Origin of the sequence: Ezakiella sp., assembly GCF_034180565.1 — a bacterium.
In the GTDB taxonomy this organism is placed as follows: domain Bacteria; phylum Bacillota; class Clostridia; order Tissierellales; family Peptoniphilaceae; genus Ezakiella.
Map to the genome: position 1 here is coordinate 1 of NZ_JAXFOB010000010.1, position 230,686 is coordinate 230,686.

At 37.0% G+C, this 230,686-nt stretch carries 204 protein-coding genes, 19 tRNA genes, 6 pseudogenes and 1 riboswitch (1 of these 230 cut by a window edge); of the genes and pseudogenes, 28 read left to right on the forward strand and 201 right to left on the reverse strand.

Annotation, left to right across the window (positions count from 1 at the left end; all coding sequences use genetic code 11):
* From SPI61_RS01845 to SPI61_RS01855, 3 genes and pseudogenes are all read right to left on the reverse strand, one after another.
* Nucleotides 1-170, reverse strand: a pseudogene (locus SPI61_RS01845) (toprim domain-containing protein); the annotation flags it as partial.
* A gap of 92 nt (nt 171-262) precedes the next feature.
* Nucleotides 263-1,246 carry a nucleotidyl transferase AbiEii/AbiGii toxin family protein gene (locus SPI61_RS01850; RefSeq protein ID WP_321136443.1) on the reverse strand — a complete coding sequence of 328 codons (984 nt, stop codon included), beginning with the start codon at nt 1,244-1,246 and terminating at the stop codon, nt 263-265.
* The gene (locus SPI61_RS01855; protein ID WP_321136444.1) at nt 1,239-1,850 is read right to left on the reverse strand and encodes a DUF6088 family protein; all 612 of its coding nucleotides are present in this window, start codon (nt 1,848-1,850) and stop codon (nt 1,239-1,241) included. The genes SPI61_RS01850 and SPI61_RS01855 overlap by 8 nt, the downstream gene beginning before the upstream one ends.
* A gap of 382 nt (nt 1,851-2,232) precedes the next feature.
* Between SPI61_RS01855 and SPI61_RS01860 the strand changes: the two are divergent.
* Nucleotides 2,233-3,399: pseudogene (locus tag SPI61_RS01860) on the forward strand (relaxase/mobilization nuclease domain-containing protein); the annotation flags it as partial.
* Between the two features lie 43 nt (nt 3,400-3,442).
* Here the strand turns inward: SPI61_RS01860 and SPI61_RS01865 are convergent.
* The 8 genes and pseudogenes from SPI61_RS01865 to hcp all read right to left on the reverse strand — a co-directional run bounded on the left by SPI61_RS01865 (nt 3,443) and on the right by hcp (nt 12,985).
* Nucleotides 3,443-4,093, reverse strand: coding sequence for a hypothetical protein (locus tag SPI61_RS01865; protein ID WP_321136445.1), 651 nt, complete (start codon nt 4,091-4,093; stop codon nt 3,443-3,445).
* A 105-nt stretch (nt 4,094-4,198) separates the two neighbouring features.
* Nucleotides 4,199-6,019: a DEAD/DEAH box helicase gene (locus tag SPI61_RS01870; protein ID WP_321136446.1), complete on the reverse strand. Its 1,821-nt coding sequence runs from the start codon at nt 6,017-6,019 to the stop codon at nt 4,199-4,201.
* Entirely contained in the window at nt 6,016-6,930 is a 915-nt protein-coding gene (locus SPI61_RS01875) for a DUF1837 domain-containing protein (RefSeq protein ID WP_321136447.1), read from the reverse strand. Before SPI61_RS01875 ends, SPI61_RS01870 begins: the two co-directional genes overlap by 4 nt.
* A 51-nt stretch (nt 6,931-6,981) precedes the next feature.
* Nucleotides 6,982-8,751 carry a restriction endonuclease FokI C-terminal domain-containing protein gene (locus SPI61_RS01880; protein WP_321136448.1) on the reverse strand — a complete coding sequence of 590 codons (1,770 nt, stop codon included), beginning with the start codon at nt 8,749-8,751 and terminating at the stop codon, nt 6,982-6,984.
* A gap of 8 nt (nt 8,752-8,759) precedes the next feature.
* Entirely contained in the window at nt 8,760-9,608 is an 849-nt protein-coding gene (locus SPI61_RS01885) for a Dam family site-specific DNA-(adenine-N6)-methyltransferase (RefSeq protein ID WP_321136449.1), read from the reverse strand.
* Nucleotides 9,605-10,633 carry a DNA adenine methylase gene (locus SPI61_RS01890; RefSeq protein WP_321136450.1) on the reverse strand — a complete coding sequence of 343 codons (1,029 nt, stop codon included), beginning with the start codon at nt 10,631-10,633 and terminating at the stop codon, nt 9,605-9,607. Before SPI61_RS01890 ends, SPI61_RS01885 begins: the two co-directional genes overlap by 4 nt.
* A pseudogene (locus SPI61_RS01895) lies at nt 10,630-10,849 on the reverse strand (helix-turn-helix domain-containing protein). The gene SPI61_RS01890 and the pseudogene SPI61_RS01895 overlap by 4 nt, the downstream one beginning before the upstream one ends.
* Before the next feature lie 495 nt (nt 10,850-11,344).
* The gene (hcp, locus tag SPI61_RS01900; RefSeq protein ID WP_321136451.1) at nt 11,345-12,985 is read right to left on the reverse strand and encodes a hydroxylamine reductase; all 1,641 of its coding nucleotides are present in this window, start codon (nt 12,983-12,985) and stop codon (nt 11,345-11,347) included.
* A gap of 387 nt (nt 12,986-13,372) precedes the next feature.
* On the opposite strand from hcp, the gene SPI61_RS01905 reads away from it, so the two are divergent.
* Complete coding sequence (locus tag SPI61_RS01905) at nt 13,373-14,032, forward strand: Crp/Fnr family transcriptional regulator (protein ID WP_321136452.1); 660 nt, start codon at nt 13,373-13,375, stop codon at nt 14,030-14,032.
* Nucleotides 14,033-14,095: 63 nt separating this feature from the next.
* On the opposite strand, the gene SPI61_RS01910 is transcribed toward SPI61_RS01905, so the two are convergent.
* From SPI61_RS01910 to SPI61_RS02020, 23 genes are all read right to left on the reverse strand, one after another.
* Nucleotides 14,096-15,550: a DUF438 domain-containing protein gene (locus SPI61_RS01910; RefSeq protein ID WP_321136453.1), complete on the reverse strand. Its 1,455-nt coding sequence runs from the start codon at nt 15,548-15,550 to the stop codon at nt 14,096-14,098.
* Between the two features lie 659 nt (nt 15,551-16,209).
* Complete coding sequence (locus SPI61_RS01915; RefSeq protein WP_321136454.1) at nt 16,210-16,485, reverse strand: hypothetical protein; 276 nt, start codon at nt 16,483-16,485, stop codon at nt 16,210-16,212.
* Nucleotides 16,486-16,506: 21 nt separating this feature from the next.
* Nucleotides 16,507-16,728: a DUF3784 domain-containing protein gene (locus SPI61_RS01920; RefSeq protein ID WP_321136455.1), complete on the reverse strand. Its 222-nt coding sequence runs from the start codon at nt 16,726-16,728 to the stop codon at nt 16,507-16,509.
* A 131-nt stretch (nt 16,729-16,859) separates the two neighbouring features.
* Nucleotides 16,860-17,924, reverse strand: a complete 1,065-nt coding sequence (gene msrB, locus SPI61_RS01925; RefSeq protein WP_321136456.1) for a peptide-methionine (R)-S-oxide reductase MsrB — start codon at nt 17,922-17,924, stop codon at nt 16,860-16,862.
* Nucleotides 17,925-18,095: 171 nt separating this feature from the next.
* On the reverse strand, nt 18,096-20,162 hold the full coding sequence (gene topA, locus SPI61_RS01930) for a type I DNA topoisomerase (RefSeq protein WP_321136457.1): 2,067 nt from the start codon (nt 20,160-20,162) through the stop codon (nt 18,096-18,098).
* Nucleotides 20,163-20,224: 62 nt separating this feature from the next.
* Nucleotides 20,225-21,319 (reverse strand): DNA-processing protein DprA, encoded by a 1,095-nt coding sequence (dprA, locus tag SPI61_RS01935; protein ID WP_321136458.1) that lies wholly within the window; start codon nt 21,317-21,319, stop codon nt 20,225-20,227.
* A 2-nt stretch (nt 21,320-21,321) separates the two neighbouring features.
* Nucleotides 21,322-22,842, reverse strand: coding sequence for a YifB family Mg chelatase-like AAA ATPase (locus SPI61_RS01940; RefSeq protein WP_321136459.1), 1,521 nt, complete (start codon nt 22,840-22,842; stop codon nt 21,322-21,324).
* Between the two features lie 10 nt (nt 22,843-22,852).
* Nucleotides 22,853-23,215, reverse strand: coding sequence for a YraN family protein (locus tag SPI61_RS01945; protein WP_321136460.1), 363 nt, complete (start codon nt 23,213-23,215; stop codon nt 22,853-22,855).
* The gene (locus SPI61_RS01950; RefSeq protein ID WP_321136461.1) at nt 23,212-23,793 is read right to left on the reverse strand and encodes a ribonuclease HII; all 582 of its coding nucleotides are present in this window, start codon (nt 23,791-23,793) and stop codon (nt 23,212-23,214) included. Before SPI61_RS01950 ends, SPI61_RS01945 begins: the two co-directional genes overlap by 4 nt.
* Nucleotides 23,780-24,622, reverse strand: a complete 843-nt coding sequence (gene ylqF, locus SPI61_RS01955) for a ribosome biogenesis GTPase YlqF (protein WP_321136462.1) — start codon at nt 24,620-24,622, stop codon at nt 23,780-23,782. The genes SPI61_RS01950 and ylqF overlap by 14 nt, the downstream gene beginning before the upstream one ends.
* An 82-nt stretch (nt 24,623-24,704) precedes the next feature.
* Nucleotides 24,705-25,049: a 50S ribosomal protein L19 gene (gene rplS, locus SPI61_RS01960; protein ID WP_034545254.1), complete on the reverse strand. Its 345-nt coding sequence runs from the start codon at nt 25,047-25,049 to the stop codon at nt 24,705-24,707.
* Entirely contained in the window at nt 25,036-25,770 is a 735-nt protein-coding gene (gene trmD / locus SPI61_RS01965; protein WP_321136463.1) for a tRNA (guanosine(37)-N1)-methyltransferase TrmD, read from the reverse strand. The genes rplS and trmD overlap by 14 nt, the downstream gene beginning before the upstream one ends.
* A gap of 5 nt (nt 25,771-25,775) precedes the next feature.
* Nucleotides 25,776-26,282 carry a ribosome maturation factor RimM gene (gene rimM / locus SPI61_RS01970; RefSeq protein WP_321136464.1) on the reverse strand — a complete coding sequence of 169 codons (507 nt, stop codon included), beginning with the start codon at nt 26,280-26,282 and terminating at the stop codon, nt 25,776-25,778.
* Nucleotides 26,282-26,512 (reverse strand): KH domain-containing protein, encoded by a 231-nt coding sequence (locus tag SPI61_RS01975; protein WP_321136465.1) that lies wholly within the window; start codon nt 26,510-26,512, stop codon nt 26,282-26,284. The genes rimM and SPI61_RS01975 overlap by 1 nt, the downstream gene beginning before the upstream one ends.
* 7 nt (nt 26,513-26,519) lie before the next feature.
* A complete protein-coding gene (rpsP, locus tag SPI61_RS01980) occupies nt 26,520-26,828 on the reverse strand; it encodes a 30S ribosomal protein S16 (RefSeq protein ID WP_414601512.1) in 309 nt (102 codons plus the stop codon).
* Nucleotides 26,829-26,846: 18 nt separating this feature from the next.
* Nucleotides 26,847-28,178, reverse strand: a complete 1,332-nt coding sequence (gene ffh / locus SPI61_RS01985) for a signal recognition particle protein (protein ID WP_321136467.1) — start codon at nt 28,176-28,178, stop codon at nt 26,847-26,849.
* A 14-nt stretch (nt 28,179-28,192) separates the two neighbouring features.
* Nucleotides 28,193-28,540 (reverse strand): YlxM family DNA-binding protein, encoded by a 348-nt coding sequence (ylxM, locus tag SPI61_RS01990; protein WP_321136468.1) that lies wholly within the window; start codon nt 28,538-28,540, stop codon nt 28,193-28,195.
* A gap of 102 nt (nt 28,541-28,642) precedes the next feature.
* Entirely contained in the window at nt 28,643-30,043 is a 1,401-nt protein-coding gene (gene ftsY / locus SPI61_RS01995) for a signal recognition particle-docking protein FtsY (protein ID WP_321136469.1), read from the reverse strand.
* 120 nt (nt 30,044-30,163) lie between these two features.
* A complete protein-coding gene (gene smc, locus SPI61_RS02000; protein ID WP_321136470.1) occupies nt 30,164-33,664 on the reverse strand; it encodes a chromosome segregation protein SMC in 3,501 nt (1,166 codons plus the stop codon).
* Nucleotides 33,665-33,726: 62 nt separating this feature from the next.
* Nucleotides 33,727-33,957, reverse strand: coding sequence for an acyl carrier protein (acpP, locus tag SPI61_RS02005; RefSeq protein ID WP_321136471.1), 231 nt, complete (start codon nt 33,955-33,957; stop codon nt 33,727-33,729).
* 1 nt (nt 33,958) lies between these two features.
* Nucleotides 33,959-34,936, reverse strand: coding sequence for a phosphate acyltransferase PlsX (gene plsX / locus SPI61_RS02010; RefSeq protein ID WP_321136472.1), 978 nt, complete (start codon nt 34,934-34,936; stop codon nt 33,959-33,961).
* Between the two features lie 100 nt (nt 34,937-35,036).
* Nucleotides 35,037-35,219, reverse strand: a complete 183-nt coding sequence (gene rpmF, locus SPI61_RS02015; RefSeq protein WP_034545278.1) for a 50S ribosomal protein L32 — start codon at nt 35,217-35,219, stop codon at nt 35,037-35,039.
* A 70-nt stretch (nt 35,220-35,289) separates the two neighbouring features.
* Nucleotides 35,290-36,483 (reverse strand): acetate kinase, encoded by a 1,194-nt coding sequence (locus SPI61_RS02020; RefSeq protein ID WP_321136473.1) that lies wholly within the window; start codon nt 36,481-36,483, stop codon nt 35,290-35,292.
* A 154-nt stretch (nt 36,484-36,637) separates the two neighbouring features.
* On the opposite strand from SPI61_RS02020, the gene SPI61_RS02025 reads away from it, so the two are divergent.
* Nucleotides 36,638-37,714, forward strand: coding sequence for a nucleotidyltransferase family protein (locus SPI61_RS02025; RefSeq protein WP_321136474.1), 1,077 nt, complete (start codon nt 36,638-36,640; stop codon nt 37,712-37,714).
* 14 nt (nt 37,715-37,728) lie between these two features.
* Here SPI61_RS02025 and SPI61_RS02030 read toward each other — a convergent pair whose 3' ends face one another.
* From SPI61_RS02030 to SPI61_RS02100, 15 genes are all read right to left on the reverse strand, one after another.
* Entirely contained in the window at nt 37,729-40,164 is a 2,436-nt protein-coding gene (locus tag SPI61_RS02030; protein WP_321136475.1) for an ABC transporter permease, read from the reverse strand.
* On the reverse strand, nt 40,157-40,837 hold the full coding sequence (locus SPI61_RS02035) for an ABC transporter ATP-binding protein (RefSeq protein ID WP_321136476.1): 681 nt from the start codon (nt 40,835-40,837) through the stop codon (nt 40,157-40,159). Before SPI61_RS02035 ends, SPI61_RS02030 begins: the two co-directional genes overlap by 8 nt.
* Nucleotides 40,838-40,901: 64 nt before the next feature.
* Nucleotides 40,902-41,738, reverse strand: a complete 837-nt coding sequence (locus tag SPI61_RS02040) for a HAMP domain-containing sensor histidine kinase (RefSeq protein ID WP_321136477.1) — start codon at nt 41,736-41,738, stop codon at nt 40,902-40,904.
* 1 nt (nt 41,739) lies between these two features.
* Nucleotides 41,740-42,387 (reverse strand): response regulator transcription factor, encoded by a 648-nt coding sequence (locus SPI61_RS02045; protein ID WP_321136478.1) that lies wholly within the window; start codon nt 42,385-42,387, stop codon nt 41,740-41,742.
* A 100-nt stretch (nt 42,388-42,487) separates the two neighbouring features.
* Nucleotides 42,488-44,161, reverse strand: a complete 1,674-nt coding sequence (locus SPI61_RS02050; RefSeq protein ID WP_321136479.1) for an ABC transporter substrate-binding protein — start codon at nt 44,159-44,161, stop codon at nt 42,488-42,490.
* A 22-nt stretch (nt 44,162-44,183) separates the two neighbouring features.
* The gene (locus tag SPI61_RS02055) at nt 44,184-45,152 is read right to left on the reverse strand and encodes an ABC transporter ATP-binding protein (protein WP_321136480.1); all 969 of its coding nucleotides are present in this window, start codon (nt 45,150-45,152) and stop codon (nt 44,184-44,186) included.
* Nucleotides 45,145-46,116 (reverse strand): ABC transporter ATP-binding protein, encoded by a 972-nt coding sequence (locus SPI61_RS02060; protein ID WP_321136481.1) that lies wholly within the window; start codon nt 46,114-46,116, stop codon nt 45,145-45,147. Before SPI61_RS02060 ends, SPI61_RS02055 begins: the two co-directional genes overlap by 8 nt.
* Nucleotides 46,109-46,921, reverse strand: coding sequence for an ABC transporter permease (locus SPI61_RS02065; protein WP_311445477.1), 813 nt, complete (start codon nt 46,919-46,921; stop codon nt 46,109-46,111). Before SPI61_RS02065 ends, SPI61_RS02060 begins: the two co-directional genes overlap by 8 nt.
* Before the next feature lies 1 nt (nt 46,922).
* Nucleotides 46,923-47,888, reverse strand: a complete 966-nt coding sequence (locus SPI61_RS02070; RefSeq protein WP_321136482.1) for an ABC transporter permease — start codon at nt 47,886-47,888, stop codon at nt 46,923-46,925.
* A gap of 171 nt (nt 47,889-48,059) precedes the next feature.
* On the reverse strand, nt 48,060-48,530 hold the full coding sequence (locus SPI61_RS02075) for an ATPase (RefSeq protein ID WP_321136483.1): 471 nt from the start codon (nt 48,528-48,530) through the stop codon (nt 48,060-48,062).
* 4 nt (nt 48,531-48,534) lie between these two features.
* Nucleotides 48,535-49,017 carry a pantetheine-phosphate adenylyltransferase gene (gene coaD / locus SPI61_RS02080; protein ID WP_321136640.1) on the reverse strand — a complete coding sequence of 161 codons (483 nt, stop codon included), beginning with the start codon at nt 49,015-49,017 and terminating at the stop codon, nt 48,535-48,537.
* On the reverse strand, nt 48,986-49,549 hold the full coding sequence (gene rsmD, locus SPI61_RS02085; RefSeq protein WP_321136484.1) for a 16S rRNA (guanine(966)-N(2))-methyltransferase RsmD: 564 nt from the start codon (nt 49,547-49,549) through the stop codon (nt 48,986-48,988). The genes coaD and rsmD overlap by 32 nt, the downstream gene beginning before the upstream one ends.
* A complete protein-coding gene (gene recG / locus SPI61_RS02090) occupies nt 49,549-51,567 on the reverse strand; it encodes an ATP-dependent DNA helicase RecG (protein WP_321136485.1) in 2,019 nt (672 codons plus the stop codon). Before recG ends, rsmD begins: the two co-directional genes overlap by 1 nt.
* A gap of 45 nt (nt 51,568-51,612) precedes the next feature.
* Nucleotides 51,613-53,259, reverse strand: coding sequence for a DAK2 domain-containing protein (locus tag SPI61_RS02095; protein ID WP_321136486.1), 1,647 nt, complete (start codon nt 53,257-53,259; stop codon nt 51,613-51,615).
* An 8-nt stretch (nt 53,260-53,267) separates the two neighbouring features.
* On the reverse strand, nt 53,268-53,624 hold the full coding sequence (locus SPI61_RS02100; RefSeq protein ID WP_321136487.1) for an Asp23/Gls24 family envelope stress response protein: 357 nt from the start codon (nt 53,622-53,624) through the stop codon (nt 53,268-53,270).
* Between the two features lie 146 nt (nt 53,625-53,770).
* On the opposite strand from SPI61_RS02100, the gene rpmB reads away from it, so the two are divergent.
* Nucleotides 53,771-53,956, forward strand: a complete 186-nt coding sequence (gene rpmB / locus SPI61_RS02105; protein ID WP_321136488.1) for a 50S ribosomal protein L28 — start codon at nt 53,771-53,773, stop codon at nt 53,954-53,956.
* A 57-nt stretch (nt 53,957-54,013) separates the two neighbouring features.
* Here the strand turns inward: rpmB and SPI61_RS02110 are convergent, their stop codons facing one another.
* The 13 genes from SPI61_RS02110 to gmk are packed head-to-tail and all read right to left on the reverse strand — an operon-like array spanning nt 54,014 to nt 66,990.
* The gene (locus tag SPI61_RS02110; RefSeq protein ID WP_321136489.1) at nt 54,014-54,658 is read right to left on the reverse strand and encodes a thiamine diphosphokinase; all 645 of its coding nucleotides are present in this window, start codon (nt 54,656-54,658) and stop codon (nt 54,014-54,016) included.
* On the reverse strand, nt 54,648-55,304 hold the full coding sequence (gene rpe / locus SPI61_RS02115) for a ribulose-phosphate 3-epimerase (protein ID WP_321136490.1): 657 nt from the start codon (nt 55,302-55,304) through the stop codon (nt 54,648-54,650). Before rpe ends, SPI61_RS02110 begins: the two co-directional genes overlap by 11 nt.
* A complete protein-coding gene (gene rsgA / locus SPI61_RS02120; RefSeq protein ID WP_321136491.1) occupies nt 55,298-56,164 on the reverse strand; it encodes a ribosome small subunit-dependent GTPase A in 867 nt (288 codons plus the stop codon). Before rsgA ends, rpe begins: the two co-directional genes overlap by 7 nt.
* A complete protein-coding gene (gene pknB / locus SPI61_RS02125; RefSeq protein ID WP_321136492.1) occupies nt 56,164-58,287 on the reverse strand; it encodes a Stk1 family PASTA domain-containing Ser/Thr kinase in 2,124 nt (707 codons plus the stop codon). Before pknB ends, rsgA begins: the two co-directional genes overlap by 1 nt.
* 1 nt (nt 58,288) lies before the next feature.
* Nucleotides 58,289-59,011 carry a protein phosphatase 2C domain-containing protein gene (locus SPI61_RS02130; RefSeq protein ID WP_321136493.1) on the reverse strand — a complete coding sequence of 241 codons (723 nt, stop codon included), beginning with the start codon at nt 59,009-59,011 and terminating at the stop codon, nt 58,289-58,291.
* Complete coding sequence (rlmN, locus tag SPI61_RS02135) at nt 59,012-60,040, reverse strand: 23S rRNA (adenine(2503)-C(2))-methyltransferase RlmN (RefSeq protein ID WP_321136494.1); 1,029 nt, start codon at nt 60,038-60,040, stop codon at nt 59,012-59,014.
* Nucleotide 60,041: 1 nt separating this feature from the next.
* Nucleotides 60,042-61,301 (reverse strand): transcription antitermination factor NusB, encoded by a 1,260-nt coding sequence (locus SPI61_RS02140; protein ID WP_321136495.1) that lies wholly within the window; start codon nt 61,299-61,301, stop codon nt 60,042-60,044.
* The gene (gene fmt, locus SPI61_RS02145; protein WP_321136496.1) at nt 61,285-62,208 is read right to left on the reverse strand and encodes a methionyl-tRNA formyltransferase; all 924 of its coding nucleotides are present in this window, start codon (nt 62,206-62,208) and stop codon (nt 61,285-61,287) included. The genes SPI61_RS02140 and fmt overlap by 17 nt, the downstream gene beginning before the upstream one ends.
* A complete protein-coding gene (def, locus tag SPI61_RS02150; protein WP_321136497.1) occupies nt 62,198-62,665 on the reverse strand; it encodes a peptide deformylase in 468 nt (155 codons plus the stop codon). The genes fmt and def overlap by 11 nt, the downstream gene beginning before the upstream one ends.
* Before the next feature lie 9 nt (nt 62,666-62,674).
* Complete coding sequence (gene priA / locus SPI61_RS02155; protein ID WP_321136498.1) at nt 62,675-65,014, reverse strand: primosomal protein N'; 2,340 nt, start codon at nt 65,012-65,014, stop codon at nt 62,675-62,677.
* Entirely contained in the window at nt 65,014-66,192 is a 1,179-nt protein-coding gene (coaBC, locus tag SPI61_RS02160; protein WP_321136499.1) for a bifunctional phosphopantothenoylcysteine decarboxylase/phosphopantothenate--cysteine ligase CoaBC, read from the reverse strand. The genes priA and coaBC overlap by 1 nt, the downstream gene beginning before the upstream one ends.
* Nucleotides 66,192-66,383, reverse strand: a complete 192-nt coding sequence (gene rpoZ / locus SPI61_RS02165) for a DNA-directed RNA polymerase subunit omega (RefSeq protein ID WP_321136500.1) — start codon at nt 66,381-66,383, stop codon at nt 66,192-66,194. The genes coaBC and rpoZ overlap by 1 nt, the downstream gene beginning before the upstream one ends.
* Nucleotides 66,376-66,990 carry a guanylate kinase gene (gene gmk / locus SPI61_RS02170; protein WP_321136641.1) on the reverse strand — a complete coding sequence of 205 codons (615 nt, stop codon included), beginning with the start codon at nt 66,988-66,990 and terminating at the stop codon, nt 66,376-66,378. Before gmk ends, rpoZ begins: the two co-directional genes overlap by 8 nt.
* Nucleotides 66,991-67,151: 161 nt before the next feature.
* On the opposite strand from gmk, the gene SPI61_RS02175 reads away from it, so the two are divergent.
* The gene (locus SPI61_RS02175) at nt 67,152-68,858 is read left to right on the forward strand and encodes an NFACT family protein (RefSeq protein ID WP_321136501.1); all 1,707 of its coding nucleotides are present in this window, start codon (nt 67,152-67,154) and stop codon (nt 68,856-68,858) included.
* On the opposite strand, the gene SPI61_RS02180 is transcribed toward SPI61_RS02175, so the two are convergent.
* The 15 genes from SPI61_RS02180 to SPI61_RS02250 form a co-directional block, all read right to left on the reverse strand.
* Nucleotides 68,859-69,776 (reverse strand): RluA family pseudouridine synthase, encoded by a 918-nt coding sequence (locus SPI61_RS02180; RefSeq protein ID WP_321136502.1) that lies wholly within the window; start codon nt 69,774-69,776, stop codon nt 68,859-68,861. It lies immediately after the preceding gene.
* Nucleotides 69,763-70,209, reverse strand: coding sequence for a signal peptidase II (gene lspA, locus SPI61_RS02185; protein ID WP_321136503.1), 447 nt, complete (start codon nt 70,207-70,209; stop codon nt 69,763-69,765). Before lspA ends, SPI61_RS02180 begins: the two co-directional genes overlap by 14 nt.
* Nucleotides 70,206-70,982 carry a YlmH/Sll1252 family protein gene (locus SPI61_RS02190; protein ID WP_321136504.1) on the reverse strand — a complete coding sequence of 259 codons (777 nt, stop codon included), beginning with the start codon at nt 70,980-70,982 and terminating at the stop codon, nt 70,206-70,208. The genes lspA and SPI61_RS02190 overlap by 4 nt, the downstream gene beginning before the upstream one ends.
* Nucleotides 70,976-71,437 (reverse strand): cell division protein SepF, encoded by a 462-nt coding sequence (locus tag SPI61_RS02195; protein WP_321136505.1) that lies wholly within the window; start codon nt 71,435-71,437, stop codon nt 70,976-70,978. The genes SPI61_RS02190 and SPI61_RS02195 overlap by 7 nt, the downstream gene beginning before the upstream one ends.
* A 9-nt stretch (nt 71,438-71,446) precedes the next feature.
* Nucleotides 71,447-72,130 carry a YggS family pyridoxal phosphate-dependent enzyme gene (locus SPI61_RS02200; RefSeq protein ID WP_321136506.1) on the reverse strand — a complete coding sequence of 228 codons (684 nt, stop codon included), beginning with the start codon at nt 72,128-72,130 and terminating at the stop codon, nt 71,447-71,449.
* Nucleotides 72,131-72,148: 18 nt separating this feature from the next.
* Nucleotides 72,149-73,342 carry an HlyD family efflux transporter periplasmic adaptor subunit gene (locus tag SPI61_RS02205; RefSeq protein ID WP_321136507.1) on the reverse strand — a complete coding sequence of 398 codons (1,194 nt, stop codon included), beginning with the start codon at nt 73,340-73,342 and terminating at the stop codon, nt 72,149-72,151.
* Nucleotides 73,342-74,346 carry an NAD(P)H-dependent glycerol-3-phosphate dehydrogenase gene (locus SPI61_RS02210; RefSeq protein WP_321136508.1) on the reverse strand — a complete coding sequence of 335 codons (1,005 nt, stop codon included), beginning with the start codon at nt 74,344-74,346 and terminating at the stop codon, nt 73,342-73,344. Before SPI61_RS02210 ends, SPI61_RS02205 begins: the two co-directional genes overlap by 1 nt.
* On the reverse strand, nt 74,346-74,933 hold the full coding sequence (plsY, locus tag SPI61_RS02215; protein WP_321136509.1) for a glycerol-3-phosphate 1-O-acyltransferase PlsY: 588 nt from the start codon (nt 74,931-74,933) through the stop codon (nt 74,346-74,348). The genes SPI61_RS02210 and plsY overlap by 1 nt, the downstream gene beginning before the upstream one ends.
* Nucleotides 74,933-76,249, reverse strand: coding sequence for a ribosome biogenesis GTPase Der (gene der / locus SPI61_RS02220; RefSeq protein WP_321136510.1), 1,317 nt, complete (start codon nt 76,247-76,249; stop codon nt 74,933-74,935). The genes plsY and der overlap by 1 nt, the downstream gene beginning before the upstream one ends.
* A 105-nt stretch (nt 76,250-76,354) precedes the next feature.
* The gene (glyA, locus tag SPI61_RS02225) at nt 76,355-77,536 is read right to left on the reverse strand and encodes a serine hydroxymethyltransferase (protein ID WP_414601515.1); all 1,182 of its coding nucleotides are present in this window, start codon (nt 77,534-77,536) and stop codon (nt 76,355-76,357) included.
* A gap of 152 nt (nt 77,537-77,688) precedes the next feature.
* The gene (locus SPI61_RS02230; RefSeq protein WP_321136512.1) at nt 77,689-78,090 is read right to left on the reverse strand and encodes a SoxR reducing system RseC family protein; all 402 of its coding nucleotides are present in this window, start codon (nt 78,088-78,090) and stop codon (nt 77,689-77,691) included.
* A 4-nt stretch (nt 78,091-78,094) separates the two neighbouring features.
* Nucleotides 78,095-78,784, reverse strand: coding sequence for a ThiF family adenylyltransferase (locus SPI61_RS02235; RefSeq protein ID WP_321136513.1), 690 nt, complete (start codon nt 78,782-78,784; stop codon nt 78,095-78,097).
* The gene (gene aspS / locus SPI61_RS02240; protein WP_321136514.1) at nt 78,771-80,558 is read right to left on the reverse strand and encodes an aspartate--tRNA ligase; all 1,788 of its coding nucleotides are present in this window, start codon (nt 80,556-80,558) and stop codon (nt 78,771-78,773) included. Before aspS ends, SPI61_RS02235 begins: the two co-directional genes overlap by 14 nt.
* 52 nt (nt 80,559-80,610) lie before the next feature.
* On the reverse strand, nt 80,611-82,002 hold the full coding sequence (gene hemZ, locus SPI61_RS02245) for a coproporphyrinogen dehydrogenase HemZ (protein ID WP_321136515.1): 1,392 nt from the start codon (nt 82,000-82,002) through the stop codon (nt 80,611-80,613).
* On the reverse strand, nt 82,002-82,634 hold the full coding sequence (locus tag SPI61_RS02250) for an MBL fold metallo-hydrolase (RefSeq protein ID WP_321136516.1): 633 nt from the start codon (nt 82,632-82,634) through the stop codon (nt 82,002-82,004). Before SPI61_RS02250 ends, hemZ begins: the two co-directional genes overlap by 1 nt.
* A gap of 141 nt (nt 82,635-82,775) precedes the next feature.
* Here SPI61_RS02250 and SPI61_RS02255 point away from each other — a divergent pair, with 141 nt between their 5' ends.
* Nucleotides 82,776-84,593, forward strand: coding sequence for an ATP-dependent helicase (locus SPI61_RS02255; RefSeq protein ID WP_321136517.1), 1,818 nt, complete (start codon nt 82,776-82,778; stop codon nt 84,591-84,593).
* Between the two features lie 157 nt (nt 84,594-84,750).
* Here SPI61_RS02255 and fusA read toward each other — a convergent pair whose 3' ends face one another.
* Complete coding sequence (fusA, locus tag SPI61_RS02260) at nt 84,751-86,808, reverse strand: elongation factor G (RefSeq protein WP_321136518.1); 2,058 nt, start codon at nt 86,806-86,808, stop codon at nt 84,751-84,753.
* A 235-nt stretch (nt 86,809-87,043) separates the two neighbouring features.
* A complete protein-coding gene (locus SPI61_RS02265) occupies nt 87,044-87,994 on the reverse strand; it encodes an epoxyqueuosine reductase (protein WP_321136519.1) in 951 nt (316 codons plus the stop codon).
* Between the two features lie 86 nt (nt 87,995-88,080).
* Here SPI61_RS02265 and SPI61_RS02270 point away from each other — a divergent pair, with 86 nt between their 5' ends.
* Genes SPI61_RS02270 through SPI61_RS02285 form a run of 4 tightly spaced genes read left to right on the forward strand, consistent with a single transcriptional unit; the run spans nt 88,081 to nt 90,492 of the window.
* Nucleotides 88,081-89,220, forward strand: coding sequence for an FtsW/RodA/SpoVE family cell cycle protein (locus SPI61_RS02270; protein WP_321136520.1), 1,140 nt, complete (start codon nt 88,081-88,083; stop codon nt 89,218-89,220).
* Nucleotides 89,221-89,232: 12 nt separating this feature from the next.
* Complete coding sequence (locus SPI61_RS02275; RefSeq protein ID WP_321136521.1) at nt 89,233-89,679, forward strand: hypothetical protein; 447 nt, start codon at nt 89,233-89,235, stop codon at nt 89,677-89,679.
* Entirely contained in the window at nt 89,669-90,247 is a 579-nt protein-coding gene (locus SPI61_RS02280) for an HAAS domain-containing protein (RefSeq protein ID WP_321136522.1), read from the forward strand. Before SPI61_RS02275 ends, SPI61_RS02280 begins: the two co-directional genes overlap by 11 nt.
* Nucleotides 90,247-90,492 (forward strand): hypothetical protein, encoded by a 246-nt coding sequence (locus tag SPI61_RS02285; RefSeq protein ID WP_321136523.1) that lies wholly within the window; start codon nt 90,247-90,249, stop codon nt 90,490-90,492. The genes SPI61_RS02280 and SPI61_RS02285 overlap by 1 nt, the downstream gene beginning before the upstream one ends.
* Nucleotides 90,493-90,538: 46 nt before the next feature.
* Here the strand turns inward: SPI61_RS02285 and SPI61_RS02290 are convergent, their stop codons facing one another.
* Complete coding sequence (locus SPI61_RS02290) at nt 90,539-92,197, reverse strand: nucleoside kinase (RefSeq protein ID WP_321136524.1); 1,659 nt, start codon at nt 92,195-92,197, stop codon at nt 90,539-90,541.
* 145 nt (nt 92,198-92,342) lie between these two features.
* Here SPI61_RS02290 and SPI61_RS02295 point away from each other — a divergent pair, with 145 nt between their 5' ends.
* The 4 genes from SPI61_RS02295 (at nt 92,343) to SPI61_RS02310 (ending at nt 98,096) form a co-directional block, all read left to right on the forward strand.
* Nucleotides 92,343-93,104, forward strand: a complete 762-nt coding sequence (locus tag SPI61_RS02295; RefSeq protein WP_321136525.1) for an ABC transporter ATP-binding protein — start codon at nt 92,343-92,345, stop codon at nt 93,102-93,104.
* A 19-nt stretch (nt 93,105-93,123) separates the two neighbouring features.
* Nucleotides 93,124-95,310, forward strand: coding sequence for a COG1361 S-layer family protein (locus SPI61_RS02300; protein ID WP_321136526.1), 2,187 nt, complete (start codon nt 93,124-93,126; stop codon nt 95,308-95,310).
* Entirely contained in the window at nt 95,303-96,685 is a 1,383-nt protein-coding gene (locus SPI61_RS02305; RefSeq protein ID WP_321136527.1) for an ABC transporter permease, read from the forward strand. The genes SPI61_RS02300 and SPI61_RS02305 overlap by 8 nt, the downstream gene beginning before the upstream one ends.
* 142 nt (nt 96,686-96,827) lie before the next feature.
* Nucleotides 96,828-98,096, forward strand: coding sequence for a hypothetical protein (locus SPI61_RS02310; RefSeq protein WP_321136528.1), 1,269 nt, complete (start codon nt 96,828-96,830; stop codon nt 98,094-98,096).
* A 105-nt stretch (nt 98,097-98,201) separates the two neighbouring features.
* Here the strand turns inward: SPI61_RS02310 and SPI61_RS02315 are convergent, their stop codons facing one another.
* Genes SPI61_RS02315 through mscL form a run of 3 tightly spaced genes read right to left on the reverse strand, consistent with a single transcriptional unit; the run spans nt 98,202 to nt 100,895 of the window.
* The gene (locus SPI61_RS02315) at nt 98,202-99,080 is read right to left on the reverse strand and encodes a DegV family protein (protein WP_321136529.1); all 879 of its coding nucleotides are present in this window, start codon (nt 99,078-99,080) and stop codon (nt 98,202-98,204) included.
* Nucleotides 99,081-99,094: 14 nt separating this feature from the next.
* Entirely contained in the window at nt 99,095-100,468 is a 1,374-nt protein-coding gene (locus SPI61_RS02320) for an MATE family efflux transporter (protein ID WP_321136530.1), read from the reverse strand.
* On the reverse strand, nt 100,458-100,895 hold the full coding sequence (gene mscL / locus SPI61_RS02325; RefSeq protein ID WP_321136531.1) for a large conductance mechanosensitive channel protein MscL: 438 nt from the start codon (nt 100,893-100,895) through the stop codon (nt 100,458-100,460). Before mscL ends, SPI61_RS02320 begins: the two co-directional genes overlap by 11 nt.
* Before the next feature lie 126 nt (nt 100,896-101,021).
* On the opposite strand from mscL, the gene SPI61_RS02330 reads away from it, so the two are divergent.
* Nucleotides 101,022-101,624 (forward strand): ribonuclease H family protein, encoded by a 603-nt coding sequence (locus tag SPI61_RS02330; protein ID WP_321136532.1) that lies wholly within the window; start codon nt 101,022-101,024, stop codon nt 101,622-101,624.
* Nucleotides 101,625-101,663: 39 nt separating this feature from the next.
* Here the strand turns inward: SPI61_RS02330 and SPI61_RS02335 are convergent, their stop codons facing one another.
* The 6 genes from SPI61_RS02335 to SPI61_RS02360 form a co-directional block, all read right to left on the reverse strand.
* The gene (locus SPI61_RS02335) at nt 101,664-102,317 is read right to left on the reverse strand and encodes an ECF transporter S component (protein WP_321136533.1); all 654 of its coding nucleotides are present in this window, start codon (nt 102,315-102,317) and stop codon (nt 101,664-101,666) included.
* A gap of 42 nt (nt 102,318-102,359) precedes the next feature.
* Nucleotides 102,360-102,478: riboswitch (FMN riboswitch) on the reverse strand.
* A gap of 46 nt (nt 102,479-102,524) precedes the next feature.
* On the reverse strand, nt 102,525-103,829 hold the full coding sequence (locus SPI61_RS02340) for a YbbR-like domain-containing protein (protein WP_321136534.1): 1,305 nt from the start codon (nt 103,827-103,829) through the stop codon (nt 102,525-102,527).
* Entirely contained in the window at nt 103,807-104,718 is a 912-nt protein-coding gene (gene cdaA / locus SPI61_RS02345) for a diadenylate cyclase CdaA (RefSeq protein ID WP_321136535.1), read from the reverse strand. Before cdaA ends, SPI61_RS02340 begins: the two co-directional genes overlap by 23 nt.
* Nucleotides 104,719-104,733: 15 nt before the next feature.
* Nucleotides 104,734-106,527 carry an oligoendopeptidase F gene (pepF, locus tag SPI61_RS02350; RefSeq protein ID WP_321136536.1) on the reverse strand — a complete coding sequence of 598 codons (1,794 nt, stop codon included), beginning with the start codon at nt 106,525-106,527 and terminating at the stop codon, nt 104,734-104,736.
* Complete coding sequence (gene nth / locus SPI61_RS02355; protein WP_321136537.1) at nt 106,524-107,177, reverse strand: endonuclease III; 654 nt, start codon at nt 107,175-107,177, stop codon at nt 106,524-106,526. The genes pepF and nth overlap by 4 nt, the downstream gene beginning before the upstream one ends.
* A complete protein-coding gene (locus SPI61_RS02360) occupies nt 107,174-107,455 on the reverse strand; it encodes a DUF503 domain-containing protein (protein ID WP_321136538.1) in 282 nt (93 codons plus the stop codon). Before SPI61_RS02360 ends, nth begins: the two co-directional genes overlap by 4 nt.
* 102 nt (nt 107,456-107,557) lie before the next feature.
* On the opposite strand from SPI61_RS02360, the gene thyX reads away from it, so the two are divergent.
* The gene (gene thyX, locus SPI61_RS02365; protein ID WP_321136539.1) at nt 107,558-108,289 is read left to right on the forward strand and encodes an FAD-dependent thymidylate synthase; all 732 of its coding nucleotides are present in this window, start codon (nt 107,558-107,560) and stop codon (nt 108,287-108,289) included.
* 41 nt (nt 108,290-108,330) lie between these two features.
* Here the strand turns inward: thyX and SPI61_RS02370 are convergent, their stop codons facing one another.
* The 26 genes and pseudogenes from SPI61_RS02370 to SPI61_RS02495 all read right to left on the reverse strand — a co-directional run bounded on the left by SPI61_RS02370 (nt 108,331) and on the right by SPI61_RS02495 (nt 131,663).
* The gene (locus tag SPI61_RS02370; RefSeq protein ID WP_321136540.1) at nt 108,331-109,443 is read right to left on the reverse strand and encodes a beta-aspartyl-peptidase; all 1,113 of its coding nucleotides are present in this window, start codon (nt 109,441-109,443) and stop codon (nt 108,331-108,333) included.
* 2 nt (nt 109,444-109,445) lie between these two features.
* Nucleotides 109,446-110,006: a histidine phosphatase family protein gene (locus SPI61_RS02375; protein WP_321136541.1), complete on the reverse strand. Its 561-nt coding sequence runs from the start codon at nt 110,004-110,006 to the stop codon at nt 109,446-109,448.
* Nucleotides 110,007-110,129: 123 nt separating this feature from the next.
* A tRNA-Leu gene (locus SPI61_RS02380) sits at nt 110,130-110,214 on the reverse strand.
* Nucleotides 110,215-110,219: 5 nt separating this feature from the next.
* Nucleotides 110,220-110,295, reverse strand: a tRNA-Lys gene (locus tag SPI61_RS02385).
* Nucleotides 110,296-110,297: 2 nt separating this feature from the next.
* Nucleotides 110,298-110,374, reverse strand: a tRNA-His gene (locus SPI61_RS02390).
* Nucleotides 110,375-110,385: 11 nt separating this feature from the next.
* Nucleotides 110,386-110,459 (reverse strand) — tRNA-Gly (locus tag SPI61_RS02395).
* A 93-nt stretch (nt 110,460-110,552) separates the two neighbouring features.
* Complete coding sequence (locus SPI61_RS02400) at nt 110,553-111,413, reverse strand: DMT family transporter (RefSeq protein ID WP_321136542.1); 861 nt, start codon at nt 111,411-111,413, stop codon at nt 110,553-110,555.
* Nucleotides 111,413-111,913: a cob(I)yrinic acid a,c-diamide adenosyltransferase gene (locus SPI61_RS02405; protein ID WP_321136543.1), complete on the reverse strand. Its 501-nt coding sequence runs from the start codon at nt 111,911-111,913 to the stop codon at nt 111,413-111,415. Before SPI61_RS02405 ends, SPI61_RS02400 begins: the two co-directional genes overlap by 1 nt.
* 14 nt (nt 111,914-111,927) lie before the next feature.
* Nucleotides 111,928-112,608 (reverse strand): 2,3-diphosphoglycerate-dependent phosphoglycerate mutase, encoded by a 681-nt coding sequence (locus SPI61_RS02410; protein ID WP_321136544.1) that lies wholly within the window; start codon nt 112,606-112,608, stop codon nt 111,928-111,930.
* 121 nt (nt 112,609-112,729) lie between these two features.
* A pseudogene (locus SPI61_RS02415) lies at nt 112,730-113,071 on the reverse strand (HU family DNA-binding protein); the annotation flags it as partial.
* 97 nt (nt 113,072-113,168) lie between these two features.
* Complete coding sequence (locus SPI61_RS02420; protein ID WP_321136545.1) at nt 113,169-114,032, reverse strand: SAM-dependent methyltransferase; 864 nt, start codon at nt 114,030-114,032, stop codon at nt 113,169-113,171.
* Nucleotides 114,029-115,591: a polysaccharide biosynthesis protein gene (locus tag SPI61_RS02425; protein ID WP_321136546.1), complete on the reverse strand. Its 1,563-nt coding sequence runs from the start codon at nt 115,589-115,591 to the stop codon at nt 114,029-114,031. Before SPI61_RS02425 ends, SPI61_RS02420 begins: the two co-directional genes overlap by 4 nt.
* 57 nt (nt 115,592-115,648) lie before the next feature.
* The gene (locus SPI61_RS02430; RefSeq protein ID WP_321136547.1) at nt 115,649-116,290 is read right to left on the reverse strand and encodes a 50S ribosomal protein L25; all 642 of its coding nucleotides are present in this window, start codon (nt 116,288-116,290) and stop codon (nt 115,649-115,651) included.
* 61 nt (nt 116,291-116,351) lie between these two features.
* Nucleotides 116,352-117,224: a peptidylprolyl isomerase gene (locus SPI61_RS02435; RefSeq protein ID WP_321136548.1), complete on the reverse strand. Its 873-nt coding sequence runs from the start codon at nt 117,222-117,224 to the stop codon at nt 116,352-116,354.
* Between the two features lie 8 nt (nt 117,225-117,232).
* A complete protein-coding gene (gene mfd, locus SPI61_RS02440) occupies nt 117,233-120,655 on the reverse strand; it encodes a transcription-repair coupling factor (RefSeq protein ID WP_321136549.1) in 3,423 nt (1,140 codons plus the stop codon).
* Nucleotides 120,648-121,226 carry an aminoacyl-tRNA hydrolase gene (gene pth, locus SPI61_RS02445; RefSeq protein ID WP_321136550.1) on the reverse strand — a complete coding sequence of 193 codons (579 nt, stop codon included), beginning with the start codon at nt 121,224-121,226 and terminating at the stop codon, nt 120,648-120,650. Before pth ends, mfd begins: the two co-directional genes overlap by 8 nt.
* The gene (locus SPI61_RS02450; RefSeq protein WP_414601513.1) at nt 121,226-122,176 is read right to left on the reverse strand and encodes a ribose-phosphate diphosphokinase; all 951 of its coding nucleotides are present in this window, start codon (nt 122,174-122,176) and stop codon (nt 121,226-121,228) included. The genes pth and SPI61_RS02450 overlap by 1 nt, the downstream gene beginning before the upstream one ends.
* Nucleotides 122,176-123,645 carry a bifunctional UDP-N-acetylglucosamine diphosphorylase/glucosamine-1-phosphate N-acetyltransferase GlmU gene (gene glmU / locus SPI61_RS02455; RefSeq protein ID WP_321136551.1) on the reverse strand — a complete coding sequence of 490 codons (1,470 nt, stop codon included), beginning with the start codon at nt 123,643-123,645 and terminating at the stop codon, nt 122,176-122,178. The genes SPI61_RS02450 and glmU overlap by 1 nt, the downstream gene beginning before the upstream one ends.
* Nucleotides 123,566-124,096, reverse strand: coding sequence for a hypothetical protein (locus SPI61_RS02460; RefSeq protein ID WP_321136552.1), 531 nt, complete (start codon nt 124,094-124,096; stop codon nt 123,566-123,568). Before SPI61_RS02460 ends, glmU begins: the two co-directional genes overlap by 80 nt.
* A gap of 7 nt (nt 124,097-124,103) precedes the next feature.
* On the reverse strand, nt 124,104-126,503 hold the full coding sequence (leuS, locus tag SPI61_RS02465; RefSeq protein ID WP_321136553.1) for a leucine--tRNA ligase: 2,400 nt from the start codon (nt 126,501-126,503) through the stop codon (nt 124,104-124,106).
* Nucleotides 126,504-126,511: 8 nt separating this feature from the next.
* Entirely contained in the window at nt 126,512-127,894 is a 1,383-nt protein-coding gene (asnS, locus tag SPI61_RS02470; protein WP_414601514.1) for an asparagine--tRNA ligase, read from the reverse strand.
* A gap of 265 nt (nt 127,895-128,159) precedes the next feature.
* Complete coding sequence (locus SPI61_RS02475; RefSeq protein WP_321136555.1) at nt 128,160-128,468, reverse strand: FtsB family cell division protein; 309 nt, start codon at nt 128,466-128,468, stop codon at nt 128,160-128,162.
* Nucleotides 128,455-128,691: a S4 domain-containing protein gene (locus SPI61_RS02480; RefSeq protein ID WP_321136556.1), complete on the reverse strand. Its 237-nt coding sequence runs from the start codon at nt 128,689-128,691 to the stop codon at nt 128,455-128,457. The genes SPI61_RS02475 and SPI61_RS02480 overlap by 14 nt, the downstream gene beginning before the upstream one ends.
* A complete protein-coding gene (locus SPI61_RS02485) occupies nt 128,692-129,804 on the reverse strand; it encodes a PP2C family protein-serine/threonine phosphatase (RefSeq protein ID WP_321136557.1) in 1,113 nt (370 codons plus the stop codon).
* Nucleotides 129,791-130,933 carry a class I SAM-dependent RNA methyltransferase gene (locus SPI61_RS02490; RefSeq protein ID WP_321136558.1) on the reverse strand — a complete coding sequence of 381 codons (1,143 nt, stop codon included), beginning with the start codon at nt 130,931-130,933 and terminating at the stop codon, nt 129,791-129,793. The genes SPI61_RS02485 and SPI61_RS02490 overlap by 14 nt, the downstream gene beginning before the upstream one ends.
* A gap of 130 nt (nt 130,934-131,063) precedes the next feature.
* Complete coding sequence (locus SPI61_RS02495; protein WP_321136643.1) at nt 131,064-131,663, reverse strand: superoxide dismutase; 600 nt, start codon at nt 131,661-131,663, stop codon at nt 131,064-131,066.
* A gap of 254 nt (nt 131,664-131,917) precedes the next feature.
* On the opposite strand from SPI61_RS02495, the gene tyrS reads away from it, so the two are divergent.
* Entirely contained in the window at nt 131,918-133,132 is a 1,215-nt protein-coding gene (gene tyrS, locus SPI61_RS02500) for a tyrosine--tRNA ligase (RefSeq protein ID WP_321136559.1), read from the forward strand.
* 33 nt (nt 133,133-133,165) lie between these two features.
* On the opposite strand, the gene SPI61_RS02505 is transcribed toward tyrS, so the two are convergent.
* The 4 genes from SPI61_RS02505 to lon all read right to left on the reverse strand — a co-directional run bounded on the left by SPI61_RS02505 (nt 133,166) and on the right by lon (nt 137,137).
* Nucleotides 133,166-133,459 carry a hypothetical protein gene (locus SPI61_RS02505; protein ID WP_321136560.1) on the reverse strand — a complete coding sequence of 98 codons (294 nt, stop codon included), beginning with the start codon at nt 133,457-133,459 and terminating at the stop codon, nt 133,166-133,168.
* Nucleotides 133,460-133,640: 181 nt separating this feature from the next.
* The gene (locus tag SPI61_RS02510; RefSeq protein WP_321136561.1) at nt 133,641-134,216 is read right to left on the reverse strand and encodes a methyltransferase domain-containing protein; all 576 of its coding nucleotides are present in this window, start codon (nt 134,214-134,216) and stop codon (nt 133,641-133,643) included.
* Nucleotides 134,217-134,238: 22 nt separating this feature from the next.
* Nucleotides 134,239-134,823, reverse strand: coding sequence for a ribosome biogenesis GTP-binding protein YihA/YsxC (gene yihA / locus SPI61_RS02515; RefSeq protein WP_321136562.1), 585 nt, complete (start codon nt 134,821-134,823; stop codon nt 134,239-134,241).
* Nucleotides 134,810-137,137 carry an endopeptidase La gene (gene lon / locus SPI61_RS02520; RefSeq protein WP_321136563.1) on the reverse strand — a complete coding sequence of 776 codons (2,328 nt, stop codon included), beginning with the start codon at nt 137,135-137,137 and terminating at the stop codon, nt 134,810-134,812. Before lon ends, yihA begins: the two co-directional genes overlap by 14 nt.
* A 213-nt stretch (nt 137,138-137,350) precedes the next feature.
* On the opposite strand from lon, the gene SPI61_RS02525 reads away from it, so the two are divergent.
* Nucleotides 137,351-138,052, forward strand: a complete 702-nt coding sequence (locus SPI61_RS02525) for a YdjY domain-containing protein (protein ID WP_321136564.1) — start codon at nt 137,351-137,353, stop codon at nt 138,050-138,052.
* Between the two features lie 617 nt (nt 138,053-138,669).
* Here SPI61_RS02525 and SPI61_RS02530 read toward each other — a convergent pair.
* From SPI61_RS02530 to tig, 17 genes are all read right to left on the reverse strand, one after another.
* Entirely contained in the window at nt 138,670-141,132 is a 2,463-nt protein-coding gene (locus SPI61_RS02530; RefSeq protein WP_321136565.1) for a hypothetical protein, read from the reverse strand.
* A 16-nt stretch (nt 141,133-141,148) separates the two neighbouring features.
* Nucleotides 141,149-142,594: a copper amine oxidase N-terminal domain-containing protein gene (locus SPI61_RS02535; RefSeq protein ID WP_321136566.1), complete on the reverse strand. Its 1,446-nt coding sequence runs from the start codon at nt 142,592-142,594 to the stop codon at nt 141,149-141,151.
* A gap of 702 nt (nt 142,595-143,296) precedes the next feature.
* Nucleotides 143,297-144,121 carry a nucleoside hydrolase gene (locus SPI61_RS02540; protein WP_321136567.1) on the reverse strand — a complete coding sequence of 275 codons (825 nt, stop codon included), beginning with the start codon at nt 144,119-144,121 and terminating at the stop codon, nt 143,297-143,299.
* A 1-nt stretch (nt 144,122) separates the two neighbouring features.
* The gene (locus SPI61_RS02545; protein ID WP_321136568.1) at nt 144,123-144,254 is read right to left on the reverse strand and encodes a hypothetical protein; all 132 of its coding nucleotides are present in this window, start codon (nt 144,252-144,254) and stop codon (nt 144,123-144,125) included.
* Between the two features lie 129 nt (nt 144,255-144,383).
* The gene (locus tag SPI61_RS02550; RefSeq protein ID WP_321136569.1) at nt 144,384-144,806 is read right to left on the reverse strand and encodes a C-GCAxxG-C-C family protein; all 423 of its coding nucleotides are present in this window, start codon (nt 144,804-144,806) and stop codon (nt 144,384-144,386) included.
* A gap of 4 nt (nt 144,807-144,810) precedes the next feature.
* Nucleotides 144,811-145,782: a (Fe-S)-binding protein gene (locus SPI61_RS02555; protein WP_321136570.1), complete on the reverse strand. Its 972-nt coding sequence runs from the start codon at nt 145,780-145,782 to the stop codon at nt 144,811-144,813.
* Nucleotides 145,783-145,791: 9 nt separating this feature from the next.
* Nucleotides 145,792-146,478 carry a TIGR04283 family arsenosugar biosynthesis glycosyltransferase gene (locus SPI61_RS02560; RefSeq protein WP_321136571.1) on the reverse strand — a complete coding sequence of 229 codons (687 nt, stop codon included), beginning with the start codon at nt 146,476-146,478 and terminating at the stop codon, nt 145,792-145,794.
* Between the two features lie 15 nt (nt 146,479-146,493).
* Nucleotides 146,494-147,189: a TVP38/TMEM64 family protein gene (locus SPI61_RS02565; protein WP_321136572.1), complete on the reverse strand. Its 696-nt coding sequence runs from the start codon at nt 147,187-147,189 to the stop codon at nt 146,494-146,496.
* Nucleotides 147,155-147,874 (reverse strand): TVP38/TMEM64 family protein, encoded by a 720-nt coding sequence (locus SPI61_RS02570; RefSeq protein ID WP_321136573.1) that lies wholly within the window; start codon nt 147,872-147,874, stop codon nt 147,155-147,157. The genes SPI61_RS02565 and SPI61_RS02570 overlap by 35 nt, the downstream gene beginning before the upstream one ends.
* 1 nt (nt 147,875) lies before the next feature.
* The gene (locus tag SPI61_RS02575; RefSeq protein WP_321136574.1) at nt 147,876-149,327 is read right to left on the reverse strand and encodes a TIGR04282 family arsenosugar biosynthesis glycosyltransferase; all 1,452 of its coding nucleotides are present in this window, start codon (nt 149,325-149,327) and stop codon (nt 147,876-147,878) included.
* 134 nt (nt 149,328-149,461) lie between these two features.
* Complete coding sequence (locus tag SPI61_RS02580) at nt 149,462-150,187, reverse strand: rhodanese-like domain-containing protein (RefSeq protein WP_321136575.1); 726 nt, start codon at nt 150,185-150,187, stop codon at nt 149,462-149,464.
* A 211-nt stretch (nt 150,188-150,398) separates the two neighbouring features.
* Entirely contained in the window at nt 150,399-151,040 is a 642-nt protein-coding gene (pcp, locus tag SPI61_RS02585) for a pyroglutamyl-peptidase I (RefSeq protein ID WP_321136576.1), read from the reverse strand.
* 30 nt (nt 151,041-151,070) lie between these two features.
* Entirely contained in the window at nt 151,071-152,069 is a 999-nt protein-coding gene (locus SPI61_RS02590) for a DUF979 domain-containing protein (RefSeq protein WP_321136577.1), read from the reverse strand.
* Nucleotides 152,062-152,733, reverse strand: coding sequence for a DUF969 domain-containing protein (locus tag SPI61_RS02595; protein WP_321136578.1), 672 nt, complete (start codon nt 152,731-152,733; stop codon nt 152,062-152,064). The genes SPI61_RS02590 and SPI61_RS02595 overlap by 8 nt, the downstream gene beginning before the upstream one ends.
* Before the next feature lie 150 nt (nt 152,734-152,883).
* Nucleotides 152,884-154,113, reverse strand: a complete 1,230-nt coding sequence (gene clpX / locus SPI61_RS02600; protein WP_321136579.1) for an ATP-dependent Clp protease ATP-binding subunit ClpX — start codon at nt 154,111-154,113, stop codon at nt 152,884-152,886.
* Entirely contained in the window at nt 154,113-154,700 is a 588-nt protein-coding gene (gene clpP / locus SPI61_RS02605) for an ATP-dependent Clp endopeptidase proteolytic subunit ClpP (protein WP_321136580.1), read from the reverse strand. Before clpP ends, clpX begins: the two co-directional genes overlap by 1 nt.
* Nucleotides 154,701-154,753: 53 nt before the next feature.
* Complete coding sequence (gene tig / locus SPI61_RS02610) at nt 154,754-156,322, reverse strand: trigger factor (RefSeq protein WP_321136581.1); 1,569 nt, start codon at nt 156,320-156,322, stop codon at nt 154,754-154,756.
* Nucleotides 156,323-156,728: 406 nt separating this feature from the next.
* Here tig and SPI61_RS02615 point away from each other — a divergent pair.
* Nucleotides 156,729-158,069: pseudogene (locus SPI61_RS02615) on the forward strand (MATE family efflux transporter).
* Between the two features lie 40 nt (nt 158,070-158,109).
* Here the strand turns inward: SPI61_RS02615 and SPI61_RS02620 are convergent.
* The 13 genes from SPI61_RS02620 to alr form a co-directional block, all read right to left on the reverse strand.
* Nucleotides 158,110-158,619 (reverse strand): GNAT family N-acetyltransferase, encoded by a 510-nt coding sequence (locus SPI61_RS02620; RefSeq protein ID WP_321136582.1) that lies wholly within the window; start codon nt 158,617-158,619, stop codon nt 158,110-158,112.
* A 1-nt stretch (nt 158,620) separates the two neighbouring features.
* Nucleotides 158,621-159,106: an LURP-one-related/scramblase family protein gene (locus SPI61_RS02625; RefSeq protein WP_321136583.1), complete on the reverse strand. Its 486-nt coding sequence runs from the start codon at nt 159,104-159,106 to the stop codon at nt 158,621-158,623.
* A gap of 18 nt (nt 159,107-159,124) precedes the next feature.
* Nucleotides 159,125-160,162, reverse strand: a complete 1,038-nt coding sequence (locus SPI61_RS02630) for a PTS sugar transporter subunit IIC (RefSeq protein ID WP_321136584.1) — start codon at nt 160,160-160,162, stop codon at nt 159,125-159,127.
* A 53-nt stretch (nt 160,163-160,215) separates the two neighbouring features.
* The gene (locus tag SPI61_RS02635; protein WP_321136585.1) at nt 160,216-160,371 is read right to left on the reverse strand and encodes a hypothetical protein; all 156 of its coding nucleotides are present in this window, start codon (nt 160,369-160,371) and stop codon (nt 160,216-160,218) included.
* Nucleotides 160,372-160,437: 66 nt separating this feature from the next.
* Nucleotides 160,438-164,043 (reverse strand): pyruvate:ferredoxin (flavodoxin) oxidoreductase, encoded by a 3,606-nt coding sequence (gene nifJ / locus SPI61_RS02640; RefSeq protein WP_321136586.1) that lies wholly within the window; start codon nt 164,041-164,043, stop codon nt 160,438-160,440.
* A 208-nt stretch (nt 164,044-164,251) separates the two neighbouring features.
* Nucleotides 164,252-166,072: an excinuclease ABC subunit UvrC gene (uvrC, locus tag SPI61_RS02645; RefSeq protein WP_321136587.1), complete on the reverse strand. Its 1,821-nt coding sequence runs from the start codon at nt 166,070-166,072 to the stop codon at nt 164,252-164,254.
* A gap of 93 nt (nt 166,073-166,165) precedes the next feature.
* Nucleotides 166,166-167,950, reverse strand: a complete 1,785-nt coding sequence (locus tag SPI61_RS02650) for an aminopeptidase P family protein (protein ID WP_321136588.1) — start codon at nt 167,948-167,950, stop codon at nt 166,166-166,168.
* Between the two features lie 27 nt (nt 167,951-167,977).
* A complete protein-coding gene (gene tkt, locus SPI61_RS02655; RefSeq protein ID WP_321136589.1) occupies nt 167,978-169,939 on the reverse strand; it encodes a transketolase in 1,962 nt (653 codons plus the stop codon).
* Entirely contained in the window at nt 169,932-170,678 is a 747-nt protein-coding gene (locus SPI61_RS02660) for a WecB/TagA/CpsF family glycosyltransferase (RefSeq protein WP_321136590.1), read from the reverse strand. The genes tkt and SPI61_RS02660 overlap by 8 nt, the downstream gene beginning before the upstream one ends.
* A complete protein-coding gene (gene csaB, locus SPI61_RS02665) occupies nt 170,671-172,863 on the reverse strand; it encodes a polysaccharide pyruvyl transferase CsaB (protein WP_321136591.1) in 2,193 nt (730 codons plus the stop codon). The genes SPI61_RS02660 and csaB overlap by 8 nt, the downstream gene beginning before the upstream one ends.
* Nucleotides 172,863-173,813 (reverse strand): hypothetical protein, encoded by a 951-nt coding sequence (locus SPI61_RS02670; RefSeq protein WP_321136592.1) that lies wholly within the window; start codon nt 173,811-173,813, stop codon nt 172,863-172,865. The genes csaB and SPI61_RS02670 overlap by 1 nt, the downstream gene beginning before the upstream one ends.
* A complete protein-coding gene (locus SPI61_RS02675) occupies nt 173,810-174,154 on the reverse strand; it encodes a type II toxin-antitoxin system PemK/MazF family toxin (protein ID WP_321136644.1) in 345 nt (114 codons plus the stop codon). The genes SPI61_RS02670 and SPI61_RS02675 overlap by 4 nt, the downstream gene beginning before the upstream one ends.
* 200 nt (nt 174,155-174,354) lie before the next feature.
* Entirely contained in the window at nt 174,355-175,518 is a 1,164-nt protein-coding gene (alr, locus tag SPI61_RS02680; protein ID WP_321136593.1) for an alanine racemase, read from the reverse strand.
* Nucleotides 175,519-175,619: 101 nt separating this feature from the next.
* Between alr and SPI61_RS02685 the strand changes: the two genes are divergently transcribed.
* The 3 genes and pseudogenes from SPI61_RS02685 (at nt 175,620) to SPI61_RS02695 (ending at nt 177,952) form a co-directional block, all read left to right on the forward strand.
* On the forward strand, nt 175,620-176,429 hold the full coding sequence (locus tag SPI61_RS02685) for a GNAT family N-acetyltransferase (protein ID WP_321136594.1): 810 nt from the start codon (nt 175,620-175,622) through the stop codon (nt 176,427-176,429).
* Nucleotides 176,429-177,052: pseudogene (locus tag SPI61_RS02690) on the forward strand (DUF3841 domain-containing protein). The gene SPI61_RS02685 and the pseudogene SPI61_RS02690 overlap by 1 nt, the downstream one beginning before the upstream one ends.
* 219 nt (nt 177,053-177,271) lie before the next feature.
* On the forward strand, nt 177,272-177,952 hold the full coding sequence (locus SPI61_RS02695) for a trimeric intracellular cation channel family protein (protein ID WP_321136595.1): 681 nt from the start codon (nt 177,272-177,274) through the stop codon (nt 177,950-177,952).
* A gap of 211 nt (nt 177,953-178,163) precedes the next feature.
* Here the strand turns inward: SPI61_RS02695 and uvrA are convergent, their stop codons facing one another.
* Nucleotides 178,164-180,986, reverse strand: coding sequence for an excinuclease ABC subunit UvrA (uvrA, locus tag SPI61_RS02700; RefSeq protein ID WP_321136596.1), 2,823 nt, complete (start codon nt 180,984-180,986; stop codon nt 178,164-178,166).
* Between the two features lie 10 nt (nt 180,987-180,996).
* Entirely contained in the window at nt 180,997-182,973 is a 1,977-nt protein-coding gene (gene uvrB, locus SPI61_RS02705; RefSeq protein ID WP_321136597.1) for an excinuclease ABC subunit UvrB, read from the reverse strand.
* A gap of 63 nt (nt 182,974-183,036) precedes the next feature.
* On the opposite strand from uvrB, the gene SPI61_RS02710 reads away from it, so the two are divergent.
* Entirely contained in the window at nt 183,037-184,482 is a 1,446-nt protein-coding gene (locus tag SPI61_RS02710) for a hypothetical protein (RefSeq protein ID WP_321136598.1), read from the forward strand.
* 25 nt (nt 184,483-184,507) lie between these two features.
* Here SPI61_RS02710 and SPI61_RS02715 read toward each other — a convergent pair whose 3' ends face one another.
* The 10 genes from SPI61_RS02715 to SPI61_RS02760 all read right to left on the reverse strand — a co-directional run bounded on the left by SPI61_RS02715 (nt 184,508) and on the right by SPI61_RS02760 (nt 194,430).
* Nucleotides 184,508-186,019 (reverse strand): VanW family protein, encoded by a 1,512-nt coding sequence (locus tag SPI61_RS02715; RefSeq protein WP_321136599.1) that lies wholly within the window; start codon nt 186,017-186,019, stop codon nt 184,508-184,510.
* A gap of 55 nt (nt 186,020-186,074) precedes the next feature.
* Nucleotides 186,075-187,205 (reverse strand): type II secretion system F family protein, encoded by a 1,131-nt coding sequence (locus SPI61_RS02720; protein WP_321136600.1) that lies wholly within the window; start codon nt 187,203-187,205, stop codon nt 186,075-186,077.
* Nucleotides 187,195-188,502: a GspE/PulE family protein gene (locus SPI61_RS02725; protein WP_321136601.1), complete on the reverse strand. Its 1,308-nt coding sequence runs from the start codon at nt 188,500-188,502 to the stop codon at nt 187,195-187,197. Before SPI61_RS02725 ends, SPI61_RS02720 begins: the two co-directional genes overlap by 11 nt.
* Nucleotides 188,499-189,122, reverse strand: a complete 624-nt coding sequence (gene udk, locus SPI61_RS02730) for a uridine kinase (RefSeq protein WP_321136602.1) — start codon at nt 189,120-189,122, stop codon at nt 188,499-188,501. Before udk ends, SPI61_RS02725 begins: the two co-directional genes overlap by 4 nt.
* Nucleotides 189,122-190,330 carry a U32 family peptidase gene (locus tag SPI61_RS02735; RefSeq protein ID WP_321136603.1) on the reverse strand — a complete coding sequence of 403 codons (1,209 nt, stop codon included), beginning with the start codon at nt 190,328-190,330 and terminating at the stop codon, nt 189,122-189,124. Before SPI61_RS02735 ends, udk begins: the two co-directional genes overlap by 1 nt.
* Nucleotides 190,330-191,364 (reverse strand): endolytic transglycosylase MltG, encoded by a 1,035-nt coding sequence (gene mltG / locus SPI61_RS02740; RefSeq protein ID WP_321136604.1) that lies wholly within the window; start codon nt 191,362-191,364, stop codon nt 190,330-190,332. Before mltG ends, SPI61_RS02735 begins: the two co-directional genes overlap by 1 nt.
* An 8-nt stretch (nt 191,365-191,372) precedes the next feature.
* The gene (locus tag SPI61_RS02745; RefSeq protein ID WP_321136605.1) at nt 191,373-191,873 is read right to left on the reverse strand and encodes a QueT transporter family protein; all 501 of its coding nucleotides are present in this window, start codon (nt 191,871-191,873) and stop codon (nt 191,373-191,375) included.
* Nucleotides 191,874-192,009: 136 nt separating this feature from the next.
* Nucleotides 192,010-193,671, reverse strand: a complete 1,662-nt coding sequence (locus SPI61_RS02750) for a ribonuclease J (protein WP_321136606.1) — start codon at nt 193,669-193,671, stop codon at nt 192,010-192,012.
* A gap of 110 nt (nt 193,672-193,781) precedes the next feature.
* A complete protein-coding gene (gene ruvX, locus SPI61_RS02755; protein ID WP_321136607.1) occupies nt 193,782-194,201 on the reverse strand; it encodes a Holliday junction resolvase RuvX in 420 nt (139 codons plus the stop codon).
* Nucleotides 194,194-194,430, reverse strand: a complete 237-nt coding sequence (locus SPI61_RS02760; protein WP_414601516.1) for an IreB family regulatory phosphoprotein — start codon at nt 194,428-194,430, stop codon at nt 194,194-194,196. The genes ruvX and SPI61_RS02760 overlap by 8 nt, the downstream gene beginning before the upstream one ends.
* Before the next feature lie 249 nt (nt 194,431-194,679).
* Between SPI61_RS02760 and SPI61_RS02765 the strand changes: the two genes are divergently transcribed.
* On the forward strand, nt 194,680-197,652 hold the full coding sequence (locus SPI61_RS02765; RefSeq protein ID WP_321136609.1) for a PBP1A family penicillin-binding protein: 2,973 nt from the start codon (nt 194,680-194,682) through the stop codon (nt 197,650-197,652).
* A gap of 68 nt (nt 197,653-197,720) precedes the next feature.
* Entirely contained in the window at nt 197,721-198,968 is a 1,248-nt protein-coding gene (locus tag SPI61_RS02770) for a D-serine ammonia-lyase (RefSeq protein WP_321136610.1), read from the forward strand.
* A 44-nt stretch (nt 198,969-199,012) separates the two neighbouring features.
* Here the strand turns inward: SPI61_RS02770 and SPI61_RS02775 are convergent, their stop codons facing one another.
* The 17 genes from SPI61_RS02775 to typA all read right to left on the reverse strand — a co-directional run bounded on the left by SPI61_RS02775 (nt 199,013) and on the right by typA (nt 215,940).
* Complete coding sequence (locus tag SPI61_RS02775) at nt 199,013-200,056, reverse strand: M42 family metallopeptidase (RefSeq protein WP_321136611.1); 1,044 nt, start codon at nt 200,054-200,056, stop codon at nt 199,013-199,015.
* 50 nt (nt 200,057-200,106) lie between these two features.
* Complete coding sequence (locus SPI61_RS02780; protein WP_321136612.1) at nt 200,107-200,520, reverse strand: type II 3-dehydroquinate dehydratase; 414 nt, start codon at nt 200,518-200,520, stop codon at nt 200,107-200,109.
* Nucleotides 200,517-201,026, reverse strand: a complete 510-nt coding sequence (locus tag SPI61_RS02785; RefSeq protein ID WP_321136613.1) for a shikimate kinase — start codon at nt 201,024-201,026, stop codon at nt 200,517-200,519. Before SPI61_RS02785 ends, SPI61_RS02780 begins: the two co-directional genes overlap by 4 nt.
* Nucleotides 201,023-201,961, reverse strand: coding sequence for a chorismate synthase (locus SPI61_RS02790; protein ID WP_321136614.1), 939 nt, complete (start codon nt 201,959-201,961; stop codon nt 201,023-201,025). The genes SPI61_RS02785 and SPI61_RS02790 overlap by 4 nt, the downstream gene beginning before the upstream one ends.
* Entirely contained in the window at nt 201,958-203,121 is a 1,164-nt protein-coding gene (locus tag SPI61_RS02795) for a hypothetical protein (RefSeq protein ID WP_321136615.1), read from the reverse strand. Before SPI61_RS02795 ends, SPI61_RS02790 begins: the two co-directional genes overlap by 4 nt.
* Nucleotides 203,079-204,059 carry a 3-dehydroquinate synthase family protein gene (locus tag SPI61_RS02800; RefSeq protein ID WP_321136616.1) on the reverse strand — a complete coding sequence of 327 codons (981 nt, stop codon included), beginning with the start codon at nt 204,057-204,059 and terminating at the stop codon, nt 203,079-203,081. The genes SPI61_RS02795 and SPI61_RS02800 overlap by 43 nt, the downstream gene beginning before the upstream one ends.
* Nucleotides 204,047-204,754 (reverse strand): 3-deoxy-7-phosphoheptulonate synthase, encoded by a 708-nt coding sequence (gene aroF, locus SPI61_RS02805; RefSeq protein WP_321136617.1) that lies wholly within the window; start codon nt 204,752-204,754, stop codon nt 204,047-204,049. The genes SPI61_RS02800 and aroF overlap by 13 nt, the downstream gene beginning before the upstream one ends.
* Entirely contained in the window at nt 204,747-205,484 is a 738-nt protein-coding gene (locus SPI61_RS02810; protein ID WP_321136618.1) for a shikimate dehydrogenase, read from the reverse strand. The genes aroF and SPI61_RS02810 overlap by 8 nt, the downstream gene beginning before the upstream one ends.
* Nucleotides 205,477-206,415, reverse strand: coding sequence for a gluconeogenesis factor YvcK family protein (locus SPI61_RS02815; protein ID WP_321136619.1), 939 nt, complete (start codon nt 206,413-206,415; stop codon nt 205,477-205,479). Before SPI61_RS02815 ends, SPI61_RS02810 begins: the two co-directional genes overlap by 8 nt.
* Nucleotides 206,408-207,259, reverse strand: a complete 852-nt coding sequence (gene rapZ / locus SPI61_RS02820) for an RNase adapter RapZ (RefSeq protein ID WP_321136620.1) — start codon at nt 207,257-207,259, stop codon at nt 206,408-206,410. Before rapZ ends, SPI61_RS02815 begins: the two co-directional genes overlap by 8 nt.
* A 4-nt stretch (nt 207,260-207,263) precedes the next feature.
* Nucleotides 207,264-208,109 carry a UDP-N-acetylmuramate dehydrogenase gene (gene murB / locus SPI61_RS02825; RefSeq protein ID WP_321136621.1) on the reverse strand — a complete coding sequence of 282 codons (846 nt, stop codon included), beginning with the start codon at nt 208,107-208,109 and terminating at the stop codon, nt 207,264-207,266.
* A 134-nt stretch (nt 208,110-208,243) separates the two neighbouring features.
* Nucleotides 208,244-210,004, reverse strand: a complete 1,761-nt coding sequence (locus tag SPI61_RS02830; protein ID WP_321136622.1) for an ABC transporter ATP-binding protein — start codon at nt 210,002-210,004, stop codon at nt 208,244-208,246.
* Nucleotides 210,005-210,497: 493 nt separating this feature from the next.
* Nucleotides 210,498-210,573 (reverse strand) — tRNA-Thr (locus tag SPI61_RS02835).
* Nucleotides 210,574-210,711: 138 nt separating this feature from the next.
* Complete coding sequence (locus tag SPI61_RS02840) at nt 210,712-211,881, reverse strand: MalY/PatB family protein (protein WP_321136623.1); 1,170 nt, start codon at nt 211,879-211,881, stop codon at nt 210,712-210,714.
* Nucleotides 211,878-212,657 (reverse strand): aminotransferase class IV, encoded by a 780-nt coding sequence (locus tag SPI61_RS02845; protein ID WP_321136624.1) that lies wholly within the window; start codon nt 212,655-212,657, stop codon nt 211,878-211,880. The genes SPI61_RS02840 and SPI61_RS02845 overlap by 4 nt, the downstream gene beginning before the upstream one ends.
* 8 nt (nt 212,658-212,665) lie before the next feature.
* Nucleotides 212,666-214,111 carry a cardiolipin synthase gene (cls, locus tag SPI61_RS02850; RefSeq protein ID WP_321136625.1) on the reverse strand — a complete coding sequence of 482 codons (1,446 nt, stop codon included), beginning with the start codon at nt 214,109-214,111 and terminating at the stop codon, nt 212,666-212,668.
* A gap of 20 nt (nt 214,112-214,131) precedes the next feature.
* Nucleotides 214,132-215,940 carry a translational GTPase TypA gene (gene typA / locus SPI61_RS02855; protein ID WP_321136626.1) on the reverse strand — a complete coding sequence of 603 codons (1,809 nt, stop codon included), beginning with the start codon at nt 215,938-215,940 and terminating at the stop codon, nt 214,132-214,134.
* A 272-nt stretch (nt 215,941-216,212) separates the two neighbouring features.
* Here typA and SPI61_RS02860 point away from each other — a divergent pair, with 272 nt between their 5' ends.
* A complete protein-coding gene (locus SPI61_RS02860; protein WP_321136627.1) occupies nt 216,213-217,853 on the forward strand; it encodes a tryptophanase in 1,641 nt (546 codons plus the stop codon).
* Nucleotides 217,854-217,928: 75 nt separating this feature from the next.
* Here the strand turns inward: SPI61_RS02860 and SPI61_RS02865 are convergent, their stop codons facing one another.
* From SPI61_RS02865 to SPI61_RS02905, 9 genes are all read right to left on the reverse strand, one after another.
* A complete protein-coding gene (locus SPI61_RS02865) occupies nt 217,929-218,963 on the reverse strand; it encodes a hypothetical protein (protein WP_321136628.1) in 1,035 nt (344 codons plus the stop codon).
* Nucleotides 218,964-219,220: 257 nt separating this feature from the next.
* Nucleotides 219,221-219,607 (reverse strand): ATP-binding protein, encoded by a 387-nt coding sequence (locus SPI61_RS02870; RefSeq protein ID WP_321136629.1) that lies wholly within the window; start codon nt 219,605-219,607, stop codon nt 219,221-219,223.
* Between the two features lie 129 nt (nt 219,608-219,736).
* The gene (locus SPI61_RS02875) at nt 219,737-220,777 is read right to left on the reverse strand and encodes a spermidine/putrescine ABC transporter substrate-binding protein (protein ID WP_321136630.1); all 1,041 of its coding nucleotides are present in this window, start codon (nt 220,775-220,777) and stop codon (nt 219,737-219,739) included.
* The gene (locus tag SPI61_RS02880) at nt 220,774-221,586 is read right to left on the reverse strand and encodes an ABC transporter permease (RefSeq protein WP_321136631.1); all 813 of its coding nucleotides are present in this window, start codon (nt 221,584-221,586) and stop codon (nt 220,774-220,776) included. The genes SPI61_RS02875 and SPI61_RS02880 overlap by 4 nt, the downstream gene beginning before the upstream one ends.
* Complete coding sequence (locus SPI61_RS02885; protein ID WP_321136632.1) at nt 221,586-222,410, reverse strand: ABC transporter permease; 825 nt, start codon at nt 222,408-222,410, stop codon at nt 221,586-221,588. The genes SPI61_RS02880 and SPI61_RS02885 overlap by 1 nt, the downstream gene beginning before the upstream one ends.
* Nucleotides 222,410-223,453 (reverse strand): ABC transporter ATP-binding protein, encoded by a 1,044-nt coding sequence (locus tag SPI61_RS02890; protein WP_321136633.1) that lies wholly within the window; start codon nt 223,451-223,453, stop codon nt 222,410-222,412. The genes SPI61_RS02885 and SPI61_RS02890 overlap by 1 nt, the downstream gene beginning before the upstream one ends.
* Before the next feature lie 18 nt (nt 223,454-223,471).
* Entirely contained in the window at nt 223,472-224,632 is a 1,161-nt protein-coding gene (gene thiI / locus SPI61_RS02895; protein WP_321136634.1) for a tRNA uracil 4-sulfurtransferase ThiI, read from the reverse strand.
* On the reverse strand, nt 224,629-225,753 hold the full coding sequence (locus SPI61_RS02900; protein ID WP_321136635.1) for a cysteine desulfurase family protein: 1,125 nt from the start codon (nt 225,751-225,753) through the stop codon (nt 224,629-224,631). Before SPI61_RS02900 ends, thiI begins: the two co-directional genes overlap by 4 nt.
* A gap of 106 nt (nt 225,754-225,859) precedes the next feature.
* A complete protein-coding gene (locus SPI61_RS02905; protein WP_321136636.1) occupies nt 225,860-226,684 on the reverse strand; it encodes a hypothetical protein in 825 nt (274 codons plus the stop codon).
* A gap of 150 nt (nt 226,685-226,834) precedes the next feature.
* Here SPI61_RS02905 and SPI61_RS02910 point away from each other — a divergent pair, with 150 nt between their 5' ends.
* Nucleotides 226,835-227,809, forward strand: a complete 975-nt coding sequence (locus SPI61_RS02910) for an asparaginase (RefSeq protein ID WP_321136637.1) — start codon at nt 226,835-226,837, stop codon at nt 227,807-227,809.
* Nucleotides 227,809-228,690 carry a ribonuclease H-like domain-containing protein gene (locus SPI61_RS02915; RefSeq protein WP_321136638.1) on the forward strand — a complete coding sequence of 294 codons (882 nt, stop codon included), beginning with the start codon at nt 227,809-227,811 and terminating at the stop codon, nt 228,688-228,690. Before SPI61_RS02910 ends, SPI61_RS02915 begins: the two co-directional genes overlap by 1 nt.
* A gap of 104 nt (nt 228,691-228,794) precedes the next feature.
* Here the strand turns inward: SPI61_RS02915 and SPI61_RS02920 are convergent.
* From SPI61_RS02920 to SPI61_RS02985, 14 genes are all read right to left on the reverse strand, one after another.
* Nucleotides 228,795-228,870 (reverse strand) — tRNA-Ile (locus SPI61_RS02920).
* 8 nt (nt 228,871-228,878) lie between these two features.
* A tRNA-Trp gene (locus SPI61_RS02925) sits at nt 228,879-228,954 on the reverse strand.
* A 5-nt stretch (nt 228,955-228,959) separates the two neighbouring features.
* Nucleotides 228,960-229,035, reverse strand: a tRNA-Phe gene (locus tag SPI61_RS02930).
* 8 nt (nt 229,036-229,043) lie between these two features.
* A tRNA-Ser gene (locus tag SPI61_RS02935) sits at nt 229,044-229,138 on the reverse strand.
* A gap of 514 nt (nt 229,139-229,652) precedes the next feature.
* A tRNA-Ser gene (locus SPI61_RS02940) sits at nt 229,653-229,741 on the reverse strand.
* A gap of 30 nt (nt 229,742-229,771) precedes the next feature.
* Nucleotides 229,772-229,847 (reverse strand) — tRNA-Lys (locus tag SPI61_RS02945).
* A gap of 3 nt (nt 229,848-229,850) precedes the next feature.
* Nucleotides 229,851-229,927 (reverse strand) — tRNA-Gln (locus SPI61_RS02950).
* 3 nt (nt 229,928-229,930) lie between these two features.
* A tRNA-Tyr gene (locus SPI61_RS02955) sits at nt 229,931-230,016 on the reverse strand.
* Between the two features lie 27 nt (nt 230,017-230,043).
* Nucleotides 230,044-230,119, reverse strand: a tRNA-Thr gene (locus SPI61_RS02960).
* A gap of 12 nt (nt 230,120-230,131) precedes the next feature.
* A tRNA-Asp gene (locus SPI61_RS02965) sits at nt 230,132-230,208 on the reverse strand.
* Between the two features lie 137 nt (nt 230,209-230,345).
* A tRNA-Val gene (locus tag SPI61_RS02970) sits at nt 230,346-230,421 on the reverse strand.
* Nucleotides 230,422-230,428: 7 nt separating this feature from the next.
* Nucleotides 230,429-230,503 (reverse strand) — tRNA-Glu (locus SPI61_RS02975).
* A gap of 9 nt (nt 230,504-230,512) precedes the next feature.
* Nucleotides 230,513-230,588, reverse strand: a tRNA-Met gene (locus SPI61_RS02980).
* 10 nt (nt 230,589-230,598) lie between these two features.
* A tRNA-Leu gene (locus tag SPI61_RS02985) sits at nt 230,599-230,686 on the reverse strand (it continues 1 nt past the right edge of the window).

Here is a 230,686-nt window from a genome sequence, read left to right on the forward strand (position 1 = left end):
TTCCATTTTTCGTCTATCTTATCTGGACTTGCCATTTGAATTAAATGACCGACACACCAAGAAACAATGTATTCATTCCCCTCATAATATCCGTTTTTTCTTGTTCTTGCTCCAATTACTTTTGCAATTGTAACTGCTACACTTGGCTTTTCTGCTATTACTAACTTCATTAATACCTCCATAAATAAAAAAAAGAGCGAAAGATTTCTCTCTCGCTCAAAGTTTTTCTCCCGAATATTATATTATTTTCGGGAGACTTCTATTACTCATTAATTTCTTTTTCTAGTTCTTTAAGAACTTTTATAATCTCTTCAAAGTTTGGATATTCTCCATATATCATTTCTGACATAGCCTTATAATCTTTTTCTATTTCAAAAAATCGGTATTTTCTTGGGACTAATTTTAATCTACCATCTAATGCTTCTTCATACCTTGCCCACTTCCTAGGATAAAACTTCATTTTAAATTCAGTCACTTTCTTTAATAACTCCTTATCCTCTAAGGCTCTGTCTTTGAAATCTGAATTTGCTATTTTATATAAGTCATAAAAGTGTCTTGCATACCTATGTGGCATAGGAGAAGATTCAGGTCTATTTGCTTCGTGGTGTAAAATTGTTGCTTTTTCCCAAAAAGTTCTCTCTGCTGATACTGTTCTTATATTAGTTTTTTCTTTAAAAACATTTGGATAGGCTTCTCCAATTATTGGCAGGATTTCCACTTCAATTGCAGGTGTCCATGCTGCAAGACTTCCTATTTCGAGTCTTATATTTTGTGTCAAATAATTAGATTCAAAGATTTTAGGATATTTACATAGAATTGTTTGTGGATCAAGAGTATCAATCATAAATTCAAAGTCCATGTCCTTGAAATCTTGTTCTAAGACTTTTAATAATTCATCTCTTAAAAAGATTTCAGTCTTTTCATTGACTTCTTTGTTGAATTTATCCTGTTTAGTATTTGATCTTTCTAACCACGGTTCTTTTTCTTCGTAACCTAATACTCGCCAATCTAAGATTAGATCTATATCTTCAGAAAATCTTTCTATAAGTCCAAAACACTTTGAAAGTGATGTGCCCCCTTTAAATGTAAAATATTCTTTCCATTTATTTTCATTAAACAAATAATCTAAAATAAAAGTGACCCAATAATCTTTTTCAATAACCGCCTCGGAAATACCTTTCTTTCTTGCTGTATTTACTAATAAAACTCTTAAATCATCTTTGTCTTCTATATAGAACTTATTCATCTTCGTCCTCTGAAACTTCCCTAATCACCTCATATATCCATGATGGGACCGATTTAGCTTCATCCATTAAATCCGATATTTCTTCTTCAGTTAAATACTCTCTAATCTTTTGAACAACTTCGCTATTAATATTTTCTTTGCCCAAAGACTTAATCGCCTGAATAACTGTCGCCGTCTTTAAAGACATATTGGCAATCTCTCCCGGATTTACCTTTTTAAACTCTAAAACCGTATCCCCAATTGTATATTTCTTATATCTTCCACTGGAAATATACTTATAATGAGTCGGTACTTGTGTTGACAAACCAATCAAATTTAAAGCTGTACTACTACACGGAGCAATATTCCAATTATATTTTCTTGCAATGGCAAGTGCTAACTCATGAATAGAAACCGCTTCATACTCTCCAACCAATTCACTGTATCTTGGATTATAATAAAATCCATCGATAACACGCTTAATTTTCCCTTCTTTAACCATTCTATTTAATATCTTTCTGGCAGTTTCATAAGAAGCAATGTCTAAAAAGTCATTAGCAAAAAATACTTTATTTGAGTCGAAATCATTTATTTTATCTGATATTTTTTCTGTATATGAACTCATTACAATCCTCCTTTGTCCCAAATATCATATCATATCCGGGACAAAAATTCAATTGAACCTAAATTGATAGCCATACAAAAATTCGTCATATTCTTTAAATCTTTCAACATCGTGTCCCATTTTCCTTTAACTGCCCCTCAAATTAAAAGCAGAAGAATTTTATATGAACTAATTTTTTATTTTTTTGTGCCGTAAAAACATCCTAACTAAACATCTTTTCAAACTCTGCTTTTATAACTAATTAATCGATACGCCCCGCCTTTATCGCCGTCACCGCAGATTCCAATGAATCTACACAAACCTCAATAATCATAAAACACCTCTCTATTTACTAAGTCAAAATTGTATTTATATAAATTATATCATTCATAGTTTTATAATACAAAATAATGATACTAAAGGTACAGTTTTGGCTAGACATTTAATTCAATCTTTTCTACCAGGAGAGGTTGATCCTATAAAAGCTCACGAAATCGGAATGGAATTATGTAAGAAAATTTTAAAAGAAGATTATGAATTTGTTCTTGCAACTCATATAAATAGAGGGCATATACACAACCATATTATTTTTAACAATGTTAATTACAAGACTGGAAAATGCTACCAATCTAACAAAAAATCTTACCATAAAATCAGGTATCAAAGTGACAAATTATGTAAAGAAAATAAGCTTTCAGTCATTGATAAATACTATGAAGCTTACAAGAGAAAATATAAAACTGCTGGTAAATCTTGGTACGAATATGACCAAAACAAGAAAGGAAATTCTTGGAAGTCTAAACTGCAATTTGATATAGACAGAATGATTAATAAGTCCAAATCTTGGGAAGAGTTTTTAGAAAATATGAAAGCTCTTGATTATGAAGTTAAGTTTGGTAAATACATTGCTTTTCGTCATAAAGATAAACAAAGATTTACAAGGGCAAAGACTATCGGAGAAGATTATACTGAAGATAAAATTAAAGAAAGAATAGATTTAACCATCAAAAATAAAGCTAATTCTATTAAAAAACGAGTAGGAAATATTATTGATATAACTACTAATAAAAAAGTACAATCCTCAAAAGGGTATGAAGTTTGGGCAAGAAAACATAATATCAAAACGATGGCTGATTCAATAATTAAACTTAGAGAACAAGGAATTAATTCAATTACACAACTCGATGATCTAATCAAAAAATCTGCTGATGATAGACAAGACTTGTTAGATAAAATAAAGAAGACTGAAACTGAAATGAAGAGTTTATCTCAAGATATGGAAAATATAAATACTATAAATAAGTATCGTGAAATATATAAATACCACAAGAAAAATCCTGAAGATAAGCAATTTGCAGATGAGTATTAAAGCGAACTTTCCGTCTATAAAATAGCCGCTAAAGAAATTTTAGAAAACTATAAAAAGCTACCGAACACAAAAGAAATACTATCAAATCTCAATAAATTGCAAGAAAAAAAGAACACTCTTATGCAAGAGTATTCTTTGAATAAAGAACAATTTTCTGACCTTGTTCAGTATAGGAAAAACTATGAAAATTATTTTGGATAGGAAGTAGAGAGGTAGGACTGCTTAACTACCTCTTTTATATTTATTACTTTTCCCATTCGAATAGAATATTTAGTTCTTTATATTCTTCCTCATATTTTTTCTTGTCTATAGACGTTCTTAATTTTTCATCATCAATATCTATAATCTCACCTATATCATTTCTAATGAATAAATTATAATATTTATCCATTAAAAATATTGCCATTGTTCTTGAAAACCCTAAATTTTGTATATCGATTATTTGTGGATTAGTAGTTCCATAATCAATATATTCTTCCCAATCACACTCAAGATCTACTCCACATGAGCGTAATATTGATTGATAATTGCTAACATAGGTCTTAATCTTATATTTTATATTATTTTCTAAATTTTTAATTAAATTATTAATAAGCGTATTAATATGAAGAGCATTGTTTTTATCAAACTTCATATAATATATCTTTCCATCTTTACGTAAACTTATCTCTTTACTTTCTCCAGAATTATAATAATAACTAATCGTTTTTTGAATTAAATATTTTAATGGTTTAGAATTTATCCACCCCTCCATTAATGTGGCATAATAAGATAATTGCTCTTTGCTTCGTATCATAGGGTAATTCCCCTTACTCTCAGTCCTAAGCCAATCATATTCTTCACATAATAATCTTAAAACTTTATAGCATCCCTCATAAGTAGTTTCTGTGGGCAACTTCTCTTTATGACCTTTAAAGACCCTATTTTGAATCTCTACATCTATATCAATACTTTCGGCTAAAATATTTCCAGGTACAGAATTCTCATTTCTTATTTTTTTTTAAACATCTAAAGAATTATTTCCTGAATCTATAAATCTATCTTTCAAAACAGAATCGCTATTCACTGTATCATGGTATAGTAAAATATTGCCGTACATTTCTATGATCTTTTTATCATCTTCAGACAATTTTTTGTTGGTATAATCATTCCTCGTATAATAATTGGCAATATTCTTATACAAATTCTTATTATTCTTTTTTAGTATAATAGGTTTTGTTTCCTCTATATTTTTATCTCTAAGAATTTTAATTTTGCTATCATCATTCCAATAACCTTGTTGATTATAGAGATTAACACAAAATATATTTCCAGCTAAATCTTTGCTTAATCTACCTGCTCTGCCAGCTAAATTCCAAAAATCGACTTTATTCATATTTGATAATCCAATTTTTTCACTTAAAATAAAAATGTTTTTTGCGGGCAAATTTACTCCCTCTAATAGAGTTGAAGTACAAAAAATGGTTTTTATAACTCCTAATTTATATAGCTCTTCAACTCTTATTTTTATTTCTTCAGGAATTCCTCCAAAATGATATGCAATTCCTTTTTTCAAGCAATATCTAAGATAGTACTGCTCATGAACTTTTTCATTTATTATATCAATTAGTTTATCTATATTTTCATCTCTTACTTCTTCCAAAGTTCTTGCAAATTCAAATGCTGTTAATATCGTTTTTTCTATAGTATTGCAATAAACTATACTTTGTCTTCCATTAGAAAAAGTATTTAAAATAATGCCTAAATCTGTAATAACATTTCCAGAAAAATTTAATTTCGGAAATAAGATATCTTCTCCATAATCACTAATCATATAACTAGAGTCTGTGTGGCAATTAACAAAAAATCTATTTTGAGATACTGATTCAACTTTAACTGCATAACTTTCATCTGGAGTATTATTTACTAATTCTAAAAAAACTGAAGGATTAGGAATATTTGGAGATGCAAAAAATATGTTTATACTTTTTCTTTTTGCCATAACTAAAGCATGATACATTAATGGTGTTCTAGTATCTTTTACGCTCAATAACTTATGTGCTTCATCTACAAATAAATAATCTATTTTGGGATTAGTTGTATCTAAAAAGTAAGCAATTAACCTTTCTGGAGTAAAAACAAAGATATATTTACCATCTTGCCTTTTTATTACTTTAGGTATTTCTGGTGAATTTATAACCTTATAGCTATATGATTTTACTAGTTTTCTAATTTTATAAGAAACTTGATTTATGAGTGCTTTTGTCGGAACAATAAATGCTATATTATCTGACTGATTATGTTCTTCTATTAGATATTTAGTAAATGCTTCAAAAATAAAGGATTTTCCAAATGATGTACTACCAGAAAAACTAAAATGATTATTAGTCTGTAATTCATTAAATATTTTAAGCTGTTCATCAGTAAAAATTTCTTTAATTGGAGACTCATTATATACTCTTTTAATTATTAAGTCCAAATCAATTTCATCTATCCCTGTATTTTCGTCTTTAATTCCAATTAAATTTATAGAAGGAAAGTTACCTAATTTAGTTAAAACATTTATAATACTTAATTTTATAAATTTATCCTCTAAAAGTTCTTTAAACTCATATACAAGACTTACTATCCTTAATGATAAATTTTTATGTTCATCTTTTGATGACCTGCATAATATATCTGCAAATCTCATTAAATCACACTTTTCTTTATTAGAAAAATCTATTTTATAATCTTGGTCCAGTAGCTTATTACAAAAATTTTTTTCCAAACTATATATTAAATTTATCAAATAATCATCTTTATAAGCTTTTGACGAAAGATAATCAATAAAATTATTCATGTTAAAATATCCTCTAAAATTTTATTTCTTGTATTGTCTATATCAGTAAATGGAATAATATAGACAAAAAAAGTATGACCTAATAAATTATTATCTTTAATTTTTTCATATATCTTGTTCTCATATTTGTCTAAATCCAAAAGTATTTTTTTCCTAACTTCTTCAAAAAAATTATTACTTGTACATTTTTCTGTCTCTTCTGATATATCTATCTCGTAACCAATGAAAATAGAAAAAGCATCATCTATGCGTAAATTTTTTTCATTTTTAGTAGGATATATTATTAATTCAAGTATATCCTTATCTTCATCACTTAGTTCACAATTTTCTATATTTGATGATATTAAATCTTTTTCATAATTAATACCACTTTTATTTTCACCACTCGAATTAACTTCATTAATGAAGCTATTTATAGATTTAAAGGCTTCGTTTAAAGCATTAGATATATTTTTATATAACTTAGATTCTCCAAATATAAGTTTATACGTCCCATCACCATTATTTAAAAGATGTACACCATCTGAACCATTAACATACAAACTGTTAGAAGTTTTCATTTCCATTTTTGTTAAAATTTTAGGGGCGTTTAAATGACCCTCTAAGAAACAATATAAAAGCAGTTCACCTAATTCACCAGTATTTTTCAAATACTCTTTAAATTTTCTACGTGCAATTTGTGATAAGCGGCCAGGTTTATTTTGATATTTTGCTATATTTTTTTTAGATAAAGCATAATCAATTACAGAATCCACTAATACTAAGGAAATTTGATTGTAGTCAAAATTTCTAGCATTTATTGGACACATAAAAATATTTAATTTTCCATCATCTGAATTTGTACTTATAGGAATATCTTTTATATTTTGAAATATCTTAATTACATCTTTTGAATTTTGACTTACTATCAAATTATCATCTCCATGATAAATCTATTTTATTAATTTAAATGAATTTCAATTTTAAAATTTATAATCACTCTGATCTTCAGCAGCAATTTTAACATTAGCATAATTCTTAAAGTTTCCTACGTATATCTCATCATTATCATACATCGTAAATGAGTCAACATAAGATAATCTCCCAGCTTTTAATTCTTCTGCAAAATATAATAAATTCTCCACATTTATAGCTCCACCATTTACTCCAGTTCTATTAGCTATATGTTTCAAATTGTTCTTAAAATTACCTTTGAAGAATGATGATACAAATAAATAGTTAAAATCTTTAACTTTATCATCAAAGCTTTCCCACCATTTATTTGGATTGATCTTTTTATCTCTAGTTTGATTTTCTTCGATATATCTAATCATTTCATCTGCTTGATTAATTGGTAAATTATATCCTGAAGAATAAGCCTTATTATCTATAATTACGCCATTAATATCATAAGATATAATTCCATCTGGTTTTCTGCTTTCTCCAAGACGCACGCCCTTAAATTTAAGCTCATTAATTAAAAGGTCAATTGTCTGAATCTCAAAGTCTCTATTCGCAGTTCCGTCATAAGCTAAATCAATTAGTGCTAGATATCTGTGGTCAACATATTTTAATTTATCTCTTACTTTATCTTTTAATTCTAATATATTTGTCTTAGAAATCTTAGTTCTAGGCATTTCTAATTTTATAATGTTATCATCAATTACATAGCCATTCCTAATATGTTTAAGTGATAGTCCCATTGCTTCAATAACTTTTAGTTCGTCTTCTATAGTTGTAATGCTCTCATCAATATTATTTTCTAATAAATAAGCTCTAATATCTTCTAAATCTCTTTCCCTATTATTTATACCTTTAATTATGTGTCCACGTCTATTTCTAATATAATCCCTATCCTTACCCTTAGTAGCTAGCATTTGCCAATAAACAATTTTATCGGTCTTTGGATATGAAGATAATCCCTTTGCTCTTTTAAGTTCTTTAATACCATTCAAAGTAATTCTAAAGGAATGACCTATATTTACCTTGTATTCTACACCTCCGATTTTTGTTGAAACTTCTTTTTCAACTCTTTGAACTAAACCAACCTTAGACAACCATCCTGAAATCATTCTAGCATATTTATCAGCTGATCCCTCTGTGTTTGATCGAATACTTGCTTTATCTGTTTCAGAAGCAAGTTCTATTGCTTGAATATATAAATCTTGAGGAATTGATGTAAAACCAGCTTCTCCAAGTCCACCTAATTGCTTACCAATTTCAAATTTTGTTAAATGCTCTCCATTTTCCAGTAAAGTTAAAATTCTTACAGCTGGTGGATATGACAAAAAAGCAGTAATTAATATTTCTTTATCTGAATCTTCAGATTTAGATTTTACAAACTTTTCTCCTAGTTTTGTTATAGAGACCGTATCTTTTTCTGTGTCATAATCTAAAAGTCCTATGGATATTCCCCATCTTAAAAATCCATCAGCAGTCCAATCATCTGTATAATCTCTACCACCTTGTGTTGTAATGGCAGCTTGAACAATACCACTACACTCTGCATCGGCTCTTTTCTGACCTGGTTTTATACCATGACCTTTTAATAAAACATAGTCCATTTCAAGTGGATCTTTTTTCATTTCTGAAATAAGTTTATTTTGCAAATCTAAATCTTTTACTAATTTTGGAAGTTTAGTACTTAAGATTTGCTTGTATATATCAGAATTTTTATCAAAAACAGAAACTACATTTTTTAAATTTTCAAAACTTGATGGATTTTGTATCCAGCCTAATGTTCTTTCTGCCATATTTCCTCCTAGTAATTTGTAATCAAAACTTCTTTAGTTTCGCCTATCTTATTACGTTGATAATTACTATTTGAGTAATTTACATTTAACAAGTGAACTTTATATTTTTTGCTCCACTCTTGTAATTCCTTATTTGCTAATCCATTATTAAAAAATACATTTGATAATGCAAATTTAATTTTTCTATCATTTAATTCATCTAATATTTCAAATAAAACTAGATCATCATCAAGAGTCCAGCCTTCAAATCCTCTTTTACCATCATTATATGAACCTACAGAGCTTCTATAAGGCGGATCACAATATACAAAGTCTGAACTTTTAATTTTAGAGAAATCAAATTTTTTGAAATTCTTATTGCTAAATTCTATATTGAAAAGTTTATCTCTAAAAGAAGTAAGTCTATTTTTCATATTTTCATTAAAACTACTCCTATTAGTTCCAGAAGGGTTATTATAGTCATGATTTGAATTAAACCTAAACTGATAATTAAAGGAATAACACATCAAAACATATAGCAAAAGCGGGTCTTTATTTTTATTGTAATATTCTCTAAATTCATAATATGATTCTTTGTTTTCTTTAGATAGATTAAATTCACTTATTACATTATCAATATTTTTTAACAGTTCTTTACTATCAGTCTTTTTAAACATTTCTAAAATTTCAATTACAAAATAATTTATATCATTGGCTATTTTCCTATCCGCTTTAACATTAACAGAGACATCTAATCCACCACAAAACACGTCATAAAAAGTTTCTATATTTTGAGGAAATAGAGGCAATATTTGAGCTAATAATCTATGTTTATTTCCAATGTAATTAAATGGTGATTTTATATAATTTTCACTCATAACTGCTCCTTTTCTACAAAATATAATATTTCTTTTAAGTTTTTATTTTTATTTGTATGTGCGTTCTTATATCTTCTATAGTCAATGAATTTGTAGTCTACAGTATCTCGCTTTCCATATTTTTCTAAAATACTAATAATTTCATTATGGGATAATAACCCTTCTGTATTATAGCTAAGAATAATGTATTTCGAATTAGTCTTTTTGATTAAATCTTCAAAAGCATTGAAAACTGAGTCTTTTCTACAATAGTCACTTTTTTGTTCCGAATAATCTCTTAATCCAGTTACTCCTTTTATTCTAGGAGCATCATATTTAGCAATTGTTTCTAATACATGATAATTGGGCAAGTACTGTCTTTGATTATAAGGTGGATCAAAGTATGCTAAATCTGTTTTTATATTTCCAATTAATTTATTAGAATCTTCATTATATGCTTGACCTACAGAATTATTAATTGATAAGTCTATTTTTTTTATTTCTAAATTATTTAATGCTCTTTTATCCCAGTGCTTTAAATAAGCTCCATATACACCAGTTATATTGCTTACAAAAGGTACTGCTTCTATAAGGCACGTAAGTAAGTAAAAATATTCGTCTTCATTGATTAGAGAAACCTCATACCAGTTTTCAATTTGAGTCCTGACTAAATCAATTTTTAAAGCATTATCTTCTGTGAAATACATTCTTCCACCCTTAGGACTATAATTTTTGTAAGTAAAGCAATTTTTTAGATCAATATTTATATTTTCTAAATTAAGATTATTTAAATACTCTATTGGATTTGATATATTAAGGTTCTTAAATTCTAATTTAGAATTTATCCCAACTGTCCCTCTTAATAATACATATGAAAAATACATCAAATCGTTAGATATAACATCATATCCGAGATTTTTAAATTCACGAGAAACTATTCCTGATCCAGCAAATACATCCGATATACTTTTCACATCTATTGTTTTTTCTTTAATTAATTCTAGTATATATGGTATAATCAGCGTTTTGCCACCAATGAATCTCATTTAATTTCCTCTTCACTCTTTCGTATATATTCAATGATATCTCCAACATCACATTGAAAATACTCACAAATCTTTCCTAATGTTTCTAAACTTACATTTTCGTCTCTTCCCATTTTACCTGTTGTCTTTAGTCTTAATATTATTGACCATGTAAGTTTGTTATTTTTATTTTTTATCTATTAATAATTTACTTAATTTATAATATAAAAATTCTATGTCTCTCTCACATTGAATATATATTTTTGTATATATTTTCTTTATCATTATAGCATATTTTTATTTTTTTCTCAATATATTATCCGTCTCTCCTTGTGAATAATTGAATATTTTATCTTATATCATATCTTAACAAGTACCATCTTTGCCTTAAAACAATTATGATAGATTTAAATACTAGTAAATATAATCTATTTGCGACTTTAAATAGATTAATTATGCAGTAAATATATCATTAATCTAATCATAATAGGTTAACTGTGTCTTGCTAGAAAAAATAAAGAAACGCTTGATTGCCAGTAATATTTGACAAAAAACAAACCCGGATAAAAACCACTAATTTTTAACCCATACAATCAAAATAGCATTTTTTTACACGATCTTTTAAAACATTATTCTATCCCCACCAAAAAAGCGATGCCCTGCCGCACCGCTTTTATATATTTATTCATTTTTAAAATTCTTAAATTGTTTTAACACAAACGATTCATTCTATTATGCAAAGAATTTTTCCAGGTCTTCATCGGCGGTTGTTCTTTGTGCTATGCCGAAGTTTTCTACAAGTACGTTCACGACGTTTTCGCTCAAGAATGCCGGAAGTGTCGGTCCGAGATGGATGTTTTTTATGCCGAGTGAAAGAAGTGCAAGGAGCACTATTACAGCTTTTTGTTCATACCATGCGATGTTGTAGATTATCGGAAGTTCGTTTATGTCGTCAAGTCCGAACGCATCTTTTAAAGCAAGCGCAATCATCGCCAAGCTGTATGAGTCGTTGCATTGTCCCGCATCCAATACTCTTGGAATTCCCCCTATGTCACCGAGGGCGAGTTTATTGTAGCGATATTTTGCACATCCTGCTGTCAATATTACGGTGTCTTTCGGGAGTTTTTCCGCGAATTCCGTGTAGTAGTTTCTTTCTTTGTGTCTTCCGTCGCATCCGCCCATTACTACGAATTTTTTTATAGCACCTGTTTTTACCGCGTCTATGATTTTATCTTTTAGAGCGAGCACTTGGTTGTGGGCAAATCCGCCGACAATTATGCCGGATTCGATTTCTGTCGGAGGCTCACATGTTTTTGCTTGTTCGATCAAAGCCGAGAAGTCTTTTTTGTCTCCGATTCCACCCGGGATGTGCTTTATATCCGCAAAACCCGCAGCACCTGTTGTCCACATTTTGTCTTTATATGAATCTTTTGGCGGAACGATACAGTTTGTCGTCATTAGTATCGGTCCGTTAAAGCTTTCAAATTCTTCTTTTTGTTTCCACCAAGCATTGCCATAGTTGCCGACGAATTTGTCGTATTTTTTAAATTTCGGATAGTAGTGCGCCGGAAGCATTTCCGAATGGGTGTAGACGTCGACTCCCGTTCCTTTTGTTTGTTCCAACAACTCTTCCAAGTCTCTCAGGTCGTGTCCGGAGACGAGTATGCCCGGATTATTTCTAACGCCGATATTTACATCTGTGATTTCCGGATTGCCATAAGCCTCAGTGTTCGCTTTGTCAAGAAGAGCCATCGCTTTCACACCATATTCGCCCGTCTTTAAGGTTAGAGCAATCAAATCATTAATGCTGATTGAATCATCCAAAGTTTTCGAAAGAGTTTCTTGTATAAACACATCCACTTCTTCATCATCTTTAAGAAGCATATTTGCGTGGTTCATATAAGCAGCCATTCCCTTCAGACCATAAGTGATAAGTTCCCTCAAAGATCTCTTGTCATCATCTTCGGTTGATAGAACGCCGACTGCATTGCTTGCAGCTTTTATCTCATATTCATCTTCATTTCCTTGCCATAGAGCTGCATCGGAGAGTCCATCCTTTGATTCGAGCTTCGAAAGAAGTTTAGCCTTTTTCTCCAATGTATAAGTGATAGCTTCAATGATAGCATTGCGGTCGAAGTTTGCATTTGTAATCGTTATAAAAAGATTGTGTGTGACAAGATGATTTATAGATGCGCAAGGGTTTTTCCCCTCAGCTCTTAATCTTGTAGTAATTTCAGAAAGCCCCTTTGTCACATAGACAAGAAGGTCCTGCATAAGAGCAACTTCCGGTGTCTTTCCGCACACTCCTTTGACTGTGCATCCTTTGTTATTTGCCGCTTCTTGGCATTGGTAGCAAAACATATTGTAATCCATAATTTCCTCCTTAAAATTTATAATAAATATTGATTTTGACGTATATCGCCTGAATCTAAATGTTTATAAATGCATTATGCTTAATGCATATTTTGCCTTAAGCATAATGTGGTAACCTGAATCAATTGCGGCTCATATTGCCATAACAATAACTTTGATAATTGCAAATTGATTTCGGCATATCATGCCTTAATCATTATGTTGATAATGTAAACACTTTTATAGTATATTTTTTAATTTACCGAGTTTAGAGTTTTTTAATGTCATAACAGAAAATCTATTCATAAAAATTTCTCATGCAATCATTCCCCTTTATTTCTCAGCCTATATATATTATAATAAAGATAAATTATAAAGTATGTTGTTATAACAACGAAAGGTGGATTTATGGATTATAAATTTTTATCTGAAACAAATTTGTTTAGAGGTCTGAGTGAAGATGACATAAAAAATGTTCTCCCCTGCCTACGACCGGTTGAAAGAAGCTACAATAAGAACGAGATTGTCCTTAAAAGAGGCGACGTTACCGATAAAATCGGGATGGTTGTGAATGGTGGAGTAAATATTTTTGTGGCTTCCTATTGGGGACAAGGACAAATCTTCGGCCATGTAAAGCCCGGAGAAATTTTTGCAGAAAATTATGCAGCCATTCCGGGCAAAGAGCTCCTTTGCGATGTCATCGCTCAACAAGATTCCGAAATTCTATTCTTTGATTTCTCCGCCCTTGTTAAAACTTGCCAAAAGGCATGTCCTTACCACAATGAGCTGATTTTAAATCTTATTAGAATTGCTGCAAGAAAAAATCTGCTCTTTTCGAATCGAATGATCCACACCAGTTCAAAGTCGATTAGGGGTCGCATAAGTTCGTATTTGTCTGAGCAGGCAACCATAAACAACAGCAATCTCTTTTCAATTCCATTTAACCGCCAGGAGCTTGCCGACTATTTGAATGTGGACAGGTCCGCGCTTTCAAACGAGTTAAGCAAGATGCAGTCGGAAGGTCTGTTGGAGTTTTATAAAAATTCTTTTAAGTTAAATAAAAAATAAATTTCTCTTTAAATGAACACCCCCTTAAATCCGAAAACGGAAATAAGGGGGTGTTTTATTGAGCTAAAGACCCAAATGTTTTTTAATTCCTTCCATATTTTGCACAAGTTCCATTGTGCCAAGGTATGTGCCGTTTTTGTCTCTTACGGCAAAATAAGTTACAAGAAAGTCTCCTTCTTTTTTATTCATATAGACCTCGACTTTGTCGCGAGCTCCCGATTTGAAATCGCCGATAATTGCGCGTACCATCGGCTCAATCTTCGGCGGATGGCATGAAAAAACATCCCTTCCAAGTGCCATCGACGGTCGCTTGAAGACCTTTGGAACTTCGTTAAAAAATCTATTTATGTCCGCGGCGTCAACAAAAGTTATTTCAAGAGGCAATGTGTTTAAAACAGCAATCAACTCTTTTAACTTTAAAACTCCGCCCGGCATCTTGATTTCCATTTCCATATCAATGTCGCTTTCTTCCGCTGGCTTCGCATCATCCCAAGTTTCATCTATTCCGAATGCTATATCGTAATCTTTCGAATCGAAATAAATTCCATGCCAATCTTCTTCCGTAAAATTTGCAGCGCAGAGTGGAAATAAAATATTTTCTTCCTTGTAAATCATTTCCTTGGCTCGTGTCAACACCTCGACAGCCTTGTCCTTATCATGAGATTTTCTAAGGTCTCTTAAGCCGTCTCTGATTTCATCGTCAACAGTCCACATAACATTTGACGGTCCAAACATTCCATACTTTTTGTTTAAAAGCGGATAAATCAAATCGCCCTTTTTTGCGTAATGGATTGACAAATCAGATATACCTTTCGGAAGCTCACCGCCTGGATTCGATGAAAATTCTTCAATTAATGCTGAAGCTCTTTCATTTTCCTTGGAAAAAGTTGAGAGAGGGTGCCCTACAATCGACTTGTAATAGGCGGCAAATTGTTTTTTATTTGCCCTCTTCTCTTCCAAGCTGAGCCCATTAGCACCGACTCCATGAATCTCCTCAACGCTCATCCCGTGAAAGAGTGAAGAGTGAACGTCGCAAAGCTTTTTTATTTTTTCTACAGGCATGCCCTCTTTTATAAGCTCTTCTTCAGCAGCCATAATCTCGCTTGCATCAACCGACTCAAAATTTTTCACAAAGTCCGCCCTCACCTCTTCCAATTGAGTCTCATCTTCAAGCCTTTGAAGATATGACTTTAAAAGAGCCTTTCTCTTTTCCCTTTCATCATTCGTGACTCCTTGTTCTTCCTTTGTCAACGCTTTTTTACCAGGAGTTGCACTTGCTGCTTCATCAGCACCCGGTCTCTCAAAGGCAAAGCCGTTCTTTTTAAGCGCGAGAATAATATCAATCATCTCAATCCCCTTCGTCTTTGCTCCTTTTGGAATGGTCATAAACCTTCCAACAGAATTAATCATCGCCGGCTTTTTAATCTCCGAAAAACCAATCTCATCCATAATCTCCACCAGCTCAGGATATTCCTTAACAAGGTCGTAAACACTCTTATTTAAATCAATATATTTCATAAAACCCTCCTTAAAATTTTTATTCATTTAGTTTTTAACAACATTGAATTATATACTTATTTATAATTTAATTACATCTATACTATTAACATATTTATATCTGTTTTAATATCAAAATTTTATTTGTTTTTATATAAAAATTCTATCTGATTTAATATCATAAGTCCATCTGTCTTTATATCAAAATTCTACCTGTTTTTATATCAAAAGTCCTAATATCATTTACAGATTTCGCTACTACCTTTATTTTATATTACAATTAAATTATACACATTATTTTTGATACTGTATGTTGTTTTAACAACATAGAATTTATTTTTTGCGTGATTGACTGAAATAGCAATGGATGAATAGATTAGTTTTGTGGATTTTTCGGTGTTTTTATACTATGAAATTTTTGATTTTTATTAAATTGATTGAGATTACGGCGTTTAAAGTTTTGACTTTTTATATGGATAGCTATTTCATAAAACTATAGTTTTTGATTTATTTAAAAGTTCGGCGGAGTTTTTCGAATTATTGTTCTGATGTTTGGCGATATATAATTAAATTTTTAGTTTCTCTAAAGTATATTTACCCGATATTGCTTCCCCTAAATATTAATTTTCTAAAAATTCAACTTATTTTCCCACAAAAAAAGCACCTACAAATGCAAGTGCCTATTTCTTCCCCATGAAAAGCGAAACGGAGTTTATTAAAATCGATATTAAAACAAGCACCCAAAGCGCAGTGCTTATTGTCGGTACTGTGTCCATGAGAGCGCTCCAGTCTTTTTCGGCGACGTCTCTCGCCGCACTCGAGTAGAATGCGCACACGGTTAGAGCTGTGAACGACAGGCTCAAAAATCTATACAGTTCCGCGCTTTTCTTTTTCAGTGTAAAAACAATGTTTAAAACGGCGAATATTATTGCCGCAATTCCTAAAACAATTACCATGTTTCCCCCTAATTTTAATTCTTAAAAATTTATAATAACTACAATCCCTGCAATGAGTAGCACCGCTCCAATTGCAAGTTCAATTTTTCCAACTTTTTTCGCATATTCCTCTGTTTTTCTTCCCGCTTTTAAATCCGATTCGAAGCCGTTTATCAAATCATATCTTTTTTTCGAGTAGATTAAGTATCCGAATGTGAGAAACGAAACTCCGAGAAGGATCAGCATGATTTTTAAGATTAACATATTTACTCTCCTTTATTTTATTATACCACAGTCAGTGCATTATTTCACGTACAACATATTCATAAATTAATCACAATCGAAAAGCGCAGTTAATTCTTAGATAGTTACGATTTTACTGTGTTTTATTTGTCCTATTCAACAAGATGTTTTAAGTATCCATAGCCTTCCTCGTCCATTTTTTCGAGCGGAATGAATTTGAGTGCGGCGCTGTTTATGCAGTATCTTAGTCCGCCTTTATCTTTCGGTCCGTCGTCGAACACGTGTCCCAAATGCGAGTCGCCGGATCTGCTTTTAACTTCGGTCCTTTCCATATTGTGCGAGTTGTCTTTGTTGTATTTTAACACATCTTTTGAAATCGGCTTTGAAAAAGACGGCCATCCGCAACCAGAGTCGAATTTGTCGGTCGAACTGAAAAGCGGCTCGCCTGTAACGACGTCAACATAGATTCCCTTTTTGTGGTTATCCCAAAATTCATTGTCGAATGCGGGCTCAGTTGCGCTTTCCTGGGTGACTTTGTATTCTTCGTCGGTCAAGTTTTTCCTTATTTCATCCTCCGACGGCTTTTTGTATTCGTCCTCGTCGATTATCACTTCATTTGCCTTTGAAAGGTCGATGTGACAATAGCCCTTCGGATTTTTCACCAAATAGTCTTGGTGATAATCTTCGGCATTATAAAAATTGTCCAACTTTTTTACCTCAACAACAATTTCGTCATCATATTTTTTCTGTTCTTTTTTAAGTTTCTCAACAATTATATCTCTGTCGGAGTCGTTGACATAATAAATTCCCGAACGGTACTGCGTGCCTTCATCATTTCCCTGTTTATTGAGGCTTGTCGGGTCCACAACCATCAAAAAATAACTGAGGAGTTTATCGAGCGAGATTTTTTTCGGCTCATATTGCACCTTCACAGTTTCAGCGTGCCCCGTTTCTCCCGTAGACACTTCTTCATACGTCGGATTTTCGGTTTTACCGTTCGCATATCCACTCGTCGCATCGTAAACACCGTAAATCTTTTCCATATATCCTTCGATTCCCCAAAAGCAACCGCCTGCAAAGTAAATCGTCTTTAAATCACTTGCGTCGATAGTTTCTTTCGTTTTATTTATTTTCGGATTTTTATTCTGTTTTATACAACCCACAAGAATGATTGCCGCCAAAAGAATTGCGACAAGTTTATATTTATTTCTATTCATATTATCAACCTCTTTTTTATATTTATACCCTGAGAAGTGTAAAATCAGTTAAGAGCGACAGATTTATCCGGCTCCGGCAAAAGTTCCAATTTTAACTCTCCCACAATTTATCATATCCAAAATAAACTCCAAAGTTTCATTCCAACAAAAAAGGGCGTTTAGCCGCCCAATTTATTTTTTATTTCTTTCAAATTCTTCCTCATAGTCACAGTCCAAGCATTTTATGAGATTCGTTTTCGCCTTTTTCCTTTCGGTCAATACTCCGCCGCATTTCGGGCATTTCTTTTCGATTGGAAGGTCGAATGATGCAAAGTCGCATTCCGGATATTTGTTGCAACCGTAGAAGACTCTGCCTCTTTTGCTCTTTCTTTTAACGATATCGCCCTTGCCGCACTTCGGACACTTGATTCCGATTTTGTCCTCAATCGGTTTTGTATTTTTGCATTCCGGGAATCCCGGGCACGCAAGGAATTTTCCATAAGGCCCTTGTTTAATGACCATCATTCTGCCGCAAAGTTCGCATTTAACATCCGAGACTTCATCTTTTATCTCGATTTTTTCCATCTCTTCTTCCGCAACTTTCAAGTCTTTCTCGAAAACTCCGTAAAATTCCAGCAATGCTTTGTTCCAATCTTCTTTGCCTTCTGCAATTTTGTCCAAGACTACTTCGAGTTCAGCGGTGAATTTGACGTTTATAATCGATGGAAAATATTCTACAAGTATTTCGTTTACAAGTTCACCGAGCTCCGTCGGTTTTATGCTCTTGTTATCGATGACGACATATGCCCTGTTCACGAGTGTAGAGATTGTCGGCGCATAGGTCGACGGTCTTCCTATTCCGTCGCTTTCCAACGTTTTGATTAAGCTCGCTTCGGTGTATCTTGCCGGCGGTTTTGTGAATTGTTGTTCTTTTGTGAATCTTTCGTGCGAAAGAAGAGTTCCCACTTTAAATCTGTTTAAGTCGATGTCCGTGTAGCCCGGTTCGATGCCCGAGGCTTTCATATATCCGTCAAAAGTGAGTTTGTTTACAACATTTTTAAAGATGTAGTCGCCGTTTTGTAGCGTAACTTTCGTCGAGATGACTTTTGCCTTTGCCATTTGCGACGAGACAAATCTTTCCCAAATGAGTCTGTAGAGTTTGTACTCCGCATCCGAAAGATATTTTTTCATCATCGACGGCGTTCTCATAACGTCGGTCGGACGAATCGCTTCGTGCGCATCTTGAGTATTTTTGCCCTTGTTCACATAGTGCTTCGGTCCTTCGTAATACTCTTTACCGAATCTATCGACGATAAATTCACCCGCAGCTTGGATTGCTTCCGGTGCAATTCTTCTCGAGTCGGTTCTCATATATGTGATAAGCCCGATTTCTTCTCTTCCCACTTTCACACCTTCATAGAGCTTTTGCGCAATTTGCATTGTAAAGCCCGATTTGAAGTTCAATCGTCTGTTCGCATCTTGTTGCAAAAGCGAAGTTGTGTACGGAGATTGCGGACTCTTTTGTCTGTTATTTTTGCTGTTTTCAATAACTTTGTATTTATTTTCACTGCAATACTTTTCTATCTTTTTTGCAGTTTCTTCATTCGGAACTGTGAGCGCTTTGGCTTTTCCGTTTTCCATGATTTGCTTTAAATCAAACCACAAGTCTCCATTTTTCTCAAACGAAGATTTAAGATTCCAATATTCAGTCGGCTCAAACGCTTTGATTTCGTCTTCGCGTTTACAAATGAGCATGAGCGCAACCGATTGCACCCTTCCGGCGGAGAGTTTGTTTTTAACTTTTTTCCACAAAAGCGGACTTATGCTGTAGCCCACAACTCTGTCCACAACACGTCTTGCCTGTTGGCTGTCGACGAGGTCCAAGTCGATTTCTCTCGGAGATTTTATCGACTCCAAAATCGAGCGCTTTGTAATTTCGTTGAAAACAATTCTGTTCTTTTGCCCCTCCACATCGAGCACTTTTGAAACGTGCCACGCGATTGCTTCTCCCTCTCTGTCGTTATCTGTTGCGATGTAGATTTTAGACGACTTTGCAGCCGCTTTTTTTAAATCGCTGATAACGGGTCCTTTTCCGCGAATGGTTATATATTCAGGCTCGAAAGTTTCCATGTCGACTCCCATGCGTGAGCGCGGGAGGTCTTTTATGTGTCCCTTTGTTGCCAATACTTTTTTATCTTTTCCCAAAAATCTTGAGATAACTCGCGCCTTTGTAGGCGACTCAACTATAAATAAATCCAATTGATCACTTCCAATATATTCTTCAAAAACTTATATTAACAGAAAATTAATAAAAATGCAAATCATTTCATTTTTAACATATATGTGCCGCGTCTTGTCGAAACTATGAAGTCCATAAGCTCGAGTTCCGCAAGTGTGACTTGAAGCGTTGTGACGTCAAGTCCGGTTCTCGCTATAAGTTTGTCGACGTTTGCTTCGCCGTTTTGAAGTTCGTTTATGATTAAATTTTGCACATCTGTAAAATTCGTGCTCTTGTTTTCTTTTTTCGGTTCAGCAAAATCTCGAAGTTCGCGAATTTCCGACACAATGTCCTCAACACCCATGACGAGTTTTGCACCGTCTTGTATGAGCTTGTTCGTCCCCTTCGAATAGATACTGTTTATGTTTCCCGGAATCGCAAAAACGTCTCGTCCTTGCTCTGCGGCAAACGACGCCGTGATAAGTGTGCCCGACTTTTCCTTCGCTTCCACAACGACAACGCCCAAAGAAAGTCCGCTTATAATCCGATTTCGTCTCGGGAAATTGTACGGCACTCCCTTCATCTTCGCCGGAAACTCCGTTATAACCGCGCCTTTTTCGGAAATTTCTACATATAGTGCCTTGTTTTTCTGCGGATAAATAACGTCGATGCCCGTTCCCATAACCGCAATCGTTCGATTGTTTTCTTTAAGAGCCGCACGATGAGCGATTGAGTCCGCTCCGTCCGCCATTCCCGAAACAACAGTTATTCCAAGCTTTGAAATCTCGCTTGCAATAAACTTCGTCGCTTCTTTTCCGTAGTCGCTCAAACGCCTCGAGCCGACAATCGCAAGTGCGATGTGGTCTTCCGGTTTCAGCTCGCCTTTGATATATAAAATCTGCGGCGCATCTTCGATATTTTTCAAACTGTACGGATAGTCTTCGTCTTCGATTGTCATAACGCGAACACCGAGATTCCTGTAATATTCTTTTGTCCACTCGAGCTTGTCGTAGTTTTTATTTTCTAAAATATAATCGATATCTTTTTCCTTCAAAATTTCGAGACTTAAAAAATCATTCTTCGTCATTTCGAAAATTTCTGAAATGTTTTCGAGATTGTCTTTTAGCGCAATGATTTTCTTGTTCGACAAATTTATAGAATTTAAAAAGATATATGCATCACAATTTGAATAAGCCATGTCTAAAAATATTTCGAGTCGAAAGACCTGTATCTCAGGGCTTCGAGCACATGCTCTGTCTTGATTTCGTCAGACTCCGCAAGGTCCGCAATAGTTCTTGAGAGTTTCAAAATCTTGTTGTATGCACGCGCACTGAATTTGTATTTTTTGTACGCCATATCCAAAATTTGCGTTTCCGCTTCGCCCAAATGTATAAACTTCTTTATTGCCTTGCCGTTTAGCTCGGCATTGTTTGTGATGCCGATGTCCTTGTATCTTTCGATTTGACGGTTTCTCGCCTTGTTTACACGCTTTCTGATTTCTTTCGACGTTTCCGCCGGCTTGTCGCTCTTGAGTTCATCATATTTTACCGCATTCACTTCGACGTGAATATCAATTCTGTCGAGAAGCGGATTTGAAATCTTTCCTAGATATCTGTCGATTTGACTTTGCGTGCAAGTGCAATTGTGGTTCGGGTCCCCATAATATCCGCACGGACAAGGGTTCATCGAGGCAACGAACATAAAATTCGCCGGATATTTTATCTGTGCGTTTATTCTCGAAATGCTTACAACTTTGTCTTCCATAGGTTGTCTTAAAACTTCGAGAGTGCTTCTTTGAAATTCCGGAAGTTCGTCAAGAAAGAGAACTCCGTTGTGCGCAAGGCTCACTTCGCCCGGCTTCGGAATGCGACCGCCGCCCACGATTGAAACTGAGCTTGCGGTGTGGTGTGGAGATCTGAATGGTCTCGTGCGCATGAGTCCCGTTTCCTTTAAAAGTCCGCTTACGCTATATATTTTTGTGCTTTCGATTGATTCTTCAAGAGTCATATCCGGAAGAATTGTCGGAAGTCTTCTCGCCGCCATGGTTTTTCCGGAACCCGGCGGTCCGATAATAAGTATATTGTGGTTTCCTGCCGCTGCAATTTCAAATGCTCTCTTCAGATTTTCCTGGGATTTTATTTCCGAAAAATCCACGTCGTATTCCGGCTCAAGGTCCATCGGCTCAACAATGTGTGACGGTGCGATTTCAATATTGCCGTTTAAAAAGTCGACCGTGTCCTTTAGGGTTTTCACAGGATATACTTTTACGTCGTCAAGAATCGAGCATTCCATTCGATTTTCATATGGAACTACAAATTTCTTAAATCCCATATCCCTCATCGATAGAACCATCGGGAGCACCCCGTCAATCGGAACAATTTTTCCGTCGAGTCCGAGTTCGCCCAAGAAAACAAAGTCGTCAGTGCGCCTTTCTTCGATTACACCGTCGGCTTCAAGGATTGAAATTGCAATAGGAAGGTCCGTGTGCGAGCCTTCTTTTTTTATGTTTGCAGGCGAAAGATTTATTGTGATTTTCTTTTGCGGAAAACGAAATCCGCTGTTAAAAATCGCCGCTGTACATCTTTCTCTGCTTTCGTTTATCGCCTTGTCCGCAAGGCCCACTATAGTAAAATTGCATTTTGCCTGTGCAAGGTCGCATTCGACTTTTAGCTCCGCGCCGACAATGCCAAGTAAAACTGCACTTCTTATGCTTGAATACATAACTCCTCCATCATCTATAACTATAAAATGCGTTTTCAATATGATTTATATAATTCTCATCGAAAACAATTTCCACAATGTCAAATCTGACCGTTATATCCGACCAATTCATTTCTCTCATAAAGCCGTCCGAAACGTCGACAATGTGACGAATTTTTTCATCGTCGACGGCGTCCTGCGGATTTCCGAACATACGATTTTTTCTCGCTTTCACCTCGACAAAAACGAGAAATTCGTCCTTAATCGCAATTATGTCCACTTCGCCGTAGCGGTTACTATAATTTCTTTTAAAAATCATATAACCTTGCTTTTCTAAGTATTCGGCTGCCATATCCTCCCCGAGATTTCCTACAATTTTGTTGTTTGATTTCATAGCTTCACCTTGAAACTTTCTCTGTGAATAGGTGTTCTTCCATATTTTAAGATCGCTTCACGATGGGCTTTTGTGCCGTATCCCTTGTGCTTTAAAATGCCATACTCCGGATACATCTTGTCCCAACCGTAGCAGAGTCTGTCCCTCGAAACTTTCGCAATGATTGAGGCGGCGGCAATGTTGTACGAGAGATGGTCGCCGTGTATAATCGAAAGCGTTTTGTACGGAATGTCGAGCTTCACCGCATCCACAAGAACTATGTCAGGTTGAACTATCCTCGCTGCTTCATTGAGCGCTCTTTTCATCGCAAGCTTTGTCGCATTTAAAATATTTATTTCGTCAATCTCCTCTTTCGAAGCGCTTCCAAGTCCAACTGCACACGCTCTTTTGTAAATTTCGTTAAAATACATATTGCGCTTTTTTTCGGTCAGCTTTTTCGAGTCGTCGATTCCGACGATGTAGTTATTCTTTTTCATGATGACCGCTGCGCAAACAACATCGCCCAAAAGCGGTCCGCGGCCGACCTCGTCTATGCCGCAAATATATGTTTCATCGAGCGATTCTTCAATATATCTCATCGACCGACTCCAATGTCAAATTGCCGAGAACGCCTTTTCTGAATTCGTCGACCAAAATCGAGCCGGCTCTTGAGTAGTCATACTCGCCGCCTTTTATTAGTGCGCCGCGTCTTTTTGCAATTCCCTCGAGTACTGCGAGCGGTTCTTCCGATTCGTCAACTCCGTATCTGTTGTTTAGAAGTCCCGGATAGCGAGTTTGCAAAATCTTTATCATTAAAAGCGCCGTTTCCGCCGCATCCACTTCTGATGTGTCAATCGAATTTAAAACTTCGAGATTTGTCACTCTGTTCTCTTCGCTCCTGCTCATCATCAAAATGCCAGGCGTGTCCAAAAGAAGAATGTCTTCCCCTGTTCGCACCCACTGCATATTTCTCGTGACCCCCGGAGTGTTTCCGACTTTCGTGCTCTTTGTGCCCTTAAATGCATTCAAAAAACTCGACTTACCGACGTTCGGCATTCCGACAACCATGACCTTCATCTCGAAATTTTCACGCTTTGTCTTTTTGTTTTCGAGAATATCTTGTTTCACATCTTTTAAAAATCGCTTAAACGATGAAATGTCTCTTTTGTCAAAAGTATTTATCGCAAAAGCACTGAAGCCGTCCTCGCGAAAATTCTTCAGCCACTTCGCCGTCTCGTCTTTGTCAGCCAAATCTTTTTTTGTCATAAGTAAAATATGTTCCTTATTTTCCGCAATCTTTTCAACATAAGGATTCTTTGTGCTATAAGGCATTCTCGCATCAATGACTTCAATGACAACATCAACCAGTTTAATCTTTTCTTTAATTTCGTCCAACGCCTTTTTCATATGGCCGGGATACCAACTCATAAATGCCTCCTTCAGCAAAATAAAAATAAGTATATTAAAAGGATGAACCTATGCATAAAGATACTTCGGCTCATCCTTATAATTAAAATTTGATTTCTTTAACCTTAGCAGCTTTACCTTGACGGCCTCTTAAATAGAAGAGTTTAGCTCTACGTACATGACCTTTTCTTACAACTTCCAATTTTGCAATTCTTGGGGAGTGTAAGAGGAATGTACGTTCTACACCTACACCATAAGAAAGTCTTCTTACAGTAAATGTTTCTTGAACTTGTCCGCCTTGGCGTTTGATAACTGTACCTTCATAAACTTGGATTCTTTCTTTTTCACCTTCAACGACTTTGTAGTGAACTTTAACAGTGTCTCCAACTCTAAATTCAGGAATATCATTCTTTAACTGTTCTTGATTAAGTGCATTAATAACGTTCATCATATCCTCCTTCCTTCATTTTTATAATGAAATTTCTAATTTCTTTGTCTTCAAATTTATCCGCATCCAATTCTTCAATCAAATCCGGACGCAATCTCTTTGTAAGTTTTATACTTTCCATCAAATTATATTTATCAACCAGCTTGTGGTTGCCGGAAAGAAGTATATCCGGTACTTTGAATCCGTTGAAATCATATGGTCTCGTATATTGAGGATGCTCCAATAAACCGTGATAAAAAGATTCTTCGGTGTAAGAATCCTCCGATTTAAGAAGTCCCGGTAACAACCTTGATACTCCGTCAATGAGCATCATCGCCGGTAATTCCCCTCCTGTCAGGACATAATCCCCAACACTTAATTCGAGATTCACATAATTGTCAATAATTCTTCTGTCGACGCCTTCATAGTGTCCACAAAGTATTGTCATTGCCGGAAGTTTCGAAAGTTCATTCAAGACTTCCTGGTTGATTGTCTTTCCGTGCGGCGACATATAAATCACCGTTCCCGGATTTTCAATCGACTTAAGAGCGTCGTATATCGGTTGACAGCACATCAACATTCCGTTTCCACCGCCGTATGGATAATCGTCGGTGCGCTGATTCGGGTCATCCGAAAAAGCACGAATATCGACTGAATTAATACTAACAATTCCCGCCTCAACCGCTCGTTTAATCATCGAGTAGTCCTTTATGGAATCCGTAAAAGACGGAAAAGTTGTCAAAATATTTATATCCAAGGTATCAATCCTTCCACCGGTTTAAAATTTACTCTCTTTGACTTTGTGTCGACATCTTCAAAAAAAGCCTTTACAAACGGAACCATTGCCTCATCTTCGCCATTTGTTATGACAAAAATATCTTGCCCCGGTCCATTTATAACATCCTTCACCTCTCCGATTTCCTTTTCTCCTACAAAAACTTTGATACCAATCAAATCGTTTACAAAAAATCTTCCGTCTTGCAAACTGTTTTCGTATTCATCTTCGGAAACATAAATCGAATAACCGATTCTCTTTTCAATTTCGTCAATAGAATCGACGCCTCTTAGTTTAACATAGAGACTTTTCTTTTTGGTCCAAACGTCTTCAATTTCAAAGCTCTCGCTCATTCCGAAAATAAACATCTCCGTAAATTCAAAGAACTGCTCATTTTTGTCGACCGACGGCATGACTTTGAAAGCGCCTTTAAGACCGAAAGGTGAAGCGATTTTTCCAACCTCTCTGAGATTGTTCACTAATCGACTATCTCCACAAAAATATTTTTGCCGGATTCATTTTTGGAAGCACGTGCAATAGTTCTTATGCTGTTTGCAATTCTTCCTCTTTTGCCGATAACTCTTCCCAAATCTTCATTTGCGACCTTGAGAAAATAAGTAATCTCTCTTTCCTTTTCTTCTTCTGTAATTTCAATGGCTTCGGTATTTACAACCAAATTACTTACAATATGATACAATAAATCTTTCATATTTCACCTATTCTTCTGTTTTTTCAGCTTCTTTTTCTGCTGAAGCCTTTTCTGCTTTCTTATCGCCGGTTACATTATAAGTTTTCAAGAGATAATTTACTGTGTCTGTCGGTTTTGCACCAACGCCGATCCAGTATTCAACTCTTTCCTTATCAATCTTGCAAGCCTTAGGTTCGCTTACCGGATTGTAAAAGCCGATTTCTTCAATAAAACGTCCGTTTCTAGGTGCTCTTGCGTCTGCAACAACAACTCTGTAATATGGTCTTTTCTTTGAACCCATTCTCTTTAATCTGATTTTAACTGCCAAATCATTCACCTCCTCAAAATCTATTACCTATTTAAAAAATGGAAATCCCATTTTGCCAGGTTTCTTTTTCTTTGTCATATTGCCGAATTTCTTCATCATCTTCTTTGTGTCTTTAAACTGTTTCAAAAGCTTTTGAACTTCGACAGGTGACGTTCCGGACCCATTTGCGATTCTCTCTTTTCTCGAAGCATCAATGATGTCGGGCTTTGCCCTTTCCATCGGAGTCATACTTCTTATTATCGCCTCAATGCGTGCCATTTGTTTTTCGTCAACTTCAATATTGCCAAGCGCCTTGCTGTTCATTCCCGGAATCATTCCCATGATGTCCTTTATCGGTCCCATCTTCTTTAGAGCCGCCATTTGTTCGAGGAAATCGTCAAATGTAAAACTCATGTCGCGCATTTTTTGCTCGAGTTCTTCGGCTTTCTTTTGGTCATAAACCGCTTCCGCTTTTTCAATCAAGCTCAAAACATCGCCCATGCCGAGAATTCTTCCGGCGAGTCTGTCCGGTTTGAAGGACTCGATTTTGTCGAGCTTTTCACCAGTTGTTATGAACTTTATCGGCTTGTCGACGACCGACCTGATACTAAGTGCGGCTCCGCCTCTTGCGTCACCGTCGAGCTTTGTAAGAACAACGCCCGTAATCGATAAACTTTCATCGAATGTCTTTGCAACATTTACGGCGTCTTGCCCCGTCATCGCGTCGAGCACAAGTAATACTTCACTTACAGGCACAGCTTTTTCAATGTCTTTAAGCTCTTCCATCAAAGTTTCATCGATGTGGAGTCTTCCCGCCGTGTCGACCAAAATTACGTCGTGGTTTTCTCTCTTTGCGTATTCATACGCTTCGAGAACAGTTTTCGACGGAGTTTGAGTTCCTCTTTCAAAAACCGGAACTCCGACTTGTTCACCTACAACTTGAAGTTGTTTAATTGCCGCAGGTCTATAGATGTCAACTCCGACCATAAGCGGTCTCTTGTTGTCCTTCTTTAAAAGCCCTGCAAGCTTTGCTGTTGTTGTGGTTTTACCGGCACCTTGAAGACCGCACATCATGATTACTGTAGGCTTTCTTGAAAAATCAAGCTTCTCTTCCTTGCCGCCCATGATATTTGTGAGCTCTTCATTTACAATTTTTATAACTTGTTGAGCCGGTGTGAGGCTTTCCATAACCTCTTTTCCGATTGCCCTTTCCTTGACGGTTTTGGTAAAGTTCTTAACAACTTTAAAGTTTACGTCCGCCTCCAAAAGAGCCATCTTTACTTCTCTCATTACCATGTCGACATCTTTTTCGTTCAGCTTGCCCTTTCCGGTAATCTTCGAGAGACTGGATTGTATTTTTTCACTTAAACTTTCAAACATATAATCACCTTTAATCAAATTTCATCGAGCATACTTAGAATTGCAAAAATTTCTTCTTCAACATCTGTCGGTAAATCTTTTTTCTTTACAGAGTTATTATATAAATTCTCAAGTTTATCTTTTGCACTTTCTATAATATAAAAATTTCTCGCAAGTTTCAGATTCTCTTCGAATTTTTCGAGATTTGAAACTCCGTTTTTGATATTTGTCGAAACTGCCTGTTTGCTTATGCCAAGCTCTTCCGCAATTTCAATCATTGTCAAATCGTCATTGTAATATAGATCAAGTGCTTCTCTTTGTCTGTCGGTCAAAAGCTCCTTATAAAAATCATAGAGCTTTCCCAACTCAAAATATTCTATCATAACAACAACCCCTTGTCAACCTTTTTTGTTGACATAGATATAATATCAGATAAACCAACGCTTGTCAATACTTTTTTTGCATTTTTCATAAATATTTTAAAATTACTCAAATATTGCATTTACAAAGAGTTCCGGCTCGAAAGGTTGAAGGTCGTAAATCGATTCGCCGACTCCGACAATCTTTACCGGAATTTTTTCTTCGTATTGGATTGGAATTATAACTCCGCCCTTTGCGGTTCCGTCAAGTTTGTTTAGAGAAACACCGGTAATGTCCGCAGCTTCTTTAAATTCCTTAACTTGGAGAAGCGCATTTTGTCCCGTCGTTGCGTCGAGCGCCAATATAACTTCCATCGTCGCATCCGGCATCTTCTTGTCAATAATTCTCTTTACCTTGTTGAGTTCGTTCATGAGGTTCACTTTGTTGTGAAGACGACCGGCAGTGTCTATAATCGTTATGTCAATATTATTTTTTAGTGAATAATCGAGTCCGTCAAACACAACTGCCGCCGGGTCCGCACCTTCTTTTTGGCTAATGATTTTAACGCCCGCTCTCTCGCCCCAGACTTCGAGTTGCTCAATTGCGGCAGCTCTAAATGTGTCGGCAGCGATAATTGCAACGCTCTTTCCCTCTTGTTTGAATTGATATGCAAGCTTTCCGCAGGTCGTCGTCTTTCCGACTCCGTTAACGCCCACAAGCATCAAAATCGCCGGTGACGGTTCGAGGTGCAGATAATTGTCTTCGATATGTTCATCCATAACTTCCAAAATAATTTCTTTTAAAAGTTCTTTTGCTTCCGAAGTTTTGTGTATGCCTTTGTCGACAATTCTTTCTTTCAAAATATCGATGATTGTCATTGTTGTCGATGCGCCGATATCCCCCATAACCATAACTTCTTCGAGTTCTTCGTAGAAATCATCGTCGATATCATTCTCGGTAAACACAGAGTTTATTTGATAGCTGAAATTCTTTCTGGTCTTGTTAACGCCCTTCATAAATCTCTTGAACACACTTTCCTTTGTGTCTTTCAGCTCTTCTTCTTTATCAGTATTTTCAATTTCTTTTTTTACCGCCGCGTGAATGAATTCTTTTTTCGGCAGTTCATGCTTTTCTTCAAAAACTTCTTTTTTCGGTTCTTCTTTTATTTCTTCGCGCGTCTCAATCCTCGGAGCCGGCTCGGATTGCTTTTCTTCAAAAACTTTACTTTTAACAGGTTCTTCCTTATTTTCAGAAAATTCTGTTTTTTTGTTTTCGGTTTTTAATGCATCATCTTTAGTTTCAATTTTCTTTTCAAAAGTCGGCTCATTTTTTATTTCGTGAGACTCGGTTTTCTTTTGAAAACTCGGTTCATTATCAAATTCATGAGTCTCGGTTTTCTTTTCAAAAATCGGCTCCGACTTTTGGGGCTCTTCAACTTTTTTTGTTGACTCTTCTATTACTTCTTCAATCTTATTTTCTTCATTATCTTTTTTCTTCGAAAATTTATTTTTAAACCAATTAAACATTCGCTCTCTCCTTAATTTTAGATTATATTTCATTATACATTAAATAGTATTTCTTTTCAATGATTGCGCGCATAAAAAAAGCGACATCTCTGCCGCTTTCATCAAAATATTATTATTTATTTATTCTTCTTCATATTCTTCAATTCTCATGCTTATGATATCGCTTATACCCTTCTTTCTCATGCAAACACCATAAATCGTATCCGCAACTTCAAGAGTCGGTTTTCTGTGTGTGATAATTAAGAATTGGCTGTCTTCGCTCAGCTTTCTTAGGAAATTTGTGTAACGCATAATGTTTGCATCGTCGAGCGCCGCATCAATTTCGTCAAGAATACAAAAAGGCGACGGTTTAAGTTTTAAAAATGCAAAGAGAAGTGCCATTGCAGTCAAAGTTTTTTCTCCGCCCGACAAAAGGCTAAGCTGTTGTTCTTTCTTTCCCGGCGGTTTTGCAATGATTTGTATTCCTGTGTTTAACGGGTCGTCCGGGTCCGTCATCGTTAGATCCGCTTTTCCACCGTTAAATAGTTCTTCAAATACATATTTGAAGTTGTTTCTTATTTCTGCAAATGCTTCGTTAAATTGCGCCTTCATATCGCGATTTATCTTTTTCAAAATCGAAAGTAAGTCGTCAATAGAATCCTTACAATCCGAAATTTGTTTTTCATAGAAAGTCTTTCTTTCAAGCGCTTCCTTATATCCCGCAATTGCCGACATATTGACCGGTCCCATCAATTCAATCTTAGAATTTATTTCATTTATATTTTGTGTGAGCTCTCTTAAAGACGCCGTTTCTCTTTCACTTACAATAAATTCGTCGTATGAAATATTATATTCATTCAACAAATCATTCTTTTTTATCTCGAGGTTTTCATCAATTCTCGCAATTTTTAAATTGTCGGAATTTATTTTTTCATTTATGCCCGTGATGTTTTCTCTTATAGAGTCCTCTTGAATCGAGAGAGTTTCAAACTTCGCCCTGAGTTCATTTCGCTCTTTGTAAAGTTCATTTGTTTTTGAGTCGATTAATTTTTCCTTTTCCTCAAACTCGGTCATACTCTTGAAGAATGAATCCCTGGTTTTACCTTTTTCTTCGAGCATATTCTCGCTCTCTTCAAGAGTCTTCTTCATATTTTCGATTTCAATTTCCAAATTCTTCACATGCAAATTGTTCTCATCAATTCTCGACTGCGCATTTTCCTTTTTATACAAAAAGAGCTTTATATTGTTTTCCTTTTCGTTTAACTCCCTCAAAGATTCGTCAGCCGACTCCTTAAATTTCTCGAACTCGGATTTGTAGCTCTCGTATTCCGACTTCGATTTCGCATATGCTTCGTCCGAAATCTCATCAATCAAAATCGAGCTCTTTTCGGCATTAATCTTTTTTAATTCCTCCAAAAGTCCGGCTTTTCTCTCTTCGAGTGCGCCGAGTTTGTCTTCCATAAGATTTTTCTCGTTCTGATCTTTAGCAAATTCGTTTTTATAATTTTCGTAATCTCGAACGCTCGAGTCATACTTCTCCTTGAAGCTGTTGAAATTATTTATTAACGCTTCTGCATCGCCCAATTTTTTAAGAGCCCCTTCATTCGCGCTTAAATCCGTTTTTAGCGCCTTGATTTCGTTTTTGATAGAGAGAGGTGTGATTTGCTCTTTCTTCCCTTCACCGCCGGTTATAGAGCCGGAAAAGTGGAGGAACTCTCCGTCAAGTGTAACGATGCTCGAATTGTATTCGCGGCGTTTTAAAGTTGCGCTTTTTAAATCTCTAAAAATCACAATCGGACCCAAAACGCTCCTTATAAGATTTTCGAGTTCCGGACTTGTTTTAACATGGTCCGCCGCATAACCGAGACAGTCCTCGTCAGGTTTCAACGCTTTAAAATTTGCCGGCTTGTTGTAAAGCTCGAGCGGTAAAAATGTCGCCCTTCCGAATTTATTGGTCTTTAAAAACTCAACCATTTCCTTGGCGTCGTTTTGCGTTCTCGTTATTATATAATTTAATTTTGCACCGAATGCAGTTTCAATCGCCTTTGTGTACTTCGAATCGACGTCGATATTGTATGTGACTTCGGCGAGATACCCCTTGTCGTTTTTAAACTTTTCGTTCACTTTTTTGTTTGAAAATCCCGAAAGTTGATACTGCTCCAAAATATTGTTTTTGAGTGCAAGTTCGTATTTGTTATTTCTAATTTTGTTCTCAAGATTTTCTTTATTTCGGCTAAGCTCCTGCGCCTCTTTTTGCATGCGTGATAATGTTTCTCGAGATTCTTCGAGCGTTGCCTCAAGTTCTTTTAGAGATCCCCTTTTTTTCTCAAGACCTTCGCATAAATCTTCGAAATCTTTTTTCGAAATTTCGAGCGTACTCTTTAAATTTCGAAGAGAGCTTTCGAGAGTTTCGATTCTTTCATCGTAAAACTCCTCACGTTTTTTGTTCGAGTCAAAATCGAGTTTGCTTTTGTTGTATGAAAGATTTTCGCTCATCATCTTGTCTCTTAAAGCTTCGAGATTTTTCGACATCTCCTCTAGCTTTTCTGAAAGTTCGGCTCTCTCTTTCTTTTCGTCACTTGTGAGTCCGCCGTCACCTGTAGAACTTAATATAATAGACAATTCCTTGTTCGAAGTTTTATATTGCTCGATTTTTTCGAGATTCGTCTCGATCGTGCTCTTGAGAGTCGAAATGTCCGACTCGAGTCTTTTTATGTTTTCCGTTTCGAGCCTGTGGTTTCCCTTTGCCTCTGTAAAACTTCTGATGACTTCCATTTTTTCTTTCGAAACATTATCGATTACAATCGAGAGTGCGTCGATTTTTTTCTCGATTTCTTTCGAATCTTCTTTGAGTTTTACGATATTTTCATTTTCGCGCTTCTTGTCGTTTTCGTAAATCTCAATAGAATCCAGGAGTTTCTTTCTGTCGTCTGCGTTTTTAATTAAATTTTTGTACAACAAATCGAGCTCCAAATCTTTCTTTACTATTGCAAGCTCTGTATATTCCTTCGCTTTTGAACTTTCCGTCTTCAAGCGCTCATAATTCTTTTTTATCTCACTGTAAACATCCGTGAGTCTGTCGAGATCGTCATTTGCATTTTTTATTTTCGCAAGCGCTTCTTCTCTCTTATAACGGAATTTACTTATTCCGCTCGCCTCTTCAAAAATAAAACGTCTGTCCTCAGGCTTCGTCGAAAGCACATTGTCGATTTGCCCTTGACCGATAATGCTGTAGCCGTCACGTCCCAAACCCGTGTCCATGAAAAGCTCGCGCACATCCTTCAGTCTCACCTTGTTTTTATTTATGTAGTACTCGCTTTCCCCGTCGCGGTACACTCTCCTTGAAACAACGATTTCAGAGTATGGAAATCTTTCGAGTTCGCATTCGCTGAATTTTATTTCAACTTCCGCAAATCCTACCGGTTTGATATCGTCCGTTCCTGTAAAAATAACATCTTCCATCTTGTTTCCGCGAAGAGTTTTTACACTTGTTTCTCCCAAAACCCATCTTATGGCATCAGAAATATTGCTCTTGCCGCTTCCGTTAGGTCCGACAATAGCAGTAACTCCAGGAAAAAATTCAAGCTTTGTTGTATTCAAAAAACTTTTAAAACCCTTTATGGTCAATTCTTTTAGAAACAAAATAATCCCTCAACTTCAAAAAATAATCCGGCAGATATGTCCACCGGATAAATCAACACTTCTTAAATGCTCTTTTTAACAAAATTTATGCAATCGCCGATTGTTTCAATATTTTCCAAATCTTCATCATCCGCTTCGATATTAAGCTCAGTTTCAAGTGCCATAATAAGTTCAACCAAATCGAGCGAATCCGCATTCAAATCTTCTTTAAATGAAGTATTTTCATTTAGAGTGTTTGCTTCAACGCCAAATTGTGAAGCAATTGAATCGTAAATTCTCTTTTCAATATCCATTTTATATTTCTCCTTTAAATGAATTTTCTATCTTTTCAATCATATTGGACTCAATTGAGTTTTTTGCAACTACAATCGAATTGTATATCGCATGAACGTCAGAGCTTCCGTGCGCCTTGACAACAGTTTTCTTAAGTCCCAAAAGCGGTACCCCGCCGTATTGCGAGGAATCCAATATACTCATTTCCTTTTTTAATCCCGGCTTTGCAAGTCCTAAACCGATTTTTGTTAAAAAACTTTTCTTTGCCGAGTTCTTTAAAAGATAATTTGCAAATCTAAATCCGCCCTCAAGTGCTTTTACAATCGCATTCCCGGCAAAGCCGTCCATAACGACTACGTCAGCATCTCCGTCAAAAATATATCTCGCTTCCATATTTCCGACAAAATTCAAATCGCTGTTTTTAAAAAGCTGATATGCTTCCTTTGTAAGAGCGTTTCCTTTGTGCTCTTCGACGCCGTTGTTTAAAAGTGAAATGCGCGGATTTTTAATATTTAAAATCGACTCAGCATAACACTTTGCCATAACTCCGAATGAATAAAGCACATCCGGCGTAACGTCGACATTCGCCCCCATATCAATCAAAACAACGTGTCCCTTTTTTGTCGGGACATTTGTCGAGAGCGCCGCTCTTTTGATGCCCGGAATTCTTCCAACAATAAGCATACCGCCTGCGAGAACCGCTCCGGTGCTTCCGCCCGAAACAAATGCATCCACGCTTCCCTCTTTTAAAAGATTGAGTCCCACAACAATAGTGCTCTTCTTCTCTTTTCTTATGGCAAGCGCGGGATTTTCATAGTCCGGAGTGATCTCGGTTTCAGCCGGTACAAACTCAATGCCCGCTTCCTCGATCTTTTGTTTCAAACCGGGAAGACTTACAATTGCAACTTGAATATTCAAATCATTCTTGGCTTTTTTTGCCGCCTCGATGACAATCTCAGGTCCCTTGTCAAGACCACTCGAATCAAGTAAAATTTTCATACCGACCTCCATATATATTAATTATATGATAAAAATCATATTATTTCAAGCGTAAAAAAGAGCCGTACTTTTAACATCAAAAGTAAGGCTCCCAAACAAATTATTGTTCTACTGTAATAACTTCTCTTTTATTGTAATATCCACAGTGTGGGCATACTCTATGCGGTCTCTTAGGTTCTCCGCATTCCGGGCATTTCATAACGCTAACTCTTGGAAGAGTGTAGGATGAAGCTCTTCTTTTGTTTTTTCTAGCTTTGCCCGTTCTTCTCTTAGGTACTGCCATAAATTACACCTCCTAAAAATTTATCAGTCAATAGGATATTATAAACTATTTTTTTGTATTTGTCAATAGTTTATTTATTTTCCGTAAGTCTTTTTGTATCTCTTGCAATCATAAGTTCTTCATTTGTAGGAATTGCCATTGCAATAACCTTTGAATCGTCTGTGCTTATGATAGCGTCTTTGCCTCTGACATTGTTCTTTTCTTTATCGACTTTAACGCCCATAAATTCGAGTTTCGAAAGAATTTGTTCTCTCATTTCGATTGAGTTTTCACCAACACCTGCTGTGAATACTATTACATCAACGCCGCCCATTTGTGTTGCGTATGCGCCGATATATTTTCTTACACGGTTAGCAAATTGATTTAGAGCGATTTCTGCTCTCTTGTTTTTGCCAACTTCAGCTTCGATGTCTCTGAAGTCTGATGAAATGCCTGAAAGAGCTAAAACACCGCTCTTTTTATTCATAACATTGTCCATTTCCTTTGGAGAAAGTCCTTCTTTTTCCATAATGAATGTAACAATTGCAGGGTCCATATCTCCACATCTTGTTCCCATACATACGCCTTCAAGCGGTGTGAGACCCATTGATGTGTCGATAACCTTGCCGTGGTCAACAGCAGCCATTGAGCTTCCGTTTCCAAGGTGGCATGTGATGATTCTTAAATCTTCACGTTTTTTGCCGAGCATTTCAGCAGCTCTCATCGAAACAAAATTGTGGCTTGTTCCGTGGAAGCCGTATCTTCTAACCTTGTATTTTTCATAATATTCATAAGGAAGAGCGTATAAATAATTTTCTTCCGGCATTGTTTGGTGGAAAGCTGTATCAAAAACTACAACATTCGGTACTTCAGGCATCAAACCTTGAATAGCTTCAATTCCCATAAGGTTTGCAGGATTGTGGAGCGGTGCAAGTGCGAAACATTCTTTGATTTCTTGTAAAACCTTGTCGTCTACAACAACTGAATCATTGAACTTTTCACCACCGTGAACAACTCTGTGTCCAACAGCATTGATTTCCTTCAAATCGGAAATTGCTCCGTGTTCTTTGTTTAAAAGTTCGTCCAAAACGAGTTTCAAAGCAACTCTGTGGTCCTTCATTTCAGTTTCAGTTACAAACTTTTCTCCGTCTTTCTTGTGTGTCAATTTCGAGCCTTCAATCCCGATTCTTTCAACTAATCCGCTTGCCAAAACATCTTCGTTTGCCATATCGATCAATTGATATTTTAAACTTGAGCTTCCGCAATTAATTACTAAAATTTTCATTTAAACACCCTTTCTTTATTTGAAATTAATCTCTCATATAATGATATACCAATTGTGATGAAAAATCAAGTGAAATAACGAAAAATAAACATTTTTTATAAATTTGCAATTAATTTATTTCAATTATATAATTATATGTGAAAGAGAGGATATTATGACGACACTTGGAATTGTTGCGGAGTTCAATCCGACGACCGATGGACACAAGTACATAATAAAAAAAGCACGCGAACAGTTTCCGGACGCCACAATTGTCGCAATCATGAGCGGCGACTACACGGTGCGCGGTGAATTTGCGATTTTTGACAAATGGACACGTGCGAAGTCTGCAGTTGACGCCGGAGTTGACATCGTTCTCGAACTTCCGGCAATCTACTCTTTAAACGGTGCGACAGTGTTTTCAAAAGAATCCGTTCGAATATTATCCGACACCGGAATCATTGACCTAATCTTTTTCGGCGCCGAACACGCCGACAAAAACTTTTTATCCGGTGCCGCAAAATTTACTTCGAAAAAAAGAAAGTCGCTTGAAAAGTTTGACGACAAAATCTCATACAACATGTTTCTTCGAGAAGAAATTCGAGAAAAATTCGGGATATATCCCGAAAGTAACGACTTGCTTGCGATAGAATATATCGAAAATCTTCCGAAAGAAATCGGATTCTTTCCGATAGAACGCGTTGTGAGCAACTACAACAGCACAGAACTTACCGGTTTTAGCGCAAGTCCGATACGTGAAAAGATAAAGTCGGAAGGCGGAATGCTTTTTAATGCAAACGACAAAATCTTTTCGTCGATTTTGATTGCCGCAATAAACGGAGACTTCGAAAATCTGGACGACTCCGATATCGCCCGCATAAGAACCGCCGCGTTTACTTCAAAAAATTTCGACGAATTTATCGAAAACGCATACCACAAAAGACTCTCACGCTCCCGCATAAAGAGGGAAACTTTAAAGGCGGTAATCGGAATGAAAAACAGCGACTATATAAACCACAAGACCACAAAATTCATTCGCCCTCTCGCCGCAAGCGAAAAAGGCATCGAAAAACTTTTGGAAATAAAGAATAAAGACGCGCTGATATTGAAGTATTCGGACATAAAAAAAGTTCCCGAAAAATCTCGAGAACTCTTTTATCTAAACGAAAAATTCACAGAAATCTACCACGCGTTCTATGACCGCAAGCGTTATACTGACAGAACGAGAAATATTTTCACAAACGAAGCCTGATAAAATCGGGCTTTTTATTCTTCTTTTATAATTTCTATAATAGGTTTTTGTAGAATTTTTCGAAGAGTTATATTATAAATAAAAATATTTATTACATAAACGAGCACTGACGAGATTAAGAATTCTAAATAACCAAATTCTTTGAGTAAAATTTTGAAATTAAATTTTTCCGAGAGTGATGACAAAATAAACATAAACACAAACGTTGCAACAACTGCAATTACAAACGATTTTATCTCCTCCGCAATAAATTCCTTTCTTAATAGCGTGTGAATCATTTTCTTATCCATTCCGCACGAATAAAGACTTCCTATTTCCCTCTCTCTACTCAAAAGACTGAGATTGATTGATGAATATGCGTTTGTGATATTTAAAACGATTATTATCGCTGAGATTACAAGTACAATAAGTTTAAACAATTGCGTAGACTTTTCCTGCTTTTCCTGAATTTCCATTCCGATTTCATAATTATAGCTCTCGCCTTTTGACAAGTTTTCATCAATTGTCTTCGAAATAAATGAATCAAGATTTTCAGAATTTAAATCATTTGTGTGTAGCCTCAGCACAAACGACGAACCTCCATACCTCGGCTCACTTTCTTCTCCAAACAGTTTAAAATATTCCTCAAAATTCGTATATATTAAAATTCCATAAGGTCTAAAATATGTTTCAAAGTCTTTTCTGTCACTTATAATACCGTCAATATGAATTTTCTTCTCCTCGCCATTATAAAGTTTTATTGAAAGTTCATCCGGCTCATCTATATACGAAACCATTTTTGCCTTGTAGTTCGGCTCATACATATCCGTCTGCACATTGTTAAAGAGTAAAATTTTACCCTTCTCTCCGCCCAACTTTTTAAATGCATAGTCATCAAGTGCAATTACATATCCGTCGAGCGATTCTTTTTCTTTAGATTTCATATATTTTTTGAGATTTTTATCCACATTTTTCGAGATAGCCTCATCCGATAAATCAAAATCGTATTTCACTGAGACGTATTTCTTTTTCGAAATATAACTCTTGTCATTTTGAACTCCATTAATGATTTTTTCAAAAACGGGCGGAATTTGATTTTTCCGACTATAATATTGTACCAAAATATTGTAACCGTCATCGTAAAAGTAGTAATCATTAAAATATAAGTTAATTGATAATGCAACAATGAAAAATGAAATTATTATAATCCCGATTGACGAAATATATCTTTGCGATTTTAAATTTGCCCTATTATTTTTACTTAGCTCCGACCAAATGTTTTCGCTTCTTCTCTTTTTAGATTCTTTGTAATCTATATTTCCTTTTATGCCGTCGATTATATTGATTTTAGACACTTTTCGTGCAGGAGAAATTATCGAAAGCAAAACCACAATAAATGAAATCGCAAGAATAACAACACTCAAAACTGCGTTAAATTCCACTTTTATAAATATTGAAGGCGCATCAACTCCGCGTATATATTTAAACAAAAAGATAATTCCAATAAAACCTATAATATGTCCGATTAATATCGGAATTATAGATATAAAAACCGCTTCCTTCGAAAGCATTTTATAGATTTGAAAATCCGTCGAGCCAATTGACTTATAGACAGAGAGTTCTTTTATTTTTTTGATTGCCCAAACCTTAAAAAGATTTCTTATAAAAAATACAAACAAAATTATTGTTACTAAAATAATGAATATTGTTACAATTTTTGATGCGATTTTTGTTGTGAAATCTCTGTCCGCGCTGTAATAATGCACAAGTGATTGGTTAAACCTTACACTCTCTGTTCGACCCAATACTTCATCTATATTTGACTCAATTGATTGACTGTTCTTATATGCATGCACAAAATCCTTGAATTTTAAAACCGGCACAAGACTCATATTTACATCCGGCATCATAAGTCCATAGGCGATTTTTGAATTTTTATTATATTGATTCTCATATATGCCGACAAGTTTTAAACTTTTCGTAAACTCGGTTTTAAAAGTTTCATTTTTTATAACTGCGTCTATCGGATTTATCGCTTCTCCGTTTATAATTCTTTTTCCAAAACTTATTTCGACTGTGTCACCTATTTTTAAATTATTGCTTTCACACACATCTTTTGAAAGCAAAATTTCATCCGTATTTTTCGGAAACTCCCCATCCAATAAATATGAAAATTCATGCATATTTATCGCATCTTGATCTTCATAAGAAATTGCAATCCTTGAGTCATTAATTAACGCTGAAGTATTTTCCGGGAGCACTCCACCTGCTAAAACCACATTTTCTACGTTGTTCAATTTTTTTATTTCTTCCGGCGTGAGCTTTTCTCCAATTTCGGCATGATAATAGTTATCTGAAAGCACTAATTTTTTGTTAGAATTTATATTTGAATATCCTTGATAAAATATAAATGTTATGAACGCGCTCATTATAAGTAGAGATATAAAAATCGGGAAATTCTTTTTATTCATTAATCTCATCTCCCGCTATTTTCCCGTCGACAATAGTTATGATTCTATCAGATTCAAGTGCCACACTTTCGTCATGTGTAACAAGAATTATTGTTTGATTCGAAGTGTGATTGAAATATTTAAGAATTTCAATTATTTCATTTGAGTTTTTGCGATCCAGATTTCCCGTTGGTTCATCCAATAGTAAAAGCGACGGTTCGTAAATCAAACTTCTTGCAATTGCAACCCTTTGATTTTGACCACCCGAAAGTTCGCTTGGAAAGTTGTTTAGCTTTTTTGAAATTCCAAGTTTGTTCACAATGTCATCGAAAAGCTCCGTATTTACCCGTCTTCCATCAAGTATAAGCGGCAGCTCAATGTTGTGTTTCACAGTCAAATTTGGAATTAGATTGTAAAACTGATAAACGATACCGACCTTTCTCCTTCGGAATAGCGCAAGCTCCTTTGAGTTGTAATTGGAAATATCAGTTCCTTCAATATAAATCTTTCCTTCGTTTGGACGATCCACCCCTCCAATTAAATGTAGGAGAGTCGACTTACCGGAACCACTCGGTCCAACAACTGCAATGAACTCCCCTCTTTCGATCGAAAAACTAACATCATCTACAGCATTTACAAGATTTTCCCCTTTGCCATACATCTTTTTTAAATTTTCTATTTTTAATATTTCCATAGAATTCTCCTTTCACTAACCCAATCTTACATAATGAAAGTGACTTTTCTGTGACAAGTGAAAATCATTTATAAAATTTCATCGAAAAAATCGCACCTTTTTCTCCATTCTTTACAGAAATTGTGCCGTTGTTTTTTTCGACAATTGTCTTCGCCATATTAAGTCCGATTCCGAAACCGCTTGAATCAGGTGATTTATAAAAACGTCGAAAAATCTTCTTAAATTCCGTATTATCTATTCCCCCACCGTCATCTTCAATACAAATCTCAACATAAATCGGATTTTCGGAGCTTGAAATTATAATCTCTGACGATTTTTCAGAAGCATTTTTTAAAATATTTATCACAGCTTCACTAATCCAATAAAAATCGCCGGTAAACGACTTGCAATTATAACTTTCTACTATTTTCATACTGTCATCCGATAAGTTCAAAATATCAAACGCATATTGAAATATCTCGGCAATATTAAGTTTTTCTTTCTTCATCTCTGTCAAATTTGCATCGAGACTCGAGAGTTTTAGAAGTATATCCGAAAGTGAATTTAGTCTTTTAAGACCATCGGAAATACTTGAAACATTGACACCATCTTTTTTTATAAATTCCAAATCAATAAGCATTGATGTTATCGGCGTTTTTATTTGATGTGCAATATTCTCGAAATTTTCAACTTGACTTTTAGATAATCGTTTTATATTTTCCCGCTCCTCGACATTTTTCAAAAACAACTTGTAAATACTGTCTTCCAAAATCGAGAAATTATCTTGCTTCATCGGAGTATAATATTCTCCATTGTTAAAATTTTCAATCATTAAAACCATTTCTTCAATTCTTTTATTTTCTCGCTTTTTCATAAAAAAATAGCAAATAACTATTGAAATCGGTATTAAAAAATAAATCATATTATTCCATCCTGTATCCAATTCCTCGAATAGTTGTAATAAGATCTTTCGAAGTTTTATCTCGAATTCGCTTTATTGTCGTCGTCAATGTGTTGTCGTTTACAAACTGCTCATTGTCTTCCCAAAAAATCTGAAGAAGATGCTCTCGTGTAAATATTCTGTTCGGATTTTTTATAAAAAGCGAAATCACGCCATATTCAAGAGCAGTCAAATTCACTGGACTGTTTTTATAATAAACTGTCCCTTCATCCATGTTCATTTTTAAATCTTTAAAAATAATATTCTCATCGCTAACACAAACAGTTCTTAAAGTTGCGTCAACTCTCGCCCTCAAAACATTTAAATCAAACGGTTTTGTTATATAATCATCAACCCCATTATCAAGAGCTTCAGCAATAAAATTTGAATCATTTTTTACAGTAGTAATTATAATTCTAATATCCCGTTCTTTAAAATACTTAATCAATTCATCTCCCTTTCCATCGGGAAGATTTATATCAAGTAGCGCAAGATCGATTGAAGCATCAGTTTTTTCATAAACTTCATCAATTGACGATGCCACGATAATATTAAAATTGTGTTCGCTCAAAAACATTGAAAGTCTTTTTAAAATATCCTTCTCATCTTCAACTATTAAAATCTTTCTCATAAAATTCCTCGCTAATTTTTTATAGTATATTTATTATATCATAAAAATTTCCACAACAAAAAAGACACAAGAGCGAAAACTCTCGTGTCCTTAAATTAAATTATTTTTTCAAGCTTTCGTCGATCCAAACTTGTGAGAATTCAGATTCTGAAACTTCTTCTCTTGCTTCGTCAGCAGGTGAGCCTTTGACGTAGTTTTTGATTGGATATTGAGTTCCTCTGTCCCAGAAAAATACGACCGGAAGGTCTTCTCTAAGGATTTCTTGAACTCTCTTGTAGTGAACTGCTCTGTCTTCCAAAGTTGTTGCAGTGTTTCCTGCATTTAATTCTTTGTCCATTTCTTCGCTTGAATAGTTACCATAGTTCATCGGTCCGCCTGTTTGGAATCTTGATCCCATTGAAGCGATGTCCGGTCCTTGGTATCCGCCCAATACTGTGAGTTCAAAGTCTTTCTTTTCGAGAACTTTTTCGTCATATGTCGGGTCGTCCATTCCGTTGTGTGTAAGCTTGATTCCGATTTCTTTCAATTGGTCGGCAAGCACAACACAGAAGTCGTCCCATCCCGGGAATGTATCGATAGTTGTTTCGAAGTAGTATCCGTCTGCATCTTTTGTGTAACCTGCTTCTTCGATGAGCTTCATAGCCTTTTCAACATCTCTGTCCGGGCTCTTTACGTCTTCGTTTAATGCCCATTTGTATTCAGGTGGAATGAAGTAGTTTGAAATTGCACCTTGGGATTTGTAAACTTTCTTGAAGATGTCTTCTCTGTCGATTCCGTAAAGAATAGCTTCTCTGAGTTTAGGGTCAGTGAATTTTCCGCTTTCCATGTTGAAGCAGATATATGATTTGTTCGGCCATGTCTTTGGAACAAGTCTGAATTTTTCATCTTGTTCGAGTTTAGGAAGTTCTTCAGCCGGTGCACCTGCCATTGAGTGGTCAGTTTCATTGTTTAACCAAGCTTGGTATTGTGTGTTTCCATCAGGAATAATTCTGTATACAAGTTTATCTACATATGGTCCCTTGCCGAAGAAATCAGGGTTCTTTTCAAGTGTTACAGATTCGCCTTCAACTTGTTCAACGAATTTGAACGGTCCTGTTCCAATCGGTGATTGGTTTGCAGGATTTTCTAGCCAATCTGTGCCGTCGTAAATGTGTTTCGGCATGATATATGTTCCAACCCATGCAATATATCCAAGTAGACCTGCATTCGGTTCTTCGAGTTTGAATTCAACAGTGTTATTGTCGATTACGTTTACTTCTTTAACATCTGACAATGAGTTTGAAGCAAACCCTTTTTCGCTCATAATTTTGTCAAATGTCCATTTTACGTCGTCTGCTGAGAAATCAACGCCGTCGTGCCATTTTACATTTTCACGTAAGTGGAAAATCAAAGTTTTTCCATCGTCTTTGTATTCATAGCTTTCAGCCAAATCAGGAATAATTTCATTGTTTCCGTTGATTTTAAGCAATTTATTAAATACGTTTTGGATGATTTGGTATGCAGCATCGTCAGCAGTTGCACACGGGTTATATTGACCCGGTTCTCTTGCCATACTTATAACGAAAGTACCGCCTTCTTGAATACCGTCCGCAGGTTTTTCGTCCTTTGCAGCATCTGTGTCATCTTTTGATTCGTCTGTGTTTTGTTCTGTTGTATCTTCTGTTGTTTTAGGTGCATCATTTTTGTTTTCTTCAGCCGGTTTTTTACAGCCGATTGCAAATGTTGCAACCATGATTAGAGATAAAAGAACTGCTAAAAATTTGTTAAATCTCATAAAATCCTCCTTGAAATTTAAATTATATATATCTGTTTTCAGGATTGAAACAGCTTATATAGTGATCTTTTTCTATTTCGATAAATTCCGGATATTCTCTCCTGCATTTCTCAAGTGAACAGTAGCATCTGGATTCGAAATAGCAACCCGGGCCCGTGCCAATCGGTTTTGGCACTTCCCCTTTAAGTTTTATCCTATCAATTTTATGTGTCGGGTCAATTGAGCCGACGTGCGAAATAAGAGCCTTCGTGTATGGGTGCGACGGATTATTTATAACCATTTCCGTCGGTCCATATTCAACAATTTTGCCAAGATACATGACAACGAGTTTTTGAACCAAAAATTGTGTCGTCGGAATATCGTGGCTTATATAAAACATCGAAACATTCATCTCGTCTCTGATGTCTATCAACATATTAATTATATCCGCCCGAATTGAAACGTCGAGCATGCTTACCGGTTCGTCAGCAATGATTACATTCGGTTTTAATAGCATCGAGCGCACAATAGAAATTCTTTGCAGCTGTCCACCCGAAAGTTCGCGCGGATATCTCTTTAGAAAATCGTCCGGATTTTTAAAACCCGCCTTTGAAAGACCCGCTCTTATAATGTCCAGCCTCTCGTTTTTATTTTGTCCAATTTTGTGTATTTTAAGTGGGGACAAAAGAATTTCTTCAATTTTCATTTTGCTGTCGAAAACATCGTACGGATTTTGAAAAATCATTTGAAGGTTGCGTCTAAATTTAAGTTTATCTTTTCTCAACCACTCTTCGACGGATTTATCTTTGTATAAAATCTCGCCTTCAGTCGGAGTATTAAGCCCGATAATGAGCTTTGCAAGTGTTGATTTTCCGCATCCCGACTCGCCTATTACTCCGACGATCTCCCCTTCTTTTATCGAAAGGTCGACGCCGTCAAGTGCTTTTAACATCCCGTCTTTTGTCTTATAGTGCTTTTTTAAATTGCGTACTTTTATAATGTCTTTATTCATCTAAAACACCCTCAGCCAAAAAACATGCAACACTTCTGTCGCCGTGACGAACGAGTGCCGGCGTATTCAATCTGCAACTTTCTTTTCTGTATGGACATCTGTCATAAAAAACGCAACCTTGATACTCACTTTTTAAATCCGGAAGTCCGCCTTTGATTGATTTCAAATATTTCGCCTCGTCATTCATCTTCGGATAACTCTCAAGAAGAAGCTTCGTATACGGATGCAATGGATTCAAAAAAACCTCGCCGACTTTCCCCTCTTCTAAAATAAGTCCGCCATACATTACAATAACCCTCTCTGTCGAAGAGCTGACAACCGAAACGTCGTGCGTTATCATTACGCGTGTCATATCTCTGTCTTTTTCAAGAAGCTTTATCTCATCCAAAATTCGTCCTTCCGTTATTATATCAAGTGCAGTTGTCGCTTCGTCCATTACGAGAAATTTCGGATTTAAAAGAATCGCAGATGAAATCGCAACTCTTTGCATCATGCCGCCCGAGAGTTCATGCGGATACATATTAAAAACATTTTCCGTCAAATTTACTTTTTTAAAAGTTTTTAAAATCTGCTCTTTCGCTTCTTTTTTATTTTTTGTCGGGCCGTTCGCCGTGTAAATCGAAATGAGTTGTTTTCCGATTTTGTGAACCGGACTTAAAAAATTCATCGCCTGTTGAAATACAATTGAAAAATCCGTCCATCTATATTTTCTAAACTCCGATTCTTTTAAATCATTTAGATTTACTCCCTCGTAAATCACGTCTCCCGTGACTTTTGCATCTGCCCCGAGGAGTCTTAAAATCGCCATTACAAGCGTTGTCTTTCCCGAGCCCGACTCGCCCACAATGCCGTAGGACGTGTTTTCCATAAAGTCAAGATTTACGTCGCGGACAGCGTGAACGTCGCCTTCACTTGATTTGTAATAGACATTAAAATTTCTAACTTTTAAAAGGATATCATTCATTTGATTCGTCCACCAACATTTTATTTATTCCATTTGCAATCATTGAAAATCCAACGACAACAAACACGAGAAATAGTCCTGCAAAAGTTGTAATCCACCAAGCATTTGTCAAATATGCGCGACCGTTGTAAATAAGTTGCCCCCAACTCACTATCGTTCTGTCGCCAAGACCCAAAAACGAAAGCGAAGCTTCGTATAGAATCGCCGACGAAATCGAAAGCGTTGCATTGACAACTATAGGAAAAATTCCGTGCGGAAGAATGTGTCTGAAAATTATATTGAAGTCACTCTCTCCCATACAGATGCTCGAATTTATAAAGTCACGCTCCTTTATGCTCATGGTTTGCGCTCTCATCATTCGCGCCGTTCCCATCCAACTTGTAAGAGCGATGACGATGACCACATTTCGAATTCCCGAGCCGTAAAACGACACGCACAAAATTATCAAAAAAAATGTAGGTATCATAAGAAATATATTTATTATTTCCGATACAACTTTGTCAAAAAGTCCGCCGTAATATCCGGTGATTGCACCGATTGTTATCCCGATTAATGTCGAGATGATTGCGGCGGTAATTCCGACATATAGAGATGCCCTCGTGCCGTAAATCGCCATACTGAAAACGTCTCGCCCCAGATTGTCCGTTCCGAAATAATATTCTCTTCCCGGAGGAGTCAAAAGGTCGTCCGTCAAAGTCATCGGATCATGCGTTGCAATGAACGGAGCAAAAATCGCCACTAGAATCGTTATAAAAATCATTGTCGTTCCGATTATAAATTCCGGTTTTTTTAATAGCTTTTTCATATCACTTCGTCCTTATCCTCGGGTCAACAATTGCATATAAAACATCTGTAAAAATTGTAAATACAATAACCGAAATTGAAATCATAAGATAGAGTCCGTTTAAAACCATATAGTCGCGTCCGTTTATTGAGTCGATTATAAGTCGCCCCATTCCCGGCCACGAGAACACAATTTCAATTAGAGCCGCGCCGCTTATCGTGAATGCAAGTGACATGCTGAAAGTGGTCAGTATAGGAATGAGCGAATTTTTCATAACATATTTTCTAAAAATTTCGCCTTCCGATAGTCCCGCTGCTCTAAATGTCTTTAAGAATCCCATATTCATAGTGTTTATAACAGATGCTCTTGCAATTCTGAAATAAATAGGCGTTTGAATTAATACAATAGTAAGAATCGGAAGCGTCATGTGATAGAGTAAATCTAAAAACTTCCTGAAGCCTGTGTAGCTTTCCCTGATGTTGTACATTCCCGAAGTCGGAAACCAACCGAGTTTAGAAGAAAAAATCATAATCATTATCATTGCAAGCCAAAAACCCGGAATCGCATCCATAATATATGAAATATAATTCATGGATTTATCGAGTATACTGTTCTTCCGTCTCCCGATATATAGGCCCATAAAGCCTCCAATTATCGCCGAAAGTATATTCGACGTAAGAGAAAGCATGAGCGTTGGTGCTATGCGTTTCTTTATAACTTCGAGAACCGGCAAATTGTTTCGATATGAAAAACCGAAATCGCCTTTTGTCATATTTTTAATATAATTTACAAATTGTACGCCAACCGGTTTGTCAAGTCCATACTTTGCAGTCAAATGTTCGATTTGTTCAGGATTTGGATTTTCCTTTCCTGCAACTATTCTCATTGGCGTGCCCGGTGCGAGTCTAATTAAAAAAAATGTGAGAATGAAAGAGAAAGATATGGTCACAAAACCCATTAGAAATTTTGATAATACATATTTTTTCATTTCACACCTCACATTTTATAGAATATATTAATGATATAAATGTCACTATTATAATAACATTCTTATAAATTCATTGCAACTAAATACAATTAAATATTTAAAATTGTAACCAATTGTAACTAATAGTGCATAAAAAAAGCTCGATTTAAATCGAGCAATAATATTGTATGTCTATTGATTATTTCTTTTGATTTCCGAAGCCATCTCTGCAAGTTGACGACGGTTGTCATTTAAAGTATCAATGACTTTATTTAGATTTTCTTGAGTGCCGTTTAAAATTTTGTCGGTATACTCAATTGAGCCCATCGTAATTTGAACGGATTTTTCAGTTGCAGCTTGAATTATTTGTGCCGCTTGTTTCTTAGCTTCAATCAAAACGCTTTCTTCCGAAAGGAGTCGACCGAGTTCAACTTTTGCGTCATTTATAACTTTGTCTGCATCCATTCTTGCTTCATTAAGTATTCTTTCTCTTTCGCCCTTAATCCACGTTGCTTGTTTGATATCATCAGGCAATTTAAGCCTTAAATCACTCAAAAGTTCGAGAATTTCTTCTCTCCCGACTGCAACTTTGTTACTGAAAAATGCAGGTTTTGCGCCCTCAACTAAATCTTCAATGGAATCTATAATTTCTAAAACATCCATTTAGCTACCTCCTCTTTATTTTTGCCTCTACTTCACTTATAACAAAATCCGGAACCATTCCGGTCAAATCGCCGCCAAATGTTGCGATTTCTTTCACCAAACTTGAACTCAAAAATGAATATTTCGAGTTTGAAACCATAAACAGCGTCTCCGTGTCACCCTTCAACTTTTTATTCGCAAGTGCCATCTGTAATTCGTATTCATAGTCGGATACTGCTCTCAATCCTCTAAAAATGATTTTTGCCCCGATTTTTTCCGCATAATCAATAAGCAAACCGCTGAAAGGTTCAACCTTAACATTCGGTATATCTTCTGTAACTTTCTTCAAGAGATTTATTCTTTCCTCAACGGTAAAAGTCGGTTTCTTAGAAGGATTTGTAAGCACCGCGACATATAAAGTATCTGTGAGTTTTGCCGCCCTTTGTATAATATCTATATGCCCGTTTGTAACAGGATCAAAACTCCCCGGATAAACTGCTATCATAATTACCTCCGATAATTAAAACTTTTCTCTTTCCATACACACGCTCTTTTATTATATTCACATTGGAAATTGAAAAATCTTTGACCGTTTCAATAATAATTTCCGTGCCTATTTTTATTATATCAGATTTATCAATAATATTAAACACTTCAAGCAAAAAATTTTTTTCATCATATGGCGGATCGAGATAAATATAATCAAACCTCTCTCCCCGTAGTCTTGAAAGTGCTGTGTTTGCGCTTGATTTGATTACCTTCGCTTCGTCCGTGTGCTTTGTTTTTTCAAGATTTTGTTTTATTGATTTTATCGCCTTTATATTGTTGTCCACAAAAACCGCACTCTTTGCCCCGCGGGATAAAAATTCAATCCCAATTTGCCCCGAGCCGGCAAAGAGATCCAAAACGTTCGAATCCGGTTTTATCGGACCAATCAAATTAAAAATATTTTCTTTTAACATGTCGTCCGTCGGTCGTGTCGTCATTCCCTCCGGCGCAACAAGCTTTGTTCCTCTGTTCTTTCCTGAAATTACTCTCATTAATTCAGTACACCGCTTTCTATTTTTCCAAGCAATAGCTCCGCATTGTTTTTAAGCTCCGTCACTTCCGCTTCGCTTGCATTTTTTATATATTCATCGAAATCATTTTTCGCTCTCATTACAATATTTAAATCCGTTTCAAAATCCAGAAATTTAAATTTTTGCGCACCGCTTTGCCTTAGACCCAAAATTTCACCGGGACCTCTTTGCTTCAAATCCTCCATCGCAATATAGAATCCGTCGTTACTTCTTTCAATTGTCTTAAGCCTTGCGTATGTTTCGTCATTTTTTGCATTGTGAGCGATAATACATGTGCTTTTAAATTGTCCACGCCCCACACGTCCTCTAAGCTGATGGAGCTGTGCAAGACCGAATCTCTCGCCGTTCATAATTACAATTGTCGTTGCATTCGGAACGTCAATCCCGACTTCGATAACGGTTGTCGAGACGAGAACATCGATTAAACCGTCTTTAAAATCGGTCATAATTTTCTCTTTTTCTTCGTCGCCCGTTCGCCCCGTCAAAAGTGCAACATTTTTACCGCTGAATTCATCTTTTAATCTCTCGTATAACTCCGTCGCCGAATTTAAATCCGACTTCTCGCTCTCCTCGATAAGCGGACAAACATAGTACGCTTGTCTGCCGTTTTGGAGTTCGCGCCGAACAAAACCGTTTATGCTGTTCATTTCTTTTTCCGTCAACACATATGTGTCAATTTTTTGTCTTCCTTCCGGCATCGTCTTTATCTCCGAAATGTCCATATCGCCATAAAGAATGATGGAAAGACTTCTCGGAATCGGAGTTGCACTCATAACAAGAACATTTGTACCGTTTCCCTTTTCAATCAAATTGTTTCGTTGGTTAACTCCGAAACGATGTTGCTCGTCGATAATAACAGAGCCCAAGTCCTTGAAATTTATATCCTCGTTTAAAAGAGAATGCGTGCCGACCAAAATGTCTATGTTTCCGTTTTGCACCTCTTCATAAATTCGCTCTTTGTCTTTTTTCTTTGTCTTCGAAATTAAAAGCTCGCAGTTCATATTAAATTTATCTGCGAAAGTTTTCAGCTTCTCGTAGTTTTGAACTGCAAGAAGCGTTGTCGGCGCCATAAAAGCAACTTGCTTTCCCCCGGCGACCGTCTTTATCGCCATATATTGTCCGACAACCGTCTTTCCCGAACCGACGTCGCCTTGAAGCAGTCGATTCATCGAATAGTCCGCTTCCAAATCGCGTTTGATGTCGACAATCGCATCCTTTTGTCCATCGGTCAAAAGAAATGGCAGCCCCCTTAGAAAATCGCGTTCTTCACTTGTGTCCCTTATAACTTTACCCTTTGATTTTTTTGTAAAGCTGAAATTTGAATATTTCATCACATTTAACAAGAACGCCTCGACATATGCCATCGACTTTATCGCATAGTTTGCCTTTTCAATGTCTTCCGGGAAGTGTATCATTCGAAGAAGCGCTTTAATACTCAAAAAATTATATTTTTTTACAATTTCATCCGGCAAAAGTTTTATATCCGTAAAATTGTCGAGCGCTGTTTTTATCGAATCTCGAAGAATCTTGTTTGTGATTGCGGCATTAAGCGGATAAATCGGAACTATAACTCCAAGGTCTTTGCCCTTCACTTGCGAAAAAATCGGATTTGAAAAACTCACTCTGTTGTTGTAAATACTCGGCTTTCCAAAAATATAATACGAAAGACCCTTTTTAAAATAGGAAACAGCAAAGCTTTGGTTGAAGAAAACAATTTCAACCGGTCTCTCGCCGTCCGTCGCATTGTACGAAACCATCGTCATATTGTTTGCCGTCTTTCGTCTCGCCGGACCCGCAACAATTTTTAAATGCACAAGTTGTTTCTTATCAAAATCCAAATCCTTTACACGCACAAGAGTTTTTCTGTCCTCATAATAGTTCGGAGAATAAAATACCAAATCGTTTATATCGGTAATATTTAATTTTCGGAAGCCCTCAAGTCTTTTCGGACCAATTTTTTTTATGTCTTTAAGTTCCAAAAAATCTCTCCATATTAAAAATAAAGAGCCTAAAACGGCCCTTTATTATTCAATGCTTATCAAATAATAGTAAACTTGTTGATTACCCATTAAGCCTTCAATCGTAATGTCATCAAATTCATTTTCAAGTTTTTCTATAATTTCATCCATTTGAACTTCGGTCACTTCTTCACCTGCGTAGAGTGTGACGATGGATGTGTCTTCATCGATTCCCTTCTTTAAAGTTTCAAGAATTGTATCATATATATCGTCGCTTGAAGAGACAATATCCGATTCCAAAATTCCCATATAATCGCCTTGATTTATCTTTTTACCTGAAACGGTCGTATCTCTCACAGCATATGTGATTGAGCCGCTCTTAACAGCTTTTATTGATTCGTTTAGAGTTTCAATCGCATCGTCAAGATCCAAATCAAAATCGAAATTTATCATTGCTGAAATTCCTTGCGGAATCGTCTTTGTCGGAATCACTATAACATTTTTATCCGAAAATTCAGCCGCTTTTTCAGCTGTCAAAACAATGTTTGAATTGTTTGGAAGCACAAAAATATTCTTTGCATTAACCTTGTCGATTTTTTTCGTCAAATCTTCAACGCTCGGGTTCATTGTTTGTCCGCCCGAAACTATTTCGTCGACTTCAAAATCTTTGAACACATTCATGATGCCTTCGCCCGAAGCGACTGCAACAAAACCGTATTCCTTTTGCGGTGCTTTTTCTTCTTCCGCTTGCAAAGCTTCGTATTTCTTTTGTTGTTCCTCTTCATGCGCACGTCTTACTTCCGCATTTTGCAGTCTCATATTGTCGGACTTGATTCCGGTTAAGTATCCCCTTTCGAGTGCAAGCTCAAGAGCTTTTCCCGGATGGTTCGTATGAACGTGAACTTTTATAATATCTTCAACTTTAACACAAACAAGGCTGTCCCCAAATTTCAAAAGTTCTTCCTTGAGCGTGTCGGCGTCATGTTGATCTGTGTTGTCGGTGTGAATAATAAATTCCGTACAATAGCCGAATTTGATGTTTTCGTCAAACACAACTTCCTGTGTCTTTGTTTCTACAACTTCAGCCGTATATTGAACTTCTTCGCCCTTTAAACCGTCAATCGCTCCGCGCAGCAAAACAAGAAGTCCCTTTCCGCCCGAGTCCACAACTCCCGCTTCTTTTAAAACAGGAAGCATTTCCGGAGTCTTTTCAAGCGCTCTTTCACCTTCAGCATAAATCGCTTCAAGATATTCGATTGGGTCACTGAATTTGCTTTGGTTTGAAACGGCAAAAGCGGACATATATCTTACAACGCTTAAAATCGTTCCTTCAGTCGGCTTCATAACCGCCTTGTATGCAATTTCCTTTGAAGATTCGAATCCGCGTTTAATTGCTTTCACGTCGAGTTCTTTGAAATCTTCAACTCCCATATAAAATCCTCTGAGAATTTGCGAAAGAATAACGCCCGAGTTTCCTCTCGCTCCCATAAGAGCACCTTTACTGAGAGCACGTGCAAGTTCTCCGCAGTGGTTTGTTTCTTCAGCCAAAGCATAATTGCCCGCTGATTTTATTGTAAGAAACATATTAATGCCCGTGTCTCCGTCAGGAACCGGAAATACATTGAGGGCATTAACCATATCTTTATTTACATCCAAATTTTTAATGGCACTTTTTATCGCATTACGCATCATGCCTACATCAATATTAGTCATGCCGCCTCCTACTTATTGGTTCTTATTCCTTGAACGATAAGATTTATTTCACTTACCTTGAGTCCGGTATATTTTTCAACATTGAAACGAACTTTTTCTTTAAGATTGTCCGCAACAACGGAAATATTTACTCCGTATTGCGTTATGATATATATATCCAAAGACAAATCTTCCTCTTCGGAATTAACCTTTATTCCTTTTGTAAGATTGTCTGATTTTAACATTTCGAGAAATCCGTCTGCGGCATTTTTTGCAGCCATTCCGACTATCCCGTATGTTTCCATAACGCTCAAACCTGAAATAGTTGCTATAGCATTGTCTGATATAGTTATTGAACCGAATTCAGTTCTTTTTGTAGCAGTCATATTATTAATTCTCCTTTTTTGTTAATTCTATTATCATTATACATCATTTTTTTTTAGTTATCAAGTAAAAAAATTCCAAAAACACTTGATTTACATTAATATTTGTTGTAAAATATATATGTTAATCATAAGGAGGTGTATTACCAATGGCACAAGTATGTGAAATTTGCGGAAAAGGTAAAATGTTTGGCAAAAAAGTAAGCCACTCTCACAGACATTCAGCAAAATCTTGGGCTCCTAACTTAAGAAGAGTAAGAATTGTTGAAGACGGAACTCCTAAGAGAATAAAAGTCTGCGCAAGCTGTCTTAAAAAAGCGAACCAAGATGCATAAAATTAACCCATAGAAATGGTTTTATGAAAAATTATTTCTACGGGTCTTTTTTATATATTATTGAATTTTCTCTTCAATCGGTTCTATCACAACCAAAACGGGATTTCCCTTGACCATGATATAGCCCTCATCAACCGTGTAGTTGCTAAGTGTAAGCGTACTGCCACGGTTTATTTTTTTGTCCTTTAAATTCCACCTAAAGCCCTTCATGCTAATCGTCGTGTCGTCGTCATAAAAAGGAACGACAGAAACTTCGAGCCCTTTCGGAATATTTATAACTTCATTGTTTGAAAGAAAGTCACATCGCGTTGAAGCCTCTCTTATGGAAACTCTTTTGCCGCTTTGCTTGAGTTTAAGAAAGAGTCCCAAATTAAAAAGCTCGTGCGAAAGTCTGCCGCCCAAAACACCAGTGAAATCGATTCTGTCGAAATCTTTTTTGAGCAAATAGTCTATTGCAAGCTCAAGATCCGAAAAATCTTTTTCAACCGGATACTCTATAGATTCCTTCGACTTGAAATGCTCCCTCACATCTTTGTCTAAAGAATCGAAGTCGCCGATACATAAATCAAACTCCATATCCGTGCCGTAAAAAGCTTCGGCGCCCTTGTCGCACGCAATCACAAAGTCATAGTCGGCGATGATTTTTTTGATATATTTTTTTGAAAAACCTGATGCTCCGACAACAAGTGCTTTATTTGCCATTTAAAATGTCCTTGAAGTCTTGATAGTTTTTGTTGAAGTCGCCCTTTAAAAGAGATGAACCGCTGACCACAATGTCCGCGCCTGCATCAACAACATCTTTTAGATTATTCACGCCGATACCGCCGTCAACTTCGATTTTTGTTTCAAGTCCGGCATTAACAATCATGCTTTTAATCTTTTCTATTTTCTTTAATTGCGACGCGATAAATTTTTGTCCGCCAAATCCCGGATTCACACTCATAACAAGAACCATGTCCGCGACTTCAAGCACATATTTAATCGCTTCTTCGTATGTTGCCGGATTTAATGCAACGCCCGACTTCATCCCGAGTTTTCGAATTTGCGACAAATCGCGTTCAAGATGAGTTGACGCTTCCGAATGAATTGTGAGATATTCGACTCCGATTTTTTGATAAACCTCAAAATATCTGTTCGGTTCCATAATCATCAAATGCGCATCCATACCCACATTTGAAATCTTTTTAATATGCTCCAAAATCATCGGGCCGTAGCTGATGTTCGGAACAAACATTCCATCCATAACGTCCATATGAAACAAATCAATTCCGGCACTTTCCATCATCTTAATATCATTTTCCAGATTGAGAAAATCTGCGCTCAATATACTTGGTGCAATTCTTACCATTTTTCTTTCCTCTCCTTCAATTCTTTAAATAATCTCAAGTAACTTTCATATCTCATTTTGCTGATCTCTCCATCTTCCAACGCTTGTTTTACTCTACATCCCGGTTCGTTTATATGGGTGCAGGTGTTAAATCTGCATTCGTTTTTATATTTTTGAAACTCCGGAAAAAAATCCGAAAGCATTTCACCGTCGTCCAAAGTTTCAAGTTCGAGCGTTGAAAAACCCGGCGTGTCAATCAAATAAAAATCTTCAATCGGGAAAATCTCAACCTGTCTTGTGGTGTGTTTTCCGCGTCCCAATTTTTTACTTATAATATTTGTTTCCTGCACATCATATCCGTGCAAATTGTTTAAGAAAGTGCTCTTGCCGACGCCGCTGTTTCCAACAAGAAGAACCGTCTTTTCGCTCAAATATTCGAAAATCTCATCGTAGCTGTTATTTTCAATTCGCCCCAAAAAAGTTTTTATGCCTATAGAATTATATTCATCGTACAACTCGCTCGCAAGCTCTTCGTTCAAATCCGCCTTTGTGACGAGAAGTATCGGGTGCGCATTTTGTTTAAAAGCATAAACAGTCAACTTGTCAATCAGATACCTGTCAAATCGCGGTTCATCAATCGATTGAACTATGAGAAATATGTCGATATTCGCCGCTTTCGGTCTTATGAATTCGTTTCTTCTATCCGCAACTTTTATAATCGTGTTGTTTTCGGTGGACTCGTTATAATAAACAACGTCGCCCACCAAAAGCTTTCCGACTTTTTTTATTTTCCCGGGACTGTGAAGAACAACTTCTTCGCGCTCTTCGTCAATCCCTGTAAAAATTCCACCTGAAACACTTTTAATAATAGCTTTTTTCATTATCTTTGTTGAACCGTAAATGTTTCCGCAAATTCGTCATTTATATAAAGTTCCAAAATTTCACCGACCGGTTGATCCTTAAGATTTATATATGCGACCTCTTCGTCTTTTGAGAAAGTGTTTTCATAAACCGTTTCACGATTGCCGTCGACAACCTTTACAAGTTTTACAACGCTTTCAGCTACATCTGACGGAAGTGGAACAGCAACGCTGAACTTGGTTGTGCTTACTTGAGGTTTTTCCGGTTCCGCCGGCTTGTCCTCAGGTTTGTTTTCCTCGAGTTGCGCCTCGTTCGGTTTTTCTTCCGGATTTTCTTCATTCTCTTCCGGCTTTTCTTCCGGTCCCTTTGAAACGTTAAGTTCAATAGTGTCTCCATTTTCAAAAGTTTGATTTGATTCAATCGATTGAGACAAAACTCTGTCCTTTTCCGTCTCTTCGGAAGCTACATAAACGGCATCTTTAACAATAAGTCCCTTTTCTTCAAGCATCTTCTTGGCATCGTCGAAATTCATCCCCAAAACATTCGGCACAAGATTTTCTTCTGCACCCTTTCCGTTTGAAATTGAAAGATAGAGTGTATCCCCTTCCGTAATCGACGAACCCGCAATCGGGTTTTGTGCCAATATTGTGTTTTCTTCCGAATCATCGTCGACATAATCAACTTCGATTTTTAAGCCGAGTTCTTTTACCTTGGATTCGATTTCTTCGAGTTTCATTCCGACGTACGAATCGAGCTTCGTCGCCTTTGAATCCACATTTAAAACTACATAAACAGTGCTGTTTTGTTTTACACTCATTCCTGATTGCGGATCTTGACTTAAAACTCCGTATGGCTTTGAGGAATCTGTCGTTTCGCTCTTTACTTCGAATTTAAGTCCCATATCTTGAACAGCTTTTCTTGCTTCCGCTTCGGTCTTTCCGATTAAATTCGGAAGTGCGATTTCTTGAACGATTGAATCTTTTTGAATTTGTTTTAGTTTAGTAAATCCGAGATAAAGTCCCGTCGTCAAAACGAATGCCGCTAAAACACCCAAGACTATTGGAATTATGCCCAGTTTCTTTTTCTTGCCGTAATCGTCATAGTCGTCGTAATAATCGTCGTCATCGTCATCATAGTAATCATCATCGTCGAAATCATCGTCATCATAATCGTCATCGTCGTAGTAGTCGTCGTTTTTATTTATTTTCACTTTTTTATTCTTTTGAACCATCTTGTCAATCTCCGCAGTCGGAATAACTCTCGTTTGGTCGAGCGAATCGTCAATCACATCGCTCGGCACAAAAGTTCTCTTTGAACCGGCAGTGCTTTTTAAATCCGTGATTATTTCTTCGACGTTTTGATATCTTTCCGCTTGTTTTTTCATAGTGCACTTCAAGACAACTCTTTCCACGCCTTCTGAAATATCTTCGTTCAATTCTCCCGGTGGTGTTATATCTTCTTGAATATGCTTCATCGCAATCGTGACCGGATTCTCGCCGACAAACGGACGTTTACCGGTTAACATTTCATAAAACACAATGCCGAATGAATATATGTCCGTCCTTTGGTCTGTAAATGCGCCACGTGCTTGTTCAGGGCTGAAATAGTGAACCGAGCCGATCGCATCCATCGTAGTTGTCATCGTATGGTTAGAAGTTGCCCTTGCAATTCCGAAGTCCGTCACCTTGACGATGCCGCTTTTTGAAATCATAATATTGTGCGGCTTTATATCTCTGTGAATAACTCCGTGGCTGTGAGCTTCTTTAAGCGCTTCCAAGATTTGAAGTGCAATGTCCACAGCCTCTTCTTCAGGTATAAATCCCTTTTTCTCGATGAGTTCCTTGAGCGTGATTCCGTCGATATATTCCATAACAATGAAATATACCGGCTTTCCGTCAAGCTCAATCTCGTGAAAATCATAAATACCTACAATATTTGGATGATTTAACTTTGCCGCAGACTGACATTCCATCATGAACTTCTTTACAAATTCTTCATCCTCAGCATATTCGCTTTTAAGAACTTTTATTGCAACCAATCTGTCCAGCGTGTGGCATTTTGCCTTATAAACAGTTGCCATACCGCCTTCGCCGATTTGCTCCAAAATTTCATATCTATTAAGTAAAATAGTACCAATTTCCATATTAATCTCCGATCTCTGCAATCAAGCAGGTAATATTATCTCTTCCGCCAAGTTTTAACGCTTCGTCGACAATCGCATCGACAATTTTCTGCGGACATTCATCTCTTTGAACAAATTTTTCGATAGTCTCGTCGTCAAGATAAGTCGTAACTCCGTCCGAGCAAATAAAAATCTTTTTAACATCCGTCGCATCAATTGAACCGATTGCCGGTTCAACAATCGACGAGGAGCCAAGCGCTTGTGTGATATAATTTTTCAAATCCGCTCTGTCCTTGCTGTTTAAAATTACGCCCTTTTCGATAAGTTCTCCAATCAAAGTGTGGTCTTTGGAAATCATCAAAAGTTTGTCCTTTAAAACATAAATTCTGCTGTCGCCTATATGTGCATAATAAATCTTTTTATTGTACAAAATCGCAAGGCTGAAAGTCGTTCCCATGCCGCGCATTTCGTCGTCATTCTTGCCTTTTAAATAAATTTTTATGTTGGCTTTGTTCACAAGATCCCTTAAAATTTGAAGAATCTCATCATCCGTCTTTCCTTCAAACGAAAAGTCAAATTCCTCCACAAAGTCTCTCGCCATCTGGCTTGCAACCTCGCCCTTTTTGTGACCTCCCATACCGTCACAAACAAGAAAAACATATAGTCCGTTTTCATTTTTGATTAAATAAGCGTCTTCGTTGTTCGGCCGAATTTTTCCGACATCGCTTTTAGCACTATATATCATTTAATAATTCCTTTCCTTGTACTTGCGTCTCAATTGACCGCAAGCTCCGTCAATATCCTTACCCCTACTGTTTCTAAATGTTGCGTTCACTCCGTTTGATGTGAGTAAATCGCAAAACTCCCTCGCGGCGTTTTTCTTGCCGCCGTCACTGTATTCCTTAATCGGGTTTAATTCCAAAATGTTCACGTGCGCGTGAATACGTCCTGCAAATTCCCGAATCCTCTTCGCATCGCCCGGCGAATCATTCTCCCCGCCTATTACCATATATTCAAACGAAATCCTTCTGTTCGTCTTTTCATAATAGTATAAAAGAGCATTCATCACACTTTCTATATTATATGCCCTGTTTATCGGCATAAGTTTACTTCTTTCCTCATCGGTCGTCCTGTGGAGCGAAAGTGCAAGAGTTATTGGAAAATCATTGTCCGCCAACTCTCTAATTTTTTCAGGTATTCCGCAAGTTGACACCGTAATTTTCCGAAGCGACTTGTCGGCGCCACGTTCATCGCTGATAATTTTTAAAAACTTAACCAAGTTTTCAAAATTGTCGAGCGGTTCCCCCTGGCCCATAATGACAATATTTTCAATGCGCCCGTTTTCCTTTTCAATTTCATAAATTTGTCTAAGCATTTCGGCTGCAGTAAGGTCTCTTGCCTTACCGCCTTTTGTCGATGCACAGAAAACGCACCCCATATTGCAACCGACTTGCGATGATATGCAGATGGATTTTCTGTCCTCATAAGCCATATAAACCGCTTCGACAATCTCTCCGTCCGGAAGTTCGAGCAAATATTTTATTGTGTCGTCAAGTTTCGATATCGCTCTATGAATTATTTTTACTTCCGTAAGTGCGCATTCGTTTTTCAACTTTTCGCGCAAATCCTTTTTTAAAACTGTAATCTCATCGAGCGATTCAGCTTTGTTTTTATGGAGAAATGAAAAAATCTGTCCGGCTCTATATTTTTGTAGTCCATGTTTTTCGACAAATTCTTCCATTTCTGAAAAATCCAAATCATCTAAATAAATCATATTATCTCACTTTTAATAAACTTGCAAAGAAACCTTCGTGTTCATCATTTAACATAAATGTCTCGTTCCACAAAACTTCCATTCCAAGTTCGCGCTTCGCATATTCGAGCACATCCTCGTTTTCCTGTTTTAAAATTGAGCAAGTCGAATAAATTATATATCCGTCATCTTTCACATAGTTTTTTGCATTCGAAAGAATCTTTTTTTGCGTAACGTTTAACTCATCGATTGAATTTTGATGAATCTTGTATTTAAGCTCCGGTCTCCTTCTTATAACGCCGCTTCCGCTGCACGGAACGTCGGCGACAACCAAATCATAATTTCCGCCCTCATATTCCGTCGCATCCGAAAGTTTTGCTATGACATTGCTTAAACCCCAAGTGTTTATATTTTTCAAAAGAAGGTTCACGCGTGTGTCGTTTATATCCCCGGAAACAATTTTCGGAGAGCCGAGCGCATCTGAAATGAGAAGTGTCTTCCCTCCCGGTGCTGCACAAAGGTCTATCGCAGTTTTTATATTTTCTTTTTCGATATTTAAAAACGCTTTTCTTATAAATGAGGTCGAGTAGTCCAAAATCGCAACGTCGCCTTTTTCAAAAAACGGTTTCAATGCTGCGTGATTGAAATTTTTAATAAATATAAAATCCTCTTTTTTTGTATATTCCATCGAATTTTCGTCGAGAAGCTTTAGAAGTTCCTTTTCGTTTCTTCTCACATACACGTGAACAAGCGGACTTTCAAAGCTGTGTTTTAAAAAGCTTTCAATTTCTTTATCACTCAAATTCACTCTTAGAAGTTTTAAAAAATCTTCGCTCACGGAATATTTTATTGAAAAGTCCGAGTTTTCTATATCTTTTAAAACTTTATCCTTCTCTCTTTGCACACTTCTCAAAATCCCATTTGCAAAACTCGCCGCACCTTTGTTAGTCTTCTTTTTTACCATCTCCACAACCTCATAGATTGCGGCATACGGTTTTATATTTGTGTAAAGAAGATGATAGATGCCGATATAAATCAAAATCCTGACTACGTCTTGAATCTTGTTTTTCTTCATCTTTGAAAAACTGTCCAAAATATATTGAAGAGTGATTTTTCTTTCGATAACTCCGTAAACCGTGTCCGTAATAAAAGGCATGTGTTCGCTTTTCACGCGTCTAAGTGCATCGTTTGAAAATCTGCCGTTTATAATCGAGTCATACAAAACATTATAGATTATTTCTCTGTCGTTTGTCGGCGTTTCTTTTTTAACTCTCTTTGCCATCCACAAATCCCTCTAAACTATTTCCGAGTAAAAATGACTTCGCATCCATTCTCTTCTTGCCCGGCGCTTGAATATTTAAAATCTCAATCGAAGCGCCCCCCGCTCCGATAAAAATCCTGCCTTTGTCGCATTTGATTTCACCCGGCGTAAGATTTAAATCAGAAGTCCTTGCGTTAAAAAACTTATATCGATTTGACTCGATAAAAGCAACCGCGCCGATATGCGTTGAAAGACTATTTATCATATTCTTCACATCGACCGCATTTTTCTTAAAATCAATAATTGTGTCGTCTTTTAAAATCTTTTTCGCATAAGAACTCTCGCCTTCTTGAGGAATCGGTTCAAGTCCTTCCGAAACATCTTGTAAAATCGCATTTATCGACTCATTCGTCACATTTAAAAGCTTTTCATTCAGTGTATCAAAAGTCTCGCTCTCGGAAATTTCAACTTCAATTTTTCTATAGACGTCTCCTGTGTCAAGTCCTTTATTCATCCTCATATAGCTGATTCCGGTCTTCTTTTCCCCGAGTAAAATTGCAGATTCAATCGGACTTGCCCCCCTTAAATTCGGAAGAAGCGATGCGTGAATATTTATCGGAGAAATTTTCGGAATATTTAAAACTTCCTCACTTAAAAGCGCTCCGTACGCGACAACAATAAAAAAGTCCGGTGAAATTTCTCTAAGTTTCGCCTTTCCCTCATCGTCGATTCTGTCATATTCCAAAACTTCTATATTATGTTCAAGCGCAACTTTTTTTACAGGTGTCATGTCAACCTTGTTTCCACGTTTTCTCACCTTATCGGTTCTAGTGACAACCGCAACGACATTTTCATTCGTGTCGATTAGCTTTTCTAAAACCGAAGCTCCAAATTCAGTTGAACTGAAAAATACAATACTACTGTTCATAATCTCCAATCATCTTATCCTTGTATAAAATGCCGTCCATGTGATCAATTTCGTGACAAAGTTCTCTCGCAACAAAATCGTGTGCTTCAAACTCCACATCTTCGCCATCTTCATTTACATATTTTACTTTTACATAAGTCGGTCTCGGCACAATTCCACGTCTGCCCGGAATTGAAAGACAGCCCTCAAGGCCTTCTTCTTCACCGCTCGACTCGACAATTTCAGGGTTTATCAAAACCATAATATCGCCGTCTTCGTTCTCCGGTTCCGGGTCGATAACGATTATTCGTCTTAAAACTCCGACTTGAACTGCAGCAATTCCAACGCCTTGTTCGTGAAACATAGTCTCCACCATGTCGTCGATGAGTTCATAAATCTTATCGTTTATTTCCTTTACCGGCTTTGAAATCTTTCGAAGAATCGGGTCACCGTCAATTCTTATTTTTCTTATTGCCATAAAATCTCCTTACATCATATTTATAGGGTCCACATTTACTGTTATATCCCCTAATTCCAAACTGTTTATATAATCTAACATTTCGTTTAATAGCTCCGGTCTCACCTTCACCATAAACTGCCATCTGTAAACTCCGTTAATTTTTGAAATCGGACAAGGATTTGGATGCAGCACAACCGCATCAATCCTCACTCTTTGGAGCTCCAGATAAACCTTATCATAAATATCCTTTAAATCATTATATGTTTTATTATTGTCCGCCCCTTCATTTTTTAAAACGATTATATTATAAAATGGCGGATACTTAAACTCATCTCGTATCAGTATTTCTTTTCTATAGAAATCGGTGTACGACGATTTCACGCTGTAATCAATTGCATAGTGATTCGGTTGATAAGTTTGAAGAATCACTCTGCCGTCTTTGTCGCCTCTTCCGGATCTTCCTGCAACCTGTCTAATGAGACTGTAGGTCCATTCGGGCGCTCTGTAGTCTTGAATTCTAAGAGCCATATCCGCCGCCAAAATGCCGACAAGTGTAACATTTTTAAAGTCGAGCCCCTTTGCAATCATCTGCGTGCCGATCAATATGTCAATCTTTCCCTCGTTCATTTCGTTGTAAATGTTCGAGTGCGCATTTTTTCTTGCAGTCGTGTCTCTGTCCATCCTTTGCACTCTCGCATTCGGGAAAGTCTTTCTCGTAATATCCTCGACTTGCTCGGTGCCGATTCCGAACTCTTTGATTTTCTTCGAACCGCAAACCGGACAGCTTTCCGGATATCTTTTCGTGCGACCGCAGTAGTGACAAATCAAAAGATTTTCTCGCTTGTGATATGTCATAGAAACGTCGCAATGCTCACATTTAATGCTTTCACCGCAGCTTCTACATGAAACCGAGCCGAAAAATCCGCGCCTGTTTAAGAAAAGTATAACCTGTTCCTTTTTTTCGAGGTTGTCCAGTATCGCTTCATAAAGTTTCAAACTGAAAATCGAAGTGTTTCCTTCGTTCAGCTCTTCACGCATATCCGCAACTTCAATCTCAGGAATCGGTCTGCCGTTCGCCCTCTTGTCAAGTTCATAAAGACTGAAAAGTCCTTTGCTCGACTCGAAATAGGTCGTGATTGACGGAGTTGCACTTCCAAGAAGAAGTATACCGTCGTCTTTTTTTACTCTATATCTCGCGACATCAACCGTTTTATATCTCGGAGTTTTCCCCGAAACATAAGAGCTGTCGTGCTCTTCGTCGATTATTATAATGCCGATATTTTTTAGCGGACTAAATACCGCACTTCTAGCTCCTACGACTATTCGAACTTCCTGGTTCTTTATTTTCATCCATTCTCTGAATCTTTCAGTTTTATTTAGTCTCGAGTGGATGATTGCGATATCTTCCTTGAAACGCCCTTTAAATCTCCTCACCGTTTGCGGAGTAAGGCCGATTTCAGGAACGAGAATAATCGCATTCTTCCCTTCTTTTAAAACCTCTTCAACCAATTGGAGATAGACTTCTGTTTTACCAGAGCCCGTAATTCCGCGAAGTAAAAAATTGTTTTGCTTTTTATTTCTATATTCATTTAATATGCCGTCATAAACTCTTTGTTGGTCGGCGTTTAAAGAAATTTTAAGATAAGATTCGCTCTCATCTTCGAGCTCCGCGACTTCAACTTCCACTACTTTTACCAAATTCTTTTTTATAAGCTGATTTATGACGCTGTCGCTCACGCCGAAAGTCGATTTCAATTGAGCTTTCGTGTATTTCTTTTTTTGTATTTCTTTAAAAATTTCTTCCTGTCTTTCAGTCAAATCTTCCGAATCTTTTCCGGTTGGAATCAAAACTTTCTCCGTTTTAATCTTCGGCTCATTTTTCAGTTTAAAAAACTGTCTTATAAGCCCCTCGTCTTCCCACTTCAAAAGCTTTTCTCTGTTTTCTCGGATTTTCTTCTCGTCAATTAGAATATCATTTGAGAAAATACCCGAATCATCGAACTCAGTGTTCTTTTTATATCCCGACAAAATCGAGTCAAAACTCACCGGCGGAAAAAACAGTTTCAGAGAATCCACAAAATTCGCTCCGGTAATTTTCGAAATATAACCGGCAACATCGGCGTCCTCATCATTGATAAACGGCTTGTCATCGACAACCGAGATGATGTCCTTCAATTTGAAATCAAATTCCGGCTCTTTGTCGAAAATTTCGGTTATTATTGCCGTCAGCGGTTTGTTGCCCCTGCCGAACGGAACAATGACTCGCTTGTATTTTTTTATCTCACCTTCAAGATTTTCAGGAACTGTGTAACTGAAAGATTTGTCAAGTGCATCGTTGCTTTTATTAACAACAACACTGATATACATTAATTTTGCTCCTTAAAAAAATCGAGAATCGCATCTGCGATAAGACTTTTATCCATTCGAGGGACTTTTTTTTCTTCCCCGTTTTTTGAAATCATAATTCCGTTATTTTCTTCAGAGCCGAAAACATTGTCCTTCAAAATATTATTTATAAAAATCATATCCATTCCCTTGTTTTTGAGCTTTTCCAATCCGTATTCATACGCATTTTCGCTCTCCGCCGCAAAACCGATTACCTTTAAATCGCCCTTGTCCGGCTTTATCGTCTTTAAAATGTCCGGCGTTCTCTTCATCTTAAAAGTCAGAGCCTCGCCTTTTTTAATCTTTTCATCGTGATATGATTCGAATTCGTAATCAAGCGGCGCCGCACTCATTATAAGAAGTTCATTGTCGCCCATTCTCTTTTTTATTTCCTCGAGCATATCCTCTGTCGTTTCGATTTTTATATGATTTATCTTTTCATTCGCCGGCTTTTTATAGCTTATATATGTGACATTTGCGCCTCTTTTTATGAGACTTTCACATATTCTTTCGCCCATCTTTCCGCTTGATTGATTTGTAAAAATTCTTACCGGGTCGAGTTTAGAAATCGTAGGTCCCCCGGTCACAATTACATTCATTCCGCTATAAAAATCGTCTTCCGCATTTTTAAAATAATCATAAATAAAATTATAAATCTCGTCCGGCTCTCTCATCTTTCCGATTCCGACGTCACCGCAAGCAAGATTTCCGCTTACCGGCTCGATTATAATATATCCGATTTCTTTGAGTCTTCTTAGGTTCTCCTGATTTATCGGATTCAAATACATATTTGTATTCATTGCAGGCACAATAAAAACCGGACTTTTCGTCGCACTTATCGTGCTCGTCAAAAGATTGTCCGCCATACCGCATGCAAGCTTTGCAATTTCATTTTTGGAGGCCGGCGCAACAATAATCATATCCGCTTTTGAAAGATAGATGTGCGGAATTTCATCGTTTATATTTTGAAAACCGTCCGAGTAAACGCCGTGCCCTGTAACTCCGTTAAAAGAAACGGGTGTTACAAACTTTTGTGCAGCTTCAGTTAATATCGTTTCTACAATCGCACCTTTTTTTCTTAGTAAACTTGCAAGATATATGGATTTGTATGCCGCAATGCCGCCTGTGACAGCAAGGACTACTCTCTTGCCCTCAAACATTATTTACTCTCCTCGAAATCTATCTTGCCTTCCTTCATCTCTTCAAGCGCAATTGAAATAGGATTTGTTAAATCCGTTTCCACTTTCTTTGGAGAACCTGCAACCAATTGGCGCGCTCTCTTTGCTACCACCATAACAAGTGTATAGCGACTCTCATTTTCACCTATAACTTTTGTCGATGGATTATACATCTTTTTCACCTAACACTTTCTCTTTAATATATTTAAATCTCTTTACTCTATGTTTTTCTGCATCAATAATTGCCTTTATATTTTGCACCGCTTCATGAACCGTGTCGTTCACAACGAAATAATCATAGTCCGTAACAAAATCCAGTTCTTTAAAAGCATTGCTCATTCTAAGATTGATTGCTTCTTCTGTTTCAGTATTTCTACCGACAATTCTATTTTTAAGTTCGACCATGCTTGGCGGAAGAAGCATTATAAATACCGCCTCATCATAAACTTTCTTAACTTGAAGTGCCCCTTGAACATCTATCTCAAGTATTACAACTTCGCCGTCTTTAATCTTATCAAACACAAATTTTTTCGGAGTTCCGTATTTGTGTGCATGAACATTCGCATGTTCCAAAAATTCTTCATTTTTTACCATTTCTTCAAATTTTTCGTCGTCAACAAAGAAGTAAGATTCACCGTCAACTTCGCCCGGACGCATTTCTCGAGTAGTTGCAGAAACAGACATAACGACATCGTTAACTTCTTTTAAGAGCTCATCACAAACGGTTCCCTTACCGACTCCCGATGGCCCCGAAATAACCAATAAAAAACCTTTTGACATCACATTCCACCACCTTTTCATACTAACTCCTTTGTCTATTTTTATTCTACTTATATTATATAGGATAGCAGTTACATAATCAACAAAATATTAAATTTCCTTAATATTTGCTGTAAAATTCAAAATCTTATATAATATAAAATTGAGGTGATTTTATGAGCATGAACGGCGTATCACTATATGCTTTGAAAAATGAAATGCATGAAAAACTTTTGAATGCACGCGTAGATAAAATTTATCAGGAAAACAGAGATATCATTATATATCTTCGCAATAAAGGCGAAAATATGTCCTTGTATTTTTGTTTCTCCGCAGACAATCCTGCTTTTTATCTTACAAAAAATAAATTTGACAATCCGAAAGAACCACCGATGTTTACGATGCTTCTTAGAAAATATCTTACCAACGGAAAAATTTCGGGCATAAGGCAAATCGGTCTCGACAGAGTCATCTCAATTGATTTTGATACCGCCGGTGATGTTTTTGATTTAGATAAGGTTTCTCTCAATTTTGAAATTATGGGAAAATATTCGAATTTGATTTTATATGAAACGGAAAGTGGAAATATTTTGGATGCCCTCATAAGAGTTTATCCTGATATGAGTAGCGTTCGTCTTGTCCTTCCAAAAGAGGAATATACTCTTCCGGTGAGCGACAAGAAAAATATTTTAAAAATGGATTTTGAGGAAATAAAAAAAGTGCTTGAAGAAAATTCTCTCCAACCACTTTCAAAATCGCTCTACAGATATTTCGAAGGATTTAATCCCGACATTGCGCTCGATATTTTATTCAATTTAAATTTAGATGAAAATATTAACTTTTCAAGTTTAAACGACGAGGATAAAGATAGAGTCATAGATGAAATCATTTTGATTAAAGAAAAGATTTTAAATAATGATTTTACACCGACCGTTCTTTTAAAAGACGACAAACCGTTTAGGATTTTGCCGTTTGACTCTCCGCGTCCACACGATAAAAAGATTTTCGACTCGATGAATGAAGCTGTAAAATTCTTCTACGAAAATCGTGCTTTTTTAAAACTGCAAACTTCAAGAATACACGAACTCGAAAAGAAAATTACAAATAAAATTGAAAGTCTTGAAAGAGCGCTTGCAAACAACCAAAAAGATATGTTAAAAGCAAGCGACCGCGAATCCATAAAACTCAAAGCGGACCTGCTTGCAGCAAACATTTATAAAATTAATAAAGGCGATAAAAAAATCACCGTGAACAATTTTTATAGCGAAGACAATGCCGAGATTAATTTAAATATCGATGAAACGCTTTCTCCGAAGCAAAACGTGGACAAAATGTACAACAAATACACTAAGCTTAAACACACGGAAGAAGTTTTAAAGAGGCGTATTCCGCACATAAAAAATGAGATTTATTATTTAAACAGTGTGCTTTTAAATTTAAGACAAACCGAAACCATCGACGAGATAAATGCGATAAGAAAAGAGCTCATCGACGGAGGATATATTAAAGTGAAAAGCAAAAATAAAATCCGCGAGCCGAAACTTAAAATGAGAGAATTTAAATCGCCGAGCGGACTTCTTGTGCGCGCCGGACGAAACAATGTTCAAAACGACGAACTCACAAACAAACTCGCGCACAAAGGCGACCTTTGGTTCCACCTTCGAAACGAACCAGGCACGCATGTGATTTTATCTTCGGCAAATGAAACTGTTACTGAAGAGGACATTGTTTATTGCGCTTCCCTAGCCGCAGCTCTTTCCGGAAAAACAATAAAATCCGACATCGACTACACCGAAGTAAAAAATGTAAAAAAAATACCCGGTGCAAAACCGGGGCTTGTAACATACAGGGACTTCAAAACAATTACTGTCGAGCCAATTGAATTATAACTATAAATCAGTCGTTTTATCGAGAGATAAATCGGCTTTTTTTAGTGCTTCTTTCATATCATCGAAAATCGGCGCTTCAATTTTTATTTTTTCTCGAGTGAGCGGCTCTAAAAATTCAATCGAATGCGCGTGAAGCATCTGTCTTGAAACATTTATTCTTTCGCGCTTCATTCCATAAACTTTGTCACCTAAAACGGGAAGATTCTCCGAAGCGAGATGAACGCGAATTTGATGTGTCCTTCCGGTAATTATTTTCACGTCAAAGAGTGTGAAAAAATCATTTCCGTCCAGTTTCTTAACTATTGAAACTGCTCTTCTTCCGCCTTCAACAATTCCCATCTTGACGGGATTTTTGCTTCTTGCAATCGGTTTATCTATTGTAAACTCGTCGCTCTTTGAAACTCCGTTTGAAATCGCGAAATAGTGCTTCTCGAGATTCTTTTCTTGAAAATCTCTTTTTAAGATCGCATGCACTTCATTGTTTTTTGCAAAAATTATAACGCCGCTCGTGTCGGCATCAAGTCTGTGCACAACACCCGGTCTTGTTTCATCTTCCCCGTCGCTAAGTTTATAACCGCGACCCAAAAGCCAATCCACAAGAGTCGGTCCGTTGTAACTTTTCGCACCGTGAACGGCAATAAAAGGCGGTTTATTTAAAACAATAATATTTTCATTTTCAAAAAGAATCGGAATCTCGATTCCTTCTGTGCTAGGTTTTTGCACTTCGGGAAATACGATTTTTACAATATCATTTTCTCGCAATTTATAATTTTGTTTTTCTTTTTTCCCATTAACAAAAAAATTTCCGTCTTTTATAAGCGACTGAAATTCCGAACGCGAATCAAATCCGAATAAATCAAAGTACTTATCAACTCTGTTCTCATCATTTTCCAAATATGTTATATTAACTTCTCTCATATTTTAAAACACTTATTAAATAAACGATAACTGCAAATGTTACATAAATATCTGCAAAGTTAAAAACTGGAAAATCATAAACATTAAAAATTCTAACTGAAATAAAATCTACAACATATCCTTGAACAACTCTGTCTATAAGGTTTCCGATTGCTCCCGAAAATAAAAGAATCGACGCCCAAACTTCAAGCGTGGAAAGTGATGAATAATATTTATAAATGAAAAATGCTAAAAATACTAAAACAAAAACTGTTACAACTATAAAAAATGTTTGCTTTCCGTCGAGAAATCCAAATGCTGCACCTCTATTTTCAACATAGTCGAGTTTAAACCAATCAAAAATTTTTATTGAATTGTGAATTAAATATTTGGATGCCGCGCATTTAGTAACCTGGTCCAATACAACAAATAAAATTACAAATAAATAAATCAACTGTAAACCTCCCGACGTAATTTCACTTTTAAGTTGTCACTTCCCGTTCGCCCCAACACTTCGTCAACATAAACTCTGCCGTATCCACGAAGAGAAATAAGAGCCGGGAGTTCGATTTGTTTGTCGCCTCTCGTAAAGACTCTATAGTCGAGTTTCATCATGCCCTTAGATATCATTGACGTCGCAATATTTCTTTTGATATTATAAATTTTCGCAACAAGTAAATCCGCACGAAGAGATGCCGCAACAATAACTTCCGTTGTCTTCTCCGATTCTACAACCTGAAGTCCTTCGCCATCGACACTGTATAATGTCACGCTATGTCTTCGTATGTCTTGAAACTGCGACAATAAAAATGATTCAACGGATTTTCTGACACTGAAATAGCACGCGTCTTTATAAAATATAATATCGCCTATCGTTTCTCTCTCAATGCCCATGCTCATAAGTTTGCCCAAAACATCCTTGTGTTTTACATCGTCAAACTTCGAATCAAACGCAAGCACGCTCATATAATCGCTTTCCATAGGCTCCGGCAAATAGTCGTTATAAATTACACCGATACATCTTTCCGCATTATTGAAAGCACCGAAAAAAGAAACAGACACTCCATCGTATTTGTTGACAATCGACACCAACATCTTTTGCCAAAATGGATCTAAAAAATCTGTCTCTTCGTATGAATTTCTTCGATTTGAAATGAGAACCTTTTCCTCAAGTATCTTATAATAAGACACCTCTTCCTTATTCAGAAAGGATAATTCTTCTACCAAGAATACAAGCCGCTTTCAAGAATTTCTTCTTTTATTCCTTCAATCGCTACATCCTTCGGTGCAAGAATGAAAATATCTTGTGTGACCTTTTGAATTCTGCCTTCGATGGCATAAATTCCTCCGTTAATGAAATCAAAAACTTGTCTTTTGAGTTCCGGTTCCAAATGTTCAAAGTTAACGACAACTGCATCATTTAAAATCAATTTGTCGATAATCTTAGGTGCATCGTCATACTTAAGCGGATCTTGAATTTGAATTTTAAACGGGGTTGCACCTGTTCTAGTTGCAACAACTGATCTTTGCGTTGCTACGCTTGGTCTTGTCGCAGGTGATTGAGTTGTAGTGAAAACCTTTTTTTCAGCAACAGGTTTTTCATCCTCTACAAAATCTTCTTCATATTCTTCATCCGTATCCGGAGCGACGATTAAATTTTTCATCTTATCTAAAAAGCTCATAGTTCCTCCTTATCTCTTTCCAAAAATTCTGGTTCCCACTCTTACAAGAGTAGCACCTTCTTCTATAGCTATTTCATAGTCGTGACTCATACCCATAGAAAGAATCTCGCCGGAAACATTACTTATATTATACAACTTTAAACGCTCAAATTCCAGTCTCATGCGTCTAAAATCTTCACGAATTATATTTTCATCATCCACATTCTGTGCAACGCACATTAAACCTCTAACTCTTACCGAGGAATATTTCCCGACTTCTTCAACAAACTCCGGCAATTCCTCGATGGATACTCCGCCGCGGTTCGGGTCCGAAGTCAAATTCACTTGAATCAATGTGTCTGAAATAATATTCTTCTTTTTCGCCTCTTTGTCCAAAGTTTTGAGTAAACTCTTTCTGTCGAGCGAATGAATAAGTTTCACCTTATCTATTATATATTTTACTTTATTTGTTTGCAATTGTCCAATCATATGAAAATTTACATCTTCGGAAAATTGCGGAAGCTTATCAACAAGCTCCTGTACCTTGTTTTCTCCAAGAACAGTTACGCCTGCTTCAAGTGCTTCTTTAATCTTCGGCACTTCAATATATTTACTGACGGCACAAAGTGTTATATCTTCAGGATTTCTTCCGGCTCTTAAAGCGGCTTTTGCCATATTTTCTCTAACTTCATTTACATTGTCCTTTATTGTCAAATAACCACCTCCAAAGCATTATCTAAATTCATTTCTTATAAAAATTTCGCCGATCAAATCCGGATCCGGCCTTACTACAACATCCTCATAATATTGAAGAGTCATTACATCTTCGCCTTTCACCTTTATCATTCCCTTTTTATTGCCCTGAGAGACATAACTCTTTTCCGCTTCTCTTTTTAAAAGATTGACCGGTCTAAATTGAATTACGCCGTTTACATCTCTTGCCAATACTCCGACAACTCCGTCTTTTTTTATAAGACTGCCAGTCGGAACAATAAGAGCCTTCAACGAGTCGAAAATGACATTGATTTTTCCTTTTCTAATTTGATATATATCTTCGATGTGACTGTTAATAAAAATACCGGCAACGCCTTCTTTATCATAGTCCGCAGGCACAATTGCGATTCCTTTTCCGAAAGTATTCAAGTCGTCGATACTGTACGTCACGTATTTTCCGTCTAGTTCTTTAAGTCTACCGTTATTAGGTGCATAAAACATTGCCGTCGCTTTAAAATTGTCGATTATTTTAAAATCTCTAGAATAACTTTTTACAATCGGTCTGTTTAAAATCGACTTGAACTCTTCCCTCGACGTCAAATATAAACTCTCATTCTTTAAATCTTCAAAACCGTCGAGCGTATAACTTATAATTCCGGGCGGATTCCAAATAATTTCTCCCGCCATATGATTTATTTGATTTGTTATATTCGCCTTTTCCTTTTCGAGGTCCTCAACATTTATTTGGCCGACACTCTCGTTATTTTGATAAGAAAAACTACCTACAAGATCGACCGCAAGACTGTAATTTTCGTTTATTATTGAGCGTCTAAGCTCTTTGTCTATATCGTTTATTTGATTTTTATAAATCGAAATTCTGTCATTTATATCCTGAAGTTTTTTCGAAAGAAGTGCGTATTCGTTTGAAGTTGTCTTTCCGGCTTTGATTTCACCGAACCCAAGACGCGTACCCTCGTCATATCTAATTGCTCCATTCACACTTGACGCATTGAACGGTGTTTCATCTTTTAAAAGTACAAAATCCGTTTCAATTCCGTCATAATATGTGGTTTCAACAGGCGTGACAAACCTTCCGCCAACCGCCATAATTTTCGGCTTTACAACAATCTCAAGAAAAATAATATAAATAAGTGAGATGATTACAATCCAGCTGATATAGTGCCCTCTTTTATTTACCGATTTTTCAGCCACTATAAAACCATCTCCTCTAAAAATTCATGCTTCTTGCTTCTCGTCATAAGTTCGAGTATTGCTTTGTGCGGGTCTTTGTTTTCATAAATACCTTCATAAATCGCTTCAGTTATCGGCATTTCCACATCATATTTTTTTGCAAGAATGTGTGCCGCCTTTACAGTTTTGAGGCCCTCGACAGTTTCTCCGACCTCTTCTTCGAGTCTCTCAACAGGAACCCCGTCTCCAATAAGAACGCCCGCCCTGAAATTTCTAGAATGCACCGAAGTTGCAGTAACTATAAGGTCTCCCATCCCTGCAAGCCCCATAAATGTGAGCATATTACATCCCATCTTTTTTCCAAGTCTTGAAATTTCAACAAGTCCTCTTGTTATAAGAGCCGCTCTTGCGTTGTCTCCTTCATTTATACCCTTTAATATACCGGAACCTATCGCAATTACATTTTTTAATGCACCCGCAACTTCAACTCCTGAAACGTCAGTGTGGATATAAACTCTGAAATATTCATTCATAAATAAATCTTGCAAATCTTTTGCAATTTCAATATCATTAGAGCATATAACAACAGTCGTTATCATCTTCTTTGACACTTCTTCGGCGTGCGAAGGACCGCTCAAAACGGCGTATTTGTTGTGAGGACAAACTTTATTCGCAAAATATTCTCCCGTTTCACAATTTTCGATATTAAGCCCTTTGGAAACATTCAAAAGTACAGTTTCTTGTGAAATATAAGGCTTTATTTCAAGTAAAATCTCCTCCATTTTTTGGAACGGAGTTGCCAAAACCACAACATCGCAACCGCTCACGGATTTTATATCATCTGTAAGCTTTATATTGTCCGGAAAAATAAAATCCTTCAAATATTTCGGACTTCTTTTATTTTTTAAAATATATTCCTTTTGCTCTGAACTTCTCATATACAGAGTGACATCGCGGTTATTTTCGGAAAGCACACTCGCAAGAGCAATGCCCCAGCTTCCTCCGCCAACAATACACGTCTTCATTATTTCCCTCCAAAACGAAATTGGTTTTCCTCTCTTCGGATTAATCTTTTTATATTTGAATTATGCCTGATTATTGCAAGAAATATAATTCCTACAATCGCGACAATTTCAATTTTCTCTAAAACATATGTGTTAATTATAAAAACCCCGGCTGTAAAAACCATAAATATACTTGCAACAGAAACATATCCGGTGAGAATTGCAAGACCTGAAAACACTGCCAAGCCAAACGGAAATGCGTTTAAAAACAAAAATGTAAAACCGCCCGCCGTCGTCGCAATACCTTTGCCACCTTTAAATTTCATAAAAATCGGATAGCAATGACCAAGCACTGCAAAAAATAGAGCTACAACCGGATATCCCAAATCGTATTTCTTGAAAATGAACGATACAAATACGCCTTTAAAAATATCCAAAATAGCAACCGGTAGTCCGAGTTTCCATCCATAAACTCTGATGACATTAGTTCCTCCGGCATTTTTGCTTCCTTTATTCCTAACATCTTCATTTTTAAATATTTTAACTAAAAGATATGAAAAGCTGACACTTCCCATAATATATGCAAGTAAATAATAAAGATATTCCATTACTCTCCCCTGTTTTTATAAACTATCGAAATAGGAACTCCCTCAAAATCATAATTCTTTCTTATAGAGTTTTCCAAATATCTCGTATAAGAAAAGTGAGTAAGTTTCGTATCATTTACATAAAATATAACAACCGGCGGCGCAGCGCTTACTTGTGAACCGTAATAAATTTTAAGTCTTCTACCCTTGTCCTGCGGAGTGACATTCATTAGTATCGCATCCGACACAATCTTGTTTAGAACTCCGGTCGGAATTCTCTTGTTATAGTTGTCATACACCTTTATAACCGTGTCTATAAGTGTGTCTACACGTTGCCCCGTCTTTGCAGAAATAAATACAATCGGTGCATATGGCACATACTGAATCTTGTTTCTGATTTCCTTTACATAGTCCCTTTGGGTGAAACTGTCCTTTTCGACCAGGTCCCATTTGTTTATCGCAATGACGACGCCTTTTCTGTTTTCAAAAGCATAACCCATAACTTTCGTATCCTGTTCCGAAGGTCCCTCGACCGCATCGATTACGAGAACACATATATCGCTTTCGTCAATTGCGGAAAGCGTTCTTATCGCAGAAAATCTTTCAACTTTTTCCGTGACTTTTGATTTTTTACGAAGACCTGCCGTATCAATTATTCTGAAATCTCTGTCCTTGATTTCTACAAATGTGTCTATGGAATCTCTTGTTGTTCCCGGAATATTTGTAACAATTGCTCTTTTTTCACCCAAAATATTATTTAAAAGCGAACTCTTTCCAACATTCGGTTTTCCAATGAGCGCAACTTTTATTTCGTCAGGATTTTCTTCGATTTCTTCATCCTTCGGGAAAAATTTAAAGACCTCTTCAAGTAAATCTCCGACACCCGTTCCATGTTCAGCAGAAATTTGAACCATATTATCTATACCAAGTTCATAAAAATCATAGAAATTATCCTTTGATTCTTTGCTGTCGAATTTATTTATCGCCAAAACTATATTTGAGTTCATTCTTCTAAGCATTGAAAGTATAGTTTTGTCCGTCGATGTGAGTCCTGAAACTCCGTCAACTATAAAAACAACCGCTACTGAAGATTCAATAGCCACTTCCGCCTGCTCAATAATCTCCGGCATAAAATCGTCGTCGCTTTGCGGGTCAAGTCCGCCTGTGTCAACGAGAAGAAACGGTTTTCCGAGCCACTCGGCTCTTGCATAGAGTCTGTCCCTTGTAACTCCCGGAGTGTCTTCTGTTATTGAAGATCTGTTATTTGTAATTCTATTAAATAAAGTGGATTTGCCGACATTCGGTCGTCCAACTAAAGTAACTATTTTATCTCGCATATAAACTCCTCCACTTTTATTATATCATAAAACGTTTCAAATATAAACGTTTTTAAGACTTTATGTACAAATAAAAAAATGGGGATGAACTCCCCATAATTTTTATTATTTATATAAAACGTGTGCGTCGCAAAGAGCTTTTACTCTTGCTTTCATCTTGTCAACATCGTGACCTTCAACAAGTGTGTCGGCAATAATGTTTCCAACTTCCTTCATATCTTCTTCTTTGAATCCTCTTGTTGTCATTGCAGGAGTTCCTAGACGAATGCCGCTTGTAACAAATGGAGATTCTGTTTCGTTTGGAATTGTGTTCTTGTTTGCAGTAATTCCAACTTCATCAAGCAACTTTTCAGCTTCTTTTCCTGTGAATCCTTTTGATTTAACATCTACTAAGATCAAGTGGTTATCTGTACCACCTGAAACCAAACGGAATCCTCTTTCAAGAAGTGTGTCAGCGAGAACTTGTGCATTCTTTATGACTTGTTCTTGATATGTCTTGAATTCAGGTTTCAATGCTTCGCCGAATGCTACAGCTTTAGCTGCGATAACGTGCATCAAAGGACCACCTTGTGTTCCCGGGAAGATTGCTTTGTCGATTGCTTTTGCATATTCTTCTTTTGTAAGAATTGCTCCGCCTCTTGGTCCACGAAGTGTCTTATGTGTTGTCGTTGTTACATAATCCGCATATGGAACCGGTGACGGATGAAGACCTGTCGCAACAAGTCCTGCGATATGAGCCATGTCTACCATTAGTCTTGCTCCACAAGCGTCAGCAATTTCTCTGAATTTCTTGAAGTCTATAATTCTTGGATATGCACTTGCACCCGCAACGATAAGTTTCGGTTGTTCTTTCTTTGCAATTTCCATAACTTCATCATAATCGATTGTTTCAGTTTCTTTGCTTACTCCATAGGCTGCAAAATTGAAATATGTTCCAGAAATGTTAACAGGTGAACCGTGTGTCAAGTGTCCGCCTTCTGATAGATTCATACCCAAAACTTTGTCTCCAGGTTTTAAGAATGAAAAATATACTCCAATATTTGCATTTGCACCTGAGTGAGGTTGAACATTTGCGTGGTCTGCTCCAAACAATTTGCAGAGTCTGTCTCTTGCAATATTTTCAGCCACGTCTACGACTGAACATCCGCCGTAATATCTCTTTCCAGGATATCCTTCGGCGTATTTATTTGTTAGATAGCTGCCCATCGCTTCCATTACAGCTTCTGTAACGAAGTTTTCACTTGCTATAAGTTCGATATGTGATTGTTGACGTTCCTTTTCTTCCATGACGACATTGAAAATGTCCGGATCTGAGTTCTTTAGGTTTGTTAAATCCAAAATAATACCTCCTTTTTGCTTCAGTTATAAGAAAATCCTATAACCCTACCTCTAATTATAACACTAAAGTCCGGTTTATACAACCTGATTTAAATGTTTACTCAATTAAATTTTTTTATTGTCGCAAGTATATTATTCTTTTTATATTTTTTATCACCCAAGTGAATTATAAAAAAACCGATAAGAAGTCCGATAACCGCAACCAAAAGTGCGTTCATATCGCTCATATTCATTAAAAAAGCTCCGAGAAGACCGAGTAAAAATCCTGCAAGCGGAATTAAATAAATAATCAAACTCGCTTTCATGGATTCGCTTTCTCTAAATTCAATTTGCACGGTTTCTCCGATTTTCGCATCGATTGTGTTTTTGACTCTCAAACCGTGAAATGCACTCTCGCAGCTTCCGCCACAATGGTCGCAGTTCCCACCGCAACCTGAAACTCTTTTAATTTGTACTTCGGCCTCGTCTCCATCTAATTTAGAAACTACTCCAAGTAAATCCATATAATCACCTCTTAATAATGTCACTAATAACTTCCGACACTATTTTTATACCCATAAAATTCGGAGAATAACTTATTGTGCCGACAAATCCTAAGTTTTTATCAACAGAAACGGTTTCCCCCTCATAATATGCGACTTTCGTCTTATCCTGATACCTCTTCGGAAGATTTTGTCTTAGCTTCTTTGCAAGTGGACAATAACTCGTTTTCGAAAGTTTCTTTATAAATAATTTTGAAATGTCTGTTCTATTTCCTGCTCCCATCGCTGAAATAAACGGAATTTTATTGTCGACGGAATATTTTATTATTGCGCACTTTGCATCCACGTCGTCGCACATATCGATAATGTAGTCCGAGTTCTTTAAAAATTCATCCGCATTTTCATTTGTAAGCGGTTTTGCAATCGTTTCAATCTCCGCGTGCTCGTCGATATCCAAAAAGCGTTCTTTAAAAACTTCAACTTTTTTTCTGCCTTCCGTGCTTATTAAAGCGCCCAATTGACGATTTCTGTTCGATGGATCAAACACGTCGAAGTCTATTAGTTTTAGATGAGAAACGCCTGCCCTTACAAGCATTTCCGAAGCAATTCCTCCAACTCCGCCCAAGCCGACAATCGTTATTCGGCATGAGTTAAGTTTTTCGAATGCTTCGTCACCAATCAGAGCAAGCGTTCTTATATCCTTAGTTTTCTTCATTTGATTCTGTTTTTCTTACGTCAAGGTGCACTTCATCAAGTTGTGCATCCGAAACGGTTGAAGGAGCGTCTGTCATCATACATGTTGCACTTTGTGTCTTAGGGAATGCAATAACGTCTCTTATGTTCGGAGTATCTGTGAACAATTGGACCATTCTGTCGAGTCCAAGGGCGAGACCACCGTGTGGCGGTGTTCCGTAGCTTAGAGCTTCAATCATAAATCCGAATTGCTCTTGAGCTTCTTCTTCGGTAAAGCCGATTGCTTTAAACATCTTGTCTTGTAGGTCGGAGTTGTTGATTCTTATTGAACCTCCACCCATTTCTTCCCCGTTTATAACAATGTCGTATGCCTTTGCATAGCATTTGTCAGGTTCCGTGAGCATCTTGTCTTCGTCTTCAAATCTCGGACTTGTGAACGGATGGTGTTCCGCAACATATCTGTCCGATTCTTCATCATATTCAAAGAGTGGGAAGTCTACAATCCAAAGAAGTTTGTAGTCGCCCTTCTTCAAAAGTCCCATGTCAGCTGCAAGTTTATTTCTCAAGTTTCCAAGTGCTGCACATGTGATTTTAAATGTGTCGCAAACAATTAAAACGACGTCGCCTTTTTTCGAACCCATAAATTCAAAAACTTTATCTTTTTCTTCTTCAGTGATGAATTTATCGATTGAGCTTGATTTTTCATCGTCATATCTCAAGTGGATAAGGCCCTTTGCTTTGAAATCTTTTACAAAAGATTCGAGCTTTTTCATGCCTTTTTTCGAAATGTGTTCATCTCCACCCGGAACATTTATCGCCCTGATTCTTCCGCCGTCCTTTATTGTCGATTGGAAAACATTAAATTCGCTGTCTTTAAATAAATCGTTTAAAGTTTTAAGTTCCATTCCGAATCTCAAATCCGGTTTATCAACTCCATAGTTTTCCATAGCATCGTCAAATTTCATTCTCATAATCGGAAGTTCAATGTCGACATCGACCATTTCTTTAAAAAGTTGCTTAAACAATTCTTCATGAATTGAAATGACATCGTCCACGTCAACAAAACTCATTTCAACGTCAACTTGAGTGAATTCAGGTTGTCTGTTTTGTCTCAAGTCTTCGTCTCTGAAACATTTTGCGATTTGGAAATATCTGTCCATGCCTGCAACCATCAAAAGTTGTTTGTAAATTTGCGGACTTTGCGGAAGCGCATAAAATTCACCCGGGTGAATTCTTGACGGTACAAGATAGTCTCTTGCGCCTTCCGGTGTGCTCTTTCCTAAAATCGGGGTTTCAAATTCGTGGAAACCGTGTTCATAGTAAAAGTTTCTTATGATGTGCATAAGTTTTGATCTTTGCATCAAAACATTTTGCATTCTCGGTTTTCTCAAATCGAGATATCTGTATTTCAATCTTGCTTCTTCTTTTACATTGTCGTCGTCCTTGATATAAATCGGCGGTGTGTTTGAAACGTCAAGGATTTGTAGTTCGCTTGCTAAAATTTCAATTTCCCCTGTCGGGAGTTCTTCGTTTTTGCTCGAACGTTCGCGAACTGTGCCCTTTACAGCAACAACATATTCATTCTTGAGTTCCTTTGCGCTTTCAAAAAGATTTTTGTTTTCTTCATTGAAAACAACTTGCACAATTCCCTTCAAATCTCTCACGTCTGTAAAAATAAGTGAGCCGAGGTTTCTGCTTCTTTGAACCCAACCCATTACGACGACTTCTTTTGATATATCTTCTTTTCTTAAGTCTCCGCACATAACGCTTCGTCTTAAGCTTCCCATTCCTCTCATAAAAAATCCTCCTTAATAATCTACTCTACATTATAATACTATTGGCTATATATTACAAATACTTATTTACAATTTCTCTCTTATTTGCATTTAATTCATCCAAATGCTCTATATAATAAATGACATCTCTGAATCCGAAAACTCTTCTACAGTCCAAATTCTCATCCACAAACTTTGAAACTGCGCCCATTCCAAATGCCAAGACATTGTTCTCGTCGTTCATCGAAAGAATATTAAAAATATTTTCTTTTCCTTCTTTTGAAAAACCTATATTTTCAGCTTCTCCCACCTGGCGCTTTTGTCTGTAAAGATAATACGGTCTGTATGAGTTCTTTCGAAGAATATCATAAATATTTCTTCTGTCGATAAATTCATCGTACGAAAAGTCCACATTCTGATTTTTGATTCTACTTCCGGTTTTAAGTGCAAGTGAATGCACCGTAATATTTTCAGGCTCAAGTGCAATGAGTTTTGAAAGTGTGTCCGTCACATCAGCCACGCCTTCTCCTTTAAAACCGACAATCATATCCGTGTTTATGTCGATATCGTAGTTTTTAGCCCTTTCAAATGCGGCGTATATGTCCTCAACGGTGTGCTTTCTTCCGATTGCGTCGAGCGTCTTTTGTTGCATCGACTGCGGATTTATACTTATTCTTGAAACGCCCTCGCTCTTTAAAACCTCAAGAAGCTCAGTAGTTATACTCTCCGGTCTTCCCGCTTCAAAAGTTATCTCTACCAAATTTTTAAACTTATCATTTATTACTGATAAAAGTTTTTTTGTCTTTTCAATGCTCAAGGTCGACGGCGTTCCGCCACCGATATAAAGACTGCATGCTTTTTCTGGAGGTAAAATATCGTAACCTTCTTCAATTTCTTTCAAAAGCGTTTCGAAATATTTATCCATCCATTTCCCGAATTTGTCCATTGTCATGACCGAAAAACTGCAATAGTTGCATCTCGTTTCGCAGAAAGGGATGTGGATATAAATCAAATGATTGTCCTTGTATCGAGTCATCGTTTTGCGCTCGATTGCATCGATTTCTTCACACAATGCAACTTTGTCTGAGCGCACATGATATCTAGTAGAGAAAATTTCTCTTCCGAGTTCATTTCCATATTGCTTTTTTGTCCAATTGAAAAAACTTACCGGACGAATGCCCGTGAGAGTTCCCCAAGGCAATTCTTTTTCAAAAGTTTTCGATAGAATTTCATAAATTAAAACTTTTGTCGCACGCACTTCGTCGAGCGGAGCAATTTCAGCTTCCCCTTCGTCCAAAAGCTCATTGTCTTTGAAAAGTTTCAAATAAATCGAATCGTCTTTTTTTGTTATTTCAAAAAGAATATCTCCCTCATATTTATCAAAAGGTGTGTAGTCAAAAAATGCCTTTATCATTTCCTCCCATGTTCTGTGAGGAGAGATGTTGTTGCATTTAATGTCTATCATTATACCAAACCTGTAATATATGGATTGTTTCCAACTTCAAACTTCATTGTGGATTCCGGTCCGTGTCCCGGATAAACAATGAGTTTTCCATCTAACATATCCCTCATTTTTTTGAGTGATTCATTTAGATGCGCTTGATTTCCCGAATACAAATCGCTTCTTCCAACACTTCTGTTAAAAAGTGTGTCGCCCGTAAATACCATTTCGTCGTTGTAAAGACAAACGGAACCTTCCGTATGGCCCGGCGTTGCAAGAACTTTAAGTTTTATATCTCCAAACGCAAGTTCGTCGCCGTCGTTAAAATAGTGGTCACATTTTAAAGTCTTCGCTCCGACGAGAGTCGTTTGTGAAAGATTTTTTTCTGCATCTTCAAATAAATCTCTTTCCTTTTCACATCCGTAAATCGGAGCGCCGGTAATCTCTCTCAAATCATTCATACCGGCAATATGGTCGAAATGTCCATGCGTAAGAATTAATGCAAGCGGTTTTAGGTCGTGTTCTTTAAGTAACTTTTCAACTTCGTCGGCATCGCCGCCGCAATCTATAACGACAGCTTCTTTGTTGTCATTATATAAAATATATGTGTTTGCACCATATATGCCTAGATTTTTTCTCAATACGTTTAAACTCATATAATACCTCCAAATAGAATAAATACATTATTATAATTATAACATAAACGTCTCAAAATATACAGTAAAAAGCGAAAACTTAGACATATAACTGAATTTCGTGTATAATATAAATGTTCATTTTACACAAGGAGGAAGGTTATGCAATTTTCGGAATCACAAATAAAAGCTATTGAACACGTCGACGGACCTTGTCTTGTGCTTGCAGTTCCGGGCGCCGGAAAAACGACGATACTTATTCAAAGAATTATAAATCTCGTTAAAGTCCACGGCGTGCTCCCTTCCCAAATACTTGCGCTCACATTCACGCGCGCATCCGCAAACGATATGAAAGAAAGAATTGAAGAACTAGGCGACGACATAAAAGTTCAAAACATAAAAACCATTCACTCGCTTTGCTATGATATAGTTTCTCTCATGTGTCAAAAGGAAAAGAAACGTTTCAGAATGATCGAGGACAGGCGCCTCGGAAGTCTTAGATTCGACATTTTAAATCACACCAAGATGCGACTTGAAAAAGCTCCGCTTACAATTGAAGAATATCGAAATCTTTTGAGTGCGATTAGTAACATGAAGACTCTCGGCTCTCCCACATCTTCCGAAGACCGCGCGATGATTTTAAACAATTTTGAAGAATACTACAACGACTATGAGAATTATAAATCCAAAAACGATTTGTATGACTTCGATGACCTTCTGATTGTTGCGGACAAACTCTTAAAAGAAAATGCGGAAATAAGAAACCATTACAAAAATAAATTCAAATACATCTCTCTCGACGAAGCGCAGGACACTTCGAAAATTCAATGGTCAATCATAAAGAGTCTCCTCACTTCAAAAGAAAATCTCTTTGCAGTTGCAGACGACGACCAAAGTATTTATCGTTTTCGCGGTGCAAACCCGGAAATGCTTATGCGCTTCGGCGAAGAATTTAAAAATGCAAAAATTATTTATCTTGAAACAAACTATCGCTCGAGATTTGAAATCGTAAACTCAGCATCGAAACTTATAAAAAACAACAATATCAGATACAAGAAAAATATTTGCGCTGACAAGGACAAGTCCTCGACTGTAAAAGTGCGAATAATGAAATCCCGCAAATCGCAGTACGACCACATTATAAAGACGATTAAGGATATAGACGGTGAAGTTGCTCTGATTTATCGAAACAATCTTTCCGCAGTTGCGCTTATGGATGCGCTTGACCGCGAGCTTATTTCATTTGAACTCAAAGACCACAACATCGATTTTTTCAATCAAGTCGTGTACAAAGATATAACGGATATTTTAAAGTTCTTTAATGACCCGTCGGATATCGAAAGCTATTCAAATGTCTACTTTAAACTCAAGGGTTATATCTCGAGAAAAGAGATAAATTCCATAAAAAATACACCTGGAAAAACATATTTCGAAAAGATTTACAACAATTTTGAAGTGCCTTCATACAAAAAAGAGCTCATCGAAGAGCTCGAGTATTCAAGACGCGCGCTTCTCAAAAATTTTTCGAAAAACGGTCTTGACATTTTGCTCAATCACTGCGGCTATCTCGATTATCTAAACCACTTCAAGCGTTTAAATAATCGCGGGCTCGAAGGATATATGAGACATTTCAGAACCCTTAGAATAATTTCAAACAGTTGCAGAGATATCGAAGATTTTTTGAATCGCCTTGAGGACATCAGGAATATGGCGCTAAGAGAAAGTAGAAGTGAAATAAAACTCATGAGTATGCATGCTTCAAAGGGGCTCGAGTTTGACACCGTTATACTCTTGGACCTTTTAAACAGTGAGATTCCGGGCGAACACATAACGAAGAATGAACTCGAAGAAGAACGCAGGCTTCTCTATGTCGGAATGACACGTGCGAAAGAAAATCTTTTTATGTATGCGTATAAAAATGACGGCAACCAGGAATTTAAAATTTCCAGATTTTTGGATGAACTTAAAGGTGGAAAATAAATTTAATTTCGTCTCAAATTTTTCATTTCATAAATAGTTTTACGATTTAAATACCGCAATAAATTTCCCATATAAATAACTCAACAACCAAAAACCGGATTGATTTTACTCAACCCGGTTTCTTTTGTACATAATCTATATATTTTTTGTATCCCTATTACTTGTTTTCACTAGCTTCTTGGATTTTCTTTGCAATTTCTTGCGGAACTTGTTCATAGCGAACGAAATCCATTTCAAACGATCCTCTCGATTGAGTCATTGCCCTCAAATCTATTGCGTATTGGAACATTTCAGCATGCGGTGCTTCAGCGATAATCTTTTGGCTACCGTCTCTTTGTTGTTCCATTCCGAGAATTCTTCCACGACGTTTATTCATATCGCCCATAACATCGCCCATGTATTCTTCAGGAATTGAGATTTCAGCTTTTACAATCGGCTCCAATAGAACCGGTGCGGCTTCTTCCATTCCTTTTTTGAATGCGAGTTGTGCGGCAATTTTAAACGAAACTTCGTTCGAGTCGACATCGTGATAACTTCCATCATACAAAACCGCCTTCATATGAACTACAGGATATCCTGCAAGAATTCCATGTTCAATTGATTCTCTCAAACCTTTTTCAACAGCCGGGAAGTAGTTCTTTGGAACTGCGCCGCCGAAAACTTCTTCATCAAATACAAAGTCTTCATCACACGGTTCAAATCTAATCCAAACGTCACCATATTGACCTGCGCCGCCGGATTGTTTTTTATGTTTACCTTGAACAGATGCGACCTTTGTGATTGTTTCTCTGTATGCAATTTTCGGATTTTTCAGTTCAACATCAACGCCAAATCTGTTTAAGAGCTTGTCTTGAATAACTTGAAGTTGCATATTTCCTTGACCGCCGATTAAAAGTTCTTTTGTTTCGCTGTTTCTTTCTATGACAAACGACGGGTCTTCGTCATGTAGCTTAAACAAACTTTGAGCCATCTTGTCTTCATCGCCTTGTTTCTTAGCATAAACAGCCATAAAGAGTGTCGGTTTCGGATATCTCAGTGGTTCATATACAATCGGATTTTCAGCGTCACAAATAGTATCCCCTGTTTCAGTGTATTGAAGCTTTGACATCGCACCGATATCACCTGCAACAATCTCGTCGGTATCGATTTGTGTCTTTCCTCTTAGATAAAAGAGTCCGCCCATCTTTTCGGTCTTGTCTTTTCCGGAGTTATATAAAACTGTGTTCTTTGTAATCTTACCGGAGAGAACTTTAAATAGTGAAAGTTTTCCAACAAACGGGTCGACAATTGTCTTGAATACAACGGCAGAGAACTTGTCGTTCACGTCTGTTGTTCTTTCTATAATTTGTTCGTCCCAAATACCTTTTTGAATAGGGTGATCCTTCGGACTTGGAATATATCTCATAACCGCATCCAAAATTCTCTTTACTCCAATGCCTTCTGTTGCAACTCCAATAAAGAGTGGGCATAGTTCTCCGGATGCGACAGCCGTTTTTATACCTCTGATAAATTCTTCTTGCGTGAACGGCTCGTCGGCAAAATATTTTTCCATGAGTTCTTCATCACTTTCAGCGACGATTTCATTCAGAGCCAAAATATATTTTTCGCATTTATCAATCAATTCTTGCGGAGCGTCTTCAACAATTCCGTCCGGACCGTCGAACTTATGATATTTTTTATCCAAAACATCATAGCAACCTTTAAATTCATCTCCGTCGCCGATTGGAATTGTAAACGGAATGACCTTGTCTCCGAGTTTTTGTTTTATAGTTTGATAGACCTTTTCAAATTTTACATTATCTTTGTCCATCTTGTTTAAAAATATAAGTCTCGGTGTGTTGTATTTTTCAACGTTGTTCCAAGCCTTTTCAGTTCCGACTTCAACTCCCGCTTGGGCGTCGATGATAATAACGGAACCGTCCGAAACTCTTTTTGCTCCATACATTTCAGCAATAAAGTCGAAATAACCCGGTGTATCCAAGATATTGTATTTGATGTTGTTGTATTCAACCGGTATTACAGAAGTTCCGATTGAAACACCTCTACTCATTTCTTCCTTGTCAAAGTCGGAAACGGTGTTTTTATCTTCAACTCTTCCTTGTCTTGAAGTCACACCCGTTGCAAACAATGCTCCTTCGGTAAAAGTTGTTTTACCGGAGCTTGAGTGCCCCAAAAGGGATATGTTTCTGATGTTATCCGCAGTATATGCTTTCATGTTAATCCTCCTTATTTTAAGAAAAATAATATATTTGATTTATAGAACATTTCGAAATATAAATATATGCTATGTAATCTAAATCACATTTTTCTTATTAGTTTCATTATACCACATCCAAATTTTAAAATAAAGGTATTTGAATGATTGAGTTACATAAATTGAAATTTTTTTGTAACTAAATAATATATACCCAATAAATAAAAAAATAAAAGACTTCAAACGAAATCTTTTATTAAATAGAATCAGAAAAATATTTTAAAATATATTCCTTTGTAATATTGTCCTTTTTAAGCTCCTCTTTCAAATACTTTAGAATCGAATCGTCATTTATATTGTGCGCTCTTATGATTGCATTTCTCTTTACAATCGAGCGTCCCCTCCAAAAAAATGCCTTCTCGCCATATTTATTTTTAAACTCTTTGTTGGATAGCGTAAACAAATCCTCATAACTCATCTCGTCGCCCGATAAAAATTCACTCATGCCTTTCGGCTTTTCATAATTATACGGACATACTTTTTGACAAATATCGCATCCATAAAATGTTTTAATCTTTCCTTCAAGTTCCGGGTCCGGTGTTTTCGTTTGAGTGAGATGTGAAAGACATCTCATCGGGCGAAATTCCCTTTCTCTTATTGCGGAGGTTGGACACGCTTTTATACACCTCGAGCAATTTAAACAAATCGGCTGTTTAAATTTGTTTATATCATACGGTATAAATTTTTCAAATTTCAAATCCGTGAGCACATATCCGATAAAGAAAAAACTTCCAATATTCGGATTTATCAAACAACCGTTTTTCCCAATAAAACCAAGCCCCGCTTCAATTGCAAGCGTACGGTCAAAAAGTGGTCCGGTGTCTGAATAACAAGCAAAGTTTCCAAGACTCATAAGCTCGCTCAGCTCTTTAATCTTTTCCCTAAAAACAATGTGGTAGTCCCTTTCATTTGAACCGATTGACATGCTTCCGCTTTTTAAAATTTCCGGGCGATAGTTCATAAGTAAAACAATGATCGAATTAAATGTGCTCATATCAAAATTGTTTTTTATTTGACTTTCATTGTAGTAGTCGACAAGTTCCGGATTGTAATCGGGCTGCGAATAATCTGTTGTCGGTATTATTCCAAACTCCGTGAATCCTAAAATTTTTAAATTTTCCTGAAGTGTTAAAAGATTACTTTCCATAGATTCATTTTATCATTTTATATAAAAATTTTCCATTTCAATTTTTTTCTGATATAATGTATAATATATTTGTTGGGAGAGATTTTATGTTTTTTGATAAAAAGAAAACTTACAAAAGAATAGATTATTTTTTGATTGCGGTTGTGCTTGCGCTGCTTGCGTTCGGTCTCATAATGGTAAATTCAACAACCATGAGCTACGGTGCAGCAAAACACTCGAGCTATATGCGCTCGCAGGGGCTTTCTACAATACTCGGGCTTATCGTCATGGCGATTCTTGTAATAACACCGCCTGAATTGATAAAAAAACTTGCGTGGCCAATTTATATTGTGTGCGTAGGCGTTCTTCTTGCGACACTACTTTTCGGAATAACCTACTCCGGCTCAAGGTCTTGGCTTGGAACCGATTCATTCAAGTTTCAACCTTCTGAGTTTGTAAAAGTAGGACTTATCGTGTCGCTCGCGGCATTTATGGATAAAAATAAAGAAAAGCTGAACGAACCGTTTACCCTTATAAAACTTCTTGTGCTCGCTTTTATTCCGGTCGCATTTATTTTAAAACAACCGGACTTCGGTACCGCTGTTGTTTTTATGGGAATTATAGCAACGATGTTTTTTATCGGCGGCATTCACTGGAAATATATTTTAATTGCGATAGGTTCCGTACTTGTCTATCTTCCGGTGCATTGGTTCAATATGGACGAATATGCAAGAGAGAGAATCTTTGACTTTTTGGAGCCTGAAAGAGACACTCTCGGTACGGGAATGCAAGCCTATATCGGAAAAATAAGTTTGTCATCGGGTAAATTCAGAGGGCGCGGTTTGTACAACGGCGTGCAAAATCAAGGAAACTTTTTGATGCTTAAGCACTCCGATTTTATATTCCCGATGATTGGAGAAGAACTTGGATTTTTAGGCGGTGCACTGCTTCTTGTTTTATATTTTTTGCTGCTTACAAGAATTCTTCATATTTCAAGACACTCGGATTATTTTTCAAAAGTTTTATCCATCGGTGTTTTTGCAATGTTTTTAATTCATATTTGGGAAAATATAGCCATGACAATGGGTCTTATGCCGGTAACCGGCATTCCTCTTCCGTTAATTTCATCGGGCGGAACATTCCAAATTGCAAATCTTATTAGTATTGGGTTAATTTTGGGTATAAAGTATCATGAGGGGATAAATAATATTTCCTCCGGCAAAAAAATAGACAGTCTTTTGACATAGAAAGGAGAAGTTATGATAACATATGAAATGCTGTTGGAATCAGCAGTTTTAAATGACATTCATAAAAAACAAGATTCAAAAATATCTTATTATACTGTATGTCAGGATTTGCGGGACCTATGCCCTGCCACTTCCAAAATCGTAAAAACTATTATCGATTTTAGACGTCAAAATATAATTGAAGAAAAAAATGATAATAACGCAAAATATCTCACTCTTACAAATGAGGGAGTGAAATATATGAATGAACTTTCAAATGAGCTTTCAGCTCAAGTTGTAACCATGAAAAAATATTACAACCACAACAGCGATGTAAAAAACGATACAGTTATAATAAACAATGACAACTCTGTTGAGTATGCATCGTTCGGAAAAAATATAAAGGAGACGAAGCTAACGGAAGATAATATTTCCGGCGGATTTGTCGAAGACAAAGGAGGTAATGATAATGAAAAGTAAATTTCTTGACGATTTAAAACTTTCATTAAAGAGCTCCGGCGTAAAAGACGTTGCCGCAAATGAAATCACGCGCGTATACGACGAGTATTTTCTAGAAGCTGAACGACTCGGCAAAACTTATGACGAAACAAGAGGTTCGATAGAAAATCTAAACTCAATTGTTTCAACATTTGCACCTAAAAAAGTCAGAGAGTACAAGGAAGTCGGCGACACAGTTATTAAAGAAAAAAGAAGCCTTGGCGTAATCGCACTTTATGCAGTTCTATTTTTCTTTTTGACTATTTTTTTAGTTCCTGCACTCATTGCAATGTTTGGAGGAATTGTATGTATTGCACTTTTACCGCTCACATTTATTTTGGAGGCAATCGGCGTGCTTCTATACGGAAATGCTTATGTTAACGGTCACCTCATTATGATGAATCCGCTAACAAGATGGACACTACCAATTGGAGTTATAGGCCTTTCGATTTTATGTTTCGTATTGGCGTTTTTCCTTTTCAAATGGTTCTTCCAACTTGTCGCATGCATATACAGCTGGCAAGCAAAATTCTTAAGGAGGTATAAGTAATGAAAAAATTTCTTTTGATTTTCACAGCTATAACTCTACTGTTTCTTGTGATTGGCGCCGTTTCATTTGGCGTTAATGACAGAGACAAATTCACACAAGCAATCAATTCCGAATATGGGGATGAATCCGAAACAATTTGGAAATATCCGATTTATGATCGCATTTATGAATTTAATAACTATTTAAATGATATGAATTCACAAATGCATGAAATAAAAGATAATATAATCGAAAGCTTCAGATAACACAAAAACCACGACTTCAAAAATCGTGGTTTTTTCTTTCAAAAAATTATTCAAATATACTTCCGCCTATAAATTCTTTTATAAGCGATGTATTCGGAATCATCGAATCGTCTTCAATCGAAACGAAATATCTAAGCATGTCCATCAATCTGTTTGCTCTGACATAGTTTCTATCAGTCGACGGTACTTTTTCAAGAAGCGCCATAGCGTGTTTTTTTAGAACTGCAATCTCGTAAAAGAGACTTGTGTTTATCATTATATCCGCTTGTTCTTGGAAAGGAAATACATATTTGTCCTCTCCCCTTCTTACATTTTCCCACTCGTTTAACGACGTCGAAACGTCACGCCCTCTTGTTCTTACGTCTCTTACCATACGCCTTAAAAATCTTACGTCAGTTGTTGAAAGTCTGTTCATCGAATCGATATTCATCGTTGTTAGCGCCGAAAGATAAAGTTTCAGCTTGTTTCTGTTCGGGACATCTTTTGACAAAATAGGATTTAGCGCATGAATCCCTTCGATTATGATTATTCCGCTGCTTCCGAGCTCGTGTTTTTCTCCCGTGAAAATCGGTTTCCCTTCGATAAAATCAAAACTTCTCTTTTCTGTTTCCCCGCTTTCGATAAGTTTTATAATATCTTTATTCAGCGCCTCCATATCGACCGCTTCAATCGTTTCAAAGTCGTATGTGCCGTCCGGATTTTTCGGTGTCAGCTTTCTGTCTACAAAATAATCGTCAGTTGAAATCTCAATCGAATTTAAGCCATACATAGCGAGTGCGATTTTAAGTTTTTGTGCAAAAGTTGTCTTTCCGCTGCTTGAGGGTCCACTTATAAGAACAACTCTCTTTGCCGGGTCCTCTGCAATTTTTATCGCAATATCGCGGATGCGCATATCAAGAAAGCTCTCCGAAACCAAAATCAAATCGCGACTCATGCCTTTTAAAATTTTTTCATTCAGCTCACCCACATAGTTGACGCCGATTATATGCGCATCCTTTGTGTGGTCCTGAAAAGTTTTAGCAAGTTTTGCTTCCTCTTCTTCAGTATCAATCTCATACTGATTGTCGCTCGACGGGAAACGAATCAAAAGTCCCGGATAGTAATACGAGAGTTCAAATTTTTCAATAAACTCCGTACTCGGAACAAGAACTCCTTCAAATTTTTCCTTAAATTCGTTCATCTTGTATATATTTACATCTTGAACATCGCTTGTTTCAAAAAGCTTTACTACGTCTTGTCTATTTATTTTTCGATAATAGTCCAAAGCTTTATTTGAATCCCATTTTTCCATATCAATCGCAATGTTTTTCTCGACAATTTCTCTCATTTTCTTTTCTATATTTTTCACTTCTTCGATTGTGAATGGCTCTTCGGAAGTCTTTTCCGTATAAATTGTGCTTCCGACATAGTGCTCAATCACAATATTCATGTCCGGATAAAGAGATTTTATCGCATAAGCATAAATCATTGAGAGACTTGTAGTGTAAATCCTAAGTCCAAGAGAATTTTCAATATCCAAAAGTGTTATCTCGTCGCCGGTCTTCGGTTTATAATTTAAACTTCCGAGTTCAGAATTTACCACTACGCCAAGAAAATTTTTGTAACCTTCAAATTCGCGTTTAATTATTTCGAGTACTGTTTCTCCATCTTTATATTCTACTTCTATCCTTTTCGCCTCATGCGGCATTTTAAATCTTATTTTCATGTCATCACCTTTTCTTTTTAGTCTAATTTATTTATACCCAATTCTAATCTTAACATCAAGGTCACGGAAATGTAATAAAAAAACGCATGTTTTTAATTGATTAAAACAATGCTATTTGATATAATCTAATCATGGAGGTGATAGATTGCAACCATTAATACAGCTAAAAGACTTATCCAAAGTCTACAAAATGGGACAGGAAAAAATAGTTGCTTTGCGTCACGTCGATCTTGATATTTATAAGGGAGAATGCATTTGTCTTGTCGGGCCTTCCGGCAGCGGCAAATCGACTCTTTTAAATATGTGTGCCGGACTTGAAAGGCCAACATCAGGAGAAATTTTAATAGGAAATATTCACATGGAAAATCTTACTGAAGAACAAGCCACGAGATTCAGACAATTAAATGTCGGTTTTGTTTTTCAGGCGTACAATCTTATACCGACCTTTTCAGCAGTTGATAATGTCGGACTCGGTCTCGCCTTTAAGGGTGTGCCGAAAAAAAAGAGAACACAAATGGCTGAAAAGATTTTAAAAGAAGTAGGACTCGGTAAAAGACTCTATCATAAACCTTCCGAAATGAGCGGAGGTCAACAGCAAAGAGTAAGTATAGCGAGGGCTTTTGTGGATAGTCCTAAGATTATTTTTGCGGACGAGCCTACGGGAAATCTGGATTCGAAAACTTCAATTGAGGTAATTGAACTTATGACCGACATGGTTAGAAGAAACAACAGCACTATGATTGTCGTCACACACGACATCGAAACTGCTGTTTATTCGGACAGAATTATACACTTTAGAGACGGCACAATTGAAAAAATCGATGTGCAAACGCCAAAGCCGCTTCCATCAGAGGAAGTAATAAGATCAAGGTTCGATACAATCGAAGAATTAAACAGCGAGATATAGTTAATATTTGGAGGAAAATATGAGAAAAAACAAATTTATAATTTTACTTATATCATTTATGATGATATTTCAAACCGTAAGTGTTTTTGCTGACGAACCGACGGGAAAAACCGGTGATGGAGGAACAACAACACCGTCTACTCCGCCTTCACAAGCAACAACATCTACAATTACACACATAAGCGCAAGCAGCACTGTAGTCGGAAAGCCTGGCGAAACAAAAGAAATCCGTGCATTCGTCGACTTCACATACCCGCTTGACGAAGGCGGTTTCCCAATTCTTGGACAATATTTTACAATTAGCGGAAATGCCGATACAAAAGGAAACAACAATATTTTTATGCTTAAAAGCTCGGACGAAAGAGTTCCGGGAAGATACTATAGAGGAAATATGCTCGGCGGTTCTGTTGATTTTCAGTTCACTGTTCAAATTGCAAACAACGCGCAACCGGGAACATATCCTGTAGACATCAATGTATATACAAGTGACGGTCAAAGTAAAACTGTCACAACATATGTAAGAGTTGAATATGACCCGAAGCAAGCCTCGAGACTTATTTTATCCGACATAAGAGTTATACCTCATAATACGGAAATCGAGCCGGGCGAAAAAGTCGTTGTTGGCTTCGGTGTTGAAAACCCAACTGAAAATGAAATAAACAATGTCGAAGTAAAACTTGAAGGTATGAGCCCGGAAGGATTTACTCTCGAAAGAGATTTTAACGCCAAAAACTTTGACACAATTCTTCCGGGAGAAGAAAAGCGTATGAGCTTTATTCTTTCTGCGGGACCGAATGCAAAAGCCGGCAACCACGAATTTAAAGTAAGTCTTTCATATTTCGACCCACATATTGAAGGCGGTCAATCGAAAAGCGAAAAATCGTTTTTCTTGACTCTTAAAAAAGACCCTTCAAATGTTTCAAGTGTAGTAATAGAAAATCTTGTAACTCCGGCAAACACGCTTTATCCGGGCAAGTCTTCCACCCTTTCGTTCGACGTTACAAACAAGGGAAAGAAAGCAGCAAAACGAGTTTTGATTAAGAGCCACGTTGAAGGAGACGGACTTGTAAATAAGTCCATCAGCCAACAATTCATCGAGACACTTGCTCCGGGCGAAACACAAAGTTTCAGCTTCACTTATCTTGCAACACCTGCAAGTTCAACACAAAACTATCCGATAACAATAAAAGTCGAATATAGAGACGAAGACCAAGTTGAAGGCGAGCCCCTAACAACCGAGCAATACTCAGGCATATTCGTTTCAAATCCTAAGAAAGATAGCACAGGAGACGGTAAAGAAGATAAAATTTCAACTCCGAAAGTTATTATCAGAAAATACACTTTCAATCCGAAGCTTCCTGAAGCAGGAAAAGAGTTTTCAATGGATTTGGAATTCCAAAACACATCTTCATCGAAGGTTGTTAAAAATATTAAAATTTCAATGAATTCACCGAAAGGTATGGATTCAAAAGAAACAGCCGGTTCAAACATCTTCACTCCTGTCGACAGTTCAAACACATTCTTTATCGACAAGATTATGCCGAACGGCGTTGTTCAAAAAACTATAAATCTTTACACGGTTCCTGATGCAACTGCAAAGACATACAATGTCACATGTTCGTTTGAATATGAAGACGGTTCAAACAACCAATTCAAAGCCGAAGAAGAAATCGGAATTCCGGTTGTTCAATCATCAAGACTTGAAATCGGTGAAGTCCAAACAATGGAGTCTTTCAACGTCGGAGAAGGCGCTCCCCTTTCCGTCACTTTCTATAACACGGGAAAAGTTACTCTATACAATATGATGGTGCGTTTTGAATCGGAAGATTTGGAAGCACAAAACTCGACTTATTATATCGGTAAATTCCTCGAAGGTTCTACAGAAAACTACGACATTCAAGTAAATGCAATGGAACCGGGAGAGAAAAAAGGAAATATAGTTTTCTCATATGAAGATTCAACCGGTAAAAAACAGGAAGTAAAAAAAGAAGTAAAATATACGGTAAACGAAGCTCCGGCTTTTGACCCGAACGCTCCTGAAAATCAAATGCCTATTGAAGAGCCGGGAACAAAAGATAAGATTTTAAATATTTTAAAGAAATGGTATTTGTGGGTTGGGCTTCTTGCTGTCGGCGGAATTACATTCTTTGTAGTAAAGAAATTAAAGAAGAAAAAAGAAACAAAGGATTTGACTTTAGATGTCTAATTTAGATTTAATAAAGATGTCTCTTGGAAATCTTTGGCGCAGGAAACTTAGAACTCTTCTTACAGTGCTCGGCGTAGTAATCGGCACTGCCTCAATCATAACGACACTCAGTCTGGGTTTCGGCATGAAGGAGCAAAACAAGAAACTACTCGCTCAAATGGGACCGGTCGATGTCATAAGAGTTGTTTCCTACCCTATCTATGACCCCGAGACACAAACACAAAAAGATGCAAAGCCGCTCGATGACAGCGCAGTAAATGAACTTGAAGCAATCGAAAATGTACAAGCGACAATTCCTACTTTGGAAGTCGACGGAGTTGATCTAGCTTCGAAAAAGTATTCGAACTTTGCACAAATTATCGGTGTCGACCCTGAAAAATATGCACTCTTAAATCCGGAAATGCAGTGGGGTCGTTTTCTGGAAAGCTCTGACGGAGAAGTTGCCGTATTCGGTGGGGGTCTCAAACGTTCATGGTACGATAGAAACGCTAGAGGCGGCAGAATGAACGACATGAGAGATCCTGACAAGACGATTGTCGACCTCGAAAAAGATCCAATCACTATGAATATCGGTGCAAGCTATGATATGGACAGCGAACAAAGAAGTTATGCAAAGACACACAAAATAAAAGTAGTCGGCGAATTTCCGGAAGAGGATTGGGAAACTGCGTACAATGTTTATATTCCAATGGATTTTGCTTTGAAGCTGAAAAAGGAAATCAAACGAGAAAATGACAAACAAAAAGCCGAAGGCACGGACTACGGCATGGGATATAGAGACAGAAACAGCACAAGCAAGTATTCCAGCATTATTGTCAAAGTCGACGATATTAAAAATATGAGAGATGTAAACGAAAAGGTTAAGGCTCTTGGATACAATGCACAATCAAATCTTCAAGCAACAGACGCTTTAAACAAAAATGTTGAAAGCACGCAAAAAATCTTGGGCGGAATCGGCGCCGTCAGTCTTCTTGTTGCAGCAATCGGTATTGCAAACACAATGGTTATGAGTATCTACGAACGCATAAAGGAAATCGGCATTATGAAAGTTATAGGCGCAAATGTTTCAGACATCAAAAAAATGTTTTTGACGGAAGCTGCTTTTATCGGTCTTTTCGGAGGTGCCATGGGCATTGGCGTGAGCTATATAGCGAGTTCCATTATAAATTACCTTTCAAAAAAAGGTAATCCCGACGAAATGGGCGGAATGATGGGTGGACTTCCTATGATGGGTGAAGGAAAAATTTCCATAATTCCGGTATGGCTTGTATTTGTTGCCCTCTTATTTGCGACTGTAGTCGGAATTGTAAGCGGTTACTACCCTGCTCGAAAAGCAACAAAGCTCTCACCTCTTGAAGCAATACGAACACAATAAAATTATATATAATCATTTAAAAGTTCCCTTTATCAAGGGAGCTTTTTTATGTAAATCTTAATATTTGTATTAAGCTATATTTGATGATATAATTTAAGTAGGTTAATAATTTATTAACAAAATATTATATTCGGAGGAATTTATGAAAAAGAAATTTTCATTGCTCCTGGCAATTCTTATGTTGGTTGCATTAATCCCAAACACTTTTGCTCAAGGTGAAACTGTTGAAGCAAAGAAAGCAAATCAAAAAATGACCCTCGACGGCAAAGAAGTTGAAGCTCCGTTTTACAATATTAACGGTTCAAACTATATTAAGCTTCGCGATTTTGCTGTAATTTTAAACGAAACCGAGAATAAATTCAATGTTTCATATGACAATGAAAAGAAAACTTTCATAATTGAAAGATCAAGATCATATGAGAAAATGGAAGGCGACCTCGAGGAAATTAAAAATGAAAAGGAAAAAGCTCTTCTCTCATATAAAGACGTTTATATAAATTATAATCCCAAAGGCTCCGAAATTTACGAAATCAAAGAAGCGAAAACCGCTTTGATAAACGGAAACAACTATCTTCAATTGAGAGATCTCGGCGAATTGGTCGGAATTTATGTAGACTACGACAAGGAAACAAGAACGATTAAGCTTTCCACTGATTATAAAGACGACACTTACGAAGGTTTCCTTAGAAAAACATTCACGGACGAAGAGGAAAAAGTATTCGCTTCAATCGAAAGCTTCTATAATTCACTTGCAAAAAACGATAAAGAAGGTATAAATAAATTTATAAAGGAACGTATAAATCCAAATTCCACAGATGAAAACAGTGCTGAATTTGAAACTAATTTGAGAAATACATTAGGTTCGGTCGGCATTAATGATATAAAAGAAGGATATAAAGTTGAGAAAGTTCTCGAAAACTATGACGATGGAAAAGGTTATCTTGTCGCTTTCAACTACAGTGATTCATATGTTGCAATTGAGTATTTTGTTCCTGAAAATAAGGAATCAAACATAGAAATTGCTCTTTTAGGAAATAGCGGAAGTGATTATAGCAACGGTAGTTTGGACTCTTATTTCGAATTTTTGAATTTAAATGAAGGATTGAAAATGGCAACTGTGTTCAGTCTACACGACAATTTTGTCAAAAAAGAATATGATGCAGCTTTTATTAATTACCAAAATCTTGGTCTAAAAGGTGATAAGGAAGAAATGATGAAATTCTTAAACGAAAAAGCTGTTGATCACGACATCTATCACCCGACCTACACATACAGAGTTACTGAACATAGAACCTATTCAGGAAGAAGCGTATCATACAGATTTGATTATGGCACAGGAGATCAAGTTGAATTCACATACTACCTCGGCTCTGTTCCAATTTTACAAGTTGTTCCAATTAAAGGGAATTAATAATAAAAGGATGCAATTGTAAAATTTGCATCCTTTTATATTTTATTAAATAAATTTTCAAACAAAAATCTCTCCTTGGACAAATCCATATGGAGAGATTTTTTATTAGTCAATTCTTTCTTCGCCCCAGAAAAATATCGAAACGGTTCCGGGTCCCGTATGAACTCCAATTTGATGAAGATCATGTATTTCAATCGACTCTGCGTTTTTAAATTTCTTTTGAATTAATTTCTCCACTTCTTCGGCGCCTTCCAAATAATCTGAATGTGTAATGAAAACTTTTTTATTGTAATCTTTACCGTCGTCGGCTCTTTGTTCCATAATGTCTACAAGTGTTTTAAACGCCTTTTTGGAACCGCGCGTGTTTTTCTTTTGCACGAGTTTACCTTCAACATCCATTCGCATTATCGGGTAAATATTTAGGGCTGAGCCCAAAATCATCTTGGTTCTGCTGACTCTTCCGCCCCTAAAGAGATGAAAAAAATCACTCAAAGTAAACCAGTGGTTCGCCCTCAATCTGTTTTCCACAATCCAATCATGTATCTCGCTTGCGCTCTTGCCTTCGTTTTTCAAATCATTTGCTGCATCAAGAATAAGCGCTTCTCCGCAAGACGCGGCAAGTGTGTCGGGAACATATACTCTCTTCTCACCTACTTCGTCTTCAATAAGTTTCGCAGCCATAACGGCGTTGTTATATGTTCCTGAAAGTCCGCTCGAAAGATCCATATGGACTATATCGTATCCTTCGTCAACATATTTCTTCCAATATTCATAATAACTCATTATAGGATTGCTGGATGTTGTCGGAAGTTTTCCCTCTTTCATAGTGTCGTATAAAAATCTCGGAGTTATGGTTTCATAATCGTCCCAATACTCTTTATCATCTATAACCACAATGGTCGGAATAAAAAGTATATCATTCTTTTCGAAATATTCTTTTGTCAAATCGACAGTCGCAGCTGCCGAAAGTTTTACCGGTCTCATATATCCTCCAAAAATTAAATTATATCTCCCTCTTGTTCACATTCAATTTTAACAAGTTTAAATATCTTAAACAGGAAATAGAATACAATTATTGAACTTATAAAGTCACTCACGGAATATGCGTACCAAATGCCGTCTATTCCCATGTACATCGGCATTATATATATAAGTGGTACCAATATTAAGAGTTGTCTCAATAATGACGTTGAAGACGCGATTCTCGGCCTTTTAACAGCTTGGAAAAACGAGGTCCCTGTAATTGAAACTCCAAGAAGAATTGAAGCATACATAGTTTTTCTTAGAGCAGGCGCAACCATTTCTAAAAGTTTCGGATCTGCATTTTCGTTTAAAAATATGCTTGAAATTTGATATGGGAATATCATAATAATTAAAAACACTACCACGCATATATATGTGGCATAAAGAGCGCCGATTTTATATGCTTTTGAAAGTCTTTCGTACTTCTTTGCGCCGTAGTTGTATGCAATTATAGGTTGAATTCCTTGATTTATACCGAATAGCGGCATAAAGAATATATTCGTCACTGAGCCGACTATTGAAAGTGCAGAAATTCCAAGAGTTCCACCATACTTTCTTACATTTATCGTTATTATACTTGTAACCATAGCATTTGCTATATTCATAAGAAAAAGCGGCATCCCGTTTTCAAGTATAAGAGATAAAATTTTTCGGTCAAATCTCATGTATTTCGTGTCAAGCCTCAATGTATGTTTTCCCTTTATAAAGTGCATTAAAACCCATACCATACTGACATATTGTGAAATAACGGTTGCCAATGCGGCACCTTTAACTCCCATTTTTAAACCGAAAATGAAAATAGGGTCTAAAATCGTATTTAAAATAACTCCGATAAGTATTGTGTTCATCGCCGCTTTAGAGTCTCCTGAAGCTCTTATAAAGTTGTTTAAACCGAATCCGACGATTACAGCGGGAGCTCCGAATAAAACAATATCGAAGTATTCTTTTGCATATTGGTGGTTTTCCGGAGTACTTCCGACTAAATTTAAGAGATTGTCCGCAAAAATGTAAAAAAGTGTCGGCATTAAAATTGATAAAATAAGACAGAGTAAAAATGATGTATTTAAAAATTGCTCTGCTCTTTTACGATTGCCCTCACCGAGACTTATACTCATGAGCGTGCTGCCGCCTACCGATGCAAGCATTTGAAAACTCATGATTATAAACATTAAAGGAAGTGTAACATACACTCCCCCTATTGCAATCTCATTTACGCCCTGTCCTATAAAAACTCTGTCTATAATATTGTATAATGCATTTGCAAGCATTCCTATGATGCTTGGAATCGAGAGTTTCAGAACAAGACTTTTAATCTCTTCAGTTCCCAGACCGTAGTCTTTATTTTCCACTAATGTCTCCTGTGCAGTGAGGACATTTTACAGCCCCGATTGGAATTTCTGTTTTACATAGAGGGCATGTTTTTGTGGTAGGGTCTGCCGGTGCAGGTTGTTTCTTTGCTTTCATCATTGCTTTTACCATCATGAATATACAGAATGAAATAATCAAGAAATCCAAAACAGATTGAATGAATGCTCCATACTTGAGTACTGCTGCCCCTGCTTCTTCAGCAGCTTGAAGAGTGTTATAACTTGTTCCGTCAAGCGAAACAAATAAGTTTGAAAAGTCCACTCCGCCGGTCAATTTTCCGATAAGAGGCATAAGAATGTCATTTACAAAAGAAGTGACAATTTTGCCGAAAGCACCGCCGATTATAACACCGACTGCCATATCGATGACGTTTCCTCGGTTAATAAATTCTTTAAAATCTTTTAACATAATTTTTCCTTTCTTAAATTATATTTTCACAAGTTTATTATACACCATTGGGATATTTTTTTCAATTGCTTTTAAATTTTATATATTGTATAATTGAATAATCGATAATAAAGAAAGGCTGATATTATGAAATACTATGCTGTAAAAAACGGAAAAGTTCCGGGAATTTATAACAATTGGGATGATTGTAAAGAAAATATTCACGGCTTTAAAGGTGCCATTTATAAAAAATTTAACAACGAAGAAGACGCGATAAATTTTATGGAAGGCTCTGATTTAAACGAAAAATATATGAATAATTCTACAGAAATTGGCGAAGATGAAGCTATTTTATATGTAGATGGAAGTTTTAGACAAGCTGACAATACCTTCTCTTATGGATATGTACTAATTACAAAAGACAGTGAATTTGAAGGCTCAAAAAGATATAACATTCCCTCTTTGGTCTCGTTTCGAAATGTCGCCGGTGAAATTTTCGGCGCAGTCTACGGTATAAAAAAAGCGATGGAGCTAAACTTAAAAACCGTTTATCTTCATCACGACTACAGCGGTATAAGACATTGGGCTCTCAAAGAATGGAAAGCAAAAAATGAACTCACACAAAAATATCAGGCATTTTTCGATACTATAAAAAATGATATCAATGTAGAATTTATAAAAGTTAAAGCGCATAGCAATATTGAAATGAACGAAAAAGTTGATCAACTCGCAAAAGATGCGAAAATATAAAAGTGGTAACTGTATAAAACAATTACCACTTTTTTATAATTATATTATTACATATAGAATAAGTGCGAGCACGATGAGTCCTGCTGCAGCAATCAGAGAATTTCTCAGAGCGTGTTCTTGCGGCTCAACATGTTGCTCCAACACATTTGATTTTATTTTTAGTATTCTGCTGTAAAAAATTGCAACGAGTGCGGAATTAAGGAACCCTTTAATCAAGTTAAAAGGTAGAATTGCCGGAACTAAAAGCTTAACAATTTCAGAGCGAGGTTTATCCAAAAAGAATGGAGTAACAACCCAATTCCATAGTAACATCACAACTGTCATAAGAAATGTACTTACAATCAATCCGATAACTACATTTTTTACGTTCTTTGATTTATGGAAGAAATAACTTGCCGGAATCAAAAATGCAAGTGTCGCAACAACATTCATCAATAGTCCTATGAAGCCTGTGTCCGATACAGTAACCATTTCAATAATACTTACAATAACCGTAACAATTGTCGCAGGAATAATGCCGAACATAAATGAGCAAATGACCAAAACAAAATCCTTAGGGTCATACTTCAAAAATAGTACAATCGGAAATCTCCCTACAACCATTAGTGCATAGGCAAGTGCGGCAAACATCGCCAAACTTGTCATAGTCTTTACGTTGGATATACCAACTCTTCTTTCTGTCTTACTGTTCATAAAAATAACCTCCTTTTGGGCAATAAAAAAACCCTATAAAAAGGGGATCTTCCTTTTCATCCGGACTATACCGTCGGCTCAGGAATCTAACCTGATCTGCCATATTTGGCTCGTGGGCTTTACCACCGGTGAGGAATCTAACCTACCCCTTGAAGACAAATACATTATACACCATTTTTACAATAAATGCAATAAAAAAGAGAGATTTTACTCTCTCTTTTCATCATTTTTGTCATTTTCTTTCTCATCCGTGTTTTCATTGTTATCATTTTGCTCATTTTCTTTTTCTACAACTTTTAAATCAATTGTCACGGGACTGTTTAAAACTATATTATCAGGATTTTTCTCCACTTGCAGTTCATATTTTTGAACGCCCGGTAGAGCGTTTCCCATATCGCAGAAAAGCTTCAATTTCTTTTCGTCGAAATTCGTAACCTTGCTTTCTTCCCCGCTTATATCAACCGTATACACATCATCGACACTTGCATCATCAAGCTCCAATCCTTCAGGAAGATTTGTGAAGTGAATTTGTGATCTATCGATTTCAACACGTCTTATTGCAAAATTGTCAAGCAAAATATTTAAATTGTATTTTACATTTTCATCAACCGGCATAACTCCCTCAGGAATATTAAGTTTTACTTCCTGACTGGTATTACCTTTAAGAGTTGAAAGGTCTATTGGCTCCGTCTCAATTGATTTCGGAATCTTTGTATCATTTAGCACCTTAAGTGTAATTGTCTTCGGCGTTATATCATAAGACCTCATGTTTACAAGTGTTGGAAGTGTTCCGGTTGTCTTAAGCTCAATCGGCATAATTACTGTTTTAAAAATCGGAACTGAGATATCTATAACATTCGGAGTTGTTTCAATTGAAACCAATTCTTCCCCGTTTTCATCAACCGCTTTCACCGGATTCGAAACTGTAAAAGGCTCAGTTTTGTCTGTTATATCAACGCTTGCAACGAGACTTCTCACCTTGTCCAAAACATGTTGCGGTCCCTTTATTTTTACATGCGGAGACGAAGTTGTTATGTCTCCTATGATATAATTTTCAAGCGGACTTCCGTTTGTGTCGATTTTTACAGCCATTTCACGCGTAATAACCCTGTCAATTGAAACGAGCACATCGCGTGGAGAAACGCTTTCAACCTGTACCGTTCCCGGGTTTGATTCAAACCTCGTGTCGACTCTAACTCTCGAGTCACCGACTCCATATCCCTCAAGATCAGCTGTAGCATAAATGCTGCCTTGTCTTATTTTATCGAGATCGTTTTTCTTTCCGGATATTTTTATATTTACGAATTGCTCGCTTGGGCTTAGTAAAATCAAACCCTTTTGCTCAAGGCTGTCCATATTTTGAAAATTCACACGAACATTTCTTATCGTGATTGACTCGTTCGGATTTTCAACCCCCATTACATAGCTCCACAAAAGGATTGCAATAACAAGCGACAAAATTTTGGCAAGCATATTGTTGTCTTTAAATTTATTTAGATTTGTCTTCTTCACCCTTGTCCGCCTCCTCTTCAGTTGTAATGTTTTCATCCTCCGGTTCCTGTGATTTGAATTCATTGATAAATTTGTTTAAAATTCCGCCTTCTTCAGGTTTCGGATTATAAATATCAATCAATTTCTTTCTCAATGTATCTTCGTCCAAATATCTCGAGATTTCGCCGGATTCGCATGTTGAAATTGCTCCCGTTTCTTCGGAAACAACCACAACAAATGCGTCACTCTTTTCACTTATACCAAGAGCCGCTCTATGCCTTGTTCCCAAGTCTTTCGAAAGCCTGTTGTTGTCGGTGATTGGAAGAAAACATGCCGCCGCTTTTATAATTTCCTTGTCAATAATTACGGCGCCGTCATGCAAAGGAGTGTTCGGAATAAAAATATTTATAAGAAGTCCCATAGAAACATAGCCTTCGATTTCGGTTCCTGTTTCAATAACTTCCCCAAGCCCGGTTTTTCTTTGGATGACGATAAGTGCCCCGATTTTTTGTCTTGAAAGCGATGCACACGCCTGTACAATTTCTTCAACGACAGGGTTCACCTGTCCTGCCTCCAAATTTTTAAATCTCGAGCCTATCAATTGTGACCTTCCTATAAATTCGAAAGCTCTTCTTATTTCCGGTTGGAAAATAACAACAAGAGCAATAAGCCCTGCTCCCAAAACCCAATCTAGGAGCCATCTTAGAGTGTAAAGTTTAAACCAGCCGGAAAGCTTTGTGACAATGAGAAGAACAACAAGCCCTTTTGCAAGTTGTTCCGCTCTTGTTTGCTTCACCAATTTATAGGTATTATAAACAATAACCGCAATTATAAGGATGTCGATAACATTATTAAATTTAAAATTTAAAATTGTGTCCTTAATGGAACTCAAAAATCTAGCTCCGTCCATTTTTTCTCCTTAAAATTAGATAAGTGTTTTAAATTCTTCCAAAAATTCCTTAAACATTTGAATTGCATCTTCAATCGGTTGCGGACTGTTCATATCGACCCCCGCTCTTTTTAGAACGTCTATAGGATCCATTGACGAACCGGATTTTAAGAATTCAAGATATAAATCTCTTTCCTTTTCTCCGCCTTCCATAATTCTCTTTGCAAAGCTTAATGCAGCAGAGATGCCCGTAGCGTATTGATATACATAGAAATTATAATAGAAATGCGGAATTCTTGACCATTCATATTTTATAATTTCATCCTTTTCCATATGCGGTCCGTAGAACTTTTCATTCAATTTGCCGTATTCTTCACTCAAGAAATCAGCCGTGAGCGAGCCGTTCTTTTCAAATTCTTTGTAAATCAAATCTTCGAAAATTGCAAATTGTGTTTGTCTGAAAAGTGTTCCCTTGATTGTATCCAAGAAGTGGTTAATTACATACTTTCTTAGGTTTTTATCGGTCCACTTGTTTAGAAGATAATATGTGAGCATGCTTTCGTTCATTGTCGAAGCAACTTCGGCAACGAAAATCGAGTAGCCGCTGTAAACATACGGTTGATTCTTGCATGAGTTGAACGTGTGCATAGAGTGGCCCATTTCATGCGCAACTGTAAATACATTGTCGAGTGTTCCATGGAAGTTTAAAAGTACGAACGGCATTGTTCCGTATCCACCGCTTGAATAAGCTCCTCCACGTTTGCCCGGAGTTTCGTATACGTCGCACCATCTGTCTTCAAATCCCTTCTTAAGATTTTCGATATATTCATCACCAAGCGGCTTCAAAGCATCCAAAACCATATCTCTGCTTTCTTCGAATGTGAATGACAAATCGACATCGTTAACGAGATTTGAATAGACGTCGTACATATACATCTTATCAAGTCCAAGCACTTTCTTTCTTACAGCCATATATTCATGAAGCGCCGGCAAATTATTTATTACAGTTTCTGTGAGCTTGTCATAAACACTTATTGGAATTGCGTTATTGAAAAGGGCTGCTTCTCTAGCCGTATCAAAATTTCTCATTCTTGCAACTGTAACATTTGACTTGACCGTTCCTTCAAGTGTAGATGCGAGCGTATTAATATGCTTTTCAAATTCACCGTAATATTTCTTGTAAACTTCTTCTTTTATATCTCTCGGTTCTTTTTCGAGAAGCGGTACAAAGTTACCTTGTGTAATTTCAACATCTTTTCCATTTATATTAACACTTGGAAAACTCATATCCGCAACGGTGAGCATGCTGTAAGATTTTTCAGAAGAATTGAATACAGGGCTTAGTGCTGACATCATATTTTCTTCTCTTTCACTCAAAGTATGCGGTTTGAATTTTAAAATATCATTAAAATATTTTTCATATGTTTTTAAGCCTTTTTCTTCTTCAAAATACTTTTCAAAATCTGCCTTTGTATATTTTAAAAGTTCAGGATTTTCAAAGCTTACAGCTTGGCTGTATTTTGAATAGAGTCCTTCAAGTCTTCCGTCAAGAGCTTGATATTTTGAATCCCTGTTGTTTTCGTTGAAACGATTTGAAATATATGTGCCGATTTTTGTAAGTAAAATTTCAAGTTCATCTTTTCTTGTCAAATATGAATAAAGAGTTTCGGCACTTTCCATGAGTTTTCCATTGAACTCTCTTAGCTCTGAAAGACCTGATTCAAACTCTTTCATGTCCTTTTCCAAAAGCTCTTCGTTTTCATAGAGACTCTCTAAATTCCATTTGTAATCTTTTTCGATTTCTTTTCTGTCATTAAATGTAAAATTCATAATTCCTCCCTTTTTTTGTACAAACAATATTCATTTACCGGACATTCATTGCAGTTTGGATTTCTTGAATAACAAATCCGTCTGCCATGAAAAATAAGTACATGGTGCATCTGAGTCCAAATTTCTTCCGGCAATTTCTTCCTTAAAGCCATTTCTGTCTTTTCAACCGTCTTTTCGTTTGAAAATCCAATTCTGTTCGAAACTCTAAACACATGAGTGTCGACCGCAATACCCGGCACTCCGAAACAATTTGATAAAACAACATTCGCAGTCTTTCTCCCGACTCCCGGAAGAGAGACCAAATCATTCATATTGTCCGGAACCTCGCCGTCAAACTTATCCAAAATAATTCTCGACGCCTCAATAATATTTTTGCCTTTCATATTAAAAAATCCCGCACTCTTTATATACTTCTTCAAATCAGAAAGTCCGAGTTCCAGCATTTTTTCCGGCGTATCCGCAACTTTGAAAAGTTCTTCCGTGATTAAATTTACCCGAACGTCTGTGCACTGTGCCGAAAGAATTGTTGCAATCAAAAGCTCATATGGCGATTCATGCACAAGTTCGCAATGCGCATCGTGATGATAAGCCATAAGTATTTTAGAAACTTCTTCAATTTCCTTTTTATTTAAAATATATCTTTTTCTCACAAAAACTCCTTCTCAACATCCACAATTTCAAGCATAAAATTTGATTCTATAAAATTAATCACATTTTGATAAATTTCGTCGAGATGTTTATAGTCATTTGAAACTGCCGAAAATCCGATTTCAAGTGTTGTAAGAGAATCCATGCTGCCTGTTTCGGCAATCGAAATATTAAATTTATTTTTAAGTCTTTCGATTACTTTCCTTCTTATGCTTCTTTTTTCTTTCAAACTGAAAACTTCATACAGTCTAAACACAATATTAACCGCAATAACTCTCATAAAACACCTCAACCTATAATTTAATTATACCCCATTTTAAGAACAAATTAAAGCAAAAAACATATTTAAATAAATATCGTTATATGATATAATTAAATATAAATGAAAGGGGGAACAAAATTGAAAAAGATACTTGATAAAGGTTATGTCCGACTTGTTGACAAAATGGGCTCAGACCTTACAATTGTCAATGCTGCAAGGGCAAGTTATGCCAAAGAAAGCATTGAAATGACCGAAAAAGACGAAAAATTAATTGCTTATCTTGCAAAAAATGATCACACTTCTCCGTTTAGACATGCAATGCTTCAATTTGAAATTTTTGCACCTCTAATGGTTGCAAGACAATGGTGGAAATATATTATCGGCTCTTCGCATCTCGAAGGATGTCAAGATACAATGAATGCATGGAATGAAAGTTCAAGAAGATATATTACTCAAGAACCGACTTTCTACATTCCAAATGAAAACGAATGGCGAGGAAAGCCTGATAACAACAAGCAAGGTTCTAAAGAACCTGTTTCAGCGGAACTCGGCAAAGAATATACTGAAAAACTAAAAAAATATGTAAACGAAGGCGTCGATCTCTATGAAAAAGCAATGGAAGACGGAATTTGCGCTGAAGAAGCAAGACTCTTTCTTCCGGCATACGGAATGTATGTCGGTTGGTATTGGACCGCTTCCCTTCAATCCGTTGCGCACTTTATAAAACAAAGAATGGACTCGCACAGCCAATTTGAAATAAGACAATATGCAAAAGCAGTGAAAGATCTTGCACTTGAAGAATTTCCGCTCGGCATAAAAGCATTTTTGACTGAAGACGAAATGAACGCATAATAAAAATCCTTAATCCATCAAACCGGATTAAGGATTTTTTGTTAGAAATTTTGAAAATTCACCTTTCTAGTAATCTCATTCTGTTTTAATTCTATAATCCCCTTGCTCACAACGTCAACGATGTTTAAGTCATCATCAATCGAAATAAAATCGCAAGAAAGGCCTTCTCTAATCTCGCCCGTTATATTTGAAATCTGTAGTGCTTCGGAAACATTTTTTGATACAAGTCTTTGAGCCGTATCAATGTCAACATTAAAATCCTTAACAAGAGTCTTTATATTTTCATAAAGCCCTGAAATCTCCGCAGCTTCAACTCGAATAACTTCTTTTTTATCATTCCAAACAGGAATGCTTCCGTTTGAATCACTTGAAAGTGTAATTCTATCTAGCGGTGCTTTTTTCATTACATAATCCAAAATCTCAGGAGTTTCTTCCCCTGCGGTAAAGTCAGCATATCCGCCCATATTCATAAATTTTATCGCATCGTCTACCAGATTGCCGCAGTGCGTAGGTCTAAAAACTTTTATAGGAATTTCCGATTCTTCAAGAATCTCAAACACATCCTTAAGCTGCCTTTTTCCAAGCCTGCCCGTGTGCATGTGTAGTTCTCCCACTTTTCCGGAAATTAATCCGCCCAAAAAACATTCACTCGCAAGTCTTAAAAGCTCGTGCTTGTCAAGATAGCTCGACCTGTGATCTGAAATTGCAATCTTCGAGCCGATAATTTCATTTATAAAAACTATGTCTCCTTTAACTGTCCCCGTTATTGTCGGCGATGGATAGTCGTAAGCTCCTGTCAAAGCATAAGTTCTAATATTATATTCCGATAATTCCCTCACCTTTTGAATGAGATTTTGAACGGAGCGTGTCGTGCTGTCTGTGCCGAGAAGTCCCACCAAAGTTGTGACTCCAGCTCTTATAATCTTTTCAAATTTTATAGGCGGAACCATGGTTGTAAAACCGCCCTCTCCGCCTCCTCCGGTCACATGGACGTGTCCGTCAATCAAACCCGGGAGCACCACTCTTTTTTCGAGGTCATACTCCGAAACATTATAAAAATTTTCTATATTTTCTTCAATCTTAAAAATCTTTCCGCCTTCACATAAAATGTCAACTATAAATCCTTTTAAATTTGCATTTCTAAATAAAATCATATCTACCTCATAAAATTTCTTTCAAATCTATTATTTTTAAAATCATATTTTATAACTTCACAATTATCAATCGGAACAATCGGCTCATAGTTGTGAATATCTTTAAGCAAATGGTAAATCACAAAACCGTGGCTAACAACCAAAATGTCCTTATCGTGGTCAAGTTCATTAAAAAATTCATTTAATCTTTTGAGGACTTCCGAATATTTTTCAGGAACATCGCCATCGTATAGTTGCGGCGAATTGTAAAAAAGCTCATAGTCCGGCTCATTTTTTCTAAGATAATCATAAGTCTTTCCTTCCCAAGTACCGAGACCGATTTCACGAAGTCTCCTGTCGTTTATAACGCCGCCCGTATCGTGAAAACGTGCTACGATTTCCGCCGTCTTGTGTGCTCGCATCAAGTCAGACGAATATATCTCATCAAAATGTACACTTTTAAGTCTCACAGCCGCTTCTTCCGCCTGCTTTATTCCCTCTTCGCTGAGCGGAATATCCCTTTGACCCTGAAGCCTTCCCTCTTTATTGTAGGACGTGGTTCCGTGTCGCATAATATAAATCATAGCACACCTCCAAATATAAATACTCTTATCTTATTATATTAAGTAAACGCCTAAAAATCAAATTGTATATTTGTTGTATTTTAGCAAATAAAAAAATCACCGTTTAAAACGATGATTTTACTATGGTGCGGGAAAGAGGACTTGAACCCCCACGCCTCGCGGCACTGGAACCTAAATCCAGCGCGTCTGCCAATTTCGCCATTCCCGCATATATGGTGACCCATCCGAGATTCGAACTCGGGACACCTTGATTAAAAGTCAAGTGCTCTGCCGACTGAGCTAATGGATCAATGGGGTGGAAGATGGGATTCGAACCCACGGTCTCCAGAACCACAATCTGGCGCCTTAACCAGCTCGGCTACATCCACCATACAAATACTGGAGCGGGTGAAGGGAATCGAACCCTCGTAACCGGCTTGGGAAGCCGAAGCTCTGCCATTGAGCTACACCCGCGATTGATTTATTGTCAACATTTAATATTATATAATACTAATTTTTGTTTGTCAAGTGTTTTTTTAATAATTTTTACAATTTATAAAAATATTTTTATCGAACTTCAACTTTGTTTTTTCCGACATATGCAACATATGCGCCGATAAATATTAAGAGAATTCCAATGCCGCTAAATAAATCTATTTTATCTCCGAATATAAAATAACCCAATATACTTGTAAAAATAACTGTCGTATAATTGAATATACTTACCTTGCCCGCAGGTGCCATCATATATGCAAAGGTCAAAAACCATTGTCCAAGCATTCCGCAGATTCCTACTATGGCAAGACCTATAATCTCCTTTAAATTCGGAACTTTAAAGTCTCCAATCATAAGTGGAATCATACAAATACATGTTACAATTGCGAATGAAAGCATGATTGTATGGCTTTCTTCTTTCCCTTTGAGCATTCCTATACATGTATATGCCATCGCGGCGAATACGCCGGATAAAAGTGCAATTATAGCATAATTATTAAATCCGCTTGCACTCGGTTTTGTTACAAACAGTACTCCTGTAAACGCAACTATCATTGATATGATGTCCGCTTTACTCATAGGTTCTTTCATAGTAATATATGCAAATATCGCTACGAAGAACGGACTTGATTTTTGAAGGACGGAAGCCTCCGCACTCGGAAGATATTTAGTTGCTTGGAAGTATAAAAATACTCCAAGCATACCAAATATTCCTCTTCCCAATATGAGCGGGAGATTTTTCTTGTCCTTATAAAGTGGCTTTTTGTTTTTTATAGTTATTGCTCCTGCAACCAGTAGCATCACAAAATTTCTCATGAATACAAGTTCTGCGACAGGTATTGTTTGAGCTGTATATTTAACTGCAATCTGCATTATTGAAAAGCTGAATGCCGAAAGCAGCATAAATATAGACGCCTTATGGACTTTATCCATTAAAATTCAATACCTTTCTTTGCAGGAATTCCTTCTTGATAATGGTGTTTCACTTCAACAATTTCTGAAACCATCTTTGCGAGATCTTGGATTTCCTGCGGAGCATATCTGCCCGTAACTACTATTTCATGGTCTTCTGCTGCAGTTTTAAGCGTTTCAATAACTTCATCCATAGGTAGAAGTTCATAGAACATTGCAACATTGAGTTCATCAAGTACATAAAGACCGAAGTCTTCGTTTAATTTTTCCTTAAATAAATCCCATGCGGCTCTTGCTGCCTTCTTGTCCTCTTCTTCAGCATTCCTCTTTATGAATCCCGGTCTTCCCATAGTGTGAACTTCCGCTTCCGGAAATCTCTTTAGAGCTTTTATTTCGGAATATTCAGTGCCTTTCATAAATTGAATGAAAAGTACTTTTTTACCGGTTCCGATCATTCTTACCGACATCCCTATTGAAGAGGTTGTCTTACCTTTTCCATTTCCTGTAATACAAAATAACATATTTCCTCCATTAATTATTTAAAAATCTTCTTGTCGACAATTTCAAGTTTTTTATCCAGTTCGTAAATTATTGGACTTCCTGTTGGAATTTCAAGTCCCATAATGTCTTCATCGGAAATATTTTCAAGATGCTTTGTGAGCGCTCTTAAACTATTTCCGTGTGCGGCGACAATGACGTTTTTCCCGTCAAGCAAATCCGGTGCAATCTTGTCCGTCCAAAAAGGCATTACTCTTTCAAGTGTGACTTTTAGATTTTCCGTGTGCGGCACAGCATCTTTGTAGATATAGCGTCTGTCGCCGTCTTGACTGAGCGGATTGTCATTTTTTATTTCCGGTGGAAGCGTGTCATAGCTTCTTCTCCAAATATGAACTTGTTCATCGCCATATTTTTCAGCAGTTTCCGACTTGTTTAATCCTTGGAGCGCACCATAGTGTCTTTCGTTAAGTCTCCATGACTTTTCTTCAGGAATCCAAAGCTCATCGCATTCTTCCAAAATAAAATGAAGTGTTTTTATTGCCCTTTTAAGCACACTTGTGTATGCCTTGTCGAATTGAATTCCTTCATCTTTTAAAATTTTACCGGCGTGTTTAGCTTCTTCAACACCCTTCTCTGACAAATCAACATCGACCCAGCCTGTAAATTTATTTTCAAGATTCCATAGGCTTTGTCCATGTCTTACTAATACTAATTTCATTCTTGCCTCCAAAATTCTTTTATATTCATATAATACCACATTTTTATGAGTATTAAAACTCTATTTTATTACAATAATGAAAAAGAGCAACCATAAGTTGCTCTTTAACACATAACATAAGTTATTTTTTCTTTGCTTTTTTCTTTGAAGCTTTCTTTGAGTTAACAGCTTCTTTAAGTGCTTTTCCTGCTTTGAATACAGGTGCAAGTGATGCAGGGATCTTAATAACTTCTTCAGGATTTCTAGGATTTCTGCCTTCTCTTGCTTTTCTTTCTCTAACTTCGAAAGTACCAAAGCCAACCAACTGAACTTTGTCGCCTTCTGTCAATGTTTCAGTGACTGTTTCGAGAAATGCGTTTAAAGCTCTTTCTGAATCTTTTTTTGTCAATTCTGATTTTTCAGCGATTGCTGAAATTAATTCGGATTTATTCATAATCTTCCTCCTTATGATTGCCGCTACGAAAGAATATTTCTTCCGCTTACATCCATTTTAACCGATATAACAAATATTTTCAAGTCTTTTTACTATATTTTACCGTATTTTTTGTATTTTTTTACGGTTATATGCCATTATTGAGCGATTTTAGTGCAAAAATAACCTCATTCATTTCAAAATAGCCTTCGTCAACAAGATTCTTTAAATTTTTATAGCTTTGGGAAAGATTCATTATCGCCGTTTTTAATTCCGGATCTATATCAACTTTATCAATATTTTTTTCATTATCCGCTGTGCTCAACTCACTCAAAAGTTCGAGAAAATTATTGCCTTTAAAAGTTGGAACTACCAAAGAAAGTCTTATGTCCGGTTTTAAAACTCTGTCCATCTCATAAACCTTAAGCTTCTTAATCTCTTCTTCTCCTTTGATTCCGGCGCTATAAATCGCCTCGATTTCATATTCATCGCCGTAAATTTCCATAAGAGCGAGTTTAACGTCAGAAATAATAAACTCATTCCAAAGCTGTGTTATCATAATATTAAAATTCGGATTTAAATTATAAAAATTCACATCGACCGCATCTATCAAAACTAAACCTTCACCTATGTCTATTTTTGACGCAGTCACACATGGCTCGATAAAACTTACTGCCTCTACTATTTCAACGTCGGGCTCATCCTTTATAATATGAAAAGCTGTACTTTCAAGGATCGACGGTGCCCCCGGAACAACATAAACAGTGTCTTTTTCTTTACTTTCTTCCAAAACTTTTTTTGCGATACTTTTATACAATTCCTCGAAATTATCCGCCTTTTCATAAAATTCATCGCAAGTTTTGTATTCAATCCCCATCTCATCGATGAGCTCGACAGTCGGGTGATGCTTGGTCCTTAAAATTACATTTGAAGAATTTTTAATAGTGTCAAGCGCCTCAAGCGTTATTCCCTTTTTTTCTCCAAATCCCAATCCAACTATTGTTAACTTCACTCTCTAATTTCCTCCAAATCTTTTTTCGTGACAGTCTTCGTTCCAAACAGTATGGCGGCATAAACTACAGCACCTACCATTACCGCAATTAATGTGGCAATGTTCGGCGATATTCTAGTGTTTAAAACCTTCCAAGTGCCATATGCAATGCCTCCCATCAAAACGGATGCAATTGCGCTCACAAGCGTTTTAACGTTCAGTTTTAAGCCTATTTCCTTTTTGACAAAATATAAATCCAATAGACCTGTAATCGTGAACGAAACCACCGTTCCTATTGCTGCACCGTATACATTTATCTCCGGTCTTTGTGTCAAAACATAGGTTAGAAATATTTTAAAAATTCCACCGACAACAAGATTTATTACAGGGATTCTTTCTTTTCCCACAGCTTGAAGAACCGAAGTATTTACATTTATAAGCATGAGTGCCGGAACTGAAATTGAAAGAATTCTGAGAATTCTTGCAGTGCCCTCGATTGCTTCCGTACCGGTTGAACCATATAGAAGTCGGATTATCGGTTCGCTTAAAGAAAAAAGCCCGAGCATTGCCGGAAATGCAATAAAAAGTGTTATTCTATTTATGCTGGAAACTTTCTTTTCCAGTTTTTCCCCATCTCCGAGCGTAAAAAGTTTTGATACAACCGGAATCATCGAAACTCCGAGAGCAATACCTATTACTTGTGGAAGACTTATAAGAGTTTGTGCCATACCCTTTAGCCATCCGAATCTCAAGTTTGCCTCTTCAACAGAAAATCCCGCTTTTAGTAACCCTTTCATGACAAGTCTGATATCGATTGTGTCCATAATCGGCATTATTGCGGCCCCGATTGAAATTGGGATTGCGATTTTTATAAGCTCGTTTAATATTCCCTTGGAATCCATGAGTTTATCTTTATTTGTATTAAACAAATCGCCTATTTCTCTGTTGTGTTTTCTATGCACGAGAAGCATATACATAACTCCAAGAAATGCTCCGATTCCGGCTCCGGCGGATGCGCCGCCGGCTGATGCTTCGAGTCCATAAGGTATCAAAAGATAACAAAGATATAATCCCGTTGCAACCCTTGTCCCTTGTACAATTATTTGGCTTATTGCGGTCGACGTCATCAGTTCAAGCCCTTGATAATACCCACGCATAGCAGCAAGCGGCGGACTGAATAGCATAGCCGGAATCAGGGCGAGCATCGAATAATAGCTTCCCGGATTTCCCAAGAAATTTACAAGCGGCTCTGCAAAAATCCAAAGAAGTAGTGCTAAAAGCGCGCCCAAAAATGCCATAAACCAAAATGCGACTTTAAAAGTCTTCTTTGAATTTAAATAATTTTCTTTTGCATTTTCCCTTGAAACTATTGTTGAAACCGCAACCGGAAGCCCCGCTGTAGATATCGCAAGCATTATTTCATAGATTGGATATGCGGACTGAAAATATCCGATACCCACATCTTTAATAAGTGCGGTCATCGGTATTCTATAAATCGCTCCGAAAATTTTTACAATTATGCCTGCCAAGCCAAGTATCGCAGCATTTTTTCCAATTGATGATTTTTTATTTTGATTCATAAAAACCTCTTTTAATAAAAAAACCGTGAAAAGTCACGGTTCCTTAAATTCAGTGAATTATTCTTCTTCCTCTTTGTTTTCTTCACCAACAACAGGTACATCACCGGCAGCTGTTTCAGTGGATTCTTCCTCTTCTTCAACTTCTTGTTGTGGTAACAATGAACAAACAGGTTCATCTTGGTCTACCAAGATTGTAATTTTGTCATTCTTAGCAATTTCTAAGTCTTTAACATAAATTACATCATCAATTTGCATTCCTTCAACAGGAATTTCAATTGTATCAGGTAAATCTCCAGGCAAACATTCGATGTGAAGTTCGTTTAATGATGCATTGAATACAGAAGGTTGTGCTTTAATGCTGTCACGACCGATAAATTCAATAGGAACTTCAACTTTGATTACTTCGTTCATGTTTACGCCTTGGAAATTAACGTGTAGAATTTGGTTCTTGAACGGATGTCTATCGATTTCTTTAATAATTGTAGGATGTGCTTGACCTTCAACATTAACGTCAACGATTGATGTTCCGCCTGCTTCTCTATATACAATTTCAAAATCTCTTGCTGATATCGTAATAGGCAACGTTTCTTTGCCTTTTTCAAAAATAGCTGCCGGGATAAGATTGTCGCGTCTTAATTTGTTTACACGGTTCTTACCAAATTCGGCTCTATTCTTAGCTTCTAATTTAATATTAGCCATTTTTTCCTCCTTTAAAATATCCTGACTACAATTATACCATAAAAAAATAATCAATGCAATACTATTTAGTCGTCAAATCTCGATAAATTTTAACTTTTGCATTACTTCTTATGTTATTCATATAGCGCTTAAAATTTACATCTATCAAATTATTTTTCACGGCTTCTTTATGGTTTTCATAGCCGCTGTTTATGTCAATTAGTTTTATAATATAGTAACCGTTTTTTGTTTCAACTATATCGCTGGTCTCGCCTTTTTCCAAAGATTGAATTGTAAGATCGAACTTCGGCTCCTTGTCCCCTATGTGATAAGCATCGACAATTCCGCCATTTGACGCCGAAATCGGCTCCTCACTGTAAAGAGTTGCCAAAACATCCATCCCAAAACTCATAGGCAAAACATTTTCTTTCATCTTTTCCAAATCCTTCATAAATATGAATTGTACTCTATATGAATCATATTTTGCGGACTTATTTTGGTATTCATTTCTCAAATTTTCATCAGTAAGCTCAAAATCTTCAGCAAATTTTTCCTTCAGCTTTTGAGTTTTATATTTATTTAATAAATATTCATTTAAAACATCCTCATTTAAACTCTTGTATTCAGAAAATTCCTTAAAAGCATTTTCATCTATTAGTTCTTCAAGATAAGCTTTCCTGAACGTTTTAAATTCCGATTCATCAACATATAGATTTGCATTTTTAAATTCAATGTCCACAATTTTTCTGTCAACAAGTCCTTCAATTGCACTTTTTTCAGAAGATGAAAATTTACTGTCCCCAAGAGATAGTTTTTCAAGTTCTTGTTTGTAAGGCTCATACTCCTCGTCCGTTATATACTCGCCGTTCACTGATGCTACCACATCTTTCGGAGGTTTTGAGCATCCAAACATAAAAAACAGAACACATAATATTAAAAGATTATATTTTTTCATTCTCCCCCCTAAACTCCAAAAGCACTTTTAAAAAATTTATACACCGTATCAATTGCATTGTCTTTAGCAGAAATTCTAATGATAGGCAATTTTGAATCAAATCTAAGTCCGTCCGGAAAGTCTTTAAGTAACTTTGTCATGTCAATCTCATCAAGCATTTCCGGCGCATATTCCATCCTTATTATATTGTTATTTTCAATTATACTTTTTACAAAATGTTTACTTGCAATATTCTTTATGAGTCCGATGTTCATAAGGTTTATCAGCGCTTCCGGAATATCACCGAATCTGTCGATAATCTCATCTGCAAGCTCATCTTTTTCTTTGAATGTCTGAATATCTGAAATACGTCTATAAAGCTCCATCCTTATATATATGTCCTCTATAAATCCTTCCGGGACCGCACTTTCAACCATAAAGTCAACCTTTGTGTTTAATGTTTCTCGCACAGGTTTTCCTTGTAATTCACCGATAGCATAATTTAAATATTTCATATAAAGTTCATATCCGACTTCCGCCATATGTCCCGACTGACTGAGACCCAAAACATTTCCGGCGCCTCTAAGCTCGAGGTCTCGCATTGCAATCTTGTATCCGCTTCCAAAGTCGGTAAACTCCTTCATAGCCATAAGCCTTTTAATGGCTTTCTCTGAAATAGAACGCGACTTGTCATAAGTAAAATATGCATAAGCAAGGCGATTGCTCCGCCCGACTCTTCCCCTTAACTGATATAGCGTCGAGAGTCCGAATCTGTCGGAGTTATAAACAATAAGTGTATTGACGTTCGGAAGATCCATTCCTGTTTCAATAATTGTTGACGTAATCAATACATCCGATTCTTTGTTTTCAAATCTATAAAAAACATCTTCAAGCTCTCTTTCGGACATCTGACCATTTGCAATAAAAAATCTAGCTTCCGGAACAAGCTCCTCAAGTTTTCTCTTCATAACTTCCATGCTCTTTACATCGTTGTACAAAAAGAAAGTTTGCCCTCCACGATTTATTTCTTTTAAAATCGCACTTCTGATAATATTTTCACTGTATTCCAAAACATAAGTCTGCACAGGTATTCTGTTGTGAGGCGGTTCTTCAATGACCGACATAGAGCGAATGCCCGAAAGACTCATGGAAAGAGTTCTAGGAATAGGAGTAGCGGAAAGCGTTAAAACATCGACGTCCTCCGCAAGCGATTTGATTCTCTCCTTGTGTTTTACCCCAAATCTTTGCTCCTCGTCAATTATTAATAGTCCCAAATCTTTGAACTTTACATCTTTAGATAAAAGTCTATGCGTCCCGATAATCATATCCACTTGACCAAGCGCAAGCTCTTTTACAGTTTTTATAATTTCTTTTTTTGTTCTGAATCGACTGAGATTTCTTATTCGCACCGGAAAATTTTTAAATCTTTCTTCGGCAGTTTTTGTGTGCTGTTCCGCAAGAAGCGTTGTCGGTGTAAGCATTGCGACTTGTTTCCCATCCATTATAGCTTTAAAAGCTGCTCTAAGTGCAACTTCCGTCTTTCCATAACCGACGTCTCCCAAAAGAAGCCTGTCCATCGGCTTTTTCGATTCCATATCGGCTTTGATGTCGTCGATTGCCATGAGTTGACCCTCGGTCTCGACATATTTGAAACTGTCTTCAAACTCGTGTTGCCATTCAGTGTCCTTGCTGAACTGAAAGCCCTCTTTTTTACTTCTCACAGCATAGAGCTCGATCAGTTCGCGAGCCATCTCATTTATCGCTTTTCTGGTTTTCTCTTTGGTCCTTTTCCACTGAATACTGTCCAAACCATAAATTCTTGGCTTTGCCCCCTCTTTCGAAGTGTATTTGTCAATCTGATTTATATTTTCGACCGGTAGATAAAGTTTGTCCTTGTCCTTATATAAAATTTCAAGATAATCTTTTCTAACGCCTTTTATATCGAGAGTCTTAACTCCGTTGTATTCACCGACCCCGTGGTCTTCATGAATTACATAGTCGCCGACATTTATATCCTGAATTCTCAAATTCGAAGCCGACTTGGATTTTTTTCGCTTCCCTCTTTTTTCGCCGAATCCGAAAATATTTAAATCCCCGAACACAACCAAATTTATACTTGGAAGCACAAAACCGTTTGCTATTGACTTCTTCGTAATGACAATATTATTTTTATCACTGTCTTCATAAGTATAAGGAAATCCGTGTTCCAAAAATCTCTCTTCAACAGCTTTTCTCTTTACGTCGTCACTCGCGCTCAAATAAATTTTATATTTTTCATTTTCATATTTTGAAATATCTTTAAAAATCTCATTGAAGTCGCGACCATATTTTGGAACGCTTTTTATTTTTAGTTCAAAATCCAAAACATCATTTATCTTATTTGGAAGTCCCGAAACATAAAATGCCCGATTCTTTATTTCTTTAATCGCATCCGGCTCAAAAAGCCTGTCTCCATAAATATCCTCGTCCATAATTTCATGGCTTAAATATAAATGGCTGAGCTCCATGTCCAAATACTCATAATAACTTAAAATCTCTTTCTTTGCTAAATCAGGATAAATAAAAAGAATATTATAGTCCTTCGCCAAGTCATAAGTCCGAACTTTAAGCTCCTCCGGAAAATATGAAAACAAAATTTCACGTTCGCTCGAATATGAATCGTCTCGAAGTTTTTCTAAAATAATATCGAATTTTTTATAGTCCTCTCTGTTTTCCTTTTTCTCCAAATCTTTTGAAATTCCATCGATGAGCGGATTTCTTGTATAATCGTCGATTATAAGTTCTTCGCTCGGAAAAATTTCAACCTCGTCGATATATTCAGTAGAAAGTCTTGTGTCTGAATCAACCCGCCTTATCGTGTCGACCTCATCGTCAAAAAATTCAATTCTTATAAGTCCGTCTCCACAAATCGGGAATATATCTACAATATCACCGCGAAGACTAAACTCGCCCCTCGAACTAACCTCCGGCTCCCTTTTAAACCCGCTTGAAATAAGCATTGAAATAAGTTCATCAAAATCAAATCGGTCGCCTTTTTTAATTTTTATAATTTTGTCTTTATAAAAATCTAAATTTAGATTAAAGTCATAGAGGGTGAAAAGTGAAAGAGCAATCAGCTTTGTTTCGCCGTTTATCATTCTTTGAAAAACTAACATACGGTCCTTTTGAACCTTGTCGTCAATAACTTTTATTTCGTAATAAATCTTTTCTCTCGGGGGCATATAGTCGCAGACAACTTCGCTATCATCGCATCTGTCAACAAACTGTTTTGCCTCCGCTTCAGTTGGAAAGACAGCAAAAAAAGGCCTATCCTCCCCCGCTACAAGGGTTATAAGATAATCCAGAAATTCGTCGCCGACACCGCTGATAAGTGCCGATTTTCCATCATTATATGCCCTCAAAAAACTTTCAAGAACAGGCTCTTTTTTTATTCTTTCCAATAATTTATCCATCTATTTCTATTTTCCCATTATAATTATTCATCGCATTATCAATTCCAATGTCAAGAATTGCATCAAGTGAATCGACCGCTTTATTAACGAGAATATCAATTATTTCAGAATCTTTCTTCGGCGGCCTTGCAAGTACAAAATCCGCCAAATCGCAGTCTCTCATAAATTTTCCGACACCGAGTTTCACCTTTGTATAGTCATCGGATTTAAGATGATTATAAATCGACTTGAGTCCATTATGTGTACCCTTGCCGCCTTTTTTTCTTATGCGCAAAGTTCCGAGTTCGATTTCTATGTCGTCTACTACAACTATTAAATCTGACAAATCGAGTTTGTAAAAATTTAAAATCTCGGAAACCGAAACACCACTTTCGTTCATATAAGTCATAGGTTTAACGAGAATTATTTTTTCACCCGAGTTATTAAATTCACCTATAAGAGCATTAAATTTTGCCTTGTCAATCGAAACTCTGTGTTTGTCCGCATAGTTGTCCAAAACCCAAAACCCGGCATTGTGTCTTGACAGCTCGTACTTTGCGCCCGGATTTCCAAGTCCAACAATAACTTTCATTAGTCGAAGATTTTGCTGATTGATTCGTTGTTTGAGATAATCGTAAGTGCTTTTGCAAACATTTCTGCAACAGATACGACTTTAATCTTATCTCTGATTTCAGGAAGATCCGGAAGTGGAATTGAGTCGGTGATAACAAATTCTTTTAAATCGCTGTCGAGAAGTCTTTCAATTGCAGGACCTGATAAAACACCGTGGGTAGCGCATCCATAAACTTCCTTTGCGCCCATTTCCTTCAAAGTTTTTGCAGCTTGACAAATTGTTCCTGCTGTATCAATGATGTCGTCGACCAAAATACAAGTCTTTCCTTCGATATCTCCGATAACATTCATGACTTCGGAAACATTCGGTCTCGGTCTTCTCTTTTCAATGATTGCAATCGGTAAATTCAATTTGTTTGCAAAATTTCTTGCTCTCGTAACTCCTCCCAAGTCAGGGCTTACAACTGTTGAATTTTCATCAATTTTGTCTTTGAAATATTCAGCCAAAACAGGAATTGCTGATAAATGGTCCACTGGAATATCAAAATAACCTTGAATTTGTCCCGCATGAAGATCCATTGTAACAACTCTGTCTGCACCGGCTTTTTCTAAAAGGTTTGCGACGAGTTTTGCTGTGATAGGTTCACGTGCACGAGTTTTTCTATCTTGTCTTGCATATCCGTAGTACGGAATAACTGCGTTAATTCTGCCTGCGCTTGCTCTCTTACATGCGTCAATCAAAATCAAAGTTTCCATCAAATTGTCATTTACAGGACTGTGTGTCGGTTGAATAATAAATACGTCGCATCCACGAACTGTTTCGTTGATTTCAACATTTATTTCTCCATCCGAAAAAGTTGTTACATCGCAGTCGAGTAAATCGATTCCCATTTTCTCGCAAATGTCCTTAGCTAATTTTCTGTTTGCATTTCCTGTAATTACCTTGATACCTTTAAAAAAACCCATCATTAAAAATCCTCCTTGTGAAGTCCCTTTTTCTTCACCCATTCTTTAATATTTTTCTGCTCACTTCTCTCTATAGCAAGCTCATCCTCTTCCACAGGCTTTGTGATAGTTGAGCCCGCAGCAACAAATCCGTTGTTCGAAACTTCCACAGGCGCAACCAAATTTACATTTGAGCCTATAAAAGCATTATCTCCTACAACGGTTCTGTGTTTATGTTTTCCATCATAATTGCAGAATATAACTCCGCAGCTTATGTTAACACCTTTCCCAACATCGGCATCGCCGATATATGCCAAATGTCCGGCCTTTGTATTTTCACCCAAAACGGAATTTTTTACCTCAACAAAATTTCCGACTTTGACCCCGTCCTTTATAAACGAATTCGGTCTTATCCTTGAATATGGTCCGTACGAAACTGCGTTTCCGACAACTGAATCCTCTGCAACTGTATTAATAATATGACAATCTTTTCCAATTTTCATATTTTTTAAAGTCGACGATTCAATAACCGTGCCGGACTCTATTACAGTTTCCCCGTAAATTTTACATTCTCCGAAAATCTCAACATCCTGTTCAATTTGAACATCCGGAGAAATCATCGTGAGTTCAGGATTGTGAATCATAACCCCCGAGAGCATTCTCTTTCTGTTTTCCCGCTTCATCAAAGCTCTTTCACAGAAATACAAATCCTCTCTGTCGTTTACGCCAAGAATTATGTCCGTGTCTTCCGTAACATACGCACTCACTTTCATGCCCATTTCTTTGGCATATTTTATCGTGTCCGTTATCATATATTCTTTTTTTAGATTGTTGTCGTTTATAAGGTCGATTGTTTTTAAAAACGCCTTGCCGCTGAAAAGATAAATCCCGGAGTTGACCTCGTTTGTGTAAGTCTTGTTCGGCTCCAACTCCTTCTTTTCAACAATTGCACTGAACTCCCCGTCTTCTCTGACAATTCTTCCATAGTCTTTAGGGTCGTCCAAAATTGCAGAAAGAACTGTTATGTCCGACTTTTCTTCATTGTGAAATTTAGTAAATTCTTCTATAACTTTTGCATCTATAAGAGGCGTATCTCCATACAAGACCATCAAAGAGTCTTCCTCTTTTATAAAATCTTTTGCAAGTTTTACTGCATATCCGGTTCCATACGGCTTTCCTTCGCCAAGCTCTTGTTTAACTATTTTAGAGCCCTTCGCTTCAAGAACCGGAGATGCTTCATCGATATTTTTTGTGCCGAGCACCGTTATGATTTCATCGAATCCCGCTTTTTTTACAGAGTCGAAAACGTGCATAATAAGTGGCTTAAATAAAAGCATATGAAGCACTTTCGACTTTGACGATTTCATTCGCGAGCCTTCGCCGGCAGCTAATATAATTGCTTTTTTAATAATATCACATCCTAATTGCAATTTGAATTTGGCGATCAAGAGCTTCCTTGAATCCTTCAAATTCTTCTTTTGTTTTAAAAGCATGGCTTGGAATTAGAAAATCAAATTCCTTGTCTTGCGATAAAATATAAATATAATCGTCCTCAACAGTATATTCACTCATATTATCAAACAATACAACGAATCTGTTTTCCCCTCGAAACGCTTCAAGTCCGCCTTCAATCTTGTCAATTTTGTATTCTCTTAAAAATGAACTGTCTGTGGCTGCTTTTGCCATAAAAGCTCTTTCAATCTTTTTTCTTATATTTTTCTTAAATAATTTCGGTATAAAATATATCCAAACAGCCGAAATTGCTGCAGCCACAACAACATTTATTGGAATTATAGGTTTTGCAAGGAGAACAAGTAACATCGCAATAACCGGGAGAGTGAGTCTTTGCATCCAAAGACTTCTCTTAAATGATTTTCCGGTATAAACTCCTCTAAGCGCAACTTTTATATAGTCTTCAACTTCAGGTTTAATTATAATTGGCATATTTCACCTACTTAACAACAATGTTTAGAATTTTGTTCGGAACAAAAATCTTCTTTACAATTGTTTTGCCTTCTGTCTTTGCCTTAATATCATCGAGTGCAAATGCAAGTTCCAAAACCTTTTCTTCTTCCATATCTCTTTCAATATTTAGTCTCTCAATAACTTTTCCGTTAATTTGAACAGGAATTTCAATCGTTTGAAGAACGGTCAAAGCTTCGTCATATTGAGGCCATTCGCATTCGCAAATCATCTTTTCAAATCCCAATCTTTCATTCAATTCTTCAGTAATATGCGGCGCAACCGGATTTAAAAGAGTGAGAAGTGTCTTGAATTCACATTTATTAATCTTTTCGGTCAAATAAATTTCATTTACAAGAGTCATTATTTGAGCAATTGCTGTGTTGTATTTTAGAGTCAAGTAATCATTTGTGACTTTCTTAATTGTGATGTGGAAAATCGGGAGAAGTTCTTTTCTGATTTCGTCCCCTTCAACAGTCACGTCCATTAGTCTTATAACTCTTTCAACGAACTTTCTAAGTTGTTTAGGTCCGTCGTCATTCCAAGGAGCGCTCTTTTCATAGTCACCCAAGAACATTTCATAGAGTCTCAAAGCGTCAGCTCCGTATTCTTTTACATATTCATCTGGATTTCTGACATTTCCTCTGGACTTACTCATCTTTTCGCCGTTTTCACCCAAAATCATACCGTGTGAAGTTCTCTTCATATATGGTTCTTCCGTTGGAACAACTCCGATATCGTAAAGGAACTTGTGCCAGAATCTCGAATATAGAAGGTGGAGTGTGGTATGTTCCATTCCTCCGTTATACCAATCGACCGGCAACCAATATTGAAGTTTTTTATAATCTGCAAGCGCTTCATCGTTGTGCGGATCGCAGTATCTCAAATAATACCAACTTGAACCCGCCCAGTTCGGCATTGTGTCCGTTTCTCTTTTTCCCGGAACGCTTGGATCCTCAGGACATGTCGTATTTACAAATTCCGGAATTAGTGCAAGCGGACTTTCGCCTGAGTCTGTCGGTTCATAGCTGTCGACGTGCGGTAGTGTGAGCGGTAAATCCTTTTCATTCATCGGAACCCACTTATCTTCGCAGTAAACCATTGGAATCGGTTCACCCCAATATCTTTGACGGCTGAAAACCCAGTCGCGGAGTTTAAAGTTGACCTTTTTGTCGCCAATTCCCATCTCTTGCAATTTATCGAGAATCTTTTCCTTGGCTTCAGCGACAGAAAGACCGTTGTATTCGCCGCTGTTTACAAGTTCGCCTTCAGCTGTATCGGTGTATGCTTCTTTTGAAACATCTCCGCCCTTAATAACTTCCACAATCGGCAAATCGAACTTCTTTGCGAATTCATAGTCTCTTGTATCGTGTGCAGGAACACTCATAATTGCTCCCGTTCCATATGTCATAAGAACATAGTCCGAAATAAAAATCGGAATTTCTTTATTTGTAAACGGATTTATAGCTTTTACACCTTCAAGACAAACTCCCGTCTTGTCTTTATTGAGCTCTGCTCTCTCGAAATCACTCTTTCTTCTTGCCTCTTCTTGATATGCTTTAACTTCTTCTTTGTTTTTCAAATCCCATTTTTGAAGAAGTGGATGTTCCGGACTGAGAACCATATAAGTCGCACCGAAAATAGTGTCCGGCCTCGTTGTGTAAACCGTAACAGAGTCACCATTTGTGGTTTTGAAATTGATTTCAGCACCATAGCTTCTTCCAATCCAGTTTCTTTGTTGTGTTTTAACTTTGTCAATATATTGAACCGTGTCGAGCCCATCTACAAGTCTGTCTGCATATTTGGTAATCGCAAGCATCCATTGATTTTTAACTTTGTGCTCAACTGTGTGTCCACATCTTTCGCAGCAACCGTTAATAACTTCTTCGTTTGCAAGACCGATTTTGCAGTCAGGGCACCAGTTTATTGACATTTGTTCCTTATATGCAAGCCCTTTTTTATACATTTGAAGGAAAATCCATTGTGTCCACTTGTAATAACTCGGGTCGGTTGTATTAATTTCTCTGTTCCAACTGAAGCTTATACCAAGACTTGTCAATTGGTGCTTAAATGTGTCGATATTTTTCTTTGTTACAACTTCCGGGTCCATATGATTTTTTATCGCATATCTTTCCGTCGGAAGACCGAATGCGTCAAATCCTATTGGGAAAAGCACATTGTAACCTTGCATTCTCTTTAGTCTTGCAACGACGTCAAGAGCGGTGTAACTCCTTGGATGCCCGACGTGAAGACCTTGTCCTGATGGATAAGGGAATTCAACGAGTAAATAATATTTCTTTTTGTCGTAATCTTCTTTGGCATCAAAGACATGAGTCTCTGCCCATTTATCTTGCCACTTTTTTTCTATTTGTTGATGATTATATTCCATAATAACTCCTAAAATTCACAATTGTTTACAGTTCTTGGATAGAGGGCAACGTCGCGAACATTGTCAACCCCTGTCATATACATAACCATTCTTTCAAAGCCGAGTCCATATCCCGAGTGGATTGTGGAGCCGTATTTTCTCAAATCCAAATACCACGAATAATCTTCCGCATTCAATTTGAATTCTTTCATTTTACTTAAAAGAACTTCGTAATTTTCTTCTCTTTGGCTTCCACCGATGATTTCCCCAATGCCCGGAACGAGAAGGTCGCAAGCTGCAACTGTCTTTCCATCCGGATTCAGTTTCATATAAAACGCCTTGATTTCCTTCGGATAGTCCGTGACAAATGTCGGTCCGTCAGAGTGAACTTCCGCCAAATATCTTTCGTGTTCACGTTGAAGGTCGTCTCCCCAACTTGGTATGACGTCAAATTTGTGGTCAGCATTTCTTATAATGTCAATCGCTTCGGTATAAGTTATACGAGCAAATTCGCTGTTTGCAATTTTTTCGAGTTTTTCAATCAAGCCTTTTTCCACGAATTTATCCAAAAATTGCATTTCTTCCGGACAATTATCAAGAGTATATCTTATGATAAATTTCATCATCGCTTCGGCGATATCCATATTTCCCTTCAAATCGCAAAATGCCATTTCCGGTTCAACCATCCAAAATTCAGCCAAGTGATTCTTTGTATTTGAGTGATCGGCTCTGAAAGTCGGTCCGAATGTATAGATGTTTCTGAATGCTTGAGCCATTGTTTCCCCTTCGAGTTGTCCTGTAACAGCAAGATTTACAGGCTTTCCAAAGAAATCCTTTGTGAAGTCCACGCTTCCGTCGTCATTTTTCGGAATATTTTTCAAATCGAGATTTGTAACGTGGAAAATTTCCCCTGCTCCTTCTCCGTCAAAAGCTGAGATGAGCGGAGTTTGTGCATACAAAAATCCCCTGTCTTGGAAAAATTTGTGGATGGCATAAGCCAAAACACTTCTTACTCTGAAAGTTGCTCTGAAAAGATTTGTTCTTGCCCTTAAATGCGCAATAGTTCTTAAATATTCCCTCGTGTGTCTCTTCGGTTGAAGTGGATAATCCGCGGTACTTTCACCTTCAACTTCAATTGATGTTGCTTTGATTTCAAAAGGTTGTTGCATTTCCGGTGTCAATACAAGAGTACCTTTAACCCTTATAGCCGAGCTTAGATAAAGTTTTTTAAGCTCTTCAAAATTTTCTGTATTTTCATCCATTACAACTTGCACAGATCTGAAATCTGTTCCGTCATTTAATTCTATAAATGCAAAACTTTTTGAGTCGCGAAGGTTTCTTATCCAACCTTCCGCCTCAACAACCTGTCCATCTAATTCGACTGCTTTTTCAAATAAACTTTTTATCTCCATATTTACCTCCATTGATTTTAAAAAAATAGATTCCTCTTACCGAAAAGGTACGAGAAATCTTCGTAGGTGCCAACCCTTCTAATACTTAGATGCTCTTATCGCGAGCGAACGATTGTCCAGTAGGGAAACATGTTTCGGCTTTTGGTTTATTAAATTCACCTGACTCTCACCGTCTCAAGCTCGCTTTGAAATTTAATAAACCGCCTGTTTCCAAGGACATATATTATCTATATTTTACCACTAAATCCAATAATTATCAATCGATTTAATCAGTATTTTCGTCTTTTCCGCCTTTTTCTTTATCCATATCTATAATAATTGTTTCTCCCGGTTTAATCATGCCGAGAGCTCGTGCTTCTTTTTCGATAAATTGCAAACTGTCCGAATTTTCCAAATCGTAATTTATCGCTTCAAGTTTGCTGTTTAATTCTTCCAAATCGTTTTCAAGGCTCGCCTTTTCTTTTTTTAATCGCGACTTTTCATTTAAATTGTTGTAAAAACCGACAGCAAAAGCCGCAAAAGAAATAATTATTATAGCTGCGAAAATGAGTCTGTATAAGCTATTCGTCTTCATTTGCCATTCTCACATATGCTTCGTCTTTTTGTGTCAAACCGACAACCACAAATCTGGAGTTTCCTCTGCTACTTTCAAAGCTTATTACATCTCCGATTTTCACTTCTGAACCCGGCTTTGCAGGAGTGCCGTTCAGTTTTATATAACCGTTTAAAACAGCATCCTTTGCAACAGTTCTTCTTTTAATTATTCTTGAAACCTTCAAAAACTTGTCCAATCTCAATTAAATATCACCTTTATCCTTAAATTCTATCAAAACTGCACACATATCGTCATATCTTACGCCGCTGTTAAAATAATCAAGCGAAACTCTCAAAGTCTTTAAAATATCATTCGGCTTTCTTCTGATAATGCTCTCAACTCTGTCAATGCCGTATTCTTCCCCGTCTTTGTTTTGTGTTTCTTTTATGCCGTCTGTGAAAAGTAAAATTTTATCCCCCGGATTAAATCTTATGACCTTTTCCTTGAAATCAATCTTTTCGAAATAACTGCAGACCGGCTTTCCCGACATTTCAATTCGAGTAACGTCATTTTGTCTGATTAAAAGCATTGGACAATTGTGTCCGGCATTGGAATATGAAATAGTTTGTTCGTTCGTGTCAATCAAAACATGAAACATAGTAAGATACTGACTTATATCGAGTCTCAAATCCAAAAATCTTCTATGAAGCTCCGTCAAATCGTAAGCGCTGCTGTGATAATCCTGTAGATTTCTCATAGTCTCACGAACAAAAACCGTGACCATAGCCGCCGGAACACCGTGTCCGGAAACGTCACAAATATATGCGCTTGTAATATTTTTATTTATACTTATAACATCAAAAATATCACCGCTTAACTGTTCACATGGTTGATACATATAGTCGACCTTGAGCCTTCCGAAATCTAAATCAACCGGCAAAATCGACTCCTGAATTTTCTTTGTTAGAGTGAGATCCTTATTCATTATTTCATTTTTAAATGTGATTTCATTCTGTATATTTTTTAAAGATGTCATATCTCTATAAATATCGACATATGCTGTGATTGAGCCGAAGTCATCTCTTATCGGAGCAGTCGACACATCATAAACTTTCCCGTCAAATTTTAAATCCGACTTTTTCATATCTTCGTCTTTAAAATCCGACGGCGTAATATAAATACTGAAAATATCTTTAAATTTTGTCGTCTTCAAATCGTCAATCTTCATCCCTTGCGGGTCGAAATTTAGCTTGTTAACAAGCGGTTTGTTTGCAAAAATAACAATACCGTTCACACTTGTAATCTTCACCCAATCCGGTAAAAAATTCAGAACATCAAGATTGCTGTTTAAATCAACTAAGTTAAAGTTTTTCATAATACTCCTTTGGCGGTCTTGGACCCAAAAATGTGTAAAAATAAGTTTTTATTTTACCATTGTATAACTTTCTGTTTTTATCAGCCTTCCTGTCAAGAACTGTTTCGAGCTTGTCATAGTCCGTAATGACATATGTGCTCCATGTAGGCAGCTTGTCAATAAGGGTTTTGAAATTCCCATAAGTTCTGTCAAGAAGCTCGTCGTCAAGTCTTACCCCATACGGAGGATTTGTAATTATCACTCCGTAATCATCTTCGATTTCGACTTTTCTCACTTCTTTTGTGAAGAGAAAAATATCTTCAACGCCGATGTTTTGTGTATTATCTCTCGCTATCATAATCATATTTCTATCGTAATCCGACCCGGTTATATTTAGAGTTAAGTCTTTGTCTATTGCCGCTTTTGCGTCTTTTCTTATAGTTCTAAACTCCGACAAATCCAAAAATCCAAAATGTTCGCACGAAAATCTTCTTAAAATTCCCGGAGCAATATTTCTCGCAATCATCGCCGCTTCAATTGGAATCGTGCCCGAACCGCAAAACGGATCGTAGAGAGGTCTGTCTTTGTTCCAGACGCTCAAATTTATCATAGCTGCTGCGAGAGTTTCCTTTATAGGTGCCGCTCCCTGCATCTTTCTGTATCCTCTTTTGTGAAGCCCCGCTCCTGATGAATCTAGATATAAAATCGCATGGTCTCTGTTTAAACTGATTTCGAAATTATACTTCTTTCCGGTCTTTTCGTAATAATCCTTGTTATATGTTAAATTGAGCTTGTCAATTATTGCGCGCTCAGTAATTCTTTGACAATCCGAGATTGAAAAAAGTTTGGACTCATAACTTCTGCCGTTAATTACAAAATTTGCATCTTCCGGTAAAATCTCCGCCCAATCTAAAGAGAACACATTCTCGTAAAGTTCATCAAAAGTATAAGCGTCAAATTCGAGCAAGTTAATATGAACCCTCTCGGCTGTCCTAAGCCAAAGGTTAGCTCTGAAAATATCTGCGCTCGTACCATAAAATTCTATATGCCCATCGGTCACGCTCTTTATCTCGAGTCCCAGATTAAGTATTTCTCTTTTTAAAACCGCCTCTGTTCCGAAATGGCATGTTGCTGTTAATGTATAAATCATTCTTGTCCTCCAACTTAATTATATCAAATAAAAGGATTATTTTAAAGACCAAAACGCTATTTATGTAAATAATAAAAAACTCGCCAAATAAATGACGAGCTTTTTAAATCCTGTTTATTAAACCGGAATTTTATTTTGCGAATCTTTCTTCAACAACGCTCCAGTCAACAATGTCCCAGAATTTCTTTAGATATTCTGCTCTCTTGTTTCTGTAGTCAACATAGTATGCGTGTTCCCAAACGTCGTTGTTTAGAAGTACTTTATATCCTTTTGAAATCGGTGCATCTTGGTTTGCTGTGGTCATGATTTCGAGTTTTCCGTCTTTTTCTACGAGCCAAGTCCAACCTGAACCGAATTGTCCTGAGCCTGCTTTTTCAAATTTTTCTTTGAATTCTTCAAATGAGCCGAAAGCTTTGTCAATAGCTTCTTTCAATTCACCTTTCGGTTCTTTTTGTCCATCTTTTGCAAGTTGTTTCCAATAAACATTGTGGTTATAAACTCCACCGCCTTGATTGATTATTGCTTGTTTTTTATCTGCAGGAGCCTTGTCCAAGTTTTTCAAAATTTCACAAGGATGCATATCTGCGAGTTCCGTTCCTTCAATCAATTCATTTAGCTTGTTTACATAAGCTTGGTGATGTTTGTCGTGGTGATATTCGATTGTTTCCTTGCTGATAACCGGTTCTAATGCATCGTATGCATATGGTAATTTAATTAATTCAATCATTATAAATTCCTCCTTTAATGATTCTATTTAATTCTTACCCCACATATAGTAATAATAAACATTAAAAACTTGACAACTTGCAATTTATCATATATAATTTAATTACCGTTGATACGGACGGGACTTTTTATACAAGAAATATGTATACGTTTTACTTGCGTTAAAAGTTATAGAGATGGAATTATCCCATGAAGAAAGGTGGTACCGCGTTATGATGCCCTTTTATTCATGGGCTTTTATATTTTTAAGGAGGATTTATGAAACTAGTTGATGAATTAAGAGCGCGCGGTTTTATCGAACAAATGACATACCCTGAGGAGCTCGAAGAAAAATTAAATGATGGAAAACTAACATTTTATGCCGGATTTGACTGCACTGCAGACTCATTGACGGTCGGTCACTACCTATTAATTTGCCTTTTTAAACATTTACAAAAACATGGACATAAGGCAATTTGCATGATCGGTGGCGGCACAACGATGATCGGTGACCCGTCCGGAAGAAACGATATGAGAAGACTTATGACGAGAGAATTTATCGACCACAACGCGGAATGCTTCGAAAGACAACTTTCGAGTCTTTTAAATATGGACGGCGAACACGGAATTTTTATGAACAACAAAGACTGGCTTTTGGACCTCAACTTCCTTGATTTTGTAAGAGAAATCGGAACGGAATTCAGCGTAAACAGAATGCTCCAATTCGACTGCTACAAAACAAGACTCGACAAAGGTTTAACCTTCTTTGAATTTTCATATATGCTCATGCAATCCTACGACTTTTTGAAATTGTACAGAGAAGAAAATTGCACTCTTCAAGTCGGCGGAAACGATCAATGGTCAAATATGCTCGGCGGCTACGAACTTGTAAGAAAGCTTGAAAATGCAACTGTCTACAATATGACAATCCCACTTCTAACAACCGCCGACGGCGTCAAGATGGGAAAATCAATGGGCAATGCAATTTGGCTCGACAAAGAAAAAACTTCTCCATTTGATTTATATCAATACTTCAGAAATGTCGACGACAGAGACGTCATAAGATTTATGAAAGTTCTTACATTCCTTCCACTTGATGAAATTGAAAGAATCGAAAAGGAAGAAGACATCAACAGACAAAAAGAAATTCTTGCATATGAAATCACAAAGGATATTCACGGCAAAGAAGAAGCGGACAACGCTATAAACACAGCGCGCGCACTGTTCAGCGGAAAAATAAATGCCGAAAATATGCCGGAATTCGAACTTGATGCAACGAAAGCGGCTGACGGCATCGGTCTTCTAAATCTACTTGTCGAAACCGGAATCTGCAAATCAAACAGTGAAGGAAGAAACCTCGTCAAAGGCGGCGGCATCAGTATCAACGACGAAAAAGTAAGCGACCCGTCAATGACTGTTTCACTTGAAGAATTAAAAGATGAAATCATTATTCAAAAGGGAAAGAAAACATTTTTAAAAGTTTATGTAAAATAAAAAGAGAGCCTGTTTCATATTTGAACCAGGCTCTTAGTGTGTCTTTTTTTCAAAATTCAATTTGTATGTTATAAATCCGGAATAACCGAACATGAGAAATAGCAAGAGTGAAATTTCGACGATCCCCATCGTTCCGATGTCATCGGTCGCCTTCCTCACTTTGTTATATATAATTCCGATTATAGCTAAAACTCCTCCGAGATTTATCCAGCTAAGCCCCTTTAAAAAGCTTATAAAGTCGCTCTTTTTATAGAAATAGCTGACGAAATATAAAATACATACAATTAAATGTAAAAATATAAAAGTTAATGTAACTCGTCCTATCATATCACTTTTATTCTGGCTTTATCGCCAGAATTTTCCCCCTCTTTATAAATTCGTCAAGACCTTCGTGACCCCATTTGTTTAAATATTCCGGAGTCAGGTCTTCCTCGACTATTGTGTAAGGCATAAATCCGACTTTTTGAAGAATCGTCTTCAGAGCCTCTGAAGTTATAGAGCCCCCAACTCAAGTTGCGTGAAAAATCGGATCTGCGAGAATATTTTCCGGAAGACTCTTAATTTGAATTATATCACTAATGGAAACACGTCCGCCCGGCTTAAGCACTCTAAAAATTTCTCTATAAACTTTCTCTTTGTCTTCAAGAAGATTTATAACGCAGTTCGAAATGACAACGTCGAAAGTGTTGTCCGGAAGATTTATATCGTCTATATCCGACACAACAAATTCCGCATTGTTGAAATGTCTCTTGTCCCTTATAACATTTGCCTTTTCAATCATTTCCGGAAGTCTGTCAATGCCGACAGCTTTCCCCGTTCCGTTTAGCTCTCGCGCCGCCTTAAAAACGTCAACACCTTTTCCGCATCCCAAATCGAGAAGCCAATCCCCTTCCTTGAGTTTTGCGTTTTGAATCGGATTGCCGCAGCCGAGACCTAGGTCTCCGCCAAGTTCGATGTCCTCGTCGGTATATCCGAGAGAATAAGCGACCGCACGCTGCTTTTCTTCGTCGGAAATTCTATTGTTTTGAGCAATTTTTTTGTAAAATTCGTCTACATATTTTTTTGTATCGAATTTTTCAGTCATACCTATATCACCCCAAAATTTTTTAAACCATTTCGTCCAACTTTTCTCTCACTCTGTCTATTCCAAATTTGTTCAAACTTGAAAACGGTAGAATCTCATCCTTTGCATCCAGTTTTTTTCGAATTTTCGAAACTGCCCCCTGATACTTGCTTCTTGCAATTTTATCAGCCTTTGTCGCAACAATAAGACAATTGAATCCGAAATGCTTTATATAATCATACATCATCTTGTCATCGTTTGTCGGCTCGTGCCTTATATCGACCACAAGCACAATTCCCTTTAAATTTTTTCTGCTCTCAAGATACGTTTCGATATATGTCTTCCAATTCTCTTTTTCTTTTTGGGATGCAATCGCATATCCGTATCCCGGCAAGTCGACAAGTCGAATCTCTTCATTCACCCCATAAAAATTTATGGTTCTCGTCTTTCCCGGTTTTGAAGAAGTCCTCGCAAGCGATTTTCTGTTCATTATGCCGTTTAAAAGACTAGATTTTCCAACATTGCTTCGTCCGGCAAATGCAATTTCCGGCAAACTCTCGTCCGGATATTGGTCCGGTTTTACAGCAATTTGAACCAAATCCGCTCTTTTTATATTACTTAATGGCAATTTTAAACACCTCGCCTATATCCTTCACAAATTTAAACTCAAGTTTTTCTTTCACATCTTCCGGAATCTCTACCATATCTTTCTTGTTTTCTTCAGGAAGCACAACTATTTTTGCCCCCATTCTAAGAGCCGCCAAAACTTTTTCTTTCAGCCCTCCGATTGCCAAGACTCGGCCCGTCAAAGTGATCTCACCTGTCATTGCAACATTTCTGTCAACCGGTCTTTCCGTAAGCGCAGATAAAATTGAAACCGCAATCGTCACTCCCGCACTCGGCCCGTCTTTTGGAACTGCCCCTTCCGGCACATGAAGATGGATGTCCGTTTTCTTATAAAAATCTTCCTTGACGCCAAGCTTCTTCGCATTTTTTCGTATATATGAAACTGCCGCTGCTGCCGACTCTTTCATAACATCTCCAAGCTTACCGGTGAGAGTAAGTTTTCCTGTTCCCGGAGTTGCAATCGCTTCAACTTGAAGAGTTACCCCTCCGACACTCGTCCAAGCAAGCCCGTTTGTAACACCGATTTGGTCTTTCTTTCCAAGTTCATCAATTGTAAATCTTCTTGGTCCGAGCATCTCCTGTACCATATTTATCGTGACAGAAACCTTTTCTTTTTCTCCTTCGGCAATCTTTACCGCCGCTTTTCTTATGACAGATGAAATTTCTCTTTCGAGATTTCTGACACCCGACTCTCTTGTATAATACTCAATAATCTCTTTAATCGCACCCGGTGTGATGTTGAAATTTGTTGTATTAACTCCGTTGTTAGCCATTTGTTTTTTCACAAGATATTTTTCAGCTATTTTTTGTTTTTCATCATTTGTATATCCCGCAAGACGTATAACTTCCATTCTGTCAAGAAGTGCCGGCGGTAAATTTAAACTGTTTGCAGTTGTGACGAAAAACACCTGCGACAAATCGAAAGGAAGGTCCAAATAGTTGTCTTCAAAATCCTTGTTTTGCTCAGGATCCAAAACTTCCAAAAGTGCGCTTGCAGGGTCCCCTCTAAAATCCGAATTGACCTTGTCGATTTCGTCAAGTAAAAATACCGGATTATTTGAACCCGCTTTCTTCATGCCCGAAATAATTCTTCCCGGCATTGCACCGATATATGTTCTTCTGTGACCTCTGATTTCAGCTTCGTCTCTGATTCCACCAAGACTCATCCTAACAAAATCTCTATCGAGAGCCCTCGCGATACTCTTTGCGATGGAAGTCTTTCCAACTCCCGGAGGGCCTACAAATAGAAGAATGTTTCCCTTTGATTTGGGATTCAATTTTTTTACAGCCAAATATTCGAGAATTCTCTCCTTGATATCTGTTAAGCCGTAGTGGTCTTCGTTCAAAACCTTTCTTGCATATTCAAGGTCCACAGCTTCGTCCTTCGACTCTGTCCATGGTAAACTTAAAATCCAATCAACATAACTTCTTATAACTCCCGTTTCCGCTTGATTGAACGCATTTTGAGAAAGTCTTTTAACTTCCTTTAATGCCTTCTCCTCAACTTCCTTCGGCAAATTCTTTTCGGCGATTTTTTCCCTCAAATCGTCAACTTCAGCTTGAATATTTTCACCGTCGCCCAATTCATCTTGAATTACTTTAATTTTCTCGCGGAGATAATAATCCCTTTGAGTTTTATTCATTTGAGATTGAACCAACATATTTATCTCATTTTCAATTTTTAAATTTGCAATCTCTCTCAAAAAATACGTGTGGAGTAAAATAGCACGCTTTTCAAAATCGAGCTCACTTAAAACCTTTTGCGCTTCGCTCGTGCTTATTTGAATTGTAGAAGATGCAATGTTTATAACCTTCTCAGGGTCACTCTCTTCCATAAATTGCGCAATTGATTTTTCTGCAATTCTCGCATTCAATTTTGAATATTCTTCCACATCTTTTTTTATAAGCCTCAAAAGCGCTTCTCCTTCTTCCGCGAAATCAGAAAAAGCGTCTTCTCTCACTTCAAGCGCTTCGATATTTGCTTCAAAATAATCATTTGTTTCCGTAAATTCGGCTATACGTCCCCTCATTTTGCCGTCTACCAAAATTCTTATTCCGCCTTGTGGCATTTGACCGAATTGTTCAACAGTACAAATTGTGCCGTACTCATATAAATCATTAACTTTAGGATTTAAAATGTCCGCATGCTTTTGCGAAACCACGAAAATCATATTATTTTTATCACTTAAAACCTCAAGCGCCCTTGCACTTTTCGGACTGTCAATATCAAAATTGACAGTTGTATCCGGAAAAACCGTAATGCCCCTTAGCGCTATTATCGGCATATTTATCTTATTAATATTATATATACTCAAAAGAATTCCTCCTATAAATATCTGCATAAATATAAATCTTAAATCTTATTCTAACATATATTTACCCAATTTAAAAGTGCATAAATTACAATAAAATCTCTAATTCAAAGTTATATCCGACTAATCTTTATACATATTCATGAACAAGTGTTGCATTTTTTTCACATAGTGGTATAATATTTGGGAAGACATAAATTAGAAAAGGAGATCAAATTGAAAAGATTATTTTTAATTGCAGTAGCTGTAGTATTTTCATTCACAGCATGCACAAACAAACCGAAAGACGACAAAGTTGTCGACGAAACAAAAACGGAAACAACTGATACAACCGAAAACACTTCAACAGAAGAAAATACAATGGAAGTTTCCAAAGAAAACCCAATTGTTGTTGACAAAGAAGCTAAAACAATTTCCATTCTTGCAACAGTAAACGGAAAATATTTTGACGAAGTTACAAGACATATGGCAATTTCTGAAAGCGGCAAAATTGCCGACATGGCTCTCTTTAAAACACCTGTAACACCGACAGACTTCTACAACGGACTTCTTGAAATCGGTGCAAAAGCCGGAGACAATATGACAGCTGAAAATGCAGCAACAACTACAACTGAAGGAAGCAAGCTAAATGTAACTCTTTCATTCGGAGACAAAAAAGACGTTGACGTAAACGAAGCTGTTTTAGATTCAAACGGAACACCGCTCGACATTCGTTTCAGCGGCAACATGGACAATTCAAAAGAATTTAACACTGGTTGCATCACATGCCTCGACAGCTGCTTTGTAGGAATCACATCAAATGCTGCTTACCCACTTGGAGCTGTTGAAGAACAAAAGAGCGTTGAATTTAAAGGAAACAAAGACGTACTTCCTGCAGACGGCTCTGAAGTTGTTATAACTTATAAACTTGCAGACTAATAAAATAAATTCCATTGCAAAAAATCTTATACTCTCATACGTAATCGCCCTTTTAGTCGACATGGTTTCGACCTACAGCGTCTGGCTTCGCATGAGAATAAAAACTCCCATAATAATATGGGCAACATTTTTTGCGGCATTTATTATACTCACAATTTTTAAATTCAAAATAAACAAAAGCTTATTTCTACTGCTTGAGTTCACAACACTCATACTCGCAGCCATAGGAAATAAACTTTCTGTACTGATTTATGATATAAGAGACAGTTTCTTTTTAAAACTGCCGATATTAAAATCACTTTATATCATAATACCAATTTTTATTATAATGAATATATTTATGTTTTCAAAAGATAGAGCTTAGTTCTCTATCTTTTTTGTTTAAGATAATATGTAATTGAAATAAAAAACTAAATTAAATTAAATATCAAATACCTGAATCGTTATTTGGTTAATATCTATTAAAATCTTGCATTCGCATTGATAAAAAAATTAAAAATATAAAATTATTCACCATAACCATTTATAATAAACCGGTTATTAAATTTTATATGTAAAAAAGCCGTGCAAATCGGCAAAATTTATTATTAGTATGTATCAACTACATTTATAAAAAATTAAATATGAAAATCCCTCGACTTTCTAAAATCCGGTCTTGAGAAAGAGTCTTCCCACATATTTCCCACAACTCGAATCGAGCCGGAGTTGAATGCGTCAATCGTAAACCCAGGTCTTATGACCACCCTATTCATTGAATAAACATCATAATCACTACCACTTCTGTAGTCAAGATGAATATAATGAAGCGGACCAGGTCTATATGCTGGAATTAAATTCCTTTCACCTCTTGTTACCCAATATGCATGGTAATACCTATTTGGGTCAGAGCTTGATTCAAATTCAGTTTCCATTTGTATTGCTGAACCGTTTCTCGTAATTCTTCCACCGCTTATACCAGATTGTGTTCTGGTATTTCTTTGCAATCTCATAATGCTTGGATCATCTTCATTTGGCGATACAAATCTTGAAATTAAATCTCTATCAAATGTTGAGTTGACAATGTCGGCCCTAATTCTTTCATTTATATATCTTGAATTCTTGGATGATGACCTGTCAGGTGCATTTCTTGCACTATCAAATCTTACATTAGGGTCAAAGTTTTGCGTATTAGCTGCCAAACTTCTATTAAGTCTGATATTTGTGGTTTTGTTTGGTCTGACTAAATCTGATTGACCATTGAATTGTGGATTATCGTAATCAGTAATAATTCTCCATCTGTCTGCACTGTAGTTAAAACCATAACCTGATTTAACAGTATTTTCATCTCTATTTGAATTTGGTATAGGTCTTAATCTAGCTTGTGGAGTAGTTTTGTATGCTGTTGCGTGGTATTCATTATCCACACCGATTCTATACTTCCATTTTACACGCGGTGCATAAATTGGCGGTATTGAACCTCCTGGAGCACTGTCTCCCGTTTCCCCATCAGGCCATTCTTGGTGTTGATCGTCTGGAACTGTTCTACAGCAGGTGTGATATCTTGTTTCTTCGTGACATTCTCGATCCCAGTCTATGCATCTTCCATATTTATTTCTTTCTAAACATTCTCCTCTTACACATACCGTTTCTTCATAAGGGTCACAATTATATGTTTCTATCTTTGTTGCACCTTTTATATCACGTTGTTGAACTTTTTGATATCTATTGTGAATTGTTATATCATAACGTGGTTCAATCTTTAATTCATATGTTTCTTGACACTCAATGACTCTGGAATTTATTTCTTTCCATTCTCTTCCATCCAGATATCTGTGTTTCACAACAGGGTTTGGTGCATTGTTAAACACATTTATATTAGCATTTGAATTATATTTTCTAACAACGCTTTCATTTCTTGCTACTGCTGCTTTCCAAATATTAACTGATTCTGTCAATATATTATTAATTGAATACTCTTGGTCTAGCCATGAATCTAATTCAATTGTCATATGTTTTCTCACAGGCAATCCAGGAGATATTACTCCTTCTTGGAATGGGTTCCAATATTTTGATTCCAATTGCCATTTAGATGTCCATGTCGGTAGGTTAAATTGATTTACAAGTGCTTGCAATTTATTTTGTCCATTTTGTTGATTTACTTGTATTCTTCCCGATAATTGATTCATTTGTGTCATAGTTAATGTTTCGTTATATTGTCTAATATGTGGTCCGCACATATCTCTTTTGATTATTGTAGGGTCAGATAGGTTAGGACTGCTTGTAGTATATGACGATAAATAGTCTTGTCTTTCACTCTTTATGCAGACACCCACACTTGATGTACAGGTTTGATTATGTCCTGGAAAAGATTGTGCTTGTCTTTGAGCATGTTGATCGCAAATATCAGTTCCAGGATCTTCTTTACATACTTGTGTCGGTAGTTTTTGGACTTTATAGTTAATTGTAGCAGTAGATTTGCCATTATCTTGTTTTGCTTGGGCTTTCAATTTATTTGCATTGTTATTACTATTCTTTAAATCTGCTTCTCTTTTTGCCCACTCGACTGTTCCAGGTTTTAAGTTTGAGGCTTTTAGAAAATTATTAATACTAGTTTGACTGTTTGTATTAAGAGTATTATTAATTATGGCTTGAGCAGCTTTTTGTAAAATCATACCTTTTTGTGTGCCTGTAGATGTTGTACCGCTTCCTGTCATTTTACCGTTAGCGTCAATTTTGGTATCTGCGAACTTGTTGTCTCCTATTTGAACGTTTGTTGTATCTCCTGAGTGAGTGTTGGATTCTCTTCCATCGTAATAGGCATCTTTACCTGTTGTAGCACTATTCATATCATAGCTGCCTGCATCATTTACTTGGCCTGTAAATGTAAAAGTTTTTCCACCAGTTGCAGGATCTATTCCTGTAACTGTTACAGTTACATCTCCGAAAGTTTTGGATTCTCCGACCCCTAAACTGGTTAAGTCTGCCTCAATTTGAGTTTCAACTACATCACCTTCTATCATCTCGCATCCCGCTTTAATTGGTATTGAAATTATAGAAAGCAATAGTATTGAAACCAATACAAATATTATTTTCTTATTCATTTTTAATCACCTCTATTTATTTATGCAATTGCACCCATATATTATTTATCCCATAAGTTCCTTCTGCATATTTTATTTTATTTAACCATTCATCAATATTTATATCTGGAATATCCACTACATAAGAAAAATCATTACTTGAATAAAATACCTTATCTATAATTTTAGCTTTATATTTTTCACATTCTGCAGCAGATATTAAATATCCATCTGTCGTTATATAATATCCATTTAAAGACCCAAAACTAATATTGTATATATTCGGTAAATTACTTACACCATCTATATGTGCATCTAGTACGCCAGTGTAATCATACCACTTTGTATTGAATTTATCTATATTTTCAATATCATCTAATAAATACTTTATATATTCACTGTTTTTATCCATTTTTAGTTTTGTTGGGATTTGCTTTATTAGATTATTGTCTATTCTTCTGTGTTTATATTCCTCAAATAATCCATGTGGCATAAACATGACACTAAAATTAGGTTCTACGTATTGATATAATCCCGGTATTTGATATGTTTCTTTATTCATCTTTATTTGTTTTGCTTTCCATTTGTCATATACAGGATGTCCGTCTTGGAATGCTGCAAGTCCTACACGAGGGTCATTGCCACTTGGTCCGAATAGATTAAATCCACCCCATTCAGGTGACTTCTTTACATATTTAAATTTTGGTTGGGTTGTAAACTCTAGTGGCGTGCCTTTAAAATAGGTTACTGATCCATCTGAGTTATTTGTTACATCTGATTGATATATGTAAAAACTAGTATCTTTTTTAGGACTGTAATATACACCCGGGTCGGATGGTAACTCGTTTCTCTTTGGGATTTTTTGGCCGCTTGCCGTTACCCAGGATAGGTTTTCTGTATTAGTATTCGCCTTTGGCTTTGTATTGGTTTGTTGGGTGGTTGTTTGTCCTGTGCTGGCGCCCGGTGTTAGGGTTACTTCTTTGGTCTTTTGATTCCAGTCGACTTTGAAGCCCAATGTTTCGGCGATATTTCTTATAGGTAAGAAGGTTCTTGATATGGATGGGTCGACTTGGGCAGGCACATCTATGGTGACCATCTTGTCCCCGTCCCACATAACCGGTTTTCCTAGTGGGTAGGAGATTGTTTTTCCATCGTATATTATGTCCACGATTTTGCTCACTTGGTCCCATTCGATCTCTGCCCCTTCAATTGCATTTACCAAATCTCTTACGCCTACGCATGTTCTGCCTTCGACTACTCTTAGACCGTCTTTCATGTTTTGGTCTACCCTTGTTTTCTTTCCGTCTTTTTCAATAAAGAGTTTTATTTCTCCCTTGAAGTGTCCGATATCTTGTCTTACTTCTTTTACGTCTTTAAATGCACTTATTGCTTCCTGAGGAGCTGCCAGTACCCCTGTTGTCATCATTTGTCCTAAGACTAAAAGTCCGATTGCTGTTTTCTTTGTTTGCTTTTTAATATTCATAATGTTTTCCTCCTTAACATAAAAAAAGACTTTGATTTTATTTTCAAAGTTTTATAAGAAGGTTTTCAGTTTTACATAAAAAGAGTTTTTTAAGAATAAGAAAATAATATTTTTACAACAAAATAGGGTCGGCTTTAACCCCATAGTCAGGTTTTTATCCTGCTCGTTAAAGTGTTTTTTCACTTTGCCAAGTTTGATGAGCTTGGCGATCTTTATGGTCTGTGTTGCGACTCAAGACCGGATTTTTCATGTCCATTTTAAGCGTTTGCTTTTGAAAGTATTAAGTTTCATTGTTCTAGAATAAAATCAAAGTCTGTGTTATTTTTTGTTTGTATTTTTATTATACTATTTTTTACACTTTTATTCAAATTTTTCAGGTCGAAATGTTTCAATGTCATTATAAATCATTTTTATTGATTTATAATGACATAGGTTTTGCGTGTGTATGTTTTTGTGGTAGAAAATAAGGTGTAAGTGGATGATTTTCTTTTTGTGTATGAAAAAGGCTTTTTGTGGAATAAAAATTTTGTCGGTGGATGAATTTTAGTAAAAGTGTTATGTTTTTTTATAAAAGTAATTGTTTTTAATGTCTTATGTTTTGTAATTTTTTGTTTTATGTTTTAAATGCCGGTGTTTTATATTTTTTTAGCCTGAATTAGAATTTTATTTTTGTGTTTAAAAGTTGAGTTGAAAAAAAGAGACCTAGCGGCCTCCCTTTTCAATAACATTTATTATATATTCCATCGCATCAACATCTGTTACAAGTTCCGGCAAATTAACAATTGCATCGTTTCCTTCTTTTAATAATCCTCTCGCCATATTTTCCTTGAGCTCTATACTTCTCTTTTTATCTTCGAAAAATTCCGGATTTGTAATATAAAGTGCAGCAAGTGCATCCCAAAGCACAAGTTCCCTCTCCTGATAAATTATATCAAACTCTTCAGTCCATCTTATGAGCGAATCTTTCATATAATTCATATAACTCGATTTATATTTTGGATTTTCCGGAACGAGATATCTGTGAGCCATGCAATTATTTCCGGTTATGATGTTTATGTTTTTAATTTTACTGAAAACATAGTTTGTGGACAAATGGTCGATGCTGAAGTTCAGTTCATTCATAACTCGCCCCTTAAATTGGAGTTCACTTGTGATTCCGCCCATCAAAACAAGACTCTTTACTCTCGCCGGGTCCATGCCGAGTGTGAGGGCTCTTTGTGTGTTTGTGGTTGAGCCGAGCGACAAAATTATTATATCGTCTTCGGTATTTACCAAATCTCTCATATGTGTTGCTGCGTCAAGGCTGAAAATTCCGCCCTTATATAGCGGAACATCGATATTTAAATTCTCAATCATCTTCTTCGACGATTCATAGACCCTGTCCTCATTGCTGTTTCCGAAAGACGTTGTTATCATTTTTACATCGACATCTTTCGACGACAAAAGATAAAGACATGCAAATGCGTCGTCAAGGTCGCAACCTCTGACATTTATCGTGCAGTCAAAATCAATAATAACTTTTTTCATCTCAGTCCTCCAATTTTGTAATTGTTTTTATTTTAACACCCACTTTGTCTCCGACATTTCTTTTTTTCGAGTCGCGAACAACTAAATCTCTTTCACCTTTAAGCCTGTATTCATAATTCATTCCATGATACATTGCTTCTTTTATTAAATAGTCATCGCCTTCGACAATTTTAATATCCTGAGGTATGATGAGACCGTCTTCGAATATATTTTTCTCAATTGAACTGTAAAAAAATCTATAAATAATTAATATCTAATCATTTTAAATAATATTTTCAAGTGTGCTAATTGCTGTAAAAATCGCCTTACCGCAAACGCTTTCAAGAAGTCCTTCTTCCGCCGCTTTTTCTATATTGTTGTTTTCCATAACTTTCATTCCCAAAAGTTCATTGCAATTAGTCGAGCTCATTTTTTCTTTAAACTCGTTTTTAAATGCAAGTGTCTTTTTTGCAAGTTCAATTCTCTTGTTGAAATCTGTCGAGCCATATTTTAAACCGAGAACCATATATCCTGCTGTAACCGCTCCGCATTGTCCACTCTCATACATCCCCATCTCAAACGGACAGGAAATTTTAAGCGCGGTCTCTTCATCAAGCCCGAAGTCATCCGCGAAATAACAAAGAACAACTTGACTGCAATTGTATCCTTTTTTGCTCAATTCATCTATTTTTTCGTAATTCACCATATACCTACTTCCTTAAATTTTTAAATTTAAATCTCAATACATTTTTTCCATAACTTGATGAAGGTTCTTCTTTTACCTCCAAAATTTCAGTTAAAAAGTTTTTTACATTTTTAAGTTCATATCTGTTTTTAAATATTCCTGCACAAGAACTGCAATATGTGTACACGCTTTCAGCGTTGTGAGCATTCATCTTTTCCTTTGTTTTTTCCAAAAGATCAAGCTCTTTACTTGCCGCACCGCCGCCAAGGCCGCAACAATTCACATCAGTAAAAGTGTCATTGTAATCATCTATAAAATATTTAACGGATTCAAAAATCTCGTGGTTATATCTGTCGCTGCAAGGGAAAAACACATCCGGAACAACGTCGATTTTTTTGCCGATACCCTTTTCTTTTAAAAACTTATAAATGTCAATGACCTCAATGTCGAGTCTCGATTTTAAAAAGTGATAGCAGTTCGGACAACAGCACACCAGCCTTTTAACACCCTTGTCGCGACAAAGCTTTTCCACCTGTGATATATTCGCTTTCCCGCCCGATTCATAAACCGGCTTTTTGCAACAGTCTATACTGTAATCCATTCCCATATCTTTACAAATTTCTATAATTCTTTCACTTGTCTTCGGAAGAAAGCCCGGAAAATTACAACCGAGATAAAGTAAATCCGTAGATTTCTTTTTGCTGTTATTTCGAAGTTTGTAATTGTTTTTCATAAACTCCGTCTTAAAAGTTCTTTCAGGTGAACCTTTTCTCATCTCCGTTGCAATTTGAGCACCCGACAAATCTTTTGGACAAACCGCCCTGCATTTATCACAAAGAAAACACGAGTATCTATGCTCCGGCTTTTCTATAAATTCAAACAAATTCATATCGTATTTCGTAAGGAAATCACAGTTTTTTTTGCAAATATTACAATGAATGCATTCCTTTTTTGTCTTTTCTATCATATTTTCATCAACAAATTTTTCAAAACTCAAAATATCACCTCATTCGACCTTTCTGCCCTCATATTCTTCATAAATCTTTTCAATCAGATATTTCTCTTCTCCTTTTTTTCTAGCTCGTCTATATGTCTGTTGAAGATGCTGCATCTTTTTATTCGTTTCCCATCTTCCATTTTCCAAATATCTTCTGGAAGACGTTATAATAGGTAAATTTATTTGTCTAAGCGGTATCTCGTGTTCTTTAAGACAAATCGAAAGCTCATAGTCTTCCATTATGGGATATGGTTTATATCCTCCAATTTCATCAAAAAGTTCCCTTGTGATAAAAATTCCTTGATCTCCGAAAGCAATATTTCTGGAAAGCACTCTATAATTCGAGCAGAATTGTAAAATATTTTGCAAAAAATTTGTATCATCAAAATTTAATCTAAAACATCCCGCCTTCGCATTTGCATTTTCAATTGCAATAACACTGTCCGGATGTAAAATTGAATCTGCATGCACAAACCAAAGAATATCGCCTTTTGCATATTTAGCAGCTGCGTTCATTTGTTTTGAGCGAGATCGCGTCTCCCTTATTTTATTATATTTTATCAAATCATATGTATTGTCGGAAGAAAATCCATCGCTAAATAAAACCTCAAAATCTCCTTTTAAAGTTTTAAGGTTTTCCTGAAATCTTACTATATTTTTTTCTTCATTGTAAGTTGGAACAATTATCGATATCATTTCTCCACCGTCCGACTAATCGTTTTTTTCATTTTTTAAAAATAATTTTGAAATAATAGCCGAAATAATAACAAGCACAAGCAAAAAGCTAAGGCTTATAAAAAATTCTTTGCTCCCGACGTTTAAAACATTTTCACCGATATTTATAAAAACAATCACTCCCGGTAAAACCCCTGCAATTGTAGTTAATATATACGGTAAAAATTTAATTTCAGTGACTCCTGAAATATAGTTTACAAGATTATAGCTAAATATTGGGCTGAGTCTGATAATAAAAAGAACAAGTGCCAATACCTTTTGATTTGTACTTTGAAGTGCATTTCTAAGTTTCTCACTCATATGATTGTTCACAAAATTATGCACAAAATCTTTCAGTAAAAATCTTCCAATAAAATACATTATCGGTGTGTTAATAAGAACCCCAATCATGGTGTATAATGTGCCTTTGAAAAGTCCGAAAATAGTTCCACCGGCAAGCACTATGACCGGGACCGGAAAGAAAAATATCGGAAGAACCACAAAAGTCGCTATATATATTACCGCCGCCCAAGCCCCGTGACCAAGAACCCAAGTCTTAATTTCCTCAAGACTGATATTTCTTACCACGAAAAAGCTGGCGACGGCGATTGCGATAATTACCGCAATCTTTATATAGTTCATTCTTTTTTCTTCAATGCTATTTTGCGTTTTCTTTTTTTGCTTGTCTGTCATCGTAAATTTTCTTTCCTATATATGCAATCAAGCTGAGTGAGAAAAGTCCGATGAGACCATACATGAGAGCTTGAGCACCACCTGTCAATTGACCGCCGAAATATGAATATAAAATCGTTGCCGGCAATTGTCCGATACCTGTTGCAATAAAGAAACTCCAGAAGCTCATAGGTGTAAGTCCTGCTGCATAGCTTACAGGGTCAAAAGGTACAAATGGTAAAAGTCTACAAATCATAATTGACTGTTTGCCAAATCTTTCAAAGAACTTTTCAACTGATTGTAAAGCTCCTTCCGTTGCAAATTTTCTTACAACATCTCTTCCGAGAACTCTTGCAATATAAAAGCATATTGCAGCTCCTGCCATTGCAGATGTCCAAGAAAGGATTGCACCTTTCCACCAACCCCAAATCATTGAGTTTGCAAGTGTAATGAAAAATGCCGGAATAGGTGCGACAATTGATTGCAATATCATCAATAAGAATGAAACTGCAACAGCCCATGCGCCATATCCTCTTATATATTCTGCAATTTGCGCCATATCCGCTTGCGATAAAACTTTGAATGCGTCTTTAACTCCTCTGTTTACCGAAGGAACAAAAATACAAATAAGAACAACTGCGGCAATAACGCACAGCATTATTATTCTTTTTTTCGATTCCTTTGTAATGTTTTTTTCTTCGTTCATCTTAAACCTCCTCATAAAATATACTTAACATGTCTAAAAATTCCGGGCTCAAAAATTTATTAATCTTGTCCAGTGTCTCATCATTTTTGAGCGTTCTTTCCTTTGAATATTCAACCTTTGCCATAGAGCACCATGTCACTCCTCTAAGACTGTTGAACATCAAATACTTCATAAATTTCTTTCTATCGACGTGTCTGTACTTTTCGTACATCTCTAAAAACGACATCATCTCGTCGATTGAAAGAATAACATCAGTTTTCCAATTTGTGGTTGTAGGAACAAGAAAATGCGCCAAATCCTGCTCACACTCTCCAATAATAGGCTTTTCCCAATCTATAATTTTAGAATTATTGCCAATAATGAAATTCCTATTATTGAGCTCCGTGTTAATTATGCAAGGATTTTGAATTTCACTTTCAAGTCCGGAATTTTTTGCAATTTCCATAAATCTGTCGATTCTTTTTTCAGTTTCAGGATTTTTACCATCCCATGACTTATACACTGAATACATGGTTACAAACTCATCATACATAGTTTGAAACGGTCTCTCTGCATAAATTAAATCTGCATCTTGTATAAGAGTATTATGAACTTTTGCTAATAGTTCGGCAGCAATTTGAAAATCTCTATAATATTCAAGTGGTCTCCCTTCTATATATTCCATAGTAAGAAAGCCAAACGGGATAAATTTACCCTTTTCATAAAGCCTTATCGGCTTTGGAGTCACACCTGAATTTTCAAGAGCTTTCAATGCTCCATACTCGTATTCGATTTGTTTATCTCCAAGATGAAGTTGCGATGCGATGTTAATTCTTACAACCTTGTCGTCAATTTTGAAATTTATATTATACTCGCCGGCGCCGATTAGTTTCACATTGTCGCTGTCAAACTCCGCACCGACCAAATCGACAAGCTCGTCAACATCTCTGATTGTCGGAAGAAGATAGTATGATTTGTTAAAGAACTTTATCTTTTTTATAGTATCTTCCAAAACTCGCGGTGTCGAATAAATAATATCCATGAAAATATCAATCTGAGTTTTCATGCCTATAAGACCATATCCACCGTCTTTTGTTGGAGAAATTACCACATCATATTCATCAAGCTTGTCAAAAGCACAATTTATATCTTCAGTTGTCAAATTGTTTAAATCAGAACCTATCAAGACCACTTTGTCCGCAGTTTCCAGTTCTTGAAAAATTGCATTTCTCATGCGACGACCCAATCCATCACCAAATTGAAGAAGCTTCTTGCCGCCGATAAAATCAATATCATTTTTCTCACCGTCATAATAGACAACATAATCTTTTCCGGATGACTTTATTTTTTCATAATTATCATTTATTAAATTAATCATCAAGTCAAGGCACTCTTTATCATTAAGATACGGTTTTAATCTGGATTTTCCAAACCCGAGTTTCGGAGCCTTTGTAAAAAATATAATTCTGTCCATCTAAACTCCTCCTTCCAATCAACAACTTCTATATAAATAGCAATAAATCGCAAATAAAAACGGACTAAGAATTTTTGAAGTAGCAATTTTTATTCATTCACTACCTCAAAAATCCTAAAGTCCGAATATCAATACTACTTAACTAATTCGTATCCGTCGTATTCTTTTGTTCCGTCCCATGCATTGTATACTTCATAACCTTTTTGTGCAAGTTTGTCAGCAACAGTCCATGATCTGTTTCCGCTGTAGCAATAAGTCAAGAATGGCTTATCTGTAGGGAATGTTTCGATATCAGCATCTGCTGTATCAACAGTTGTGTGGATAGCATCTTTCATGTGTCCTTCGTTGTAATCTTTTTCATCTCTTACGTCGACAACTGTGTATTCACCTGATTCAACTCTCTTTTTGAATTCTTCAGGAAGAAGTGTTGCAGCTTTTGTCATTGTTGTATAGCTGAAGTCTTTAACACCTTGTGCGTTCCAAACATTTTTGAATCCTGCATCAACAAGTTTTTGAGCAGCTTCTGCGCTCTTCTTTCCTGTGTTGCAAACTGTAACAACATTCTTGTCTTTGTATGCTTCGATTTCTGAAATTCTTCCATCGAGTTCATCAACAGGCATGTTGATAGCATGTTTTACGTGGCCTTCGTTATATTGTTCTGCCGGTCTTACGTCCAAAACAAGATATTTTTCTTTTTCTTTGTTGTCTTCTTCTATTTTGTCAAGATCTTCACCTTTCATTTCAGCATAGCTGCTTTCCTTAGGTGCATCGCCTGACGGTGCGTTGTTTGATTTACAGCCAGCAAATACTAAAACTACTGCTAATACTGCTGCAATCAATGCTAAATGAATTCTTTTCATATTCAATCTACCTCCATATGAAATTCGGTTCTTAAACCGTTTAGTCGTAAGCGCTGCAAACATTAGTTATTTGCGCGGTTTCCGACCCTCGTTATATATTATACCCAATTTTTACAAATTTATCCATAGTTTGATAATAGATAATTTTTATCGAGAATTATATATCGATAGGCAAAGCTTATAAATAAAAAAGAGGGCTTTCGCCCTCCGTTTAATGTGTCTTGCCGCCTGTGACGACAATGTCTTCTTCGTTTGTAATTATGGCTTCAATTGCAAGCTCCAAGCCTTTTACAATTGTATCAAGAGCCATTGACGGCATATTCTTTTTGTCGGTAACTTGTTCCGGCAAGAACGGTATATGAATAAATCCGGTTCTCATATTAGGATATTCTGTCGCTTTTATATGACAAACTCCATACAGAACTTGGTTACAAATGAATGTGCCTGCCGTGTTTGAAACACTTGCCGGAATCTTACCTTCCTTTATGTGCTCAACCATGGCTTTTATCGGAATTGTTGCAAAATATGCTGCCGGACCGTCTTCTACAACCTTTTCATCAATAGGTTGATTGCCCTCGTTGTCCTTTATTCTGCAGTCATCGCAGTTTATTCCAACTCTTTCAACCGTTATGTCCGGTCTTCCGCCGGCTTGCCCAATTGAAAGAACAACATCCGGCTCCACTTCTTTAATTTTTTCTCTGATTTTATCAACTGATTTTCCAATAACTGTTGGAATTTCAAGTTTAATAATTTCCGCATCCAAAATCTTATCCGGCAATCTCTTTACAGATTCGATTGCAGGATTAATTTTTTCTCCTCCAAACGGGTCAAATCCCGTTACCAAAATCTTCAATTAAAAACCTCCTTTAAATTCAAAGCTTTTCTAAAATCCGAACGTTAACATCAAGATGACATGAACAACCACCAATGCTAAAGCAACCGGTGCTTGAGTCTTCATAATTGTATATTTGCTCTTTGTTTCAAGAATTGCAGCCGGAACTATGTTGAAGTTTGCTGCCATCGGTGTCATAAGAGTTCCGCAGTATCCGCATGTCATACCGAGTGCTCCGATAACTGCAGGATTTCCACCGTTTGCAATAACAAATGGAATGCCGACTCCGATCGTGATAACTGTAAATGCGGCAAATGCATTACCCATAATCATTGTAAATACAACCATTCCGAGGCAATATGCAATAACGCCCAACACTTTTGCTTCCGGTGGAACAATAGCTGAAACACCTTGTCCTATTACTTGCCCTACTCCGGCTGATGCAAAAACTGTACCTAGAGCACCGAGTAATTGTGGAAGAAGTGACGAACTTCCAATTTGCATAAGCATCTTTGAAGTGTCTTCTTTTGTTTCTTTATAATTTGCCTTTGTTATAATTAATGCGATTATAATAGCTATAATTGACGAGAATCCGAGTGTTTGAGCGGAAGTGAATCCGAAATACACGGGAGCTCCGTCCTTCGCTGTGTCAACAACTATTTTAAAGCTCTTAAATTGAGCCATAATCATAGCTATAACACCAATTGAAAGTGCAGGAATAAATATTTTGTTTCCCACTTTCTTTCCGTATTGTTCTTTTTGTTCTTGTTTTTGCTCTTCAAATTCTCCGATTTGAACTTGTTTTGTAAGCGTTAGAGCGCCTAGTACCATTAAAAGTGCACCGATAATTGCTCCACCATGTTCAAAACTGTCAATAATGAATTTTCCTCCTGCAAAAAGAAGCCCAAGTAATGTCCAGAAAACAAATGTTCCTATAGGAGCTTTTTTATTTTTTAGTCCCCTTACACCGACTATAATACAAACGATACCACAAAGAATGTAGATAAATTCATCGATTATAGCTGTGTTGTTATATATAAAACTAAACATTAGCTTGCTCCTTTCTCAATTTTCTTTCGAACAAATAGCATTGAATGAGAGCCAAAATAACCATTGCAACTCCGGCTAAAATTGAGCCTTGAGCTATTTCTGCATTGGTTACATTGTATCCTGCTTCAGCAAGTGTAGATTGAATCAAAAGTACACCGCCCGCAACAGGGAAAATATTTTGTCCGAAGAAATTTCCGTAGTTTTCAGCAGCTCCTGCCAAGCCCTTAAGCTCTTCCAATCTTTTTTCTGAGAGATCCACTTTCTTTGTTGCGGCTCCTTCAGCCATAGGAAGAATAAGAGGTCTAACAAATTGAACGTGTCCGCCCAATCTGAGTGAGAAAATTGCTGCAACCCATCTGATAAGGATATACATCCCGATAACTGCTCCTGCGCTTGCAGATTTGATTTTTTGTATCGCTTCTGCAGCTCTGTCTTTTAAACCATATCTTTCCATAATTGCAATAAGTGGTAAACTTAGGAAGAAAAGTGACATGTATCTATTTGTTACAAATCCCTTACCTATTAAGTCCAGCACTTCGATTAACGGCATGCCTGAAACGAGACCTGTCACTAGTCCTGAAATAAGAACTACTGCAACAACATCCAGTTTGCAAGCAAACCCGACGACTATTAATAAGACGCCGATTAAAACAAAATAGTTCATAAGCACCTCCTACCTCTCTTATACCCCTTTTTAATATTAATAAACTAAATTGAAATAAATTTTTATAAAAATAATATTAAATATATTTTTCATTGTTGCTATTTCAATTTTATAACTAAAAAAGGATGCATAATAACGCATCCTCTAGATCTAATCATCTTCTCTTTTTATTTTTGCCGTAAAAACTTCTTTTCTTTTGTCATAGCTTATAGTTATTGCAGTTATACTTGAGTCGCTTGGAAGCTCGTACATATAATCGAGCATTACATCCTCCACTATCGACCTCAAACCTCTCGCACCTGTCTTTCTCTTAATCGCCCTGTTGGCAATTTCGGTAAGTGCAGTGTCCGTAAATTTCAAATTGCAATTTTCAAGCTTCATGAGCTCTTGATATTGTTTTATTATCGCATTTTTCGGCTCGGTCAAAATTCTTATAAGACTGTTTACATCCAAATCATCCAGTGAAACATGAACCGGAATTCTTCCGACAAGTTCCGGAATAAGTCCATATTTTACAAGATCGTGTGCTTCCATCTTTTGAAAAAGTTGCCCTACGCTCATCTCTTCCTTTTTCACAGGGTCATTTGTAAATCCAAAAGAACTCTTTCCAAGTCTTTTTTCGATAATATTTTCAAGACCGTCAAACGCGCCACCCACAATAAACAAAATATTTTTTGTGTCTACTGTGAGCATTGTGCCTTGCGGATGCTTTCTTCCGCCTTGAGCCGGAACGTTCGCAACTGTCCCTTCAATAAGTTTTAAAAGTGCTTGTTGAACGCCTTCACCGCTTACGTCTCTTGTAATCGAAACATTTTCACTCTTTCTGGCGATTTTATCGATTTCATCGATATAAATAATTCCCTTTTCTGCAGCTGCAATGTCCATATCGGCAGCTTGAACAAGCTTTAATATGACATTTTCAACGTCTTCTCCTACATAACCCGCCTCTGTTAATGTTGTCGCATCTGTAATTGCAAACGGTACATCCAAAATCTTTGCAATCGCTTGTGCGAGAAGTGTCTTTCCTGAGCCTGTAGGTCCTAAAAGAAGCACATTACTTTTGTCAATCAAAACATCGCTTTCGGGCTCTACATAAACTCTCTTGTAGTGGTTATACATTGCAACCGATAAAACTTTTTTCGCCTCATCTTGACCTATAACATACTCGTCGAGTTTTTCCTTTATTTCCTTAGGAGTCAAAAGTTCCGTTAAATCCTTTGTAAACTGCATTTCAATTTGACTCTTTACAATTTCCTCGCAATATTTAACGCAGTCGTCGCAAATGAATGCATCCCCGCCGCCGCTAATCAATATATTTACATCATCTTGAGATCTGCCGCAAAAAGAGCAACGATTCTTATCATCCAGTGTTCTTGGCACTATTTGGACCTCGATTCTAATACTTTATCTATAATACCATATTCTACAGCTCTTTCAGCACTCATAAAGAAATCCCTGTCGGTATCTTTTTCTATTTTTTCTAGCGGTTGACCTGTTCTTTCAGCTAAAATCTTGTTGAGTCTTTCTCTTGTTTCTAAAATCTTTTCAGCTTGAATTCTTATATCTTCAGCTTGCCCTTGTGAGCCGCCGAGCGGTTGGTGAATCATAATATCAGCATTTGGAAGTGCAAATCTCTTGCCTTTTGTGCCTGCTGTAAGTAAAATTGCACCCATACTTGCTGCAAGTCCGACACATATCGTTGAAACATCCGGTTTAATATGGTTCATAGTATCGAAAATTGCAAATCCGCTTGTAACATTTCCTCCCGGGCTGTTTATATACATTTGTATGTCTTTTTCAGGGTCTTCAGCTTCCAAAAAGAGAAGTTGTGCAACAACCAAATCTGCCATAGTATCGTTTACTTCGCCTGAAACAAAAATAATTCTTTCTTTTAATAGTCTGGAGAAAATATCATAACTTCTTTCCCCTCTACCGGTTTGTTCAATAACCATTGGCACCAATGCCATAAAATCACTCCTTTTTAAATAATAAACAAGGCCCTTTTGGGCCTTATTTCATTTTACTTTTCTTCAATATCTTCTTTTTCTTCTTTGACCTTTTTTTCTATCTTCTTTTTGGTCGTCTTTTTTTCTTTCTTTTCTTCAACATCAAAGTCTGTTTCTTCAGCTAACTTTTCAGTCTTTTTCTTTGAAGCTTTTTTAGGAGCTTTCTTTTCTTTTTCTTCAGTTGCTTCCTTTACTTCTTCAGCTTCTTTATCAGCTTTTTTTGTTGACTTTTTAGTTGTCTTCTTCGCAGGCTTTTTTTCTTCTTTTTCTTCTTTTTCTTTTTCAGATTCTTTTACTTCAACTCTCTTAACAGTTTTCATTAATTCTTCAACAACTTTTTTGTTAAGAATTCCTGTGTCCATAAATGTTATATCTTGATTCTTTGCCATTTCGAAGAATTTATCCGGGTCCATTCCGTAACCTGTTGCTGCAGATTTAATCGCTTCTTCTCTGTCCGCGTCAGTTACTTCGATGCCCATTTCTTTTGCCGCTGCGTCAAGAACAATATTCGCTCTTGCCTTCTTTTCAGCAATCGGTCTCAATTCGTTTTTAATTCCTTCTTCAGTTTGACCCGTGTATTTAATGAACTCATCAAAATCCATGCCTTGTTGTCTCAATCTGAATTTAAAATCTTCAAGTTCTTGGTTTGTTTGAGATTCAATAAGTGCTGTAGGCACTTCAAAATCCGTTCTCTTTACAAGGGCATCAACTGCATTATTTTCATCTCTTACAGCAATTGATTCTTCAAGTCTTTCTTCAAGCTTCTTTCTGATATCGGCTTCAAGTTCTTTTATTGTTTCAAACTCACTTACTTCAGATGCGAAGTCGTCATCAAGTTCCGGCAATTCATACCTTGAAATTGCATTTAATTTTGTTTTAAAAACAGCTTCTTTACCTGCGTATTCTTCTGCGTGATAATCTTCAGGGAATGTAACTGTTATATCAAATTCATCGTTAATATTTTTTCCGATGATTTGCTCTTCAAATCCCGGAATAAACTTGCCCGAGCCGATTTCCAAAGTATTTCCTTCAGCTTTTCCGCCTTCAAATGCAACCCCGTCAATAAATCCTTCAAAATCAATATCGACTGTATCGCCTTTTTCAGCTGCTCTTTCATCTATAATAATTTCTCTTTGATTATTTCTTCTTTGATTTTCAAGTTCGGCTTTAACTGCTTCATCAGTTACTTCTTCTTCGATTTTAGGAATTTCGAGATTCTTCATATCCTTAATTTCGATTTCAGGCAAAACTTCTGTAGTAAATTCCATAACGACATCTTTTCCGCTTTCGAGTTCTTTGATGTCTACACTTGGCATTCCTACAGCCGTCTTCGGCAATTCTTCAGCCAACTTTTCATAATTTTCATCGATTGCAATATTTAGAGCGTCTTCATAAAATACACCCTTGCCATAGAAATTTTCAATAATATGCCTCGGTGCTTTGCCTTTTCTAAAACCGTCAATTCTAAAGTGACCTCTAGTCCTCTTGTATGCGATTTCTATATACTTTTCAAATTCATTCCAAGGCAATGTCCAATCAAATTTTAATTCATTGTCCTTTGATTCAACTACTTTAACGTTCATAAATATCTCCTTTCAATATTCTCAGATAATTATAGCACAAATTGATTATAAAATCAATAACTCTTCCAATTATTATACCCGAAAATCATGCAATTAAACATATATAATATTTACTATAATTTTCATAAAACTTTAAAAAGCCTCTATATAAATCCTTGACTTATTGTTACCGTTCTGTTATAATAGGAATGTCGCTTAAGCGAGACTTAAATTGACTATTTTATTCATTTTTTAGTCAATTTTCGAGTTTATGGATCTCGCAACTTAGACTCGATCTAAATGAAGCAATTATTTGTTTCAGTTCATTTAAAGTAGTGCGGTCTACCTCCTATGACAATGCTACTTTAAAAGGACACTAAAGGCCCATGAAAGGGTCTTTTTTTATATTAATTTCGGAAGGTTTTGTATGATTGATAATGACAAGTTCGGGACCGCGCCTGTAAAAAAACTGTTGTTTGAACTTTCAGTACCGACTATTTTCGCGCAAATTATAAATGTTTTATATAACTTGATTGATAGAATTTTTATCGGGCATATCGACCAAATCGGAAGCCTTGCTTTGACAGGTGTCGATGTTGCAATGCCTTTAATAATGATAATTTCCGCATTCGCCGCACTCGCAGCAATGGGCGGCGCCCCACGCGCATCTATATATACTTGGAAAAAGACGATTTAAAAACAACCGAAAAATTTTAGGAAATTCCTTTTCGCTATTACTTATAATTTCACTAATACTCAGCATATCCGTTCATGCAACTCTCGATAAAATATTGATCCTTTTTGGAGCAAGCGAAAACACCCTTGTATATGCAAGAGATTATATGAAAATATATATTTTAGGCACAGTCTTTGTTCAACTTTCAATCGGTTTGAATGCATTCATAACCGCCCAAGGCTTTGCAAAAATAAGTATGTACACAGTATGTATAGGTGCGGTATTAAATATTGTACTCGACCCAATATTCATTTTCGTTTTTAAAATGGGCGTAAAAGGCGCCGCACTTGCAACAATACTATCTCAAGCCGTATCTGCAATTTGGGTTTTAATGTTTTTAAGAGGCGAAAACACAATTTTAAAATTAAAAAAGAAAAATATGAAACTCGACAAAGATATAATTCTTCCATCAATTGCACTCGGTGCATCTTCTTTTATAATGCAAATGACGAAGGACTTATAGGAATAACTTTCAATCGTTCCGCTCTTAAATACGGCGGAGATATTGCTGTCGGAACAATGACGATACTTCTTTCTACAATGAACTTTTCGATGCTACCGTTAATCGGGCTCACGCAAGGCGCCCAACCTATAATAAGTTATAGCTACGGCAAAAATGATATAAATCGTTTAAAAACAACATTTTCATATTTATTAAAATCGTCTCTGATTTATTCATTAACGATGTGGCTGCTTCTTATGATTGTACCAAATATTTTTGCATCTCTATTCACAAATGATGTAGCTCTCATCGACTATTCCACTCCGGCAATAAGAATGTTTTTCTTTGTAAATGTTTTACTCGGAATACAAATTGCATGTCAAAATACGTTTATAGCCATAGGAAATGCGAAAACCAGTTTGTTCCTTGCAGTCCTTCGTAAAATAATTCTTCTTATTCCGCTTATAATTATCTTGCCGAATTTTATAGAGCCTCAAATAAACGGTGTATTCATCGCCGAGCCGATTTCCGATTTTGTCGCAGTCTTAACAACTGCTATTATGTTTAGAAAAGCTTATAAAAAACTATAAAAAACTCTCATATTAGCTTAGTGCTAGTATGAGAGCTTTTTTATAGATATATCCAAAATCTTTTCGTGAAAATGCCTCCATCTTCTACTATATTTTCCAAAATGCCTCCTGCGGATTCAATTGTTTTTTGAGAAGCAATATTGTTTTTGTTGCAAGTTATTAAAACTTTGTCGTATCCTTCATCTCTATAAAACTCGAGCGCACCGGAAAGCATTGCCTTCGCATACCCCTTTCTTCTTTCGTCAGGACTGACCGAATAACCGATATGACCACCAAACTTCAAAAGCATATCATTAAGCTCAAATCTCATATTTATCATTCCATAGACCTTTGTTTCATCGTCATCTACATAAATCATTTCGTATGCGGGAACAATTCCTTCCGGACAAGTTTCCTTTTTTGACACCACTAAAAGATATTGAATCCACTCGTCATAGTCCATTCTTTCAAGCCCGCTAACTCCGCAAAACTGTTCATTTGCGTCTTTTATCTTTTGTTTAAAATCCATAACAATTTTTTCGTGTTTACGTTCCGGCTGTATTAATTTCATATTACCCTTGATTCCTTTCCATATCTTTTTGGTTGTCTATTGCAATGACGATTCCCAAGATTTCAGATGTATATTTGTCGTCGTAAATGTCAACTTCATATGTGTCACCCCAAGTCAGCCATTTTTTTGAAATATTCGCAATGACTTCTCCTTCTTTTAAAACCTCAAAGTCCATGTCCCAAAACTTTCCCCTGACAGAGAGATTTTCAAAAGTCGTTTCAACGTCAATTTTTCTGTGGATAAAAGACAATCTGAAATTCAAATAAATTTTCTCTGCATTTTCAAAAGTTAAAACATATTTTGGAAGAAAAGTTATAATTTCTTTGTCAATTTCAAAGCTTTGATAATCTCCTCTCGCAGTTACATCAGCATGAAAACCTAAAAATTTGAATTTTTGGTTTACTGTAAAAATTGCATTTTGATTTTCATCATAGACATCATAATGATCTAAAAACTTGAACACCTTTTGCTTTAAATATAGTTTCATGAAAATTCCTCCTATTAACTATAAATTTAGTTTCATGTCTCCATATTTTATCCAGCCTATCTTCTTCATTGGTAGATAAAATAAATACGACAACACAGCCGGCAGAATTATGTGTACGAGTAAAATACTTGTGTAAATAACTCCGAGACTTCTGCCGTCGGCACTCATCGATGTTATTGTTCCAATTTGTCCGACAAGTCCGCTCGTTCCCATTCCGGAGCCGATTGGAATATTTGTCATTTTAAACACAACTGTTGAAATCGGTCCTGTTATTACGGATGCAAGTGTTGGCGGAATCCAAATTTTCCAATTTTTTACAATATTTGGAATTTGTAACATTGAGGTTCCGATTCCTTGGCTTACAAGTCCGCCAAGTCCGTTTTCTTTATAACTTATAACCGCAAATCCAACCATCTGTGCAGAACAACCAGCCGTGGCGGCTCCTCCTGCAAGTCCTGAAAGTCCTATCATCATACAAAGTGCTGCGGATGAAATCGGAAGAGTTAAAACCATTCCGACAACTACAGACACTACAATTCCCATAAAAAACGGCTTTAGTTCCGTTGCCTTTATAACAAATTGACCGATTGATGTCATTCCGCTCGAAAGAACCGGTCCTAAAACAGTTGCAATTAATGAGCCCACAATAATCGTTGTTGCAGGTGTAACTATAATGTCGAGTTTCGTTTCCTTTGAAACAATCTTTCCAAGTTCAACACTCACACAAGTTGCAATAAGCGCGCCCACCGGACCCCCTGATAAATTTCCAATATAACCTACAACAACCGCCGAATAAATTACAAGAGCCGGAGCGTTTAAGCTGTGCGCAATAGCGACACCAATCGCCGCCCCTGTCATATCCCTTGCTGCCGGCCAAATCGTTTCAGTTAAATAAGCAATTCCTAATTTTGTTCCAATAGTATTTAAAATAGTGCCGACAAGAAGAGTTGCAAAAAGTCCGAGAGCCATCGAACCCAAAACATCAATTCCATATTTTTTTAAAGATATTTCGACACCTTTTTTATTTAAAAATTCTTTAACACTTTTATTACTCATAATATCCTCCGAAAAAATAAAACAATAAATTAAAAATTTATTGTTCTTTTATATCACTCATTATTTAATAATTCTTTAAGATAATCATATTCCTCTACTAAATCCAATTTTGTCTCCTGCGGAGCAGAGGACATTTTTTTTAGTACATCATTAAGCATCTCACAAACTTTATCTTCAGAAAAATAATTCTCATCTATAAGATTATACATAATTCGTCCTTTCTGTTTCGTATAAAAAATATGTATAAGGGCCGCAAAAGCGACCCTTAATTATTTTTATATCGTTTTCTTTTCTTGATTTTCGTCATCAAGTTCCGGAACGTCTTCACCTGATTGAATTACAATAGGTTCTTGTGCTGCAAGTTGTTTGTATGTCAAATATTTTCTCTTTGCCATTTCTTCAGCTTGGTCAAACAAGTCTTGTGCTTGATCCGGGAATGCTCTCATAAGTGAAGTGTATCTTACTTCGCCCTTGATGAAATCTTGGAATGATTCCTTAGGTTCACGGCTGTCCAATTGGAACGGATTCTTGCCTTGATCTTCAAGACGTGGATCGTATCTGTAAAGGTGCCAATAACCTGAATCAACTGCACGTTTTTCTTGGTTAATGGTTCTTCCCATACCTTCTCTGATTCCGTGGTTGATACATGGAGCATAAGCGATGATGAGTGATGGACCAGGATAGCTTTCTGCTTCCTTGATTGCTTTTATAGCTTGGTTCATGTTTGCACCAAATGCGATTTGAGCAACATATACATAGCCATAGCTTGTCATCATAAGACCGAGATCCTTCTTTCTGATTCTCTTACCTGATGCAGCGAATTTTGCAATTGCAGCAAGCGGTGTAGCCTTTGATGATTGTCCACCTGTATTTGAGTAAACTTCTGTATCGAATACCAATACGTTGATGTCTTCGCCGGAAGCAAGTACGTGGTCAAGTCCACCGAATCCGATGTCGTATGCCCATCCGTCTCCACCGAATACCCAAACGCTCTTCTTTACGAGGAAGTCTTTCTTTTCAATAATTTCTTCTAGAATTTCTTTTGCACGTCCGTCAGCTTTTTCAGCATATCCTTCAGTTGTAAGTCTTCCATAGACGTCTCTTGTCTTTTCAGGATCGTCGATGTTTTCTTTGAATTCTTTGAAGATTTCTGAAACTGTGCTGTCTGCATCATCAAGAGTCATATATTCATCCATTAAGTCTTGAATCTTTTCTCTGATGTGACGGATTGCAAGTGCCATACCGTAACCATATTCAGCATTGTCTTCGAACAATGAGTTAGCCCATGCCGGACCTCTTCCGCATGAATCTTTGCAGTAAACTGTTGATGGAGCTGAACCTCCCCAAATTGATGAACAACCTGTTGCGTTTGCAATGAGCATTCTGTCGCCGTAAAGTTGTGTTACAAGTTTTGCATAAGGAGTTTCTCCGCAGCCTGCGCATGCGCCTGAGAATTCGAGATATGGTTTGTTGTATTGTGAACCCTTAACTGTGAATTTGTCCATAACATTGTTCTTTTCAGAGAGTGTTGTTGCAAATTCCCAATTTTCTTTTTGTGGGTGGAATTCTTCTTCGAATGGAACCATTGTAAGAGCTTTAACTTTTGCAGGACATGTGTCTGCGCAGTTTCCGCATCCTGTACAGTCAAGAACTGAAACTTGGATTCTGTATTGATAAATATCCAATCCTTTACCATTTGCTTTAAGTGTTTCAAATGTTTCAGGCATATTCTTTTGTTCTTCTTCGCTAACAAGCATCGGTCTGATACATGCGTGCGGACATACATATGAACATTGGTTACATTGGATACAGTTTTCTTTGTTCCAGTGTGGAACATTAACTGCGATTGCACGTTTTTCATATGCTGAAGTTCCGTTTTCGAAAGTACCGTCTGCGTATTTTCCTGTGAAAGCTGAAACAGGGAGTGTGTCACCCTTCATCTTGTTCATAACGTCAGCTATCTTTCTTACGAATTCAGGACGTGATTCATCGACCGGTTCTTCTTCTACTGAAAGGTTCTTCCAGCTTTCCGGAATTTCAATCTTATGAAGCGCATTAACACCTTGGTCAACAGCTTCATAGTTCATGTTAACAACCTTTTCACCTTTTCTGCCGTAGTTCTTAACGATTTGGTCTTTCAAATCTTTAATAGCTTCGTCGAGTGGTAGAACTTGTGATAATTTGAAGAATGCAGCTTGCATGATCATGTTTGTTCTTCCGCCCAATCCGATTTCTGCAGCAATCTTTGTTGCATTGATTGTATAGAAGTCAATGTTGTGATCAGCGATATATTTCTTTAGGCTGTTCGGTAGGTTTTCTTCCAATTCATCGTCATCCCATAGACAGTTGAGAAGGAATGTGCCTCCATCTTTCAAGCCTTCGAGCAAGTCATAGTTGTGTACATATGCTTGTTTTGAGCATGATACAAAGTCCGGGTGTGTAATCAAATATGTTGATTTGATAGGTTTTTTACCGAATCTCAAGTGTGATGTTGTTACACCGCCTGATTTCTTTGAGTCGTATGCGAAATAACCTTGTGCATATAAATCACTGTCGTCTCCGATGATTTTGATAGCTGATTTATTAGCACCGACTGTACCGTCTGAGCCGAATCCCCAGAATTTACATCTGATTGTTCCTTCAGGTTCTGTGTTGATTGTTTCACCCAATTCAAGTGAGTGATGTGTAACGTCGTCAACAATACCTACTGTGAACATGTCTTTCGGTTCATCTTGTTTCAAGTTGTCGAATACAGCCTTAATCATTGTAGGAGTTGTGTCTTTTGATGACAATCCGTAACGTCCGCCAACGATGATAGGTTGTTGTTCATTTCTGTAGAAAATTTGTAGAACATCTAAGTGTAGAGGTTCTGCAGTTGCGCCTTTTTCCTTTGTTCTGTCAAGAACAGCAATCTTCTTAACAGTTTTCGGAAGAACGTTGAAGAAATATTCTTTTGAGAATGGTCTGTAAAGTCTAACTTTGATAACACCGACTTTTTCGCCCTTGTCTCTCAAGTAGTCAACTGTTTCTTCAATTGTATCTGTAACGGAGCCCATTGCAACGATAATTCTTTCAGCTTCAGGATCTCCATAGTAATCGAACGGTTTATATTCACGGCCTGTGATTCTTGAAATTTCTTTCATGTAATCTGCAACGATTCCAACAATATCTTCATAATATTTATTTGAAGCTTCAGCAGCTTGGAAGAAGATATCTCCGTTTTCTGCAGTACCGCGTGTTACAGGTCTTTCAGGATTCAATGATCTCATTCTGAATTCGTTCAATGCTTTGTAATCGATGAGAGATCTTAATTCTTCATAATCCATAACTTCGACTTTTTGAATTTCGTGTGAAGTTCTAAATCCGTCGAAGAAGTGTACAAATGGAACACGACCCTTGATTGTTGCTAAGTGAGCAACACTTGCCAAGTCCATAACTTCTTGAACTGAACCACTTGCGAGCATTGCAAAGCCTGTGTTTCTTGCAGCCATTACGTCTGAATGGTCACCAAAAATTGACAAAGCGTGGCTTGCTACAGCTCTTGCTGAAACGTGGAATACAGCCGGTAGAAGTTCCCCTGCGATTTTGTACATATTTGGAATCATGAGTAATAAACCCTGACTAGCCGTATATGTAGTAGTTAGAGCACCTGCTTGAAGTGAACCGTGAACTGCACCTGAAGCACCGCCTTCAGATTGAAGTTCCTTAACTAATACTTTTTGACCGAATAAATTCAATCTTCCTTCTGAAGCCCATTGGTCTACAGCTTCAGCCATGTTTGAAGATGGAGTAATAGGATAGATTGCAGCAACTTCTGTAAATGCATAGCTTACATGAGCTGCGGCGGTATTACCGTCCATCGTCTTAAATACTTTTGACATAATTACCTCCTAAAAAGTTGTCATCATGTGGTTAAAATTATTTTCCACATTCTATTATATAACAACTAAAAACTAATGTCAAAGTTTTTAGCTATTATTGGCTAAGAATCTTTAATAGATTTTTTTAATACCAAACCCCGTATTTATAGAGTTTACCTATAAATAAAATCGAAGTTCGGCATTAGCAAAAAAATTATTTTGAAATAATTTAATCTATTTCATACTTTTTCAATTCTTCCTTCACGGACTCGGCGGATTTTCTAGTCATCCCGGGGACCTTCACAAGCTCATCAATCGAAGCCTTCTTTATCTTTTCAATCGAGCCGTATTCTTTCATAAGCGCTTCTTTTCTCTTCGGTCCGATTCCCTTTATGCCGTCAAGCCTGCTCTTGATCATCGTCTTTCCCCTAAGGCTTTTGTGATAACTGATGGCAAATCTGTGAACCTCATTTTGTACATTACTTATAAATGTGAAAAGTTCTCTGCTATCCTTGAGAGCATAAAATTCATTGTTGTATAAAAGCTTGTTCGTTGTGTGAGAATCGTCTTTGACCATTCCCATGACCGGAATATCGATTCCTAACTCACTTAAAACTTGAGTCGCAATTCCGACTTGGGTCTTTCCTCCATCCATCAAAATCAAATCCGGTGCCTTTGAGAAACCTTTTGAGCCTTCAAGCATTCTCTTGTATCTTCTCGTCAAAACTTCCCTCATGCAGTCCAAATCATTTCTGGTGTCCGCTTCTTTTATTTTAAACCTTCTATAGTCATTTCTGTTATGATTGCCATCACTAAATACGACCATCGCACCCACTGCATCTGTGCCTTGAATGTGCGAAATGTCGAATGATTCAATCCTTTCAGGATATTCTCCCGTACCGATAATTTGTGCGATTTCCGTAAGTGCAATCACATTTGTCTTTGTCTTTTGAAGAATTCTCGCTCTGTGTTTTGCTAAATCTTCGAGTGCATTTTTCTTGACCATCATAATCGTGTCGCGCTTTTCCCCTCTTTTCGGCACAATGATAGTCGTGTTTAAAATTCCCTTTTGTCGTATCGCTTTTTGCAAACTTTCAAGATTTGTCGGCTCCACCTCAAGCACAAGCTCCGACGGCGGATTGGAAATTCCAAGATAATATTGCTTGATAAATTCCTCCATCATCTCGTGCTCGTCTTCCTCATCGTTTGAAAGCACAAAACTGTCCCTTCCGATAGTTTTTCCGTCGCGCTTGAAAAACACTTCCACAAGAAAAATATCTTCACTCTTTGCATATGCGACATAGTCGATCGAATCGCCGAGCGGCTTTGTGATTTTTTGGTCCTCTTTTAGAGAATTTAAATCCTCGATAAGGCTTTTCATTGCCGCAGCTTTTTCGTACTCCATATTCTCGGCATAAGTAAGCATCTTATTGCGCACTCTTTCAACTGTGAGCTCGTTTTTGCCCTTCAAAAAATCAATTGGCTGGGCGAGCTTTTTCATATAATCCTCTTCGCTCATATTGCCCATACAAGGCGCATCACATTTGTCGATATAAAAATTTAAACACGGCTTATAGACTCTGTCCAAATACCTCTTTGTGGTTCTCAGTCGATACTCGTCTTCCCAAAAAGCGAGCACATTGTTCACAGCTAAAACATTCGGAAAAGGTCCGAAATAACTTCCGCCGTCTTTCTTTAGCTCCCTCGATTTTATAAGCCTTGGAAACGGCTCATTCGTAAGTTTTATATAGGGATATTGCTTGTCATCTCTGAGCAAAATATTATATTTCGGCGCATAACTCTTTATAAGATTGCTTTCAAGCACCAAACTCTCCACCTCGTTGTCGACTATAATATATTCAAAGCTTTTTATATGACTGACCATTGCGGAAACTTTCGGAGACTTTTGAGTTTTGTTGAAATACGAGCGGACGCGATTTTTTAAAATCTTTGCCTTTCCGACATAAATGACGTTGTCCTTGTCGTCTTTCATTATGTAAACCCCCGGCTTTGCAGGCAGTTTTTGTAGTTCTTCTCTTATATTAAACACAATAACACCTCGACTATATTATACCACATCTTGTATTTCGATTCCATAAACACTTTTTCATTTGCATATAAAAAAGAGAGCTTTCGCTCCCTTTTATCTCTTAATTTCTGCAGTAGCTTTTTTGAGCCATGCTTTTTCTTCTTCAGTTTTCATATGACTTTGAATATTTTCAAAAACCGTTTTATGATATTCGTTTATATATTCAAGTTCTTCATCGCTCAAAATGGAAACATCGATAAGTTCCCTTTCGTACGGACAAAGTGTGAGATTCATAAATCCGAAGAACTGACCAAATTGTGTGGTCTTATATTCCGTAACAGTCACAAGATTTTCAATTCTTATTCCGTGTTTGCCGTCTCTATAAATTCCGGGTTCGTTTGAAATAACCATTCCCGGTTGAAGCGGAACATTTATAATTGCTCTTGAAATCGACATCGGACCTTCGTGTACGCCGAGACAATATCCGACGCCGTGACCTGTGCCGTGTTTAAAGTCGATTCCTTCTTTCCACATTGCACCTCTTGCCATAACATCAAGGTGACATCCGCAAGTTCCTTTTAAAAACTTGGTCAAAAATAAATCGATATGACCTTTAAGTGTCAAAGTATAGTCTCTTATTTCTTCCGCCGTTGGGTTTCCAAGCGTCACAGTTCTTGTGATATCGGTTGTGCCTTCATAATATTGTCCGCCTGAGTCTACAAGATATAATCCTTCCGCTTTGATTTCTGAATTGTTTTCGCTCGATGCACTGTAGTGTGCCATAGCCGCATTTGACTTGTATGCGGAGATAGTTTTAAATGATTCACTTATAAAGCTTTCGTGTTCAGCTCTTATTTCGTGAAGTTTTTCTTCCGCTTCAAATTCATTCAATTTAATTTTTCCGGCATTTGCCTTTATCCAGCAAAGATATCGGCTGACAGCAGCTCCATCAATGATGTGTGCAAGTCTTTCATTTTCAACTTCAGTATCATTTTTGATTGCCTTCATCATAGTTGTCGGAAGCATTTCGTCAATAACTTTTGTGTTTTCGGAAATCAATTTATATTGAAGGGCGTTAATCTTGTCGCTTGAAATATAACAAGCCTCTGTTTTATCAAGAGCAACAAGCGCATCATTCACGGTTTCATAAGGTGCAATTTTCACACCGTTTTTTTGAAGATAGCCCTTAACGCTCACATCGATTTTGCTTTCATCCACAAAAAGTGTCGCATTGTGTGAATCAATCAAAAGATAACTTACAACAATCGGAGTGTATAGATCGTCGCCACCTCTTATATTAAGAGTGTATGCAATGTCGTCGAGCGTTGCCAAAAATAAATGCGTAGCCCCTTTTTCTTCCATCTTTTCGCGAATTGATGCAAGCTTTTTTGTCGGATTTTCGCCCGTGTATTCCTCATCCAAGATAAAAGCTTTCCCGGATGGAAGTGCCGGTCTGTCTTCCCAAAATTCTCCAATCAAATCTTTTTCAAATTTGAAATTTATTCTGTCGCCCAACTTTTCAACAAGTCTTTTATACATTCCATACGGAGTTATTTCTCCGTTAAATCCAACCGTTTGTCCCGGCTTAACATTCTTTTTGAGCCATTCATCATAGAAATCAACGCCTTCGAGCCCCCATTTCATAAGCTTGAAATCTGAGCCTTCAATTTGTTTTTCCGCTTGCACATGGTATCTTCCATCTGCCCAAAGCAGAGCCTCATTTTGAGTAACAACAACATATCCCGCACTTCCTGTGAAACCTGTCATATATACTCTGGACTTATATCTGTCCAATACATATTCGCTCATATGTGGGTCCGATGTAGGTATCACAAAATAGTCGATACCTTCCCTTTCCATAAGACTTCTTAACTTTTCAAGTCTTTCACGTCTGTTCATTTTTACCTCCAAAGTCTTTATCAAAAATTAATTTTCTTTTATATATGACTCCAATTTGTCTGCAATTTTTTCAGGAGTAAATCCGAAATGCTCAAAAAGTTCTGAGCCCGGTGCACTTGCTCCAAATCTGTCGAGACCGATTTTAAGTCCACCCTTTGTATATCTGTCCCATCCGAATGTGGAAAGCGCTTCGACTGAAGCTGTCTTTACACCGCACGGTAAAACATTTTCTCTATATTCTTTGTCCTGTTCGTCAAACAAATCCCATGAAGGCATCGAAACAACGCGAACTCCGTATCCCTTTTCTTCGAGAATCTTTGAAGCTTCCATTGTAACTCCGACTTCTGAGCCCGTTGCAATAACGACAAGATCAAGTTTATCCTTTTCTTTTTTTGCAATATATGCACCGTATTTCAAATTGCCGCTTTCGATTTTAAGAGTTTCAAGTTTTTGTCTCGACAAAATTAGAGCTGTAGGTTTTTTAGCCTTTTGTGCAACTTCCCAAGCATATACGGTTTCATTGAAATCCGCAGGTCTTATTACCGAGAAATTCGGCAAACTTCTAAGCATTGCCAAGTGTTCAATAGGTTCGTGCGTAGGTCCGTCTTCGCCAACTCCGATAGAGTCGTGTGTGAGAATATATGTTATCGGAAGATTCATTAGCGCAGCAAGTCTAAGTGCCGGTTTCATATAGTCACTGAAAACAAAGAATGTTGCACAGAAAGGTTTAAGTCCGCCGTGAAGAGCAATTCCGTTTGAAATTGCAGCCATTGCAAATTCCCTAACGCCGAAGTGAATATTTCTTCCACCGAAATTATCCGCACTCATAAATCCGCCGTCTTTTATTTCACTCTTGTTTGAAGGTCCCAAGTCTGCAGAACCGCCGATAAGATTCGGAATAGCCTTTGCGACTTCTTGCAAAGCCGTTCCACTCGCACTTCTCGTTGCGTCCTTGTCCTTTGAATCTATTAATGCGCTCAAATCCGCTTCGTGTTTAAAGTGAATCCAATCGATGTATTCCCTATATTTTTCCGGATTTTTGCTTTCGTATTCTTCGAGCTTTTTCTTGTATTCATCGTAAACTTTTTTCTTTTCTTCTACAATTTTTTCAGCATTTTCTCTGACATCTTGTGGAACATTGAATTCATCTTTTTCTGCCCATTTGATTTTTTCAACCAAAACTTTTCTGTTGTCAACGCCGATTGGAGCTCCGTGTGATTTTTCAGAACCCTCAACGCTTCCTGCGCCGAATCCGATGATAGTTTTTACTTCTATTATTGACGGACGATTGTCCTTCTTTGCATTTTCAATAGCTTCTTTTATTTTTTCCGTATCATTTCCGTCTTCAACCTTTTGAGTGTGCCATCCGTAAGCTTCGAATCTCTTCAAAGTGTCGTCGTGGAATGTGATGTCCGTGTTTCCTTCAATCGAAATATTATTTGAATCGTATAAAACTATAAGACGACCGAGTTTATAACTTCCCGCAAAGCTTGCAGCTTCATGCGAAATGCCTTCCATAAGACATCCGTCACCGACAAGCGCATATGTGTAGTGATCCACCGGTGACCATCCGTCGACTGTAAAGTGCGATCTCATATGTGCTTCCGCAAGAGCCATTCCAACAGCCATAGTTATTCCTTGTCCGAGCGGTCCGGTTGTTGCGTCCACGCCATCTGTTTCGCCGTATTCAGGATGTCCCGGAGTTTTTGATCCCCATTGTCTGAAATTTTTGATGTCGTCGATACTTACATCAAATCCGAACAAGTTGAGCAAACTGTAAAGAATAGCGCTACCATGTCCCGCACTAAGTACGAATCTGTCTCTGTTAATCCACTTCGGTTTTTCAGGATTAAAATTCAAAAAATCCTTATAGAGTGTGTAAAGCATTGGCGCCGAGCCGAGCGGCAATCCCGGGTGTCCCGAGTTTGCCTTTTCAATCATATCAACCGATAGCATTCTTAGCGAACTTATAGTCTTGTTATCAATCATTATTCTCCTCCATAAAACAACTATTTTTAGTAAAAACTATTTTCCATAAAAACACAGGTATAACAATTTGTCTTTTAATTCTACCCGGGTCTTTTATCAACCTATAAAACCATTCGAGCCCCACCTTCTGCATCCAACGCGGTGCTCTTTTAACCTCTCCGCTCATGACGTCAAGACTGCCGCCGCAAGCGATTGAAACCTTAGGCGCTTTGGTTTTAGTAAGGAAAATTTCCTGCTTAGGAAAACCCATTGCCGCAATCAATAAATCCGGTTTCTTTTCTTCTATATCTTTTAAGATTTGCTCCTCTTCGGGAGATCCATCTTTAAAATACCCATTATGTTGACCTTTAACAACAATATTCGGAAATTTCGATTTAATATTGACAATTGCCTTTTGAAGTATCTCGTCTTTCGCTCCCACAAAATAGACCGAATATCCGTTTTCGTCAGCAATTTCAAGGAGTCTTTCAAGCGTTTCAATTCCCGTTTGTCTCTTTTCGCCTTTGATGCCCTTCAGCTTCTCTGCAATTTTTATTCCGATTCCGTCTTTTAAAACAAGCGTGGAATTATTTATCATCTCTTTTAAATCGTCACTTTTGTTCGCCGCCATAACTATTTCCGGATTCGGTGTCACAATTCTTAGATTTGAATCACTCTTAAATGCATTTTTTAAAACATTCAAAAGTTCTTCGTCTGATATATTTGAAAATCTTATATCTAAAACATTTACTTTATTCATCGAAATCACCCAAAATTTTTAATACTTCCTCCGCATTTTGCCTTGCGAGCGATCGCCTTTTTTTCTCGTCTCTGCTTATGTCGTCGATATAATTCTCATCTTTTTCAAAAGCGTCAATCTTTTCATATAGTTCTTCCGCTGTAAAACTGTTTATATCAACGATGTATTCCGAGCCGATGTCCTTCATAAACCCGTCGACTTTCGGATCATAGCTTAAAGCAAACGGCTTTGTTTCAACGGCAACCGAATATATAAGCCCGTGAAGTCTCATAGACATAACTTCCTTTGCCGCCGAAATAATTCCCATCAATGTTCTCACGCTCATCTCGTCGTAGTATGAGTAAAGATTTTCATGTTTAAGCTTTGACTCGAGTTTCTTTAAAACGTCCGTGTCTTTTGATAGATGCATCGGAAGAAGAAGCACTTTGTGTCCGTCGTCCATAAATCTCTTCATTGCTACTGAAATTTTTTCAATAAATTCATCTTCACCTGCCCACGGTCTCAGATTTAAAACCATAAAATCTCCGTCAAGTCCGATTTTATTCAAAATGACTTGCGCTTCGTCCATATCCGGTTTCAAAAGAAATACAGGGTCGGAGCGAAGTTTCATATCCTCTTCGCTTAATCCTATGTCCACAAGATATTTAAACGAATCCTCGTCACGAAGCGAAATATAATCCACATTTTTCAAAGTCTTTTTCGTCAAATATCTGTTGAACTTTCTATTTATCGGTCCCACGCCATTTGCGTAAATGACAGTCTTCTTTTTATAACGTTTGCTTAGCGCAATCACAAAAAGATAATACCAAAGACTTCTCGTGCTTGTTATGTCCTGCAAAAGACTGCCGCCACCGCTAACAAGCATTTCAGATGACTTCATCGCCTTTATAAGCTTCGGAAGACTGAACCTGTAAACGCTGAGCAAATCATAAATCTCGCTTGTTTTTATCGGGTTATTACTCAAAACCTTCAATTTCAAATAAGGATTTATCGATTTTATTTCGGATGTGATTGCCTCCAAAATCGCATCGTCGCCTTGATTGTCAAAGCCGTAGAAACCCGAGAATAAAATCGTCTTGTCGAGAATTGCACGTTTATATATCTTTATGTGAGTTTTCGCCATGCTGATGGCGCTGTATTTTTCTTCTATGAGCCCGTTTAAGTTTTCTCCCATTTTTATTCGAAGAGCATCATCTTGTTTGAGCTTGATTAATTTATTCGCAAAATCTTTATAGTCACCGCTTTTAAAAGTGTATCCCGAAAAATCATCCTGAATAATGCTTGGAATACCGCCAACTGCACTTGCTACCATCGGCTTTTTTAGTTTTCCGCCCTCCAAAATTACATATGGAAAACTTTCCGATAGCGATGTAAGCGTGTTTATCTGAATTGCGTTTAAAAACGAAAACGGATCCTTTATTTCACCCAAGAAATGCACATTTTTTTCGATGTCCAGTTCTTTTGCAAGCGCCACAAGCTCCTCTTTGTGTCCGCCGTCGCCGCCGATAAGAAAATCCGCATTTTCAGATTTTAAAAATTCAGCAGCTCCTCTTAAAAAAGTCTTGTGGTCCTTAACTTCGTCAAGACGTGCCAAAATTCCAATTTTAAAACTGTTCGGGTCAAGGTTGTATCTTTTGCAGAACTCCTCATTTGAAACACAATTTTCCACCTTGTTCAAATCGATACCGTTGTAGACAACGTCGATGTTCTTGTCGGTAAATCCTCTCTCAAGAAGCATATATTTAAAATTGTCCGAAACGGCTATAAAGTTTTTAAACTTTTTCAGCGCAAAATAGTTTAGATTTTTAAAGATTAATTGTTTATAAAATACGCCTTTAAAATCGAGTCTATAGTCCGAGTGCACAGTTGTGATAAAAGGTACGTCCACTTTTCTTCTCAAAAAAAACGCAATAAAATTAGCCCTTGCCCCATGGCAATGGACTAATTCAATGTTTTGTTCTTTAATAAATTCCGCCAATTTATCGATAACCGATAAATCGAATCTGGATTTTTGTAAAAATAGTTTTGTGGGAATTCCCAATGCCTTGGCTTCATCCAAAAAAACATCATCAATAAATACACCTAAAGTTACGTCAATTTCTTCTTTAAGTGCGCTTAAAAGTGCCATTATATGAGTTTTTGCACCGCCGGTGTCGCCACCGCTTATAAGATGAAACACCTTCATTAATAGATTTCCCCCTCTATAGGTTGTAAATACCAATTGTTTATATTCTTTATATCAAAATCAACATTCTTTTTCTTTGCAACAACAGGTATCGAGCTTCTTGCAAAACTGAATCCCAATCTTTTAAGAGATGCACTATACACTGAATTTTGCCAAATGCCGACGAGAGAAACAGCTTTTTCTCTTCCGATTTCAACAAGCTTTGAAACGAGTGCTTCAAACGAAACCTCATCCTTTGCTAATATATCCATTGTCATAAAATATTTTATATCGTTTCTTTCAATGAATCTGTATATAAGATAACCGTAAAACTCGTCGCCCGTTTTTGCGACCAATATTTCGCAGTCTCCCCAATGTTCGAGTCTCTTTGAAAGAAAATCCTTGGTTCTTTTTGTATAAATCTTTCCGTCAGCTAATGTTTTTCCTTCAAAATCTAAAACATCCTCTAAATTCTTTGTTTTAGAAACATTGACAGTCGATATGTCGAGTGTCTTCGAACGTTTGTCGCGAATTTTATTAATAAAAGAAGCAATAGTTCCAAGTACGGAATGCCCCTGCATAATATCGGAAGAATTTAAAATCTTTGCAAAAACTTGCGCTTCACCGACAATTGAATAGTCCTGTTTGTCGACCAGATTCAAAAGTTCATATTGAAGCGGAAAACCGAAAAACAAATCTATGTCCCCGTTTTCTTCTTCAAACTCTTTGTAAAGTGCGGTAAAAATGCCTTGCTTTCTCTTTTCTTCGACGACCGAATTATCGAGCATAAATCCACCCGAAATTTCCCCTTCCGGAGAAAAAAGAGTCCTCTTGTCGCATCCAAGATGTGCAATTGCCTTCCCTTCCTCTTCCACATATTTATGAATCGGTTTTGTATATCTTGACTCAAATTCATCCATACTTTCAAATTTCAAAGTTTCTTTAATTAAGTCAACTGCGTTTTCGTTCATTTTGCCTCCAAACTCAAACTTATTCTTAGAGCTTCGTCAATCTTTTTAAGTAGATCGTCGGGGATCCGCCCTATTTTATCTTTGAGCCTCTTTTTATCTATAGTTCTTATCTGCTCCAACAAAATTACCGACTCTTTCGGCAGTCCACAATTCTTGTCCCCGACTTTAACATGTGTCGGAAGATTTGTCTTGTTTTTTACAGACGTTATAGCCGCAACAATAGTTGTCGGTGAAAATTTGTTTCCAACATCATTTTGCACAACAAGAACCGGTCTTACTCCGCCCTGTTCACTTCCTATAACCGGAGATAAATCGGCATAGAGAAGATCTCCTCTTGAAATTGTCTTGTCGTCTTTTTGATTATCTTTTTTAGAAAACGGAGCCTTCTTTTCACTTTCCACATCGGTAGTTTTCTTAAACTTTATCGACGAATTTGAGCGTGCATCGGTTGATGAAAATCGAATCTTCTTGTCAGTATTCTCTTTTCGAGTCCTATCTTCGAAAGATTCTCTTTTGTTTATTGAATCATTATTTTTATTCATTATAAATAGTTGATAATTTGAGAGATTTCGCCATCTTTGATATATACTCGAGGTATTCTGCGAGAAATAGAGCACATAACTTCATAGTGAATTGTTCCCATCATCTTTGCCATGTCAGTTAAATCGGTGTCATTTTTGTCGTGACCGAAAATAACAACTTCGTCACCAATCTTCACATCGTCTATGTCAGTAACATCGACCATAAATTGGTCCATGCAAATCGAGCCGATTGACGGAGCCTTCATGTCCTTCACAGTGACCATAAGCTTGTTCGACAAAAGCCTTGAAATTCCGTCGGCGTATCCGAGCGGAATTGTTGCGACCTTCGTGATTCTTCTTGTCACATACGAATGGCCGTAACTTATGCCGCTTCCCTCAGGCAAAACTTTTAAATTGCTTATAAGCGCTTTCAAAGTCATGAGCGGTCTCAAATCCATCTTGTGCGGAATGTCCGGATCCGGCAAATAGCCGTACATAATAATTCCGGGTCTAACATAATCCAAATCGTATTCAGGATAGTCAATAATCGCTCCCGAGTTTGAAATATGCCTTTTAATTTTCTTTCCGCTTGCAGATTCGATGCTGTTTACAAATGAATCGAAAATTTGATATTGCTTTCTCGTATTTCCTTGGTCATTTGGAACGTCAGCCGTTGCGAAGTGGCTGAAAATCCCTTCACAACTAATGTTCTCCATATCGAGAATCTTCAAAATTCTTTCAAATGCAACCGTTCCCGGTAAAAAACCGATTCTACTCATACCTGTGTCGACCTTTATATGAATCTTCGCTTTCTTTTTCAACTCCGCTGCACATTCGTCTATGAGTTTTGCCTGTTCATAGTCATAAACAGTCATATCCAAATCGTTTTCAATAGCGCCTTTAATTTCCGAATCCCTAATATAATTTAAAAGAAGTATTGGATCTGTGATTCCGGCCTTTCTTAGCTCAAGCCCTTCTGATAAAATCGAAACACAAAACCTATGAACTCCAAGCATGTTTAATTCACGAGCAACTGTAACGGCATCGTGGTTATAAGCATTCGCCTTTATAACCGCCATAATTTCGCTGCCCGGTTTTACACTTTCCTTAATAGTATGTATGTTGTGTTTCAGATTATCCAAATTTATCTCAAGCCAACATGGGCGTATCTCATCAAAATTCATCTTGCTCCTCCTTTCTTCATCACTAACTTGAATTATACCACATTTTATAATTTAATACAATTGTGGGTATAAAATAAATATCTAATAAATTGGAGGTAAATATGAGCACATTAAACGAAAAAATAAATTTTACAGTATTGATAGATAAAATGAAACAAATTGACAGACGAACGAAAATCATCGGCGTCGACAGGCGCGAAACCGATGCGGAACACTCCTTCTCAATCGCGCTCATGGCATATGTATTCAGAGATTATGCAAAAGACGTAAACTTGGAAAAGACAATGCTCATGCTCCTCGTTCACGACCTTGTTGAAATTTATGCGGGTGACACTTTTGCATATGATGTCGAAGGAAACAAGACAAAAAAAGATCGCGAAGAGCAAGCTTCCATAAAAGTTTTCTCCGAGCTTGGCGAAGACGGCGAATATTTAAGAGCGCTGTGGCACGAGTTTGATGCGATTGAAACCCCCGAAGCAAAATTTGCAAACGCAATGGACCGCGCACAACCGATTATAAATAATATATATAACGACGGCGGCACTTGGAACGAGTTCCATGTAAAATGGTCGCAACTGATGAAAAGAATGAAACCTATAAAAGAATTCAACTCTGAAATTTTTGAATACTTGGCCGTAAATGCAAAACCGTATTTCAGCAGAAACGGAATGCTCATCGATGACAACGACGAAATGTTTTTCATAGGCGATGAAAAAAATCCAATAGCAAAACTTGTCTATAAAGAAGATGCCGACAGTTTTTCGATTTTGGAAGTTTTTGTCGAAGAGTCACACAGAAATCAAGGCATCGCAAAAGAGCTTGTGCTCGAAGCGAAGTCTTATGCGGATTTTCACAAAAAGGAAATAATACCGATTTGTCCATACGCGAAAAAAGTATTGGAAACAAAATAATGACCGAATATGTAAACTTGTACACAAGACAACATGAAAACAGTCTGTACGAGCTTGAGCGCGAGGGCATAATCAGAAATAAAAAGCTATATGTCGAGCTTCATATGCGAGATATTTCGGATTTCTTTTTGGAAAAATATGATTTATTTGTTCAAATGGCGTAGCAAAAAGTGCCCCGCCCATCCGGAATAAACTACCCTATTTGGTGCAGTGTTTCGAAAAACAACTGCTTAAAACCCATCGACAAAGAAGTGGTCTATGCTTTAACTGTTCCGAAAAACGAAGTCATATATTTCGATGGTGCAAAATGGGATTATGTCTTAAACAATCTCTACATCCCGACTAACGAAGATGATGAAAAACGATTTAAAAAACTTCTCGAGGAAAATAAAATCGAACAAACTTTCGACCTCTTCAGCAACAAATACATCGGTGCGTTTGACGATATAAAAAAAGAAATCACTGAAAGTTGGAAAAGAATTTTCGAAATCACCGACCGCTCCGAATTTGTTGTGCAAGCAAACCTCTGGCATATAAAAAAAGAATGGATTAAGCACATCATCCATCCCGGCGACGACTTCTTTAAAATCGTCTCAGATATGGAGGAAACTTGGAAGGAATAATATACAACCGGGTTTAAACTAAAAATTTAAACCCGGTTTTTTATTCGCAACTTACAACAAAAATGCTAAACTCTTACACAAACAATAAAAATTTGCATATCTTTCTTATAAACATATACAAAATCATTGACATTTCACAGATACATACTATAATATATAATTAAATAAAATTGCAAGCGAAATTTTAAACCGTTTGTGATGATTACAAAGGAGGGCGCAATGAACTTCGACAAATTTTACTATATTCTCGAAATTATCGGAACTATAGCATTTGCTTCATCCGGCGCGATGATTGCGATAAGAAAGGGCATGGACGTTTTCGGAATCATAGTTCTTTCAATCATAACCGCTGTCGGCGGCGGGATTTTCAGAGACCTCGTCCTCGGCATAAATCCACCGACCGCTTTTATAAAAACAACATACACAACAGTTTCTGTAATTTCCGCTATAATCGTCATAATAATATACAAACTCATTGACAAAAAGAAATTTCTAAATATGAATTTTCTTCTAACTTATGTAAAAATAATCTCCATCCTCGACGCTATCGGCCTTGGCATATTTACAATGAGTGGGGTTAACCTCGCATGGAAAATGGCATATGGCAGCAACAGATATCTTCTTATATTCGTCGGAATGACAACAGGATGCGGCGGAGGTGTTGTTAGAGACCTCTGTGCAGGTGCAATCCCGATTATATTTACGAAAAATACAATCTACGCAATGGCGTCTCTTCTCGGCGCAGTCGCGTTCATATTTTCGAGACAATATATAAGACACCACTATGCATACCTCTTGGGAGTCATAGTCGTAATTGTGGTTCGCCTTCTCTCAATGAAATATAGATGGAGCCTTCCGGATGTTCGAAGTGACCTTATAGAAGACGGTCCTAACCAATAAAAAACAGCTATTGAATTTTCAAATAGCTGTTTTTTGTTATCTGATTTGCAATTGTTTTATAGAATTTCGCAAATTTTTTACATTTTTTTATTTCTCATCTTCTTTTTCTTTTTTTATAAGTCCCAAAATTGTCAAAAATAGAACTATTTCGCCTGCAATCCACAATATCAATGAGCCTTTATATTTATCGCTTTTTTTATCCATTTTATCCCTACTTTTTCTTTAAGATTTTCTTTAAAAATTGTCCTGTGTAACTCTTTTTCACTTTCGCAACTTCTTCAGGAGTTCCGGTTGCAACAACTTCACCGCCACCGTCTCCTCCGTCGGGACCAAGGTCCACAATGTAGTCGCAAGATTTTATCACGTCGAGATTATGCTCGATTACGACAACTGTGTTTCCACCTTCGCAAAGTCTTTGAAGCACTTGAATCAATTTTCTGACGTCTTCGCTATGAAGACCTGTCGTCGGCTCATCGAGTATATAAATTGTTTTTCCGGTTGCGCGCTTCGAAAGCTCAGTTGCAAGTTTTACACGTTGCGCCTCGCCTCCCGAAAGTTGCGTGCTCGATTGACCGAGTTTTATATATCCGAGTCCTACATCATTCAGTGTTTCAAGTTTTCTAGAGATTGTCTGATGGTTTTCAAAAAATTCGCACGCTTCACTCACATTCATATCCAAAACATCGGAAATATTTTTTCCCTTGTATGTGATTGCAAGCGTTTCACGATTATATCTTTCGCCCTTACAAACTTCACACGGAACGTACACGTCAGGAAGAAAGTGCATTTCAACTTTTATTATTCCGTCGCCTTTGCACGCTTCGCATCTTCCGCCCTTGACGTTAAAACTGAATCTGCCCTTTTGGTAACCCTTAGCTTTTGCAGCCGGCGTCATCGCGAAAATATCTCTTATCCCGTCAAACACGCCCGTGTATGTTGCAGGGTTTGAGCGCGGTGTTCGTCCGATCGGACTTTGGTCGATGACAACAACTTTGTCAAGTGGACTGTCGTATGTCACGCCGCCTGATTTACCCGGTTTTATTTTTGAACGATTGATTTCTTTTGCAAGATTTTTATATAGAATTTCATTCACAAGCGTTGACTTTCCTGAACCGGAAACACCGGTAACCGCCGTCATAACTCCAATCGGAATGTCGACATTTATATTTTTTAGATTATTCTCAGCCGCTTTCTTAATGTGTATGAATCCTCTTTCTTCCTTTCGTCTTTCCTTCGGCACATCGATTTTCATTCTGCCCGAAAGATAGTTGCCCGTTATAGAATTTTTGTTTTTCGAAACTTCCTCCGGCGTTCCGAATGCAACCACCTCTCCTCCGTGGATCCCGGCTCCCGGACCGATATCGAGGAGATAGTCGCTCGCTCTCATTGTGTCTTCGTCATGTTCAACAACAATAACAGTGTTTCCTACGTCTGTCAGCTCCCGCAAAGTTGCAATCAACTTTTCGTTGTCCTTTTGATGAAGCCCGATTGACGGTTCGTCGAGAACATAAGTAACGCCGACAAGTTTTGAGCCGATTTGCGTTGCTAGCCTTATTCTTTGGCTCTCTCCTCCCGAAAGTGTTCCCGCCATTCTCGAAAGAGTTAAATACGAAAGCCCGACCGCATTAAGAAAGCTAAGTCTCTCTTTTATTTCTTTTAGAATTTCTTCCGCAATCACATTTTCAGTATCCGTTAACTCGAGCTTTTCAAAAAATTCAATTTCTTTTCCAACGTCGAGATCCGTAAGCTCCGCAATATTAAGTCCGCCAACTGTGACAGATAGTGCATTTTCGTTTAACCTTGCACCGTGACATTTCGGACATGGAATATTTTCTATATATTCTCCGATGCTTTCTTGCACATATTCACTTGTGGAATTGTCAAATCTGTATTGTAGATTTTCTATAACGCCTTCCCACGGGCGATTGTATGTCTTCACTCTGCCCTTACTGAATCCGGACTTCGCCGAAAATTTTATATTGTAGTCCGTTCCATAAAGAAGGTCGTCCATAAATTCTTTCGGTGCATCCTTTATCGGCTTTTCAATCGAAAATCCGTGTTTTTCAGCAATCGCTCTAAACATCGACAGATAGTATCCGTTTGTGTCTGTGCTGTAAACGCCGATTGCTCCCTCTTTTATCGAAAGCTCTTTGTTCGGAATGACAAGACCTTCGTCAATTTGTCTGAAAAATCCGAGTCCGTTACATTTATCGCACATACCCATCGGGTTGTTGAAAGAGAATAGACGCGTAGAAATTTCTTCAATTGCAATTCCGCAATCTATACATGCAAAATTTTCCGAAAACGGAATGTCTTCATCGTCTGTTCTCACAATAACATATCCGTTTGTGAGTTTTAGTGCCGCTTCCATAGAATCTACAAGCCGTTTTTCGATATTGTCTCTGACGATAAGTCTGTCTACAACAACTTCGATTGTGTGTTTCTTTGTCTTTTGAAGCTTCGGCACTTCCTCAATCATATACATTTCGCCGTCTACATATAGTCTCACATATCCGTCGCGCTTTATATCTTCCAAAACAGTTTTAAATTCGCCTTTTTTATCCTTTACAATTGGAGCGACAATTCGAATCCTCGTACCTTCTTCAAGTTGCATGATTCTGTCAATCATTTGGTCAATCGATTGTTTTTCTATAAGCTTTCCACACTTGGGACAATGCGCCTTTCCGATTCTTGCGTAAAGAAGTCTCAAATAATCGTAAATTTCCGTGACAGTACCAACTGTTGAACGCGGATTGTTTGAGGTCGTCTTTTGGTCAATCGAAATTGCCGGACTAAGTCCCCCGATAAATTCCACCGCCGGTTTTGTCATATTTCCAAGAAATTGTCTTGCATATGAAGACAAACTCTCGACATATCGCCTTTGTCCTTCAGCATAAATCGTGTCGAAAGCAAGGCTGCTCTTTCCTGAGCCCGAAAGCCCGGTTATAACAGTCATCTTGTTTCTTGGAATATTTATATTTATATTTTTCAGATTATTTTCGTGTGCCCCTCTTATTTCAATATAATCTTCCATATTACCTCTCTTATCTCTTCTTTTTATCCAATTGATTTTGGAATTTTTTCATTTCATCTCTAAAGTTTGCCGCTGCTTCGAAATCCAAACGTTCAGCCGCTTCGAGCATTCTCGCCTTGAGTTCACGTACAATGTTTTCAAGTTCTTCAGCCGAAAGTTCCGAATCCTTTTTCTTCGGCGCCTTTTTGTCATCTTTCAAGATTCCGATGACTTCTCTTATATCTTTAACAATTGATTTCGGAGTGATATTGTGTTCTTTATTGTATTCTTCTTGAATTTTTCTCCTCTTTTCCGTAATTTCAATTGTGTTCTTCATTGAATCCGTAATTCTGTCGGCATACATAACAACTTCGCCGTGTGCATTTCTTGCCGCTCTTCCAACTGTTTGAATGAGCGAAGTTTCGGACCTTAGGAATCCTTCTTTGTCCGCATCGAGGATTGCAACAAGCGAAACCTCCGGCAAGTCGAGTCCCTCACGAAGAAGATTTATCCCGACCAGCACATCAATTTCTCCGGTTCTTAAATCCTTTATAATTTTCATTCTATCGATTGTCTCGGTGTCGGAGTGCATATAGCTCACCTTTATACCAAGTTCTTCCAAATAGTCCGTCAAGTCTTCCGCCATTTTTTTCGTGAGCGTCGTTATGAGAACTCTTTCATTTTTCTCAATTCTGTCACGAATTCTTTCCAAGAGATCATCGATTTGATTTTTAATAGGTCGGACAATAATCTTCGGGTCCAAAAGTCCCGTCGGTCTTAGAATTTGCTCTGCAATCACTTCGGACTTTTCCTGTTCATACGGACCCGGTGTCGCCGAAACAAATAAAATATGTTTTATGAGCGATTGGAACTCGTCAAAGTTTAACGGTCTGTTATCAAGTGCCGAAGGAAGTCTGAAGCCGTAGTCAACAAGCGTCTGCTTCCTAGAGCGGTCACCCGCATACATTCCTCGAACCTGTGGAATCGTTACGTGTGATTCGTCGGCGATTATTAGAAAATCTTCCGGAAAATAGTCGATCAATGTGTACGGTCTTGAGCCCGGACGTCTTCCCGACATGTGCCTCGAGTAGTTTTCTATGCCCGAACAAAATCCGATTTCTCTAAGCATTTCGAGGTCATATCTCGTTCTTTGCTCGAGCCTTTCGGCATATAAAAGATGGTCCTGGTCTCTAAGCTCTTTAAGTCTGCTTTCAAGTTCTTCCTCGATTGTAACGATTGCGCGTTTAACTTTTCTGTCGGTCGTAGCAAAGTGAGAAGCCGGGAATATCGAAGCGTGCCTCATCTCTCCCAAAATTTCTCCGGTCATACTGTTTATTTCCGTAATTCTTTCGATTTCATCTCCAAAGAATTCAACGCGAATCGAGTTTTCGCTCTCGCTTGCCGGAAAAATTTCCAAAACATCTCCGCGAACTCTAAATGTGCCGCGAATAAAGTTAATATCATTTCTGATATATTGAATTGCAATAAGTTCTTCGATTACCTTGTCGCGATCCTTTCGCATTCCCGGTCTCAAAGAAACCATAAGGCTGATGTAATCCTCAGGGTCCCCCAAACCGTATATGCAAGAAACCGATGCGACGATTATTACGTCTTTTCTTTCAAAAAGCGCCGCCGTCGCCGAGTGGCGCAGCTTATCTATCTCGTCGTTTATTGCGGAGTCCTTTGCAATATATGTGTCAGTTGACGGAACATACGCCTCCGGTTGATAATAGTCATAATAACTTACAAAATATTCTACACTGTTTTCCGGAAAAAAATCTCTGAGTTCCATGCACAGTTGGTACGCAAGCGTTTTGTTGTGTGCAATTACAAGCGTCGGCAGCTGCGTCTTTTCGATTATATTTGCCATTGTAAAAGTCTTTCCGGAACCCGTAACGCCCTTTAATGTTTGAAATTTATTACCCGAATTTATCGAATTTGCTAATTTTTCAACAGCTTCGGGTTGGTCTCCCGTCATTTTAAATTTTGAATGTAATTTAAAGTCCATATTTTCCCTTTCCAATCTTGTATAACTTAAACATTTAATATAAAATATAAATGAGGTGTTTAAATGAAAAAACTTAAATATTTTTTAATTTATATAATCATAATTTTTCTTTCCGGTTGCAAGTTTTTAATAAAAGACGAACCGAAAAGCGGAGTAAATTATGTACCGCTCGATTATAAAGTCGACTCGATAAACTATATTACAAATGTGGATTCAAACGAGCTCACAACAAGGCTGAATCATATCGACGACTCCAACTACAAGCTCAGCATTTTTGCGCCTCTAACAAACTGTGACGAAATTGTTGTGGAAAATGTAAAAGTGAACAATTACGAGATTAATGTCACTCTCGATTCAGCGAAAATTACAAAAAGCGATGTGAAAAAGCCAATCATAACACTTTCACTCACAGGTCTAAATCCATATAAAAACAGCGAATACAAAGTTCATGTTGACACAAAATATGACCGTATAAATCTTTGGCTCACTCGCGACGAGGCCTTCAAAATTTTAAAAGCTGAAGAATTTGTCACGCCATGCTCACCAATTTACACAGACATTTTAAAAAACGGAAACTCTATTTTTTGGAAACTCGGCTTTTATGAAATAAACAGCGAATCAAAGAGTCCCATAAGATATACCGAGGCGATTATAAACGATAGAACAAGAGAGCTTTTGAACGTCAATTCTATCGATATGTCAAAACCAATTTTAAACGGTACCCTAATTTCAAGTTTAGACAAAAATAATTTTTTGTATGAAGAAGAAAACAAGCTCCATATTTATAATATACCCCATAATACAAGTAAAACACTTGACATTAGTATTACAGATAATTGCGCGTTTTCAACCGATTTTATTAATAACGAGATTGCGATTAGCTTTGCAGATAATAATTTTGCAATTGTCGACAAGTTCCATAATATCAGAAATTTAAAAGCCGATTTGAACGCCGATGTAAAATTCTTCGGGCTTTATAGTGGCAACTTGTACATTGTAGGAGCCGACAACGTCATTTATAAATTTGACGGCAAAAACATCGAAGAGATTTACACCTCCGACGAAGAAATCACAGGGCTCTCAGTGGGCAAAGAAATCACCTTCTCTGCAATTGATAAATTCGGTGAAGAAAATATTTTTATACTAAACCAAAACGGAAAAAAGTTTATATCGAAAGGTAGTGCTCCGAAGATTAACGACGACAGAATTCTTTTTAAAATGCCGAAAAGCGGAAAAAGTGTAGACCTTTTCAGCTACAATCTCTCAACCGGTCTTCTTTTAAAGGTGTACACCGGAACAAGCGTCACATACAACCGAAGCGGAACGGATGAATTTAAAATCTTTGATAACGAAGAAGCGTATTTCAATGCGTACAAGCTTTCAGACGACAATCTTACTTATATTTGTCCACTAAAAGAATCTAATATTTCGGACAGTGCCGGCAGTACATTTTTTACAAACTATGACGGCAAAATTTATATATTAAATTTAAAAAATCAAACCAAATAGCAAGAGCACCTGCAAAGGTGCTCTTTTATTGCAACAAATCAATTGTTTCAACGGGTTCTTCTTCAGGTATGTCTTCCAAATCAGTCGGCTGTGCATCCGGTGTTTTTTCCTTTGTACCAACCAAGACAACTTGATCGCTCTTAGGATAGTAGCTCTTCATATAAGGCACTTCCTTTATAAGCTTTCCGCCGCTTTTATAAACTTTATAGGATTGATATCTGTATCCCGTTCTACCTTTTTTAATGACTTTTGTTTCGCCGACAAACAGCTCATCGCTCTTTTTCTCTTGCGTTTCAAAAGGAATCTCTTCAATACATTTTGAATACATCTCAACCGTATAATTCTTTTTATTTGTATCTCCGTAAATTGTAAATGTTATTATATTCTTCGCCAGATTTACACTGCTTGTAATGGCGATTGGGAAATCAAAGTTGTTTGTGAACTTCAAATCCTTAGCGCCGACCCAAACCGCACCGTCTTCTCCATATGGAACATATGGTGCCGGAATTGAGTGCGGATGTCTTTCGGTTATTGTAACGTCACTTCGAACAAGTGCATTGTACAAAGTTGTCGACGTTTGGCATAGTCCACCTCCAAGCGCATCTGTATAGACGCCGCCTTGAATTGTACTTGCCGGCTTATATCCGTTTGCCGCTGTTATAGGTCCCATTTTTTCATTGAAACTTACACTTTCACCCGGCATGACGACTATATTCGAAATTCTCTTTGCCGAAAGAACAATATTTGCATTTCTTCCCGCAGTTCCTCTTCCGAGATTCGATGTAAAAGTTCCGATAACGCCGTTTACACGAGCAATTGAGTCTTTATTTACGGACGGTTCAATCGTCTTTGTGTTCGTCTCGAATGAAACGTCGCTGTTTTCATCGATTGCTTTTTTTATATTTGTATTTAGAAGCGAAAGAAGTTCTTCCTTGTCCACTTCTTTGCCGCTCTTGCTTTCGCCGACTTGAAGTTTCCCGTCGACAAAAGTGACGTCAGAATTTGTGGAAACAACGTTCATATTTTCACTGATTGTATTCACAAAACCCTTGACCTTTTCCTCGTCAACACTTAAATTCAACTCAATATTTTCTTTATTCTCTTTTAAATCGTTTATTTTATTAAATCTTTCTTCTTCTGTTCCACCTCTACCAATTTGATATGCTCTATCTATCGCATCTTCAAAGCTCGGATTTAAGCCAAGTTCCGCAAGCGTTTTTGTCGCACTGCTATCGTCGATATGAACCACAACTTTTCTTTCACCGAGAGTTGAAAATTTATCATTCAGCTTTGTAGTAGCCTCGCTTTTTGAAAGACCTGAAACATCGACTCCACCAATTGAGATGCCGTCATATATGACTTCTTTCGCCAATGTTTCCCGAACAAGGATTTCATGTTCTTCCTGTTCGAGTCTTTTAGCTTCTTCCTCCTGTTTAATTTTTTGCTTATTCGTATAATCTTTATAAATATAAAAACCGCCACCGGCAAGCAAAATTATAATAATGCCTATAATAAAACCTTTTAAAAATCTGTTCAATTAATAATTCCTCCGTATAATAACCATAATTATATTTTACCCCAAATTACACTTATTATTCAATATATCCCATGCTGAAAATCGGCATCATTATTCCTAGAGCAATGATTGCAACAAGGATTCCGATAAAACTAATCATTATTGGTCCGATGAGTTTTAAAATTCCGTCAAGTCGATTTTTGTAGCTTTTTTCGTAAAACGTCATAAGTTTATAAGTCGTCTCGCTAACCACGTCTTCCCTGTTCAAACTTATCAGCATTGAGCGTGAAAGTGGAGAGAATATCATATTAAACTCGGGAATCTCGGCAATTGTTTCGCCGAATCTTATTTGAGCTATGATGTCACCGATAGTCTTTTTTATAAAAATATCCGTTTCTTCATTGTAGATAAACTTCAATGTGTCTTCAAAATTTCCCTGATACTTATAAATGATGCTAAATTTTTTGAAAAACAAATATTGAAATTTATCTCTGTACAATCCTTTAAAAAGTCCCTTATTGTACATAAATTTTCTCAAATTGTATTCTGCGATCGGTTTTTTTATCATCAAAAGTTTAAACGATAAATAAATGGCAAGGATAATCAAAATAATTTTTATTCCATATGACGCCAAAATATTGGAAAGTCCAAATGCAACATTTGAAATAAACGGAAGTGTTGCTCCGAAATCACTCAAAACATCTAAAAATACGGGTGCCACAAATTTTGAAATAAAAATCAAAAGCGCAAGTCCCATCACTAAAAGAAATGTCGGATAATAAAGCGCCTTTTTTATTTTTGTCGAGATGTCCTCTTCGTATTCTATATAATCCGAAACATTTTGGAGTATTTCGGAAATATCTCCGCTGTCTTCACCGATTTTTAAAAATGAAATTATAAACGAATCAACATTGTAGTGGTTTGCAACCGATTCCGAAAACGGAACTCCATTTTTTAACTCGTCTAACATCTCCTTTGCTTTCTTTCTGTCCACATTAAAATTGTCACTCTCGGAAATGAGTTCAAATGCATCCACAAGATTCATCCCTTCGTTCGTCAAGAGTTGAAGCAATTTGAACAAATTGAGCGGAGAATCTTTGCTTTTAAAAATCGGCTTTTTGATATAGTGTTTCGACTTTACGCCTTTTTCAACGGAAATGCCACCCTTGAATTTTTCATTTCCTCTATCCACATATCTATAAATCATTTTCGACCTCAAAAGTCTTCAAATCGATTTTACCGTTTTTTAGATGATCTAAAAGTGATTCTTCAAAATTCATTATAGTTTTTACTTCCCCGTTTTCTATAATATTGACTTCGAAAATTCCGATTCTTCCCTTGTAGCCGTCATCGCATCTTCCACATCCAACAGCTTCATAAACACTATCAATACCTTTTTCTTTTAACCATCCGGGCGCCTCGACTTTTCTTTTGCAATCCTCGCAAAGAGTCTTTACAAGTCTTTGATTTATAACTGTTTTTAACGCTTCATCCATAAGATTTTCTTTTATATTTAAGTCCAAAATTCTATCGAATGTAGAATTTATATCCTTTGTATGAAGTGTTGAAAATACAATGTGCCCCGTGATTGCGGACCTAAATGCTACCTCCGCCGTTTCTTCATCCCTTATTTCGCCGATGTACAAAATGTCCGGGTCCTGTCTCAAAATCGCCCTCAAAAGTTTGTGGAAAGTTCTGTCACGCTTGTTGTTCACTTCGAGCTGCGTGATGTTTTCATTTTTATACTCAATCGGGTCCTCGATCGAAATGATATTCTTTTTGTCCGAATTGATTTTTTTAATAATTCCATGAAGCGTAGTATTCTTTCCCGAGCCGGTCGGTCCGCAAATAAGATGTATGCCCGCTTTTTGCGCCCTGTTTAAAATAAATTCCGCAATTTCTTTCTTGAGTCCCAAAGTTTTTAAATCGAGCCCCTCGACGCTTCTTTGAAGCAAACGAAAAACAATCTTCTCTCCGTTAAGCGCCGGAACGGAACTAACCCTTATCATAAATCCTTTGTATTCAAAAGAACTCTCTTGAATTTCTCTATTCATCGTATCGAGTCCGGCCTTAACTTTGATTTTATTTATAATATTTTCGCAATTTTGATTCGATTGATAAATCGTAACAAGGTCGCCGTCGATTCTAAATCTTATAAGCATAAATCCGGACTTTGGCTCAACGTGAACATCCGTTGCTTTAAGTCTTATCGCTTCGTCAAGAATTTTTTCAAACTCCGGAATTCTTCCGATGTCGTAGTTTTCATCGACGAGATATACATAATCTCCCTCAATTTCCTTTAAAATCTCGAGATCCTCGGCAGTCGGATTGTAGGTTAAAATCAAAAATTTGTTTCCATCAATAATTTTTTCAACATAAACTTTAAAGTTTACACTTTTTATATTGCCGCCGCCCGTGTTTAATTCCTTTAAATAAAAAGAGCCTTTTGAACCAGCTCCTGATAATTCAAGCGAGTTTATAAACTCATCAATCCTTTTTATCATAAGTGTTTAAAAGTCTCCTTAATTTTTGCATTCAAAATATTTATTGCCACTTCATTTTTCCCACCTTCTGGAATAATGATGTCGGCAAATCTTTTCGTCGGTTCAACAAAATTTATATTGGTCGGTTTAACCACAGAAATATATTCGAGAATAATTTTTTCAAGTGGCATTGATTTTCCCTTTGTATCTCTGATAATCCTTCTTATGAGACGAATGTCCGAATCGGTGTCAATAAAAACTTTTATGTCAAATAAATCTCTTAATTTCTTTTCATAAAGAATGAGACTTCCTTCAACAATTATAATGTCCTTTGGAGTTATGGTTTGAAAATTATCGGTTCTTTCGAGTGTCACAAAATCGAAAGAAGGAATCGATACATCATTTCCAAGCGCCAAATCCTTTAAAATTCTGACTAAATAATCAAAATCATAACTATCCGGATGTTCAAAATTGAGCTTTTTCCTTTCATCAAAATTCATCGACGAAAAATCTTTTACAAATGAATTTTGCTCAATTATTTGTACTTTGTTTTCTCCGTTAATAGATTTCAACTTTTCCGAAATCGTGCTTTTTCCTGAACCGGCACCGCCGGCGATACCAATAATCAACGGCTTTCTCATTACTCCTCCACCTGTCTTATATAAAAACCTTCGGACGCATCTTTGTCATACAAAAAGCTGTAAACTGTTTGCGGCACATTTGCCCTTTCGACATGTTTATCCTCTTCGTTTCTCAAATCTTTAACTTCTACAACTTCATCACCTTCCGGTCCCATAACCGAAACTGTTTCGCCTTCGTTTAATCCATTCTTTAAAGTAAAATAGATTCTGCCATCCTTTGCTTCGTGAACTTCACCTTTAAATGTGCTCTTCGGAATTGCGACCTGATTGTTGTTGTATTGTCCGTCCTCCATCGGATTTCCAAAATAAAATCCGGATGTGAACGGTCTGTGCGAACTCGATATAACTTCCTTGTCGAGCGTTTCGTCAAATTTATAATTTCCCGGGTCCTTCAAATATGAGTCAATCGCACGTCTGTATGCCCTTACAACCGTTGCGATATAATATGCACTTTTGACGCGGCCTTCAATCTTTAATGACGTTATTCCCGCTTCAATCAATTTTTCAACAAAAGATATTGTTTTCATATCCTTTGAGTTCATAATATATGTTCCACCTTCGGTTTCCTCAATCGGGAAATACTCGCCCGGTCTCTTCTCTTCCATCAAATAGTATTTATATCTGCACGGATGAGCACAGTCGCCCTTGTTCGGATCTCTTCCGGTCATATATGAACTCATGAGGCATCTTCCCGAATAACTCATGCACATTGCGCCGTGGCAAAAAGCTTCGAGCTCCATTTCAGGAGCGATATTTTTTCTGATTGTTGTAATCTCTTCAAGAGAAAGTTCCCTTGCAAGCACGACGCGGCTCGCTCCCATTTTGTGCCAAAAATTTATAGTGTTTGAATTTGTCACGGAGCCTTGCGTTGAAATGTGAATTTGAAGATTGCTGTTTTCTTTTACCAGCGAAAAAACTCCCGGGTCCGAAACTATAACCGCATGAACCCCGATTTCGTCCAAAAACTTTATATAGTCAACCATTCCCTCAAAGTCGCCTTCGTGTGGAATTATATTTAATGTGACATATATTTTTTTATTGTTTTTATTTGCAAATTCTACAGCCTCTTTCAAATCGTCTCTTGTAAAATTTGTCGCAGCTTTTCTTAAACCGAATTCTATTCCGCCTATGTAACAGGCGTCCGCCCCGTACATGAAAGCAGTTTTCATGCGGGACAGATCGCCTGCCGGTGCCAATAATTCTATCATTACTTCATATTCTCCTTCGCCTTTAAATGATCTTCGTAAGTCGATGTGAAAGTATGTGAACCGTCATCACCGGTCAAAACAAAGAACAAATAATCAGTTTGAGCAGGATTTATCGCAGCTTCAATTGACTTCATACCAGGTGAAGCAATCGGTGCCGGCGGCAATCCTTCGTTTATATATGTGTTGTACGGCGAATCTATTTGCGTTTCTTCATTTGTGAGTTTAGCTTTTCTTTCGCCCAAAATAAATTGTACCGTAGCGCACGATTGAAGACGCATACCTTGAGCGATTCTGTTGTAGAATACGCTTGCTGCAAGCGGTCTTTCGTCATCCACTTTGATTTCTCTTTCGATAATTGATGCAAGTGTAATCATCTTTGTAAAGGAAAGTCCATTGAAGTCGTCTCTATCAAGATATTCCCCCATTCTGTCCTGGAATGCTTTAAGCATTTGCTTTGTAATGTCAACTTCAGTCGCACCTGAAGGAATATCATAAGTCGCAGGGAATAAATATCCTTCAAGGCTTTCGCCTTCGTTCAACTTTTGAAGCCATGGAAAATCAGCAATATAGTCTGCTGCGGATGCGGTTGCATTTAAAAATGCTTCCTTTGAACCCAAACCTTGTTCTTCAATTCTTTCAGCTATAAGTTTTCTTTCAAAGCCTTCCGGTATGACAAGTTTTGTTGTTTCAACAACATCTTCACTTTTTTCGGATGTTATAACTCCAATAATCTCATCCGCCGACATTGACCTCGACAGTGTAAATTCTCCCGTTTTTATTTCGGTTTCCTTGCCGAGTTTTTGAACTCTCGATTTAAAGAAAGTCCCGTTTTTAATCAAATTATTATCATATAGTATCGACGCAACTTTACCCAATGAGCTGCCGCTCGGAATTTCTATTTGAATCTCTGATGTATCGTTTTTATCAACAGGTTCGTACATTCCACCAAAAAATGATCTGTAGAGATAATAACCTCCACCGACAATCAGTAATAACACTAACAAACTGATTATAGTCTTTGCTTTATTGTTCATTAAACCACCTAAAATCTCTTATAAAATTTAGAATGTTCGTAGACATAGTTGATAACTGAACCAAAAATGACTACGCTTATAGCTTCTCCTCCCATAAGCGTCAAAACAGTTGTCCAATAAGGAATATTTGTGAAGTAGCTTACCCAAATACTTACAATGAATCCATTTAAAAGTATAGGCGGGAAAAAAGCCATTATTCTATTCTTGCTCTTTTTAGTGAAGTATGCGGCTAAAAGAGTCACTAAAGAACCACATACTACGTCGATAATCCCAAATCCGGATTGAAATACAAGGATGATATTACTTATCAAACATCCTATAAAGAGACCCGGAACTGCAGCGGCTTCTAGAAATGGTAAAACTGTAAGCCCTTCAGCAAGTCTCAATTGTACCGGACCATATGTGAGTGCAGCTGCAGGAATCATTTGAATTACCACAAGCACCACATACATCGCAGCTATCAAAGCCGCTTTTGTTAAATACTTCGTGTCAGTAAATTTGTTTGCCATTTTTTACCCTCCAAATTTCGGTGTGACACGGTAGATTTGACTGAATATTTTATCGTCGAACTAATTTTATTTTAATTCGACGCCACTATTAAATTAAATTTAAATCGCTACATTCTCATACAAATTACCGTGTGAATTACACCTCTGTAAATATTGTGAGAATCATAGGATTTCTCTTTATTCTATCATAGATAAACTTTCTAAGTTCATCTCTAATAGTGGTTTTCATGAAGTTCCAATCTTGAACTCCGTCGCGCTCAAGCTTTGCAACAATTTGTCTTACCTTTTGTAGAGAACTTTCCATAATGTCTTCGTTTTCTTTGACATAAACAAATCCCCTGCTTATAATATCAGGTCCTGCAATAACTTTGCCCGTTTCTTCCGACAGCGTTAGAACAACGCAGATGAGTCCGTCTTCGGAGAGATGCTTTCTGTCTCTTAAAACGACATTACCGACATCCCCGACTCCAAGTCCGTCAACCATAATAGATCCGTTTGGAACAGAGCCCGTGCATTTAAACGACCTCTTCGTGAGCTCCATAACATCTCCGTTCTTCTGTATGAAAATATTCTCCTTTGCCATTCCCATGCTTTGTGCAAGGTTTGCATGTGTTTTTTGATGCCTTATTTCACCGTGAACCGGCATAAAATATTTAGGCTTCAAAAGACTGTGAATAAGTTTTAACTCCTCTTGACATGCGTGACCTGAAACGTGAATATTTGCAAGTTTTTCATAAATAACCGTTGCGTCTTTTTCCATCAATTTATTAATAACGCCACCAATATCAAGTTCATTTCCCGGAATCGGGTTTGCACTGATGATAACAGTGTCTTTATTTGTGAGCTTAATCTTTTTGTGCATATCATATGCAATTCTTGTAAGAGCGCTCATCGGCTCCCCTTGTGAGCCTGTCATTATTAAACACACTTTATTCGGCGGATATTGGTGAACTTGATTTATGTCCACCAAAGTTTTTTCCTTAACTTTTAAATATCCAAGCTCTCTTGCAGTGTTTACAACATTTAACATGCTTCTTCCGGAAAGCGCAACAAATCTTTCGTACTTTTCTGCAGCCATAATAATTTGTTGAACGCGGTGTACATTTGACGCAAATGTCGCAACCAAAATTCTTCCCGATGCCTTTGCGAAAAGATCATTAAATGTTTCACCGATAGTGCTTTCGGAAAGTGTGTAACCCGGTCTTTCAACATTTGTAGAGTCACATAAAAGAAGCGAAACTCCCTTGTTTCCAAGTTCCGCCAATTTATTCAAATCCGTTCTGACCCCGTCGATCGGAGTGTAGTCGATTTTAAAGTCGCCTGTTTGAACAACAGTTCCAACCGGTGTGTGAATTGCAAGCATTGCCGAGTCCGGAATGGAGTGGCTGCATGCGATAAATTCAACTTTAAAAGGTCCAACGCTTACTGTTTCGCCGTATTCAACATCTTGCAATTTTAACGGCATATTAAATTCTTTAATTTTGTTTTTTATCAAAGCGTTTGTGAGCTTTGTTCCATAAACAGGAGCGTTAAACTTGTCTACAACATATGGAATTGCTCCAATGTGGTCTTCGTGACCATGCGTAATAAAAAATCCCTTTACCTTTTCCCTGTTCTTCTCAAGATAACTGACGTCAGGTATTACAATGTCAATACCCGGCATCTCATCGCCCGGAAAAGTCATTCCGCAATCTACTACTATAATATTATCTTTATATTCGTATGCAGTTATGTTTTTGCCTATTTCACCAAGGCCTCCGAGAGGTATTATCTTAAGAGAATTCATGTTTTTTGTCATAATTATAACCTCTTTCTTATAAATTTATTAAAATAAATCGGTATTAGCTTACCGTTTAATTTCAGTTTTCAAAATTTTTTGCACACAAAAACTAAAGCTTATTTATAAGCTTACGAATTGTGTTTTTTTAAATATATCTCCAGAATATATGACGCAGCAAGCGCATCTTCCGCGCCTTTTTGTTTGCCACGTTTTACATTTAAAAATTTCAGAGTATCGTTTGCCATCTTTGTGGTATATCTTTCGTCCACAAACTCGGTTTTCATTCCCGTTTCTTTATACAAAAATTTGACAAAAGTCATTACAACGGAAGCTTGTTTGGACCTGTTGCCTTCCATATCGAGCGGCATTCCCGCTACCAATGTGTCCACGTTTCTTTCTTCCATTATCTTTTTTATTTTTTCGGCGTCCTCTTTTTTGGAGCCTCTTTTAATTGTGCCTATAGGTATTGCAAATGTTCCCGTCGGGTCGCTCACCGCAAGACCGACGGAACTCTCTCCAATGTCCATGCTCAAAATTCTATTATTCATCAAGTTTCAAATACTCTTTTAACATCGCTTCCAATAACTCGTCTCTTTCCATTTTTATAACGATGCTTCTCGCATTGTTGTGACTTGTTATATATGTCGGGTCGCCTGAAAGAATATATCCGATAATTTGATTTACAGGATCATAGCCTTTTTCCAAAAGTGCATTGTAAACATATTCAATGATTTCGCGCGGCTTCATATCGTTGTCCTTATTAAGATTAAATTGCATTGTTTTATCAAAATCATTATTATTCATTCTTTGACCCTCCTTGTGGATATTTCTGTACTTAAAACATTATAACATTTTTTTCATTATATGTCCACCTTTTGTACATAAAAATATTCCGTTTGAGTTATTATATCTTATTTATACACATAAATGATTCTTTTAAATTTACGTTTGTATTACAGTTTCTCAAATGTTTTCGTTTTTTTAGAAAATATGATATAATATTATAGATTATGAAAGGAGAACTGTATGCGACATCGAAATAAAGTTTTTACCATTTCAAAGCTTGTTCGATATTTTATATATATAAGTTTAATCGTAGTAGTTGTTTTCGGAACGTTGTTCGCACTTGCCGGAATACGAATTATGTCACAAGTCGAGGACATCGACCCTCGAATAGTCAATATGGACTTAAATGAAACTTCTACGATATATGATCAAGACGGAAACTTAATTGAAAAAATAGCGACAGCTGAATATCGTACAATGATAACTGTACAAGATATGCCTAAAAATTTAAAAAACGCTTTCATAGCTATCGAAGACGAAAGATTTTTGGATCACGTCGGAATTGACCCTAAAGGGATTCTGGCTTCATTATATGAAGCATATAAAACAGGTGACTCTGCAAGAGGTGCAAGTACAATCACTCAACAACTTGTTAAAAACACATTTTTAACCCCTGCAAGAACGCTTGAAAGAAAGCTTAAAGAAATTGAAATTTCCATCAAGCTTGAAAAGATGCTTACAAAGGACCAAATTCTTGAAGCTTATTTAAACAGGGTAAGTATGGGACAAAATGCTTACGGCGTTGAAGAAGCAGCTCAGACATATTTCAACAAACACGCCAAAGATTTGGATCTTGTCGAATGTGCAATGCTTGCTTCAGTTGTAAAAAACCCTAACATTTATCCTCCGTTTTACAGAGTTGCGCCAAGCAATTTTGATTCTGAAAAAATGGAAAAAGTTGGCACAATCGACCTTTTAGGTCAAACATATATACTGGTTTATAATCCGACAAATGAAAACCGTGCAAATGCTGTTTTAAGAAAGATGCACGAACTCGGATTAATCACAAACGAAGAATATGATGTAGCAAAAAATGTTGACAAAAAAGCTCTACTAAAACCTGCAGAAAAGAAAGAAAATCAAATTACAAACTATTTTGCAGACTATGTAAAGGAAAGAGTTGTAGAAGATCTTCAAGATAAATTCGGTTGGACAAAGTCGAGAGCACAAGACGAGCTTTTCTACGGTGGTCTCAAAATTTATTCTACAATCAACATGAAACTCCAACAACAAGTTGAAGACGACTACAAGAGATTCAATGAAATCCTCGTAGGTGACACCACAAACCTTAGAGCTCCACTACTTCTCGATATGACGGTCGACCAATACGGAAACATCATCGACAGTAAAAACAGACTTGTATTTTTAAATAGAAATAATGTTTTGAATAATGAGGGTCTGATTTATCTTGCCGACACTGAATACAAATTTGCCGACAACGGCGATTTGATGATTAAGTCCGTAAAAATGGTTCCTTATCCTTCGAATGTTGATGTGCTGGATTTCTATACTATCGACGAAAATAAAAACCTTTTGACGCACACAATTGGAAGTCTTCCAATCAAAAAAGATGACTTCAATATGGAAAACGGTTGGATTCGAATAAATAAAAAAGCGCTTGATGAAAATCCTGAACTCTACCAAATCAAGGACGGTTTATTGGTCTTTAACGAAGGACAAATTTTTATTAATAAAAACGGAATTGTTCAACCTCAAAGCTCGACAATTATTATCGACTACAAAAAAGGTCACATAATTGCTATGGCGGGCGGACGTGACGTCGACGGAAGACGTATTTTTAACAGAGCTACAAACTCGGAAAGACAACCGGGATCTGCAATAAAGCCTGTGGGTGTATATCTCGAAGCGCTCGACAACGGCTACACCGCAGGAAGTGCAATAGACGACGTTCCGTTTAACTTAAACGGCAATCCGTGGCCGAACAACTGGTACTCCGGCTACAAGGGAATCACATCCCTTAGATATGCAGTTGAACAATCTATAAATACAAGTGCAGTCCACACTTTAAACAGTCTCGGTGTCAAAAATGTTATTCCGTATCTTGAAAAGATGGGAATAATAAATAAGGACCATCCTGAAAGAGACACATTTGTGACCGAAGCGGAAAATGCAAAATACAATGACGAGAACTCCTCTGCTCTCGCTCTTGGCGGTATGACAAAGGGCTTGAGTCCACTTACACTTGCAAGTGCATACACTGCAATTGCAAACGAAGGAGTTTATGTTAAACCTAGTCCTTATACAAAAGTTATAGACAAAGACGGTGCGACAATTTTGGAATACAAACCGGAAGGCGTTCGCGTTGTAAGTGAGCAAACGGCTTATATTATGAAAGATATTTTGAGAACTGTCGTTTCAAATGGACTTGGTAAAGCTGCAAAAGTTCCAAATCAAGTTACAGCCGGTAAGACCGGTACAACCCAATACACTGCAGACTTGTGGTTTGTCGGATTCACAGACTACTATCTCGGAGCAACTTGGATCGGAAGCGACACTCCTCGAATCACTATGAATAAAAACTCTATGATTGCGGCTCAAATGTGGGAAAATATTATGGAAAAGGCGCACGAAGGTCTTGCTCCGGTAAATGAATTCAAGATGCCTGACGGCATTGTTAAGGCTCAAATTTGTACGCAGTCCGGCAAAGCTCCGACCGGGCTTTGTGGAGGAGACCCGCGTGGAGTTGTAAAAACAGAACTATTTGTTAAGGGCACCGAACCTAAAACCCCTTGTGACATCCACATCGAAGCGAAGGTTTGCGAAGAATCAGGTCTCCTTGCAAATCCTTACTGCCCGATTGATCACGTAAGATCCAGAGTCTTTATTAACAGAAAACCGCAATATGTGCCAAGCGCTCACAACGGCATCGTCCCTTCAGATTGGGGATACTCATATCCGCGAGGATATTGTGACCTACACAACGAAAATACTCAAAGTGAAGGTGGAGAAACTTCAGACTTGTTCGACCCGGATATCGAAACCGGCGACGATGAAACAAATAAAGATAATAAGGATAAAAACTCAACAAAACCGAAGGAAAACAAAAAGCCGAATGATACTGTAGTTCCGAAGGAAGATCAAAAACCTGATGTTAATGAAAACACGGGCGGAACAATCGATTTGTTTAACTAGACGAAAAGAAGCGAATATGCTTCTTTTCTTTTTATCAAATTTAAATATAAAGGAGACAAAACTAAACTATGGATAATGAATTAATAGCAAAACTAAAATCCGACAAAGAATTTTTGTGGATAAATCCGAATTTCTATAAGAGAGCGATATATGGCGAAGTGTCAAGCGAAGAAATAAATAAGGCAAATAATCTGCTATTAAAATTTGCACCTTTTTTAAAATCTGCTTTCAAAGAACTCGAAACGACAGACGGCATCATAGAGTCCCCTCTTTTGAATCTCAACAAATTCGGAATAAAAAATTTGTATTTAAAAGAGGACAATCTCCTTCCGATTGCAGGAAGCGTGAAAGCGAGAGGTGGGATTTTCGAAATTTTAAAATATGCCGAAACTCTTGCAGCAAATGCAAATCTAATCGATGTTGAAAAAGATTGCTCGCAATTTGATTCTGATGTTTTTCGAAAGTTTTTCAGCGAGTACAAAATTCAAGTCGGCTCAACCGGAAATCTCGGTATTTCAATCGGTCTGATAAGCGCAAAGCTCGGTTTTAATGCAATTGTTCATATGAGCAAGGACGCAAAAGATTGGAAGAAAAAACTGCTTCGAGAAAACGGAGTTAATGTCACTCAATATGATTCAAACTACAGCGAAGCGGTCAAAAATGGACGAATGCTTTCGGACGAAGACGAGAAAAGTTATTTTGTTGACGATGAAAAATCAATCAATTTGTTCCTTGGCTATTCAACCGCAGCTCTGAGACTAAAAGAACAACTTATAGAAAAACATATTTCGGTTGACGATGAGCATCCGCTATTTGTATATATTCCTTGCGGCGTCGGCGGAGCGCCTTCGGGCATTTTGCACGGTTTAAAAACTGTCTTTGGCGAAAATGTGTATGTATTTTTTGTCGAACCTGTAAGAAGCGCGTCAGTTCTTCTCGGTATGTCAACCGGTTTAAACAGCAAAATCAGCGTTCATGACATAGGCATGGACGGAAAAACTGAAGCTGACGGACTTGCTGTAGGAAGAGCGAGTGAATTATGTTGCAAATCCTCACAAAACACTCTCTCCGGCATATTTACTATAAATGAAAATTCGATTTTTGAACTTATGAAGGAGCTTTATAAAAAAGAGTCTGTTTTTGTCGAGCCGAGCGCCGCAAGTTCAATGATTTTTACAAAGTTTTTAGATGATGACGAATTTATAAAATTTATAAATAAAGAAGAAATATCCCCTGAAAATATAACCCACATCGCGTGGTCAACCGGAGGTATGCTCGTTCCAGAAAGCGAGCGAGAAAAACTTTTAAAGAAATAAAAAAATGGCTAACTATTTCATATAGTAGCCATTTTAATTTGCTTTTATTTTGCAAGTACATATGCGATTGCCAAGTCAGTTGTTGCTTTGATACCGTCTTTGTGTGTACGTTCAAAGCTGTGGCTTGCGTCAACACCCGGTCCGATGAGAGCTGCTCTTACATCAACACCTGCTCTTTGTGCTGCGGAAGCATCTGAGCCATAGAACGGATAAATGTCAAGCACATATGGAATGTCATTTTCCTTTGCGAGCTTAATAAGCTTTCTCTTCATATCGATATCATATGGTCCGGTTGAGTCCTTTACACAAATAGTTGTTTTTTGTTCGTCTGATGTTTGTCCAGGTCCAGGAGCAGCCATATCAACTGAAATAAATTCAGTAACTTCTTTCGGAACTCCTGCGCTTGAGCCGTGACCGACTTCTTCATAGTTTGAAATGAATAGATATGTTGTTCTCGGTGGAACAATATTGTTTTCTTTCATATATTTTGCAATTCCGACAAGTGTCATAACGCAAGCTTTGTCATCAAGGTGACGACTCTTCAAATAGCCTGAATTGCAAAGTCTTGTGCCTGTGTTGTAGTAAACAAAATCTCCAACTTGAATTCCAAGTTTTTCCAAATCTTCCTTGCTCTTTACAACTTCATCAACACGAATTTCAAGATTCTTGTCATTTCTTTCAATTGATTGTGTGAGCCCACCATTTACGTGGCTTGATGCAGCTGTGGTCATGATTGTTCCCGTGTATTCTTTTCCATCTTCTGTCGGAATTGTGACTTCAAGTCCTTCAACGGTTGCCCATGAATATCCGCCGAGCATGCTCATTTTTAAACGACCGTTCGGTTTTAATTCCTTGACCATTGCGCCGAGTGTGTCGACGTGTGCAGACAATAGAAGAGCGTCATCTTTGTTTTCACCTTCTATTTTGCAAAGTAATGCGCCTTTTCTTGTATATTCGCAAGGATAATACTTTTCAAGTTCATCCTTAACAAATTTAACTGCTTTTTTTGTGTCACCTGTTGGTGAAGGGGTCTTTAAAAGTTCAATACCAAAATTGATAATATAATCTAAATCATATTTAAATGCCATAAAATACCTCCTTAGTAATATATTTTTATTATAACATTTTTATCCTGAAATTACAAAAAATAGCTAAGCGCCATTTTGTATACATAATCTCCAAACCCTGCAATAACTCCGTCTGCACCGCGAGCCGTAAGCAAGTTTCTTCTCTCTTCTTCGCGTCTGAACACATTTGTGATATGCACTTCAACTTTCGGCACATCAATCGAAAGAAGCGCATCCAAAATCGCAATGCTGTAGTGCGAATATGCACCCGGATTTATAATAAGTCCGTCGTAATCTCTGAGCTGAATCCTGTCAATTATCTCACCTTCTGAATTTGACGTGAAAAATTCTATTTCATTGTCATTTAAATCCGCCATAGACCTCAATTCATTTTCGATGTCCGTAAGCGACTTTGTGCCGTATTTTTCCGGCTCTCTTATGCCCAAATATCTAAGATTTGGACCATTTACCACTAATATTCTCATTTGACAATTCCCATCCTTCTAAGTTCATCTTTTATAAAACTTGCTGTCAAAAATAATCCTTTATCGACCTTTACTTCCATATCGCAAAAATCTCTGTACTTATCAATCCGCCTTTCGTACAGCGAATTTAAAACCTTGTCCTTGTTGTTACGAAGAAGCGGTCTATTTTTGCTGGTCAAGACTTTTCTGATTTCATTCAAATCGCGATTAATAAAAATAACAAATCCGTTTTGTTTTAACACCTCTTTATTGCACGCTCTCTCAACGACACCGCCGCCGGTTGCAACAACAGTTCTGTCATATTTGCTCATAATGTCGACGAGCGCCTTTGTCTCCTCAATTCTAAAAAAATCTTCGCCGATTTCAAAAAGTTCGTCGACAGTCATGCCTGATGTTTTTTTGATATATCTGTCCGAGTCAATTGCCTTGTAACCAAGCATTTTTCTTAGCTCGAGCGAAAGGGTCGTCTTTCCGCAACCCGGCATCCCGATTAACACTATATTCACTTTGACCCTCTCCTTATTAAATCATATAAAACTATCGCCGTCATAGACTCCAACACGACTCGAACGCGTTTTGAAATATTCTTGTCGTGTCTTCCTCCAAATTTTACATTTAATGCATTATACTCTTTGTCCGACGTTTGGATTTGAAAATCATGTGTTTGAATCGGTTTCAAAAGCGTATAAAAATAAATTTCTTCGCCGTTTGTTATTCCACCGTCAACTCCACCCCAATAGTTGTGTTTGAGTTTCGGCTCGCCTTCTTTTATTTCATATTCATCATATATTTCTTCGATTGTTTTAGAGTACAAATTTTCTATTTCTCCGAAGTTTACACCCTTAACTGCAGGTATTGAAAACATCGCATGTGCAATTTCCGATTCAAAACTGTCGAAAAAAGGCTCTCCGACACCGGCCTTAACACCGTGAACAGACACTTTTATTCTGGCTCCCGTTCCGGATTCGCCGAATATTATTTTTGATTCAATCGTGATGCCCATTTTTGAAAGTATGTCTATAACGACAGAACCTGCAACAACTATCGGTGCCGTCATCCTTCCCGAAAATATTCCACCGCCTGTTCTAAAAGCATTGCCGCTATATTTTATATATTTCGAATAATCCGCATGTCCCGGTCTAAATATGTTCGATATTTTATCATAATCTTCCGGTTTTATATCCTCGTTTTTAATAGCAAAAGTAAAAGGTGCTTCCGTCGTGTGTCCGTCCTCCAAACCTGACACAAATAATAATTCATCCCTTTCAACTCTTTTTGTCTCGCCTTTTGCACTCGGTCTTCGCCTACTAAGATCCGATTCTATTCTTTCGAAATCTATCTTCGTTCCTGCAGGGAGTCCCTCCAAACTTCCTCCGACACAAATGTCATGGGAAGCTCCGAAAATATTAAATTTTACAACTGTTCCAATAGAAAAACTCATCTCATCCTCCCCAAAAAACTATATAGCTCGTAGTGTGATTTTTTTAAGCACTCTTTATTTTTAAGAACGACTCTCCCCTTGTGAAAACATGAAAGTATGAGCGCCATATGAAAAATCCTGTGCTCTTTAGGATTAAGATAAATCGAACGTTCGGAATCAAAATCCGAAGTTCTTCCGCCTATCACAATTGTGTCTCCTCCAATCGAAACGGCGTAGCCGAACATATTTAAAACTTTTTTTATTTCATGTGTTCTATTTGATTCCTTATACGCAAGATTTTTTATACCTATAATTTTATATTTTTTTCCATTCAATCCCGACTTTATTGCAAGAGCCGCTGCAAAAACCGGTGCAAGGTCCAAATTGTTTTTTAGATCGAAAGTGCATTTGTCTGATTTTAACCACTCCGAAATAATATTGTCAGTCGATTTTGCAGCTTTTGTTTTCGGCATATCGCCGTCAAGTCTATTAAAATATTTTAAAATTTCAAAAAATGCCCTGTTGCTCATGTCTTCCGGCACATTTACTTCCAGCCTTTCCGCGTCATTATTCATTCTTCGAATTGCATCTTCGGTTTGTAGTAAATATTGAACATTTGCCCCATCGCCATAACTCACATCAAATTTATTAACCCCCGCCATCATCATGCCGGATGCAAACTGTGTCGACTTTGAAATGTCGACGTCAAATTTTCTATGAGTTATTTTTCCTGAAAATTCAATCGAATCCTTTGATTTTTTAAAATCAATTCCCTCATCTTTAAAAAGTTTTTCGTAATAATCAAGAGGTCTTTCAAAAAGCCGCTCGCTCCCTTCGAACTTATGCTTCTTGCCATCCAGAAAAACCGGAATCAGAAATCTTAGACTGCTCCCGCTGTCTTTTAGGTAGTGCGTATCTTTCTTGGTTTTCCACTTCGGAAAAAGTGTAAGTTCCGAAATTTTGTCAAAGCGACTATTGTAATATTTGAATTGATAATTATCGTAAAGTGCTGAAAGTGTGATATTCGCATCTTCGGAAAAACTGAAGTTCTTAATTTTTGTCGGTTTATTTAATACATAACTCAAAACCAAAAATCTGTGGCTGTAGCTTTTTGAAGCGCACGGTAGATATGGGAATTTTAAATTTTCATCAAAACCTTTTTCAAACTCTCTTCCAACCACGCTCTTTTTACCCTCACAATCTTCCCTTTACCGATAGCTTCAACAACCGGAATATCTATAAATTCCTTGTTCACAGCTTTTTTATCTGCACTGAAATCAAATTCTATATCCGTTTGAATCTCCGGTTTTCCATATAAAATCTCATAAAATTTTCGAAAAATTCGAATCGTTTCTTCATCGGAATATCCGAGCATCGACTCCATAAAAAGTCCAATCGCAACAGCCTTTCCGTGGCTAATTTTGTAACCTGACTGACCTTCCAAAAAATGCGCAACCGTGTGTCCTACGTTTAAAAGATTCCTTATGCCCTTGTCTTTAAAATCCATCTCAACAATTTGTGCTTTTTTTAAAGGCGCGTATTCTGTCATCTTTTCTATGAGTTTATCCTTTTCGTCGGCTTTTAAAAGCTCAAACATCTCCATTGCAACCTCTCTATCAAATAGAGTTGCAAGTTTAAATCCTTCGACAAATCCGTCTTTCAAATCCTCTTCTTCAAGAGTTTTTGTAAAATTCGAATCGATATAAACAATTTCCGGCTCTTTAAAAATTCCGACATTATTCTTCGCATTCATAAAATTTATTGCACACTTGCCGCCAATCGCCGCATCCGTCATCGATAAAAGTGTCGTCGGGAGAATTATATGCCTTATCCCTCTCATGTAAATGCCCGCGGCAAAAGACGCGACATCCGAAATCGTTCCACCCCCGACAATATAAAGTGTCGAATTTCTAGTGAGCGACAAATCGTGCATTCTCTCAACAATTGAAAACAGAACTTCTTTTGTCTTTGCACATTCGCCCGCCTCGATAAACATTGTGTTTTCCGGAAAAATTTCCGGATATAAATCCTTCAATTTCTCATCTGCAACAACCAAATATTCTTCCGAGTCAATATAGTCGTATTGATTTTTTATGGATTTTAAAATTATTTTTTCCACAAATCCTCCACAATTTTGTCGAATGTCTCGAGCGGAATTGTTTGCTTCGAATCGCTCAGAGCAATTTCCGGATTTTCATGCACTTCAACAATAATTCCATCAGCTCCGGCAGCAACAGCCGCTCTCGCCGCACGTCTTACAAAATCACGTCTTCCCATCGAATGGCTCGGGTCCGCAATGACTTTGTAGTCCGTGTTTTCTTTGATGTAAATTATGGCACCGATATCCAAAATATTTCTCGTTACATCATCGAAACTTCGAATCCCTCTTTCGCAAAGAGTAATCTTGTGATTCCCCTCAAGCTTTATATATTCCGCCGCCTTTAAGAATTCATGAACCGTATTTGAAAAGCCCCTTTTTAATATGACGGGTTTATCCGTTTTTCCAATCTCCCTTAAAAGCTCAAAATTTTGCATATTTCTTGCGCCGATTTGAAAAACATCGACATGGTCATAAAGTTTCTCAATCTGGCTCACACCGACAACCTCTGTGACGGTTTTCATACCCATTTCCCTGATTTTATCGAGAATCGGCAGACCTTTCCAACCAATCCCCTGAAAATCTTTCGGATCGGTTCTCGGCTTAAAAAGTGCCGCTCTCATTTCAGTTATTCCGCGTTGTTTCAGTTCGCGCGCAAGCGAAAGAGCCTGTCTCTCGCTTTCTATTGAACATGAACCCGCAATAATTCTAATCATTATCCTCACCCTTATATAACTTGTATGCTTCCACCGCCTGGTAGTAGAGCATATCGTATCCATTTTTTATTTCTACACCCTGTTTTTCCATCTCGCTTAAAAAAAGTGTGCGTTCAGGCGTATAAATAATGTCCACTGCCGTTTTCTGTGAATCGAATTTTTTTGTAATAATCGCCCTATCCTCGTTAAAACCGACGCTTGTGGCATTGATAACATTTGCAAAATCGCAATTTTTTAAATCATAAATAAAATTTAGGTCCGGCTTTATCTTTAAAAGCATGTCATTTTGACTTGAATCTCTCACATACAAAGTCAAATCAAAATCTTTAAACGCATAGATTAGAGCTCTCGCAGCTCCTCCTCTTCCAAGAATAAGCGTTTTACCAATTCTAAGAAAGTTTTCGTATGCTCTCTGTGCTCCGTACACGTCAGTGTTATATCCCACAAACTTTCCATTTTTGTTTATAACCGTGTTCGCAGCATTTAGAACATTCACCGCTTCCGACATATCGTCAAGATATTTTATTATTTCCGATTTATATGGCGCAGTAACATTAAATCCTCTTGCTCCCGTTTCCTTTATAAATCTCACAAATTTCGGAATCTCTTCCGGATTCATGTCCGCATTTTCGTACAAAAAATCTATATTGTCCTTTTCCGACAGTTCTCGATAAATCTCTCCGGAGCGTGAATTCTTAATATTTTTTCCGAGCAAATAACATTTATACATAAAAAAGCTCCGAAAGTGTTTCGGTTATATTTGTTGCATTGCTCCTCACATATCCGCTCTTTACCTCGAGAAATTCACCGGTAATAAGTTTCGAATCCAACATTTCTCTATCCTCGTCTGTAACTTCAACCGGCATGCTTCCTTCAAAGCTATATTTTTCGATGAGTTCCCTTTTCGGAAGTACATCGTTTGCAAGTACATAATCAATTTCACGACCGAGATATCTCTCAACTTCCTCGACATGATTATATAGCGAGTAGCCCATAGTTTCCTCAGGTTGAGTCATTACATTCGCAATATATACAACTTTTTTGTCCTTTAGCGCCTCTCTAACTCCATCAACAAGGAGATTGCATATAACAGACGTGTATAGACTTCCCGGTCCCAATGTGACCACGTCAGCGTTTAAAATCGCCTCTTTGGCATGCTCCGAAATATTTACATGATTAATCAAAGAAAGTTCTTTGATTCCGGCTTTTCTCTTTAAAGCGAAAATTGCAATCTCGGACTCGCCCCTTACTTTCACACCGTCTGAAAGAACTGCGCACAAATCCATATTGTCAATTGTGACTGGATAAACCTTGCCCTTTAAATTTAAGACATTGGAAACAACTTGAATTCCGTCTTCAAATGAGCCTTCGCTCTTAACCATCCCTGCAATAATCAAATTCCCGAGTGACTGCCCTTTGAGAGAGCCATCTTCGAATCTATAACTCAAAAGTTTTCTCAAGTCGTCCGGCGCTTCCGAAAGCGCCAAAAGACAGTTTCTTATATCTCCCGGCGGTAGCATGTTAAGGTCCTCTCTTAAAATCCCGCTTCCACCACCGTTGTCTCCAACCGTGACGATTGCAGCTACGTCAAATTTTTTCTTGAGTCCGTTTAATAAAACGCTGAGTCCTGTTCCGCCGCCTATTGCTGCAAGTTTAATCATCGTGCGCCTCATCCAAATCTCGATTTATAATTGTAATACTTATTCCCGACTCTTTAAGAAGTTCCGCAAGTCTCCTTGCAACACTCACCGAGCGCTGTCTTCCGCCGGTGCATCCGAAAGCAACAATAAGTTGCTCCTTGCCCTCATTTTCATAAAGCGGAATCAAAAACTTCAATAAATCGTGCACTTTTTCTATAAACTCGACGCTCTCTTTTTGAGCCAAAACAAAGTCATAGCAATCCGAATTGTATCCACTCTTGAGCTTAAGCTCCGAAACATAATATGGATTTGTGATAAACCTAACGTCAAAAACTAAATCCGCATCGAGAACAATGCCGTTTTTAAATCCGAAAGTTTTGAAAATAACTGAAATTTCATTTTTATCATTTAAAACTAAACTGTGAATAATATTTTTAAGCTCACCTAAAGTCAAATTCGTAGTGTCAATCGGAATCGAAAGATCCATAACTCTGTCCATGAGTTCTCTTTCCTTTTGAATGCCGTCGACAATCGTGCCGCCGGGACTCATCGGGTGAAGTCTTCTCTTCTCCTTGAATCTTTTTATAAGCGCATTGTCGCTCGCATTTAAAAACAGAACTTTTGCACCGTAATCATCCTTCAAATCTTTTATCGTTTTATAAAGTTCACGCTTAAAAACACGTCCCCTTTGGTCAAGCGCAAGTGCAATTTTATTTATCTCCGGCGTTTCCTCCATAAGTTCAACCAAATCTCTTATAAGAGGCGTAGGCAAATTGTCAATTGAAAGATAGCCTTCATCTTCCAAAACATTTAAAGCAGCAGTCTTTCCGGCTCCGCTAAGTCCCGTGACTATAACAATTTCCATAACATCACCTCAAAATCTTGACTTCGGTTTCCAAACTTATTCCCGTCTTATCAAGTACAATATCATGAACCTTTTGAATAAGCAAAACCACATCTTCATAGCTTGCATTGTCGACATTTATAATAAAGCCCGCGTGTTTCTTTGAAACTTCCGCCCCTCCGATTCTAAGTCCTTTAAGTCCGCATTCATCTATAATCTTTGAAGCAAATCCGTTTTCCGGTCTCTTAAACACACTTCCGCATGAAGGATAGTCAAGGGGTTGCTTTTCGCGTCTTCTGCCGTTCAAATCATTTATAACTGCTTCAATTTCCTTTTGGTCACCCTCTTCTCCGATAAAAGTCGCCCCAACAATTATTTCACCGTTTGTTTGAAATGAACTGTACCTTTGCGAAAAATCAAGCTGTTCTTTTGTATATCTTACAACTTTGCCGTCTCTGATTGCGCTAACACTTTCCAAAACATCGCTTATAACCGGTCCGTAAGCTCCTGCATTCATAAAAATCCCGCCACCTATAGTTCCGGGAATTCCGTCCAAAAATTCAAACCCTTTCAAATATGACTTAAGTGCAAATCTGCTCAAAGCTTTCATCGTGACTCCGGATTCGGCGATAATTCTATATCCGTCCTTTCGAATTTTGGAAAAATTGTCCCTTAAAATCATAAAACTTTTATCATAATATCCGTCCGGAATAATGAGATTCGAGCAATTTCCTATTACAATTACATCCTTACATTTATTTAAAACATCTAAAATATCGTCGGTGTCTTCAGGAAAAAAAATCTCTTTCACATTCCCTCCGACTTTCATCGACGTATATGGTTTAATAGATACATTTTTCAATACTTCCATATTCCACCTCATACATACATTATACCCAATTATGAGCAATAAAAAAAGAGCACTTTCTAAGTTTTTAGACACAGTGCTCTTTTTAAATTGTTATAATTTTTGTACGGATAAATTAAAAATTTTTCATATTAAAACTAGTTTTGTGCATTAAACAGCTCGAAAAACTTTCCGTTTGCATTCATCAACTCATCGAAGCTTCCTTCTTCAACAACTTTTCCGGCATCGAGCACAATAAACTTCGTTGCTCTTTTCAAGCCTTGAATTCTGTGCGTGGTAAAAATTGCCGATCTTATATTTGAGTCTTCCAAAAGATTTTCCCAAAAAACTTTTTCTTGTATCGGATCAAGCGCGCTCGTCGGTTCGTCAAATATCAGCACATTCCCGCCGTGATAGAGAGTTCTTGCGGTTGCAATTCTTTGCCACTCGCCACCTGAAATTTCCACGCCGTCATTGTAAATTTTGCCCAAATGCGTTTCCATATTATTGCCGAATTTTTTAAGTACTGAATCAGCACCTGCACGATTTATTGACTCAACGAGATCATCCTTGGAATTTTTATTTATATTGCTCAATTCCACATTTTCTCGGAAAGTGATTTCGTATTTGTTGAAATCCTGAAAAAGTACTCCAAATGAACTTCTAAGCTCTTCGACATCGTAATCCTTGATGTCTTTACCATTTATGAGAATTTGACCGCTGTCGGCGTCGTATAGCCTCAATAAAAGCTTCATAATTGTAGTTTTCCCCGAGCCGTTTACGCCCACAATTCCAAGCCTGTCCCCGACGTTAAAATCGAAACTCACATTATTCAATGCATAGTCGTCTCTTCCCGGATATTTAAAGGATACATTTTTAAATTCAATTTTATTCACATCGTTGCAATTTGAATCTCCGGAAGCCATATTGAAGTCGAAATCCAAAAATTCAAAATAAGTATTCATAAAAAGTTCCGTTTCAAGAAGCATCGAGCCTTCTTCGATAAATCTTATGGAGCTTCTTGCTGTGTATAAAAGATAATTTAGAAATAGCGAAAGAGCTCCGATGGTGTAAATTCCGGCGACCACGTTTTTCACAAATAAAACTATTGTTATGGATAAAATCACGACTCCAAAAATTGAAACAAGCACTCCGGCAAGCCCCTTCTTTCTTCTGTCTTTAGCGGATTCCCCGTTAATTCTATCAATAATTTCATCGTAATCTTCTTTAAATTTGTCTCCATATTTAAAGACAACTCTTTCTTTTGAAAAGTCTCTCCCCAGCAATATGTCCCTGTAATAGTTTAATTGCTTTACAAAAGGCGATCTCGTGACCGTGTTTTCATAAGCTGCTACTTGGAGTTTGTAGACGATATAACTTTGAGGGAAAATACCCACCAAAAATGCAAGCGGAATCCAAATGGAATAAGCCGAGAGCTGGGCAAACATAACGACAATTGTAACGAAAATTCTTATGATAGAAAATGAAAATACAATCAAATTTATCGGTCTGAATGCAATTTCCATTTGAAGCATATTGAGCCTGTCGTAGAATTCAGGATTGTCCAATGTGTTTAAGTTATCCACTTCGGAAACTTTATTAAAAAGATCCATGTTCACCTTTTTAACAAGTGAATCCGTGCATTCCCCTTGCACAATCATCATCAGCGGCCCCACCAAAAAATCTATGAGCACCGCAATAATAAACGGCAGCATTATAAGTATTGCCGATTTAACATCCGATAGCGTTTTTACACTGTCTATAAATTTTGCAATCGCCGTCGCTTGAACTACCGGAATAAAAATTTGCAGCGCCAAAATTATCATAAGAAATGTAACTTTGGTCGGTGCACTTTTAAAAATCAGGCCAAGAGACCTAAAGAATGTTTTAAAATATGACGGCTTTTCAGATTTATTCATATTTTCCTCCTATAGTTTTTCACCACATGTTACCATCTCCATCTAAAATAACAAGATTTTCAGTGTCTAATATAAAATCTATTTTATGAGAGAAGATGTGTGATTTTAGTTAAGTACTTTTTTGTGTGTAATTAATATATTTATAATATATTTTCTATGATTAATTACATTTATAAAATTCTTTCACAATATTTATACCCAAAAAAAATAATTAAACCAAAATTGTACTAATAATTATTATTAATTTATTTTGTATACTCGGTCCCGCCGACTTCGAAACCACCGACAGATTTTATGTAATAAATCGAGCTCGTGAGTTGGTAAAAGCAGTAGATTTTTTACAATAATGTGAAGTTCAAAACTGCACATTTTGTTATCAGTTTGTTAGCAGCTTGTTAGCAGTAGACGTAAAAATATATGATTTTACGTTGATTTTTCGAAAATTCACAAAAATAAAAAAACGCTACAACCATTAAAATTGCAACGTTTTGATTGGTGCTGAAGACAGGAATCGAACCTGCGACCTGCTGGTTACGAATCAGCTGCTCTACCGACTGAGCCACTTCAGCATGTTTATAACAAAATCTATTATATCAAATTCTTTTTATAATTACAAGTGTTTTATGTTTAATATTCGGTAAATTTTCTCGAGTTTGTTTTTACACATACAAAAACACTTCTCGAGTTTGAGAAGTGTTTTAATAGAATTATTTAAAATATTTTTTTAGTCTTTTTGCAGCGTCTCTTATAACTTCTGTCGGTGCGGCAAGGTTTATTCTTTCAAAACCATCCGCAACTTCTCCGAACTTATGTCCATGATCAAAAATCACAGCACAATCCTCCGCAAGAATTCTTTCTCTTTCCTCACGCGTCATATCGTATGCGCGGAAGTCGAGGAACATTAAATAAGTTCCTTCCGGTTCAACAAACTTAATCTTTGTGTCTTTAAGTTCTTCTTTCAAAACATTTTGATTTTCGATTATTTTTTCAATAAGTTGACTTAGCCATTCTTCGCATTCATTGTAGCAGATTTCAGCAGCTTTAAATCCGAGTGCGGAGGTTGCGTGCGATTGAACGCCCATAACTGCTTGTATAAAATTCTTTTTGAGCTCAGGATTTTTTATAATTGTTGTAGAAACTCCCATTCCGGCGAGATTAAATGTCTTTGATGCCGATGTGAATGTGATTGTTCTGTCTGCGAGTTCATCCGATAACGTTTGAAATACAATATGTTTGTGACCCGGCATTATTATGTCCGAGTGAATTTCATCGCTTATCAAATACAAATCGTTTTCAAGAATTATTTTCTCAAGCTTTTCAAGTTCTTCTCTTGTCCAAACGCGTGTAACCGGGTTATGAGGTGAACAGAAAAGAAGTACTTTGTTTTCTTTCGCTTTTGCAAGTTCTTCAAACTTCTCAAAGTCTATATAAAATCTGTTGTCCTTCTCAATTAGAGGAGCATCGACAAGTTTCCTTCCTTGTGAGAGCACAGCATTAAAAAACGGAAAATATACAGGAGACATAACTATTACACCGTCTCCTTCGTTTGTGAGCGATTTTACAGCGTTAAAAATCGCAGGAACGACCGCCGTGTTGTTTACCATCCATTCGTCTTTTACTTCAAAATCGTGCACTCTTTTGAGCCATGATTTCAAAGCTTCCTTGAAATCCTCATTCGCTTCGGTGTATCCAAGAACCATCTCATCCAAAAACTTTTTCAAGCCTTCGACCATTTCCGGCGGATTTTTAAATTCCATATCTGCCATTGAAAGTGGAATTATGTTAGACGGTAAATCCGGAAATTCTCTAAATGTTTTTCTGTATTTTACAGAACCTTGTTCTCTTCTTTTTGTAAGGGTTTCAAAATCGTATTTCATAAAATCTCCTTTTCTTTAAATTCTTTTTTATATTCATCTATAAATTCTCTAAATTTTTGGGCGAGTTCAATCGATAGTTCATAATCTTTTCCGCTAAGCTCTCTCCCATTTATACTTTTTATAGGCACAACGTCCATTCCCGTCCCCGAAAGTAGCGCGCCGTCAATTGTTTTAAGTTCATCAAGTGACAGTTCTCTCTCTTCAACTTCCAAAGAAAGTATCTCTTTGCACATCTTATAAAAATTCTTTTTTACAACGCCCGGCAAAGTTTTCTTTTTTGTCGGCTCAAAAATTTTCCCGTCTCTTATATAATAAAAATTTGATCGCGAACCCTCGAGCACTTCATCGCCCTTAAACAAAAGAAGTTCAAACAAATCTTTTTTGTCCATTATCTCCTGCACTTCTTTTTTGAACTCTTTTCTATAAATCTTTCTATCCGGATTCAGCCTTTCAAATTCATAAAGTCCGATTTCAACCCCGTGTTTTCTCTCAAAATCTGTAACTTCACGAATTATCATATCCTCCATAAAAACGTCTTCGCCGTCGACCATAATCATCACGCTTTCAACGTTTCTCTCAGGTTTGAAATCAGACATTATTTCCTTAATTCTATCAAACAATTCTGTTTTGTTTGCTTTTTCAAGATTTCCATAAAGTCGCTTCATGTGATCTTCAAAAAACAAATAAACCTCGTCTTCACATCTTAGAACTTCATAGATAAAATTATCGTTTAAATCCGGCTTTTCATCTAAAATTTTTCCGTTTTTATAAATCATTTTTCCTCCTATAGAATCGGACTTCCGAGCCTTGAAACATTCTCTTTTATCTTCACCCAATTGCTTCTTCTAAGATATTCCTGATATGTGAGAGAATATGAGTTTTCTCTGATATCTTGTAGAAATTTCTCCGAGAATATTTTCGCGATTTCTTCGTCGTAAATAAATGCATTTGCTTCGAAGTTTAGTTGAAAACTTCGAACGTCCATATTCGCTGTCCCCATTGAAACCATCTTGTTATCCATAATTATAACTTTCGAATGTTGGAATCCGTTTTTATAAAAATAAACCTCTCCGCCCGCTTCCAAAATTTTTCCCGCAAATGAGAGCGATGCCCAAAACACAAACGGATGGTCCCCCTTAAACGGAAGAAGCAATTTTACATTTACACCTGAAAGTATTGCGACCCTGAGGCTCTCAAGCACCGAGTCATCCGGAATAAAATACGGTGTTTCGATATAGATGCTCTCTTTCGCAGAAGAAATCATTTTTAAAAAACCGTCCTTTATGCTCGGCCACTCATTGTCAGGTCCCGAAGTCACAATTTGGCATGCGCTATTCCCATGAAACTCATTTAATTCATCTTCATATTTTACATGCCTGTTTCCTGCTGCAAAGTTAAAATCGAGGATAAATCTGTATTTCAGCATATAAACGGCGGAGCCCTTTATTTTTATAACCGAATCTCGCCATGACTCCCATTTTTTCCCGCCGTCATAATATTCATCGCCGACATTGAACCCTCCGAGATATCCGATTTTACCATCTAAAATATAAATTTTTCTGTGATTTCTATAGTTGATTCTCGGTGAAACGAAGCTCAAAAAGAACGGGAAGAATATTTCAACTTCAACTCCCGCTTCTCGCATCTTTTTTATATCTGAAGAGTGGAGTCTCCTGGAACCCATTCCGTCAATCAAGAGCTTTACATCGACTCCCTCTCTTGCTTTGTTAGTTAAAATTTTGCAGAGCTTTTTGCCCATTTTGTCGCTTCGCATAATATATGTTTGAATATAAATTGAACTCTTTGCATTTTCAATTTCTTTAAAAAGCATGTCAAAAAATTCTTCGCCGTTAAAAAGTGGCAAGAATTCATTGTCCGTAGTAAGTACAGCATCTCCGTTTCTGAAATGCATTTCAATCATATCTGCATATTCATTAAACGGAAATATTTGTTGTTTGTCCATATCGCGGTGCATAATTTGCTTTCCGCCTATGAGACCGCGGCTTTGAAGTCTGTCTTTTGCGAACTTGTCCTCAAACATTTTTCGTTTTTTAAAACTTCTTCCAAGCCATAAATATATAAAAAATCCAAATCCCGGTAAAAGAACGAGAATCGTAATCCACATCCACGTAGTGGTTGGATTACGTCTCTCCATAACGATAACCGCAATCGCAAGTATTATATTTATCCATAGTAAATTGCTTAAAATCGGTAATATCAGTTCTTTCAATTCTTCTACCTCAAATTAATCTATTTTTTTGACTTATATCTCTTTTGATTTGATAAAATCTTCTTTCTTATTCTGAGTGATTTCGGCGTTACTTCAAGAAGTTCGTCATCTTCAATAAATTCGAGTGCTTCTTCAAGAGACATCGTAATCGGCGGAACAAGCCTTAAGTTGTCGTCTGAGCCTGCAGCTCTCATATTTGTCTTTTGTTTTTCCTTACCGACGTTAACTTCAATGTCAAGTCCCTTCGGATTTTCTCCGACAATCATTCCTTCATAAACTTCAACGCCCGGTCCGATGAAGAGATTTCCTCTGTCTTGAGCTTGGAACAGTCCATATGCGGTCGATGTCGCATTTTCAAATGCAATCAAAGAACCCATTTGTCTTGTTGGAATGTCGCCCTTGTACGGTTCGAAAGCCTTAAATTCAGTATTTATAATACCTTCGCCTCTCGTGTCCGTCAAAAATTCTTGTCTGTATCCAATAAGACCTCTTGCCGGAATTTCAAAAACAAGTCTTGAATATCCGCCCCTGCTTTCGGTCATATTTTTAAGTTCCCCTTTTCTTTGTCCGAGTTTGTCCATAATCGAGCCGATATAAGCAGCGTCAACGTCAATTACCACTTCTTCAATAGGCTCGAGTTTTTGTCCATTTTCATCCCTCTTATAAAGAACTTGCGGTTTTGAAACTTGGAATTCATATCCTTCTCTTCTCATAGTTTCAATAAGAACTGAAATATGAAGTTCTCCTCTACCCTTAACGATAAAGCTGTCGGTTGAAGTCGTTTCTTCAATCTTCATCGAAACATTTGTTTCAATTTCCTTCATAAGTCTGCTTCTTAATTGTCTTGATGTTACGAACTTTCCTTCTCTACCTGCAAAAGGTGAATCATTTACACTGAAAGTCATGGAAATTGTCGGTTCGCTGATTTTTACAAATTCAATCGGCTTTTCGCCTTCAATAGTCAGAGTGTCTCCGATTTCAAGATCCGAAATCCCTGTGACAGCAACAATATTTCCGGCTGTTGAAGAGTCCACTTCAACCCTGTTTAAACCTTCAAATTCATAAAGACCTGCAATTTTTGCACGAATATGTCTGTCGGGATCATTGTGATTAACAACTATACAACTGTCGTTGTTTTTAAGCACTCCGGATTCGAGTTTACCGATTCCGATTCTTCCCAAATATTCACTGTAGTCAATCGTCGAAATCAAAAGCTTCTTCGGTCCGTTTTCATCAACATTCGGTGCCGGAATATATTTTAAAATCGCATCGAAAAGTTCATGCAAATCCTTCGCAGGTTCGAGCGCACTGTATCCGCAGTAACCGCCCCTTGCGGAAGCAAATAAAAACGGTGCTTCGAGTTGTTCGTCGCCGGCTCCGAGTTCAATAAATAAATCGAGAACCTCATCGATAACCTCGTCAACTCTCGCATCTTTTCTGTCAATTTTATTAACTATAACAATTACTTTTAAATTCAGCTCAAATGCTTTCTTCAATACAAATTTTGTTTGCGGCATCGGTCCTTCAAATGAGTCAACAAGTAAAAGGACTCCGTCCGCCATCTTCAAAACACGTTCAACTTCTCCACCGAAGTCCGCGTGGCCCGGTGTATCAATAATATTTATTTTTGTGTCATTATAAACTACAGAGGTATTCTTACTCGTAATAGTAATCCCTCTTTCACGTTCAAGGTCATTAGAGTCCATTACACGGTCTTGAACCACTTGGTTTTGCCTGAATATGCCTGATTGTTTAAGCATAGCGTCAACAAGCGTGGTCTTGCCGTGGTCAACGTGAGCAATAATGGCTATATTTCTGATATCTTTCAAATTATCATCTCCTAACGTATATTATAGCAGCCAGTCATTGATTATTCAAGTAAATAGCGGTTAAAAATAGCATGGACCACAGATTTTTATAGATTTTATAATTTTATAATATAAATTTAAATTCTTTGCATAAAATAAGTCAAATTAATTATGTTGACTTTAATATATTAAAAGTATATAATAATATTAAAGTTGTTTAAATCATCTATATTTAAACACTTTTACGTTTTTTAAGAGAGTTTTGCTCTCGAAAATCAACCAGGAGGTATATTATGACTGAAAAATATTCTTTAAACGTCCCAACACCGACGCATTTTACATATGCGGTGAGGGATTTGCCGACAGTGACAGTCGAGGAACGCGAAAGGGCTTTAAAAGCTACACACTACAATGAATTTGCATTCCCATCAGGACTTCTTACGATCGACATGCTCTCTGACTCCGGCACGACGGCAATGACAAACACTCAATGGGCTTCCCTTTTCTATGGAGACGAAGCATATGGAAGAAATACGGGGTACTATGTTCTTTTGGACACTTTCCGCGACATCTTTGAACGCGGCGGTGAAAAAAATTGGAAGAAAATTTTAGATCTTGTAAGAACGGATTGCAGAGACGTCAAAAAAATGATGGACGAAGTTTATCTTTGCGAATACGAAGGCGGTCTATTTAACGGCGGCGCCGCTCAAATGGAACGTCCGAATTCATTCATAATCCAACAAGGTCGTGCTGCTGAATCTGTGCTTATGGAAATTGTCAGAAATATTTTACAGGAAAGACATCCGGGAAAAGTTTTCACAATTCCATCAAACGGTCACTTCGACACAACCGAAGGAAATATAAAACAAATGGGCTCGATTCCTAGAAATCTTTACAACAAAGAACTGCTCTATGAAATTCCTGAAGGTGGAAAATATGACAAAAACCCGTTCAAAGGTAATATTGATCTCGAAAAACTTGAAGAGCTCATCGAAAAAGTTGAAGTAGAAAATGTTCCGTTAATCTTTATGTGTATTACAAACAATACCGTTTGCGGACAACCTGTTTCAATGGCAAATATAAGAGAGGTTAATAGAATTGCGCACAAATACGATATCCCTCTCATCTTTGACGTTGCGCGTTGGGCTGAAAATTCATATTTCATAAAGATGAACGAAGACGGCTACGAAAACAAGTCAATTGCGGAAATTGCAACTGAAATGTTCTCCTATTGCGACGGTTTTTGTATGTCCGCAAAGAAAGACGGCCACGCAAATATGGGCGGTATGCTCGCATTCAGAGACAAAGGTCTCTTCTGGCAAAAATTCTCCGACTTCAACGAAGACGGCTCAATAAAAATGGACGTCGGCGTAAGACTTAAAGTAAAACAAATTTCATGCTACGGAAACGACTCATACGGCGGAATGAGCGGCCGTGACATTATGGCATTAAGCGTCGGTCTATACGAAAGTTGCAACTTCAACTATATGGATAGCCGTGTTAAACAATGCGAATATCTCGCTCAAGGTTTTTATAAAGCCGGAGTAAAAGGCGTCGTGCTTCCTGCCGGAGGGCATGCGGTCTACATCAATATGGACGAATTCTTCGACGGAAAACGCGGTCACGAAACTTTTGCAGGTCAAGGCTTCTCATTGGAACTCATCAGAAGATACGGCATAAGAGTTGCCGAACTCGGCGATTTCTCAATGGAATATGACTTGAAAACTCCTGAACAACAAGCTGAACTCGCAAACGTCGTTCGTTTTGCAATAGACAGAAGCAGACTCACACAAGAACATCTCGACTATGTAATCGCCGCTGTAAAAGCGCTCTATGAAGACAGAGAAAGCATTCCGAACATGCGAATCCTTTGGGGACACAATCTCCCTATGAGACATTTCCACGCATTCTTGGAACCATATGAAAATAAATAAAAATAAAATATAAGGCGACAGAGCTTAAAAGCTTTGCCGCCTTTTTGTTTGAAATTGTTTTTTATAAATATATATTTAATTAATAAAACCTACAACATCCGATAGAAATTTTTGCGAACCGTCTTTGTTAATCTTTATGGTGTATACGTTTTCAACATAGTTTATATCATTTTCATCGGTTTTTATTAATAGTGCGGAATAAAGTTTGAAATCTTTGAATTCCTCGACGCTCTCTTTTAATGAAATATATTCTCCAACATATAAAATGTTACTGTAATTTATATTGATTTCACTTATAAAGCCTGACTTAAATCTCTCCAACTCACTGATTTTAATTTTTATATATTCATCCGAATTGTACATTTTCTTTTCCATTAAAGCTACTTCTTTGTCTACCGGATTAGGTACAGACTTCCACTTGAGATCATATTTTTTATTGTATGAGTAAATATCTTCACGCTTAAAAATCTGAAGATTGAAAAATGGAATTGAAATTTTAGTATTTAAATTTTGAGGCAATAAACTTAAATCGGTAGAGTTCAAAATGAAGTCCCTTTTTATTTTATTTATATCTTTAATATCAACATCCCCTGCAACTATTACAACCGGATTATTCTCTTTAGTATCGACATAATTAATTCCACTTTTTTCTGTAATTTCCCAATCATAAGCGGTAATTATAATCCCCTTAAAAAAGTCTTTAAAATAAACTTTGCCTAGTAAAAATTCATCTCTATTACGGAAACCCGAATATTTATATTGCCCATCTACATATGAATTTTTTGGGCTATACGACAAATTTTTCGTATTCCATCCGCTTTCACTCACCGCTCCTCGCTCAACAAAAAAATCTTTCCAACGCTTTAATATTTTGACATCCTCGGTATATATACTGCCTATGAAATTGTCCGAAGAAAAAAGATTATGATTATAATCCAAGTCTAAAAAAATTTCAGTCTCTCTCCACTCCCCATTTTTATAAATATATGCAGTGGTTGCTTTTTTATAAGAAAAATTCAAAAAATAAAATCTAAATATAAACAAAATAAAAAGCACTATTAAAATTGAAATCCGGATCCTATTTAATTTTTGAACGCGTAAATTTTGCATTTAAACCATATCACTCCTATGTTTTTGAACATAAGCTTCTTTTTAAAAAATTTAGAAAACCTCTTTATAATAAATCTAAATCTTTTAGCAAATAATAACGATTCTTTAAATTCTTTTATCACTTTTTAATAATCTAATCAATAGATGCATATTTAAAATTTGCAAGCGATATTTATCACATATATAAAATTTTAAATAAAAAAAAATACCCCTTAATATTATCATTTAAGGAGTACGAATCATAACATTGACAAATTTTATAAGTATTTCACGCATTCGACACGATTTTTACAAGCTTCAAACTTGTCAACAACCGCATCTACAAGACAAAGTCCTCTTCCTCCGACAAATTCGGAGTTATGTTCTTTATTCGGCTTGATAGAGTCAATTCCACAGCCCTGATCTTTAACAACTATTTTGATTTCGGAATCCTGAATGTGTACATATACCGTTATCAACTTTTCCGGATCAAGTCTGTTCCCATGGAGTGCAGAGTTTATTGTAAGTTCGTTTAAAATAAGTTTTACGTCAAAAATAACATCTTCGTCGGTGATATATTCACGAACAAGTTCTACCAGTTTTGAATTAAATTCTTGTATTCTTTCTATGTCAGTCTCAACCGACTCTGAAAAATCAAGTAGCATACCTCTCACTCCTTTCTATTAATAAATACCCACAATAACATTTTTTAAACAAATTTTTCACCATTTTAATGAATTCTTTTCATAAATTATCCCCAAGAAACATAAAAAAGAGGAGTTTCAAACTCCCCTCTATTTTTTCTTGTACCCACTTTGAAATTCGGTCCAAATCCTGTCATATAGTTTCAATTTTTGAGACGGATCTTCGAAAATCTCAAATTTTGTCATGTCGGTTCTGTCCGGATAGAGCGCTTCATTATCCACCAAAGACTCCGGAAGATATTTTTTTGCTTCGCTTTCAACCGTCGCATATTGCAAATATTCTGCATTTCTTGCAGCGATCTCAGGTCTTAACAGAAAGTTTAAAAAGTCGTGCGCTCTGCTTATATTTCTGGCGTTTTTAGGAATTGCCGCAACGTCAAACCAAAGGTTTGTACCCTCTTCCGGGAGAATATATTTGTATTTCGGATTTTCATCGATTATAACTCCGGCATCTCCCGAATAAACAACTCCGATATTTGCATCCTCTGCGATTAAAATATCTTTTATCTCATCGCCCAAATATGCGTATACAAGAGGCTTTTGATCTATAAGCTCGTACTTTGCTTCCTCAAGCTCCGTTTCTTCGAAGGTATTCATGCTGTAACCGAGTTTTTTTAATGCAATCATCAAAATATCGCGTTGTGAATAATATAAAACCATATCTTTTTTGTATTTTTCATCCCACAAATCCGCCCATTTGCTGAACCCTTCCGGATATTTCTCAGTATTATAAATTATTCCAACTGTTCCCCAAAAGAACGGAACGCTATATTTATTTTCTTTGTCGTAACTCATTCCCGTCAAATCTTTGTCGACATATTTAAAATTATCAAGTTTATTAAAGTCAAGTTCGTTTAAAAGACCTTCGTTTGCCATTCTCTCGAGCATATAATCCGACGGAAAGATGACGTCCATCGGTTCTGATGAGTTTTTGATTCTAACATAAAGGTCTTCGTTCGTCGCAAATTCCTGATAGACAACTTCCACATTATACTCTTCTTCAAACTCTTTAACAACGTCCATATCCATGTAGTCGCCCCAGTTATATACATAAAGTTTTTCGCCGTCGTCATTGCATCCGGTGATAAATAATGCGGCTATAATTACAATAAAAGGGATTAATTTCTTCATTCCGATTCACCCATTCCCATTTTAAGCATTGCTTCTTTTTTCTTTTCAAATTTATTTTTTCTTACATTTATAACGATTACAAGTGCAATCATTATGATAAACATCAAGGTTGAAAGTGCATTTATGACCGGATTTATTCCACGCCTTGCCATCGAATAAACAGTGATTGAAATGTTTTGAATGCCCTTTCCGGTTGTAAAAAAGCTGACCGCAAAGTCATCTATCGAAAGCGTGAACGCCATAAGAGCACCGCTTAAAATTCCCGGTTTAATTTCCGGAAGTATTACATATTTAAAGGCTTCCCACCTTGTCGAGCCGAGGTCGAGTGCCGCTTCGTATAAATTCGGATTCATCATAGAGAGTCTAGGCATGACATTAAACACGACATATGGAGTTGTAAATGCCACATGACTCAAAATTATCGTCAAATATCCGAAGTCGAGTTTTATAAAATTGTATAGCGCAACAAGACTTACTGCAATGACTATGTCCGGATTTAAAATCGGAAGATAGTTTAACTCCATAAAGAATTTATTAACTCTCCCACCTGCTCTAAAAAGCCCTATCGCACCGATTGTGCCGATGATTGTTGCCATTATTGTGGATAGAACGCCAATCAAAATCGTGTTGTAAAAGCTCATCAAAACTTCTTTGCTCTGAAAAAGTTCCTGATACCATTTGAGACTGAACCCGCCCCAAACAACTCTCGATTTTGTTGCATTGAACGAATAAATTATGAGTATTATAATCGGCAGATAAAAAAACAGATAAATGAGTGAAATATATAAATTTTTTAAAATCTTTTTCATTATATAATTCCTCCTTCAATTCCGTCTTCATCGGCATTTTTAAGACTGAATTTTATAAGCACCAAAATAATAATTATGAGCACTATACTTATCGCTGAGCCGAAATTCCAATCGCCTGTATATCTGAATTGTTGCTCGATGATGTTCCCGATTAAGTTTATATTGTTTCCTCCGAGAAGTTGCGAGATAACAAATGTGGAGATTGCCGGAATAAATGTCATTGTTATCCCTGTAATAACGCCACCTTTTGTAAGCGGAAATATAATCTTTCTAAACACTTCCTGCGGTGTTGCTCCAAGGTCGTATCCCGCCTCGATATATCCGTAGTCTAGCTTTGTTATTGCGGTAAAAATCGGAAGAATCATGAACGGCAAATAGTTGTATACCATTCCAATCATTATAGAGAAGTTGTTATACATAAGTTCAAGCTGTCCTATGCCGATTTTAACCAAAAAGCTGTTTACGAGTCCGTTTCTGCCAAGAAGTGTGAGCCATGCATATGTCCTTAAAAGAAAATTCATCCACATCGGAATCATAATTAAAATCATATAAATATCTCTATTTTTCTTTTTTGCAATGAACCAAGCAAAGGGATAACCAATCAATAGGCAGATTAATGTCGAAAAAAATGCAAGCTTAAACGACGCCCAAAGTATACTTAAATAAATCGGACTGAAGAATCTTTTAAAGTTTGCAAGACTAAAAACCGTTTTTCCCGACTCTTCAACAGAAAACCCAAGAAACACGATTAAAACTATCGGAGCAAGAATAAAAAATATCGCCCAAAGTCCATAAAAAAGGACCGGTAATTTAAGCTTTTTCATTACTCTTTCCTCATAACGTGTATATTTTCAGGCGCAACAGTAATGTAAACCTCGCTGTCTTCGACAGGAGCAACTGTGCTTTTCGCCTTCCAAATAGTGTCGTTAATATTTATCAAAATTTCGTAGTGAACACCTCTGAAAATTACGTTTTCAACAGTTCCTTTGATTCTACTTTCGCCGTCTTCGTGCATAATTTCTACATCCTCAGGTCTTATAACGACGTCCACCTTTTCTCCCGGTCTGAACCCCTTGTCCACACACGGGAATGTTGTATTGTTGAAACTTACACTGTAGTCGTGATTGAAAACGCCTTCGCTGATATTGCTTTCGCCTATAAAATCTGCAACAAACGAGTTCGCAGGTTCATTGTAAATATCAATCGGCTTTCCAAGTTGTTCGATAATTCCCTCATTCATGACTGCGATTCTGTCGCTCATGGAAAGAGCTTCTTCCTGGTCATGTGTAACAAAAATAAAAGTTATACCAAGCTCCCATTGCATATTTATAAGCTCTGTTTGCATGCCCTTTCTGAGTTTATTGTCAAGAGCTCCGAGCGGCTCGTCCAATAGAAGAATCTCCGGCTCGTTCACAAGTGCCCTTGCAATTGCAATTCTTTGTTGTTGTCCGCCCGACAAGCTTGTGACCGACCTTGTCGCATATTTCGGCAAATTTACAAGTTCGAGCATTTTGTATACTCTTTTTTTGATTTCGGATTCGTCAGTTTTTTTCAAACGAAGTCCGAAAGCTATATTGTCATAGACATTTAAATATGGGAAAAGTGCATATTTTTGGAAAACAGTATTCACGCGTCTTTTGTTCGGCGGAATATTGGTTATATCTTTTCCTTCAAAGATAATTTTTCCCGAATCCGGATATGCAAATCCCCCAATCAGTCTGAGAGTTGTGGTTTTTCCACAACCCGATGGCCCCAAGAGAGTCAAAAACTCACCTTTTTTTATATCGAGCGAAACATTATCCAAAACGACTTCGCCGTCATAAGATTTTCTTAAATTTTGTAATGATAAAAAGCTATCTTGTTCCATCTGTTCACTTCCTTTAAATTATTTTATTTTATATGATTCACGTTTATTGAAAATTTCCTCTTCTATTTCAAGATAATTGATTTTCGATTCCTCCTCAAGCACTTGCTCAAGTGTCGGATTTGTCTTAGGATGCTTTGCAACAAAAACCGTGCAGCAGTCCTCAAAAGGCTCGATTGACTTTTCATATGTGCCAAACTTTCTTGCAAGGTCGATAATCTCCGTCTTGTCGTATGTTATGAGAGGCCGTAATATAATTAAATCCGTCACCGGATCCACCACGCTCATCCCCGGAAGCGTTTGGCTTGCAACTTGTCCCAAATTTTCACCCGTGACAAGCGCAGTTCTGTCGTTGTCCTTTGCCATGAGAGTTGCGAGTCTTGTCATGGATCTTCTTTGTAGAAGTGTCGTAAATCTTATATCGCAGTTCTTTGTAATTGCCTCCTGTATTGGGAATAAGTTGAACGAAAAGAGCATTCCGTAAGGTTCATATTCCGTGCAGAGTTCAGCAAGTTCCTTTGTCTTTAAAAAGCTCCTCTTCGATGTAAAAGGATATGAGTGGAAATGTATGTAATCCACTTGAAGTCCTCTTTTCATAGCAAGAATCGAAGCCACCGGAGAGTCAATTCCTCCCGACAAAAGACTCAAAACTCTTCCATTCGAGCCTACCGGCATTCCGCCGAGCGCTTTTATTCTTCCCGGTGATACGAATGATGTTTTTCTTACATCAACTCTAATAATTCGGTCCGGATTTTTCACATCAACTGTCAGTCCCAAATTTTCTTTTAAAACTGCACCGCCGACAAGCCTGCTTATCTCAGGGCTTTTAATTGGGAAGCTTTTATCGACTCTCTTTGATTCAATCTTAAAAGTCTTAAAAGGCGCTCTTTGAAGTTCAAATTTCACCGCATGAATAGCAGCTTCAAAAATCTTATCCAAAGTTGACTCTGTTTCAAACTGCGGAGCAATATAACTTATTCCGAAAATCTTTTGAAGACGTCTCACCGTCTCAGCATTATCGTCAGAATATATGAACACTTTCGACTGATCAAACTTAAAATCCGGATTTAAATCGGAGAGCGTCGCCTTTAAATTCTTTCGAAGTTCCCTTTCAAAAAACGGTTTATTATCTTTTTTCAGTGCAATCTCGCCATAGCTGACGGAAACACATTCCCTTATCATTTCATCAACTCCCTTATAACCGAAACATACTCTTTTATCTTTTGAGCTGCAAATTTCACTTCATCCTTTGTGTTGTAATCACCGAATGAAATCCTTATCGTTCCGCCCGCATAATCATCCGGAACATTCATTGCAATAAGGCTTCTCGATTTTTTTGAGGCGTGACTTGAACATGCGCTCGATGTGCTTACATAAATCTCATCACCCTCAAGCATATGAACCAGCGCCTCACCTTTAACATTTTTAAACGAAATATTTAATATATTCGGAACAAAATTTATCGGTTCATTTATAATCTTGTCCTCGACATCTTTAAGCCCTTCAATCATTGTATTTCTCATTTCATAAGCATTCTTTTGAAATGCTTCAACTGAATTTATAGATTCTTTAAGCGCTTCAAGCGTTGCAAAAATGCCGCCCACATTTTCCGTTGACGAGCGCATCTTGTCTTCCTGACCACCTCCGAGAAGAAGCGGATTTATTTTTATATCATTTAAATATAAAATTCCCGTACCTTTAAGACCGTGAAACTTATGTGGACTTATTGCAATTCCATTTAAATTTGAATTTCTTAAATCAATCGGTGTCTTTCCAATCGCTTGAACGCAATCGGAAAACACCTTTATATTAGGATATTTTTCCTTAACTGCTTTTGAAATTCCTACAATATCATTTAAAGCGCCAATCTCGTTGTTTACCGCCATTATTGCAACAAGCGAAGTGTTTTCCCTTACACTCTCCAAAACCATTTCAGGCGTAACAATTCCATTTATCGGCTCGAGATATGTAACCTCCCCGCCGTTATCTTCAAAATATCTTGCGTTTTCATATACAGCAGAATGTTCATAGAGAGTTGTTATCAAATGTTCTCCCGGTTTTAAAAAACCTTTAAAAAACGTATTAATAGACTCAGTTGCTGAAGACGTAAAATAAATTTCTCCATTTTGTGCTCCAAGCAATTTTTTGATTTCATCTCTCACATTCTTTAACTTAAAAAAAACCTCCTCGCCAAAACTGTGTATGGCAGAAGGATTTCCCCATAATTCAGTCTGTGCAAGTAAATAAGCGTCTAAAACATTCTTGCTCGGTTTAGTTGTTGCTGCATTGTCAAGATATATCATATTTTTCACCCCGTACCTTAAATAATATCAAAAAAACTGTGATTTTTCAATAGCTGATTAGATTTAGAATAAATTTAACAAATAAAAAAAGCCCTCGCTGTGAGAGCTAATTCTTAAAAATTTCTTCAAATGCTTCAGAAATATATTCTTCATTTTCATCCATGATTTTTTCGATTTCAATCGTGTTCATTGTCGATTCTGCTCCGCTAATATATGAATGAATATAGATTTTAAAACTTTCATATGTCGGATAATCTCCAAAAATTAAATCGATTTCATCCTCATTCATCGAGCGAACCTCTTCTACAGCTTCTTCAATCAAACTGTCGCTTGAATTTTTGCCCGCATTATTTTCTCTATAATCATCCAAAAGCTCCATATAAAACTCGTTTAAGAACTCATGGTTTTCTTCTGCAAACTTTGACTTTTCAGACGAACTCATATTCGGTTTATACAAATCAATATTGTCAAATATAATTTGCTCAAAATCGTCAAAACTCATCCTATCGTCAAATTTTATGTCGCCATTTTTTATCTTCGTTTCAATCTTATCTTTGAAATCATCAATTGAATCTTCATCTTCTTCATTTAGAATATATTCATCGAAAAATTCTTTAATCTCATCTTTTTCGTCTTTCAAAAATGCATCGACTTCGTCTTTTGATTTTGCAACTTTTGAAAGTTCATCGTGAATATAATTATACAAATCTTGGAATAATGGATTTTCTCCAAAATCAGATTTTAAATCTTCCAGAGTTTTTGATTTTAACTCATTTAAAATTGATTCATATTTTGCTTCCAATTCTTCAGTAATATCTTTCTCTATTTCCGTTTTTTTATTTTTTTCATCCCAGCCTTCCGGTTTTTCCGTCCTTTCGCAACCGAATAAAAATATAGTAAAAACCATTAATAGTAAAACCTTTTTCTTCATACATATTCCTCCCTTTTTGTATAAATACCCATAAAACAAAATATATAAACTGATAAAGTTATAAATGTATTTAAATAAAGCTTTATTAATTTAGAAAATCCATTGATTTTTTTAAAACTTTAATATAAACTATTTATAGAGGTGAATAATATGAAAAATATTGTAGTCGTAATGACAGGCGGTACAATCGCAATGAGAATAGACCCAAATCTAAGAGCTGCAATTCCATCTTTAAGCTCTGAAGAATTGATTGGAGAAGTAAAAACTCATATAAAAGACACGCAAATACGTGAAAAAGAATTATTTAACATACCAAGCGGTCACATAACACCGGAACGTATGACTGAAATCAGACAAGCTGTTGTTGAAGCTCTAAGCGACCCTGAAAACGTCGGAGTAATTGTAACACATGGTACAGATACTCTCGAGGAAACTGCATACTATCTCGACATCTCAATCGACAACGAAAAACCGATCGTAATGACCGGAGCTATGAGAAACGCAAGTGAACTCGGATATGACGGAGAGCTCAATCTTACAGCGTCTATTGCAACTATACTTAACGAAGAAAGCAGAGGCCTTGGTACTCTTGTTGTCATGAACAACGAAGTCCACAGCGCAGCACAAGTCACAAAGACAAACACACTTTCCGTCAACACTTTTAAATCCCCTGAGCTCGGACCTCTTGGAATCATTGATAACGACGAAGTACTATACTATAGACGAGAAAAATCCGTAAAAAAAGTAATTGTGGACACTCTCGAACCGAAAATCGCACTCATAAAAATGGCTGCCGGTGTTGAAGGAGATATTATAGATTTTTATATTGACAACGGATACAAAGGCATAGTTATTGAAGCGCTCGGTCGTGGAAATGTTCCTCCTGCAACTCTTCCTTCAATAAACAGAGCCCTTGAACTGAACATTCCTATAGTTCTTGTCAGCCGCTGCGCAACCGGTCGTGTTCTTGGAAGCTATGGATATCTCGGTGGTGGTAAAGGACTCTTCGAATCAGGCGTAATAAACGGCGGATATCTCCCGGGACACAAAGCAAGAATCGCACTTATGGCACTTGTTGCTGCAAATAAATCCAAAGAAGAGATGGAACAATTCTTTAAGATATAATGATTGATATTATAAACTACGAGGACCCATACAAACCGTCGATATACAATCGAACGGACGACATTTATCTCGACATTGAAACAACAGGTCTCAAAAGAAACTCAGACTACGCATGGGTTATAGGAGCCGCATTTGTAAAAGAAGATAAAATTGAATCAAAACAAATATTCATAAAGTCTAAAGACGATGAAAAAGAAAGCCTTCTTTATCTCAATGAGCTTCTTAAAAATAAACAAAGAATTGTAACGTTTAACGGAAACATATTCGATATACCGTTTCTAAACGAAAGAGCAGATGCATATGGAGTTACACTGAACTTTCCTCAAGAACAATATGATTTATATGAACTCATAAGAAAACACAACAAATTTTTGATGATAAAGAGAATCAATCTAAAAACTGCTGAAAAGTTTATGAGAATTGAACGTAACGATCCGCTCGCAGGTAAAGAAACTCTTACTCTTTATAAAACATATGTCGAGACCGGATATGAATATCTAAAAAAATCACTCTTAAACCATAACTACTACGACATAAAAAATTTGCCGCCGCTTATGAATGTGAATGCCGTCATAAAAAATTACAACACCTTATATGATACTAGATTTGTAATAAACGACTTCTATACAATTGGAAACAGCATAATTACTGAACTTATATGTAGACGACCGATTCCGGAAGTGAGTATTTTTGACGGCGATATTTCGATTGAAGGAAATATGAACTTCCTTCAAATAAAGTTCACACTTCAAAAAGCTATGAAAGACGGAATGGAACTACTGTATTTCGGCGACACAAAAAAAGTTGTAAAATGGGAAAGAATATACTACACAATTCTTAGAGAAAGAATTGAAGAAACTATAAAAAAATATGGAATTTAATATGTACTAAAAAAGACCGGGAAGCTCTCGGTCTTTTGCTTTATGTATTCTTGAAATAAAAAATGTACATCAATGATTGAAATCAACCAAATGTACATCTGTAGTGGTGGGCCTTCGGGGATTTGAACCCAGGACCGACCGGTTATGAGCCGGGTGCTCTAACCACTGAGCTAAAGGCCCTTGAATATTGGCAGGGGTAGCAGGACTCGAACCCACGGCATTCGGTTTTGGAGACCGACGTTCTACCAACTGAACTATACCCCTACAAATGGTGCTCCGAACCGGAATCGAACCAGTGACACGTAGATTTTCAGTCTACTGCTCTACCGACTGAGCTATCGGAGCATAATAAATGGCGGAGAAGGAGGGATTTGAACCCTCGCGCCGCTAAAAACACGACCTATACCCTTAGCAGGGGCACCTCTTCAGCCAACTTGAGTACTTCTCCAAAGGTTTATATAATATAAATATCATAAAGGTATCAATTAAATCTAAACCTTTATGAATCTTAATTAAAAAAATTTAGTTTTAAATTGCTATAAAAACAAAATGGCGGAGAAGGAGTTTCCTATCGTCCGGCCTGCGCATTTCTTTTTCCTCGCTATTCGCTCGGGAAATGCTTGGCGTTTAAGCCCTAACCCAAGAGAGCGACCGTAAGGGAAGCTCGATTGGCTTGTAGGTCTAACGCAACTTGTTGTTCAAGAGAACGAGCTTTGCGAAGTTCGATTGATAACAACAATCTGCGGAGAGAATCCCACCTGTATACATTATAAAAATATATACAAAATGTGAGTTTATATATGATTCGAAACAAAATGGCGGAGAAGGTGTTTCCTATCGTCCGGCCTGCGCATTTCTTTTTCCTCGCTATTCGCTCGGGAAATGCTTGGCGTTCGAATCCCACCTGTATACATTATAAAAATATATACAAAATGTGAGTTTATATATGATTCGAAACAAAATGGCGGAGAAGGTGGGATTCGAACCCACGTGGGCTTGCGCCCTAACGGTTTTCAAGACCGCCCCGTTATGACCGCTTCGGTACCTCTCCATAAAACCACAAACTATGTGGCAAAATATTTGGTGACCCATCCGAGATTCGAACTCGGGACACCTTGATTAAAAGTCAAGTGCTCTGCCGACTGAGCTAATGGATCAAATGGCTGGGGTAACAGGACTCGAACCTGTGGAATGCAAGAGTCAAAGTCTTGTGCCTTACCGACTTGGCTATACCCCAACATGGTGGATGAGAGTGGATTCGAACCACTGAAAGCAAAGCTAACGGATTTACAGTCCGTCCCCTTTGGCCAACTTGGGTACTCATCCATATTGAAAACATTAGTGTAAAATAAATGGAGCTGGTGATAGGACTTGAACCCACAACCTACTGATTACAAATCAGTTGCTCTACCGATTGAGCTACACCAGCATAAATATAAAATGGCGACCCGGAACGGATTCGAACCGTCGACCTCCAGCGTGACAGGCTGGCATTCTAACCAACTGAACTACCGGGCCAAATTAAATTTTAAATCGAATAATGTAATAACCCCAGTTCAAAGTTATGCCATCCATTCACAACAGTTTTATTCTAACATAACATTCACAAAATGTCAATAGTTTTTTAATAAAAATTATATATTATTTAATTTTTATGGTGGACGATACAGGGCTCGAACCTGTGACCCCCTGCTTGTAAGGCAGATGCTCTCCCAGCTGAGCTAATCGTCCAGGAAAATGGTGACCCTACCGAGATTCGAACTCGGGATACCGCCGTGAAAGGGCGATGTCTTAACCGCTTGACCATAGGGCCGTATAAAAATGGTTGCGGGGGAAGGATTTGAACCTCCGACCTTCGGGTTATGAGCCCGACGAGCTGCCAACTGCTCCACCCCGCGATATAGAAAATGGTGCCGAGGACCGGAATCGAACCGGTACGGTGTGTTACCACCGCAGGATTTTAAGTCCTGTGCGTCTGCCAGTTTCGCCACCCCGG

Excerpts from the sequence above, each read along its gene's own strand:
- SPI61_RS01850 (WP_321136443.1), bottom strand. The coding sequence starts at position 1,246 with ATGAATAAGTTCTATATAGAAGACAAAGATGATTTAAGAGTTTTATTA.
- SPI61_RS01855 (WP_321136444.1), bottom strand. The coding sequence starts at position 1,850 with ATGAGTTCATATACAGAAAAAATATCAGATAAAATAAATGATTTCGAC.
- SPI61_RS01870 (WP_321136446.1), bottom strand. The coding sequence starts at position 6,019 with ATGAATAATTTTATTGATTATCTTTCGTCAAAAGCTTATAAAGATGAT.
- SPI61_RS01880 (WP_321136448.1), bottom strand. The coding sequence starts at position 8,751 with ATGGCAGAAAGAACATTAGGCTGGATACAAAATCCATCAAGTTTTGAA.
- SPI61_RS01885 (WP_321136449.1), bottom strand. The coding sequence starts at position 9,608 with ATGAGTGAAAATTATATAAAATCACCATTTAATTACATTGGAAATAAA.
- SPI61_RS01890 (WP_321136450.1), bottom strand. The coding sequence starts at position 10,633 with ATGAGATTCATTGGTGGCAAAACGCTGATTATACCATATATACTAGAA.
- hcp (WP_321136451.1), bottom strand. The coding sequence starts at position 12,985 with ATGGATTACAATATGTTTTGCTACCAATGCCAAGAAGCGGCAAATAAC.
- SPI61_RS01905 (WP_321136452.1), top strand. The coding sequence starts at position 13,373 with ATGGATTATAAATTTTTATCTGAAACAAATTTGTTTAGAGGTCTGAGT.
- SPI61_RS01910 (WP_321136453.1), bottom strand. The coding sequence starts at position 15,550 with ATGAAATATATTGATTTAAATAAGAGTGTTTACGACCTTGTTAAGGAA.
- SPI61_RS01915 (WP_321136454.1), bottom strand. The coding sequence starts at position 16,485 with ATGGTAATTGTTTTAGGAATTGCGGCAATAATATTCGCCGTTTTAAAC.
- SPI61_RS01920 (WP_321136455.1), bottom strand. The coding sequence starts at position 16,728 with ATGTTAATCTTAAAAATCATGCTGATCCTTCTCGGAGTTTCGTTTCTC.
- msrB (WP_321136456.1), bottom strand. The coding sequence starts at position 17,924 with ATGAATAGAAATAAATATAAACTTGTCGCAATTCTTTTGGCGGCAATC.
- dprA (WP_321136458.1), bottom strand. The coding sequence starts at position 21,319 with ATGGCTTATTCAAATTGTGATGCATATATCTTTTTAAATTCTATAAAT.
- SPI61_RS01940 (WP_321136459.1), bottom strand. The coding sequence starts at position 22,842 with ATGTATTCAAGCATAAGAAGTGCAGTTTTACTTGGCATTGTCGGCGCG.
- SPI61_RS01945 (WP_321136460.1), bottom strand. The coding sequence starts at position 23,215 with ATGAAATCAAACAACAAAATTGTAGGAAATCTCGGGGAGGATATGGCA.
- SPI61_RS01950 (WP_321136461.1), bottom strand. The coding sequence starts at position 23,793 with ATGAGATATATTGAAGAATCGCTCGATGAAACATATATTTGCGGCATA.
- ylqF (WP_321136462.1), bottom strand. The coding sequence starts at position 24,622 with ATGAGTTGGTATCCCGGCCATATGAAAAAGGCGTTGGACGAAATTAAA.
- rplS (WP_034545254.1), bottom strand. The coding sequence starts at position 25,049 with ATGAACGTTATTAATGCACTTAATCAAGAACAGTTAAAGAATGATATT.
- SPI61_RS01975 (WP_321136465.1), bottom strand. The coding sequence starts at position 26,512 with ATGAAAGATTTATTGTATCATATTGTAAGTAATTTGGTTGTAAATACC.
- ffh (WP_321136467.1), bottom strand. The coding sequence starts at position 28,178 with ATGTTTGAAAGTTTAAGTGAAAAAATACAATCCAGTCTCTCGAAGATT.
- ylxM (WP_321136468.1), bottom strand. The coding sequence starts at position 28,540 with ATGATAGAATATTTTGAGTTGGGAAAGCTCTATGATTTTTATAAGGAG.
- ftsY (WP_321136469.1), bottom strand. The coding sequence starts at position 30,043 with ATGTTTAATTGGTTTAAAAATAAATTTTCGAAGAAAAAAGATAATGAA.
- acpP (WP_321136471.1), bottom strand. The coding sequence starts at position 33,957 with ATGGATATTGAAAAGAGAATTTACGATTCAATTGCTTCACAATTTGGC.
- plsX (WP_321136472.1), bottom strand. The coding sequence starts at position 34,936 with ATGAAAATTTTACTTGATTCGAGTGGTCTTGACAAGGGACCTGAGATT.
- rpmF (WP_034545278.1), bottom strand. The coding sequence starts at position 35,219 with ATGGCAGTACCTAAGAGAAGAACGGGCAAAGCTAGAAAAAACAAAAGA.
- SPI61_RS02020 (WP_321136473.1), bottom strand. The coding sequence starts at position 36,483 with ATGAAAATTTTAGTAATTAATTGCGGAAGCTCAAGTTTAAAATATCAA.
- SPI61_RS02025 (WP_321136474.1), top strand. The coding sequence starts at position 36,638 with ATGACGACACTTGGAATTGTTGCGGAGTTCAATCCGACGACCGATGGA.
- SPI61_RS02030 (WP_321136475.1), bottom strand. The coding sequence starts at position 40,164 with ATGAATAAAAAGAATTTCCCGATTTTTATATCTCTACTTATAATGAGC.
- SPI61_RS02035 (WP_321136476.1), bottom strand. The coding sequence starts at position 40,837 with ATGGAAATATTAAAAATAGAAAATTTAAAAAAGATGTATGGCAAAGGG.
- SPI61_RS02040 (WP_321136477.1), bottom strand. The coding sequence starts at position 41,738 with ATGATTTATTTTTTAATACCGATTTCAATAGTTATTTGCTATTTTTTT.
- SPI61_RS02045 (WP_321136478.1), bottom strand. The coding sequence starts at position 42,387 with ATGAGAAAGATTTTAATAGTTGAAGATGAGAAGGATATTTTAAAAAGA.
- SPI61_RS02050 (WP_321136479.1), bottom strand. The coding sequence starts at position 44,161 with ATGAGATTTAACAAATTTTTAGCAGTTCTTTTATCTCTAATCATGGTT.
- SPI61_RS02055 (WP_321136480.1), bottom strand. The coding sequence starts at position 45,152 with ATGAATAAAGACATTATAAAAGTACGCAATTTAAAAAAGCACTATAAG.
- SPI61_RS02060 (WP_321136481.1), bottom strand. The coding sequence starts at position 46,116 with ATGAATGATATCCTTTTAAAAGTTAGAAATTTTAATGTCTATTACAAA.
- SPI61_RS02065 (WP_311445477.1), bottom strand. The coding sequence starts at position 46,921 with ATGAAAAAGCTATTAAAAAAACCGGAATTTATAATCGGAACGACAATG.
- SPI61_RS02070 (WP_321136482.1), bottom strand. The coding sequence starts at position 47,888 with ATGAAAAAATATGTATTATCAAAATTTCTAATGGGTTTTGTGACCATA.
- SPI61_RS02075 (WP_321136483.1), bottom strand. The coding sequence starts at position 48,530 with ATGGATGTTTTAGAAATTATAGATTCCATTGAAGATTTAGTTGAGGGC.
- rsmD (WP_321136484.1), bottom strand. The coding sequence starts at position 49,549 with ATGAGAGTAATTTCAGGAAAGAACAGAGGAACAAAGCTTGTTGCGCCG.
- SPI61_RS02095 (WP_321136486.1), bottom strand. The coding sequence starts at position 53,259 with ATGACTAATATTGATGTAGGCATGATGCGTAATGCGATAAAAAGTGCC.
- SPI61_RS02100 (WP_321136487.1), bottom strand. The coding sequence starts at position 53,624 with ATGACTGCTACAAAAAGAACTGAATTCGGTTCAATAACTATATCAGAC.
- rpmB (WP_321136488.1), top strand. The coding sequence starts at position 53,771 with ATGGCACAAGTATGTGAAATTTGCGGAAAAGGTAAAATGTTTGGCAAA.
- SPI61_RS02110 (WP_321136489.1), bottom strand. The coding sequence starts at position 54,658 with ATGGCAAATAAAGCACTTGTTGTCGGAGCATCAGGTTTTTCAAAAAAA.
- rpe (WP_321136490.1), bottom strand. The coding sequence starts at position 55,304 with ATGGTAAGAATTGCACCAAGTATATTGAGCGCAGATTTTCTCAATCTG.
- rsgA (WP_321136491.1), bottom strand. The coding sequence starts at position 56,164 with ATGAAAAAAGCTATTATTAAAAGTGTTTCAGGTGGAATTTTTACAGGG.
- pknB (WP_321136492.1), bottom strand. The coding sequence starts at position 58,287 with ATGGAAATTGGTACTATTTTACTTAATAGATATGAAATTTTGGAGCAA.
- SPI61_RS02130 (WP_321136493.1), bottom strand. The coding sequence starts at position 59,011 with ATGATATATAGTGCTAAAAGCGATGTCGGAAAAATTCGGCCGAACAAC.
- rlmN (WP_321136494.1), bottom strand. The coding sequence starts at position 60,040 with ATGATTTATTTAGATGATTTGGATTTTTCAGAAATGGAAGAATTTGTC.
- SPI61_RS02140 (WP_321136495.1), bottom strand. The coding sequence starts at position 61,301 with ATGGCAAAGAGAGTTAAAAAAGAAACGCCGACAAACGACAGAGAAATA.
- fmt (WP_321136496.1), bottom strand. The coding sequence starts at position 62,208 with ATGAACAGTAGTATTGTATTTTTCAGTTCAACTGAATTTGGAGCTTCG.
- def (WP_321136497.1), bottom strand. The coding sequence starts at position 62,665 with ATGGCAATAAGAAAAATAAGAATTGACGGTGACCCGATTCTTCGAAAG.
- priA (WP_321136498.1), bottom strand. The coding sequence starts at position 65,014 with ATGTATATCAGTGTTGTTGTTAATAAAAGCAACGATGCACTTGACAAA.
- coaBC (WP_321136499.1), bottom strand. The coding sequence starts at position 66,192 with ATGTTTGAGGGCAAGAGAGTAGTCCTTGCTGTCACAGGCGGCATTGCG.
- rpoZ (WP_321136500.1), bottom strand. The coding sequence starts at position 66,383 with ATGTATAATCCATCGACAAAAGTTATAGGTGAAAATGAGAGTCGCTAT.
- gmk (WP_321136641.1), bottom strand. The coding sequence starts at position 66,990 with ATGTCAAAAGGTTTTTTATTGGTTATTTCGGGGCCATCGGGAGTCGGT.
- SPI61_RS02175 (WP_321136501.1), top strand. The coding sequence starts at position 67,152 with ATGAACGGCGTATCACTATATGCTTTGAAAAATGAAATGCATGAAAAA.
- SPI61_RS02180 (WP_321136502.1), bottom strand. The coding sequence starts at position 69,776 with ATGAGAGAAGTTAATATAACATATTTGGAAAATGATGAGAACAGAGTT.
- SPI61_RS02195 (WP_321136505.1), bottom strand. The coding sequence starts at position 71,437 with ATGAGCTTTTTAGATAAGATGAAAAATTTAATCGTCGCTCCGGATACG.
- SPI61_RS02210 (WP_321136508.1), bottom strand. The coding sequence starts at position 74,346 with ATGAAGACGTGTATTGTTGGCGGAGGAAGCTGGGGCATTGCTCTTGCG.
- plsY (WP_321136509.1), bottom strand. The coding sequence starts at position 74,933 with ATGGAATATCTTTATTATTTACTTGCATATATTATGGGAAGTGTCAGC.
- der (WP_321136510.1), bottom strand. The coding sequence starts at position 76,249 with ATGCGAGATAAAATAGTTACTTTAGTTGGACGACCGAATGTCGGCAAA.
- glyA (WP_414601515.1), bottom strand. The coding sequence starts at position 77,536 with ATGGAAGAAAAGGAACGTCAACAATCACATATCGAACTTATAGCAAGT.
- SPI61_RS02230 (WP_321136512.1), bottom strand. The coding sequence starts at position 78,090 with ATGGATTTACTTGGAGTAGTTTCTAAATTAGATGGAGACGAGGCCGAA.
- SPI61_RS02235 (WP_321136513.1), bottom strand. The coding sequence starts at position 78,784 with ATGAAGAAAACTAAGGATATAAGAACGCTTGCTCTGATTGGTGACGAA.
- aspS (WP_321136514.1), bottom strand. The coding sequence starts at position 80,558 with ATGAGAGGAATGGGAAGCTTAAGACGAAGCGTTATGTGCGGAGACTTA.
- hemZ (WP_321136515.1), bottom strand. The coding sequence starts at position 82,002 with ATGATAGACATTAAATGCAACAACATCTCTCCTCACAGAACATGGGAG.
- SPI61_RS02250 (WP_321136516.1), bottom strand. The coding sequence starts at position 82,634 with ATGAGTTTAAACGTATTGAGAAAAAATCTAGGCATATATGGTGCAAAC.
- SPI61_RS02255 (WP_321136517.1), top strand. The coding sequence starts at position 82,776 with ATGCAATTTTCGGAATCACAAATAAAAGCTATTGAACACGTCGACGGA.
- fusA (WP_321136518.1), bottom strand. The coding sequence starts at position 86,808 with ATGAAAGCATATACTGCGGATAACATCAGAAACATATCCCTTTTGGGG.
- SPI61_RS02265 (WP_321136519.1), bottom strand. The coding sequence starts at position 87,994 with ATGGAAAGTAATCTTTTAACACTTCAGGAAAATTTAAAAATTTTAGGA.
- SPI61_RS02270 (WP_321136520.1), top strand. The coding sequence starts at position 88,081 with ATGTTTTTTGATAAAAAGAAAACTTACAAAAGAATAGATTATTTTTTG.
- SPI61_RS02275 (WP_321136521.1), top strand. The coding sequence starts at position 89,233 with ATGATAACATATGAAATGCTGTTGGAATCAGCAGTTTTAAATGACATT.
- SPI61_RS02280 (WP_321136522.1), top strand. The coding sequence starts at position 89,669 with ATGAAAAGTAAATTTCTTGACGATTTAAAACTTTCATTAAAGAGCTCC.
- SPI61_RS02285 (WP_321136523.1), top strand. The coding sequence starts at position 90,247 with ATGAAAAAATTTCTTTTGATTTTCACAGCTATAACTCTACTGTTTCTT.
- SPI61_RS02290 (WP_321136524.1), bottom strand. The coding sequence starts at position 92,197 with ATGAAAATAAGATTTAAAATGCCGCATGAGGCGAAAAGGATAGAAGTA.
- SPI61_RS02300 (WP_321136526.1), top strand. The coding sequence starts at position 93,124 with ATGAGAAAAAACAAATTTATAATTTTACTTATATCATTTATGATGATA.
- SPI61_RS02305 (WP_321136527.1), top strand. The coding sequence starts at position 95,303 with ATGTCTAATTTAGATTTAATAAAGATGTCTCTTGGAAATCTTTGGCGC.
- SPI61_RS02310 (WP_321136528.1), top strand. The coding sequence starts at position 96,828 with ATGAAAAAGAAATTTTCATTGCTCCTGGCAATTCTTATGTTGGTTGCA.
- SPI61_RS02315 (WP_321136529.1), bottom strand. The coding sequence starts at position 99,080 with ATGAGACCGGTAAAACTTTCGGCAGCTGCGACTGTCGATTTGACAAAA.
- mscL (WP_321136531.1), bottom strand. The coding sequence starts at position 100,895 with ATGTTAAAAGATTTTAAAGAATTTATTAACCGAGGAAACGTCATCGAT.
- SPI61_RS02330 (WP_321136532.1), top strand. The coding sequence starts at position 101,022 with ATGAAATACTATGCTGTAAAAAACGGAAAAGTTCCGGGAATTTATAAC.
- SPI61_RS02335 (WP_321136533.1), bottom strand. The coding sequence starts at position 102,317 with ATGAACAGTAAGACAGAAAGAAGAGTTGGTATATCCAACGTAAAGACT.
- cdaA (WP_321136535.1), bottom strand. The coding sequence starts at position 104,718 with ATGGACGGAGCTAGATTTTTGAGTTCCATTAAGGACACAATTTTAAAT.
- pepF (WP_321136536.1), bottom strand. The coding sequence starts at position 106,527 with ATGAATTTTACATTTAATGACAGAAAAGAAATCGAAAAAGATTACAAA.
- SPI61_RS02360 (WP_321136538.1), bottom strand. The coding sequence starts at position 107,455 with ATGAGAGTTATTGCGGTTAATATTGTGTTTAGACTGTATGAAGTTTTC.
- thyX (WP_321136539.1), top strand. The coding sequence starts at position 107,558 with ATGAAAGGGGGAACAAAATTGAAAAAGATACTTGATAAAGGTTATGTC.
- SPI61_RS02370 (WP_321136540.1), bottom strand. The coding sequence starts at position 109,443 with ATGATTTTATTTAGAAATGCAAATTTAAAAGGATTTATAGTTGACATT.
- SPI61_RS02375 (WP_321136541.1), bottom strand. The coding sequence starts at position 110,006 with ATGATTTATATTATGCGACACGGAACCACGTCCTACAATAAAGAGGGA.
- SPI61_RS02400 (WP_321136542.1), bottom strand. The coding sequence starts at position 111,413 with ATGGATAAAGTCCATAAGGCGTCTATATTTATGCTGCTTTCGGCATTC.
- SPI61_RS02405 (WP_321136543.1), bottom strand. The coding sequence starts at position 111,913 with ATGTTATTTTGTATTACAGGAAATGGAAAAGGTAAGACAACCTCTTCA.
- SPI61_RS02410 (WP_321136544.1), bottom strand. The coding sequence starts at position 112,608 with ATGAAATTAGTATTAGTAAGACATGGACAAAGCCTATGGAATCTTGAA.
- SPI61_RS02425 (WP_321136546.1), bottom strand. The coding sequence starts at position 115,591 with ATGAATCAAAATAAAAAATCATCAATTGGAAAAAATGCTGCGATACTT.
- SPI61_RS02430 (WP_321136547.1), bottom strand. The coding sequence starts at position 116,290 with ATGGCTAATATTAAATTAGAAGCTAAGAATAGAGCCGAATTTGGTAAG.
- SPI61_RS02435 (WP_321136548.1), bottom strand. The coding sequence starts at position 117,224 with ATGAAAAAATATAATCTTTTAATATTATGTGTTCTGTTTTTTATGTTT.
- mfd (WP_321136549.1), bottom strand. The coding sequence starts at position 120,655 with ATGGATAAATTATTGGAAAGAATAAAAAAAGAGCCTGTTCTTGAAAGT.
- pth (WP_321136550.1), bottom strand. The coding sequence starts at position 121,226 with ATGAAAGTTATTGTTGGACTTGGAAATCCGGGCGCAAAGTACGAGCTG.
- SPI61_RS02450 (WP_414601513.1), bottom strand. The coding sequence starts at position 122,176 with ATGATGGGTTTTTTTAAAGGTATCAAGGTAATTACAGGAAATGCAAAC.
- glmU (WP_321136551.1), bottom strand. The coding sequence starts at position 123,645 with ATGCTTTTAAAACAAAAGAAGAATTTGAAGGATTCAAGGAAGCTCTTG.
- SPI61_RS02460 (WP_321136552.1), bottom strand. The coding sequence starts at position 124,096 with ATGCCAATTATAATTAAACCTGAAGTTGAAGACTATATAAAAGTTGCG.
- leuS (WP_321136553.1), bottom strand. The coding sequence starts at position 126,503 with ATGGAATATAATCATCAACAAATAGAAAAAAAGTGGCAAGATAAATGG.
- asnS (WP_414601514.1), bottom strand. The coding sequence starts at position 127,894 with ATGGAGATAAAAAGTTTATTTGAAAAAGCAGTCGAATTAGATGGACAG.
- SPI61_RS02475 (WP_321136555.1), bottom strand. The coding sequence starts at position 128,468 with ATGAAGACGAATAGCTTATACAGACTCATTTTCGCAGCTATAATAATT.
- SPI61_RS02485 (WP_321136557.1), bottom strand. The coding sequence starts at position 129,804 with ATGAAAAACTTTAACTTAGTTGATTTAAACAGCAATCTTGATGTTCTG.
- SPI61_RS02490 (WP_321136558.1), bottom strand. The coding sequence starts at position 130,933 with ATGATTTATACATTAACAGCAACATGCCATTTCGGAACAGAGGCGGTT.
- tyrS (WP_321136559.1), top strand. The coding sequence starts at position 131,918 with ATGAAACTAGTTGATGAATTAAGAGCGCGCGGTTTTATCGAACAAATG.
- SPI61_RS02505 (WP_321136560.1), bottom strand. The coding sequence starts at position 133,459 with ATGATAGGACGAGTTACATTAACTTTTATATTTTTACATTTAATTGTA.
- SPI61_RS02510 (WP_321136561.1), bottom strand. The coding sequence starts at position 134,216 with ATGACTGAAAAATTCGATACAAAAAAATATGTAGACGAATTTTACAAA.
- SPI61_RS02530 (WP_321136565.1), bottom strand. The coding sequence starts at position 141,132 with ATGAATAAGAAAATAATATTTGTATTGGTTTCAATACTATTGCTTTCT.
- SPI61_RS02535 (WP_321136566.1), bottom strand. The coding sequence starts at position 142,594 with ATGAATATTAAAAAGCAAACAAAGAAAACAGCAATCGGACTTTTAGTC.
- SPI61_RS02540 (WP_321136567.1), bottom strand. The coding sequence starts at position 144,121 with ATGAAAAAAGTTATTATTGATTTTGACTGCACGATAAATGTCAGAGGT.
- SPI61_RS02545 (WP_321136568.1), bottom strand. The coding sequence starts at position 144,254 with ATGTATCATGGAATGAATTATGAATACAGGCTTAAAGGTGAAAGAGAT.
- SPI61_RS02550 (WP_321136569.1), bottom strand. The coding sequence starts at position 144,806 with ATGGTGAATTACGAAAAAATAGATGAATTGAGCAAAAAAGGATACAAT.
- SPI61_RS02560 (WP_321136571.1), bottom strand. The coding sequence starts at position 146,478 with ATGATATCGATAATTGTTCCAACTTACAATGAAGAAAAAAATATAGTA.
- SPI61_RS02565 (WP_321136572.1), bottom strand. The coding sequence starts at position 147,189 with ATGACAGACAAGCAAAAAAAGAAAACGCAAAATAGCATTGAAGAAAAA.
- SPI61_RS02570 (WP_321136573.1), bottom strand. The coding sequence starts at position 147,874 with ATGAACGAAGAAAAAAACATTACAAAGGAATCGAAAAAAAGAATAATA.
- SPI61_RS02575 (WP_321136574.1), bottom strand. The coding sequence starts at position 149,327 with ATGGACAGAATTATATTTTTTACAAAGGCTCCGAAACTCGGGTTTGGA.
- SPI61_RS02580 (WP_321136575.1), bottom strand. The coding sequence starts at position 150,187 with ATGAAAAGAATTCATTTAGCATTGATTGCAGCAGTATTAGCAGTAGTT.
- SPI61_RS02590 (WP_321136577.1), bottom strand. The coding sequence starts at position 152,069 with ATGTTTAGTTTTATATATAACAACACAGCTATAATCGATGAATTTATC.
- SPI61_RS02595 (WP_321136578.1), bottom strand. The coding sequence starts at position 152,733 with ATGAACTATTTTGTTTTAATCGGCGTCTTATTAATAGTCGTCGGGTTT.
- clpP (WP_321136580.1), bottom strand. The coding sequence starts at position 154,700 with ATGGCATTGGTGCCAATGGTTATTGAACAAACCGGTAGAGGGGAAAGA.
- tig (WP_321136581.1), bottom strand. The coding sequence starts at position 156,322 with ATGAACGTTAAAGTAGTTGAATCAAAGGACAATGAATTAAAATTTGAT.
- SPI61_RS02620 (WP_321136582.1), bottom strand. The coding sequence starts at position 158,619 with ATGAAATTAATACAGCCGGAACGTAAACACGAAAAAATTGTTATGGAT.
- SPI61_RS02625 (WP_321136583.1), bottom strand. The coding sequence starts at position 159,106 with ATGAAACTATATTTAAAGCAAAAGGTGTTCAAGTTTTTAGATCATTAT.
- SPI61_RS02630 (WP_321136584.1), bottom strand. The coding sequence starts at position 160,162 with ATGAGTAATAAAAGTGTTAAAGAATTTTTAAATAAAAAAGGTGTCGAA.
- SPI61_RS02635 (WP_321136585.1), bottom strand. The coding sequence starts at position 160,371 with ATGTATAATCTTATAGATGAGAATTATTTTTCTGAAGATAAAGTTTGT.
- nifJ (WP_321136586.1), bottom strand. The coding sequence starts at position 164,043 with ATGTCAAAAGTATTTAAGACGATGGACGGTAATACCGCCGCAGCTCAT.
- SPI61_RS02650 (WP_321136588.1), bottom strand. The coding sequence starts at position 167,950 with ATGAACAGACGTGAAAGACTTGAAAAGTTAAGAAGTCTTATGGAAAGG.
- tkt (WP_321136589.1), bottom strand. The coding sequence starts at position 169,939 with ATGATTGATAACAAGACTATAAGTTCGCTAAGAATGCTATCGGTTGAT.
- SPI61_RS02660 (WP_321136590.1), bottom strand. The coding sequence starts at position 170,678 with ATGAATAAAGTAAATGTTTTAGATATAAGATTTTCAAATATATCAGAC.
- csaB (WP_321136591.1), bottom strand. The coding sequence starts at position 172,863 with ATGAAGGTGTTTCATCTTATAAGCGGTGGCGACACCGGCGGTGCAAAA.
- SPI61_RS02670 (WP_321136592.1), bottom strand. The coding sequence starts at position 173,813 with ATGAACGAAAACGCAGTTGACTTAATTAAAGAAACTTTGAAATTTGAA.
- alr (WP_321136593.1), bottom strand. The coding sequence starts at position 175,518 with ATGAATTTTGATGAGATACGCCCATGTTGGCTTGAGATAAATTTGGAT.
- SPI61_RS02685 (WP_321136594.1), top strand. The coding sequence starts at position 175,620 with ATGAGCACATTAAACGAAAAAATAAATTTTACAGTATTGATAGATAAA.
- SPI61_RS02695 (WP_321136595.1), top strand. The coding sequence starts at position 177,272 with ATGAACTTCGACAAATTTTACTATATTCTCGAAATTATCGGAACTATA.
- uvrA (WP_321136596.1), bottom strand. The coding sequence starts at position 180,986 with ATGGAAGATTATATTGAAATAAGAGGGGCACACGAAAATAATCTGAAA.
- uvrB (WP_321136597.1), bottom strand. The coding sequence starts at position 182,973 with ATGGACTTTAAATTACATTCAAAATTTAAAATGACGGGAGACCAACCC.
- SPI61_RS02710 (WP_321136598.1), top strand. The coding sequence starts at position 183,037 with ATGAAAAAACTTAAATATTTTTTAATTTATATAATCATAATTTTTCTT.
- SPI61_RS02720 (WP_321136600.1), bottom strand. The coding sequence starts at position 187,205 with ATGATTTATAGATATGTGGATAGAGGAAATGAAAAATTCAAGGGTGGC.
- SPI61_RS02725 (WP_321136601.1), bottom strand. The coding sequence starts at position 188,502 with ATGATAAAAAGGATTGATGAGTTTATAAACTCGCTTGAATTATCAGGA.
- udk (WP_321136602.1), bottom strand. The coding sequence starts at position 189,122 with ATGAGAAAGCCGTTGATTATTGGTATCGCCGGCGGTGCCGGTTCAGGA.
- SPI61_RS02735 (WP_321136603.1), bottom strand. The coding sequence starts at position 190,330 with ATGATAGAATTATTGGCACCGGCAGGCGATCTGTCCCGCATGAAAACT.
- mltG (WP_321136604.1), bottom strand. The coding sequence starts at position 191,364 with ATGAACAATAAAGCAAAGACTATAATCAGTTTGTTAGTGTTATTACTG.
- SPI61_RS02745 (WP_321136605.1), bottom strand. The coding sequence starts at position 191,873 with ATGGCAAACAAATTTACTGACACGAAGTATTTAACAAAAGCGGCTTTG.
- SPI61_RS02750 (WP_321136606.1), bottom strand. The coding sequence starts at position 193,671 with ATGACAAAAAACATGAATTCTCTTAAGATAATACCTCTCGGAGGCCTT.
- ruvX (WP_321136607.1), bottom strand. The coding sequence starts at position 194,201 with ATGAATAATAGAATTTTGAGCATGGACATTGGAGAGAGTTCCGTCGGT.
- SPI61_RS02760 (WP_414601516.1), bottom strand. The coding sequence starts at position 194,430 with ATGCAATTTAATCTTAATAAGGACAACGATATGAAGCCGCGCGAAATC.
- SPI61_RS02765 (WP_321136609.1), top strand. The coding sequence starts at position 194,680 with ATGCGACATCGAAATAAAGTTTTTACCATTTCAAAGCTTGTTCGATAT.
- SPI61_RS02770 (WP_321136610.1), top strand. The coding sequence starts at position 197,721 with ATGGATAATGAATTAATAGCAAAACTAAAATCCGACAAAGAATTTTTG.
- SPI61_RS02775 (WP_321136611.1), bottom strand. The coding sequence starts at position 200,056 with ATGGCATTTAAATATGATTTAGATTATATTATCAATTTTGGTATTGAA.
- SPI61_RS02780 (WP_321136612.1), bottom strand. The coding sequence starts at position 200,520 with ATGAGAATATTAGTGGTAAATGGTCCAAATCTTAGATATTTGGGCATA.
- SPI61_RS02790 (WP_321136614.1), bottom strand. The coding sequence starts at position 201,961 with ATGAGTTTTTCTATTGGAACAGTTGTAAAATTTAATATTTTCGGAGCT.
- aroF (WP_321136617.1), bottom strand. The coding sequence starts at position 204,754 with ATGATTAGAATTATTGCGGGTTCATGTTCAATAGAAAGCGAGAGACAG.
- SPI61_RS02810 (WP_321136618.1), bottom strand. The coding sequence starts at position 205,484 with ATGTATAAATGTTATTTGCTCGGAAAAAATATTAAGAATTCACGCTCC.
- SPI61_RS02815 (WP_321136619.1), bottom strand. The coding sequence starts at position 206,415 with ATGATTAAACTTGCAGCAATAGGCGGCGGAACAGGACTCAGCGTTTTA.
- rapZ (WP_321136620.1), bottom strand. The coding sequence starts at position 207,259 with ATGGAAATTGTTATAGTCACGGGACTTAGCGGAGCCGGAAAGACTGCT.
- murB (WP_321136621.1), bottom strand. The coding sequence starts at position 208,109 with ATGGAAGTATTGAAAAATGTATCTATTAAACCATATACGTCGATGAAA.
- SPI61_RS02830 (WP_321136622.1), bottom strand. The coding sequence starts at position 210,004 with ATGAATAAATCTGAAAAGCCGTCATATTTTAAAACATTCTTTAGGTCT.
- SPI61_RS02840 (WP_321136623.1), bottom strand. The coding sequence starts at position 211,881 with ATGAAATACGATTTTGAAACCCTTACAAAAAGAAGAGAACAAGGTTCT.
- SPI61_RS02845 (WP_321136624.1), bottom strand. The coding sequence starts at position 212,657 with ATGATTTATAAAAACGGAAAAATTTTAGATGAAAAGCCGGATTTAAAC.
- SPI61_RS02860 (WP_321136627.1), top strand. The coding sequence starts at position 216,213 with ATGACTGAAAAATATTCTTTAAACGTCCCAACACCGACGCATTTTACA.
- SPI61_RS02865 (WP_321136628.1), bottom strand. The coding sequence starts at position 218,963 with ATGCAAAATTTACGCGTTCAAAAATTAAATAGGATCCGGATTTCAATT.
- SPI61_RS02870 (WP_321136629.1), bottom strand. The coding sequence starts at position 219,607 with ATGCTACTTGATTTTTCAGAGTCGGTTGAGACTGACATAGAAAGAATA.
- SPI61_RS02875 (WP_321136630.1), bottom strand. The coding sequence starts at position 220,777 with ATGAAGAAATTAATCCCTTTTATTGTAATTATAGCCGCATTATTTATC.
- SPI61_RS02880 (WP_321136631.1), bottom strand. The coding sequence starts at position 221,586 with ATGAAAAAGATTTTAAAAAATTTATATATTTCACTCATTTATCTGTTT.
- SPI61_RS02885 (WP_321136632.1), bottom strand. The coding sequence starts at position 222,410 with ATGAAAAAGCTTAAATTACCGGTCCTTTTTTATGGACTTTGGGCGATA.
- SPI61_RS02890 (WP_321136633.1), bottom strand. The coding sequence starts at position 223,453 with ATGGAACAAGATAGCTTTTTATCATTACAAAATTTAAGAAAATCTTAT.
- thiI (WP_321136634.1), bottom strand. The coding sequence starts at position 224,632 with ATGATAAGGGAATGTGTTTCCGTCAGCTATGGCGAGATTGCACTGAAA.
- SPI61_RS02900 (WP_321136635.1), bottom strand. The coding sequence starts at position 225,753 with ATGATATATCTTGACAATGCAGCAACAACTAAACCGAGCAAGAATGTT.
- SPI61_RS02905 (WP_321136636.1), bottom strand. The coding sequence starts at position 226,684 with ATGAAGAAAAAGGTTTTACTATTAATGGTTTTTACTATATTTTTATTC.
- SPI61_RS02910 (WP_321136637.1), top strand. The coding sequence starts at position 226,835 with ATGAAAAATATTGTAGTCGTAATGACAGGCGGTACAATCGCAATGAGA.
- SPI61_RS02915 (WP_321136638.1), top strand. The coding sequence starts at position 227,809 with ATGATTGATATTATAAACTACGAGGACCCATACAAACCGTCGATATAC.